Origin of the sequence: Erythrobacter sp. AP23, assembly GCF_001542855.1 — a bacterium.
Lineage (GTDB): Bacteria > Pseudomonadota > Alphaproteobacteria > Sphingomonadales > Sphingomonadaceae > Qipengyuania.
The window spans coordinates 275395-488843 of sequence record NZ_LNBY01000015.1 but is presented as its reverse complement, the minus strand read 5'-3'; the positions used below and the strand labels follow the sequence as shown (position 1 = coordinate 488843).

The 213449-nt window shown below is 64.7% G+C and carries 209 protein-coding genes, 2 tRNA genes and 1 pseudogene; 106 read left to right on the top strand and 106 right to left on the bottom strand.

Annotation, left to right across the window (positions count from 1 at the left end; all coding sequences use genetic code 11):
• Window positions 1-67: 67 nt before the first annotated feature.
• Window positions 68-1165, bottom strand: coding sequence for an isoaspartyl peptidase/L-asparaginase family protein (locus ASS64_RS09175; RefSeq protein ID WP_083508259.1), 1098 nt, complete (start codon window positions 1163-1165; stop codon window positions 68-70).
• Window positions 1166-1274: 109 nt separating this feature from the next.
• Between ASS64_RS09175 and ASS64_RS09170 the strand changes: the two genes are divergently transcribed.
• Together ASS64_RS09170 and ASS64_RS09165 are read left to right on the top strand one after the other, a co-directional pair.
• Complete coding sequence (locus ASS64_RS09170; RefSeq protein ID WP_067693190.1) at window positions 1275-2483, top strand: mechanosensitive ion channel; 1209 nt, start codon at window positions 1275-1277, stop codon at window positions 2481-2483.
• A 94-nt stretch (window positions 2484-2577) separates the two neighbouring features.
• A complete protein-coding gene (locus tag ASS64_RS09165; protein ID WP_067693005.1) occupies window positions 2578-3540 on the top strand; it encodes an SDR family NAD(P)-dependent oxidoreductase in 963 nt (320 codons plus the stop codon).
• Here ASS64_RS09165 and ASS64_RS09160 read toward each other — a convergent pair.
• From ASS64_RS09160 to ASS64_RS09150, 3 genes are all read right to left on the bottom strand, one after another.
• Complete coding sequence (locus ASS64_RS09160; protein ID WP_067693002.1) at window positions 3534-4313, bottom strand: DNA-binding domain-containing protein; 780 nt, start codon at window positions 4311-4313, stop codon at window positions 3534-3536. The two genes, ASS64_RS09165 and ASS64_RS09160, sit on opposite strands and share 7 nt — an antisense overlap.
• Entirely contained in the window at window positions 4310-5146 is an 837-nt protein-coding gene (locus ASS64_RS09155) for a DUF692 domain-containing protein (RefSeq protein ID WP_067692999.1), read from the bottom strand. The genes ASS64_RS09160 and ASS64_RS09155 overlap by 4 nt, the downstream gene beginning before the upstream one ends.
• Before the next feature lie 106 nt (window positions 5147-5252).
• Complete coding sequence (locus ASS64_RS09150; RefSeq protein WP_067692996.1) at window positions 5253-5537, bottom strand: DUF2282 domain-containing protein; 285 nt, start codon at window positions 5535-5537, stop codon at window positions 5253-5255.
• A 195-nt stretch (window positions 5538-5732) separates the two neighbouring features.
• On the opposite strand from ASS64_RS09150, the gene ASS64_RS09145 reads away from it, so the two are divergent.
• From ASS64_RS09145 to ASS64_RS09100, 10 genes are all read left to right on the top strand, one after another.
• Window positions 5733-6020: a DUF2282 domain-containing protein gene (locus ASS64_RS09145; RefSeq protein WP_067692993.1), complete on the top strand. Its 288-nt coding sequence runs from the start codon at window positions 5733-5735 to the stop codon at window positions 6018-6020.
• Window positions 6021-6052: 32 nt separating this feature from the next.
• Window positions 6053-6511, top strand: coding sequence for a DoxX family protein (locus ASS64_RS09140; protein WP_067692990.1), 459 nt, complete (start codon window positions 6053-6055; stop codon window positions 6509-6511).
• Window positions 6512-6541: 30 nt separating this feature from the next.
• Window positions 6542-7072, top strand: coding sequence for a sigma-70 family RNA polymerase sigma factor (locus ASS64_RS09135; protein WP_067692987.1), 531 nt, complete (start codon window positions 6542-6544; stop codon window positions 7070-7072).
• A gap of 1 nt (window position 7073) precedes the next feature.
• Window positions 7074-7715: a DUF1109 domain-containing protein gene (locus ASS64_RS09130; protein WP_067692984.1), complete on the top strand. Its 642-nt coding sequence runs from the start codon at window positions 7074-7076 to the stop codon at window positions 7713-7715.
• Window positions 7716-7795: 80 nt separating this feature from the next.
• On the top strand, window positions 7796-9562 hold the full coding sequence (locus ASS64_RS09125) for a DUF885 domain-containing protein (RefSeq protein ID WP_067692981.1): 1767 nt from the start codon (window positions 7796-7798) through the stop codon (window positions 9560-9562).
• Between the two features lie 373 nt (window positions 9563-9935).
• The gene (gene ispG / locus ASS64_RS09120; RefSeq protein ID WP_067693188.1) at window positions 9936-11087 is read left to right on the top strand and encodes a flavodoxin-dependent (E)-4-hydroxy-3-methylbut-2-enyl-diphosphate synthase; all 1152 of its coding nucleotides are present in this window, start codon (window positions 9936-9938) and stop codon (window positions 11085-11087) included.
• Window positions 11088-11110: 23 nt separating this feature from the next.
• On the top strand, window positions 11111-12040 hold the full coding sequence (locus ASS64_RS09115) for a histone deacetylase (protein WP_067692978.1): 930 nt from the start codon (window positions 11111-11113) through the stop codon (window positions 12038-12040).
• Entirely contained in the window at window positions 12037-12534 is a 498-nt protein-coding gene (locus ASS64_RS09110; RefSeq protein ID WP_067692974.1) for a thioredoxin family protein, read from the top strand. The genes ASS64_RS09115 and ASS64_RS09110 overlap by 4 nt, the downstream gene beginning before the upstream one ends.
• Before the next feature lie 13 nt (window positions 12535-12547).
• Window positions 12548-13111 carry a TIGR02281 family clan AA aspartic protease gene (locus tag ASS64_RS09105; protein ID WP_234002363.1) on the top strand — a complete coding sequence of 188 codons (564 nt, stop codon included), beginning with the start codon at window positions 12548-12550 and terminating at the stop codon, window positions 13109-13111.
• A gap of 62 nt (window positions 13112-13173) precedes the next feature.
• Entirely contained in the window at window positions 13174-13881 is a 708-nt protein-coding gene (locus ASS64_RS09100; protein WP_067692971.1) for a murein L,D-transpeptidase catalytic domain-containing protein, read from the top strand.
• Window positions 13882-13887: 6 nt separating this feature from the next.
• Here ASS64_RS09100 and ASS64_RS09095 read toward each other — a convergent pair whose 3' ends face one another.
• A complete protein-coding gene (locus ASS64_RS09095) occupies window positions 13888-15315 on the bottom strand; it encodes a L,D-transpeptidase family protein (RefSeq protein ID WP_067692968.1) in 1428 nt (475 codons plus the stop codon).
• A gap of 142 nt (window positions 15316-15457) precedes the next feature.
• On the opposite strand from ASS64_RS09095, the gene ASS64_RS09090 reads away from it, so the two are divergent.
• Window positions 15458-16348, top strand: coding sequence for a DMT family transporter (locus tag ASS64_RS09090; protein ID WP_067692965.1), 891 nt, complete (start codon window positions 15458-15460; stop codon window positions 16346-16348).
• On the opposite strand, the gene ASS64_RS16680 is transcribed toward ASS64_RS09090, so the two are convergent.
• On the bottom strand, window positions 16345-16497 hold the full coding sequence (locus ASS64_RS16680; protein WP_157075125.1) for a hypothetical protein: 153 nt from the start codon (window positions 16495-16497) through the stop codon (window positions 16345-16347). The genes ASS64_RS09090 and ASS64_RS16680 overlap by 4 nt on opposite strands.
• Before the next feature lie 215 nt (window positions 16498-16712).
• Between ASS64_RS16680 and acnA the strand changes: the two genes are divergently transcribed.
• Genes acnA through ASS64_RS09075 form a run of 3 tightly spaced genes read left to right on the top strand, consistent with a single transcriptional unit; the run spans window position 16713 to window position 20571 of the window.
• Window positions 16713-19388, top strand: a complete 2676-nt coding sequence (gene acnA / locus ASS64_RS09085; protein ID WP_067692962.1) for an aconitate hydratase AcnA — start codon at window positions 16713-16715, stop codon at window positions 19386-19388.
• Complete coding sequence (locus ASS64_RS09080) at window positions 19385-19807, top strand: rhodanese-like domain-containing protein (protein ID WP_067692959.1); 423 nt, start codon at window positions 19385-19387, stop codon at window positions 19805-19807. Before acnA ends, ASS64_RS09080 begins: the two co-directional genes overlap by 4 nt.
• Window positions 19808-19839: 32 nt before the next feature.
• Window positions 19840-20571, top strand: coding sequence for a 2OG-Fe(II) oxygenase (locus ASS64_RS09075; protein WP_083508258.1), 732 nt, complete (start codon window positions 19840-19842; stop codon window positions 20569-20571).
• Between the two features lie 22 nt (window positions 20572-20593).
• Here ASS64_RS09075 and ASS64_RS09070 read toward each other — a convergent pair whose 3' ends face one another.
• Entirely contained in the window at window positions 20594-21490 is an 897-nt protein-coding gene (locus tag ASS64_RS09070; protein WP_067692953.1) for an MYXO-CTERM sorting domain-containing protein, read from the bottom strand.
• Window positions 21491-21709: 219 nt separating this feature from the next.
• On the bottom strand, window positions 21710-22735 hold the full coding sequence (gene ruvB, locus ASS64_RS09065) for a Holliday junction branch migration DNA helicase RuvB (RefSeq protein ID WP_067692952.1): 1026 nt from the start codon (window positions 22733-22735) through the stop codon (window positions 21710-21712).
• Between the two features lie 62 nt (window positions 22736-22797).
• On the opposite strand from ruvB, the gene ASS64_RS09060 reads away from it, so the two are divergent.
• Window positions 22798-23133, top strand: coding sequence for a GIY-YIG nuclease family protein (locus ASS64_RS09060; protein WP_067692950.1), 336 nt, complete (start codon window positions 22798-22800; stop codon window positions 23131-23133).
• Window positions 23134-23176: 43 nt separating this feature from the next.
• Here ASS64_RS09060 and ASS64_RS09055 read toward each other — a convergent pair whose 3' ends face one another.
• Window positions 23177-23551 carry a hypothetical protein gene (locus ASS64_RS09055; RefSeq protein ID WP_067692947.1) on the bottom strand — a complete coding sequence of 125 codons (375 nt, stop codon included), beginning with the start codon at window positions 23549-23551 and terminating at the stop codon, window positions 23177-23179.
• Window positions 23548-24153 (bottom strand): Holliday junction branch migration protein RuvA, encoded by a 606-nt coding sequence (ruvA, locus tag ASS64_RS09050; RefSeq protein WP_067692944.1) that lies wholly within the window; start codon window positions 24151-24153, stop codon window positions 23548-23550. Before ruvA ends, ASS64_RS09055 begins: the two co-directional genes overlap by 4 nt.
• Window positions 24154-24311: 158 nt before the next feature.
• On the opposite strand from ruvA, the gene aroC reads away from it, so the two are divergent.
• The 5 genes from aroC (at window position 24312) to katG (ending at window position 31249) form a co-directional block, all read left to right on the top strand.
• On the top strand, window positions 24312-25394 hold the full coding sequence (aroC, locus tag ASS64_RS09045) for a chorismate synthase (protein WP_067692941.1): 1083 nt from the start codon (window positions 24312-24314) through the stop codon (window positions 25392-25394).
• A gap of 89 nt (window positions 25395-25483) precedes the next feature.
• Window positions 25484-26332, top strand: coding sequence for a CPBP family intramembrane glutamic endopeptidase (locus ASS64_RS09040; RefSeq protein ID WP_067692938.1), 849 nt, complete (start codon window positions 25484-25486; stop codon window positions 26330-26332).
• A 178-nt stretch (window positions 26333-26510) separates the two neighbouring features.
• Window positions 26511-27077: an alkyl hydroperoxide reductase subunit C gene (gene ahpC, locus ASS64_RS09035; RefSeq protein WP_067692935.1), complete on the top strand. Its 567-nt coding sequence runs from the start codon at window positions 26511-26513 to the stop codon at window positions 27075-27077.
• A 170-nt stretch (window positions 27078-27247) separates the two neighbouring features.
• Window positions 27248-28837: an alkyl hydroperoxide reductase subunit F gene (ahpF, locus tag ASS64_RS09030; protein ID WP_067692933.1), complete on the top strand. Its 1590-nt coding sequence runs from the start codon at window positions 27248-27250 to the stop codon at window positions 28835-28837.
• 195 nt (window positions 28838-29032) lie between these two features.
• The gene (katG, locus tag ASS64_RS09025) at window positions 29033-31249 is read left to right on the top strand and encodes a catalase/peroxidase HPI (protein WP_067692930.1); all 2217 of its coding nucleotides are present in this window, start codon (window positions 29033-29035) and stop codon (window positions 31247-31249) included.
• A gap of 169 nt (window positions 31250-31418) precedes the next feature.
• Here the strand turns inward: katG and ASS64_RS09020 are convergent, their stop codons facing one another.
• The 3 genes from ASS64_RS09020 to ASS64_RS09010 are packed head-to-tail and all read right to left on the bottom strand — an operon-like array spanning window position 31419 to window position 33850.
• Window positions 31419-31985: a Smr/MutS family protein gene (locus ASS64_RS09020; protein ID WP_067692929.1), complete on the bottom strand. Its 567-nt coding sequence runs from the start codon at window positions 31983-31985 to the stop codon at window positions 31419-31421.
• Window positions 31982-33169, bottom strand: coding sequence for a murein transglycosylase A (locus tag ASS64_RS09015; protein WP_067692926.1), 1188 nt, complete (start codon window positions 33167-33169; stop codon window positions 31982-31984). The genes ASS64_RS09020 and ASS64_RS09015 overlap by 4 nt, the downstream gene beginning before the upstream one ends.
• A gap of 27 nt (window positions 33170-33196) precedes the next feature.
• Window positions 33197-33850 carry a Tim44/TimA family putative adaptor protein gene (locus ASS64_RS09010; protein WP_067692923.1) on the bottom strand — a complete coding sequence of 218 codons (654 nt, stop codon included), beginning with the start codon at window positions 33848-33850 and terminating at the stop codon, window positions 33197-33199.
• A 265-nt stretch (window positions 33851-34115) separates the two neighbouring features.
• Here ASS64_RS09010 and secB point away from each other — a divergent pair, with 265 nt between their 5' ends.
• From secB to ASS64_RS08985, 5 genes are all read left to right on the top strand, one after another.
• Window positions 34116-34649, top strand: coding sequence for a protein-export chaperone SecB (gene secB, locus ASS64_RS09005; protein WP_067692920.1), 534 nt, complete (start codon window positions 34116-34118; stop codon window positions 34647-34649).
• 29 nt (window positions 34650-34678) lie between these two features.
• Entirely contained in the window at window positions 34679-36250 is a 1572-nt protein-coding gene (gene murJ / locus ASS64_RS09000) for a murein biosynthesis integral membrane protein MurJ (RefSeq protein WP_067692917.1), read from the top strand.
• 4 nt (window positions 36251-36254) lie between these two features.
• Window positions 36255-37268: a tryptophan--tRNA ligase gene (trpS, locus tag ASS64_RS08995; protein ID WP_067692914.1), complete on the top strand. Its 1014-nt coding sequence runs from the start codon at window positions 36255-36257 to the stop codon at window positions 37266-37268.
• Between the two features lie 164 nt (window positions 37269-37432).
• Window positions 37433-38137, top strand: a complete 705-nt coding sequence (locus tag ASS64_RS08990) for a DUF4136 domain-containing protein (protein WP_067692911.1) — start codon at window positions 37433-37435, stop codon at window positions 38135-38137.
• A gap of 157 nt (window positions 38138-38294) precedes the next feature.
• Window positions 38295-38588, top strand: coding sequence for a hypothetical protein (locus tag ASS64_RS08985; RefSeq protein ID WP_157075124.1), 294 nt, complete (start codon window positions 38295-38297; stop codon window positions 38586-38588).
• Here ASS64_RS08985 and dut read toward each other — a convergent pair.
• Together dut and ASS64_RS08975 are read right to left on the bottom strand one after the other, a co-directional pair.
• Window positions 38585-39046: a dUTP diphosphatase gene (gene dut / locus ASS64_RS08980; RefSeq protein WP_067692906.1), complete on the bottom strand. Its 462-nt coding sequence runs from the start codon at window positions 39044-39046 to the stop codon at window positions 38585-38587. The two genes, ASS64_RS08985 and dut, sit on opposite strands and share 4 nt — an antisense overlap.
• Window positions 39039-40739 carry a phosphopantothenate--cysteine ligase family flavoprotein gene (locus ASS64_RS08975; RefSeq protein WP_067693183.1) on the bottom strand — a complete coding sequence of 567 codons (1701 nt, stop codon included), beginning with the start codon at window positions 40737-40739 and terminating at the stop codon, window positions 39039-39041. Before ASS64_RS08975 ends, dut begins: the two co-directional genes overlap by 8 nt.
• A gap of 185 nt (window positions 40740-40924) precedes the next feature.
• Here ASS64_RS08975 and ASS64_RS08970 point away from each other — a divergent pair, with 185 nt between their 5' ends.
• Window positions 40925-41314 carry a hypothetical protein gene (locus ASS64_RS08970; protein ID WP_067692903.1) on the top strand — a complete coding sequence of 130 codons (390 nt, stop codon included), beginning with the start codon at window positions 40925-40927 and terminating at the stop codon, window positions 41312-41314.
• On the opposite strand, the gene ASS64_RS08965 is transcribed toward ASS64_RS08970, so the two are convergent.
• The 4 genes from ASS64_RS08965 to ASS64_RS08950 all read right to left on the bottom strand — a co-directional run bounded on the left by ASS64_RS08965 (window position 41268) and on the right by ASS64_RS08950 (window position 45823).
• Entirely contained in the window at window positions 41268-42362 is a 1095-nt protein-coding gene (locus ASS64_RS08965; protein ID WP_067692901.1) for a hypothetical protein, read from the bottom strand. The two genes, ASS64_RS08970 and ASS64_RS08965, sit on opposite strands and share 47 nt — an antisense overlap.
• Entirely contained in the window at window positions 42359-43501 is a 1143-nt protein-coding gene (locus tag ASS64_RS08960) for a DUF2079 domain-containing protein (protein ID WP_234002362.1), read from the bottom strand. The genes ASS64_RS08965 and ASS64_RS08960 overlap by 4 nt, the downstream gene beginning before the upstream one ends.
• Window positions 43468-45030, bottom strand: coding sequence for a 2-polyprenylphenol 6-hydroxylase (ubiB, locus tag ASS64_RS08955; RefSeq protein ID WP_067692898.1), 1563 nt, complete (start codon window positions 45028-45030; stop codon window positions 43468-43470). The genes ASS64_RS08960 and ubiB overlap by 34 nt, the downstream gene beginning before the upstream one ends.
• Window positions 45031-45091: 61 nt before the next feature.
• Window positions 45092-45823, bottom strand: coding sequence for a class I SAM-dependent methyltransferase (locus ASS64_RS08950; protein ID WP_067692895.1), 732 nt, complete (start codon window positions 45821-45823; stop codon window positions 45092-45094).
• Between the two features lie 299 nt (window positions 45824-46122).
• Between ASS64_RS08950 and mutM the strand changes: the two genes are divergently transcribed.
• On the top strand, window positions 46123-46938 hold the full coding sequence (mutM, locus tag ASS64_RS08945; protein ID WP_067692892.1) for a bifunctional DNA-formamidopyrimidine glycosylase/DNA-(apurinic or apyrimidinic site) lyase: 816 nt from the start codon (window positions 46123-46125) through the stop codon (window positions 46936-46938).
• Between the two features lie 4 nt (window positions 46939-46942).
• On the opposite strand, the gene ASS64_RS08940 is transcribed toward mutM, so the two are convergent.
• From ASS64_RS08940 to ASS64_RS08930, 3 genes are all read right to left on the bottom strand, one after another.
• Entirely contained in the window at window positions 46943-47614 is a 672-nt protein-coding gene (locus ASS64_RS08940; protein WP_067693174.1) for a glutathione S-transferase family protein, read from the bottom strand.
• 76 nt (window positions 47615-47690) lie between these two features.
• The gene (locus ASS64_RS08935; RefSeq protein ID WP_198147682.1) at window positions 47691-48119 is read right to left on the bottom strand and encodes a hypothetical protein; all 429 of its coding nucleotides are present in this window, start codon (window positions 48117-48119) and stop codon (window positions 47691-47693) included.
• A gap of 72 nt (window positions 48120-48191) precedes the next feature.
• Window positions 48192-48566, bottom strand: coding sequence for a hypothetical protein (locus ASS64_RS08930; protein WP_067692886.1), 375 nt, complete (start codon window positions 48564-48566; stop codon window positions 48192-48194).
• Between the two features lie 114 nt (window positions 48567-48680).
• On the opposite strand from ASS64_RS08930, the gene ASS64_RS08925 reads away from it, so the two are divergent.
• On the top strand, window positions 48681-49073 hold the full coding sequence (locus ASS64_RS08925) for a VOC family protein (RefSeq protein ID WP_067692884.1): 393 nt from the start codon (window positions 48681-48683) through the stop codon (window positions 49071-49073).
• A gap of 76 nt (window positions 49074-49149) precedes the next feature.
• Here ASS64_RS08925 and metW read toward each other — a convergent pair whose 3' ends face one another.
• Together metW and ASS64_RS08915 are read right to left on the bottom strand one after the other, a co-directional pair.
• Window positions 49150-49734 (bottom strand): methionine biosynthesis protein MetW, encoded by a 585-nt coding sequence (gene metW / locus ASS64_RS08920; protein WP_067692881.1) that lies wholly within the window; start codon window positions 49732-49734, stop codon window positions 49150-49152.
• The gene (locus tag ASS64_RS08915; RefSeq protein WP_067692879.1) at window positions 49731-50819 is read right to left on the bottom strand and encodes a homoserine O-acetyltransferase; all 1089 of its coding nucleotides are present in this window, start codon (window positions 50817-50819) and stop codon (window positions 49731-49733) included. The genes metW and ASS64_RS08915 overlap by 4 nt, the downstream gene beginning before the upstream one ends.
• A gap of 131 nt (window positions 50820-50950) precedes the next feature.
• On the opposite strand from ASS64_RS08915, the gene hisC reads away from it, so the two are divergent.
• On the top strand, window positions 50951-52051 hold the full coding sequence (gene hisC / locus ASS64_RS08910) for a histidinol-phosphate transaminase (RefSeq protein WP_067692877.1): 1101 nt from the start codon (window positions 50951-50953) through the stop codon (window positions 52049-52051).
• Window positions 52048-52953 (top strand): prephenate/arogenate dehydrogenase family protein, encoded by a 906-nt coding sequence (locus ASS64_RS08905; protein WP_067692875.1) that lies wholly within the window; start codon window positions 52048-52050, stop codon window positions 52951-52953. The genes hisC and ASS64_RS08905 overlap by 4 nt, the downstream gene beginning before the upstream one ends.
• Before the next feature lie 54 nt (window positions 52954-53007).
• Here the strand turns inward: ASS64_RS08905 and ASS64_RS08900 are convergent, their stop codons facing one another.
• The 5 genes from ASS64_RS08900 to ftsE form a co-directional block, all read right to left on the bottom strand.
• Entirely contained in the window at window positions 53008-53679 is a 672-nt protein-coding gene (locus ASS64_RS08900; RefSeq protein WP_083508256.1) for a hypothetical protein, read from the bottom strand.
• 122 nt (window positions 53680-53801) lie between these two features.
• A complete protein-coding gene (locus ASS64_RS08895; RefSeq protein ID WP_067692869.1) occupies window positions 53802-54482 on the bottom strand; it encodes a 1-acyl-sn-glycerol-3-phosphate acyltransferase in 681 nt (226 codons plus the stop codon).
• Between the two features lie 7 nt (window positions 54483-54489).
• A complete protein-coding gene (locus ASS64_RS08890) occupies window positions 54490-55020 on the bottom strand; it encodes a YdcF family protein (RefSeq protein ID WP_067692867.1) in 531 nt (176 codons plus the stop codon).
• The gene (locus ASS64_RS08885; protein WP_067692866.1) at window positions 55017-55949 is read right to left on the bottom strand and encodes an ABC transporter permease; all 933 of its coding nucleotides are present in this window, start codon (window positions 55947-55949) and stop codon (window positions 55017-55019) included. The genes ASS64_RS08890 and ASS64_RS08885 overlap by 4 nt, the downstream gene beginning before the upstream one ends.
• Window positions 55946-56671 (bottom strand): cell division ATP-binding protein FtsE, encoded by a 726-nt coding sequence (ftsE, locus tag ASS64_RS08880; RefSeq protein WP_067692865.1) that lies wholly within the window; start codon window positions 56669-56671, stop codon window positions 55946-55948. Before ftsE ends, ASS64_RS08885 begins: the two co-directional genes overlap by 4 nt.
• Window positions 56672-56826: 155 nt before the next feature.
• Between ftsE and ASS64_RS08875 the strand changes: the two genes are divergently transcribed.
• Window positions 56827-57654, top strand: coding sequence for an MJ0042-type zinc finger domain-containing protein (locus tag ASS64_RS08875; protein WP_067692864.1), 828 nt, complete (start codon window positions 56827-56829; stop codon window positions 57652-57654).
• A 112-nt stretch (window positions 57655-57766) separates the two neighbouring features.
• Window positions 57767-57853, top strand: a tRNA-Leu gene (locus ASS64_RS08870).
• A gap of 25 nt (window positions 57854-57878) precedes the next feature.
• Here the strand turns inward: ASS64_RS08870 and ASS64_RS08865 are convergent.
• The 4 genes from ASS64_RS08865 to ASS64_RS08850 form a co-directional block, all read right to left on the bottom strand.
• The gene (locus ASS64_RS08865) at window positions 57879-59225 is read right to left on the bottom strand and encodes a patatin-like phospholipase family protein (RefSeq protein ID WP_067692862.1); all 1347 of its coding nucleotides are present in this window, start codon (window positions 59223-59225) and stop codon (window positions 57879-57881) included.
• A 57-nt stretch (window positions 59226-59282) separates the two neighbouring features.
• Entirely contained in the window at window positions 59283-62063 is a 2781-nt protein-coding gene (locus ASS64_RS08860; RefSeq protein WP_067692860.1) for a phosphoenolpyruvate carboxylase, read from the bottom strand.
• Window positions 62064-62168: 105 nt separating this feature from the next.
• Window positions 62169-64484, bottom strand: a complete 2316-nt coding sequence (locus ASS64_RS08855) for a bifunctional diguanylate cyclase/phosphodiesterase (protein ID WP_198147681.1) — start codon at window positions 64482-64484, stop codon at window positions 62169-62171.
• Window positions 64481-65083 (bottom strand): methylamine utilization protein, encoded by a 603-nt coding sequence (locus ASS64_RS08850; protein WP_234002361.1) that lies wholly within the window; start codon window positions 65081-65083, stop codon window positions 64481-64483. The genes ASS64_RS08855 and ASS64_RS08850 overlap by 4 nt, the downstream gene beginning before the upstream one ends.
• A gap of 88 nt (window positions 65084-65171) precedes the next feature.
• On the opposite strand from ASS64_RS08850, the gene ASS64_RS08845 reads away from it, so the two are divergent.
• From ASS64_RS08845 to ASS64_RS08795, 11 genes are all read left to right on the top strand, one after another.
• The gene (locus ASS64_RS08845) at window positions 65172-66095 is read left to right on the top strand and encodes a DUF3034 family protein (RefSeq protein WP_083508255.1); all 924 of its coding nucleotides are present in this window, start codon (window positions 65172-65174) and stop codon (window positions 66093-66095) included.
• Window positions 66096-66106: 11 nt separating this feature from the next.
• Window positions 66107-66637, top strand: coding sequence for a group 1 truncated hemoglobin (locus ASS64_RS08840; protein WP_067692855.1), 531 nt, complete (start codon window positions 66107-66109; stop codon window positions 66635-66637).
• A gap of 72 nt (window positions 66638-66709) precedes the next feature.
• Entirely contained in the window at window positions 66710-67582 is an 873-nt protein-coding gene (gene mtnP, locus ASS64_RS08835; protein ID WP_067692847.1) for an S-methyl-5'-thioadenosine phosphorylase, read from the top strand.
• Complete coding sequence (gene glpD / locus ASS64_RS08830; protein WP_067692845.1) at window positions 67579-69066, top strand: glycerol-3-phosphate dehydrogenase; 1488 nt, start codon at window positions 67579-67581, stop codon at window positions 69064-69066. The genes mtnP and glpD overlap by 4 nt, the downstream gene beginning before the upstream one ends.
• A 95-nt stretch (window positions 69067-69161) precedes the next feature.
• Complete coding sequence (gene putA, locus ASS64_RS08825; RefSeq protein WP_067692842.1) at window positions 69162-72299, top strand: bifunctional proline dehydrogenase/L-glutamate gamma-semialdehyde dehydrogenase PutA; 3138 nt, start codon at window positions 69162-69164, stop codon at window positions 72297-72299.
• 124 nt (window positions 72300-72423) lie between these two features.
• Window positions 72424-73200 (top strand): ion transporter, encoded by a 777-nt coding sequence (locus ASS64_RS08820; protein WP_198147680.1) that lies wholly within the window; start codon window positions 72424-72426, stop codon window positions 73198-73200.
• A gap of 45 nt (window positions 73201-73245) precedes the next feature.
• Window positions 73246-73665: a hypothetical protein gene (locus ASS64_RS08815; RefSeq protein WP_157075123.1), complete on the top strand. Its 420-nt coding sequence runs from the start codon at window positions 73246-73248 to the stop codon at window positions 73663-73665.
• A 109-nt stretch (window positions 73666-73774) separates the two neighbouring features.
• On the top strand, window positions 73775-74329 hold the full coding sequence (gene dcd / locus ASS64_RS08810) for a dCTP deaminase (RefSeq protein WP_067692839.1): 555 nt from the start codon (window positions 73775-73777) through the stop codon (window positions 74327-74329).
• Window positions 74326-75111 (top strand): acyl-CoA thioesterase domain-containing protein, encoded by a 786-nt coding sequence (locus ASS64_RS08805; protein ID WP_067692838.1) that lies wholly within the window; start codon window positions 74326-74328, stop codon window positions 75109-75111. Before dcd ends, ASS64_RS08805 begins: the two co-directional genes overlap by 4 nt.
• A 57-nt stretch (window positions 75112-75168) precedes the next feature.
• Window positions 75169-76344, top strand: coding sequence for a trans-acting enoyl reductase family protein (locus tag ASS64_RS08800; RefSeq protein ID WP_067692836.1), 1176 nt, complete (start codon window positions 75169-75171; stop codon window positions 76342-76344).
• 56 nt (window positions 76345-76400) lie between these two features.
• Window positions 76401-76859, top strand: coding sequence for a DoxX family protein (locus ASS64_RS08795; RefSeq protein WP_067692834.1), 459 nt, complete (start codon window positions 76401-76403; stop codon window positions 76857-76859).
• On the opposite strand, the gene ASS64_RS08790 is transcribed toward ASS64_RS08795, so the two are convergent.
• Both ASS64_RS08790 and ASS64_RS08785 read right to left on the bottom strand, forming a co-directional pair.
• Window positions 76856-79093, bottom strand: coding sequence for a TonB-dependent receptor (locus ASS64_RS08790; protein ID WP_067692833.1), 2238 nt, complete (start codon window positions 79091-79093; stop codon window positions 76856-76858). The genes ASS64_RS08795 and ASS64_RS08790 overlap by 4 nt on opposite strands.
• A 113-nt stretch (window positions 79094-79206) precedes the next feature.
• A complete protein-coding gene (locus ASS64_RS08785) occupies window positions 79207-79710 on the bottom strand; it encodes a hypothetical protein (RefSeq protein ID WP_157075137.1) in 504 nt (167 codons plus the stop codon).
• A gap of 86 nt (window positions 79711-79796) precedes the next feature.
• On the opposite strand from ASS64_RS08785, the gene ASS64_RS16675 reads away from it, so the two are divergent.
• From ASS64_RS16675 to ASS64_RS08765, 5 genes are all read left to right on the top strand, one after another.
• Window positions 79797-80066, top strand: coding sequence for a hypothetical protein (locus ASS64_RS16675; protein ID WP_157075122.1), 270 nt, complete (start codon window positions 79797-79799; stop codon window positions 80064-80066).
• A gap of 78 nt (window positions 80067-80144) precedes the next feature.
• Complete coding sequence (locus ASS64_RS08780; protein WP_067692826.1) at window positions 80145-81125, top strand: hypothetical protein; 981 nt, start codon at window positions 80145-80147, stop codon at window positions 81123-81125.
• 10 nt (window positions 81126-81135) lie between these two features.
• Complete coding sequence (locus tag ASS64_RS08775) at window positions 81136-81966, top strand: hypothetical protein (RefSeq protein WP_067692823.1); 831 nt, start codon at window positions 81136-81138, stop codon at window positions 81964-81966.
• Between the two features lie 42 nt (window positions 81967-82008).
• Window positions 82009-84039 carry a S8 family peptidase gene (locus tag ASS64_RS08770; RefSeq protein ID WP_083508254.1) on the top strand — a complete coding sequence of 677 codons (2031 nt, stop codon included), beginning with the start codon at window positions 82009-82011 and terminating at the stop codon, window positions 84037-84039.
• Between the two features lie 84 nt (window positions 84040-84123).
• On the top strand, window positions 84124-84387 hold the full coding sequence (locus ASS64_RS08765; RefSeq protein ID WP_067692818.1) for a hypothetical protein: 264 nt from the start codon (window positions 84124-84126) through the stop codon (window positions 84385-84387).
• Window positions 84388-84541: 154 nt separating this feature from the next.
• On the opposite strand, the gene ASS64_RS08760 is transcribed toward ASS64_RS08765, so the two are convergent.
• From ASS64_RS08760 to ASS64_RS08740, 5 genes are all read right to left on the bottom strand, one after another.
• A complete protein-coding gene (locus tag ASS64_RS08760) occupies window positions 84542-85099 on the bottom strand; it encodes an HD family hydrolase (RefSeq protein WP_157075121.1) in 558 nt (185 codons plus the stop codon).
• Window positions 85100-85200: 101 nt separating this feature from the next.
• Complete coding sequence (locus ASS64_RS08755; RefSeq protein WP_067692813.1) at window positions 85201-85773, bottom strand: helix-turn-helix transcriptional regulator; 573 nt, start codon at window positions 85771-85773, stop codon at window positions 85201-85203.
• 184 nt (window positions 85774-85957) lie between these two features.
• Window positions 85958-86566 (bottom strand): bifunctional 2-polyprenyl-6-hydroxyphenol methylase/3-demethylubiquinol 3-O-methyltransferase UbiG, encoded by a 609-nt coding sequence (locus ASS64_RS08750; protein ID WP_067692810.1) that lies wholly within the window; start codon window positions 86564-86566, stop codon window positions 85958-85960.
• A complete protein-coding gene (locus tag ASS64_RS08745; RefSeq protein WP_067692804.1) occupies window positions 86563-86871 on the bottom strand; it encodes a hypothetical protein in 309 nt (102 codons plus the stop codon). The genes ASS64_RS08750 and ASS64_RS08745 overlap by 4 nt, the downstream gene beginning before the upstream one ends.
• Before the next feature lie 81 nt (window positions 86872-86952).
• A complete protein-coding gene (locus ASS64_RS08740) occupies window positions 86953-87339 on the bottom strand; it encodes a PaaI family thioesterase (RefSeq protein WP_067692802.1) in 387 nt (128 codons plus the stop codon).
• A 119-nt stretch (window positions 87340-87458) separates the two neighbouring features.
• On the opposite strand from ASS64_RS08740, the gene ASS64_RS08735 reads away from it, so the two are divergent.
• The gene (locus tag ASS64_RS08735) at window positions 87459-88226 is read left to right on the top strand and encodes a helix-turn-helix domain-containing protein (protein ID WP_198147679.1); all 768 of its coding nucleotides are present in this window, start codon (window positions 87459-87461) and stop codon (window positions 88224-88226) included.
• Window positions 88227-88435: 209 nt separating this feature from the next.
• On the opposite strand, the gene ASS64_RS08730 is transcribed toward ASS64_RS08735, so the two are convergent.
• Window positions 88436-88510 (bottom strand) — tRNA-Gly (locus ASS64_RS08730).
• A gap of 196 nt (window positions 88511-88706) precedes the next feature.
• On the opposite strand from ASS64_RS08730, the gene ASS64_RS08725 reads away from it, so the two are divergent.
• A complete protein-coding gene (locus ASS64_RS08725; RefSeq protein ID WP_067693159.1) occupies window positions 88707-89627 on the top strand; it encodes a tetratricopeptide repeat protein in 921 nt (306 codons plus the stop codon).
• A gap of 8 nt (window positions 89628-89635) precedes the next feature.
• On the top strand, window positions 89636-90247 hold the full coding sequence (locus ASS64_RS08720) for an LON peptidase substrate-binding domain-containing protein (protein WP_067692797.1): 612 nt from the start codon (window positions 89636-89638) through the stop codon (window positions 90245-90247).
• Here ASS64_RS08720 and ASS64_RS08715 read toward each other — a convergent pair.
• The 6 genes from ASS64_RS08715 to ASS64_RS08690 form a co-directional block, all read right to left on the bottom strand.
• On the bottom strand, window positions 90234-90875 hold the full coding sequence (locus ASS64_RS08715; protein WP_067692795.1) for a MarC family protein: 642 nt from the start codon (window positions 90873-90875) through the stop codon (window positions 90234-90236). The genes ASS64_RS08720 and ASS64_RS08715 overlap by 14 nt on opposite strands.
• Window position 90876: 1 nt before the next feature.
• Complete coding sequence (locus tag ASS64_RS08710; protein ID WP_067692793.1) at window positions 90877-91578, bottom strand: hypothetical protein; 702 nt, start codon at window positions 91576-91578, stop codon at window positions 90877-90879.
• Window positions 91575-92471: a bifunctional methylenetetrahydrofolate dehydrogenase/methenyltetrahydrofolate cyclohydrolase FolD gene (gene folD / locus ASS64_RS08705; RefSeq protein WP_067692792.1), complete on the bottom strand. Its 897-nt coding sequence runs from the start codon at window positions 92469-92471 to the stop codon at window positions 91575-91577. The genes ASS64_RS08710 and folD overlap by 4 nt, the downstream gene beginning before the upstream one ends.
• Window positions 92471-92761, bottom strand: a complete 291-nt coding sequence (locus ASS64_RS08700; RefSeq protein WP_067692791.1) for a YggT family protein — start codon at window positions 92759-92761, stop codon at window positions 92471-92473. The genes folD and ASS64_RS08700 overlap by 1 nt, the downstream gene beginning before the upstream one ends.
• Window positions 92762-92843: 82 nt before the next feature.
• Window positions 92844-93740, bottom strand: a complete 897-nt coding sequence (gene argB / locus ASS64_RS08695; protein ID WP_067692790.1) for an acetylglutamate kinase — start codon at window positions 93738-93740, stop codon at window positions 92844-92846.
• Between the two features lie 221 nt (window positions 93741-93961).
• Window positions 93962-94519: a DUF4440 domain-containing protein gene (locus tag ASS64_RS08690; protein WP_067692787.1), complete on the bottom strand. Its 558-nt coding sequence runs from the start codon at window positions 94517-94519 to the stop codon at window positions 93962-93964.
• 98 nt (window positions 94520-94617) lie between these two features.
• Between ASS64_RS08690 and ASS64_RS08685 the strand changes: the two genes are divergently transcribed.
• Window positions 94618-95289 carry a hypothetical protein gene (locus ASS64_RS08685; RefSeq protein WP_067692786.1) on the top strand — a complete coding sequence of 224 codons (672 nt, stop codon included), beginning with the start codon at window positions 94618-94620 and terminating at the stop codon, window positions 95287-95289.
• Window positions 95290-95375: 86 nt separating this feature from the next.
• Here ASS64_RS08685 and ASS64_RS08680 read toward each other — a convergent pair whose 3' ends face one another.
• From ASS64_RS08680 to ASS64_RS08670, 3 genes are all read right to left on the bottom strand, one after another.
• Window positions 95376-95684: a hypothetical protein gene (locus ASS64_RS08680; protein WP_067692785.1), complete on the bottom strand. Its 309-nt coding sequence runs from the start codon at window positions 95682-95684 to the stop codon at window positions 95376-95378.
• 99 nt (window positions 95685-95783) lie between these two features.
• Window positions 95784-96020 (bottom strand): hypothetical protein, encoded by a 237-nt coding sequence (locus ASS64_RS08675; RefSeq protein WP_067692784.1) that lies wholly within the window; start codon window positions 96018-96020, stop codon window positions 95784-95786.
• Between the two features lie 96 nt (window positions 96021-96116).
• Entirely contained in the window at window positions 96117-96371 is a 255-nt protein-coding gene (locus ASS64_RS08670; protein ID WP_067692781.1) for a YdcH family protein, read from the bottom strand.
• 125 nt (window positions 96372-96496) lie between these two features.
• Between ASS64_RS08670 and ASS64_RS08665 the strand changes: the two genes are divergently transcribed.
• Both ASS64_RS08665 and ASS64_RS08660 read left to right on the top strand, forming a co-directional pair.
• Window positions 96497-96994 carry a hypothetical protein gene (locus tag ASS64_RS08665; protein ID WP_067692780.1) on the top strand — a complete coding sequence of 166 codons (498 nt, stop codon included), beginning with the start codon at window positions 96497-96499 and terminating at the stop codon, window positions 96992-96994.
• Window positions 96995-96998: 4 nt separating this feature from the next.
• A complete protein-coding gene (locus ASS64_RS08660; protein ID WP_067692779.1) occupies window positions 96999-97394 on the top strand; it encodes a hypothetical protein in 396 nt (131 codons plus the stop codon).
• Between the two features lie 126 nt (window positions 97395-97520).
• Here the strand turns inward: ASS64_RS08660 and ASS64_RS08655 are convergent, their stop codons facing one another.
• Entirely contained in the window at window positions 97521-98009 is a 489-nt protein-coding gene (locus ASS64_RS08655; RefSeq protein ID WP_157075120.1) for a hypothetical protein, read from the bottom strand.
• Between the two features lie 116 nt (window positions 98010-98125).
• Window positions 98126-99187, bottom strand: coding sequence for a ribonucleotide-diphosphate reductase subunit beta (locus ASS64_RS08650; RefSeq protein WP_067693156.1), 1062 nt, complete (start codon window positions 99185-99187; stop codon window positions 98126-98128).
• A 193-nt stretch (window positions 99188-99380) separates the two neighbouring features.
• On the opposite strand from ASS64_RS08650, the gene ASS64_RS08645 reads away from it, so the two are divergent.
• The 3 genes from ASS64_RS08645 (at window position 99381) to ASS64_RS08635 (ending at window position 101474) form a co-directional block, all read left to right on the top strand.
• Complete coding sequence (locus ASS64_RS08645; RefSeq protein ID WP_067692774.1) at window positions 99381-99617, top strand: hypothetical protein; 237 nt, start codon at window positions 99381-99383, stop codon at window positions 99615-99617.
• A 262-nt stretch (window positions 99618-99879) separates the two neighbouring features.
• The gene (locus ASS64_RS08640; RefSeq protein ID WP_067692772.1) at window positions 99880-100125 is read left to right on the top strand and encodes a DUF2171 domain-containing protein; all 246 of its coding nucleotides are present in this window, start codon (window positions 99880-99882) and stop codon (window positions 100123-100125) included.
• 143 nt (window positions 100126-100268) lie between these two features.
• Window positions 100269-101474 (top strand): diguanylate cyclase, encoded by a 1206-nt coding sequence (locus tag ASS64_RS08635; protein WP_067692770.1) that lies wholly within the window; start codon window positions 100269-100271, stop codon window positions 101472-101474.
• 75 nt (window positions 101475-101549) lie between these two features.
• On the opposite strand, the gene ASS64_RS08630 is transcribed toward ASS64_RS08635, so the two are convergent.
• From ASS64_RS08630 to ASS64_RS08620, 3 genes are all read right to left on the bottom strand, one after another.
• Window positions 101550-103565 carry a ribonucleoside-diphosphate reductase subunit alpha gene (locus tag ASS64_RS08630; RefSeq protein WP_067692768.1) on the bottom strand — a complete coding sequence of 672 codons (2016 nt, stop codon included), beginning with the start codon at window positions 103563-103565 and terminating at the stop codon, window positions 101550-101552.
• A gap of 565 nt (window positions 103566-104130) precedes the next feature.
• On the bottom strand, window positions 104131-104616 hold the full coding sequence (locus tag ASS64_RS08625) for an energy transducer TonB (RefSeq protein WP_157075119.1): 486 nt from the start codon (window positions 104614-104616) through the stop codon (window positions 104131-104133).
• A 415-nt stretch (window positions 104617-105031) separates the two neighbouring features.
• Window positions 105032-105931: an alpha/beta fold hydrolase gene (locus ASS64_RS08620; RefSeq protein ID WP_067692765.1), complete on the bottom strand. Its 900-nt coding sequence runs from the start codon at window positions 105929-105931 to the stop codon at window positions 105032-105034.
• Between the two features lie 196 nt (window positions 105932-106127).
• Between ASS64_RS08620 and ASS64_RS08615 the strand changes: the two genes are divergently transcribed.
• Together ASS64_RS08615 and ASS64_RS08610 are read left to right on the top strand one after the other, a co-directional pair.
• A complete protein-coding gene (locus ASS64_RS08615) occupies window positions 106128-106463 on the top strand; it encodes a PilZ domain-containing protein (RefSeq protein ID WP_083508249.1) in 336 nt (111 codons plus the stop codon).
• Between the two features lie 91 nt (window positions 106464-106554).
• Window positions 106555-106935 carry a PilZ domain-containing protein gene (locus ASS64_RS08610; RefSeq protein ID WP_067692761.1) on the top strand — a complete coding sequence of 127 codons (381 nt, stop codon included), beginning with the start codon at window positions 106555-106557 and terminating at the stop codon, window positions 106933-106935.
• Between the two features lie 139 nt (window positions 106936-107074).
• Here the strand turns inward: ASS64_RS08610 and nadB are convergent, their stop codons facing one another.
• Window positions 107075-108661, bottom strand: coding sequence for an L-aspartate oxidase (gene nadB, locus ASS64_RS08605; RefSeq protein ID WP_067692759.1), 1587 nt, complete (start codon window positions 108659-108661; stop codon window positions 107075-107077).
• Window positions 108662-109119: 458 nt separating this feature from the next.
• Complete coding sequence (locus tag ASS64_RS08600) at window positions 109120-110058, bottom strand: ABC transporter ATP-binding protein (protein WP_067692756.1); 939 nt, start codon at window positions 110056-110058, stop codon at window positions 109120-109122.
• Between the two features lie 55 nt (window positions 110059-110113).
• On the opposite strand from ASS64_RS08600, the gene ASS64_RS08595 reads away from it, so the two are divergent.
• The 3 genes from ASS64_RS08595 to ASS64_RS08585 all read left to right on the top strand — a co-directional run bounded on the left by ASS64_RS08595 (window position 110114) and on the right by ASS64_RS08585 (window position 112334).
• Window positions 110114-110374, top strand: coding sequence for a zinc-finger domain-containing protein (locus tag ASS64_RS08595; RefSeq protein ID WP_067692750.1), 261 nt, complete (start codon window positions 110114-110116; stop codon window positions 110372-110374).
• Between the two features lie 40 nt (window positions 110375-110414).
• Entirely contained in the window at window positions 110415-111836 is a 1422-nt protein-coding gene (tldD, locus tag ASS64_RS08590; protein ID WP_067692746.1) for a metalloprotease TldD, read from the top strand.
• A 75-nt stretch (window positions 111837-111911) separates the two neighbouring features.
• Window positions 111912-112334, top strand: coding sequence for a hypothetical protein (locus ASS64_RS08585; protein WP_067692740.1), 423 nt, complete (start codon window positions 111912-111914; stop codon window positions 112332-112334).
• On the opposite strand, the gene ASS64_RS08580 is transcribed toward ASS64_RS08585, so the two are convergent.
• The 9 genes and pseudogenes from ASS64_RS08580 to ASS64_RS08545 form a co-directional block, all read right to left on the bottom strand.
• Window positions 112307-113617 (bottom strand): NRAMP family divalent metal transporter, encoded by a 1311-nt coding sequence (locus ASS64_RS08580; protein ID WP_067692735.1) that lies wholly within the window; start codon window positions 113615-113617, stop codon window positions 112307-112309. The two genes, ASS64_RS08585 and ASS64_RS08580, sit on opposite strands and share 28 nt — an antisense overlap.
• Before the next feature lie 37 nt (window positions 113618-113654).
• Window positions 113655-114368, bottom strand: a complete 714-nt coding sequence (gene nth, locus ASS64_RS08575) for an endonuclease III (RefSeq protein WP_067692732.1) — start codon at window positions 114366-114368, stop codon at window positions 113655-113657.
• A gap of 37 nt (window positions 114369-114405) precedes the next feature.
• Complete coding sequence (locus tag ASS64_RS08570) at window positions 114406-115140, bottom strand: ankyrin repeat domain-containing protein (protein WP_067692718.1); 735 nt, start codon at window positions 115138-115140, stop codon at window positions 114406-114408.
• Window positions 115141-115143: 3 nt separating this feature from the next.
• A pseudogene (locus tag ASS64_RS17115) lies at window positions 115144-115227 on the bottom strand (hypothetical protein); the annotation flags it as partial.
• A gap of 66 nt (window positions 115228-115293) precedes the next feature.
• Window positions 115294-116154, bottom strand: coding sequence for a hypothetical protein (locus ASS64_RS08565; RefSeq protein WP_067692715.1), 861 nt, complete (start codon window positions 116152-116154; stop codon window positions 115294-115296).
• Between the two features lie 25 nt (window positions 116155-116179).
• Complete coding sequence (locus ASS64_RS08560) at window positions 116180-116623, bottom strand: CHRD domain-containing protein (RefSeq protein WP_067692712.1); 444 nt, start codon at window positions 116621-116623, stop codon at window positions 116180-116182.
• A gap of 77 nt (window positions 116624-116700) precedes the next feature.
• Window positions 116701-118275 (bottom strand): glutamine-hydrolyzing GMP synthase, encoded by a 1575-nt coding sequence (gene guaA / locus ASS64_RS08555; RefSeq protein ID WP_067692711.1) that lies wholly within the window; start codon window positions 118273-118275, stop codon window positions 116701-116703.
• Window positions 118276-118926: 651 nt separating this feature from the next.
• Window positions 118927-120480, bottom strand: a complete 1554-nt coding sequence (locus tag ASS64_RS08550) for a class I adenylate-forming enzyme family protein (protein ID WP_067692706.1) — start codon at window positions 120478-120480, stop codon at window positions 118927-118929.
• 43 nt (window positions 120481-120523) lie between these two features.
• Window positions 120524-121906, bottom strand: coding sequence for an L-serine ammonia-lyase (locus ASS64_RS08545; RefSeq protein ID WP_067692703.1), 1383 nt, complete (start codon window positions 121904-121906; stop codon window positions 120524-120526).
• Window positions 121907-122035: 129 nt separating this feature from the next.
• Here ASS64_RS08545 and gyrB point away from each other — a divergent pair, with 129 nt between their 5' ends.
• Together gyrB and ASS64_RS08535 are read left to right on the top strand one after the other, a co-directional pair.
• Complete coding sequence (gene gyrB / locus ASS64_RS08540; RefSeq protein WP_067693153.1) at window positions 122036-124558, top strand: DNA topoisomerase (ATP-hydrolyzing) subunit B; 2523 nt, start codon at window positions 122036-122038, stop codon at window positions 124556-124558.
• A 4-nt stretch (window positions 124559-124562) separates the two neighbouring features.
• On the top strand, window positions 124563-125669 hold the full coding sequence (locus ASS64_RS08535) for an AI-2E family transporter (protein ID WP_067692697.1): 1107 nt from the start codon (window positions 124563-124565) through the stop codon (window positions 125667-125669).
• Here ASS64_RS08535 and ASS64_RS08530 read toward each other — a convergent pair whose 3' ends face one another.
• From ASS64_RS08530 to ASS64_RS08505, 6 genes are all read right to left on the bottom strand, one after another.
• The gene (locus tag ASS64_RS08530; RefSeq protein WP_083508247.1) at window positions 125670-126296 is read right to left on the bottom strand and encodes a hypothetical protein; all 627 of its coding nucleotides are present in this window, start codon (window positions 126294-126296) and stop codon (window positions 125670-125672) included.
• A 71-nt stretch (window positions 126297-126367) separates the two neighbouring features.
• Window positions 126368-127171, bottom strand: a complete 804-nt coding sequence (locus ASS64_RS08525; protein ID WP_067692695.1) for a DUF1295 domain-containing protein — start codon at window positions 127169-127171, stop codon at window positions 126368-126370.
• Complete coding sequence (locus ASS64_RS08520) at window positions 127168-127794, bottom strand: 1-acyl-sn-glycerol-3-phosphate acyltransferase (RefSeq protein WP_234002360.1); 627 nt, start codon at window positions 127792-127794, stop codon at window positions 127168-127170. The genes ASS64_RS08525 and ASS64_RS08520 overlap by 4 nt, the downstream gene beginning before the upstream one ends.
• Before the next feature lie 74 nt (window positions 127795-127868).
• Complete coding sequence (locus ASS64_RS08515) at window positions 127869-129479, bottom strand: carboxyl transferase domain-containing protein (protein WP_067692693.1); 1611 nt, start codon at window positions 129477-129479, stop codon at window positions 127869-127871.
• Between the two features lie 7 nt (window positions 129480-129486).
• Window positions 129487-130116: an NYN domain-containing protein gene (locus ASS64_RS16395; RefSeq protein WP_083508246.1), complete on the bottom strand. Its 630-nt coding sequence runs from the start codon at window positions 130114-130116 to the stop codon at window positions 129487-129489.
• Window positions 130117-130235: 119 nt separating this feature from the next.
• Entirely contained in the window at window positions 130236-131405 is a 1170-nt protein-coding gene (locus tag ASS64_RS08505; protein ID WP_067692688.1) for an acyl-CoA dehydrogenase family protein, read from the bottom strand.
• A gap of 167 nt (window positions 131406-131572) precedes the next feature.
• Here ASS64_RS08505 and ASS64_RS08500 point away from each other — a divergent pair, with 167 nt between their 5' ends.
• The 4 genes from ASS64_RS08500 to ASS64_RS08485 all read left to right on the top strand — a co-directional run bounded on the left by ASS64_RS08500 (window position 131573) and on the right by ASS64_RS08485 (window position 135923).
• Window positions 131573-133099 carry a sensor histidine kinase gene (locus ASS64_RS08500; RefSeq protein WP_067693144.1) on the top strand — a complete coding sequence of 509 codons (1527 nt, stop codon included), beginning with the start codon at window positions 131573-131575 and terminating at the stop codon, window positions 133097-133099.
• Window positions 133100-133168: 69 nt separating this feature from the next.
• Window positions 133169-133627, top strand: a complete 459-nt coding sequence (locus ASS64_RS08495) for a hypothetical protein (RefSeq protein ID WP_067692681.1) — start codon at window positions 133169-133171, stop codon at window positions 133625-133627.
• Complete coding sequence (locus tag ASS64_RS08490) at window positions 133624-134391, top strand: ATP-binding cassette domain-containing protein (protein ID WP_067692679.1); 768 nt, start codon at window positions 133624-133626, stop codon at window positions 134389-134391. Before ASS64_RS08495 ends, ASS64_RS08490 begins: the two co-directional genes overlap by 4 nt.
• The gene (locus ASS64_RS08485) at window positions 134388-135923 is read left to right on the top strand and encodes an ABC transporter permease/substrate-binding protein (protein WP_067692677.1); all 1536 of its coding nucleotides are present in this window, start codon (window positions 134388-134390) and stop codon (window positions 135921-135923) included. Before ASS64_RS08490 ends, ASS64_RS08485 begins: the two co-directional genes overlap by 4 nt.
• A 1-nt stretch (window position 135924) precedes the next feature.
• Here ASS64_RS08485 and ASS64_RS08480 read toward each other — a convergent pair whose 3' ends face one another.
• Genes ASS64_RS08480 through lgt form a run of 3 tightly spaced genes read right to left on the bottom strand, consistent with a single transcriptional unit; the run spans window position 135925 to window position 138289 of the window.
• Window positions 135925-136338 (bottom strand): DUF2147 domain-containing protein, encoded by a 414-nt coding sequence (locus tag ASS64_RS08480; RefSeq protein ID WP_067692675.1) that lies wholly within the window; start codon window positions 136336-136338, stop codon window positions 135925-135927.
• On the bottom strand, window positions 136335-137417 hold the full coding sequence (locus tag ASS64_RS08475) for a class I SAM-dependent methyltransferase (RefSeq protein WP_067692672.1): 1083 nt from the start codon (window positions 137415-137417) through the stop codon (window positions 136335-136337). The genes ASS64_RS08480 and ASS64_RS08475 overlap by 4 nt, the downstream gene beginning before the upstream one ends.
• Window positions 137414-138289 carry a prolipoprotein diacylglyceryl transferase gene (gene lgt / locus ASS64_RS08470; protein ID WP_067692670.1) on the bottom strand — a complete coding sequence of 292 codons (876 nt, stop codon included), beginning with the start codon at window positions 138287-138289 and terminating at the stop codon, window positions 137414-137416. The genes ASS64_RS08475 and lgt overlap by 4 nt, the downstream gene beginning before the upstream one ends.
• Before the next feature lie 165 nt (window positions 138290-138454).
• Between lgt and ASS64_RS08465 the strand changes: the two genes are divergently transcribed.
• Both ASS64_RS08465 and ASS64_RS08460 read left to right on the top strand, forming a co-directional pair.
• Window positions 138455-140149 carry a class I adenylate-forming enzyme family protein gene (locus tag ASS64_RS08465; protein WP_067692667.1) on the top strand — a complete coding sequence of 565 codons (1695 nt, stop codon included), beginning with the start codon at window positions 138455-138457 and terminating at the stop codon, window positions 140147-140149.
• Window positions 140146-142905, top strand: a complete 2760-nt coding sequence (locus ASS64_RS08460; protein WP_067692664.1) for a [protein-PII] uridylyltransferase — start codon at window positions 140146-140148, stop codon at window positions 142903-142905. The genes ASS64_RS08465 and ASS64_RS08460 overlap by 4 nt, the downstream gene beginning before the upstream one ends.
• A gap of 75 nt (window positions 142906-142980) precedes the next feature.
• On the opposite strand, the gene ASS64_RS08455 is transcribed toward ASS64_RS08460, so the two are convergent.
• A complete protein-coding gene (locus tag ASS64_RS08455; protein WP_067692661.1) occupies window positions 142981-143652 on the bottom strand; it encodes a YggS family pyridoxal phosphate-dependent enzyme in 672 nt (223 codons plus the stop codon).
• A 22-nt stretch (window positions 143653-143674) separates the two neighbouring features.
• Between ASS64_RS08455 and ASS64_RS08450 the strand changes: the two genes are divergently transcribed.
• The 4 genes from ASS64_RS08450 (at window position 143675) to ald (ending at window position 149543) form a co-directional block, all read left to right on the top strand.
• Window positions 143675-144250 carry a thiamine phosphate synthase gene (locus ASS64_RS08450; RefSeq protein ID WP_234002359.1) on the top strand — a complete coding sequence of 192 codons (576 nt, stop codon included), beginning with the start codon at window positions 143675-143677 and terminating at the stop codon, window positions 144248-144250.
• 114 nt (window positions 144251-144364) lie between these two features.
• Window positions 144365-146701, top strand: a complete 2337-nt coding sequence (locus tag ASS64_RS08445; protein ID WP_067692658.1) for a DNA translocase FtsK 4TM domain-containing protein — start codon at window positions 144365-144367, stop codon at window positions 146699-146701.
• Window positions 146702-146779: 78 nt separating this feature from the next.
• Window positions 146780-148357, top strand: coding sequence for a DUF389 domain-containing protein (locus tag ASS64_RS08440; RefSeq protein WP_067692655.1), 1578 nt, complete (start codon window positions 146780-146782; stop codon window positions 148355-148357).
• A 70-nt stretch (window positions 148358-148427) separates the two neighbouring features.
• Window positions 148428-149543, top strand: a complete 1116-nt coding sequence (gene ald / locus ASS64_RS08435) for an alanine dehydrogenase (protein ID WP_067692652.1) — start codon at window positions 148428-148430, stop codon at window positions 149541-149543.
• Here ald and ASS64_RS08430 read toward each other — a convergent pair.
• The 3 genes from ASS64_RS08430 to ASS64_RS08420 are packed head-to-tail and all read right to left on the bottom strand — an operon-like array spanning window position 149540 to window position 152697.
• Window positions 149540-149932, bottom strand: a complete 393-nt coding sequence (locus ASS64_RS08430; protein ID WP_067692649.1) for a thioesterase family protein — start codon at window positions 149930-149932, stop codon at window positions 149540-149542. The two genes, ald and ASS64_RS08430, sit on opposite strands and share 4 nt — an antisense overlap.
• Window positions 149933-149941: 9 nt before the next feature.
• Window positions 149942-150553, bottom strand: coding sequence for an HAD family phosphatase (locus tag ASS64_RS08425; protein WP_067692646.1), 612 nt, complete (start codon window positions 150551-150553; stop codon window positions 149942-149944).
• Entirely contained in the window at window positions 150550-152697 is a 2148-nt protein-coding gene (locus ASS64_RS08420) for a S9 family peptidase (protein ID WP_067693140.1), read from the bottom strand. Before ASS64_RS08420 ends, ASS64_RS08425 begins: the two co-directional genes overlap by 4 nt.
• Window positions 152698-152848: 151 nt before the next feature.
• Here ASS64_RS08420 and ASS64_RS08415 point away from each other — a divergent pair, with 151 nt between their 5' ends.
• The 6 genes from ASS64_RS08415 to ASS64_RS08390 all read left to right on the top strand — a co-directional run bounded on the left by ASS64_RS08415 (window position 152849) and on the right by ASS64_RS08390 (window position 158568).
• Complete coding sequence (locus ASS64_RS08415; RefSeq protein ID WP_067693137.1) at window positions 152849-154651, top strand: aminopeptidase P family protein; 1803 nt, start codon at window positions 152849-152851, stop codon at window positions 154649-154651.
• Window positions 154652-154723: 72 nt separating this feature from the next.
• Window positions 154724-155119 carry a VOC family protein gene (locus ASS64_RS08410; protein ID WP_067692643.1) on the top strand — a complete coding sequence of 132 codons (396 nt, stop codon included), beginning with the start codon at window positions 154724-154726 and terminating at the stop codon, window positions 155117-155119.
• Between the two features lies 1 nt (window position 155120).
• Complete coding sequence (locus tag ASS64_RS08405; RefSeq protein ID WP_067692640.1) at window positions 155121-155519, top strand: cupin domain-containing protein; 399 nt, start codon at window positions 155121-155123, stop codon at window positions 155517-155519.
• 180 nt (window positions 155520-155699) lie between these two features.
• Window positions 155700-156365 carry an EF-hand domain-containing protein gene (locus ASS64_RS08400; RefSeq protein ID WP_067692637.1) on the top strand — a complete coding sequence of 222 codons (666 nt, stop codon included), beginning with the start codon at window positions 155700-155702 and terminating at the stop codon, window positions 156363-156365.
• 50 nt (window positions 156366-156415) lie between these two features.
• The gene (locus tag ASS64_RS08395) at window positions 156416-157156 is read left to right on the top strand and encodes a response regulator (RefSeq protein ID WP_067692634.1); all 741 of its coding nucleotides are present in this window, start codon (window positions 156416-156418) and stop codon (window positions 157154-157156) included.
• A complete protein-coding gene (locus ASS64_RS08390) occupies window positions 157156-158568 on the top strand; it encodes an ATP-binding protein (RefSeq protein WP_067692631.1) in 1413 nt (470 codons plus the stop codon). Before ASS64_RS08395 ends, ASS64_RS08390 begins: the two co-directional genes overlap by 1 nt.
• Here the strand turns inward: ASS64_RS08390 and ASS64_RS08385 are convergent.
• On the bottom strand, window positions 158565-160091 hold the full coding sequence (locus ASS64_RS08385) for a helicase HerA-like domain-containing protein (protein WP_067692628.1): 1527 nt from the start codon (window positions 160089-160091) through the stop codon (window positions 158565-158567). The two genes, ASS64_RS08390 and ASS64_RS08385, sit on opposite strands and share 4 nt — an antisense overlap.
• A 110-nt stretch (window positions 160092-160201) precedes the next feature.
• Here ASS64_RS08385 and pabB point away from each other — a divergent pair, with 110 nt between their 5' ends.
• From pabB to ASS64_RS08360, 5 genes are all read left to right on the top strand, one after another.
• Complete coding sequence (gene pabB, locus ASS64_RS08380) at window positions 160202-162013, top strand: aminodeoxychorismate synthase component I (protein WP_067692625.1); 1812 nt, start codon at window positions 160202-160204, stop codon at window positions 162011-162013.
• Window positions 162010-162672 (top strand): RluA family pseudouridine synthase, encoded by a 663-nt coding sequence (locus tag ASS64_RS08375; RefSeq protein WP_067692623.1) that lies wholly within the window; start codon window positions 162010-162012, stop codon window positions 162670-162672. Before pabB ends, ASS64_RS08375 begins: the two co-directional genes overlap by 4 nt.
• Complete coding sequence (arfB, locus tag ASS64_RS08370) at window positions 162673-163077, top strand: alternative ribosome rescue aminoacyl-tRNA hydrolase ArfB (protein ID WP_067692620.1); 405 nt, start codon at window positions 162673-162675, stop codon at window positions 163075-163077.
• 265 nt (window positions 163078-163342) lie between these two features.
• The gene (gene rpmG / locus ASS64_RS08365; RefSeq protein WP_067692617.1) at window positions 163343-163510 is read left to right on the top strand and encodes a 50S ribosomal protein L33; all 168 of its coding nucleotides are present in this window, start codon (window positions 163343-163345) and stop codon (window positions 163508-163510) included.
• Window positions 163511-163585: 75 nt separating this feature from the next.
• Complete coding sequence (locus ASS64_RS08360) at window positions 163586-164248, top strand: outer membrane lipoprotein carrier protein LolA (protein WP_067692614.1); 663 nt, start codon at window positions 163586-163588, stop codon at window positions 164246-164248.
• 385 nt (window positions 164249-164633) lie between these two features.
• Here ASS64_RS08360 and ASS64_RS08355 read toward each other — a convergent pair whose 3' ends face one another.
• Entirely contained in the window at window positions 164634-166034 is a 1401-nt protein-coding gene (locus ASS64_RS08355; protein ID WP_067692611.1) for an alkaline phosphatase, read from the bottom strand.
• 288 nt (window positions 166035-166322) lie between these two features.
• Here ASS64_RS08355 and xth point away from each other — a divergent pair, with 288 nt between their 5' ends.
• Genes xth through ASS64_RS08340 form a run of 3 tightly spaced genes read left to right on the top strand, consistent with a single transcriptional unit; the run spans window position 166323 to window position 168666 of the window.
• Window positions 166323-167114 (top strand): exodeoxyribonuclease III, encoded by a 792-nt coding sequence (gene xth / locus ASS64_RS08350; protein WP_067692608.1) that lies wholly within the window; start codon window positions 166323-166325, stop codon window positions 167112-167114.
• Complete coding sequence (gene ribA / locus ASS64_RS08345) at window positions 167063-168169, top strand: GTP cyclohydrolase II (RefSeq protein ID WP_083508244.1); 1107 nt, start codon at window positions 167063-167065, stop codon at window positions 168167-168169. The genes xth and ribA overlap by 52 nt, the downstream gene beginning before the upstream one ends.
• Window positions 168166-168666: a GNAT family N-acetyltransferase gene (locus ASS64_RS08340; protein ID WP_067692602.1), complete on the top strand. Its 501-nt coding sequence runs from the start codon at window positions 168166-168168 to the stop codon at window positions 168664-168666. The genes ribA and ASS64_RS08340 overlap by 4 nt, the downstream gene beginning before the upstream one ends.
• Here the strand turns inward: ASS64_RS08340 and asd are convergent.
• From asd to recQ, 5 genes are all read right to left on the bottom strand, one after another.
• The gene (gene asd / locus ASS64_RS08335; RefSeq protein ID WP_067692599.1) at window positions 168645-169505 is read right to left on the bottom strand and encodes an archaetidylserine decarboxylase; all 861 of its coding nucleotides are present in this window, start codon (window positions 169503-169505) and stop codon (window positions 168645-168647) included. The two genes, ASS64_RS08340 and asd, sit on opposite strands and share 22 nt — an antisense overlap.
• Before the next feature lie 28 nt (window positions 169506-169533).
• On the bottom strand, window positions 169534-169797 hold the full coding sequence (locus ASS64_RS08330; RefSeq protein WP_067692596.1) for a DksA/TraR family C4-type zinc finger protein: 264 nt from the start codon (window positions 169795-169797) through the stop codon (window positions 169534-169536).
• Between the two features lie 46 nt (window positions 169798-169843).
• Window positions 169844-170830: a right-handed parallel beta-helix repeat-containing protein gene (locus ASS64_RS08325; protein ID WP_067692593.1), complete on the bottom strand. Its 987-nt coding sequence runs from the start codon at window positions 170828-170830 to the stop codon at window positions 169844-169846.
• Window positions 170831-170885: 55 nt separating this feature from the next.
• Complete coding sequence (locus tag ASS64_RS08320) at window positions 170886-171143, bottom strand: hypothetical protein (protein ID WP_067692590.1); 258 nt, start codon at window positions 171141-171143, stop codon at window positions 170886-170888.
• Between the two features lie 92 nt (window positions 171144-171235).
• On the bottom strand, window positions 171236-173005 hold the full coding sequence (recQ, locus tag ASS64_RS08315; protein WP_067692587.1) for a DNA helicase RecQ: 1770 nt from the start codon (window positions 173003-173005) through the stop codon (window positions 171236-171238).
• A 120-nt stretch (window positions 173006-173125) separates the two neighbouring features.
• Here recQ and ASS64_RS08310 point away from each other — a divergent pair, with 120 nt between their 5' ends.
• From ASS64_RS08310 to ASS64_RS08285, 6 genes are all read left to right on the top strand, one after another.
• Window positions 173126-173422, top strand: coding sequence for a hypothetical protein (locus tag ASS64_RS08310; RefSeq protein WP_067692584.1), 297 nt, complete (start codon window positions 173126-173128; stop codon window positions 173420-173422).
• Between the two features lie 71 nt (window positions 173423-173493).
• Window positions 173494-173769: a hypothetical protein gene (locus ASS64_RS08305; RefSeq protein ID WP_067692581.1), complete on the top strand. Its 276-nt coding sequence runs from the start codon at window positions 173494-173496 to the stop codon at window positions 173767-173769.
• Window positions 173762-174946: an acyl-CoA dehydrogenase family protein gene (locus ASS64_RS08300; protein ID WP_234002357.1), complete on the top strand. Its 1185-nt coding sequence runs from the start codon at window positions 173762-173764 to the stop codon at window positions 174944-174946. The genes ASS64_RS08305 and ASS64_RS08300 overlap by 8 nt, the downstream gene beginning before the upstream one ends.
• Window positions 174947-175135: 189 nt before the next feature.
• On the top strand, window positions 175136-176374 hold the full coding sequence (locus tag ASS64_RS08295) for a CoA transferase (protein ID WP_067692575.1): 1239 nt from the start codon (window positions 175136-175138) through the stop codon (window positions 176372-176374).
• Window positions 176375-176377: 3 nt separating this feature from the next.
• Complete coding sequence (locus tag ASS64_RS08290; protein WP_067692572.1) at window positions 176378-177610, top strand: acetyl-CoA C-acetyltransferase; 1233 nt, start codon at window positions 176378-176380, stop codon at window positions 177608-177610.
• Window positions 177610-178464, top strand: a complete 855-nt coding sequence (locus ASS64_RS08285; protein WP_067692569.1) for a MaoC family dehydratase N-terminal domain-containing protein — start codon at window positions 177610-177612, stop codon at window positions 178462-178464. The genes ASS64_RS08290 and ASS64_RS08285 overlap by 1 nt, the downstream gene beginning before the upstream one ends.
• On the opposite strand, the gene ppk2 is transcribed toward ASS64_RS08285, so the two are convergent.
• Window positions 178461-179231 (bottom strand): polyphosphate kinase 2, encoded by a 771-nt coding sequence (gene ppk2 / locus ASS64_RS08280; protein WP_067692566.1) that lies wholly within the window; start codon window positions 179229-179231, stop codon window positions 178461-178463. The two genes, ASS64_RS08285 and ppk2, sit on opposite strands and share 4 nt — an antisense overlap.
• Before the next feature lie 58 nt (window positions 179232-179289).
• Between ppk2 and phhA the strand changes: the two genes are divergently transcribed.
• Window positions 179290-180231 (top strand): phenylalanine 4-monooxygenase, encoded by a 942-nt coding sequence (gene phhA, locus ASS64_RS08275; protein ID WP_067693134.1) that lies wholly within the window; start codon window positions 179290-179292, stop codon window positions 180229-180231.
• 61 nt (window positions 180232-180292) lie between these two features.
• Here the strand turns inward: phhA and ASS64_RS08270 are convergent, their stop codons facing one another.
• The 5 genes from ASS64_RS08270 to ASS64_RS08250 form a co-directional block, all read right to left on the bottom strand.
• Window positions 180293-180547, bottom strand: a complete 255-nt coding sequence (locus tag ASS64_RS08270) for a hypothetical protein (protein WP_067692563.1) — start codon at window positions 180545-180547, stop codon at window positions 180293-180295.
• Window positions 180548-180626: 79 nt separating this feature from the next.
• Window positions 180627-180881 carry a GlsB/YeaQ/YmgE family stress response membrane protein gene (locus ASS64_RS08265; RefSeq protein WP_067692560.1) on the bottom strand — a complete coding sequence of 85 codons (255 nt, stop codon included), beginning with the start codon at window positions 180879-180881 and terminating at the stop codon, window positions 180627-180629.
• A gap of 110 nt (window positions 180882-180991) precedes the next feature.
• Entirely contained in the window at window positions 180992-181807 is an 816-nt protein-coding gene (locus ASS64_RS08260; protein WP_083508269.1) for an undecaprenyl-diphosphate phosphatase, read from the bottom strand.
• Window positions 181808-181887: 80 nt separating this feature from the next.
• Entirely contained in the window at window positions 181888-184017 is a 2130-nt protein-coding gene (locus ASS64_RS08255) for a M13 family metallopeptidase (RefSeq protein WP_083508243.1), read from the bottom strand.
• A 156-nt stretch (window positions 184018-184173) separates the two neighbouring features.
• Window positions 184174-185901 carry an ABC transporter transmembrane domain-containing protein gene (locus ASS64_RS08250; RefSeq protein ID WP_234002366.1) on the bottom strand — a complete coding sequence of 576 codons (1728 nt, stop codon included), beginning with the start codon at window positions 185899-185901 and terminating at the stop codon, window positions 184174-184176.
• 264 nt (window positions 185902-186165) lie between these two features.
• On the opposite strand from ASS64_RS08250, the gene ASS64_RS08245 reads away from it, so the two are divergent.
• A complete protein-coding gene (locus ASS64_RS08245; RefSeq protein ID WP_067692554.1) occupies window positions 186166-187404 on the top strand; it encodes a polyhydroxyalkanoate depolymerase in 1239 nt (412 codons plus the stop codon).
• 26 nt (window positions 187405-187430) lie between these two features.
• Here ASS64_RS08245 and ASS64_RS08240 read toward each other — a convergent pair whose 3' ends face one another.
• The 6 genes from ASS64_RS08240 to ASS64_RS08215 form a co-directional block, all read right to left on the bottom strand.
• Window positions 187431-188867 carry an MFS transporter gene (locus ASS64_RS08240; protein WP_067692551.1) on the bottom strand — a complete coding sequence of 479 codons (1437 nt, stop codon included), beginning with the start codon at window positions 188865-188867 and terminating at the stop codon, window positions 187431-187433.
• A gap of 40 nt (window positions 188868-188907) precedes the next feature.
• Window positions 188908-189861 carry a DUF5996 family protein gene (locus ASS64_RS08235; RefSeq protein ID WP_067692548.1) on the bottom strand — a complete coding sequence of 318 codons (954 nt, stop codon included), beginning with the start codon at window positions 189859-189861 and terminating at the stop codon, window positions 188908-188910.
• Window positions 189862-189878: 17 nt separating this feature from the next.
• Window positions 189879-191060, bottom strand: a complete 1182-nt coding sequence (locus ASS64_RS08230; RefSeq protein ID WP_067692545.1) for an acetyl-CoA C-acyltransferase — start codon at window positions 191058-191060, stop codon at window positions 189879-189881.
• Window positions 191061-191153: 93 nt separating this feature from the next.
• Window positions 191154-191603: a MaoC family dehydratase gene (locus tag ASS64_RS08225; protein WP_067692542.1), complete on the bottom strand. Its 450-nt coding sequence runs from the start codon at window positions 191601-191603 to the stop codon at window positions 191154-191156.
• A 110-nt stretch (window positions 191604-191713) separates the two neighbouring features.
• Complete coding sequence (locus ASS64_RS08220) at window positions 191714-193096, bottom strand: DUF5935 domain-containing protein (protein WP_067692539.1); 1383 nt, start codon at window positions 193094-193096, stop codon at window positions 191714-191716.
• Window positions 193089-193274, bottom strand: coding sequence for a hypothetical protein (locus tag ASS64_RS08215; protein WP_067692536.1), 186 nt, complete (start codon window positions 193272-193274; stop codon window positions 193089-193091). Before ASS64_RS08215 ends, ASS64_RS08220 begins: the two co-directional genes overlap by 8 nt.
• Window positions 193275-193354: 80 nt before the next feature.
• On the opposite strand from ASS64_RS08215, the gene ASS64_RS08210 reads away from it, so the two are divergent.
• The 4 genes from ASS64_RS08210 to ASS64_RS08195 all read left to right on the top strand — a co-directional run bounded on the left by ASS64_RS08210 (window position 193355) and on the right by ASS64_RS08195 (window position 201987).
• Complete coding sequence (locus ASS64_RS08210; RefSeq protein ID WP_067692533.1) at window positions 193355-194572, top strand: TIGR04063 family PEP-CTERM/XrtA system glycosyltransferase; 1218 nt, start codon at window positions 193355-193357, stop codon at window positions 194570-194572.
• Between the two features lie 5 nt (window positions 194573-194577).
• Window positions 194578-195552 carry a hypothetical protein gene (locus ASS64_RS08205; protein WP_067692530.1) on the top strand — a complete coding sequence of 325 codons (975 nt, stop codon included), beginning with the start codon at window positions 194578-194580 and terminating at the stop codon, window positions 195550-195552.
• A gap of 219 nt (window positions 195553-195771) precedes the next feature.
• The gene (gltB, locus tag ASS64_RS08200; protein WP_067692527.1) at window positions 195772-200424 is read left to right on the top strand and encodes a glutamate synthase large subunit; all 4653 of its coding nucleotides are present in this window, start codon (window positions 195772-195774) and stop codon (window positions 200422-200424) included.
• A 126-nt stretch (window positions 200425-200550) separates the two neighbouring features.
• Window positions 200551-201987 carry a glutamate synthase subunit beta gene (locus ASS64_RS08195; RefSeq protein WP_067692524.1) on the top strand — a complete coding sequence of 479 codons (1437 nt, stop codon included), beginning with the start codon at window positions 200551-200553 and terminating at the stop codon, window positions 201985-201987.
• Here ASS64_RS08195 and ASS64_RS08190 read toward each other — a convergent pair.
• Both ASS64_RS08190 and ASS64_RS08185 read right to left on the bottom strand, forming a co-directional pair.
• On the bottom strand, window positions 201984-202973 hold the full coding sequence (locus tag ASS64_RS08190; protein ID WP_067692521.1) for a hypothetical protein: 990 nt from the start codon (window positions 202971-202973) through the stop codon (window positions 201984-201986). The genes ASS64_RS08195 and ASS64_RS08190 overlap by 4 nt on opposite strands.
• 70 nt (window positions 202974-203043) lie before the next feature.
• On the bottom strand, window positions 203044-203826 hold the full coding sequence (locus tag ASS64_RS08185; protein ID WP_067692518.1) for an enoyl-CoA hydratase: 783 nt from the start codon (window positions 203824-203826) through the stop codon (window positions 203044-203046).
• An 80-nt stretch (window positions 203827-203906) separates the two neighbouring features.
• Here ASS64_RS08185 and ASS64_RS08180 point away from each other — a divergent pair, with 80 nt between their 5' ends.
• Complete coding sequence (locus ASS64_RS08180; RefSeq protein WP_067692514.1) at window positions 203907-204686, top strand: SDR family NAD(P)-dependent oxidoreductase; 780 nt, start codon at window positions 203907-203909, stop codon at window positions 204684-204686.
• A 1-nt stretch (window position 204687) separates the two neighbouring features.
• On the opposite strand, the gene ASS64_RS08175 is transcribed toward ASS64_RS08180, so the two are convergent.
• From ASS64_RS08175 to ung, 3 genes are all read right to left on the bottom strand, one after another.
• Window positions 204688-206184 (bottom strand): serine hydrolase, encoded by a 1497-nt coding sequence (locus ASS64_RS08175; protein ID WP_067692511.1) that lies wholly within the window; start codon window positions 206182-206184, stop codon window positions 204688-204690.
• Window positions 206185-206248: 64 nt separating this feature from the next.
• A complete protein-coding gene (locus tag ASS64_RS08170) occupies window positions 206249-206581 on the bottom strand; it encodes a molecular chaperone DnaK (RefSeq protein ID WP_067692508.1) in 333 nt (110 codons plus the stop codon).
• Between the two features lie 179 nt (window positions 206582-206760).
• Window positions 206761-207441 carry a uracil-DNA glycosylase gene (ung, locus tag ASS64_RS08165; protein WP_067692482.1) on the bottom strand — a complete coding sequence of 227 codons (681 nt, stop codon included), beginning with the start codon at window positions 207439-207441 and terminating at the stop codon, window positions 206761-206763.
• 78 nt (window positions 207442-207519) lie between these two features.
• Between ung and ASS64_RS08160 the strand changes: the two genes are divergently transcribed.
• From ASS64_RS08160 to ASS64_RS08150, 3 genes are read left to right on the top strand one after another with little or no spacing between them, the layout of a single operon-like run.
• The gene (locus ASS64_RS08160; protein ID WP_067692479.1) at window positions 207520-208137 is read left to right on the top strand and encodes a ribonuclease D; all 618 of its coding nucleotides are present in this window, start codon (window positions 207520-207522) and stop codon (window positions 208135-208137) included.
• Window positions 208138-208161: 24 nt separating this feature from the next.
• Complete coding sequence (locus ASS64_RS08155) at window positions 208162-208830, top strand: LPS export ABC transporter periplasmic protein LptC (RefSeq protein WP_067692477.1); 669 nt, start codon at window positions 208162-208164, stop codon at window positions 208828-208830.
• Window positions 208830-209378: an LptA/OstA family protein gene (locus ASS64_RS08150; protein WP_067692474.1), complete on the top strand. Its 549-nt coding sequence runs from the start codon at window positions 208830-208832 to the stop codon at window positions 209376-209378. Before ASS64_RS08155 ends, ASS64_RS08150 begins: the two co-directional genes overlap by 1 nt.
• 7 nt (window positions 209379-209385) lie before the next feature.
• Here ASS64_RS08150 and holA read toward each other — a convergent pair whose 3' ends face one another.
• From holA to leuS, 3 genes are read right to left on the bottom strand one after another with little or no spacing between them, the layout of a single operon-like run.
• Window positions 209386-210432, bottom strand: a complete 1047-nt coding sequence (gene holA / locus ASS64_RS08145; RefSeq protein WP_067692471.1) for a DNA polymerase III subunit delta — start codon at window positions 210430-210432, stop codon at window positions 209386-209388.
• A complete protein-coding gene (lptE, locus tag ASS64_RS08140) occupies window positions 210429-210929 on the bottom strand; it encodes an LPS assembly lipoprotein LptE (protein ID WP_067692469.1) in 501 nt (166 codons plus the stop codon). Before lptE ends, holA begins: the two co-directional genes overlap by 4 nt.
• Entirely contained in the window at window positions 210929-213445 is a 2517-nt protein-coding gene (gene leuS, locus ASS64_RS08135; protein WP_067692466.1) for a leucine--tRNA ligase, read from the bottom strand. Before leuS ends, lptE begins: the two co-directional genes overlap by 1 nt.
• Window positions 213446-213449 lie beyond the last annotated feature (4 nt).

The window sequence follows — 213449 nt, the reverse complement described above, 5'->3', positions numbered from 1 at the left end:
AATACGCCAAAATCACCGAAGGGGCCGGAGCAATCCGGCCCCTTTTTCGTTGACCGGACCCGGTCGGCTATTCGTCGGCGTAGATCGCGACCTCGTTCACGCCATCGCTGGTGGCGCGGCCGCGATACATCCCCGAGGTGTTCATGCTGAACAGCGGATATCCCTCGCTGGTGACGACGATCACCCCGCCGTCACCGCCAAGCGCGCCGACCTCGGCGATGACTGCGTCGATCTCTTCCTGGGCGTGGGTTGCTTCGAGCCCGAATTCGCTGGCGTGGACGATGTAGGTCGGCATGCCTTCTTCATCGAGCGGGACGCTTGCCTGCGCCGCTTCGATTTCGGCGCGGTAGCGATGGCGCAGCCGCGTGCAGATCTCGTGCGCCACACCGACCCGGATGAAGAATTCACCCCAGCCGGTGGCCGAGACCGCGCAGGCGCGATTGTCGGCATAGGTGCCAGCACCGATGATCGGGGCATCGCCGATGCGGCCCCAGCGCTTGCCGGTCATCCCGCCGGTAGACGTCCCCGCTGCCATGTTGCCGTCCCGGTCGAGCGCGACCGCGCCAACCGTTCCGAATTTGACGTCGACATCGAGCGCAGAGAGCCGCTGCGCCTTCATCCGCTCGAGCGAATCCCTGCGCCGCTCGGTTTCGAACCATTCGGGCGGCATCAGTTCGAGCCCCTGCTCGGCAGCAAAGGCCTCCGCCCCGTCGCCGGCGAGCATGACATGAGGGCTGTCGGTCATCACCTTGCGCGCCAGTTCGATCGGGTGGCGAATGCCGGTGACGCCCGCCACCGCGCCCGCATCGCGGGTGCGACCGTCCATGATCGAGGCATCGAGTTCGATATCGCTATCCCAGGTCAGCACGGCGCCGCGCCCGGCATTGAACAGCGGATCGTCCTCCATCGGCTCGATCGCCGCCTGGATCGCATCCATTGCGCTGCCGCCCTCGCGCAGAACGGTCGCACCTGCATCGAGCGCCCTCTGCAGGGCTGCGCGATAGGCCGCGTCCTGCTCCGCCGTCATATTCTCGCGCGCAATCGTGCCGGCCCCGCCATGGATCGCAATCGACCAGCCTCCCTCCTCCTGTGCCGCGGCCGGCAGAGCGAAGAGTACCGAAAGCGCAGTCAGCGCGCGGATCGCGGGTGTAAAAAATCCTCTCATAGGAGAGGGATAGCAGGCGGAGTTATCCACTCAATCCCTGGGGCGAATTTTGTAGATTTCCGGCACCGTGATAGCGCTGACGCTACGGAAACCAATGGGGAGAGGTTTCATGATTTTCGATCGCTATCGTTTCGACGAACAGCTGGCGATGGAGCTGGGGGAGAAGATCCTGCTGGCCATCGTTGCGCTCGTCATCACCTGGCTCGCCGCACGCGCCGCGAAATGGGCCTTCGCCAAGCTCGTCGACACTGTCGATTTCTTCAAGCGCGGGACCGGCAGCGGCCAGTCGCTGGGAGAATCGCTGGGCAAGATCGTATCCTTGCTTATCTGGCTGTTCGGCCTGCTGATCATTCTCAACATCCTCGAACTGGGCGGGGTCGCCGGGCCGATCGACAGCCTGCTCGAAAATGTCGTCGACTTCCTGCCCAACCTCCTGTGGGCCGGACTGATCTTCTTCATCGGCATGATGGTGGCGAGGATCGCGCGCGACCTGGTCGTCACTACGCTCCAGACGGTCGATTTCGACAAATGGGCCAATCGCGGCGGGGTCGACAACGTCACCGGCAACACGACGATCAGCAAGACCATCGGCACGATCGTCTATGTCCTGATCGCCATTCCGGTGGCCATCGCCGCGCTCGAACAATTGGGCATCGATTCGATCAGCGCCCCGGCCTCGGAAATGCTGCGGATGATCTTTGCCGCCATCCCGAACATCATCGCTGCCGCCGTGCTGCTGGGGATCGGCTATCTCATCAGCAAATTCGTGGTGCAGATCATCAAGGAGGTCCTGCCCGGGCTCGGCGTCGACCGGGCCTTGGCGGAAACCGGGCTGGTCGGCGATGGCACCACCGCATCGGGCATCATCGCCCGCGTGGTGCAAGTCGCGATCATCCTGTTCTTCGCTATCGCGGCGACACGCCTGCTCGGCTTTCCCGAGCTGACCGCGATCCTGGATCAGCTGCTCGAACTGGGCGGACGGGTGATCTTCGGGGCGGTGGTCATCGCCTTCGGCTTCCTTATCGCCAACCTGCTTGCCCGTCTCATCGCGGGCGATGCGGGAAGCACGACGGCCGCGACCATCGTGCGCTGGGCAACGATCATACTGTTCGTCTTCATGGGCCTGCAGTTCACCGGAATCGGCGGGATGATCCCGGCCAATGCGCTGACCATCCTGATAGCGGGCATCGCGGTTGCCGGCGCACTGGCTTTCGGGCTGGGCGGCCGCGACTGGGCGGCGCGCAAGCTGGAACAGATGGACAGCGACCTTGGCGGCGCAGCCCCGAAATCCGACGAGCCACTGCCACCGGGCGCCTGAAGAACATAATCCTTCGGGAAGGCAACGGGGCGCGGGATTCAATCTTCCGCGCCCCTTTTTCTGTGCTACGCCGGCGCGAGACGGGAGTTAGCAGATGAACGATTTCGGTTTTAACAGCACGGCGGACGAGGTTCTCGAAGGCCAGGATTTGAGCGGGCGGACTGCGCTCGTCACCGGCGGCTATTCGGGGCTCGGCCAGGAGACCGCGCGGGCGATGGCGGCCAAGGGCGCGCATGTGATCCTGTCGGGACGCGATGCGAGCAAATTGTCCGCGGCAGCCGATGAAATCGCCAAGGAAACCGGCGCGCGGGTCGATACGCTGGTGTGCGACCTGGCCTCGCTCGACAGCGTGCGCGAGGCCGCGAAGGAGGCGAACGACCGTTTCGAGAAGATCGACCTGCTGATCAACAATGCGGGCGTGATGGCCTGCCCGCTCGCGCGCACCGCCGACGGGTTCGAGATGCAGTTCGGCACCAATCACCTCGGCCATTTCCTGCTCACCAACCTGCTGATGCCGCTGGTCGAGAAGGGCGAGGCTCCGCGCATCGTCAACCTCTCGAGCCGCGGCCACCATATCGACCGCGTCCATTTCGACGATCCGAATTACGAGAGCCGCGAGTACGAAAAATGGCAGGCCTACGGACAATCGAAGACCGCCAACATCCTGTTCTCGGTTGGGCTGGAAAAGCGTCTCGCGGGCAAGGGTATCCATGCGTACGCCCTGCATCCGGGCGGTATCCAGACCAATCTCGGGCGTCACATGAGCGAAGAGGATGTCGCCAATCTGATGGAGCGCATCCGCAAGTCCGCGGAGGAAAGCGGGCAGGAACCGCAACCGTTCAAGACCATACCGCAAGGCGCTGCGACCACTTGCTGGGTCGCCACTACCGATGCGCTGGCAGATTCGGGCGGGCTTTATTGCGAGGATTGTCATGTCGCCGACCAGGACGACGAGGATACGATGGGCGGCGTGCGCAGTTATGCAATCGATCCGGACAATGCCGATAGGCTGTGGACGATGAGCGAGGAAATGGTGGGCGAGAGATTCGCCTATTGATCGAGCCGCTCGACCAGCCCTTCGCCGACCCATCGGGCCAGCATCGCCCCTGCCTCGGCGATGGCGGCCTCCTCGCCCAGCGTTCCGATCAGCGCGGCACAGACCTCGCCGAAGCTTGCGCCCTTGCGGAACGAGGCGAGGGCCGTGCCTTCCCAGGCTGGACGGATGACGAAGACCGGCCGCTCATCCTCGCGCCACACCAGCGCGCAACGGGCCCCCTCGAGCGGGGTGAGATCGGGTTCGGTCTCGGTATTCGAGGCGGAGAGCGAGGTCCATAACCGCACGAGGTCGTAGGTTGCGGGAACATGGCGCAGATCGGGGACCAGTTTCAGCTTCAGGCCTTCCCACTGGCGTTCCGTGAAACCGGCGCATGCGGCGCCGAACTCCGCTGTGGTCAGCGGCTGCGTATTCCGCGCGGTGAAAGCCTCGTGCATCGCCCATTCGAGCGCGGCAAGCTCGGCGACGTCGGGATCTCTTGCGAAGAGTTCGGCGCAGGTCTCGGCAAAGCCGGCGCCGGCAAGGTCCAGCGTCCAGCCAACCGGGGGATGCATGATGCAGTGATGCGCGGCGGCGCGGCGGAACGCATCTTCGCCGACCAGCCGCTCGGTCCTCTCGAAGGTCGAGCGCAGCGCTTCCACCAGCGAGGAGCGGTAATTGTTGCGATAGATCGCGAGGCCCGGCGCGCGTTCGTCGCCCCAGCCCGATGGCAAAGGTGCCTCATCGTCGAGGATCGCGCCGAGAAAGGCCACCTGTCGCTGGGCAAGGTCGGTCATGCCGCGATCGCCCCCGCATTGCCCCGACCCAGCGATCGCGCAAGCTCGAGTTCGGCGAGCAGCTCGGCCAGCGGCGGGATCTTGTCGTCGCGCTCAATCATCGTCGCGACCGGCCCGAGCTGCGCGATCGTATCCGCATAAAGCTCCCAAACGCCGCCGCTCACCGCGCGGTCGTGCGTGTCGATGATGATCTCGCCCGGTTCGTGCCCGGCCAGGTGGATCTGGCGCACCCGGTCGAGAGGGAGTCCGGCGATGTAGTCGCGCGCCGAGAACCCGTGATTATGCGCGCTCACATAGACGTTGTTGATGTCCAGCAGCAGGTAGCAGCCCGTACGCTGCGCCATCTCCGACAGGAATTCCCATTCGGCCATCTCGTCTTCGGGAAAGGTGAGATAGCTCGACGGATTTTCGAACAGCATCGGCCGCCCAAGCGCGTCCTGCGCGCGGTCGATATTGGCGCAGACCGCGTCGAGCGCCTCGCGCGTCAGCGGCAACGGAAGGAGATCGTGGCTGTTGTGCGCGCTTGTGCGGGTCCAGCACAGATGGTCGGACACCCATAGCGGATCGATCCGGTCGGCCAGCGCGCGCAGCCGCGAGAGGTGATCGTCATCCAACCCTTGCGCGGATCCGATCGACATCGACACGCCGTGAAGGATCACCGGGTGCTTTTCGCGCACCTGTTCGAGCACGCGCAGCGGCTTGCCGCCCTCGACCATGTAATTCTCGGAGATCGCCTCGACGAAATCCACCTCGACCTCGCCATCGAGGAAATCGGCGTAATGCGTCCGCCGGAGGCCGAGGCCGAAACCGTCGAAAGGGGCAATAGCGCTCATGCATTCTCCATGGTCGGGCTGGTGGGTGCGGCCCGGCAGAGTTGGGGGAACAGAGGCCTGCCGGGCCGCGCTTCGAGCCTGCGGCCCGAAACCGGAAGCGACGGGATCAGCCGAGGTCGCCGATCGTGCCGCCCTTGGCGAGGCAGTCACCCGCCTTCATCGCCTTGAAGCCGTGACCCTTGCAGTCGTTCTGGCCCTTGCAGTCGTGCTCGGCCGTGGCGCAGTCCGACTGTCCCTTGCACGAATGCACGCCGTAGCAATGGACGGTGTCTTCCGCGCTGAGCGCGCGGCCGGTGCTGCCGGCGGGCGGTTCGGCGGCGAAAGCAGCCATGGAGGAAAGCGCGAAGGCTGCTGCGGCTGCGGCTGCGGCGGGTTTGCGAATGGCGGTCATTGGACGTGATCCCTTTTGATCGTGATGCGCGGGACTGCGCACACGGGGTCATTCGCCCGCTGGGCCGCTCCGGTTACACCACCGAAATTTTTTCGTCGCCCTGTAACGATGCCCGGCACGCGCCCGAATGACAGGCCAGTTCCGGCGCTTGTGCCGGGGCGCCCCCCAGATGAAGTTTTCGAGAGAGATACCGATATGAACACCCAATCGATTGCCCGTCTCGCCGGTATGGCGCTGTCCGCCAGCGTCGCCGCCGGTCTTGCCGCCACCCCCGCCGCCGCGCAGAAGAAACCGGCGATGGAAAAATGCTACGGCGTCGCAAAAGCCGGCGAAAACGATTGCGCCGCAGGACCCGGCACCACCTGCGCCGGCACCTCCACCCGCGATTACCAGGGCAATGCCTGGAAGCTCGTCCCCAAGGGCACCTGCGAAAAGATCTCGACACCCAAGGGCAAGGGTTCGCTGACCGCCATCAAGCGCTGACCGATCCCGCTACCAGCCACACGAGGTAAGCCATGCAGACGCTACTCGCCCGCTACGATCAACTTGCCGCCTGGCTCGCCTCGCGCGTGCCGGAAGGGCTTGCCCTGCTGCTCACCCGTGTGGCCCTCGCCGGGATCTTCTGGCGCTCGGGCCGCACCAAGGTCGAGGACGGTTCGCTGCTCTCGATCAGCGACCAGGCCTATTTCCTGTTCGAGTACGAATATTCGGGCGTCCCCATCCCCCCGGCCATCGCGACCCCGATGGCCACCTGGGCCGAGCACCTGTTCCCCATACTCCTGGTGCTCGGCCTTTTTACGCGGTTCTCGGCGCTGTCGCTGCTGATCATGACGCTCGTGATCCAGGTCTTCGTCTATCCCGAAGCCTGGTGGCAGACGCATATCTTGTGGGTCGCCATGGCCGCAGTGCTGGTATCACGCGGGGGAGGCCTGTTCTCGCTCGACGCGCTGCTCGCCTCGCGCCGCGCCAGCTGATAGCCTGCGGGTTCCGGGGAGAGAAACGCGATGATCGCCGACGAAGCCAGCCTCGCGCAGCTCATGGCCGCCTCGCAGAAGGGCGACGCTAACGCCTATCGCGTTCTCCTCTCCGAAATCCAGCTATGGCTCGAACGCTATTTCCGCCGCCGCGTCGCCCCGGCGCAGCTCGACGATCTGGTCCAGGAGGTGATGATGGCCGTACACGCCAAGCGCGCGACCTGGGATCCGACCCGCGCCTTCCTGCCCTGGCTGGCGGCGATCGCGCGTTATCGCTGGGTCGACCATCTGCGCAAGGTCTATCGCAAGGCGGAAGACGAGCTGGGCGACCACGATGCTGCCGAAGACAGCGAGGAAGAGGCTGTGATGGCGCGGATGAGCCTGGAACGGCTGTTCGTCCACCTGCCGGAAAAGCAGAGCGAGGTTATCGAACTCGTCAAAATCGAGGGGCTTTCGATCGCGGAAGCCTCCGCCAAGACCGGCCAGAGCGAAAGCCTGGTCAAAGTGAACATCCATCGCGGGCTGAAGAAGCTGTCCGCGCTCGTAGAGAAAGCAGACTGACATGAACCGGGTCCCCAACCCCCTGATCGATGAACTCGCGGCCGACCTGTCGCCCGTGCGGCCGATGAAGCTGGCGCATGGCATCGCGCTGGTCGCGCTGGCCGTCGTCGGCACGATCCTCCTCGTCGAACTGCTCGACGGGTTGTGGCGCGGCATCGTGTCGGGTCGGGCATCGGAATTCTTCTTCATCGCCAACGGCATGCTCGGCCTGCTCGGTGCGTCTTCGGCGCTGGCGGTGGTGCGCATGGCCGGGCCGCGCGTCGGCAACAGCCATGATGGCGCGCGCTGGTCGCTGGCGATGTTCGCGGTGCTGCCGGTGGCGGCGCTGGTGATGCTCGGCTTTCACGGAGATCTGCACGAGGTCGCGCACGATCCCTACGGGCTCGATTGCTTCCTCGCCGGCTCGGCATTCGGCGTGGTGACCTTCGCCGCTCTGGTCGGCTGGCTGCGACGCGGGGCACCGGTCTCGCCCACGCTTGCCGGGACCTTCACCGGCATCGCCGCGGGCGCGCTGGGCAGTTTCGCCTACGGCCTTGCCTGCCCCTACGACACGCTCGCGCATCTCGGTACCTGGCACGTCCTTCCGGTAGTGCTGGGCGGCATCGTCGGACGCTTCGCGGTCCCACCGCTCGTCCGCTGGTAAGGCACGTTCGTCAGGCCGGCGCTTGCCAAGCCCGATGACAGGCGGCACCCCTCGCGCATGAAATCAGAGGGGTTCGTAAGATGAAGACTTTTGCCGCCGCCGTCGCGCTTGCCATCGCGCTGCCAGCCATGCCGCTCGCGGCTCAGGAACAGGCCGAAGCGCCCGCCAGCCCGCAATGGGTCGAAACCAGCAATGCCTACACTCAGAAGCTGATCGAGTTCGAAGCCAGCCTGTTTCCGACATCGGCATCGTCCGCCGGTTACGAGCAGTACGACGGGTTGGTGAACGACATGGCGCTCGACCGTGACGAGCGGTACCTTGCCGGCGCCCGCGCGCTGCGCGCCGAATTCGCCTCGGCCATCGTGAAGGAAAGCAACCCCTACGTCAGGCAGGACCTCCAGATCCTGATCGACGCGCTGGATCTGCGGATCGCGGAAAACGAGCTGGAGCGCCGCTACATGCTCGAGTTCTCTGAAGTGCCGCAGCGCGTCTTCCGGTCGGTCGGCGCGCTGCTGTCCGAACAGACCGCACCGCATCGCCGGGCCAAGGCGCTCGAACTGCTCCAGCGCTACACCGGCACCCATCCGGGGACCGAGCCGATGACCGAACTGGCCAAGCGCCGCTTCGAAGACAGCCGGGGCGAGGGCAAGATAGGACCTTTCGTGGTCGAGGTGCGCGAATCGATCGACAAGATCCCTACCTTCGCGAGCGGTATCCGCGAGCTGTTCGCGACTTACGAGATCGAGGGCGCCGAGGAAGCGCTCGACGCGATGGACGCGCAATTCGCCGACTATGCTTCGTGGACCGAGGAAGTCGTCCTGCCCGAGGCGCGTGAGAATCCGCGCCTGCCCGAAGAGCTCTATGCGCTCGCGCTGAAGGACTGGGGTATCGATATCGACCCGCGCGAGGCGATGAGCCGGGCGCGGCGCGGCTTCTACGAAATCCGCGCGCAAATGGAGGCACTCGCGCCGCAGATCGCGGCCGAAAACGGCTGGGAGGAGACCGATTACCGCTCGGTCATGGCGAAGCTGAAAGAGCGCACGATCCCGAACGACGAGATCGAAGCCTATTATCGCAATGTGAATGCCCAGCTCGAAGACCAGATCCGCGAGCATGACATCGTCAGCCTGCCCGAATACGAGCTTGCCATGCGCGTTGCCTCGGCCGCCGAAAGCGCGGCCCAGCCTGCACCGCACATGCGCCCTCCGCGTATCGTCGGCAACACCGGCGAACAGGGCACCTTCGTGCTGACCGTCGGCAATCCGACCGCCGGCGAGGGTGAGGCCTATGACGACTTCAACTTCCCTGCCGCCAGCTGGACGCTGAGCGCGCACGAAGCGCGCCCCGGTCATGAAATGCAGTTTGCCGCGTTGGTCGAGCAGGGCGTGAGCCTTGCCCGCCTGCTCTACGCCTTCAACAGCGTGAACGTGGAAGGCTGGGCGCTCTATGCCGAGGCCGAAATGCTCCCGCACGAGCCGATCGAAGGGCAGTTCGTCGCCCAGCAGTTCCGCCTGCTGCGCGCCGCCCGCGCCTTCCTCGACCCGATGCTCAACATGGGTCTCATAAGCCGCGAGGATGCCGAACGCGTATTGCGCGAGGAGGTGCTGGTGTCGGCCCCGATGGCGAAGCAGGAACTCGATCGCTACCAGTACCGCATGCCCGGCCAGGCAGGCAGCTACTATTACGGCTATCGCAAGCTGCTCGACTTGAGGATCGAGGCCGAAGTCGCGCTGGGCGAAAAGTTCAACGAGAGAGCCTTCAACGATTTCCTGCTGAGCCAGGGCATCATTCCGCTCGACCTGATGGCCAAGGCGGTGCGCGAGGAGTTCATCCCCTCGCAGCGCTGAGGGTAATCGGCTCGGTCACTCCCCAAGCCGCCCGCGCAGCCCGACCTGCCGGGCGGCGGGGCTGGCGCGATTTTCCTACATTAAGCGGGCACGCTAGGCTCACCGCATGCCCGCCGCTTCGCCATTCGTCCTGTTCAGCGCCCACGCGACGCAGACTGATGGGGCACAGCGCCCTGCCACCCAGCGCGCCCGGAAGGTTACACCCTTCGGTGCCGAATACGGAGTAAGTTACCGGACCATAAGACCTTTTTGGAAAGGTCACGGTTTCCGGCCGCGCGCCATGCGGTCCATGTCGCGCGGACGCCCGGGCTTGGCGGCGCAAGACCGCCGCGCTGTCATTGCCCCTTCATCCTCCTCGGCCTATATCGCACGCATGTCTTCGATCCGTCCCTGGCGCACCATCGAGCGCCGTCAGTCCCGCCAGATCATGGTCGGCAACGTCCCCGTGGGGGGCGATGCGCCGATCACCGTGCAGACCATGACCAATACGCCGACCGAGGATGTGGGCGCGACGATCGACCAGATCCGCCGCTGCGAGGATGCGGGCGTGGACATCATCCGCGTATCCTGCCCCACGGTGGAATCGACGGAGAACTTCGACAAGATCACCAGGGCCGCGAATGTCCCGGTGGTTGCGGACATTCACTTCCACTACAAGCGCGCGCTCGAGGCCGCCGACAAGGGCGCGGCCTGCCTGCGCATCAATCCGGGCAATATCGGCTCGTCCGAGCGCGTGGCGGAGGTCGTGCGCGCGGCCAAGGCCAATGGCTGCGCGATCCGCATCGGCGTGAATGCCGGCAGCCTGGAAAAGGACCTGCTGGAAAAATACGGCGAGCCCTGCCCCGAAGCGCTGATCGAAAGCGCGCTCGACCATATCAAGCTGCTGCAGGACCACGATTTCCACGAATACAAGGTCGCGGTGAAGGCGTCCGACGTGTTCCTCGCGGTCGCCGCCTACCATGGGCTGGCCGAGGCGGTGGACTGCCCGCTCCATCTCGGCATTACCGAGGCGGGCGGCCTGGTCGGCGGGACGGTGAAGAGCTCGATCGGGATCGGCAGCCTGCTGTGGGCGGGCATCGGCGACACGATCCGCGTGTCGCTCAGCGCCGAGCCCGAGCAGGAAGTGAAGGTCGGTTACGAGATCCTCAAGAGCCTCGGCCTGCGCACACGCGGTGTACGCGTCGTCTCCTGCCCCAGCTGCTCGCGCCAGGGCTTCGACGTGATCCGCACGGTCGAAACGCTCGAGAAGCGGCTCGAACACATCAAGACGCCGATGAGCCTCTCGGTCCTCGGCTGCGTGGTCAACGGCCCGGGCGAAGCGCGCGAGACCGACATCGGCATCACCGGCGGCGGCAATGGCAAGCACATGGTCTACCTCTCGGGCGTGACCGACCACCATGTGCAGTCGGGCGACATGCTCGACCACATCGTCAGGCTGGTCGAGGAAAAGGCCGCGCTGATCGAGGCGGGCCGCGCGACCGCCTTCGATCCGCATGCCGCCGATCCCGCCGAGGCGGCGGAGTGATCGCAGGCACGCTCCGGTAGCGCATGCTCGACGTCGTCCATCACGCCGACTATATGGCGCCTCGGCCGGAGCGCGGCACGTTCAAGTTCGACAAGTACCAGCTGGTCATGGTCGCGCTGCGCGAAAGCGGCGAGCCGATCACCGAGCATGCGCCGCTGCCGATGCCGCGCGCCTGGCTGGAGGCGGTGCACGATCCAGCCTATGTCGGCGAGGTCTTCGCCGCCGAGGTCCCGCGTGACAAGGAGCGCCGGATCGGCTTTCCCGTCACGCCGCACATCGCTTCGCGCGTGCGTCACACCAATGGCGGGACCTGGCTCGCCGCGCAGCTGGCGATGGAGCACGGCTATGCCGCCAATTCCGCCGCGGGCAGCCATCATGCGCTGCACGACACCGGCGCGGGCTATTGCGTGTTCAACGACCTCGCGGTCGCCGCCAACCGCCTGATCGCCGAAGGCGATGCGCAGCGCGTGCTGATCGTCGATTGCGACGTCCACCAAGGCGATGGAACTGCGGCGCTGACCGCGGGGCGCGAGGATGTCTTCACGCTCTCGCTGCATGCCGAGAAGAACTTCCCCGTGCGCAAGGCGCGCTCGAGCCGCGACGTGGCGCTGCCCGATGGGGTGGACGATGAAGGGTATATGGAGGCACTGACCCGTCATCTGCCCGAAGTCATGGCCGTTTTCGCGCCCGATCTCGTACTCTACCAGGCAGGCGTCGATCCCCATGCCGAGGACAAGCTCGGTCGGCTGTCGCTGTCGGACGCGGGGCTGGCCGCGCGCGATCGCTTCGTGGTCGGCGAGGCGCGACGGCGCTGCCTGCCGGTCGCGAGTGCGCTGGGTGGCGGCTACGGCGACGACCAGCATGCGGTCGCGCGGCGGCACGCCGCCTCGATGCTTGCCATGGCGCAAGAGAACTCGCGCCACCCCGCTCCCTTCGCAATGGCCGGCGCATGATCGCTCGTGCTTTCGGTACCGCGCTGCTGGCGCTGGCGCTCGCCGCCTGCGCGCATTCCGCCGCGCCATCGAGCGCGCACCATCCCGAAGCGCGAGCCTACGATGCCGCGCTGGACGCCAATGCCGCGGTCGATGCGGCGCTGGAACGGGCGGGCGCGCGCGGCACCAGGCTGTTGCTCGTAATGGGCGCGAATTGGTGCCACGATAGCCGTGCTTTGGCAGGTTGGCTCGGAACGCCGCGCTTCGCGGCGCTGGTCGACGAACATTTCGAACTGGTGTTCGTCAATGTCGGCATGCCGCAAACCGACGACGGGCATAATCTCCACATCGCGCACCGCTTCGGGATCGAGATGCTGCCCGGCACGCCCAACCTGCTGGTGATTGCCGCCGACGGCACGCTGCTCAATGCCGGTACCGCCACGAGCTGGCGCAATGCCGCCAGCCGCGAGGCCGACGCGATCTACACCGAGCTGGCCGGCTTTACCGCGAATTAACCGCAATCCGCGCATGCTGACGGCCATGCGCGAGCTCGCCCTTCTCGCGGTCGCCATCGCGGCCTTTGTCGCGGCCGCCTTCGTGCCCGGCGGAGCGCTCGATTCCGCGAGCGAGAAAGTCGAAGACCTCGCGTCCGTGGCTAATGGGCGAACCCAGGTGCCGGCCGTGCGTCAATCGGGGAGCGACGACAGCTACGCCGCCTGGGTCGCAGGAACGACCGAATTGCCGCGCGCGGCCGATGGGCATTTCTACGCCGATGTCTCGGTCAACGGCGCCCAGGTCGAATTCCTCGTCGACACCGGGGCAAGCGTTATCGCGCTGACCGGCGCCGACGCGCGGGCGGCGGGTCTCTACTGGTCCGATGCGGACATCAGCGTGGTGGCCCGGGGCGCATCTGGCCCTGTCCAAGGCGTAGAAGCTACGCTCGACCGGGTCGAGCTGGGCGGGCACGTGGCGCGCGACGTCCGCGCCGTGATCGTGCCCGAAGGCCTCGCCATATCGCTGCTCGGCCAGAGCTTCCTCGCGACTGTCCAGCCAGTGCGGATCGACGCCGACCGCATGGTGCTGAGCGAATAGCCGGACCGGCCGGGCGCAATGTTCATGGCGCCGCCAGCCGCCGGCTGCTAAGGAAGTTGTCGATGAAACGCCGCGATCTGCTCAAGAGCTCACTCGCCGCCGGCGCCGCGCTGGCCCTCCCGACACGCCTGTTCGCGCGGGCCAATCCGACAGCCGCGCGCGATGCGAGGCTGATGGCGATCGCGCGCGAGGAACTGGAGCGCGTCGGCTCGCGGGTCTGGCGCAAGGATATCGTCGGGATCGCCGATTTCGGGCTGCATTCGGCGCACAAGCGCTTCCATTTCGTCGATGTCGAGAACCAGCGCGTGGCAAGCTACCACGTCAGCCACGGCACCGGCTCGGACGGCGAGCACGATGGCTGGCTCAAGCGCTACTCGAATATCGAGGGCAGCGAGGCCTCCAGCCGCGGCGCCTTCATGACGCGCAGCTGGTACGTTGGCCGCTACGGGACCTCGATCCGCCTCGATGGGCTGGACCCGACCAATTCGAACGCATTGCCGCGCGCGATCGTGATGCACCAGGCGAATTACGCCACGCCCGAGCATGTCGACCGCTGGGGCCGCCTGGGCCGCTCGAACGGCTGTTTCGCCATGGGGCCGGAACAGTTCGACCGCGCGCTGATCGACCTTTCGGGCGGGCGTCTGCTGGTCGCGGGAAGCTACGGCATCGCCGCGGATGGCACCACGGTCGCTCCGCCCATCGCCCAATACGACCTGCTACGCCGCGAGGATGGCACGACCTTCAGCCGGACCAACCCGGGCGTTTTCTAGGCCAAATCAGCTCGTCTGCAGATCGTCGACGATTTCGATCACCTCTTCGCTCGTCTCGCGCGCACGTTCGCGTTGGCGCGGAGCGTCGAGGGCTGCAAGCACAGGTGCGTCGCGGCCATAGATATCATCGAATTGACGCAGCTCGCCGTTCACATCCACGCCATAGGTGAAATAGGTGATGTAGGCGGGCCACTGCTTTTCCATCGGATAACGCGTGTAGATGCCCGACGCGGTGATCTCGGAGACCTCCTGCTGGATCGCGGGAAGTTCTTCGCGGCTGCTGGCATTGCCCAGCATAGCCATGGTCATGGCCAGCTCGCGCGCACCCTGCACGCGGATACAGCCATGGCTCAGCGCACGATTGTCCCGCGCGAACAGCGCCTTGGCCGGCGTGTCGTGGAAGAAGATCGCATGCGGGTTGGGCATGTCGAGCTTCATCAGGCCCAGTGAATTGCCCGGCCCGGGCTGCTGCACCACGGAAATCCAGCCATTGGCGCCCTTGGTCGCCTTGTACCCATTGGCGCGCGCCCAGCCCGGATTGTTCAGGACTTTAGCGCCGAGGCCTTCGCCCTTCACTATCGATTGCGGTACGGTCCAGGTTGGGTTGAAGATCACCGCCTCGACCATTTCGGAGAGCTGTGGCGTTGCAGTGCGCCCCGGCTTGCCGACCACCACGCGATAATGCTTGATGATCTTGTCGTTGACCGTCAGGCGCAACTGGTACTCGGGCACGTTGGTGAGCAGGTACTGCTTGCCGAGGTCGCGCGGAAGCCAGCGCCAGCGGTCCATATTGGCGCGCAGCAGCTTGCGCTTGGCCGGATCGGTCGTCACGGCGAGCTCTTCCCTCAACTGCGCGTAATCGGGCGAAACCGGGTTGAGCGCGGTCAAAGCGCCAGCGATGTCGCCCGTCTCGACCGCGGCTTCGAGCAGGCGATGCGAGGGCAGCAGGTCGGGATCGGGGTCGACTACGAACCACTGGCGCCGAGCTTCCATCGGCGTGCGGCCGTCGCGCAAATCCTCGACCAGCCAGACGAAGATTTCGCTGGCGATCTCGTTCAGCGCCGCGCCTTCGCCCCCGGCGATCGCAGCGCGCAATTCAGGAGCGCGGTAATCGGAGGGCACCAGCCCCTCGGCTTCCACCGTCGGTATGAAGGCAAGCAATTGCTGTGCTTGGGGCACGCTCCATTCACGCACCAGTACCGGCAATTGCTGCACCACCTCGCCAGGTGACATGCGGATATCATCGAAGCTGTCCGCAACGCTGGGCTGCGCGGCGGGCTTGGCCGTATCGACCGTGTAATCGGGCAGTTCTTCGGTCACTTTGGCCGGTTCGGGGGGCAGCAGATCCTCGGGCGCGTTATCCTGCGCCAGAACCGAAGTTCCGCACAGCGCCGCACCCATTGCGGTACCGAGAATCAGATGAAAGCGTGTCATAGGACCTTACCAGATGCGCCCCGCGCCGGTGCAGCGCGTGTGGCGGGGTACTAACCCAATGCACGGGGCTAATCCAATATCCCGGCTTTCGCGGTGCTGAATTTCCGGTGACGGCATCGCGATGCGGGGATAGAGCGGCATAGTGACGCGCGATCATGCCCTATTGCCGATATTCGTAGCGGCGTTTGCGGTCGCCAGCCTGTCGTTGATGGATGCCTTCATGAAGAGCGCCGCTCTGGCGGTGGGCGTGCTTACCGCGGCCTGGCTGCGCTCGGCCATTGCGACCGGCATTGCGCTGCCGCTGTGGCTGGCGCGCGGCGGCCGGTGGCCGCAGCCGCACGTCCTCAAGCTGCATTTGCAGCGTTCGGTGGTGGCGACCTTCATGGCGCTGACATTCTTCTATTCGATCACCAAGCTGCCCCTCGCCGAAGCGATTGCAATCAGCTTCGTCGCCCCGCTCATCGCGCTCTATCTTGCGCGCGTCATGCTGGGGGAGAGGATTCGCAAACAGGCCATCTTCGCCTCGATCCTGGGCTTCGCAGGAACGCTGGTGATTATCGGCGGAAAGGTCGGCCAGGCCGATTTCGACCGCGACACGGCACTCGGCCTTGGCGCCATCCTGACCTCGGCGATGCTCTATGCGTACAGTTTCATCCTGGTGCGGCGACAATCGCAGGTCGCAGGGCCGGCGGAAATCGCAACTTTCCATTCGGGCGTCTCAGTGGCCCTGTTGGGCCTTGCCGTGCCGTTCCTGTTCGAAATGCCGGACCGCGCAACGACCGTCGATTTGATTGCAGCTGCCCTATTGACGGTTGCCGGCGCAATGGCACTCGCCTGGGCTTATGCCCGCGCCGAAGCACAGGTGCTGGTACCGTTAGAATATTCGAGCTTCTTCTGGGCATCGCTGTTCGGCTGGCTGTTCTTCGCCGAGGAACTGACCCCGCCGACTGTCATCGGCACGCTGATCATCATCACTTCCTGCTTGATAGCCGCTCGCAGACCGCGCGGCACGCCGGCTACTGAACCGCTTTAACGAGCCTGCTGGACTTCGGCTGCCTGAACCGGCTGGTCGGCGAAGGTGAAGGCTGCGGTGAAACACCCCGCCACGCCTAGGGCGGCGGCGATGACGGCGATGCGAAGCGAATTACGCGGGCGGCTACTCGCATCCGGAAACGATGGCATTCGATAACTCCCCATTCGGACCGTGCTGCCCGTCCGGCGCACTTGCCCAGATTTTGCCTTAATAAGCGCTGAAGCCGCGCCTCGGTTCCCCAAAAGGTCTATGTTGCAGTGCCGCAGACTTGATTTTTCCGCCACTTCGGCGCAGGTGCGCGGCACATTTCGCCGCCCCGCCCATTGGTCGGGTGACGGCCCCTAACGAAAGGACAGATGCGCGCATGACCCAGGTCGGCAAGGACACGCTCGGAACCCGCTCCACCCTCACCGTGAACGGGAAGGATTACGCCTATTATTCCTTCGCCAAGGCGGAAGAGCAGATCGGCGACGTGTCGAAGCTGCCCTTCAGCCTCAAGGTTCTGCTCGAAAACATGCTGCGCTTCGAGGATGGCGGCTTCACCGTTTCGACCGACGATGCGCAGGCGATCGCCGACTGGCAAAAGAACCCGGCAACCGGAAAGGAAATCCAGTATCGCCCCGCGCGCGTGCTGCTGCAGGATTTCACCGGCGTTCCCTGCGTGGTCGACCTCGCTGCCATGCGCGACGCGATCAGCAAGCTCGGCGGCGACACCGCCAAGATCAATCCGCAGGTTCCCGTGAACCTGGTCATCGACCACTCGGTCATGGTCGACGAGTTCGGCCACCCCAAGGCATTCGAGAAGAACGTCGAGCTCGAATATGCCCGCAACGCCGAACGCTACGACTTCCTCAAATGGGGTTCGAAGAGTTTCGAGAACTTCTCCGCCGTGCCTCCGGGCACCGGCATCTGCCATCAGGTCAATCTCGAATATATCGGCAAGGGGGTGTGGAGCAGCGAAGATGGTGACGGCAATGCAGTCGCCTATCCCGACACCTGCGTCGGCACCGACAGCCACACCACGATGATCAACGGCCTCGGCGTGCTGGGCTGGGGCGTCGGCGGGATCGAGGCCGAGGCCGCCATGCTCGGCCAGCCGATCTCGATGCTGATCCCCGAAGTCGTCGGGTTCAAGCTCACCGGTGCGATGGCCGAAGGCGTCACTGCCACAGATCTCGTGCTGACCTGCGTGCAGATGCTGCGCGAAGTCGGCGTGGTCGGCCGCTTCGTCGAATTCTATGGTGAAGGCGTTGCCAATCTCACCCTCGCCGACCGCGCGACGATCGCCAACATGGCGCCCGAATACGGCGCGACCTGCGGTTTCTTCGGGATCGACGACAAGACCCTCGAATACATGCGTCTCACCGGCCGCGACGAGGAAACGATCGCGTTGGTCGAAGCCTATTCGAAAGAACAGGGCATGTGGTTCACGCCCGAGAACGAGCCGGTCTTCACCAAGACCCTCGAACTCGACATCTCGAAAGTCGTGCCCAGCCTCGCCGGACCCAAGCGCCCGCAGGATCGCGTGGCGCTGCCGCAGGTCGACGAACTCTTCAACACCGACCTCAAGTCGATCTACAGCAAGGATGCGCCGCTGCGCGTCGACGTCGACGGCAAGGATCACGACGTGGGCGACGGCGACGTGGTGATCGCCGCTATCACCAGCTGCACCAACACCTCCAATCCCGACGTTCTGATCGCCGCCGGCCTCGTCGCCAAGAAGGCGCGCGAGAAGGGGCTCGCGCCCAAGCCCTGGGTGAAGACCAGCCTCGCACCGGGCTCGCAGGTCGTGACCGATTATCTCGAGAAATCGGGCCTGCAGGACGATCTCGATGCAATGGGCTTCGACCTCGTGGGCTATGGCTGCACCACCTGTATCGGCAACTCCGGCCCCCTCGCTCCGCCGATCAGCAAAGCGATCAACGGCAATGATATCGTCGCTGCGTCGGTCCTGTCGGGCAACCGCAACTTCGAAGGCCGCGTCTCACCCGACGTGCGCGCCAACTTCCTTGCCTCGCCCCCGCTGGTCGTGGCCTATTCGATCCTCGGCACGGTTACGCAGGACATCACCGAGACCCCGCTGGGCAAGGACCAGGAGGGCAATGACGTGATGTTGGCCGATGTGTGGCCGACCAATGCGGAGATCGCGGAGCATCGCGCCGCCAATATCGATCGCCAGATGTTCGAAACCCGCTATGCCGACGTCTACAAGGGCGATGAGCACTGGCAGGCGATCAAGGTGGAGGCCAGCGACACCTATCGCTGGAACCCGACCAGCACCTATGTCGCTTCGCCGCCTTTCTTCGAAGGCATGGAAATGACCCCCGCGCCGGTGACCGACATCACCGATGCGAAGCCGCTGGCAATTCTCGGCGATTCGGTCACCACCGATCACATTTCGCCGGCCGGCTCGATCAAGGAAGACTCACCCGCGGGCTCCTACCTCCAGAGCCACCAGGTCGCGAAGCAGGACTTCAATTCCTATGGCTCGCGCCGCGGCAACCACGACGTGATGATGCGCGGCACCTTCGCCAACATCCGCATCAAGAACGAAATGGTCCCAGGTGTCGAAGGCGGCTACACCACCTACAAGGGTGAGCAGATGCCGATCTACGATGCGGCGATGAAGCACAAGGAAGACGGCACCCCGCTGGTGGTCGTGGCCGGCAAGGAATACGGCACCGGTTCCAGCCGCGACTGGGCGGCCAAGGGCACGATTCTGCTGGGCGTGAAGGCGGTCATCGTCGAAAGCTTCGAGCGCATCCACCGCTCGAACCTGATCGGCATGGGCGTGCTGCCGCTGCAGTTCAAGGATGGCGACACGCGCAACTCGCTCGGCCTGACGGCGACCGACAGCTTCACCATCAAGGGCTTGGCAGACCTCACTCCGAGCCAGGACGTCGAAGTCGAAGTCACCCGCGAGGACGGCTCGAGCTTCACTTTCACCGCGCTGTGCCGCATCGATACCGCAAACGAGATGGAGTACTACCGCAATGGCGGAATCCTCCACTACGTATTGCGGAAACTGGCGGCGGCGTGATCCGGCAGGCGCTCTTTGCTGGGCTGGCGGCGGGCATGCTCGCCGCTTGCACGGCGGATGCGCGCGCCAGCGACGACGATGTGGGAGCCACGACGCAGGCGACGGTCGAAACGATCACGCCCGAGGCGCTGGCCGATAGGATCGCCGCCGGAGAATCCATCCAGCTGATCGACGTGCGCACCCCGGAAGAATTCGCCCAAGGTCATCTGAGCGGGGCGATCAATATCCCGGTCGATCGGTTCGATCCGGCAGCCTTGCCGGACCCTCAAGGCACTGCCCGCGTACTCTATTGTCGATCCGACCGCCGATCCGGCATTGCCGCCGGCCGCCTGGCCGAAGCAAGCGGCGAGGACGCGGTGCATTTGGATGGCGGCATCCTTGCCTGGGAGGAAGCCGATTTGCCGGTCCAGCGCGACTGAGTAAGCAACGACGATGACCGGAACCCAGCAGGATGCCCGATAACATGGCGTTGCGCGGTTGGCTGGCGAAACTCTCAGGGAGCGGCCCGATAGATCCGCAAAACGATCCCGCCAAGCTGCGGGCGATCGGCGATGAAGTGCGCGAGCGGCTGCTGGCCGATCCGCGCGTGGAACCCCGCGGCGGAGGCAAGGCCGATCTCTTCCTGCTGCGCGGCCTTTTGAGCGCCAAGGAATGCCGCAAGCTGATCGCGATCATCGACAGCCGGATCCAGCCCTCGGTGCTCTTCTCAGAAAAGGTATCGCCACGCGGACGCACCAGTTCGACGCATTTCTTCCAGCAAGAGATGCCCGAAACCCGCGCGCTGGCCAGCGCAATCGGTGCGGTGACGGGGATCGATCCGGTCCATGCCGAACCGCTGCAGGGCCAGCGCTATCGCGAAGGCGAGGAATATCGCCACCACCGCGACCATTTGCGCCCTGAAAGCGCGCACTGGCAAAAGGAACGCCGAAGAGGCGGCCAGCGCAGTTGGACCGCGATGGTCTATCTCAATGCGGTCGAGGCGGGCGGCGCGACCGAATTTCCCGAGCTGGATCTCGCGATCGATCCCGAACCCGGCCTGCTGGTGATGTGGGACAATATGGACCGCAAGGGGCGGCCTAACAGGGCCACGCGGCACGCCGCCCTACCGGTTGAGGCGGGCACCAAATATGTCGTGACGCAATGGTACCGTCAGGGCGATTGGAGCCTCAGCCCGCGCCACTGAGGCAGCACGCGGGTCGGGCGGATCAGGCGCCGCGCTTGATGCGGAACTTGCGGCGGCCGAGAATCGCGGCGGCCGCCATCCCGAACAGTGCCATCATCGGCGGGGCGGGCACTTCGGTGCCGCCGCTGCTGCTCGAGGTCGACGAGCTGGTCGAGGACGAGGTGGAGCTCGACGTGGATGTCGAAGAGGAGGTCGAACTCGACGTACTGGTCGAGGACGACGAGCTCGTGCTCGAAGTGATGTTGCCGCTGGTGGTCGAGACCTCGCCGGTCGAGGTGGAGACACCTCCGGTCGAGGTCGAAACCTCGCCGGTGCTGGAGCTTGTGGTGGTCGATACTTCGCCCGTCGAGGTCGAGGTCGACGAACCGCCGGTCGAGGTCGAGGTAGAGCTACCGCCTGTCGAGGTGGTGGTCGATACGTCGACGATGACGTCGCCCGGCTCGCCGCCGGTAGTGGTGGTCGAATTCACGACCACACTGCCGCCGCCGCTCGATCCGGTGAAGAATCCGCCGAAGAAGCCGCCACCGAAACCGCCGCCGAAGCCGCCACCGCCGCCTCCGCCGATCGAGCGGGCAGCACCTCCACCACCGCTGACCGGCGCCGATGCAGGCAGCGGGGGAACGGGAACGGGCGCCATCGCCTGGCGATAGACCGGCGGGCAGATGTTGTCGGGATTATAGGCCGCTTCGGGCGATTCGGCGGGTATGCATTCGATCTGCCGCGGGATCGTGCGAGCGCGCGGCACGGTCGGCCGAGGTACGGCACGCGGCTTGGCCTGCTTGACGTATTTGACCTGCTTCGACTTGTATTGCGGATCGTCGGTGATCGGCTTTTCGGCGACATGCACCGCACCGCCCGCGAGCAGCGCGCCACCCGCCGCGGTGGCCGAGAGTTTGGCGAGAGCTGACTTGACCGACATCGTTAAACTTCCTCTTGCGACCGCGCGAGGGAAAGAGAAAAATCCATCCCCTTTCGCAATCTTGGACCACCAATGCGAATCCCCGTTTAGGGTCCCCGAATGAATTTACTGATCGCTCATGCACCCAGAAAGTAAATTTTTCGCGGAATTGCGAGGGTTGTGCAAGCCCCGTCCCGTTTCGGGACCCTCGGATGTGGCTTTCTTACCGCGCGGGTAAGCCTATTTGTCGAACATATCGCCCTGCGGCCTCGATGGCGGCGACAGGCCGAGATGCGCCCAGCCACCATCGTTGAGGCAGCGCCCGCGCGCGGTTCGCGCGATCAGGCCGAGTTGGATGAGATAGGGTTCGATCACCTCTTCGACCGTGTCGCGCGGTTCGGAAAGCCCCGCCGCCAGCGTCTCCACGCCGACCGGCCCGCCTTTGTAGGTGGTCGCGATCATGGTCAGATAGCGCCGGTCCATTGCATCGAGGCCGAGCGAATCGACTTCGAGTCGCGTAAGGGCCTCGTCGGCGACCTTCGCCGTCACGATCTCCTCGCCCAGCACCGAGGCGAAGTCGCGCACGCGCCGCATCAGGCGGCCTGCGACCCGCGGGGTGCCGCGCGAGCGGCGAGCGATCTCGCGCGCGCCGCCCTCGTCTATGCCCATACCGAGCAGCCCCGCCCCGCGCGTAACGACCTTGAGCAGCTCGTCCTCGGTGTAGAAATTGAGCCGCACCGGGATTCCGAAACGGTCGCGCAGCGGCGTCGTCAGCAAGCCCTGCCGCGTGGTGGCGCCGACCAGCGTGAAGGGCGGCAGGTCGATCCGCACGCTGCGCGCCGACGGCCCCTCGCCAATGATGATATCGAGCGCGCGGTCCTCCATCGCCGGGTAGAGCACTTCCTCGACCACCGGATTGAGCCGGTGAATCTCGTCGATGAACAGCACGTCGTTGGGCTCGAGATTGGTGAGCAGCGCGGCGAGGTCGCCCGCCTTGGCGATTACCGGACCACTGGTGGCGCGGAAGCCGACGCCCAGCTCCTTCGAGACGATCTGCGCGAGAGTGGTCTTGCCCAGCCCCGGCGGACCGAAGAACAACACATGGTCCATCGCCTCGCCGCGCTGCTTGGCAGCCTCGACGAACACACGCAAATTCTCGCGCGCCGCCTTCTGCCCGACGAATTCCGCGAGCGATTTGGGGCGCAGGGCGGCGTCAGGGTCTTCCGGCTGCCGATCGGGCGAATGGAGGGCGACGGGTTCGGTCACATCACCCTCATACCGTCATGCTGAACTTGTTTCAGCATCCATTGCGCGGCAATCACCCACGCATGTCGTTCGAGCGAAATCCGTGCGTCTACATCCTCGCGAGCCAGCCGCGAGGAACGCTCTACATCGGCGTCACCTCCGACCTCGAAAAACGACTTTGGCAGCACCGGGAAGGGATTACCGGTGGATTCACCGCGCGCTACAAGGTTCACCGCCTCGTCCGCTTCGAGATGTTTGGTGACATGGAGGGCGCGATCCTGCGGGAGAAGCAGCTGAAACGCTGGCACCGTCAATGGAAGATCAACCTGATCGAGCAAGACAATCCGCATTGGGATGATCTTGCGGTGGGGCTGGGCTTCGATCGGCTTGCTTCGCACAGGAGGACAGATGGATCCTGAAACGAGTTCAGGATGACATTGGGAAGAGCAAGACTTGTCCGTTTCACGATTCGATCCCGATTACCCGCGCAACACCGTAGAATACGCCCAGCGCTGCGATCGCCGCGATTAATTGCCATAGCGGAACGAAGACAAGAACGAGGCCCATCTGAGCATCCGGTGCGGAAGCAATGAAGGTGTTGTAATAGGCCCATATCCCGAAACCGGACAAAGCTATCGCGGCGAATGCGCACGGGATGCGAAAGCGTTTGACGAGGCACAGCAACGCTACAGGTGCAATCGCCCAAGCAATAATGGCCAGGTAAAGCTCCCACAACCACACACCGCCCGACGAGACAATACTCATCATGAAACCCAGCACTGCGAGCGTGTAGACTGCCAGTATCGCCAACCGCCAGTCGCGCGCAACGAAGCTCATCCCGCTGCCCTCTTCAGCGCGACGCGGATGAGGTCGCCCTCGCTCGCGTCTTCGCCCAGCTCGCCCTGCGCCGCTGCCACCGCGCGTGCGGCCACGGCGGGCTTGAAGCCGAGGTTCTCGAGCGCGCTTACCGCATCGGCGCTGGCGCCGCCCGCCGGTGTCGCTGCCATCGTCGCGCCAGCCATGCCGCCGCCCGGAAGTGCGCCGGCCTTGTCCTTCAGCTCGTTGACGATCCGGCCCGCCAGCTTGGGCCCCACCCCGTTGGCGCGCGCAATCATGGCCGCATCGCCATTCGAGCAGGCCGCCTGCACCTCTCCGGTCGACAACGCGGAGAGGATCGCCAGCGCCACCTTGCTGCCCACGCCCTGCACCTGCGTCAGCAGGCGGAACCAGTCGCGCTCGGCGGCCTCGGCAAAGCCGAGCAGGCGCATGTCGGTCTCGGACACCTGCAGGTCGGTATAGACGGTACACGCCTCGCCCACTTCGCCCAGCGCGGCGAGCGTCTTGGTCGAGCAATGGACGAGGTAGCCGACGCCCGAGACGTCGATCACCGCCCAGTCGGTTCCGGTTTCGTCGAGCAGGCCCTTGAGCTTCGCAATCATGGTTTGTTCTTTACGCTAACCGCTTCAATTTGCCAGTGCGCCCACCTCCTTCTCCCCGTTCGTCTCGAGCGAAGTCGAGAGACTGACTTGGCGCGAGGAGAGAAAAAGGTGTCTCGACTGCGCTCGACACGAACGGGGGTTGGGCTAGAAGTGGCTCCATGAGCTGGAACACATTCGGACGCGTCTTGCGCTTTACCACCTGGGGCGAAAGCCACGGCCCCGCGATCGGCGCGGTGGTCGACGACTGTCCGCCGGGAATCGCGCTGTCGGAAGAGGAGATCCAGCCCTTCCTCGATGCGCGGAAGCCGGGCCAGAACAAGTTCACCACCCAGCGCAAGGAGCCGGACGCGGTCCGCATCCTTTCGGGCGTGTTCGAAGGCAAGACCACGGGCACGCCGATCAGCCTGCTGATCGAAAACACCGATCAGCGCTCGAAGGACTATTCGGAAATCGCTAGGACCTATCGCCCCGGCCATGCCGACTATGCCTATGACGCGAAATACGGCTTGCGCGATTATCGCGGCGGCGGGCGGTCGAGCGCGCGCGAGACGGCGATGCGCGTGGCGGCGGGCGCGGTGGCGCGAAAGGTGATCGACGAGGTCAGCATCTTCGCCTATGTCGCCGAAATCGGCGGCGACCGCATCGACCCGGCCAATTTCGACCGCGAGGAAATCGCGCGCAATCCCTTCTGGTGCCCCGACCCGCAAGCCGCAAAGCGCTGGGAGGCGCTGGTCGACGAGGCGCGCAAGGCCGGCTCCTCGCTCGGCGCGGTGGTCGAATGCGTGGCCGAGGGCGTGCCGGCGGGCTGGGGCGCACCCGTCTATGCCAAGCTCGACAGCGATCTGGCGGCGGGCATGATGAGCATCAACGCAGTCAAGGGCGTCGAGATCGGCGACGGCTTCGAGGCCGCGCGGCTGACCGGCGAACAGAACGCCGACCCGATGCGCCCTTCCTTAAACGAGGAGGGCAATGACGGCCCGCGGTTCGAGGCCAACCATGCAGGCGGGATCGCGGGCGGCATCTCGACCGGCCAGCCGGTGACCTGCCGCGTCGCCTTCAAGCCGACCAGCTCGATCCTGACGCCGGTCGAAAGCGTGACGCGCGACGGCGAGGCGACCGAGGTCCGCACCAAGGGCCGCCACGACCCTTGCGTGGGCATCCGCGGCACACCCGTGGTCGAAGCGATGATGGCGCTGGTGCTGGCCGATCACAAGCTGCTCCACCGGGCGCAGTGCGGCTGATTGGCCTGCCGACAATTGCGTGAAGAATTTTCCCCGGCCGCGCGAGAATGGGGCTGGACTAAGGGTGTGTTGTATGAACAATACACTCTATGGAACATGCAAAAGACGACGAGCGCGACGCCTGGATAACCCTCTCGATCTTCATCGCAATTCTGGGTGTTATGAGCGCAATCGCCCACTACGCGATCGTCAAACTCAATCCCGCCAGCATCTATGTCGGCCTGCTGATGTGCTGCCCTGCCGCGGCCGCATTCGCCACGCTGAAGCTTAGGGGAAGGACGATCGCCTCGCTGCCCTGGAAATGGGGCAGCTGGCGCGCGAACTGGCAAGGCTATCTGATTCCGACCGCCTATATCGGGATTGCCTACGCCTTCGTCTGGGCCTCGGGTCTGGGCAGCGTGCCCGACCGCGAAACGATCGGCGAATGGTCCGCCGTTCTGGGCCTCGATAGCGGCAACGAGCTCGTCGTCATCTCGACGATGGTCGCCCTGCTCGCAACCATCCAGCTGATCAAATCGCTGGGCACCATCGCCGGCGAGGAGATCGGCTGGCGCGGATTCTTCATCTGGGAGCTGCGCAAGGTCCTGCCTTTCGGCGGCGTGGCTCTGGTCAGCGGACTCGTCTGGGCCGCGTGGCATTTTCCCATCATCATCGTCTATGGTGGCGGCGACACCGCATTCCAGCTCGGCTGCTTCACAGTCATGATCGTGAGCATGTCGGTGATCATGACCTATCTCACCTTCCGCTCCGAAAGCCTGTGGCCCGCCGTGATGTTCCACGCCGCGCACAATATCTTCATCCAGAAGATCTTCAGCCCGCTGACCCTGAGCGACGGTAATACCGCGCTGTGGATCGACGAATACGGCCTCGCGATACCCATCGTGGTGACGGGTATGGCGCTGGTCTTCTGGAGGAAAGCGAAAGCCGAAGGGATGTAGAGTACGTGTCCGCGGCAGGCCCAAGACAGCTCGTAACACCGGGCCTGCCGCGCGTTCCGAAGGTTCCATCGATTTGATCGATTATTTCGATCCTTCCAATCGCAACTTATCGCTTTTGTGCATTGCAACAGGCCTTATCTGACGCCCATCAGTATCAACCCGAACAACGGAGACATTCATGGGTATCATCGGAAGCGAGATCAAACCGTTCACCGCCACCGCCTTCCAGGCGGGAAAGGACTTCTTCGAGGTCACCGAGGAAGACGTGAAGGGCAAGTGGGCCGTTTTCTTCTTCTATCCGGCCGACTTCACCTTCGTTTGCCCGACCGAGCTCGAAGACCTCGGCGAGCATTACGAAATGCTCCAGAAGCTCGACGTCGAAGTCTACGGCGTGTCGACCGACACCCACTTCAGCCACAAGGCCTGGCACGACACCAGCGAGAAGATCGGCAAGCTGAACTTCCCCTTCCTCGGCGACCAGAACCACGTGCTGGCACGCAATTTCGACGTGCTGCGTGAAGGCGCCGGCCTGGCCGATCGCGCGACCTTCGTTGTCGATCCCGATGGCGTGATCCAGCTGGTCGAACAGACCTGCGAGGGCGTCGGCCGCAACGCGAACGAACTGGTCCGCAAGATCCGCGCCGCCCAGTACGTGCGCAACAACCCCGGCCAGGTCTGCCCGGCAGCCTGGGAGGAAGGCAGCGACACGCTGGCTCCCTCGCTCGACCTCGTCGGTAAAATCTAAGCCGTTCATTCCGGCTACAGATCGGGCGCGCTAGCGGCGCCCGTTCATCCGCCCGAGTCAAGACTCGGGTCGCTGGAAGGCCCGGGGCATCTCCCTCCCCCCTCGCCCCGGGCCTTTTCCTCTCTCCCGAATTTTCGAACGCCGTCCCACCGGACGCCCGGAGTCCGCCCATGCTCGATGCAACGATGACCCAGCAATTGAAGACCTATTTCGCCAATCTGCGCGAACCGGTCGAATTGGTCGCTTCGCTCGGCGAGGACGCCAAGAGCGCGCAGACTCGCGAGTTGCTCGAAGAAATCGCAGCGCTGCATGACCTCGTCGGCGCGCAATTCGACGGGACCGACGAGCGCAAGCCCAGCTTCGTCATCCGCCGCGCGAGCGATGCGGAAAAGTGGGTTCGCTTTGCGGGCCTGCCGATGGGGCACGAGTTTACCTCGCTCGTCCTCGCCCTGCTGTGGGCCGGCGGCCACCCGCCCAAGGTCGATGCCGACCTGCTCGAACAGGTCCGCGGGCTCGAGGGCGATTTCAATTTCGAGATGTATTTCTCGCTCTCGTGCCACAACTGCCCCGATGTCGTGCAGGCGCTGACGCTGATGGCGCTCGAAAACCCGCGCATTACCGCCACGCTGATCGAAGGCGGCACCTTCCAGGAAGAGGTCGATGCGCGCGAAGTGATGGCGGTGCCCGCTACCTTCCTCAACGGCGAGCCTTTCTACAACGGCAAGATGGAGCTGGCCGAAATCCTCGCCAAGCTCGACACCGGCAGCGAGGAGAAGGCGGCGGAAAAGCTGTCGGCCAAGGATCCGTTCGAAGTCCTCGTCATTGGCGGCGGCCCCGCTGGCGCGGCCACGGCGATCTATACCGCGCGCAAGGGCTTTCGCACAGGCATCGCTGCCGAACGCTTCGGCGGCCAGCTGCACGACACGCTCGGCATCGAGAACCTGCCCGGCACGGCCTATACTGAAGGCCCCAAGCTGGCGGGCGAGCTCAAGAGCCATGTCGGCGAGTACGAGATCGACCTGATGGATCTCGCCAAGGCGGTAAAGCTCGTCCCTGCCGAAGAAGAGGGCGGTCTGCACACGGTCGAGTTGGGCAATGGCGCAAAACTCAAGGCACGCAGCCTGATCCTTGCGACCGGCGCGCGGTGGCGCAATCTCGGCGTTCCCGGCGAGGCCGAATACCGCAACAAGGGCGTCGCCTATTGCCCCCACTGCGACGGTCCGCTGTTCAAGGGCAAGCGCATCGCGGTGATCGGCGGCGGCAATTCGGGCGTGGAAGCGGCGATCGACCTCGCCAAGATCGTCGGGCACGTCACGCTGATCGAATATGACGACAAGCTGCGCGCCGACGACGTGCTGCAGAAGAAACTGCGCAGCATGGCCAACGTCGAAATCGTCGCGAGCGGCCAGACGACCGAGATCACCGGCTCGGGCGGCAAGGTCGACGGCCTGATCCTCAAGGATCGCGTGAGTGGTGACGAACGGCGCGTCGAGGTAGAAGGCGTCTTCGTCCAGATCGGCCTCGTGCCCAACACCGAATGGCTGCAGGGCTCCGGCCTCGAACTCACGAAGTTCGGCGAGATCGTCACCGACGAAGAGGGCCGTACCAACCTGCCGGGCATTTTCGGCGCGGGCGACGTGACAGACGTGCCCTATAAGCAGATCGTGGTCGCCATGGGCGAGGGCTCGAAGGCAGGGTTGTCGGCATTCGATTACCTCATCCGGACCGAGCCCGCCGAGGATATCGCGCAGGCCGCCTGACTTCGTTACGCTACGGACACGAAAGCGTCGCCATTCCAAAAGGATGGCGACGCTTTTCGCATTTGGGGTGCGTTTCGCCGCCTCATCGCTTGCAGCAATCAAATCGACGCAATTAATCGATTGGACGAATAACCGACAAAGGCGCATCCCTGTCTGCACGAGATATCAGCGAGTCTCAGGAGTGGAGAGAGAACGATGGATGCCAAAACCGGTGAAATGAGCGGCTGCCCCTTTCATGGCGATGCGGGTACGCGCGACCTGCTTGGTCGAACCAATCGCGACTGGTGGCCCGATCAACTGCAGCTCGACATCCTCGGCCAGAGCGGGCGCAATCCCGATCCGATGGGCGAGGATTTCGACTATTGCGAGGCTTTCAACGCGCTCGACTACCAGGCACTGAAGAAAGACCTGACCGATCTGATGACCGACAGCCAGGAATGGTGGCCGGCGGATTACGGTCATTACGGTCCCTTCTTCATCCGTATGGCTTGGCATGCTGCGGGCACCTATCGCACGGGCGACGGGCGCGGCGGCGCGGGTAGCGGGCAGCAGCGCTTCGCCCCGCTCAACAGCTGGCCCGACAACGGCAATCTCGACAAGGCACGCCGCCTGCTGTGGCCGATCAAGCAGAAATACGGCAAGCATATCAGCTGGGCCGACCTGTTCATCCTGACCGGCAATGTCGCGATCGAATCGATGGGCGGCCCGGTGTTCGGATTCGGCGGCGGGCGCAAGGACGTGTTCGAGCCCGAGCTCGTCTATTGGGGCACCGAGGAACAATGGGTCGATACCGGCGCGGAAACGCGCATCATCCCCGATGAGGGCAAGGCGCTCGAAAACCCGCTGGCCGCGATCCAGATGGGCCTGATCTACGTCAATCCTGAAGGGCCGGGCGGCAATCCGCACGATGCGGAAGGCATGGCGCGCGACATGCGCGAAACCTTTGCCCGCATGGCCATGAACGACGAGGAAACCGTGGCGCTGACGGCCGGCGGACATGCGTTCGGCAAGGCGCATGGCGCCAAGCCCGCGGACACGTTCGGTTCAGCGCCCGAAGGCGAGAACCTGCACCGCATGGGCTTCGGTTGGCTGACCGATCCGGAAGAAATCGAGAAGGGTCATATTACGACCAGCGGGATCGAAGGCGCGTGGACGCCGAACCCGACACAGTGGGGTGGCGACTATTTCCGCCTGCTGTTCAAGTATGATTACGAACTCGTCCAGTCGCCCGCTGGCGCGAACCAGTGGCAGCCGATCGATCCGGAGCCCGAGGATATGGCGCCCGACGCTCGGGACCCGAACAAGAAGGTCCCGACGATGATGACCACCGCCGATATGGCGCTGAAGCGCGATCCGGAGTATCGCAAGATTTCCGAACGCTTCCGCGACGATCAGGCCGCGCTCGACGATGCTTTCGCCCGCGCATGGTTCAAGCTGTGCCACCGCGATATGGGTCCGAAGGTCCGCTACCTCGGCCCGGAAGTGCCCGATGAAGACCTGATCTGGCAGGATCCGATACCCGAAGGCACCACCCCCTCGGACAGTGCGGTTGCCGACTTCAAAAAGGCGGTGCTCGATAGCGGCCTTTCGGTCGGCGAGCTGGTCAAGGCAGCCTGGGCCTCGGCCTCGACCTATCGCAATTCGGACCACCGCGGCGGGGCCAATGGCGCGCACATCCGCTTCGACGCGATCCGCAACTGGGCGGTGAACGACCCGGAAGAGCTGGGCAAGGTGCTCGACAAGCTCGATGAGCTGCGCGGCGATATCTCGATGGCCGATGCCATCGTGCTCGGCGGTGCGGCGGCGATCGAGAAGGCGGCCAGGGACGGCGGTTTCGAGGTCACCGTTCCCGTCACCACCGGTCGCGGCGACGCCACCGAAGACCAGTTCGATGCCGAAAGCTTCGAACCGCTCGAGCCCTTCGCCGACGGCTTCCGCAATTATTTGAAGACCAAGGCGTCGGTGAAGACCGAGGACATGCTGGTCGACCGGGCCCACCTGCTCGGCCTTTCCATGCCCGAAATGACCGCTCTGGTGGGCGGCATGCGCGCACTAGGCGCGGTATCGAAGCACGCGGCGCATGGCAATCGCATCGGGGTTCTCACCGATCGCCCCGGCGTGTTGTCGAACGACTTCTTCACCAACCTGCTCGAAATGGGCACGGTGTGGGAGGTGGTCGACGAAAGCGGCGACGAGGAATTCGTAGGCAAATGCCGTCTGAAAGGCGATGTGAAGTGGCACGCGACGCGCACCGACCTCGTCTTCGGTTCGAATTCGCAGCTCCGCGCCGTTGCCGAGGTCTATGCCGAAAACGGTAACGAACAAAAATTCGTCGACGATTTCGTCAAGGCCTGGACCAAGGTGATGGACGCTGATCGTTTTGACATTCTGTACAAAAAGTATAATGATTGATGGTCAGGCGACCAAGCTGGTCGTCCACCGAGGGCCCCCGACCAAACGTCGGGGGCTTTTTTGTTATCGATGAGAGACTTCCGAGCGAGCGCGGCTCCATGCGCAGTCCGCCTGAGCCGGATCGGAAGCCGACCAACACGGAAAGGTCTTTGAAAGCCTGGGTCGCTGCTTAGCGCTCGCGCTTGAGGACGATGTAGAGCGCCCCGTCGCCGCCATGCCTTTGGTGCGCGCGGCGGACGGCGGCAACGGCTGAATGGTGATTGGACGCGGCCAGCCAGTCGAGCACCTTGGCGCGAATCGCCCCGCGCCGCGATCCGCGATCCGCCGCCTCGACGGGACGCGGTTTGCCGGTAATCAGCAAGATCGTGCGCGCCCCCATGCCGCGCGCTTGCGCCACCCCGCTCATCAGCCGGTCGTAGGCGGCATCGAGATTGTGCCCATGCAGGTCGAGCGTCAGTTCAGGTTGGAGCGTGCCCGATTTCAGCCGTCGATCCCAATGCGAATCCAGCCCCCGATCCAGACGTGGCGGCGGTGCCGGTGCAGGCGGTGCGACACCGGCGGGCTTCGGCACTTTTGGAAGGCGGACTTTCCCAGCCGGTTCGGGCGCCGTCGGAGCTTGCGCCTCGTGCGCGGGGCGAGGCTGGACGGGCTTGAGCGGGTGAAGCGGCACAACCGTCGCCGCCAGCCTGTCCCATGCCTCGCTCTCTTCCGCAGACAGGCCGCGCGGCGCGCTCATCGCCGCGCTTCGAGACGCTCGATCGTCCCGCGCGGCAACAGGACCAGCGCCGACCCGCGTGAGCTCATACTGCCGGCGATCTCGCGCGCATCCGCGCCATTGCCCCAGAAGGTGTCGAAGCGATTGGCGCCCTTGATCGCGCCGCCCGTATCTTGTGCGATCCACAGGCCGTCGGCGACGTCGCTGTCCATATCTAGGAAGACCGGCGCGCCATAGGGTACGAAATTGGGATCGACCGCAACCGAAGCTTCGCGTCGCACGGGCACGCCGATCGAGCCCAGCGGGCCGTCGGTGTTAAGTTCGCGGAAGAACACCCAGCTCTTGTTGAGTCGCATGATGTCGCGTCCCTCGGCCGGATTGTCGCGGATGAAGGCCATGATGCCCTGCATCGACGTGGCATAGGGCGTGCCTTCGCCGATCAAGCCGCGTTCGCGCATGACGCGGCCTATGCCGACATATTCCCGCCCGTTCTGCCCGGCATAGCCGATTCGCATCAACGAACCGTCGGGCAGGCGCAGCAGGCCCGATCCCTGAATCTGGAGAAAGAAGAATTCGACCGGGTCCGCCGCCCAGGCGATTTCCAGCCCGCGATTTTCCAGCGCGCCCAGCTCTATCTCGGTGCGATCGTAGAAGAGCACGAACTCGCCATTGTCGTCATAGCGCCCCAGCGGCGGGCGTCCTTCGCGCTCGCTCTCTGGCATGTCGGCAGGCCAGGCGCGGGTGAGTTCGGGCGGCACCGCATAGATCGGCACGTCATAGCCCGGCGCGCGCCTGCGGCTGCCGCGAATCTCGGGCTCGAAATAGCCGGTGGCGAAGGCCGCACCGTCGCCCACGCGCGCGGTTTCGAAATAGCTGGTGAAGAAGCGCCGTGCATCGGTGACCGGCCAGCTTGCCGCTGCCTCGCATGCCGGACGCCAATCCTCGGCAAAGGTCAGCCCGCTGGCATCGTCGCGATTGAGAATCGAGGGGCACGATTCGATGAAAGATACGAGCGCGGTTCCGGCATCTTCGGGCGAGAGGCCGAGAGACCCGACGCTCTTGCCATTCGATATCGGGGCAAAAGCGGCGCTCGATACGGTGCCTGGCGGAAGCGGGCCGGCTGGTTGCGGGGGTGTGGTGTCGGGGACCATGCGAACGCAGGCAGCCAGCGCCAGCATCGCCGCGATCGCCATCAGCTTGCGCATGTACCCCTCCCCGGATGCAGCGGAGCGTCAGCCCTCGTCGGTCTCGTCGAGCACCCAGTTGGGATCGGCGGCATCGATATTGCGGCTGAAGGTCCACACATCGCGGCTTTCGATCGCATCGTCCATCGAGCCGGCGATGACATTGCCATCGGCGTCGCGCGTGACTGCGGCGATGTCGGCCACGAACAGGACCGAAATGCGGGCCGTGCGTCCATCGAGTTCGGCCGAACGCACACTCGCATCCTCGATCCGGATGAGGCGATTGTCGAGCGTTTCGCCCGCACCCTCGCGCGCATCGATCACGCTGGCGAAGCTTTCGTAGACGTCATCGTCCGCGAGTTCGCGCAGCGTTTCCTTGTCGCCCTTCCAGAAGGCCTCGAGGATCATGCCGTAGGCACCCTTGGCGCCTTCGAGGAAGCCGAGCAGGTCGAATCCCGTATCGGCCGAGGCGATCGCGCGAATGCCCGCCTCGTTCGCCGGCGCGCGATCATCGCCCGCGCGCAGGACAACCGGCTGGCGCACGGGGCGTGGAGCGACATCCGCTGCCGGCGGCGCGTCGCTGCGTTCGAACCGGTGCGGAATGACCTCCTCCTCATGCTCGGACCGGCGGCCGAGCACCGAATAGAGCCGCAGCCCCAGAAAGGCGGCGATCATGGCGAGGATAACGATCTCGGTGATCACGTAAGTAACCTGCTTCCCTGCATCTGATTGCGGAAGGCGATACGCCCCCGGCAGTCCAACATTCTTACTGCCCTAGATAGGAAAGAATTACAAACCGACAATGGGGCTGCGATGAACAAGCAGATGCGCGACGACGGCCGTAACGGGCGATGCCCTGCGCATTGCTACACACGTTCGACAGTGCTAGGCGCGCGCCCCGACAGTCCGGCGCGGCCGCAAGCGCCATACCCGGATCCAAATTCGGATAATTGGAAAGCGACTACTCATGGCCGACGAAGGCGACGTTCTCACCGATCTCAACATGGATCCCGCAGCCGGCGCCAATGGCGCCGACAACCAGCCCAGCGCCGGCGTGATCTCGCAATACATCAAGGATCTGTCGGTCGAAAATCCGAATGCGCCGCAATGCTTCCAGTGGAACGAGCAGCCGCAGCTCGACGTGCAGGTCAATATCGCCGCCGACAAGGTTTCCGACGAAGTCCACGAAGTGACGCTGAAGGTCACCGCCACCGCCAAGACCAGCAAGGGCAATCTCTACCTCATCGACCTCGCCTATTGCGGGTTGATGGGAATGCGAAACCTGCCCGATGAAGCGGCACACGCCTTCCTTTTCGCCGAGGCGCCGCGCATCCTGTTCCCCTTCGCGCGTCGTGTCATCGCCGATGCCAGCCGCGACGCCGGTTTCCCGCCGCTGATGCTCGACCCGATGGATTTCGGCGCGCTCTACCAGCAGCAGCTCGCGGCGCGCGCGCAGGAACAGCAGGCCCAGGGCGCGACCCCGCCGGCCGGCGACGCCTGAGCGCCCGATTTGCAAGGGGGCTCTGACAGGTGAGCCTGCTCAGAAACGTCGGCACGATCGGCGGGCTGACCATTGTCAGTCGCGTGGCCGGGATGGCGCGCGAGATGATCTTCTCGCGCGTCCTCGGCGCCAATGCGGTGACCGATGCCTGGTTCCAGGCATTCATCATTCCCAATGTCTTTCGCCGCCTGTTCGCGGAAGGCGCGTTCTCGGCGGCCTTCGTGCCGATGTTCTCCAAGCGCCTCAATGGCGAGGGCGGCATCGAGGACGCCCGCAGTTTTTCCGACGATGTGCTGAGCGTATTCTTGCCGGTGCTCATCGCCCTGTGCGCAGTAATGATGCTGGCCATGCCCGGCGTGATCTGGCTCTTGAGCGAAAAGCCCATCGATCCCGGCGAATTTGCGATGGCGGTCGATTTCGCGCGGATCATGTTCCCCTACATCGTGCTGGTCAGCCTGGTGACGCTGTTCACCGGCATGCTCAATTCGGTCAGCCGCTTCGCGCCGGGGGCCAGCTTTCCGATCATTCTCAACCTCGTGCTGATCGCCGCGCTGCTGGGTGGCGAATATGCGATCGGGACGCTGGGCTGGAATATCGAACAGGTCGCCTATGCCATTGCTTGGACGGTGACCGGGGCGGGCGTGATACAGCTGTCCTGGCTCTATTACTGGACCCGCATCGAGGGCTTTCGCCCAAAGCTGCTGTGGCCGCGGATCACGCCCGAGGTAAAGCGTCTGTCGATCATCGCGCTGCCCGCGGCGATCGGCGGCGGTGCCTACCAGATCAACACGCTGGTCCAGCTCTATTTCCTCAACCAGCTGGCCGACGGTTCGGTCAGCTACATGAACTATGCCGACCGGCTGAACCAGCTTCCGCTGGGCATCATCGGCATCGCGCTATCGACCGCGATCCTGCCGACTCTGTCCAAATTCGTCGGCAGCGAGAACAAGGACGGCGCCGATCGCATCCAGTCGGATGCCATCGAGCTGTCGATGCTGCTGACCATTCCCGCCGCGGTCGCGCTGGCCGTATGTGCGGTTCCCTTCGTCACGATGATTTTCCAGGGCGGGCGCTTCAGCATCGAAGACGCGGCCATCGCAGGCGAAGTGCTCGCGGCGCTGGTGCTTGGCCTGCCAGCCTATGTGCTGGTCAAGGTGCTGGTGCCCAATTTCTACGCCCGCGCGGACACCAAAACGCCGGTGATCGCGGCCTTCATCTCGCTCGCGGTCTTCATCGGTTTCAACCTTGCCTTCCTCCAGCGATTCGGCGTGATCGGCGTCGCCTACGCCAGCGTGATCGGTGCCTGGATCAATGTTGGGTTCCTCTATCTCGTGCTGCTGAAGCGCGGGTATTACGCGGTGCCCGGGGCCCTGTTGCTGCGTATCGCCCGGCAGTTGTTCGCTGCGGGCGCGATGGGTCTGGCCTTGTTCTACGCCCGCGATTTGCTAACCGACTGGTTCGCCGCGGGACTGTTCGCGCGTCTCGCAGCACTTGCGGTGCTCGTCGCCTGTTCCGCCATCGTCTATTTCGGCGTCGCCGTTGCGGTCGGCGCGATCGACCGGCAGCGCATCGCTGCCCTGACCCAAAAGAGAAATCCCTGATCCCATGCGCGTAGTTTCCGGAATTCAGCCCACCGGCAATCTCCACCTCGGCAATTACCTTGGGGCGATTCGCAATTGGGTGCGGATGCAGGATGGCATGGAGGACGGGAACCTGTGCCTGTTCTTCCTGGCAGACCTCCATGCGATCTCGCAGCCGCACGATCCGATCGAACTCAAGAAGGGCACGCTCGAAATGGCTGCCGCGCTGGTGGCCTGCGGGATCGACCCGCACAAGAGCGTGGTGTTCAACCAGGCGCAGGTCCCTGCCCATGCCGAACTGCAATGGCTCCTCAACGGCACTGCGAGGATTGGCTGGCTCAACCGTATGACGCAGTGGAAGGACAAGGCGGGCAAGAACCGCGAGGGCCAGTCGGTCGCGCTCTTCTCCTACCCCGTGCTGCAGGCGGCCGATGTGCTGCTGTACCAGACCACGCACGTCCCGGTGGGCGAGGACCAGAAGCAACATCTCGAACTCGCTCGCGATATCGCGCAGAAGTTCAACAACGACTTCGCTTCCGAAGAGGCACCCGTCTTTACCCTGCCCGAGCCGATCGTGCCGCCGCAGGCCGCGCGGATCATGAGCTTGCGTAATGGCGACGCGAAGATGAGCAAGTCGGACCCGTCCGACATGAGCCGGATCAATCTGGCCGACGATGCCGATACGATCATGAAGAAGGTCAAGAAGGCCAAGACCGATCCCGAACCGCTGCCGAGCGAGGCGGGGGGGCTCGAAGGCCGGCCGGAAGCGCTGAACCTCGTGACCATCTACGCCGCGCTGTCCGACCGCAGCGTCGACGACATCCTCGGCGAGTTCGGCGGCGAAGGTTTCGGCACATTCAAGCCCGCGCTGGGCGAATTGCTGGTCGAGACGCTGCGTCCGATCTCGACGCGTTTCGTCCAATTGCTTGACGACCGCGAAGCGCTCGACGCGATCCTGGCGCGCGGCGCCGCTCAGGCCCGCGAGCTCAGCCGGCCGACGCTCGATGCGACCTACTCGGCGCTCGGCCTCGTCCGCTAAGCCTTTCGAAAACGCCATCAAATGTGAATCCGGACATTCAATCCGGGTTCATCGCCATTCGTCTATCGTGTAGAACATCAACTGGCAGTGTGCCCCGGGGGAACGGCTGGCTGCCCAAATAGGCGTATCCCGATGGATGCGCCGGTGGTCGAAAGGGACTTAGAATGACCGACCTTAAGAAGGGCTGGGGGCGCAAACTCAAGCTTGCCTCCGTTCCCATGATCCTCGCAGGCCTTGCCGCGTGCACCACGCCGTTCAAGGCCGATGTGTCGCGATTCCAGACGCAGCTGCCCGCGCCGCAAGGCGAAAGCTATTACGTGGTGGCGGACGATCCGGCGCTCGCCGGCGGGCTCGAATTCGCCCAATATGCCGACCTCGTCGAAGCGCAGATGGCGCGCCTCGGCTATGCCCAGGCCGCAACGGTCGATGACGCTTCGCTACTGGTCCGCTTCGACTATGGCGTGGACAATGGTCGCGAACGCGTGCGCACGACCGGCTTTCACGACCCGTTCTATTCGCCATGGTACGGCTATCGTTCGCGCTTCGGCTATCGCACCCGGCTGGGATACTACCACCCGCGCTTTGCCGGGCGGCGTTGGGGTTACGGCTTCTACGATCCGTGGTTCGGCGGGCCCGAAGTGCGCAGCTATACGGTCTATACCAGCGGGATCGACATGAAGATCGACCGCGCCGCCACCGGCGAGAGGCTATTCGAAGGCAAGGCGCAGGCCGTCTCGACCTCGAACCGCCTGCAATATCTGGTACCGAATCTCGTCGAAGCCATGTTCACCGACTTCCCCGGCAATTCGGGCGAGACGTTGCGCATCTCGATCGCGCCGGAAAAGACCACGGTGCGCCGGATCGACTGATCCCGGGCGATACAAATCGGAATATCGAAAGGGCGGCCTGCCGAGCGGGCCGCCCTTTTTCGTTCGATTTCTTCTGCCTGAACCCAAATTCGCTCGACATGCTGCATGGTAGCTTGCGCGTACCGGCTCCTATAGTGGCGGACAAAGGAGAGGCGAAATGATCCAGTCCAATCGCAGCACGCACCCGTTGCGATCTTTCCGCAGCGTCTACTGGAGCCTAGCGCTACTGGCATTGATCGTCCCGGCGATCGCCATGCGATTCAGCAGCGAAGTGGTATGGGACTTGCGCGATTTCGCCGCAATGGCCGTGCTGCTTACCACGCTCGGTATCTGTCTCGAGTTTATTCTACGGTTTGCGAGAGCAAGTTTCGCGCGCCGGATCGGCGTGGCGGTGGCAATTGCAACCGCCGTGCTTCTTTGGGCCGAGCTTGCGACCGGAAGCGTCATCTAGCCGAGTTTTGCATGCCCCCCGGTCGAACCAAATCCGCCCGTACCACGGTCCGTTTGGTCTAGTTCGCCAACCTCTTCCCATGCGGCCTGGATAACGGGGGCGAGTACCAGTTGGGCGATGCGGTCGCCGCGCTCGATCGCGAATTCTTCGGCGCCGTGATTGATCATGATGACCTTCAGCTCGCCGCGATAGTCGCTGTCGATCGTGCCCGGCGTGTTGGGCACGGTGATGCCATGTTTGAGGGCAAGGCCCGAGCGCGGGCGGACCTGGATTTCGAAGCCGGGCGGGATCGCCACTGCGAAACCGGTCGCGACTGCGTGGCGCTGGCCCGGCTCGAGCGTCAGCTCTTCAGCGGCAAGCACGTCCATCCCCGCGGCACCCCGCGTCGCATAGGCAGGCAGGGCGAGCCCTTCTCCATGAGGCAGGCGCTTCAGGCGAACGCCGACGGGATCATTCATGGCCGTCCTCTACCGGTTCGAGCGCTTCGGCGGCACGGCGTACCAACTCGCGCGCGACGTCTTCCTTGGGCATTTCGGGGAGGCTTTCGATACCGTGTGCGGTGACGATATGCACCTGATTGAGATCGCCACCCATCACGCTGTCACCTTCCGCGCCCGAGACGTTGTTGGCTATGATCCAGTCGGCCCCCTTGCGCTTGCGCTTGGACTTGGCGTTTTCGACCACGTTCTCGGTTTCGGCGGCGAAACCGATCAACAGCGTGGGGCGCTTGTGCCCGGCCGCGGTGCTGGCGAGAATATCGGGATTCTCGGCGAGGATCAGAGCGGGCGGCGCAGAGCCGCGCTTCTTCATCTTCTCGCCCGCGACATGCTTGCTCTTCCAGTCGGCCACGGCGGCGACCATGAAGGCGATGTCGACCGGCAGCGCGCGGCGCACTTCCTCGGCCATGTCCTCGGCGGTTTCTACGTCCACGCGGTCCACGCCCACCGGCGTCGGCAGATGGACCGGGCCGGCGACCAGCGTGACGCGTGCCCCGGCAGCGGCGGCCATGGCGGCAATTGCAAAGCCCTGTTTCCCGCTGGAGCGGTTGGCGATGTAACGCACCGGATCGATCGGCTCACGCGTCGGACCGGCAGTGATCAACACGTGCTTGCCATAGAGCGGACGGTGTTCGGGATCGGGATCGAAGGCGGCCTGACCGGCAAGCGGCGATTGGTCGAAGGGTACAGCCGCAGTCGCCATGTCATCCGCGCTCTCCTGCGGCATGGCGCGCATATCGTGGCGGGCGATCTCGAGATTGAGTGCTTCCGGATCGGTCGGCGGGGCGGAGGCCGCCTTGCCCTTCTCGGCCAGGATCGGCCCCGCATCCGCAGGCGGCTCGACCGGTTCGGGGAAGTCCTGTGCATCCGGCGCTTCACCTTCGGGCACCTCATCGAGTTCGGCCTCGATCTCGTCATGGCTGCGCTTTTCGGTCGAGCGCGGAATGATCATCGCCAGCAGGCCGCCAAGCCCTCCGCCACTGTGTTCGACTTCATCCTCGTCCTCAGGCTCGAGCGGCTCGTGGAGGTCGTCCTCGGTTTCCCCGACCTCATCGGCTGAAGGCGCCGCAAGCTGCGCCGGCGCCGCAGCGGTCAGCTCGGGCACCTCGATGTCGAGATCGAGTTCGTCGGCGATCCGGGCGAGGATCGACGGCGGCTCGGGCATGCGGCCGGGACCGAATTCCCCGCAAGCCATCGGGCCCTCGTCCGGGTCCATCACGGCAACGCCCGCCTGGCGCAACCAGTCGGCATTGCGCTGCGTTGCCGCATGTTCCCACATCTTCACATTCATCGCCGGCACGGTCAGTACCGGCTTGTCCGTAGCGAGGATCAGCGTGGTGGCCAGATCATCAGCGATGCCAGCAGCCATTTTGGCGAGAAGGTCGGCAGTGGCCGGGCATACGACCACCAGATCGGCTTCGCGGCTCAACTGGATATGGCCCATCTCGACCTCGTCCTTGAGATCGAACAGCGAGGTATAGACCTTGTTCTCGGACAGCGCGGCGAGTGCCATGGGGGTGACGAATTGCTGCCCGCCTTCGGTCAGCACGCAAGTTACCTCCCCGCCCGCCTTACGGATCAGGCGGACGAGTTCGCACGACTTGTAGGCCGCGATGCCCCCACCGATGACGAGCAGGATCTTCGGGCCGCTCACGTCATGCGCCCCGCAGTCTGCGTTTCGCCCGCGCCCTGTCGCGCGGATCGGTGAATGGATACCCATAACCTCATCGCTGCGCTTGCTAGCGCCCCCCGTCCGACATGGCCAGCGCATAGCACTGGCGTTTTTCGTGATTCCCCTTACCCTTGCATGGTGAAAAAAGGGGAAACGGAGGGGTTTCGATGCATGTCATTTTGAGCGCGATATTGCTCGCGCTGGCAATACTCGACCTGGTACTGGGCACCAGCTTCCTGGTCGATCCGGCCAGCGCGGCGAGCGATTTCGGCTTGGCTATCGTCTCGACCCACGGCGAATCGACGCTGCGCGGCGACATGACCGCATTCTTCTACGTGACGGCTTTTTCGCTTGCATGGGGCGCATGGAAGCGGCGCGGCGATGTCATGTGGCCGGCGCTCGGCCTGTTCGGGATCGCCTTTACCGGGCGGTTCATCAATGTGATCGCGCAAGGGCCCTATGAGGGCTGGATGGTGCCGATGGTGGTAGAAGCGTTCCACTGCATCGTCATCATCGTGGCGATGCGGGCCTGGGGCGTTCCGAAGCCGGACGTTTGATTGCGCGAGCCAGGTCGGCAATCGCGCGCGGGACGATGGCGAGGCCCACTCCATAAGCGGGGATGAACAGGCCCATCCAGTAAATGTTCTCCTGTCGGGCGAATAGCGCGACAGCGGCGATGAAGCCTGCGAACCACAGACTGGCCAGTGCGCCAAGCCTTCCCCCCAAGGCCAACCAGCCGAGCAGCGGCAAGACGCCGAGTGGACCGGCGAACCAGACGGGGAGCGTTTGCAGCAGCGTTGTGACGTGGATGCCGTAGAGCGGCACCGAAAGCCCGAGGAACCCGCTCCAGCCGGGCGAAACGAGATCTGCGGGCTGACGGACTTGGGCTACCGCCGAGGCATGCAGTGCAAGCCCGATGGCTATCAGGATCGCCGCGGCGGCTAGCACGAGGGTTTTACGCCTCTCCCGAGCGAGAACGGCAATTGCGCCCCAGGCAAGCAGGAAAGGCAGCGCCAATTCGCGCAGGGCGATGGCCGACACCGCCAGCACCAGTCCGCCCGCCCATGCGCCGCCCACCGAAAGCGCCAGAGCGAGCGAGAGCATCAGCCCGGCGAGGATCTCGTGGCTGAAGGGGATTTCGGGAATGAAGGCGACCATGCCGAACAAGCCCGCCAGCCCCGCTCCTGCGAGACGCTCGAACCGGCCCTCGTGCCTCAGCGCGACGAACCATAAGAGGATATTGGCACCCCAGAGCACCACCGCGATGATCCGCCACCCATCCGTTCCCCACAGCGCGCTGGTCCAGGCCAGCACCGGCGTTCGCACGGTGACGAAGGGAGCGGTCGGCATGGCGAATTCGCGGTGTTCCGCGGCAGCCGCCTCGTAATAGTCTTCGCCTGCCGTCACGCGCGCGTCGATGGCACGGTAAAGGTCCATGTCCACCCGCTCGCCGCGTCCGAGCCGCTGTTCGATATCCGCCTCGTGGGACGTATTGCGCTCCTCGAGGGCGAATGCGTTCCAAACACAGGCAAACAAAGTCGCAAGCAGCAGTGCAAGCGCCGCCCAACGCGGCAGCCGTGTGAGTGGCCGCTCGGGAAAGGTCACGCTCTTCCTCGCGCCGATTTGACCAGCGAGGACAGCGCCATCGGCACGAAGGCGAGGCCAATGAACATCGCCGGAGCCACGACCGCCCCCCAGTAGAAATTGTTAGCCCGGCCCGCGATCATGAAAGCAAGCCCGTAGCCGAGATATAGGAACGTCCCGGTCGTGCCCGCAGACGATTTCCACCCTGCCCAGCCGAGGACCATCAACACTACCAGCGGTCCGGCAATCTCATGCGGCAGGAAACGTAGGTTCGAGCTCAGCACCACGTTGCCAAGCCAGCCCGACAAACCGCGGAGCACCAGCCAGTCGGGGCTCTCGGGATCGGAGGGAAGGACATGCGGCGCGACCAGCGACAGGTGCCAGGCCATCGCCGCGACGAAGACCAGCACCAGAGAGGCCCATGCCGCGGCCTCCTGCCAGTCGCGTCGCCACGCGGCCATCGCCCCGAGCAGCAGGACGAAGGGCAGCACATGCTCGCGGATCGCCAGCGCCAGCGCGGCGATGGTCAGCGACCAAGCCCAGCGCCCCGGCCGGTGCAACCCGAAAGCCAGCGCCACCAGCATGCCAGCCCATAGTTCGTGCAGCACGAAGTAATATCGGTTGAGCCCTAGAGAGGCGCCCATCAGCATCAAGGCAGCACCGATCCTTCGCATGCTCCGACCGCCCGGCTCTTCACCCAACCGTTTCCACCACGCCCAGACCGTCGCGCCCATCAGGAGGAGCGCCAGCACGAGCATGCCCGGTTCGCCGAGCCATGCATGGATATGTGCAAGAGTCGGCAGTCGAACGGCGAGGCCCGGACGGACCGGATAGTCGCTCGCGCGCTGCTCCTCGACGATGAAATCGTAATAGCTTTCGCCGCGATCGATACGCTCGATCACGCGGTCGTAGAAGGCGAGGTCGTCGTCGCGCTCGATCCCGGCTTGCGCCGCCCCTTCACCGCCGACGAATGCCGGAACCTCGGAAGGCGCGCCATCCATGCTGGCAGTCAGGGGTGTGAATGCGGCGAGAACCAACAGCGCCGCCACGACTGCGAGCAACGTGCGAGCGGGCCATGCGCCCCATTGAGCGAAGCGGTTCCAAGCCGGCGCGGTCGCGGCGCCGTCTAGCCGATCCACCCCTGCGCTATCGCCGCCCATGCTGCGAGCCCCCCTGCCAGTGCCGCGAGAGCATAGCCAAGCAGTCCGCGCGAAGCCCCCTTGCGGCGGCGCTTTTCCCACATCAATTCGACCTTTGGTAGCGGCGGCGCTTCGGGCGCGCCGCCCTTGGGCGGGAAACGCTCCTCGACCCGGCGCACAAGGTCGGGAATGCGAAGCAGCGTCTCGGTATCCTCGCGGATACGGTCGGCAATCGCGGCTTCGGGGCCCAGCTCGTCGCGGATCCAGCTGCGGACATAGGGCGCGCTGACATCCCACATGTTGATCTGCGGATTGAGCTGCGTGGCGATACCCTCGACCATCACCATGGTCTTTTGCAGCAGCAGCAGATGCGGCTGCGTCTGCATGTCGAAATCGCGGGTGATCGCGAACAGCCCGTCGAGCATCTGCCCGACGCTAAGCTCGCTCACCGGCTTGCCGCGCATGGGTTCGCCCACTGCGCGCAGCGCCGTCGCAAACTCGTCGACATTGTGATAGCTGGGCACGTACTGAGCCTCGAAATGGATCTCGGCGACGCGTTTGTAATTGCCCGTCGTCAGCCCATAGAGGATTTCCGCCAGCCACATCCGCGCGCGTCGGTCGATCCGGCCCATGATGCCGAAATCGATCGCGGCGATGGTCCCGTCCGCTTTCACGAACAGGTTCCCCTGGTGCATGTCGGCGTGAAAGAAGCCGGCGGCGATCGCCTGTTTGAGGAAGGCGAGCACGAGGCGGCTCGCCAATTCGTCCATATCGTGGCCTGCCGCGCGGATCGCCGCGGTATTGCTGATCTTGATCCCGTCGATCCAGTCGACGGTCATCACGCGGCCATTGGTCCGGTCCCAGTCGATGCCCGGAATCTCGTAGCCTTCGGTGCCGACCATGTGCTCGGCCAGTTCGGACGCGCTCGCCGCCTCGCGCCGCAGATCGAGTTCGCGGTTGGTCCAGCGCTTGAAATTGGCAATGACCAGCCGGGGGCGCAGACGCGCGGCCTCGCCGCCCATCGCCTCGACATGCGCGGCAGCCCATTCATAGGTGTCGATATCGCGCGCGAATTGCTCGCGCACGCCCGGACGCAGCACCTTGACCGCGACCTGCTTGCCCTCGGTCGTCACCGCGCGGTGAACCTGCGCGATCGAGGCCGCGCCGATCGGTACCGGATCGAACTCGGAATACAGGTTTTCCAGTGGCTGCTCGAAGCTCGCCTCGATGCTCTGCTTGATTCGCGCGAATTCGACCGGCGGCAGATCGTCCTGCAGTTTCAGCAGGTTGCGGGCGGCTTCCTCGCCCACGAGGTCGGGTCTCGTGGCAAGCGTCTGGCCAAGCTTGATCGCCGCCGGGCCGATCTCGCGAAAGGCCCCGGCATAGTCGGGTTCCTTCGGCTGTACCGTACCGAAACGGGCAATTCGCACCAGGCGCTTGACCGGCGGCGGCGTATTGGGATCGCGCTCGATCCCGCGCAGCGCTCCGTGGCGCGCTAGCGTGCGCCCCCATTTGAGCAGTCGCCAGATATGTGTTGAGGGTCTTGCCATTATTCTGGCGCGCCTGACGGAACGGCGCGCAGCGACCGCGGGGAACGAACAGGTGCCACTGTCACACCTTCCACCCCGAATGGATCGCGACGAGGCCGCCCATGATCGGTTCCACGCGAGTATTCTCGAAACCCGCCTCGCGGATCATCGCCTCGAAGGCGGGCATGTCGGGAAAACGGCGGATCGATTCCACGAGGTAGCGATAGCTGTCTTCGTCATTCGCTATGGCCTTGCCGATTTGCGGCACGAGCTTGTGCGAATAGAGGTCGTAGGCCTCCTTGAAGCCGGGCCATTCGACGCTGGAAAACTCGAGACAGAAAAAGCGCCCGCCGAACTTCAGCACGCGGTGTGCTTCCTTTAGCGCCTTGTCGATATGGGTGACGTTCCGGATGCCGAATGCGATGGTATAGGCATCGAAAATCCGGCTCGAGAATGTCAGGTCTTCGGCGTTCTGGCGGCTCCAGACGAGCCCGTCGATCCCGCGCTCCATCGCACGCTCGATGCCGACGTCGAGCATGTCCTGATTGATGTCCGACACGGTTACGCTGGCGCCCTTTGCCGCCATGCGGAAGGCGATGTCGCCCGTGCCTCCAGCCATGTCGAGGATCGCTTCGCCCGGCTGCGGTTTCACCCGCGCCACGAAGCGATTCTTCCACAACCGATGCATCCCGCCCGACATCGCATCGTTCATCACGTCGTACTTGGCCGCGACATTGGAGAAAACCTCGCCCACACGGCCGGTCTTCTCGTTCGCATCGATATCTTCGTAGCCGAAGGAAACTGTGTCGCTCATGGGGCCGAGCCTTAGGGGGAATTGAGCCGGGCGCAAAGGGTGTTGGCGGAGGAGTTTTTGTTGCGTGCGGTCAGGACATCCGTCCCGACCTTGCGGCGGCACCGGCCCACTCCCCACCCGGAGTCTTTGTTGTGTGCGGGCCGGACATCCGTCCGTCCCTTCGGCACCAGCCCTCACCCCCACCCGGCCACCCATCAGTATATTGCCGTGGGTGGCCGGGTGGGGGTGAGGGCTGGTGCGGCGTCCGGCGATCTGCCATTTCCACTTGCGACACCTTGCCACTCGCCGGAAATCCAAAATTGCCCGAGCTTCCCGAAGTCGAAACAACGATCCGAGGGCTCGCCCGTTTCCTCGAGGGCGAAACGATCACGCGCGTGGTGATCAACCGCCCCGACATGCGCCGTCCCTTTCCGCCCGATCTTGTGCAGGCGCTGACCGGCGCGAGCGTGACGCATCTGACGCGCCGGGCGAAATACGGCCTCATCCACACCAACCGCGACCATGCGATGGTCTTCCACCTCGGGATGAGCGGGCGCTGGCGAATCGATCCGGCCGACGCGGAAAAGCACGACCATCTCGTGATCGAGACCGCCGAACATCGCTTCGCGCTCAACGACCCTCGCCGCTTCGGTTCGGTCGACCTGCTGCTCGCACCCGAACTCGACCTGTGGCCGCCCTTCGCCGCGCTCGGTCCCGAACCGCTCGGAGACGCAATGACCGCCGAGCACCTGCGCGAGGCAACGCGTGGGCGCAAGCAGGCGATCAAGCTGCTGCTGCTCGACCAGCGCATCGTTGCGGGTCTCGGCAACATCTATGTCTGCGAAGCGCTGTGGGACGCCGGCATCCATCCGCGAAAGCCAGGCGGCAAGGTAACCATGCCGCAGCTCAAGCGCCTCGTCCCTGCGATCAAGGACGTGCTAGAACGCTCGATCCGCGACGGCGGCTCCAGCTTGCGCGATTTCGCCCAGCCCGACGGCAATCTCGGCTATTTCGCCACCCGCTTCCATGTCTACGGCCGCGAAGGCGAAGCGTGCCACCATGAGGACGGCGGAACCATCCGCCGCATTGCGCAGGGCGGGCGGAGCACCTGGTTCTGCCCCATTTGCCAGAAATAACGCGCTAGGCGTCCACCAGAGCGTAATGCGGCGGCGGGGGCAGCCCCTCCATCTTCTCGCTCAGCAGCGGGCGGAAGCTCGGGCGGCTCTTCATCACCGAATACCAGTGGCGCGCCTGATCGTGGCCCTTCCAATCGATCCCGCCGAGATAATCCGCAACCGACAGATGCGCCGCGCAGGTCAGATCGGCGAGGCTCAGCGTCGCACCGCCGAGCCACTGGCGGGTGTCGATCAGCCAGTCGATGTAATCGAGATGCGCATGGGCATTTTTCATCGCCTCGCGCAGGATCCTCGAATCCGGTGGCTGGCGCAGGACGAGGCGCTTCTTCATCCGCTCGTGCAGCAGCGGCCCCGTTACATCGGCATGAAGGTTCTCATCGAACAGCGCGACCAGTCTGCGGATTTCGGCGCGCTGCGACGCCGAGCCGTTGATCATAGGATTACGCTCGACCGTCTCCTCGAGATATTCGCAGATCGCCTGGCTGTCCGACAGGCTGGTGCCACGCGCGGCGTCATGCAGAACCGGCGTGCGCCCGGCGGGATTGAGATGCCAGAATTCGTCGCGCCCTTCCCACGGATACTCGCGCACCAATTCGTAGGCGATGTTTTTCTCGCCCATCAGCAGACGCAGCTTGCGGCTGAAGGGGCACAGGGGGAATTGGTAGAGCTGCCACATGGATTCCGCCGCCTTGCCACAGCGCGTGGGCACGCGTCCACTGCCGCGGTTTTTAGAAACCGAATTTAGCGGTGGATCAGTCGCGTGGCGGCAGCGTGGCGCGAAAACGCTCAGCCATCTCACGCAAAACCGGCGTCATGGCGGCGAGGCCTTCGGCCAGCGCTCCGGCCGCTTCCATGGCGCGCGGGACGTTGCGCGCAACCTCGTCGCTCACTCGGTCCGCATCGGGTGCCACCTGGCGCAGCGTCATGTCCGGATCGATCCTCTCCGCCTGTTCGCCGGCCATCTCGGCGGCGGCCTGCGCCAGCGGCGCGATCGGCATGTCGAGCAGCACTTCGGTCATCGCCTGAAGCATCAGCGCGGTCTCGCGCTGGCGTTCGGCGTCGCGCATCTGCTCGCCCAGCTCGGCGAGCGACGCAGCCTGCGGCTCGGCTGGCTCCTGCGAAAGCGCCGGGACGGGCAGGACAAAGGCCGCAAATGCGGCAGGAAGCAGGAAATGGCGCATGGTCGATTCCTTGTGACTCGACGACATGCCGCCTGCTAAAGGCGTGCCGCTTGCCGATTGCTGAACGCCCGTTCAGATACCCGACGCGTCCAGCATCAGCAGGCAGGCGGGCATGACCGCGTCGAGCCGCTGGGGCGATTGCATTAGATCCACGCTTTCCCGCTCGACGAGCCCCATGATCGTCTCGCGGTCCGCACCAAGGTCGTCCATGAGCCTCGCGGTCGTTTGCACGAAGAATTCACGACCGCGTTCGGCCATCAAGGGATAATCCTCGCTCACCCGTTCGCCGGAAACCTGCGCCTTGTGAACGAGCCCGAATGCCACCGAGCACCGCAGCGCGCTGGCCTGTTCCAGTGTCAGGTCGGGTAGCGAGGTATCGCTCGCACCCTGCGCACCGGCGCTGAGTTGCGTGAGGGCGAGGGCGAGCGCGGCAGAGATCGTCGACATCGCGCGTTACTAGACGCCGGGGCCCGAAGCACAAGCGACGAAATGCGATCGCGGCTTGTCACGCCCCCAAGCGCGATTACAGTAGCGAATCGAAACTCAAAGGAGAGAGACGGGATGTTCAACCACATCATGATCGGCACCAACGACATCGACAAGGCCAAGACCTTTTACGAGAAGGTGCTGAAGGTCGTCGGCGTCGAAGGATCGATGGACAACACCACCGACACCGGTATCAAGCGCGTGTTCTTCATGCATGGCGGCAATGTCCTCGCGCTGTCGCAGCCGATCGACGGCGAGCCCGCGACCTGCGCCAATGGCATGACCATCGGCTTCAAGTGCGATTCGCCCGAGCAGGTGAAAGAACTGCACGATGCCGCGATCGCCGCGGGCGGAACCAGCATCGAAGACCCGCCGGGCTTGCGCGAAAGCGCGATGGGCGCAATGCATCTCTGCTATTTCCGCGACCTCGACGGCCACAAGATTTGCGGCCTCCACCGCGCTGGATGATCTGCGGTCAAGCGGGATTGTCGGCAATGCCGGCCGTCCCGTCTACCTTGCTTACCGATAATCTCGCTTCGAAGCGCTAACGCGTCAGTTCGAACACCGCGAATTCCGCCCGACCGTTGGCGCCGATCCGCGGAATGGATCTTTCGCCAGCAAAATACCAGTCGCGCTCGATCCTTGCCGCCTTCTGGCGGGCAAGCTCCCGGAAGTCCTTGATCGTGACGTGGTGGATGTTCTGCGTCTCATACCAGGTTACCGGAATGCTGCGCGTCACCGGCATGCGCCCGCCGAACATCAGGGCGGCGCGGGTACGCCAATGGGCGAAATTGGGAAAGCTGACGAATGCGCGCGTACCGACGCGCAGCAATTCGTCGAGCATGCGGTCCGGCCGTTCGGCGATCTGCAGCGTCTGGCTCAACACGGCGTAGTCGAAGCCCTTGTCGGGGTAGTCGGCCAAGTCGCGATCCGCATCGCCCTGTACCACTGACAGGCCCTGCGATACGCAGCGTTCGACGCAGTCGCCGTCGATCTCGATCCCGCGCACGTCGCAAGCCTTCTCGCGCAAAGCGAGCATCAGCGCGCCATCGCCGCAGCCGATATCGAGCACGCGGCTGCCGCGTTCGACATGGGCTGCAATCACGGCGAGGTCGGGGCGCAGGCTCATCCGAGGAAACCACCGATCACCCGATCCAAGGCGGGCACCTCGAGCAGGAAACTGTCGTGGCCATGCGGGGCGGAAAGTTCGACGAAGCTTACCGCCCCGCCCGCGGCATTCAGCGCATGCACGACATGCCGGCTTTCGCTCGTCGGGTAGAGCCAGTCGCTGTCGAAGCTGACGAGGCAGAAGCGCGCGCTTGTCCCAGCAAAGGCATCCGCCAGACGCCCGCCATGTTCTTCGGCGAGGTCGAAATAATCCATCGCGCGGGTGATGTAGAGATAGCTGTTGGCGTCGAAGCGGCGGGTAAAGCCGCTCCCCTGGTAGCGCAGATAGGATTCGACCTGGAAATCGGCATCGAAGCCGAAGCTCTTGGTGTCCCGGTCCTGCAGATTGCGCCCGAATTTCTCGGTCAGCGCCTCTTCGGAAAGATAGGTGATATGCGCCGCCATCCGCGCCACCGCGAGCCCGTTGTCCGGCGCTTCGCCGCCATAGTAATCGCCGCCCGCCCAGCGCGGATCGGCCATGATTGCCTGCCGTCCAAGCTCGTGGAAAGCGATATTCTGCGCCGAATGCCTGCTGGTCGAGGCGATCACCAGGACACGTTCGGCCCGATCGGGCCAGTTCGCCGCAAGACTGAGCGCCTGCATCCCGCCCATCGAGCCACCGACCACCGCATGCAACCGCTCGATCCCCAGCGCATCGAGCAGGCCGACATGCGCGCGCACCATGTCGCGGATCGTGATGACCGGGAAGCGCATGCCATAAGGTTGGCCGTCGGGCGCGACGCTTGCCGGTCCGGTCGAGCCCATGCAGCTACCGATCACATTGGCGCAGATGACGTGAAAGCGTTCGGTATTGATCGGCTTTCCGGGGCCGACCATGCGTTCCCACCAGCCGGGCTTGCCGGTGATGGGATGCGGCGAGGCGACATATTGGTCGCCGGTCAACGCATGGCACAGCAGGATGGCGTTCGAACGCTCTGCGTTCAAAACGCCATAGGTCTCGTACGACACTTCCACACCCGCCAGCTCACCGCCGCCATCGAGGGGCAGCGTGCTCGACAATGCGATTGTCTGTGAGGTCGCGTTCAAACCAAGCCTTGTGTCATCAAAAAGAACGGTGCTTCGACAAGCTCAGCACGAACGGGTTTTGGACTCGGCTCTCTATCCGTTCGCCCCGAGCTTGTCGAAGGGCCGTAATTCTTTAAGGCCTGAAAGCCGATATGGCAGACAAACCCGAAATGAAGCCCTGGATCGAGGGCATCCATGCCTATGTGCCCGGCAAATCGACCGGGGCGGACGGGCGCAAGCTCGTCAAACTGTCGGCGAACGAGAATCCGCTCGGCTGCAGCGCGACTGCGCTGGCGGCGCTTGCGACCGACCATGCGCCCGCCACATATCCCGATCCCGACTCAACGGCCCTTCGCGCTGCGATCGGCAAGCAGCACGGTATCGATCCGGCGCAAATCGTGTGCGGAACGGGTTCGGACGAACTGCTCAACCTCGCTGCACAGGGTTTTGCCGGACCGGGCGACGAGGTCTTGTTCAGCCGCTACAGCTTCGCGGTCTACGACATTGCCGCGCGTCGCTGCGGGGCAGTGCCGGTCGAGGCGCCGGATGCCGATTTCGCCACCGATGTCGAGGCGTTGCTGGCCGCAGTGACCGAACGCACGCGCGTGGTGTTCCTCGCCAATCCGAACAATCCGACCGGCACCTACCTGCCGCGAAACCACGTAGAGCGGTTGCATGCGGGATTGCCGGGCAACATCCTGCTTGTGATCGACCAGGCCTATGCCGAATACCTCGAGCCCGACGAGGCAGACGGCGGGCTCGACCTGGCTAAGTGGCACGATAATGTGCTCGTCACGCGAACCTTCTCCAAAATCTATGGCCTTGCGGCCGAACGGATCGGCTGGGCGACCGGCGCCCCACATGTAATCGATGTGCTCAACCGAATTCGCGGGCCATTCAACGTAACTGCTAGCGGGCAACGCGCCGCCCAGGCCGCGCTCGCCGATCATGCGTTTGTTTCCCGCTCGCGCGAAGCCAACCGTATCGAACGCAAGCGCTTTGCCGACACGGTCGAGGCTCTGGGCAATCACGGCCTGCGCGCAGTGCCGAGCAAGGCGAATTTCGTGCTCGTGCTGTTCGAGGGCGAGTTGAAGGCAGAGACAGCACTCGAGGCGATCGCGGAGGCGGGCTATGCCGTGCGCCACCTACCGGGCCAGGGCCTGCCGCAGGCGCTGCGCATCACCATCGGGACGCCAAGCCAGATGGACGACATCGCCGGCGTGCTACGCGAACTTTGCGGAGAAGCCGCGTGACTGCCGAGCGTGTCGCCATAATCGGACTCGGCCTGATCGGAGGATCGATCGGGCTGGCGGTCCGCGACATGCTGCCCGATGTTGCGACCACGGGTTGGGATGCCGATGCGGATGTGCGCGATCGTGCCGCGAAGCGCGAACTCGTCGGCACGGTTTGCGACACCGTGGCTGAGACGGTGAGCGAGGCGGACATCGTCATCCTCTGTGTACCTGTCGGCGCAATGGGCTATGCCGCCGAGGCCATCGCACCGCATCTCAAGCCCGGCACGATCGTGAGCGATGTCGGATCTTCCAAGCGCAGCGTGGGCGAGGCCCTGAGCGCCGCGCTGCCCGAAGCGATAGTAATCCCCGCGCACCCGGTGGCGGGGACCGAGAAAAGCGGGCCGGATGCGGGCTTTCCCGAGCTCTTCCGCCACCGCTGGTGTATCGTCACCCCGAACGAACACACGCCGCAAGAAGCCGTCCGTGCCATCTGCGCATTTTGGGAGGGCCTTGGCGCAAAGGTCGAGATCATGGATGCCGACCACCACGATCTCGTGCTCGCGGTGACGAGCCACATCCCGCATCTCATCGCCTACACCATCGTCGGCACTGCATCCGATCTCGAAGACGTCACCCGCAGCGAGGTGATTAAATATTCCGCCGGGGGTTTTCGCGACTTCACCCGCATCGCCGCCAGCAATCCGACCATGTGGCGCGATGTCTTCCTCTCGAACCGCGACGCAGTGCTCGAAGTGCTCGGCCGCTTCAGCGAAGACCTCAGCCTGCTGCAGCGCGCCATCCGCAACGGCGACGGCGACACGCTGTTCGACCTATTCGAAAAAACCCGCGCCATCCGCAATTCGATCATCGAAGAGGGCCAGGACGACGCACGCCCAGATTTCGGCCGCAAGGATCACTAGGTGGCAGACGACGCGGCGAGACATCCCCCGTGACAGTAGTGCCCGCGCGCGCCTTCAGATTACGCTGAATTCCAGGACCGTGAAACGTGCCGGGGCGGTAGCATAGACGCCATGGCCGCGGCCGCCGCTGCTGCCCAGCGTGAATCCGACACGGCCCGCTTCGGCCAGTGCCTCGGCGAATGCCTGCGGACTGCGCGCGTGATCCGATCCCATCACGCTGATCCAGTTCTCCGCGAAGAGGATGGTCAATTCATGCTCGCCCGGCTCGAGCGGCACAACGCGATCTTGCGGCGAATACCAGCGGTGGAACTGCGTGCCCCTGCGCGCCAGCCAGTCGTCGCCCCTCCGCTGGATATAGAGCGACAAGAGCGCCGTCCTGTCCGGAAATTCCTGCGGCACGAAGCGCGTGCCAGCCTGTGCGTCGATGCGATAGCGCAACCTCAAGCCGCGCGCGCCGTCGAGCGGGCCGGTGCGCCTGGTCACGTAATGCACATGGCCATCGCGCCGGCGCGGGCCGGGAAAATCGAAGAACCATCCCTCGCGTGAGATTTCCGGGTGCAGCGGCATGCCGACCGAATAGTTGCGTCCGCGGATGACCGGTCCGATTTCCCATTCGCGCAGCGGCGCACGCTCGGCACGCATTGGCGCGCGCACCGCACCGAGTGGTGCCGCACCGGTCACGCATGCGAGGGCCGCTGTGGAGGCAAGGAATTGGCGTCTGTCCATGCGCGATGCCTAGCCGTTGCCGGTTAGATGCCCGCTGAATGCACCAGCCATCCCGCGGAAAGGCAGACATTCGCGAACGAACGCTCGCAGCATGGACATCGCCCTGCGACGGGCTGTAAGTTTCAGCTGTTGAGCGCGTTGATCGCCTCTCGCACCCGCTCTTCCAATTCGGCGCGCGGGAGGCCCGGCGGGATCGGTTCGGCGAAGCGGTAGGTGATCCGGCCCGGTGTCTTGAGCAGGCTGTGATAGACCGGCCCGCTATCGACCGCTACCGGCACCACTGGCAAGCCGAGCATCTTGTAGAGCCCCGCAAAGCCCGCCTGCAGCTTGCGGTTTTCGCCATGTGGCACGCGCGTACCCTCGGGAAAGATCACCAGCGGGCGCCCATCCGCCACCAGTGCCTTGGCCGAGCGGATCATGGTCATCAGTGCCCTCGCCCCGGCATCGCGTTCGACCGGCACCAGACCGAAGGCGGCGGCCGCGCGGCCCCACAAGGGGATACGGAACAGCTCCTGCTTGGCGAAGACGCTTGGCGTGTCGAACAGTGCGGGCGCATCGATCGCCTCGAAGAAGCTTTCGTGCTTGATGGCATAGAGCACCGGTTCGTCGAGCGGCGCGCCGTCGAGCACGATCTCGCAACCGAGCAGGTGCGTCAGGCACCAGCGCTGCCACTGCGCCCAGTTGCGCACGCGGGCGCGGAAGGCATCGATACTGAACGGCAGCGACGCGAGCGAGGCCGCGGTTATCAGCAGGCTGCCAAGATAGAAGGCGAGGTAGAAGGCGAGATTGCGGAGCAGACGCATGACAGTTTCAGCTCGGCAACCCTTGCGAGATCGCCGCTGCGAGCAGCTTGTTGTATTCCAGATAAAGCGTGGCGAGATCGGGATGCGAGACCACCGCATCCTCCACCACGCGCATGTCGGGCGGCAGGGTTTCGCCGAATTCGGAACTCGCGCGGGCCATATGCCAGTCGGTCGTCACCAGCCGGACCGACTCGAATTCGTTCTCCCTCAGCCATTGCGCCGCTTCGCCCGCATTGCTGCGCGTGTCGACCGCGAGATAGCCGAGCTTGACGCAGCATTCCATGGTGCGCCGCGAAACGTCGAATTCGGCCGCGAATTCGGCAGGCCGGACTTCCGGATCGACCCCCGAGACGAACATTTCCTTCGCCAACCCTTGCTCGACCACCGCGAGCCCGCGCGCGATCCTTCCCGGCCCGCCCGTCAGCACGATTACCGCGTCCGTCCGCTCGCCCGCCACCGGTTTCGGCAGCGAGACGGCAAAGCCGAGAAAACCGAAGGCGTAAACTAACAGGACGGCGGCGAAGAAACGAAGGATCACAGCATTTTCCTGAGCGACGCGAGCACGGTAAAGCGCGCCGTATAGACCGCTAGAACAACCGCCCCCACGGGAACAAGCGCCAAGACCAGCCAATCGGTATTTTCGAGCCCACCACCCGAAACCAACCCGGAATCGAGTGCCGAAAATTGGGCGCCCATCAGCCACACCGCCGCCATGCCGATCAGCAGGCCCAACACGCCGCCGGCCAGCGCGTCGGTCAGGATCGAGCGCTGGAACACGCGCGCGATCTGGTCGTCACTGCCGCCGAGCAGATGAACGATCTCGATCGTGTCGCGATTGGTGCCCAGCGCATTGCGCGCCGCAAGCCAGACCGCCGCCGCACCGGTGAAAGCCAGCAGGGCGATCAGTCCCACAGCCATCCAGCCGAGGGCCGACAGCGCGGACAGTACGGGCGCGAGCCACTGAGCCTGCGCGTCGATCCGCGCAGCAGGGGCACGATCGGCAAGCAGGCTGCGCAGCCGCTGTAGCGTCGCCTCGTCCGCCCCGTCGCGCAGCCGCAGGTCGATCAGCGCGGGGATTGGCACCGCGTCTTCGAGATCATCGGTGCCCAGCCAGGGTTCGAGCAGTTGCTCCACCGCCTCCTGCGGCACTATCGAGAGCCCGGCGACCTCCGGATCCTGCACCAGGATCGTGGCTGCGGCTTCGGCCTGCCGGGCACGAAGTTGCGGGTCGGCTTCGACGATCTGCACCGTGGCGCTGCCTGCGAGTTCGCCGCGCGCGCGGTCGGCAAGGTTGTCCAGCGCGAGCCCACCGCCCGCCGCCAGCACCGTGATCGCGACCATGATCGCGATCACCCAGGGCATCGGCCCGCCCAGCCGCGCCTGAGGCAGCAGATGCGCGGCGCGGCGTCCGCTGAAAGGCGACAAACCGCGCTCCGCGGCGCGGGCGAGGACCGGGGGCTTCTTCATTCGCCCGCCCCCACCCGCCGCGGCGGATAACGCAATGCGCCGGTCGGGTCGGACAGCCGCCCCTTGTCGAGCCGCATGATGAGTGAATCGGGCACCTTGCGCAGCAAGTGCACATCGTGAGTCGCCACCACGACGGTCGTGCCGAGCCGGTTGAGCGCCTCGAACAGGCGGATCAGCTTGAGCGCCATTTCAGGGTCGACATTGCCCGTCGGTTCGTCGGCCACCAGCATGTCGGGTCGACCGATGACCGCGCGCGCAATAGCGACGCGCTGCTGTTCGCCGCCCGACAAGGTAGCGGGACGCGCGCCGGCACGATGCGCGAGCCCGACCCATTCGAGCATGTCCGTAACCGGCCCCAGCAAGTCCGCCTCGCGCACGCCCGAAACGCGCAGCGGCAGCGCGATATTGTCGAAGGCCGAAAGGTGATCGACCAGTCGGAAGTCCTGGAACACGACCCCCATCCGGCGCCGATAGGCCGGAAGGCGCTCGCGCGGGAGCGTGATGACATCGGTCCCGAACATGCGGATCGCCCCGCGCGAGGGGCGCTGGGCGAGGTAGAGCAGTTTCAGGAGTGTTGTCTTGCCCGCCCCGCTTGCCCCCGTGAGAAAGTAGAAACGGCCCGGATAGAGCGTGAAGGAAACATTCGAGAGAACCTCGCGATCGGTGCCGTAGCGCAATCCGACATTGTCGAACTGGACGATCTCGTCCTCGGGCACGCTCATCGCCCGGCCCGTTCGATAAAGAGGAAAGGAACGCCCGTCATCGTCTCGAACCGCCTATAACCGCGCTTGCATGTGGAAAAAAGCCGCCTCCGGGGTTTGCGAACAGGACTGTCGCTTGTCGTGATTCGCATGGCGTCCTAAGGCCTCGGGTCACCATGATCATCGCCTGCCCCGCCTGTTCCACGCGCTATGTCGTGCCCGACAGCGCCATCGGAATCGACGGGCGCACCGTGCGCTGCGCGAAGTGCAAGCATAGCTGGTTCCAAGAAGGCCCGGATGCCGAGCGGATCGCGGCCGCCGCAGCGGTGCCGGTCCCCGCAGCCGCTCCGCCGCCGCCTACGTCGCCCAAGCCCGCTGCCGGGGCACCCGACCCGGCTGCAAAGCCGGGCTTTAGCTACGACGACACGGCAAGCGAACCGCCGTTCCGCGAGGGCCCCGATTTCGACGAGACCGCTCCGCCTTATGGCGAGGTGCAGGACGACCTGCCGCCTCCGCCTGCCCCGGAGGAGAGCGACGGCCCTTCGCGCTTCGACCATGCGCCGCCGTTCCGGCCGCGCCGCAACATCACCAAGCTGTGGACCTGGGCCGCGGCGATTTTCGCGGCGATCGCACTGGGCACGATCGCGGCGGTCAACACCGTCGGCCTGCCCGAGTGGGTTCCGGTCTCCCGCCCGCTGTTCGGTGCTGCGCAGCCCGATCTCGAATTGTCGTTCCCGGTCGAGCAGCAGGAGCGCCGCACGCTGCCCAATGGCACCGAATTCTTCGGCGCGCGGATCATCGTCAAGAACACCGCACGCGAATCCCGGCCGATCCCGCCGATCCTGATCGTGCTGCGCGACCAGCGCGAGCGACAGGTCTATAGCTGGGTGGTCCAGCCACCGCAGTCCACGCTCGCGCCGGGCGAGGAACTGACCATCAACGAAGCCGTAACCGACGTGCCCAAATCGGCCGTTTTCGCCGATATCGGCTGGGCACCGCGTTAGCGTCCGCAAACCTGCGATAAAGATGCTTGCGGGGCCGCAGCCTCGCTGCTAGTGGCGCGCTCCTACCGACGGGAGCCTCCGAATACGGATTCGCTCCCGATGCTGACTGTGTGCGGTCGTGGCGGAACTGGTAGACGCGCAACGTTGAGGTCGTTGTGGCCGCAAGGCCGTGGAAGTTCGAGTCTTCTCGACCGCACCAAACAGTCCCCGTCGTAGGACATTTATCAAACCGGCTTTATCGTGCTCAGCGGCCACCATGGCCCCTCGGCGCGTTCGGCCTTGTGGCGGCCGAGGTCGCGCAGGCGAGCCATGAAGGCGGGTTTGAACATTTCGTCTTTCTTGAAATTCTCGCCCACTTCGCTGCAGAAAGTGTCGTAGCGATCCGCGCTGGTCAGCATGATACGGCCATAGGGATTGTTGAGCCTTAGACCGGCGATTGCGCCGATCTCGCTCTCATTGACAAGCAGGTCGTAGCCGCGCTGCCCGTTCTTGAGCGGGCCGGACGTCGAGTTGAGCGAAATCTGATCTTTGCGCGCGGTCGGGCCGTTGCGCACGACGTAAACGGTCGGCGCCGTGGCCTCGTAGTCCTGGGCGATGGCTTCCTGCGATGCACCGCCCGCCACCTTTGCCACCGCGTGGCCCTTCATCTGCACGCGCACTTCCTGGTCGACCGCCGCCATCGCGCGGTCGAAGAAGACCGAGCGCCGGACCCCGCCGTCGTAGAGCGCGAGCGGTTTCCCGTCGCTACCGGCGACGCGCAGCTGCTGGTGGAACACGGGCATGGCGGAAGACGCCATGGTCGCCGCAGCCAGAGCCTGCGCCGCTGCCGCGGCATTGGGCGCGGCATTCACCAGTTCCTTGATATCGGCATAGCGGAAGACACCGCGCCCGGCTTCGACGAAGCCGGCGAAGCCTTCGATACTCGACTGGCCGATAGCCGTGACGAGGCTCTCGTCGCCATCGGGCATCAGCGCTTCCACGATCCGCTTGCGCAGGGGCGCGGTACCTGCGGCAGATCCGAAGATCGGGACACCGATCATCTTGGTGTGCCTTACGACATCGCTCTCGCGTTCGGGCGAATAGCCCCACACCAGTCGTTTGAGCGCCAAGCGGCGCATATCGGGTGTCTGCTTTGGATCGAGCGCTACCATCAGCATCAGCGCCTGGAGCGAACCGGTCGAGATGCCGGTGATCACTCCGATATCGGGGAGCGCAAGATCGTTGCCGCTGTTGCGGCTGAGCGTATCGAACAGGCCAGCGCCATAAGCGCCCCACTGACCACCGCCCGAGAGCAGCAGAACGTTGCAGTCGGGCCGGCCGGCCTGATTATGACACTGCACCGCATCGCGAATGGAGCACGACATGCGATCGTCCAGGCGGCATATCTCGGCATCGGGCACGTCGGCCTGCACATCGCGGATGAACGGGCCGACATCCCCGTCGACGACATGCGTGTAGAAACCGTCGATGGCGAAGGTCAGCGGCCCGCGACGGAACAGCCTGAAGCCGAGATAGCCTAACACGCCCAGCGCCAACAACGTGGCGCCCACACCGAGCAGGAAATTTTCCATGATCGCACCCCCCGAATGATCCCGGGGGATACTGCGCTGGAATCGCGGGAAATTCAATCAGCCGTGTGCGCCGAACTCATTGGCGATGGCAGTCGAGATACGTAGACACAACGCATAGGCTTGCTCGATCGGGTCGATGTAGTTCTCGCGGATCGCGGCATAGCCTTCGCCCGCACCAACCGGATACTCACCGGCCTCGTCGAGAGCAAAATCGCCCTTGCGCGGGAAACTCGTCGGGAAGGCGCGCCGCAACTGGGCCAGCGCTTCGTCGACTCGCAGCGTAAAGACCATCTCGAGCACGTCGGTGCGGCTGATATCGTTGGCGCGGCTAAAAGCCGGCACCGAGACGACCTTGAGGAACATGTGCTGGAGCAAGGCAAGCCGCACCGCTTGCAACACGCCGATCGCCCGGCGGACGCTTTCGCGCTCGGGATGCGGTTCGTCGTCGGGCACCAGGTCGAACAATCGGTGGAGCTTCAAGGCATCGACCCGCAAGCGCGAGGCAAGGCGGCGGAACACGCCGTTGCGGTCGTCCTTGATAAGATATTCCGCGAGTGCCTCGCAGGCTTGCGCCAGGTGCGGTTCCGTGCCGCGATAGGGGCGGCTTGCCCAATAGGCCGAATTGAACAGCTCGCCGAAGGCGGCGACGGTCTTGATGCTGGCAAGCGCATTGGAGGCGCGAACCAGCCGCATGATCTGTCGCCCACGCGGGCTTTCGGAAAGCAGCGCGCCGATCTCTTCGATATTGCTTTCCGCCGCGCTGCCCACCCCTGCGATGATGTTGACCGGATATCCGAGCTGCTGGAGAATCGCATTGTGCGGGATCGCGCGGATCTGCCGCAGGCTCATCTCGCGATCGGCATTGATGTCGCTCTGGCGGCGAGACTTGCGGCTGCCCGTTTCGTTGAGCAGGCCGAGGCCGAAGGCGGTGATCGCACGGCTGTAGGTGCGGCTCTCTAGATGCTCGCGCTGGTGATCCTTGATCGCGCGGTAGAAATCGAGGCTGAGGTCGGTCCGCCGATAGAAGGGATCGGTGGGAACATCGGCATCGGTATGCGCCGGACTGTAGGTCACGATCTGCGTCAGCGTCGCGAGCGCGATCTGCGGCGTCGCGAAGAGAAGGTAGCCATCGCCGCCCTGGAAGCTCGCCTCGGGCTCCAGCATGATGCTGGCACGGGCGAAACGTCGCTGGGCCCATGGACTGAGCGCCCACTCGATCCGATCCTCGAAGCTCGAGGGATGCGCGCCACGGCCCATCCCCTCGCCATGCGTGTCGAAGATCAACGCCGCGACATCGGTGAGGCCGTTAGCACTCATCGCCTCCGCCAGCCGGCCCTGAAGACGTTCGATGGCAAGGCTCGCGGGGATCTGGCCGACGAAGCGACCCGCGTCCGAGAAACCCGTCTGGATGGCCACGCGTCCGCGCTCCCTGGCATAGGCCTGGTAGTCCGGTTCGGCGAGCAACAGGTCGAGGAAGCGGCCGCCATGTTCGAGCGCGGTTTCGGTTTCGAACAGGGGCGATACGTCGACCTTGTCGGCGATCCCGAAGAGCTTCGCGAAATAGAGCGCGGCAAGAACGGTGGAGGGCTGTTCGCATTCCGCCACCAGCATGCGGATCGGCGCATCGGAATCGATGTGCTTGAGTATCTGCGCCATCGCGAGGAACTGACGCACGGCGGTCGAGCTCTCGACCGCGAGGCTGGCAAAATTCGCGCTCTGCGGCGCGACATTCGCGAGAAGCTCGCGCAGCGCGGCGATCGCGCCGCGACTGGATAGATCGATATCCGCCGCATCGCCGAGCCGCGTGCGAATGGCGTTGTGCAATTGCTTGGCGTTCACGCGGAAATGGATCCAGCCCATGCCCAGCCCGTCCGCACGCATGGCGGCGACCAGCGTGCGCAGCGCAATCGCCCGATCGCTGTCGCTTTCGGCGGCCTCGCTTTCGAGACAGTCGATCAGCGGAGCGAGCGAGAGCAGCTTGTCGGAGTGATCTGCGGTCAAGCGGTTGGCCGCTTGCGACAGGTCCTTCGGGTCGGACAGGTCTCCGGCGAATTCCTCCGCGCTGCGCTGCGCACGGTCCTGCGCCGCCCGCAAGGTCGCGACCAGCGCATGCGAGGAATCGATCGCTTCCAGCGATGCCGCGTAACGACCCAGCCGTTCCGCTTTCTCGGCAAGCCGGAACGCGATCGAAGTGTACCATTTGATATCGGTACGCCCATCCATGTCGTAGCCGACCCAGCTGGCGAAACGGAACGGCAGCGGCTGCAATTCGGTCCAGCGATCGGGGTAGGCCTTCTGCGCTTCGCGCAGCACGGCGCTCACGATGCGATCGCGTGCCTCCTGGGCATTGGCGAGCGCCGCCATGGCGCGGTCATGCTCGTAACGCAGCGTGATGTCTGGCTTTTGCCTTTCCCCGTCCGTCTCGGCCTCGCCGCCCTCGGCGACCGCTCCCGCCACCGCCTCGCTCTGCTGTGGCGACAGCAGGAAAGTCGGGTGGGCGGTAAAGACCGCATGCATGTGCGGGTGTTCCCATTGGGTGCGGAACCGCTCGAAGTCATCGCCCGTCTCGGCCAGCGCCGCCAGCCTTTCCTCCGCCTTGCGGGGCGCGAGCAGAGTACGCAATCTCATGGCCCGCGCATCGAGCGATTGCGCCTCGAGCTCGTCCACCAGCCCGGCCAGCGCCGCAATTCCCAGCTCGCCGCTTTCGAGTTTGCGCGAGATATCGAGCGAGAGCTGGAACACGGGATTGAACAGCGGAGTTTCCCGCGTCTGGCGGTGCAGTACCCTCAGGCGCTCGCTCAGGCTCGCCAGTGTCGGTTCGATATTCGTCTCGGCCATCGCTCTTCTCTATCCCGGGGGAAGCGATGAGTTCCGCGCCATACCGCGGCAAGTGTCAAGGCGCGGCCCCGCGAGGAGCGCATGAATACGCATGCGGTCGCCGTTTCAAACCACCACGCCGGCGAGGCCCTCCATCTCCTCCGTGCCGATCAGCAGGGCCAATTCGTGAGCCGGAACCGGACGACTGAGCAGATAGCCCTGGATGAATTCGCACCCTTCGCGGCGCAGGATTTCGCGTTGCTCCAGGTTTTCGACACCCTCGGCCAGCGTATCCATCCCCAGCGCCGAAGCGAGCGTCGTGATCGCGCGGATGACCGCATGGGCGTTGTTGCCCTTGTCGTTCAGGTCGCGCACGAAGGTCTGGTCGATCTTCACCTTGTCGAAGGGGAAGCTGCGCAGGTAGCTGAGCGAAGAATAGCCCGTGCCGAAATCGTCCAGTGCAATACGCACGCCCAGGTCGCGCAGCTCGTGGAGGGTACCGAGCGTCTTTTCGATGTCGGCGATGAAAACGCTTTCCGTGATTTCCAGCTCGAGCCGCTCCGGCTGCAGGCCGGAATCGGCGAGTGCCTGCATGATGGTAGCTGCCAGTCCCGGCGCGGCGAACTGCCTGGGTGAGATATTGATGGCGATCGACAGGGCTTCGGGCCAGGCGAGCGCCGCGCGGCAGCCTTCGCGCACGACCCATTCGCCGATCTGCAGGATTAGCCCGGTTTCCTCGGCAAGAGGGATGAATTCGGCCGGGTTGACGAGGCCTCGCGTCGGGTGGTTCCAGCGGATCAGGGCCTCGAAGCCCTGAAGCTTCTCCTGGGCCAGACTGTAGAGCGGCTGGAAATAGAGTTCGAATTCGCCGTTCTTGATCGCCAGGCGCAGTTCGAGTTCGAGTTCGCGCCGCCGGCGGGCTTCCTGATCGAGCATCGGCTCGAAGAAGTGGAAGGACGACTTGCCCTCGCGCTTGGCGCGATAAAGGGCCAGGTCGGCATGCTTGAGCAGATCGGTCCCGTTCTCGCCGTCGCCCGGGGCCACGGCGATACCAACGCTGGCCGAACACAAGGCGGTGTAGCCATCGAGATCGACCTGACGGTCGAAACTTTCCTGTATGCGACGGGCGATAGGCAGCAGACTGGCCTGATCGTCATCGACCACCACGAGCACTGCAAACTCGTCGCCCCCCAGCCGCGCGATCAGCGCCTTGCCGAGATCGGCGGTCAAGCCTTCGGCGACCTTACGCAGCAGCGTATCGCCGGCCGGATGGCCCAGCGTATCGTTGACCAGCTTGAAATCGTCGAGGTCGCAATAGGCGACCAGCACGCGCTCGCGATCGTCACGCCTTGCCAGAGCCTGGTCGAGTTGTTCGGCGAACAGCTTCCGATTGGGCAGGTCGGTCAATTCGTCATGCAGGCCGACATGGACGATCTGGCGCTCCCGCTCCGCGATTGCCGCAAACATCGAATTGAAGCTGGAGGCAAGCCGCCCGACCTCGTCCTCGGTCTCGACGCGTACCACAGTCTCCTCGCCCTTCCCGAAGCGGCGCATGGCTTCGTCGAGCGTGGACAGCGGCCCGGTGATACCGCGTGCGATACGCCAGCCAAGCCCCACCATGAGCGCGAGACCCGCCAGCGCAACGCCGGCCAGCACGTATTTGAGCCTCGCATATTCCGCGAGCGCCCCCGCCATCGAATGGCGCAGAACGAGACGCGGTTCGATGCCTTCCTGCAGGCTCGGCAATGCGCTCACATGATACAGGTTGCGCGCAGGATCGTCCGCCTCGACGATTTCGCCAAGCCCCGCATCGGCGAGGAGCGGAGTGAGACTGGCCTCGCCGAGCACGGCAGCTTCGGTTTCGACCGCGGCGAGTTCCGCCAGGCGCGCCATTTCCCTTTCATCGAAGGGCGCTGCCAGTACCAGCCAGCCCATCAGTTCCGGCGCTTCGATCGGCGATGCCGCCGCCAAGGCCAGCACGCCGCCGAGGCGTAAGGTGCCCTTTTCGATTCCGTCGTCGAGATTGTACCAGATCGCCTCGAGCGGCGGCGTAGCCGTTTGGCCATCGCCGATCAGCGATCCGTCGAGCCCGACCACGAAGGCTGCGCTCGCCTGCGAGCGGTCGCGCAGCGATCGCAACGCGCTGGCGATGGTCGGCGCATCGCCCGTCGCAACCGCCTCGCGAAAGCCGAAGTCGCGCGCGAGCACATCGGCAGATGCGCGCATCTGCCTCGCTCGCAGATCGATGATCTCGTCGAACACCCGGGCATTGGCGGCGAGATCCCGGCTTGCGCTGGCTTCGCCGAACCGTTCGATACCCGAATTGACCAGCACCATGAGGACCGCAGCCACCACCGCGAACAGCGCGGCGTAGAGCGCGGCGATCCGGCTCTTGAGCGAGCGAAAGGTCGGCATCGGGAACGATGGGAAGGCGCTCTTCACCGCAGGCGGACCGCGATCTTTTGCGCACCGCGTGCCGAAATGCTCTTCGACATTTCCCCTCCGGGCGCGCGCAGGCGTGGATGCGATACGGTGAGGGTCGCAGCCCCCGACGGCACGCCGGTCAGCGTAACATAGCCATTGGCGTCGGTCTTGGCGGCAAAAGGCGTATCGACCACGCGGATATATCCGCTCATATCGTCATGGATATTGCAGCCGAGCGTAACCGAACCGCTGACGGGGAAGGTATGCGAACGCGTCTGGTCGCGGCCGTAGAGATCGATCTGGAAGCGGGCCGGCTTCGAAAAGCTGTAGACCGAGTGGCGGACCTTATCGAGATTGGGAAAAGCCACCGTGCTCCCTCGCGCGATCACCAGCGTGCCGGGAACGAATTGCTCGTTTCTTTGCGCCATCGCCATGCGCCAGGGAAAGGTGATACGGCCCCCGCGCCAGCCCGAAGTCTCGAGTTCGACCACGGCGTCGCGCACAGGCACGCCGCGCTCGTCCACGATTTGCACCGTCACCGCGCCAGTCGATGCGGCCCATGCGATGGATGCGGGCAAGGCCGCCAGCGCGGCGAGCAGGGCAAGAAAGCGAATCACGATGAGACTGCCGGTAAACGACCGGGAGTTAAGAATTCTCCGCAGAGGGTTAACGCGTTTTCCATGAAATGCTGCGATCCGGCGCGCCATGATAAAGACCATATGGCCGCCTGCCCCCGCGGTTGCGACGCTGGCTCTGGCCCTCATTCCCGCCCCGCTTGCCGCGCAGGACACGACTTCCACGGCCGAGGAGCCTGCGCGCGCAGAAGGGTTCGCCGAGTACAATGCAAAGCTGTTGCTCACCAATGCGGTCAGCACCATCGATGGTGCAAGCGGGGGCGGCATTTCCAACTGGGCGACGATCGCAGGCAGACAGGAATCCCGCGGCATCGGCGTCCAGGCGCATGTCACCGCCGTCCTGCTGCCGGACTATTTCTACCAGTCGCATGGCGTTGCTCTCGGCATCGCCGACCGGGTCGAACTCAGCTACGCACGGCAGAATTTCGACACGCAGGATGTCGGCGCGGCGCTCGGAATCGGGCAAGGATATGTGCTCAATCAGGATGTGTTCGGGGCCAAGGTCCGCCTGCTGGGCGATCTCGTCTATGGCGATCCGCTGGTCCCGCAGGTCTCGCTCGGCGTGCAATACAAGCACAACCTCGATGGCGCCGTCGCCGCAGCCGTCGGCGCCGCGGACGACGATGGAGTCGATGTCACGCTCAGCGCGACCAAGCTGTTCCTCAGCCATAGCCTTTTGGTGAACGCCGCCGCGCGGCTGACCAAGGCCAACCAGAACGGCCTGCTCGGCTTCGGCAGCGTGGCGGATGACGATTACTCGCTGCAGTTCGAGGGCGCGGTCGCGTATCAGTTTTCGCGACGCTTCGTCATCGGCGGAGAATTCCGCAGCAAGCCCGACAATCTCGGCCTCGGCGAAGACGACTGGTTCGACCTGTTCGCCGCCTACGCACCGACCGACAATATCACTCTTACCGCCGCCTATGCCGACCTCGGATCGATCGCGACCTTTACCGGCCAGCGCGGCGCCTTCCTGCAGGCGCAGGTCGCATTCTAGGAGCCCGTACCATGTTGTTTACCGCCACCCTGCCGCTCCTGCTGATGCAGCAGGCCCCCGCCGAAAACGTCGACTGGGATGCCGAATTCGGAGTCGAGGAAGTCGCGCGCGACCCCGAGACGGGTGAGATTCCGGTCGAGCCCTACGAACAAAGCAACGCCAATGCCGGTGCGACGCCCTTCGACGGCGAGGCGATGGCCGCTCATTTCGGCGGGCGCGAGGGCATCCGCCGAATTGCGGACCGTTTCACCGATCTCAGCTTTTCCGACCCGCGCGTCGCCGGGATTTTCGCGGGGCACGATGAAGTTCGCTTCCGCCGTACGATTTTCGAGCAGTTCTGCTACATCCTCAACGCCGGCTGCGACTACACCGGACGTGACATGCGGAGCTCGCATTCAGGGCTGGGCAGCCGCAAGGCCGACCTCAACGCCATCGTCGAGAACCTCCAGCAGGCAATGCGCGAGGAAGATGTGCCTTTCGCGGCGCAGAACCGCTTTCTCGCCAAGCTCGCCCCGATGAGCCGCGATATCGTCGAGCGCTAAAGCGCTGGACACCGGCCGCGCCAGTCGCCACCCCATGGCCGTGCTGGCAAGCGGTTTGGGCAAAGGAACTTCATGAGCGACTGGACGATCGGCATCATCGGCGGGTCGGGGCTCTATGCCATCGATGCACTCGAGGATGCGCAGTGGATCCCGGTGCAATCGCCCTGGGGCGAACCATCCGACGAGATCCTGTGCGGCAGGATCGGCCACGTCCGCGTGCGCTTCCTGCCGCGCCACGGCCGCGGGCATCGGATTGCGCCCTCGACGCTCAATTCGCGGGCCAATATCGATGCGCTCAAGCGAGCCGGATGCACCGACATCCTCGCAATCAGCGCGGTCGGCTCGCTGTCCGAGGAACTGCCACCGGGCCGCTTCGTGACGGTCGACCAGTTCATCGACAATACGAAGGGCCGCCCTTCCAGCTTTTACGGCGACGGTTTCGTCGCGCATGTCTCGATGGCCGACCCGGTGTGCCACCGCCTCTCGAAACATGCCGCAAAGTCGGTCGCCAAGGCCGGCGGAGAATGCAGCGAGGGTGCGACCTATCTCGCGATGGAAGGTCCGCAATTCTCAACCCGCGCCGAAAGTCGCCTCTACCGCCACTGGGGCGCCGAGGTGATCGGCATGACCGGCATGCCCGAGGCCCGGCTGGCGCGCGAGGCGGAGCTGCCCTACGCGCTGCTCGCCATGGTCACCGATTACGACAGCTGGCAGGCCAACGGCGAGGCGGTCGATGTGGCGCAGGTAATCGAACGGATGCAGCAGAATTCGAAACTGGCGCGCAAGGCAATCGAGGCCTTCTGCGAGGACCTGCCGAAGAAGCGCAGCCCCTCGCCGATCGACCGGGCGCTGGCCGATGCGGTCATCACCGCCCCCGACAAGCACGACCGTACCGTCCTCGCCAAGCTCGATGCGGTTGCCGGGCGATTGTTCGAGGGCGGATGAGCGAGACCTGCGACCTCCTGGTCATTGGCGGCGGAATCAACGGCGCGGGGATCGCGCGCGACGCCGCCGGGCGCGGGATGAAGGTGCTGCTGGTCGAGAAGGACGACCTCGCCTCGCACACCTCCTCGGCCAGTACCAAGCTGGTCCACGGCGGGCTGCGCTATCTCGAACAATACGAATTCCGCCTCGTCGCCGAGAGCCTGCGCGAGCGCGAAGTGTTGCTGCGCAATGCGCCGCATATCATCTGGCCGTTGCGCTTCGTCATGCCGCACGAGCCGAGCATGCGGCCCAAATGGATGCTGCGGCTCGGCCTTGCACTTTACGACCGCATCGGCGGGAAGATGAGCCTGCCCCGCAGCAAGCGCGTCGACTTGCGAGTAGCGCCGCATCGCGGCGTTTTGCAGGAACGGCTCAAGACGGGGTTCGAATACTCCGATTGCTGGGTCGAAGACGCGCGGCTGGTGGTGCTGACGGCGATGGATGCGCAGGAACGCGGAGCCAAAGTGCTGGTGGGCACCGAATGCACCGATCTGAAGCGTTCTGCGGAGAGCTGGACCGCGACCTTGCGCAATACCGATGGCGAACGGCAAGTCACTGCGCGCGCGGTGATCAACGCCGCCGGGCCCTTCGTCGACCGCGTGGCGAAGACCGCGCTCGGCCAAGGAACGCCGGCCCATCTGCGGCTCGTCAAAGGCAGTCACATCATCGTCTCGCGCCGCTTCCCCGGCGAGCACGCCTATATCTTCCAGCAGCCCGATGGGCGCATCGTCTTCGCGATCCCCTACGAACGCGACTTCACGCTCATCGGCACCACCGACCAGCTCTATGTAGGCGATCTCGAGGCCGTGCGGATTTCGGAGGAGGAGACCCGCTATCTGTGCGAGGCCGCCTCGCGCTATTTCACCAGCGCGGTTACCAACGAAGAGATAGTTTCCACCTATTCCGGAGTGCGCCCGCTTTACGAGGACAATGCGTCGAGCAATTCCACTGTGACTCGCGACTATGTCTTCGAGCTCGAGGCCGAGGGCGGCGCCCCGATCCTGTCGGTCTATGGCGGCAAGATCACCACCTATCGCAAGCTCGCCGAACATGCGCTGGCAAAGCTCGGCAAGGTACTCGATATGCCTTGCGAGAAATGGACCGCACGCGCGCCGCTTCCGGGCGGCGACATGCCGGATGGCGATTTCGCCGCCTTTCTCTGGCGAGCAAGCGAGCGCTATAGCTGGGTCCCGCCCGAAATGCTTCTGCGCCTCGCCCGTGCCTATGGCACGCGGCTGGACCTCGTGCTCGGAATGGCCGTCTCGCTCGACGATCTCGGGCGGCATCTCGGCGGCACGCTGTACGAGGCGGAGCTGCGCTATCTCGTCGAGCACGAGTACGCGCGCAGGGCCGAGGATTTGCTGTGGCGGCGCAGCAAGCTGGGCCTGCACCTGCCTGCTGAAGCGCGGCAGGCCGTCGAGACCTGGTTTGCGCAGCGACCCTGAGACGACGCTACGGAACAAGCGTGTTTCACAAAGCTTGAAAGGGTAACACCGCGGGTCCAAGTGACCCGAGACACCTTTCTTTACCCCGGAGTCGTATGGCCCTGCACGATCCTGCCCCCCTGCCCGCAATTTCCCGCCAAGCCGTCCGCGAAGCCTATCGCGCGGAAGAGAATGCCTGCGTCGCCGAACGGCTTTCGCAGGCGGCTGGGGCGAGCGCCAAGCACCAGGAAGCGGCGGCAATCGCAATCCGGCTGATCGAGGATGCGCGCAAGCGCAAGGCGAGCGGGATCGATGCCTTTCTCCACCAATACGGCCTCGCGACCGAAGAGGGCGTCGCCCTGATGTGCCTTGCCGAGGCACTGTTGCGCGTGCCCGATGCGGCAACCGCGGATGCGCTGATCCGCGACAAGATCGGCGATATCGACTGGGCCGAGCACATGGGTGAAAGCTCTTCGACCTTCGTCAACGCCGCCACGTTTTCGCTGATGCTGACGGGCGAAGTGCTCGAACGGCCCGAGGAAGCGCAGAAGGGCATGCGGCGCACCCTCAAGAGCGCAGTCAAGCGGCTGGGCGAACCCGTCATCCGCAAGGCGACGCTGCAGGCCATGCGCATTCTCGGCGGGCAGTTCGTTTATGGGCGCACGATTGGCGAATCTCTCAAGCGCGCCGCTCCGGAACGCGCGCGCGGCCTGACGCACAGCTTCGACATGCTCGGCGAAGCGGCAATGACCTTCGACGATGCCGAGCGCTACCGGGTCAATTACCACAAGGCGATCGAGCGGCTGGTCAAGGAGGCGACCGGCGATGTCCGCACCTCGCCCGGCATTTCGGTCAAGCTTTCCGCGCTGCATCCCAAATACACCTTCCTCCACGCCGATTTGGCAGTGGCCGACCTGCTGCCGATCGTCCGCGATCTCGCCACTGCCGCGCGCGATGCAAATATCCACTTCACCATCGATGCAGAGGAAGCCGACCGGCTCGAACTGTCGATGGACCTGATCGAGGCGCTGGCGCGCGACGATGCGCTATTCACCCGGCCCGACGGCAGCCGCTGGGAAGGTTTCGGGCTCGCCATCCAGGCCTATCAGAAACGCGGCGTCCCGCTGGTCGAGTGGACCGCGCGGCTGGCGCGCAAGCACGACCGCAAGTTCTTTGTCCGGCTGGTCAAGGGCGCCTATTGGGATACCGAGATCAAGCTCAGCCATGTCGGCGGCTTTACCGATTTCCCGGTCTTCACCCGCAAGCTGGCGACCGATGTCAGCTACCTTGCCTGTGCCGAGAAGATGCTCGCGGCGGACGATACGATCTACCCCGCCTTCGCAACCCACAACGCCTATACGATTGGCGCGATCAAGGCGCTCGCCGGTTCGAAGCCGCTCGAATTCCAGCGGCTGCATGGAATGGGCGAGGATATCTACGGCGCGCTGGCCCAGATGGAGGGTAACAGCCGGACCAATGTGCGCATCTATGCGCCGACCGGGACGCATAAGGATCTGCTGGCCTATCTGGTACGCCGCCTGCTCGAGAACGGAGCCAACAGTTCCTTCGTCAACCGCATGGCCGATGCCGAAGTCCCCGCCGCCGATCTGGCGACCGACCCGGTGGCCGAGCTGGCCGCGCTCGAGCCGTATCGCAATCCCACCATCCCGCTGCCCGCCGACATCTTCCCCGATCGGCGCAACTCGGCCGGGGTCGACCTGTCCGACCCGCTCGTGCTCGAACCGCTGCAGGAGCGGCTCGCCGCGCTCGAAGCAAGGCACTGGGAAGCCGAACCGACCTTTATGTCGGGGGCCGAAAGCGAAAGTGCGCCGATCAACAAGCCGCACGATCTGACCGCGGAAGTCGGCACGCGGCGGGACACGCTCGATTTCGAGGTCGAGGAAGCGATCACCCGCGCCGAGGCGATCCAGCCCGGTTGGGACCGGCTCGGCGGCGAAAAGCGCGCCTTGCTGCTCGAGGCGGCCGCCGATTTGTTCGAGGAGCACACCGACGAATTCCTCAGCCTGTGCCAGCGCGAAGCGGGCAAGACGCTGATGGATGCGGTGCTCGAACTGCGCGAGGCGGTCGACTTCCTCCGCTTCTATGCCAATGAGGCGCGGCGCCTGTTCACGCAGCCCATGCCACTGCCAGGCCCCACCGGCGAGGAAAACCGCCTGAGCCTGCATGGCCGCGGCGTCTTCGCCTGCATCAGCCCCTGGAACTTCCCGCTGGCGATCTTCATCGGCACGCCAGCCGCCGCGCTGGCCGCAGGCAATACGGTGATCGCCAAGCCCGCCGAGCAGACCCCGCTGATCGCAGCGCTGGCGGTGCGCCTGTGTCACGAGGCGGGCATTCCCGAGGAAGCTTTCCAGCTGCTCCCCGGCGCGGGCGATGTGGGCGAATTCATCACCTCCGATCCGCGCATCGCGGGCGTTGCCTTCACCGGCTCGACGCAAACCGCGCAGGCGATCAATCGCAGCCTCGCCTCGCGCGACGGCCCCATCGCCACGCTGATCGCCGAGACCGGCGGCCAGAACGCAATGATCGTCGATTCCACCGCCCTGCCCGAACAGGTTACGCGCGACGTCGTTGCATCGGCCTTTCAGAGCGCGGGTCAGCGCTGCTCGGCGCTGCGCGTGCTCTACATTCAGGACGACGTCTACGACGAAATGCTGCGCATGATCCGCGGCGGGTTCGAAGCGCTGACCATCGGCAATCCGGAAGAGCTATCGACCGATGTCGGCCCGGTGATCGATCCCGATGCCAAGTCCTCGCTCGAACGGCACGTCGCGCGCCGCAAGAAGGGCGGGCGACCCGTCTGGCGCCGCCGCCTGCATCGCGGTGCCAATGCGGGCTGCTTCGTCGCGCCGACCATTATCGAGATGGATTCGATCCTCGATCTGAAACGCGAGAATTTCGGGCCGATCCTGCATGTCGTGCGGTATCGCGCCGAGGATCTGGAGCAGGTGATCGCCGATATCAACGCGACCGGATATGGCCTTACGCTGGGCCTGCACAGCCGCAACGACGACACCCGCGCCTTCGTCGAGGCACGCGCCAAGGTCGGCAATTTCTACGTAAACCGCAACCAGATCGGCGCGGTCGTCGAAAGCCAGCCCTTCGGCGGCGAGGGCCTCTCGGGCACCGGCCCCAAGGCGGGCGGTCCGCATTACGTCCAGCGCTTCGCCACCGAGCGGGTAGTGTGCATCGACACGACCGCCGCCGGGGGCAATGCGACGCTGCTGGCAAGTTGAGCCGGCATCGTCGCTCCGCATGATCGGGCGCGATGCGTTCCTGCTTGGAAGCTGACTTGCGGCGATGTTAATGCGCGGGCTCGTGCGGCGCGGTGAAGGCCGATTCGCTGTCTATGGAGGCCGAATGACCTTGCGCGAGCGCATCCGTGCCCTTGTCGAGACCCGCCGCTTCGAGCACGCGATCACCGCGGTGATCGTGCTCAATGCTATCGGGCTCGGTCTCGAAACCTCGCCCGAGGTGATGGCGCGGTTCGGGCCCTTCATCATTGCGCTCGATCGGGCGGCGATCGCGATCTTCGTCGTCGAACTGGCGCTGAAGCTGTTCGCCTACGGGTGGCGCTTTTTCCGCAATGGCTGGAACGTGTTCGATTTCGTGATCGTCAGCGTGGCGCTGATCCCGGCCAGCCAACAATTCTCCGTCCTGCGCGCGCTGCGCATCCTGCGTGCGTTGCGGCTGGTCTCGGTCGTGCCGAGCATGCGCAAGGTCATCGTCGGCCTGTTCAGCGCGATCCCCAGCATCGGGACCGTCATCGTGATGCTAGTGCTGCTGTTCTATATCAGCGCGGTGATGGCGACGAAGCTGTTCGGCGGGGCATTTCCCGAATGGTTCGGCACGCTCGGCGCCTCGCTCTATTCGCTGTTCCAGGTGATGACGCTGGAAAGCTGGTCGATGGGGATCGTGCGTCCGGTGATGGAGCTCTACCCTTATGCCTGGGCGTTCTTCGTCCCGTTCATCCTGCTTACCAGCTTCATCGTCCTCAACCTGTTCATCGGTGTAATCGTCAATGCGATGGCGGAAACCACCAGCGAGGAAGCGCATGACGAGCGCGAAGAAATCCTGCGCGAGTTGCGGGGCTTGAGGCAGGAAATACGCGCGCTGAAGAACCGGGGCGAAGAGTAGAGCGATGGGGCTGGATACGCCCCGATTGCCGACGTCGATCGAGTTTTGGCAAAACGCTTTGGTTTGCTGGAGCGCAAGATGCAGCTATCGACACGTTACGGGCTGGCAGGCATTGGCGCCCTCGCGCTTTTGACGGTGGTCCATCGGTTGCGTGACAATCCGAGGTGGTCAGGGCCGACAAGCGATTATCTGCTTGGCACCCTGCCCAACTTCGCCGCTGCAATCGCCATTGCCTTCGTACTGCTCAGTATCTGGACCAACCACAAGGGCGATGCCGCCCCCCGCTCCGTCAAGCGCCGGTTTCTCATCTGTGCATCCATCAGTGGTGTCGGCTTGCTGGCATGGGAAGCCATACAGACGACGAGCGATCGGTTCGTCTTTGATCTGAATGACATCGGCGCGACCGCCCTTGGGATCCTTGTCGCCGGTCTGCTGTTTTGGATCGTCACGCCGAAAACAAGGTGAGCCGCCAGTGGACCTGTCTTCGGCCCACTCATAGGCTACCCCAGCCGCGGAAGGGGATATTCCCCTCGCCCCGCTTGCCCCGGCGAGGCCAATCGGGAATCCCTTGGCCATGGCGATTCTTTCGGACAAGTGGATCCGCGACAAGGCGTTGAACGAGGGCATGATCGAACCCTTCGTCGAGGCGCAGCGGCGCGAAGGGGTGATCAGCTACGGCCTGTCGAGCTATGGCTACGACGCGCGCGTGGCGCCCGAGTTCAAGATTTTCACCAATGTCGATTCCGCGGTGGTCGATCCCAAGGATTTTGCCAGCAACAGCTTCGTCGATCGCGAGACCGAGGTCTGCGTGATCCCGCCCAACAGCTTCGCGCTGGCCCGCACGGTCGAGTATTTCCGCGTACCCGAGGACGTGCTGGTGATCTGCCTCGGCAAGAGCACCTATGCGCGTTGCGGCATCATCGTGAACGTCACCCCGCTCGAGCCGGGCTGGGAAGGGCACGTCACTTTGGAGTTCTCCAACACCACCCCGCTACCTGCCAGGATCTACGCCAATGAGGGTGCGTGCCAGTTCCTGTTCCTGCAGGGCAACGAGCGGCCCGAAGTCACCTATGCCGACCGCGCGGGCAAATATATGGGCCAGCGCGGGGTCACGCTGCCAAGACTGTGAGCATCGCGCGCTTCCCCTTCTGGCGATGCGCACCCGAAGGCGGTGAGGGCCGCTATCTCTTCCCGGTCACCAGGCCGGCCACGGTCGGCCCGCCGGAGCATCCGCATGTGATGGGCGGCGCTGCCTTGGCGGCGACGATCGACGCGCTAGAGCAGGAAAGCGGCCAGCCGCTGCTCTGGGCCAATACGCAGTTCCTCTCGCCGACGCAGGGCGTGGACGAGCTGGTCATCAACTGCGAACCGGTCGGCGGCGGCAGGAGCGTCTCGCAATGGGCGGCGACCGCCTATGCCGGAGAGCGTCCCGTGCACCGCGTCAGCGCGGCCCTCGGCGCAAGGCCGGGAGACAGCGATACGCAATTCGCGCAGATGCCCGATGTACCCAGGCCCGACGGCAGCGAGGCGAAGCCCTCCGATCCCAACGGCTATGACGACAATCTCGTCGGTCAGCTCGAACGCCGCATCGCGCACGAGGATAATGCGCGGGGCCACGAAGCGGTGTGGTCGCGCTCGGCCGCAGGATTCGCCAACGATGCGGGCTGGCTCGCCCTGGTGAGCGATTTCTTCCTGGGAGCGCATCCGCGCACGCGCGGCGGGTCGAGCCTCGATGCGACCTTCCGCTTTATCCGTGCCGCCGAGCCCGGCTGGGTACTGAGCGTGACCGAGTTTGCAGCCTTCGACCGTGGCGTGGTCCATGGCAGCGCGCGCCATTTTGCGGAGGACGGTACTTTGCTGGCAATCTCGAGCCAGACCGGGGTCCTGCCGCACACGCCCTTCGTGACGTAACGGCTTTGACTCTCCGCACGCCCGCGCGCACACATGCGCTCGAAGGAGAGATAATCCATGGCCGACCGCGAATTCGATATCATCGTCTATGGCGCAACCGGATATACGGGGCGCCTCGTCGCCGAGCACTTCGTGCGCGAATACGGGAGCCGCGACGACGGACCCAAATGGGCAATGGCCGGACGCAGCATGGACAAGCTGGAGGCGGTACGCGACGAAATCGGCGCCCCCAAATCCACCCCGCTGGTGGTCGCCGATGCGAACGATCCGGCGAGCCTGGAGGCGATGTGCAATCGTACGAAGGTCGTGCTGACCACGGTCGGACCCTACCAGCTCTATGGCGACAAGCTGGTCGCCGCCTGCGTCAAGACCGGCACGGACTATGCCGATCTGTGCGGCGAACCCGCCTGGATGCGCGAACAGATCGACAAGCACCACGAAGCGGCGAAGCAGAGCGGCGCGCGGATCGCCTTTTCGAGCGGGTTCGATTCGATCCCCTTCGATCTCGGCGTGTTGATGTTGCAGAAGGAAGCGGTCGCGCGCCACGGTTCGCCCGCCCCGCGCGTGAAGGGCCGGGTGCGTGCGATGCAGGGCACCTTCTCGGGCGGCACCGCAGCCAGCCTGACCGCTACGATGAAGGCGGCCGCGAAGAATCCCGGCATCATCAAGGTTCTGAACGATCCCTTCGGCCTGACACCCGGTTTCGAGGGCCCCGACCAGCCCAGCGGCATGATCCCGCGCCATGAAGAGGAACTGGGCAAATGGGCCGCGCCCTTCATCATGGCGACGATCAACACCAAGAACGTGCATCGCACCAATTTCCTGCGCGGGCATCCCTATGGCGAGGATTTCCGCTATGACGAGATGATGCTCACCAGCCCTGGCGAAGCGGGTAAGGCCGCCGCCAATGCGGTGGTCGAAATGCTCAAGAATCCCTTCGGCGCCAAGCCGCCCAAACCGGGCGAAGGGCCGAGCCAGGAAGAGCGCGAGAACGGCTATTACGACGTGCTGTTCGTGGGCGAATGGCCGGAAGGAAAGCGGCTCCACTACGGCGTGAAGGGCAAGTACGATCCGGGCTACGGCTCGACCAGCCGGATGCTCGCGGAAACCGGCATGGCACTGCTCGACTGCGACGCCGAAGGCGGCATCGGCACGCCCGGCTCCTTCCTCGGCGAAGCGCTGGTCGAAAGGTTGCGAGAGCATGCCGAGCTGACCTTCGCGGTGGAGGAATAGGAACCCGCCGCGCGAGCGGGAGTTTCGCAAGGACAATCAACGGGGGAGAAGAAACGATGGCTACAATCGCTGCACTGGTCGGACGCATCCTGCTCGGCGCCTTGTTCGTATTCGCCGGATTCGGGAAGGTGATGGATACCGCCGGAACGGCCGCCTACATGGAAGCCGAATCGCCCTTCCCCGGCAGCATGGCGCTGGCCGTCGGCGTGTTCGAGATCGTCGCCGGGCTGGTGCTGGCCAGCGGCTACATGACCCGCATCGCCAGCCTGGCGCTGGTGGTCTTCACCGCGCTCGCGACGCTGTTCTTCCACGAGCAGGTGACCGACCAGGTCCAGGCTGCGATGGCCTTGAAGAACCTCGCCATCATGGGTGGGCTGCTGATGGTCTTCGCCTATGGCCAGCAGCGCAGCCGGATCGAGGTGGTCGACGAGCGCGCGAAGCGGCTCGACGCCGAAGTCCGCGCCGCCCGCGCCGAGGGCAAGGCCGAGGCTGCGGGCGACGCCGGCTCCGACTAGAAGCTGGCGCGCACGCTCGCGCTGAAGTTGCGGCCCGCAAGCGGCACGAAATCCTTCGTGAAGCTGGTGTGGCGGCGACCGGTCTCGTCGAAGATGTTGTCTGCCTTCAGGATGATGCTGATGTTCGGATTGTCGCGCATCGGCCGCCAGGCGACGGAGGCATTCACATGGGTGAAGCCGTCGGTGGCAGTTTCGAACGCGGCGACGTCGTCCTGATCGTCGTACCACTCGACCTCGCCGCGCAGGTCGAAGGCGCGGGTCGAGGCGGTCAGCGCCGCCGCCAGGTGAAGCGGCGGGATGCGCGGGACAAAGGTGTCGTCGTCGAGCTCTGCGTGAACGTATTCGCCCAGCAATTCGGTGCCGACGGTGAGATCGCCGGTATCGATGAAGTCGAACGCGAGTTCGCCCTCGATCCCGGTGTAGGTCGCATCCTGTTGGAGGAACAAGAACACGGGTAGGTCGTCCTCTTCCTCGCCGTTCGGGGTCAGGTAGATGAAGTCGTCGAACCAGTTGCGATAGGCAGCGATGCTGAAGCTCGCCCCGCCGATGCTGCCGCGCGCGAAGATTTCCCCGCCCCAGGCCTTTTCTTCATCGAGATCGGGATCGCCGATCTCGAAGGCTTGCGTGGCGATGTGCGGGCCGTTCGAATAGAGCTCTTCACCCGAAGGCGCGCGTGCGACGCGAGAAAGATTGATCCCCGTACGCACGGTCGGCGTGACATCGTAGGCGAAGCCGAGCGCACCCGAAAACGTGTCGAAGCTGCGCTCTATGCCGAGCGTGGTCGCATCGACAGCAGTGCTTTCGAAACGCGCCGAGCCTTCGATCTGGAAAGGTCCGCTGCTGTATTCCTGCAGTGCGAAAACGGCGATCTGGTCGGTACGGTTGGGCGCGACGAAGGCTTCGGCGCCGATGGCTTCGAAGTCGCGCCAGTAATATTGCACGCCGAGCGATCCGCGCCAAGGGCCGGAGGTGTCCTGCACCAGTTCGGCGCGCGCTTCGAGGCCTTCGACGTCGAACACGGTGCCGACTTCGTCGCCTTCGAACTCGGTGTGGGTGTAGTCGGAATAGCCCGCGCGGATCTTCAACCGCTCGAAGAAGCCTTCGCCGAGGAAGATGTCACCGCGCAGGTCTGCGCGATACTGGCGCAGGCCGATGCTGACCAGCTCTTCACCCTCTTCTTCGCCGTGCTCTTCGCCGTGATCCTCATCCTCGTGATCCCCGTCATCATGGTCGCCCTCTTCTTCGCCATGATGGTGGTGGCCAGCACCCGGCCTTCCGGGAACGCCGTAAGCGGTGTCGTAGACGCCGAAGGATACGCCGAGCGTGCTATCGCCGCGGAAGAAGGCCAGGCCGGCATTGGCGGTCCAGGTCTCGGTCGCGCTGTTGGGCAGCACGCCGCGCTGTTCGGCCGCCTCGCGCAGTTCCTCGGCCCCCTCGAATTCGCCCTCTTCCTCTTCTTCCGCCGCCTCTTCGAGCAGTTCGGCGCGCAGAGCGGGGGCGACGGTGAAACCGGCGACCTCGAGATCGTTGGTTTCGCGCCACGATCCGTCGGCGTGGAACACGACGCCACTGCTGCCGAGCGGAACGTCGACCGATCCGCCGAACTCGCGCAGATTGCTCGCGGTATCGCCGCGCGCCAGAAGGTCGACATGGATCGGTTCGGCCGGAATGCGGCGTGGGATGCGCTTGTCGATCACATTGACCGCGCCGCCGATTGCCTGGCTGCCGAACAGCAGCACGGCCGGGCCGCGCAGAACTTCGATGCGTTCGGCAGCAAGCGGGTTGATAGACACCGCGTGGTCGTCCGAAGTGTTCGAGGCATCGATCGCACCGATCCCGTCGACCAGCACCTTGACGCGTTCGCCCGCGAAACCGCGCAATACGGGACGCGAGGAGCCCGGAGCGAAACCGCTGGCCGAAACGCCGGGCTGGCTGTCGAGCACGTCGCCGATCTGCCCGTCGAGATTGCGCTGCAGTTCGACGCCCTCGACGACATCGGTGCCCGCCAGCAGGTCGAGATCGCGGATCCCTTCGGCGCTGACCACGATCCGGCCCTGGTAGTCGATCCGGCGATCGTGCAGATCTTCGGCGGGCGGCTCGTCGTCGGCAGCTGCCTGCGTGGCGACGGCCGTGTCGCCGGCCGTCTGGGCAAGCGCCGGACCCGCGGCAAGCATGGCCGCGACCGACAGGGTGGAACCGAAAAGGCGGAGCGAGTGTTTAGAACGATACAACATATCGTGCCTGATAGAGAGCCCGCCCGCGCGCGCAACCCCTTTTCGCATCAGATTCGCCTTCGTTCGACGAAAATACGCGGCTGAACGACGAACGGCACCGCCGCGAAGACGGTCTATTCGTCGCGTTCGGCTTCTTCCGATTGGCGTTGCGCGACGATGCGGGCAATATCGGCTTCGCGTGCCGGTCGCGCCGGATAGGCACAGCCGCGCTGGGCACCGATGCCCTTCAGGAAGCCGCGCCGCGCGAGTCCCGCACGGATCGCGGTCTCCAATCGCTCCTGCTGCTTGCGCGCGCCCGACACCTCGCGAATCAGGCCGCGAAAGGGAATGAGCGAACTGACTGCCATCTTGCCAACCGCGCCCGCGCCGAGGCCGCCCAGTTCCTCCGCGGGAAGATCGAAATCGTCTCCGAGCATGATGTCGAACCGCTCGACCTCGCCGATCAGCGCGCTGCAGCTCCCTAGCCCCTCGAGATCGTAGGGTCGTTCGACCGCTCGCTCGAGCAGTCCGGGAATTTCGCCCTTCTTGAGGTTGAGATCGGTCAGCGGAGTAGTGACCACGTCTTCGGCATCGGGCCGCTGGTCGGTGACCGGTCGATCCTGCGCCTGCCCTGGCACCGCCAAGCCAAGCGCCAATGTCAATAATCCGAACGAAGCCAGTGCGCGCATAGGTTCCTCCCGCGTCGAACGCGCGCAAGGCTAGAATGGTCCGCGATACTTCGCAAACCATGCGCTGGAAGTTCGACCTGGAAGCCGATGCAACGGGAGGGCAATGCGAGCGGCCGCCCCTTTTTCAGGGGCCGCCCGAAATGACGTATAACGGGTATGGCCAATCTTTCTCTTCATCCCGCGATACACCGCCCCCGGATCGTGAATTGGCTTGGTTCATTATTCCACTCAACATCGCGTTTACTGTTTCCGTTTTCGACGAGACGAAACCGAAAATAGAAAAACAATTCGGTGGTAGGTATTGACGGGGGAAATACACTCGATTGAGGTTTTCGTGACCTTGTGTTACTCAAACCGCGCAATCTTGGGGAAGGGGCATCGATATGCGCATCGCCATTCTTGCAGCGCTCCTGCTGTCCGGCTGCGCGGCGTCGAACCTGCAGCTCGAACGGGCCGGCGCGGCCTCGACAGTCACGAGGTCGACGGTTGCCCTTGCGCGCAATTACACAAACGAGCTCCAGTTGCGGCGGCGCGAAGCGGCCGTCGCGCTCGTCGCAAGCGATCCCCTCTGCATGTGGGGCGGCACCATTACCGTGGATCGGCAATGGGATGGGTCGCGCAGCCTGTGCGACCTTCAAGGCGTGCCCGAAGCCCGTCAGATAGAGGTCTCGCTCGAACCGATTGCGGAAGATCGGCTGGCTACGCTCACGACTATCGTGGCGGGGCTTGCTGCATACCAGGCAGCGCTCGCCGATATTCTGGAGGAAAAGCCCGATGAAGCGCGCCTCACGCTGGCGACCGCGACGAGCACGCTCGCGGTCGCGGCGACCGACATCAATCGGATTACCGGGGGCGCGGCGATCGATTTGGGCCCGCTCACCGGCGAACGACAGGATGCGGTGCTGACATTGGTGCAGACGCTGAGCGATATGTACGAGACCAAGATGAAGGTTCGCAAGGTGCGCGCGCTGGTCGATCGTGCCAACACCGCGATGCTGATCGAGGATCTTGAAACGGCGATTGGCAGGCTCGAGAGCCTTCAGGGAGGCAATGCCGATACCCAGCTGCTGCTCGCGCTTTCGCTTGCCTATGCGAGCGAGGCGCAGCGCGCGCCTTTTGCCGAGCGGCGTGCGTTGATACGTGAGATTGCCGCAGCGAACGATCTCGTGAGCGGTGCCAATACCGAGGCAGCCCAGGAGCTGGCGAAGGTGCTGGCCGAGCTCGCCAAGGTCGATCAGGCTATGCGCCGGGCGCTCGCCGGCGATTTCAGCGAGGCCGAGCGCGCGCGGATCGCGCGCGAGAACCGGCGCGCGGTCTTTTCGATCCTGAGTCAGATAGCCGCAATTTTCCCGCCACTGAAATGAGGAGGGCTGCATGAGTTCGGCCACCGAAGTGATCGATGCACTCGAAGCAATGCGAGACAGCCTGAGCAATTTCGCCATGCGGGTTCAGAACCCGCAGAGCCGAAATATTCTCCTGCAGCGCGCTTGGTTAGCGGGCAATCTCGGCGAGCGGATAGAGGATCAATTCGGCGGTGGCGAAGTGCCCGATGGCGAGCAAGTCGTCGCCCTTGCGCGAGACGCCCGAAGCAAAGCAGAAGCTGCCGATCCCAAGGATGCGAAGGCGATCCAGAGCGTTATCGCAGCGGCGACCAAAGCCAATGCGAGGGCCAGCAAGCTGGTTGGCGCGACGAGCCGCGCCGCGCGCCAGCTCGGCACTCTGTCGGGTTCGCTTCGGGTTGCTTCGAGCCGCACATCGCGCACGACCCGGCCGGGTATCACCAGCGAGAGAAGCGCAGCGGCGGGGAAAGAAACCAGTGAGGCTCCGGCCTATGTCGCCGATGTGGCGAAGCTGTTTCCGATCGAAGCGGCCACTCTTTTTCCGCTCGGGCTGACGCTCGCAGATGGCAGCGCGTCGATCGTGGCACTGGTGATCGTCATCGTCGCCTGCTTCGTGATCGCCCTGCGCTATTTCGCCACCAAGGAGGATGGCGAACCAGCCTGGAACGAGATCGGCGCCTCGCTCGTGTCATTCCTCCTCTGGGTCGGCGCCACCGGCGGCTTCTGGGTGGAAGAAGGCGGTTTCAGCGCGCCGGTGAACGCCGAAACCGGGGCGGGATTGTTTGGCTTTGTCACCATCATGTGGGTCTCGCTGGCACCCTACCTGATCAAGGAGCAGGCACTGAAGCGCGGCGCAGCCGCCTGAAGACCGCCCGGGCGGTCTGTCCTAACCAGAAGGGAGAAAGGCATGGGCGAGGAAACAGACAAGGAAAAGCCGTCGCCACGGCGCGAAGGCGACGCGGTCCGCCACCGGCTGCCGAGTCTCGCCTCCTTGCTCGCACGCGCGGTCGCCGGCCAAAGACTCCCATCGGTCATCTCCGGGCAGGTCGGCCGATTTCCGGAATCGGTTTTGGATGACGCCGCGATAATGCTGACCGAGGCGGGCATACTGGGCACAGCGCGCCCGCGCCTGGCAACGCAGGTGTCCAATTCGCGCGCGCTCGGCGCGCGAGCGCTGCGCGAACTCGCAGTGTCGGGAAATGCCGACCTCGATCCGCGCCTGCAGCTCGCCCTCGCCAATCGCCGCTCGGGCATGCGCGGATTTGCAACGGCCTCGACCGAAGCCGATGAAGTGAGCGTGATCGCGCATGTGCGAACACTCAAAGCCTGGCGCGAACACCCCGATGTCATGGCGGGGGCGCAGCTGGGCAAGGCCAAAGGCCGAGGCTTTCTGGTCACCGGAAGGATTCCTATCGACCGGGTCGAAGCCCTGGCGGCAGAAACTGATATTCTCGATCTTCGCGCGGCGCAGCCGGTCCATCCGACGCTGGGCGCGAGCGTGGAGCAAACAGGTGCGGATCCGGCCTCCTTCCCGGAGGGCTTCGACCCGCAGGGCGGCGACGGGGTCGTCATCGGCATTGTCGATTACGGCTGCGATTTCGCGCATCGCAATTTCATGCGCGCCGATGGATCGAGCCGGCTGGAGTCGATCTGGGACCAGCTTGGAATCGCGTCAATCGACAGCCCGATGGGCTATGGCAGGCGCTACAGCGCCGCTCAGATCGATGCTGCCTTGTCGGCCAGCGATCCTTACGACGCGCTCGGCTACGGCCCGGAACCCGATTCGCCCTTACGAACCGGCACGCACGGGACGCATGTGATGGACATTGCCGGCGGTAATGGCACGGGTTCGGGTCAGGCAGGAATTGCGCCGGAAGCGACCCTGATCTTCGTCGATATCGCAGCATCCGACATTTCGCGGATGGGGCCGGGTGTCGTGAACCAGCACTTCGGCGATTCGGTGCAGCTTCTGGAAGCGGTGCGCTACATCTTCGATGAAGCGGGGGACAGGCCATGCGTCGTCAATCTCAGCCTGGGGACCAATGGCGGCCCGCATGACGGCTCATCGCTGGTCGAACAGGGTATCGATGCGCTCGTCGAAGGCGATTCCAATCGCGCGATCGTGATCGCGGCAGGCAATTCGCATGGCGACGGGACGCACACGAGCGGCCGGGCGACGGCATCGGGCAGCCTCGATATCGGCTGGAGCCATCCGGGGGAATGGGGCGGCGAATTCGAGCTTTGGTACGATGGCGATCGTCGCCTCGAGGTCGAACTCATTGCGCCGGACGGGACACGCTTCGGCCCCGTTCGACCGGGATCCAGCCTCCCGCTGGGCGATCACGAAGTTATCATCTTCATTGCGAGCATTGTCGGCAATCGCACCAATGGCGATAATGCGATCGGCATCTGGGTGGCAGAAAACGTGATGGAAGGCGAGTGGACCGTTCGGCTCACCAACATGACATCGCAGGACACCGATTTTCATGCCTGGATCGAACGCGACGACTACGCGCAATCCTATTTCACGCAGCCGGTCGAGAGCCATACGTTGGGTTCGATCTCGACGTCGCGCAAGGCGATCGTGGTCGGCGCCTTCGACGGGCACAAAGCGAGCTTACCCATCTACACCTATTCGAGTACCGGGCCGACGCGCGACGGGCGCGAGAAACCGGAAGTCTCGGCCCCGGGCCAGAATGTGTTTGCGGCGCGTTCGCGCACGACCGGGGGCGTGACGCGCAAATCCGGAACCAGCATGGCGGCGCCGGCGGTGAGCGGCCTGATTGCACTGCTTTACGCCGATGCGGCGCGGCGCGGGCAGGACCTGTCGATCGACGAGCTGCGCGACGAATTGATCCGCCGAGCACGTCGCGACCCGCCCAAAGGCAGGAAGGGCACTTGGCATCCGCGCCGCGGCTTCGGACGCGCGCACATCTGATACGGTCTTGACGCGGCTGCACCCTCGCGAATTGAAGACCGGCGTAGCGATTGCTATATTCGATAAAGCCCTGGAGCGCCGTTCATGCCCATAGATTTGTCATCGCTGAAAAAGATCGAGGGGTTTCCCGCCTTGCGCGAAGCCGCCGATCCTGCGCGCCGCGAGCGGTTTCTGGTACTGATCAAGCTCGCCAAGGATGCATCGGTCCCCGATTATACGGCATGCCGTGCACGCTTCGGTAGGCAGATCTATTCCGCCGAGGTCGATCGCTCGGTGCTTGAGCGGCTCGAACACGATCCTGCGGTCGAAGCCGTCTCGATCTCGCGCGACCTGCCCCTGATCGATTGACATCTCACCCGCGGTGCGCGCGCAACGCGCGAACCGGGTTCTGCGAACTAGCCCGGCCAATGTTTCGCATGCCGGTGGGACCATCTCGTGCACCGACAGCCCGGCGGCCTCTCGCGGGATTGCCTCGGCCTGGCGGCCCAGATCGGCGCAAGGATCAGGTCGGTCCCGTCATGCTGATCCTGGTCTCTTCATCGACGATGCGCCGCAATCGTACGAGCAGGGGATGGCGCGAAGTCGCCTCGATTCCGTAACCCAGGTTGAAGGCATAATCGAAACCCGGCGTGTTCTTGCCCGCGACGTGCTGGAGCATGGTCTCGAGCTTATCCAGGCCCTTGGCGAACTGCGCCTCGATCGAACGGCCCTGCGCATAGTCATCGTATAGCTCGAGGAACTCCTCGTGCAGGTCGCGCGGAAGCTCGGAGCACAGCTCCTCGAAACCGTCACGCTCCCGCGCATGCCGTCCATCATCTGCGCCCTGCGCGGGAGCAGGCACGTCGCCGGAAATCGCCTCCCCAAGGTCATGGAGCATGCAGATTTTCAGCAGACGGTGATGGTCGACGCCCGGCAGATCGCGTTCGAGCAGCATCGCCAGAAGGCAGAGCCGCCAGGTGTGTTCGGCAGTGCTTTCCGGTCGGCCCATTGCGGTTCGCCCCGATCGCAAGGTGTCCTTGAGCCGTTCCGCACTCTGAAGGAAGGCGAGGAGGGCATGCATGCGCCCCTCCTCATGGGGCGGAGAGCCGGGGGAAACGTGGTCGTTGGACATGGGTCAACGCTTACCCGCGCGCCGTGTCCGATCTCAATCGGGCGAATATTTTATTCAGTGCCGGCATTGCCGGTTCGAACGAGGCGGGCAAACGTCCCGTTTGCCAGCGGAATCCTGACCCAGTGCACGACGCTCTTTCTTATGGATATAGCGGAACATTCGAAGGAAGCGGTGACAAATCGTGTCTCGAGCGAGGTGCGCTCGTGCCATCCGATCGCGCCCAGCCCACATTCGGCCTCGACGATGTCAGGCGACGCGTATCGCCACAATGATCGGCCGTTGAGCCGCTCGGGCGCGATGGCCCATTCCGAAGCCCGGGACGGTGAAGCGGCGAGCAAACGATGGGTGAGATCGCAGACGAGGTGGAGCGGCTCGGCCGATTGCCGGACGAATCGAATGAGCTGCCTGTCGGACGGCGCCGACGGGCTCGCCGAAATGCGCGCCAGCAATTGGTGCAGATCGCGCTCGCCGGGGAGCGCTTGACCGCTCTCCAGCCGCGAGATCGTCGCCTGAGAGACACCGATATCATGCGCGAGGCTCTCTTGCTTCACGCCGACTGTGCGCCGCCAATGCCTCAGGCCATGAGAAAGTCGGTCATCGATGCGAAGCAGATCGAATGGCATGGATGCCCTCATAGCCGATCGAGGCGGGTATCGGCCATATCGGCATCGCCGTAAGACACTTCGCTGGGGCCTTATCTCGGTGCTCGGTCTGGACGCCGTTGGGGGAGGTCGCCCGCGCTGCGCGCAGAAAACCGGAAATGGGAGATCGGCAAAGCGCGATCCGCTACGCGGCCTGCTTGTCCAGTCAAGATGCGGGCCGCACCGCGTGATAATAATGGTTCGAGCCCTCATCGCTCGAAGTTGCGACCACATCGAGCCCTTCATCGCGCAGGATCGCGCGGTAGGCCGTTTCGCCAAGCGAGCGCGAAGGCCGTCCGGTGAGAGCGTCGTCCCAGGAGACCATCTGCCGCGGAGCGGAAAAGAGCAGGCTCCCCCCGGAATTGAGCGCCCTTGCCATCTTCGCGAGCACTACGCGCTGCCTCGCTTCGGGCAGGAGAAAGACGAGACCGATCGCCAGCACTCCGTCGAAAGTGCGCGCGAAAAAGGGGCTCGCTTCCGCCGGTTCGCAGGCGATCCGCGCTTCTGGGAAACGCTCGCGGTAGAGTGCGACAAGACGAGGCGATGCATCGATCGCAAAGACATCGAGACCCGCTTCCAGAAGAACGGGCGTCATCGGATCGCCCGATCCGGCGCCGACGTCGAGAACCGCGCCGCCCTCGGGAAGCTGCGCGGCCCAGGTCTCGACCACCTCGCGCCCGATGGAAGAGCGGGCAGCGCAATAGGCGTCGGCGACCGCGTCATAACCAAAGGATGGATCGGAATTGCCGGGGCGGTGATGGGAAATGGAAGTCATGGGCAATCGATTGACGGATGGTGCGCGATGCGACTGCCTTCGCTCAACTCGATTTTCGCGACATGCTCGCCCCCTTCGACATGAGTTGGGAGATACGGCACCGCCGAACCGCTCGCTGCTTCGGCACCCTCGTTCAAAGCTATAGGCGCCGTTTCGCGACGATCCTTGGCGGCGAGCACGAGCCCGCAGTCCGCGATCTCGGTGCGTGAGGCCATTGCCCGCTCGCTATCGGCAAGCGGCGTCCCGACCGATCCAATGGGATCGTGGCCTGCGCCATCCGGGTTGGAAGCCTTCATCATGGTCATCGTCCCTTTCAGCGATGGTGTTAACGTAGATCATTTCAGGCTGTGGCCAAAAGACGTCAGCTTTTGTCCCGGCGTCCTGAGTCACAAGACGAGCTGAGTCTGTGTTACCAGGGCAATGAGACGATGGTCGCCCGTTTCGATCCGGGTTTGCCATACCGAGATTCTCTTTCCGATCGAAATGGGACGCGCGTCGCCGGTCAACCGGTCTCCAGGCACGGCGCGTCCGACGAAGCTCGTTTTGCTCTCGATGGTTGTCGTTCCATTCGCGCCCTCGGGCAGCGCGAGATAGGCGCCGATGGCGCCGAGGGAATCGGCGAACGCCATGAGCGTCCCGCCATGCACCGTCTCGCCCGCGGTGCACAGATCGGGGCGCACTTCGATGTTTCCCGTGACCTGCTCGCTCGACGCCACCGCAATCTCGATGCCGAGGAGTTCGGCGAGCGGCATGGATTTTGCGAAGTCGGTCATGGCGGTTGTCCTCCGGGATCGGATAATGCGCCACGAGACCCGTTCGATTGCGTCAAAGCAATAACGTTCGAGGTTATGATAATCTTGCCGCCGAGGCGATGGCAGCAAATGGGAAAATGATGCGGACAAACCGGTTCGGTGAGCTTTTGCGCAGCTGGCGCAAGAGAAGGCGTCTCAGCCAGATGGCGCTGGCCGATGCGGCCGATGTTTCGCCACGCCACATCTCATATCTCGAAACCGGCAAATCCGCACCGAGCCGGAGCATGGTGCGCCAGCTCGCCGATGCTCTTTCGGTCCCGCCGCATGCACGAAACGATTGGCTGACAAGCGCCGGCTACGCGCCGGTGGTCGAGCGGAGCGCGCTCGGCAGCGAAGAGCTTCGCCCGTATCTCGATGCGCTGGAGCGCCTCATCGCGCGACACGATCCCTATCCCGCCTGGGCGCTCGATGCTTCCTGGCAGATCGTGCGAGCCAACAAGGCGGGAAGCGGGCTGCTCGCACATTTGGGGCTGAGGATTGGCGACAATCCGGCCGCCGCGATTGCCGCCGATCCCGACCTTGGGGGAGCAATCGTCAACTGGGAAAAGGCTGTGGCCCATCTCGCCATGCGGGTGAGTGGCGAAGCGCGGCGGCGCAGCGACGATGCAACCGCGGCGATCGCCCGCCAGTTGGCAGCGCGCGCGCCGCGCGCAAACCTCGACCGACCGCTCGCCCCGGCGCTCACGACGCGAATCAGGATCGGCGATCGGGAACTCGAGCTCGTGTCGGTCCAGGCTGTGTTCAACACCGCGTTCGACCTGACGCTGACCGACCTGCGCATCGAATTGTTCTATCCGGTGGATGAAAAAGGCGCCCGGATGCTCGAAAAGGGGTTACCCGCCCCCTGACACCTACCTTGCCCCTCTTGCGGCCGGGCTTGCCGGAGATGCTACCCGCGTCGCCACCCAACAAGGGAGCCTGGTCAACCGCAATGATGGAGCATGCCGGCATATGCTATCCTGTCTGCCGACAGTCATAGTGCTTCGCGCCGTAGCCTCAACGCGTTGCCGAACACCGAGACCGAGCTGCGGCTCATCGCATAATTATCGAGTGGAAATGGAGCGGGCGAGGCGATTCGAACGCCCGACCCCAACCTTGGCAAGGTTGTGCTCTACCCCTGAGCTACGCCCGCTCACTGGCGCTACCGGAAGCCGTACGGCCCCGGTGGGGAGGCGGCCAACTAGCAGCGGCTTGCGAGTCTCGCAAGCCGAATTTGCAGATTTTTTGCCACCCTTGCGGCAGGCCCCACGCTCCTTCACATTCGCGCGACAATGCCCACATGGGGCGGGCAAGATTTTTCGAACGAAAGGTGGATCTACGTGGCGAGCATGGGCCTGAACATGGATGAACAGAAAGCGGTCGAACGCTTCAAGACCGAAGTTGTCGAACCGTCGATGACCAAGCTCGTCATCCTCGATTTCCATGCCGAGTGGTGCGGGCCTTGCAAGGCGATCGCCCCCATGCTGGAAAAGGTCGCCGCCGAATATGCCGACAAGGGCGTGGTGCTCAAGAAGATCGACGTCGACGAGGAAAAATTCATCGCCGCACAGTTCCAGGTCCAGTCGATACCGACGATCTATGCGCTGTTCCAGGGCCAGCCGGTCGCCGACCTGACCAGTGCGCGCAGCGAATCGCAGATGAAACAGACGCTCGACCAGATTCTCGCGCAATTGCCGATCCAGCCCGGTGCGGGCGACGAATCGCAAGGTGGCCAGCCGCAGCAGGATGTCTCGCAATTCGTAACGATGGCCGAGCAAGTGCTTGCCGAAGGCGATGCGGAACGCGCCGCGGGCGTCTTCGGGCAGGTCGTGCAGATGGCACCAGACAACGCCGCTGCGCATGCGGGCCTTATCCGCGCGCTGGTCCAGGCCGGCCATATCGAGCAGGCGCAAGCCGCGCTTTCGGCTGCCGAAACCAATCCCGCCCTGGCCACCGACCCGCAGATCGAACAGGCCAAGAGCGCGCTCGATCTGGCGGGCAGTAAAGTAGACGACGGCGAATTGGCCGCGCTGAAGGAAAAGGCCGGCAGCGGGGACATGCAGGCGCGCTACGACTATGCCGAGGCTGCCTTTGCCGCGGGCGAGCGCGATATCGCGGCGGACGAATTGCTGTCCATGTTCGAAGCCGATCGCGAATGGAACGAGGGTGCGGCCAAGGCCAAGCTGCTGCAGATCTTCGAAGCGGTAGGGCTGGAAGACCCCTGGGTCGTCGCGACCCGCCGACGCCTGTCGAAGATCCTGTTCGGATAGGGGGCCACTTGAGTACTCGCCTGCCCATCTTCCCCCTGCCCGGCGCAATCCTGTTTCCCGGTCTGCAACTGCCGCTGCATATTTTCGAGCGGCGTTACCGCGACCTCGTCGGCAATGCGCTGGCCAAGGACCGGCTGATCGGCATGATCCAGCCGCAAAAGTCGAAGGAGGGGGCGCCGTTATACGAGATCGGCTGCGTCGGACGGATCGGCGATGTCGAGGCGCTGGAGGACGGACGCTATAACATCGTGCTCGATGGCGAGGCGCGCTTCCGTTTGCTGCGCGAACTGGACGTGACCACCAGCTTCCGCCAGATCGAAGCAGAGCTGATCGAGGACCCGCAGGACGAAACGCTGTCGAGCGTCGAGCGCGCCGGCTTCGAATTCGAAGCCCGGCGTTTCGCCGATATGCAGGGCTACTCGGTCGATTGGGAGTCGGTCGCCAAGCTCGACGACGAGACGCTTATTAACGGCGTTGCCCAGATCATCCCCTTCGACGCCGCTTCGAAACAGGCACTGCTGGAAGCACCCGATCTGCGTCAGCGTTGCGAGCTGATGATCCAGCTGATGCAGTTCTTCGCCTTGCGCGACGACGGCGACGAGATCGTTACGCTGCAGTAGCGGTGACGAGGCCGAAGCTTCCGCGCAATCCGTCGATCACATACTGAGCTGCCAGCGCTGCGAGCAGCACTCCGAGCACCCGGGTGATCGCAGCTTCGACCTTGTCTCCGAACAGACGCATCAGCGGTCCTGCCGCCATCAGGGCGAGCATGGTGATAAGCAGGACGCCGACCAGCGCACCGAGGACGATGAAGGTTTCTTCCGCCCCCTGCGCCTCGTTCATCAGCAGCATGATCGCCGCGATCGCGCCGGGCCCCGCGAGCATCGGGATCGCCATGGGAAAGACCGAGACATCCTCGACCTCGGGCGTGGCGGCCACCTTCTCGGCGCGTTCCTCGCGGCGCTGGGTGCGCTTTTCGAAGACCATTTCGAAAGCGATCCAGAACAGCATCAGACCGCCGGCAATGCGGAAGCTGTCCAGTTCGATATGGAGCGCAGCGAGCAGATCTTCTCCGAACAGCGCGAAGACCAGCAGGATGACGAGCGCAATAGCGCAGGCACGGATCGCCATCATCCGTCGCTGGGCTGAGGTCGCGCCTTTCGTCAGCCCGGCATAGATCGGCGCGCAGCCAGGCGGGTCGATAACCACGAACAGCGTGATGAAGGCGGAGAGAAACAGCGCGGTCATGTCAATCGCCCGTCGGCGCGTCCACGCTACCGGCCATGGCATCGACCATCTGCCCGTCGCGGTGCAGCATCAGCTTCCAGTGGCGCGACAAATCGGGCGAGACGATGAATGTCAGGAACAGGCTGCTGTCGGCACTCACCTGGTCGAAATAGGTCCCACCGGTCACCGGCCGGGACCTTTCGGCTTGCGCGCGCAGAGCGGCAGCGAGGCCACGCTGCGGGCAGTCGGCGACATCGGTGCGCACGAATTCGGGTGCTTCGAGCGGGGTTTCGAGCACGTCGCCCTGGTCGAGCGTCCAGCGATACTCGCCATCGCGCTGGCGCTGCCAGACCGTGGTGAAATAGCCGCTGGAACCGTCGGGCCGCTGCCATGCGCCACGCGTGACTGCCAGCGAGCCATCGCAGCTCGACCAGACCTGGTGCGGCTGCCATTGCACCGCCTGTGGTGGGTTGGCCCGGCCCGCCAGCCACTGGCGCGCGTCGACTGGCTCGGGAACGAACATAACCCCCTCATCGGCGGCGAAGTCGCGAAAAGCGGTCCACTGCCCATCTTCCTGCGCCGCGCGGGCGAAGGCGAGCTCTGCAGCGACGACTTTCGATGGATTGGCCGTCGGGGTGAGCATGCGCGCATAGCGATCACGCGGGCCCTGATTGGCCGAGCAGGCGGCGAGGCCCAGCGCGAGCAGGGCGACAGCAAGTCTCACAGCGCGCCCTCGGGCAGTTCGAGCCCTTCGTTACGATAGGCGGCGACCAGCGTGTTGCGCAGCAGCACGGCGATCGTCATCGGTCCGACGCCGCCCGGCACCGGCGTGATCGCCGCAGCGACATCCTGCGCGCCGGCGTAATCGACATCGCCGACCAGCCGGCCCTTCTCCGCGCCAGGTTCGGGGGGCAAGCGGTTGATGCCGACATCGATCACCGTGGCACCCTCCTTGACCCAGTCCGCCTTGACCATTTCGGCGCGGCCCACGGCGGCAACCACGATATCGGCGCGCCTGACCACCGCGGGCAGATCCTTCGTCCGGCTGTGAGCGATAGTAACGGTGGCGTTAGCATCGAGCAGCAACTGCGCCATCGGCTTTCCGACGATGTTGGAGCGGCCGATCACCACCGCCTCAAGCCCCGAGAGATCGCCCAGCCGGTCGCGCAGCAGCATCATGCACCCGAGCGGTGTGCAGGGTACGAAACCGCTCTGCCCCACCGCCAGCCGACCGGCGTTGGTGACGTGGAAACCGTCGACGTCCTTGTCCGGGCTGATCGCGGCGATCACCGCCTGTTCGTCGAGGTGGTCCGGGAGCGGAAGCTGCACGAGAATGCCGTCGACTGCCGGATCGGCATTGAGCTTTTCGACCAACGCCAGCAGGTCCGCCTCCGACGCGTCGCCGGGCAGGCGATGTTCGAAGCTTTCCATGTTCGCGGCCACGGTCGCCTTGTGCTTGCTGCGCACATAGACTTGGCTCGCCGGATCCTCTCCCACCAGCACCACCGCAAGGCCCGCCTTGCGTCCCGCTTCGCTTTCGAATTCGGCCGCCTGCTCGCCGACGCGCTCGCGCAGCTTCGCGGCGAAAGCCTTCCCGTCGATAACCTGCGCCGTCATCAACCGTAAATCACATTGCCGAGAACGATCAGGACAACATTGAGCACTATAATCAGCACCAGCGGCGAGAAATCGATCGCGCCCGTATTGGGCATGATGTTGCGGATCGGACGGAGCACCGGATCGAGGAAGCGGTTGATCGCCATGTAGAAGCTGGCGAGGAAATCGTTCGACCGGTTCACCACGTTGAAGGCGAACAACAAGCCGATGATGAACTGGATGATGATCAGCATCACCAGCACGTTGGTGAGCATCGCGATGATCTGGTAGACTGTGCTGAGCGCCTGCATGTGACCGAGCGTTCCCTTGCGTTTTGGCTATGGGGCGCGTCTTACAAGCGCAATACGCCGCGCGCCACCCCTCTCCTACGGGTTACGCCCCGCGGCTGACGAGCGTTCCCGCGCCGCGCGCAGTGAAGAATTCGAGCAGCATGGCATGCGGCACACGCCCATCGAGCACGACCGCGGCTTCGCAGCCCGATTCGACAGCCCGGACGCAAGTCTCGAGCTTGGGGATCATCCCGCCCGAAATCGTGCCGTCGTCGCGCAGCCGGTGGACGTCGGCCGGGGTCAAATCGGTAAGCAGCTTGCCCTGCTTGTCGAGGACGCCCGAGACGTCGGTCAGCAGCAGCAGGCGGGCCGCTCCCAAAGCCGCGGCCAGCGCTCCGGCCATGGTGTCGGCATTGATATTGTAGGTATGCCCGTCTTCGCCAACGCCGATCGGTGCGACCACGGGGATCATGCCCGCCCCGGTGGCGGTCTCGATGATGGTCGTGTCGACCCTGGCCGGCTCGCCGACGAAGCCGAGATCGAGCGCCTTTTCGATATTGCTGTCGGGGTCCTTTTGCGTGCGCCGCAGCTTGGTCGCGGTGACGAGGCCGCCATCCTTGCCCGAAATGCCGATCGCCTTGCCGCCCGCGCGCGCGATCGAGCCCACGATCGCCTTGTTGATCGCGCCAGAAAGGACCATCTCTGCGACATCGGCGGTCTGCTTGTCGGTGACGCGCAGCCCGTCGACGAAGGTCGTCTCGACGCCCAGCTTTTCGAGCATTGCGCCGATCTGCGGGCCGCCGCCGTGGACCACCACGGGATTGATGCCAACCGCCTTCAGCAACACCACATCTTCGGCGAATTCGCGCGCGGCACGATCGTCGCCCATGGCATTGCCGCCGTATTTCACCACGAAGCTGCGGCCGGCATAGCGCTGGAAATAGGGCAGCGCCTCGATCAGCGTTTCGGCCTTGGCGTGAATGTCGCGTGTCTCGGTCATGGCGTGCCGGACTAGCGGGGGCGAGCGTGCGAGGCAAAGGTTTCCGCGCGGCGGTGGATCGGTCGCGATCGCCGGTCGCCGGACGTTGGAACATCGCCAAAGCATTGCGCCGTTCGGGCCGGGTTTCGGCGTCCTGGGCGCGATGGCCGACCACCGCCGCCAATCGAACCGAGGTTACCGACCCGAAGCGGCGCGGAGCCGCCCGGGGTTTTCGCTTGCCCCTATTCGCCCGCGCCCGACCGGGGCGGATAGGGCATGGCCGGGCCGTGATCGATGCTCAGGCTTTCCAGCAGGCGGAAGCGGCCCTCTTGCGGCATCCATTGCCACGAATGGATATAGCGCCCGCCACCGGTCAACACCCAGCCGCCCTGCCCGCCATTGGCATCGGCGCGCCATTCGTGGAAGGTGTGAAGCCCCTCCTCCAGCGCGCCCCAGTCGCCCAGCTTCTGGATTCGGCGCGAGCCGGGCACCAGCAGGCGGCGGTTCCTGTAGCCCTTATTCGCCCCGCCGGGCTTGCGCTTGTCGCAATTCTCGCGCGCCTGCTGGATCATCTGCGCCCCGCTCGACGTGGCCATTCCGACGAGATCGTGCAGCATCCGAAAATCGGGGTGAACCAGTTCGGCCACGGCATCGGGATCGCAGCCCTCGAAGAAGCCCCAGAACAGGCGCGCGTCGTTGGCCGCGACCTCCTGCTCGAGCGCATCCCCGGCGGGCATGGGCTGCGACGCGGTGGTGGACGCCTGCGTAAAGAGCAACGCGGCGGCAAGGGTGGTGAACATGAGGAACCTCTCGAATCGTGTGTGTTGTTTGGGCAATACACCATGGCTCGCATGCTGCAACCGCTTCCCTTTGGCGGCCACTGGGCTAGGGTCGCGCGATGACCTGCAAGCCCCTGCTGCCCGCGCTGTGCGCGCCTCTCGCCCTAGCAGCCTGCGCCACCGGACCGGAAACCGTCGGGGGCAGCAGCCTCGCTGCGCAGGAGGCCTTCTGGGACGCGCTTTCGAGCCATTGCGGCGGGGACCGACCCGGCATGGCCTATGCCGGCGGGCTTGTCAGCGACGACGCGCGCGATTCCGATTGGGCGGGCAAGCGCATGGTCGCGCATTGGGCCGAATGCAGCGCGGACCGCGTCGCCATCGCTTTCCATGTCGAGGACGCCGATGCGCCGGGGGGCTGGAATCGCAGCCGCACCTGGATCGTCACGCGGAGCGGCGCGGGGCCGGACATGCGGCTCACGCTCAAGCACGATCACCGCCATGCCGATGGCAAGGCCGATGCAGTCACCTTCTACGGCGGCACCACCGCCGATGCCGGCGCAACGCGCGGGCAGGATTTCCCCGTCGATGCCGAGAGCATTGCGCTGTTCACGCGCGAGGGGCTCGACGCCTCGCTGACCAATGTCTGGCGGGTCGAGGTCGACCCGGCAGATACGCCCCACGGCCTCTTCGCCTACCAGCTGACCCGCCGCAACGACCCCGCGCGGCTGTTCCGCGTGGAGATGAGGCTGAGCGATCCTGTCGCGCCGCCGCCGTCCGCCTGGGGCTGGTAAAGGGCGCGCGCCTCAAACAAAAACCCCCGCCATCATGACGAGGGATTTGCTCGGGCCGGGATCAAGCGCGCTATCGCCCGAGCGGCCTACTCCGCCGGAGCGGTTGCGCCCGCTTCGGGGTCTGCATCCTCGGTGATGACGATCGCTTCGACGGATTCGCCATCGGCACCCTCGAGCAGTTCGTCGACGGGTTCCTCGCCCGGCTCGTTGATGTCGATCGGCTGGTTGATCCGCTCTTCCTGAGTTGTGATCGCATGGTCGGGGATGGTTTCAAGGCTCTCGTCGCCATCGGGGTTGATGAACATGATGACTGCCACCACGGCGAGCAGCGCGATAACCCCTACCCACATCCAGCGCGTGCGGGGGGCCTTGGTGTCGGGAACGGGATCGGTCATGGCAGGTCTTCTCCTGTTGGCTTTCGCCCTACCAATGGATGGGCTGGGCAGCCCGTTCCGAATTTCCCGTTGCCGATCTCAGCGCGATCAGATGGTCGGCTAGGCGTCGCCCGGACCCTCGTCGTCTGTCGCTTCCCCCTCTTCGGGGACGTTGGTCATCGGCGTTTCGGGCAGGTCCACCTCGACCGCGTTCGGGTCTTCCTCGGACACGATTAGCTCGCCGCCGCCCTCGTCGGTGGCGCCGACTTCATAGGTCGTATCCTCTGCCTCGCCGCAAGCGACGAGCGCCAGCGCGGCGGCCAGCGGCAGCGCGGCGGTGGTAAAGCGGGTGGTCATCGGCAGATCTCCTGTATGGGGGCGGTTGCGTGAGGCGAGAGAGCCTCGCACTCCCGCCCGCGCCATGCAAGCGCGAGGCGGGTGTGAGCCGTGCCACTAGGCCGCGGCGCGCGCTGTCTTGACGATCCCGGTGATCTCGTCGAGCAGCGCAAGGCGTAGCTTCTTCAGCGTTTCGAGCCGCTCCTCGCTTGCGGCTTCGGCCTCGGCCTCGATGCGGTGCACCTCGCGATTGACCTCGTGGTAGTCCTTGGCGAGCCGCGCGTAATGCGCATCCTCCTGCTTGAGCCGCGTCACCAGCTCGCGATCGCGCGCGAAGATGGTGGTGAGTTCGTTGGGCGTATGTTGCGACATGGGAATCCTCTCTGTGACGATGCAGCCGGTTTTAGCAGCGGGTGCAGGGCGTTCATTGCGCTCGATCAAATTTGCACTGGCCCTGCGCGCTGGCAGCGAGCGCCCGGGCGGGTTATGCCCGTTGCATGGCCGGGGTGACCGCCTGCGACGTGCCCGAAGGCAGCCTGCTCGCCGCATTCGGCGGGCCGCAAGATTATCGCGACTGCTTCTGCCGCGAGGTGGCCGGCACGGTCACGCTTAAGGAATTCATCGAGCGCTTCTATTGCAGCATGGCCTTTCGCCCCGAACGGATCGTGCTCGACCTGATCGGCCGCGGCGCGTCGAGTGCCGACGTGAGGGCACTGGCGCGCGGACAGGCGGACGCGATCGCGGTGTGGAAAGTGGTCGAGCGGCGGGAGGATGAGATCCTGCTCGAATCCAAGGGCACCGGTACGGCCAGCTGGCTGGCGGTGGAGCCCCTACAATCCGGCTTTGGAGCGGTAGGCGCGAAAACGCCCCGCACCCGCCTGCTTTTCGGCTCGTGGGTCGGTAATCTCGAACAATCGGGCTGGCGCGTGATGCAGCGCCCCCACCAATGGTATTCGCGCTTCCTTCTTGGCGGCGTGCGCAGACTGGGGAGGTGAGGCGGTGAAAGGCGCGGTAAAGGCGGGCGTCGCCTATTGGACGCTGATCTTCGGACTGGGATTTATCCTCGGCACTGTGCGCGTGCTGTGGCTGGCTCCACGGGTGGGCGAAACGGTCGCCGGATTGATCGAGATGCCTATAATCCTGGGCGCGAGTTGGCTGGTTGCGCGATGGCTGGTCGGGCGCTTCGAAATTCGGCGCCGCGGAGAAGCATTGGCGATGGGCGGGGTCGCCTTTGCGCTGCTAATGGTGGCCGAATTGGCGCTCGGCGTCGCGGTGTTTGCCATGAGCCCAGCCCAGTGGCTCGCATCGATTTCGCAACCGCCCGGTCTCTACGGATTGATCGGGCAAGTGGCGTTCGGGATGATGCCGTTATGGATAACTAGACGAGTACGATAGACAGCGGAAGCGCTATGAGAGCCCCGTGGCGGAACGCAATCTCAGGCTCGGCGGACCGGACCGCAGCGTATCGAAGCGCCTCGGTATTCTACCTGTCACCCTCTATTTGCTTTAAGCACCGAGCCCTCAGGGCACATCAGGCTGTTCAAGGTGCGAAATATAGCGCCCTGCCTGAGGCCCCCAATCGTAGTACATTCCGCATTGCATTGTAGTGATGCTTCCAGCTTCGTCCGCGCTCATCTCGAGGAAAACGGATGTGAGCTGAATCGGATTCTTGTCCCCCAAGAGTTCCGCAAAAATCTCAAGCTTATAGCGACCACCCTTCCATCGAAAATCGGAAAAGTCCGCAGGCAACGAAAAGTGGTGGTTCGTTACTACACCGACATTACTCACATGGAGCCCGCTGCCGCGCACGAGCTTGTCTTCACCGTATACCCATACGTTGAAATTCTGACGTGTCTCCTCGTGAGTGAGAGTCGCATATAGCGATTCGACTACGCGTCCGCGTTTCGATTCTGCCAAGAGCAACGCTCTGAGAAAGATCTTCGGTCTTCCATTTGGTCCAGCCTTGCGTGAACCGTCAGGACCCAGATAAACCTGAGCGGGGCGGGTCATTTTGACCGTTCCCTTACGAAAATACGTCAACCAGAGAGTGAGGGCCGATATGCCTAGTGCGATCGCCGAGATCGCCAGTGCGAGAAGCTCGCTCCCTCCTATTCCCGCGACCGGGCTCACTCCGCCGCCTGCGCTCCTTCGCCTTCTTCCCCGAACAGGCCCGGGCCGTCGTCCTCGGCTTCTTCCTCGTTCGCGGCCTTGGCCTTGTTGCGCTTGTCGAAGCTCGACCAGACGGTGTTCCAGTCTCCGCGGGTAGCGCCCTTGGAATATTCGGTCGCGCGGGTTTCGAAGAAGTTGGCGTGCTCCACGCCGTTGAGCAACGGGGCGAGCCAGGGCAGCGGGTGGTCGTCGACCATGTAGATCGGCTGCAGGCCCAGCTGGCTGAGGCGCCAGTCGGCGATGTAGCGGATATACTTCTTGATTTCCTTCGCGGTCATCCCCGGCACCGGGCCATCCTCGAAGGCGAGGTCGATGAAGGCATCCTCCAGCCGCACCGTCTTCTGGCACATGTCCATGATGTCTTCCTTGACCGCCTTGGTCAGGCAGTCGCGCTCGCGGACGAATTCGTGGAACAGGCGGGTGATGCCTTCGCAGTGGAGGCTCTCGTCGCGCACCGACCAGCTGACGATCTGGCCCATGCCCTTCATCTTGTTGAAGCGCGGGAAGTTCATCAGCATGGCGAAGCTGGCGAACAGCTGCAGCCCTTCGGTAAAGCCGCCGAACATGGCAAGCGTGCGGGCGATATCCTCGTCCGTGTCGACGCCGAACTCCTGCAGATAGTCGTGCTTGTCCTTCATCTCCTCATATTCGAGGAACATGCCGTATTCGCTTTCGGGCATGCCTATCGTGTCGAGCAGGTGCGAATAGGCGGCGATATGCACCGTCTCCATATTGCTGAACGCGGTCAGCATCATTTTGATCTCGGTCGGCTTGAACACGCGGCCGTATTTGTCGTGGTAGCAATCCTGCACCTCGACATCGGCCTGGGTGAAGAAGCGGAAGATCTGCGTGAGCAGGTTGCGCTCGTGATCGGTCAGCTTCTGCGCCCAGTCGCGGCAGTCCTCGCCCAGCGGCACTTCTTCGGGCAGCCAGTGCACCTGCTGCTGGCGCTTCCAGAACTCGTAGGCCCAGGGGTACTCGAAGGGCTTGTAGGTCTTGCGGGCTTCGAGCAACGACATCTGGTGGTTCTCCGGTTTTTCGCGTGGGCGACTCATATAGTGAATCAGAGGTTGGATTCGAAGGCAAGCGGTTGTGATTCGGCGGGGATAAGATGGGAAAACCCGCGCGCTGCGCCTCGCCGCTCCGCCTGTGCGACGAATTGCGGAACGTGCAAGAGCGAGCAGCCGTTGATCGGGTAAAGGAGACACACCCATGGGTGAATACGCCCCCGACGACCAACGCGACGTACACAAGGCCCAAGCCGAAGACTGGCGCGAGGCCGAAGAGCAGCAGGACCGCAGCGACGCGCCCCAGACCGAAGGCGAGGCTCAGATGGGCTATGGCAATGCCCGCGATGCACAAGGCGCGATGGGGCAGGACCGCATCGACGACGCCCGGCCCGACACGCGCGCCCGCGCCGATGCCGCGAGGCCGCTCGGCGAAAGCTGACGAAAAAAAGGCAGACCACGGGGAACAGCGACATCGTCCGGTTTCCCCTTTTGCGGGCGATGTCCGCAAACCCCGGCGCCCCACTCCTCGACCAGAGGGGTGGGGCGTCTACTTTTGCGCCCTATCGCTCCGCTACTTGAGGGCGGGGGCACCCGAAACTCCCTCCTTCCATCACCCGTGCATGACCCTCGACGAGGCGTGGACCCATGCCCGTGGCCGCCCGTTGGTAGGGTATAAGCAACGCAAAACAAAAGGGTTTTACATGTTTGAGAAGCTACGCATCAAGGAACATATGGAAGTCGCCAATGCAGAAGGTCTGCACGTCGGCACCGTCGACGCGGTCGAGAACGACGCGATCAAGCTGACCAAATCGGACAGCGCGGACGACATGCACCACTTCCTCTCGCTCGACGATGTCGAGAAGATCGACGACAATCGCATCTATCTGAAGGAAGGCGCCCGCATCCCCGAAGGACTGGGCAACAAGGCGGTCACCGAAGACGCCTAACCGATAACAAGTGAATCGATCCCGTAGCGGATCGGACAACGCCCCGCCCCGGTCTTGCCGGCGGCGGGGCATTGCTTTGCGTTCGGCGCATGGGTGCAGGAAACATTTGCGGCGCGCGCCTGGTCTTGTATCGCGCTTGCAGAATGGACCGGCCGCAACACTTCGACCTCGCCGCTGCCGCACAGGCCGCGCTGGCGGGAAGACAGCCTCCCTCGACATGGGATTCGCGCCTGCGTTCCGCGGTCGAGCAGGAGCTTGGCGATGCGCATCACCGCGAGGCGCGCTTTCTGATCGGTTTCGCGCTCACCATCGCGGTGCTGTCGCTGTCGGTCGATTTGGTGGTGGCGCCGCAACACATCGGAGAAGTCGCCGCTTTCCGGCTCGGCATGGTGGTCCCGCTGGGCATCGCCGCACTGCTGCTGCCGCGTCACATGCTGGGCCTGCAAAAGGTGCTGATGGCGCTGCTTCTGACCGGCTTCGCGGTGAGTCTGGCATATGCCAGCCTGTTCGTGCCGCCGCCGTCCGATGCCCTGCTTGCCCTCGGGGTCGTCTCACTACTCGGCTTTGCGCTGCCGGTGCTGCCCTTTCGCGGATGGGAGGTTCCGGCCTTCGTGCTGCTGTATTTCGGTGCGGTGAGCGGCTTCGTAATCGTCTTTCAGAGCGTAATAGCCACATCGGATGCCTATCTGCCGATCATGGTGCTGACGGCCGGCGCGGCGACGGTGCTCACGCGCCGGGTACACTGGCTCGAGCGCCGCACACTGCTGGCGACGCTGGAGGCCGGCAGTCGCGCCGCAAGCTTGCAGGAGAGCAATACCGAACTCACCGAAATGTCGATGGAAGACCCGTTGACCGGGCTTGCAAACCGTCGCCGGGCGGAAGAAAATTTCGCTGCGCATTTCGCCATGCCGGTGGCGAGCGGCCATCCGAAGACTGCGCTGCTGATACTCGACATCGACCATTTCAAGGAATTCAACGATCGCTGGGGGCACCAGGCGGGGGACGATTGCCTGCGCGCGGTAGCCGAAGTCATGCGGCACACCTCGGTTCGATACGGCGGACTTGCGGCACGTTTCGGGGGAGAGGAATTCGTCATGCTACTGCGTGCGGACGATGCCCCTCAGGCATTGGCGGTAGCCGAAGATCTAAGGGTCTCGATCGAACGGATCGAGATCGTCCAGGACGGCGGCCGGGCAACCGCGAGCTGCACGGCGAGCATCGGCATCGCCTTGCACCAAGGGCCCGATGCGCCAATTCTGGCGGAGATGATCTCGGCTGCCGACGAGGCGCTCTATCGCGCCAAGGCGGAGGGACGAAACCGCAGCGTGGTGGCGGCACAGCATGCCTGACCGGAGCTAGAACACAAGCGGGGCCGGCAACCGCGAGGTTGCCGGCCCCGCTCGATGAAGGGCGCTCGCGCCCCCTTACTGGCAGGCGAGGCATTCCTCGTAATCGGTCTGCTCGGCAGCGAGTTCGTACTTCGCCGCATCGGCCGTGTTGTCGGCCTCGACGCCGCCCGCGAAGCCGGCGCGCTGCACGCTCTTCGAGCGGAGGTAGTAAAGCGACTTGATGCCCTTCTCCCACGCCTGGAAATGCAGCATCATCAGGTCCCACTTATCGACGTCGGCCGGGATGAACAGGTTCAGCGACTGCGCCTGGTCGATGAAGGGCGCACGGTCGGCGGCGAATTCGAGCAGCCAGCGCTGGTCGATCTCGAAGCTGGTCTTGAACGCGGCCTTTTCCTCGTCGGTGAGGAAATCGAGGTGCTGGACCGACCCGCCGCGCTCGAGGATCGAGTTCCACACATTGGTCGAATTCTTGCTCTTCTTGTCGAGGATCTTTTCGAGATAGGGATTCTTGACGATGAACGAGCCCGACAGCGTCTTGTGGGTGTAGATATTGGCGGGGATCGGTTCGATACAGGCGCTGGTCCCGCCGCAAATGATGCTGATCGACGCTGTCGGCGCGATCGCCATCTTGCAGCTGAAGCGCTCCATTGCGCCCATTTCTTCGGCGTCCGGGCAGGCGCCGCGTTCCTGCGCGAGCACTAGCGAAGCTTCTTCGGCCTTGCCGCTGATGTGCTTGAACATCTTGAGGTTCCACACCTTGGCCATCGGGCTTTCGAAACCGATACCCTTTTGCTGGAGGAAGGAGTGGAAGCCCATCACGCCCATGCCCACGCTGCGCTCGCGCATGGCGGAATACTTCGCCCGCGCCATCTCGTCGGGCGCGCGGTCGATATAGTCCTGCAGCACGTTGTCGAGGAAACGCATGATGTCCTCGATGAACTGCTTGTCACCGTTCCACTCGTCCCATTTCTCGAGGTTGAGAGAGGACAGGCAGCACACCGCCGTGCGGTCATTGCCGAGGTGGTCGATCCCCGTCGGCAGGGTGATTTCGGCGCACAGGTTCGAAGTCGAGACCTTGAGGCCCAGCTCGCGGTGATGCTTGGGCATCATCCGGTTCACCGTGTCGGAAAACACGATGTAGGGCTCGCCGGTCGCCAGCCGGGTCTCGACCAGCTTCTGGAACAGGCTGCGCGCGTCGACCGTCTTGCGCACGCTGCCGTCGCGCGGGCTTACGAGATCGAATTCCTCGCCGGCACGAACCGCTTCCATGAAGGCATCGGTCACCAGCACGCCGTGGTGCAGGTTCAGCGCCTTGCGATTGAAGTCGCCCGAAGGTTTGCGGATTTCGAGGAACTCCTCGATCTCCGGGTGCGAGATATCGATGTAGCAGGCAGCCGAACCGCGGCGCAGCGACCCCTGCGAAATCGCCAGGGTCAGCGAGTCCATTACGCGCACGAATGGAATGATGCCGCTGGTCTTGCCGTTGAGGCCAACGGGCTCGCCGATGCCGCGGACATTGCCCCAGTAGGTGCCGATGCCGCCGCCCTTCGATGCCAGCCAGACGTTCTCGTTCCAGGTGCCGACGATCCCGTCGAGGCTGTCCTCGACGCTGTTGAGATAGCAGGAGATCGGCAGGCCGCGCGTAGTCCCGCCGTTCGACAGCACGGGTGTGGCGGGCATGAACCACAGGTTCGAGATATAATCGTAGAGGCGCTGCGCATGCTCGGCGTCGTCGGCGAAGTAATCGGCCACGCGCGCGAACAGGTCCTGGTACTTCTCGCCCGGCAGCAGATAGCGATCGGTAAGCGTTTCCTTGCCGAATTCGGTCAGCAATGCATCGCGACTCTCGTCGATCTTCACGTCGAAACGGCGATCGAGCACTTTCTTGCTGTCGTGCTTGGCGGCTTCGGCCGCGGCACTCGCCACCGCGCCGGCCAGCGCCTCGCCCGCGGCCTGCTGAACCAGCCCGTCGCTGCCCTTGTCCGTTTTGTCCATCGCGACCGCCTTTGTCTCCGTGCTGGGCTCGGGTGCGGCGTCCTGCGTATCGATATCCAGTGCCACCGCCGTATCGTCCCCGGTCTTGAAATCCATCGTCTGCCCCGCCTTCCGTGTGCTTCGCGCGGCTGCATTCGCACCGCGCGTGTTCCGCTTGTGTTCGAGTCGGTGGGACCGCTGTCCCGCCTAGCAATTTTGCGCGGCACCGGGGGGAAAACTTATCCTCTTCTTTCCCACAAGCCTGCCGTCCGGGCGGGTGCATGCCAATATGGGCATTTGGCCGCCAATAGCTAGGTCTTGTGGGTACCCCCGGTAGCCCGACCACTAGATACTGAATCAGGCAGGACTCACGCGCAAGAGGGTCAATGCCGAATTAAGGCCGCTTCGCAGCTTCGGCACGAGGTGCCTTAGTTTGCTGCAACGCCGCGACGCGTGGACCAAGCTGGACTCGCGGCGAGCGCAAGGGCGAAAATGAATCGGTGAAAAAAATTTTGCGGGCAAAAATCATCGTGCCGACTTGAGATTCAATCGAATCCGAGCACGCAATTTTGGAATCGGCGCGGCGCTTACGGGACCGTCGCAGAACAACTCCAGCGCCACCGCGCCCGTCCGCAGCACGGGATCGCGACGACGCCGGAGAGGGGTGAAAGTTCGCTCGAGATCAGCCCGCTTCGCGCGGCGATGCGGAGAAGGCGAAGACCGCCCGCTCTCGCGGATCGGCGAGACGAGCTTTCTCGAGCTTGCCGAGCGTGGTCGATAGATTTGCGAATTCCGCATCACTGCTCGCGACGATGATATTGGCCTGAAATAGCTGCCCATCCCCACCGATCGCGGGCAACGGCACGCTGAGACCAAGCCGGTTTACGGCGCGACGTGCTAGGCGGTCGACGCTACCGCTTCCCGAGCGGCGATAGATCTTGACGTTGACCGGGCGACCATCGGCACCGCGCTGGAAGCGAACCATGGCAATTCCTTCTCCCGCGGACCGATTGCGCGACCAGTCGGCTGCGACGAGGTTGCGGTCGAGTTCGCGCGAAATCCTCTCGACGGCCGCGGCTTCTTCAGCCGACACAATGATGTCCTGAGAAATGGCCGGAACCGCCGTCATCAGAAGTGCGCCGGCAAGGGCAATTAGGGGGGTTTTCATCGGATCATCCTTTCCTTCGCAAAAGATGATCGGCCGCAGTCTCGTGTCGCACTCCCCGCCGGACGGCAGGTGACAATCCCTTGAAGCACGATCGTTGGTCGATCGGGACAATCCAGCGGCTGCGGTTGCCGGATGTCCTGTGCGCCACCGTAAGTCGCGATTGATTCTTGTCAAATCGAGGCCGAATTCAGGCGCTTTGAGAACAGAACTGAAACTTTCTGACAGCCGTCAGACATATCATGATCCAAATATCGAGTTCCGTTAGTCTGACACACAAGAGGTTTACGGCTCGGCGACACAGACTCGCATTGGCCTTGCTCATGGCACAATTTCGGTTCGTCCGCCGGTCGAGCGCAGCCAGTCATTGGTCGAAAACGGGGGCTGACGCCTGCCGAGCCGGAGCGCAGGAATAGCCCTATTGGGTTTGTCGCACGCTCGTCCTGGCATGATCGGCGATCGCATCGGCAACCTCGTCGACCAGCGCCAGTGGCAGGTCGTGCCCCCATCCCGGGATCGTTTTCAGTTTGGCCCCCGGGATCGAGGCCGCCGTATCGTGCCCCCCCTCGCAGGGCACCAGTGGATCATCCTCGCCATGCAGCACCAGAGTCGGCACCGAGATTGACTTCAGCATCTCGCGGCGGTCGCCATCGGCGACGATTGCCGAGAGGTGCCGCGTCGGCCCTTCGGGATAGAAGCTCCGCCGTACGCTGGCCCGGGTGCGCTCGCGCAATCGCTCCTCGTCGGACGGATATCCGGGAGAGCCGATCGTGCGGGCCAGCATCATGCCGTGTTCGACAAGCACCTCCTCTTCGGTACTCTTGGGCCGGGTGACGAGTGCCTTCAGCGCCTCGGGCTTGGCGGGCGGCAGCTTGGGATTGCCCGTCGTCGAGAAGATCGAGGTGAGCGAGAGGCATTTGTCGGCGTGACGCGCGGCGAAATGCTGCGCGATCATCCCGCCCATGCTCGCCCCGACGATATGCGCCTTGTCGATTCCCAACGCATCGAGCAGTCCCGCCCCGTCATCGGCCATGTCCGCCAGCGTGTAGGGGACCCTGGGCGTCAGTCCGATCTTGGACAGCAATGTCATCTTGATGAGACCGGGCGCTTTCACCCCGTCGAATTTTTGGCTGAGACCGATGTCGCGATTGTCGTAGCGGATCACACGAAAACCGTGGCCGGCGAGCGCCTCCACCAACTCGTCGGGCCACAGAGTCAGTTGTGCGCCGAACCCCATAATCAGCAACAGCGGCGGGTTCGCCTTGTCGCCATGCTCTTCGTAATGAATTTCGATCCCGTTCGCGGTAACCTTGGGCAATCTGCCTCTCCCCATGCATTTCGTGGCGAGAATTCACCGGAAACACGTGCGATTGTCCATCACGAAATCGCCGGAGGGGGGAACATGGTTAGCATCGTTCTAACGCACCCCCGATTATGTCGTTCGGGTACAAGCGCACTGCCATCGGACAGGTCATTCTGAGTCTCGCTGGGAATCGATTTCCTCTGGACCCGTTATGGCCGATCGCAGGCAAGAAGAGCGAAAGCTGACACATGACGATGTTCGCATAAGTGTTGCGGGCGTTGGGTTACGCTGCGCCATGCGCAACCTTTCACCGTCGGGCTGTATGGTCGAGTGCCGAGACCTGATCGCCGAAATTGGCTCGCCGGTGGAACTTGCGCTGCTGCCGGGTTATGTCGCCCGCGGCGAAGTCGCCTGGCAGTTGGGCGAGAGCATCGGCATCTTCTTTCTGGAACCGATCAGCCCCAATATCGTCCGCCAATACGCGCTCGACGACTGGATGCTGCGCGGCGACTGGTCGCTCGGGAGCTGGGGATCGCTGAAGAGCTGAACCAGCTCACGCTACATAAGGACTATCACGTGTCGCACGCCCAAATTTGGACACAATCGTGACAGAAATATCGTTTCCACAGGAGGGTCGCTTGTCGCAGCACGAAGAAACCGAGAGACGTAACGGCAAACGCTCGAAGACTGACGACGAAGTGCTGTTTACCATTAACGAGGTGGTCATGCCCGGCAAGTTGCTCAACCTGTCGCGTGACGGTTGTATGATCGAGGGCGATTGCGTCACCGCAACGGCAGGGCGCAAAATCTCCGTGACACTGCTCGAAGGGTTTACGGTGATCGGCGAGATCATGTGGAAGAATGGCGACCGTATGGGCGTTGGGTTTTACCAGGAACTGGTTGATGCGACTCTCAAATACTTCCAGCTGCGCTCGATCGAGCACGAGGAGCATCAGTCACCTGCCGACCGCTTCGGGCGAGAATTGCCGCCCATGCGACGCCAACCCGACCTGAAGTGAGCCATTTGGGCAGCGGCCGACTTGCGGGCAGCGCCAGGAGTTCGCTCGCGGGACCTTTGTCGACGTAGTTCCACAATATCATGCGATTTTCGGGGCTCCCGAAGGATATTGCCCGAAAGCCCGATTGAATTGACGCCGGCTACGGCACCAGCACCGTGTCCCTCCCGATGGGATCGGTTTCCGGATAATCCATGATGAAATGCAGCCCGCGGCTCTCGTGGCGCTTGAGGGCGCTCTTTACGATCAGGCCGGCGCATTCGAGCAGGTTCCTGAGCTCGATCAGGTCGGTGGTGACGCGGAAGGACCCGTAATATTCCTCCACCTCCTGCCGTAGCATATCGATCCGGTTACCCGCCCGCTCGAGCCGCTTAGTGGTGCGTACGATGCCCACATAGTTCCACATGAAGCGACGTATCTCGGTCCAGTTCTGCTTGATGACCACCTCCTCGTCCGAGTCGGTCACACGGCTTTCGTCCCACGGCAGAATTTCGGGTGGGTCGTCGAGCCGGTCCCAGCATTCGAGGATGTCCCTGGCCGCCGCCTCCCCGAAGACAAAGCACTCGAGCAATGAGTTGGACGCGAGACGATTGGCGCCGTGAAGACCGCTTTCGGTACACTCGCCTGCCGCCCACAGGCCCGGCAGGTCGGTCTTGGCATCGAGCCCGATCTTTACTCCACCGCAGGTGTAATGCTGCGCGGGCACGACCGGGATCGGGCCCCTGGTCATGTCGATCCCCAAGCTCAGCAGTTTCTCGTGAATGGTCGGGAAGTGTTCGGTCACGAATTCGGCCGGCTGGTGGCTGATGTCGAGATGGACATAGTCCAGCCCGTAGCGCTTGATCTGGTCGTCATTCGCGCGCGCGACGATATCGCGGGGCGCCAGTTCCATACGTTCCGGATCGTACTGTTCCATGTATCGCTCGCCGGTAACCGGATTGAACAGCCGCCCGCCTTCACCGCGCACCGCCTCGGTAATGAGGAAGTTCTTGACCTCGAGATTGTAAAGGCAGGTCGGGTGGAACTGCATCATTTCCATGTTCGAGACCCGCGCACCCGCCCGCCATGCCATCGCAATACCATCGCCCGTCGCCCCGCGCGGCGAGGTGGAGAAGAGATAGACGCGCCCGGCCCCGCCTGCCGCGAGCACGGTTGCCCGCGCGACATGGGTGACGACCTCGCCGCTCGCCTCGTCGAGCGCATAGGCACCCCAGACGCGGCCCGATCCCGAATAATCGACCTGATTACGCCCGGTCACCAGATCGATGCAGCTTTGCCCCGGCAACAGCGTGATGTTCGGATTGTCCTCCGCCGCCTTGAGCAGTGCAGCCTGCACCGCCCAGCCGGTCGCATCGTTCACATGGACGATCCGGCGATGCGAATGCCCGCCCTCGCGCGTCAAATGGAGATCGCCCTCCTCGCGATTGAAGGGAACACCCAGTTCGCACAGCCGGTCGATCGATTGCGGCGCGCGTTCGATCACGTATTCGACAGTCGCGCGATCATTGAGCCCCGCGCCCGCGACCATTGTATCGCGGATATGATCGTCGAAGGTGTCGCCCGCGTGGAGCACGGCGGCGATCCCGCCCTGCGCCCAGGCGGTCGAACCGCTGTCGAGCCGACCCTTGGCCAGCACCAGCACTTTCTTGGTTTCGGCCAATGCCAGCGCGGCCGTCAGCCCGGCCGCGCCCGAGCCGATGACGAGTACGTCGTGGGGGATGTCTGTCATGCGCGCGTCATGCCGAGGCAATCGTTACGCGGCAAGCAAGGAACGATTCGGCGCAGCGGGGTTAAGGTTTCACCGCCGCCACATTATCGCCCGATTCGACAGGGGATAACGAAAACCGCAAATTGAGGGTCGTTCATGGGACTGGGACGAATTGCCTGCACTGTCGGCAGGCACAGCATCGATCGGAAGAATGTAAAGCGCGCCGGCGGCCAGCAGGTCGGTCGTTGCCGTAACTGCAAGGCACCGATGGAAGAGATCGAGCCGCATCACTGGGCGGTGCAGATGGTCAGGGACGCAGGATTGGGTCCGCGGGCTATTAAGTAGGTTTCAGGATACGCTAGCGGCATCCGCCGCTAGCTTGCGGCTGTTCTGTCCCGCTCTCCTACCGGCCACCTATAAGATACTGTGCCGTGGCTTGCCAGGGGGGGACAGCAAGGTCAGCTAAAGACTCACGGACATCACCCCGCGCCGGTCAGCTGGACGAAAACGTCTTCCAGATCGGCCTCGCGCGTGGTGACATCCTCGATCGCGTAACCATGTGACTGGACGAGCGCGAGCACCTGGCCAGCGCTCGCCTTGTCGCGGTCGTAGGTGATCTCGAGCCGTCGCGGCTCGACGACTTCGGCCTTGGTGAAGGCCTCTTCCATGATCGGCCCGCCAAGGTCCTTATCGACCGTCACCGCGACGATCTTCTCGCGCGCCATGCCGACAAGTTCCCGCGTCGGCTTGTCGGCGATGAGCTCCCCGTGGTTGATGATCGCGATGCGGTCGCACAATTGCTCGGCTTCCTCGAGATAATGGGTGGTCAGTACCACCGTCACGCCTTCGCGATTGAGTTCGGTGACCAGTTCCCACAGCTGGCGTCGCAATTCGACATCGACGCCCGCGGTGGGTTCGTCGAGCACCAGGATCGGGGGCGAATGAACCATCGCCTTGGCGATCAGAAGGCGGCGCTTCATCCCGCCCGACAACGTGCGCGCATAGGCATCGCGCTTGTCCCACAAATGCACCGCTTTCAGCAGTTCCTCGCTGCGGCGCTCGGATTTGGGGACGCCGTAGAAACCGCCCTGGTTTTCGAGCACCTCGAAAGGGGTGAAGAAGGGGTCGAAAACGATCTCTTGCGGCACGATCCCGATCGAGCGCTTGGCGTTACGCGCATTCTCGGAAATGTCGAAACCCCAGATTTCCGCGCTACCGCTGGTTTTGCGGACCAGCCCTGCGAGGATGTTGATGAGCGTCGACTTGCCCGCGCCATTGGGCCCGAGCAGGCCGAAGATGCCGCCTTGCGGCACATCGAAGCTCACGCCCTTGAGCGCCAGCTTGGGCGGCTCGCCGGGGCCCGGCGAGGCGTATTCCTTGACGAGGTTTTCGATGCGGATTGCGGGAGGAGTTGTCATGGCGTGTGACCTAGGCTCTTGAGCGGCCCGGTCAAACCCATTATCGGCGCACCGCATGAGCCTGCCACCTCCCGAAATATCCATGGTAACCACGCGCAGCGTGTGGTGCGACGGCGCGACCGACATCCGCACGGGTAAGAACTACCGCGCTGCAGCCCTCGGCCACCCCAAGATCTATCTCGAGATCGACGAGCACGGCTATGTCGACTGCGGCTATTGCGACCGGCGCTTCGTGCTCGAAGGCGGCCCCGCAGACGGTGTCGACCAGTCGCAGCTGATGGATATTTCCGAAGGCGGCGATCCGGGACACCGCTGACCTCTCGCCATCCCCGCTGCGTCTTCCTACATAGGGCCTCATGACGCAATCGACTGACCCGCACGCCCTTCTTTACAACCAGCTCGATCCCGAGGAAGCGAAGGCGCTGACCGCGCGCCTGCTGGCGCCGTGCGACGATGGCGAACTCTATCTCCAGTTTATGGCGACCGAGAGTTTCACTTTCGACGATGGACGATTGAAAACCGCCGATTACAGCCGCGACTCGGGTTTCGGCCTGCGCGGCGTTTCGGGCGAAACGACCGGTTTCGCGCATGCCAATGAGATCAGCGCCAGGGCGATCTCGCGGGCGGGCGAAACGCTGCAATTGCTCGACGCCACAAAATCGCCGCAGGCCGCCCCGCCCGAGAGAACCAACCGCCATCTCTACACCGACGTCAGCCCGCTCGATCTCGTGCCGTTTGCGGAAAAGGTCGCGCTGCTCGAGAAAATCGATGCGGTCGCCCGCGCCCGGGACCCGCGCGTGGCGCAGGTCAGCGCAAGCCTTGCGGGAAGCTGGAGCGCGATCGACATCATCCGCGCCGACGGTTTCACCGCCCGCGACATTCGCCCGCTGGTGCGGCTCAACGTCAGCATCGTCGCCGAAACAAACGGCCGCCGCGAAACCGGCAGTTTCGGTTTCGGTGGACGCTATCTCTACGACGACCTGTTCGACGAGGGCCGCTGGATGCGGGCCGTCGACGAGGCCGTGCGCCAGGCGATGGTCAATCTCGAGAGTGTCGAGGCACCGGCGGGCGAGCGGACCGTGCTGCTCGGCCCGGGCTGGCCCGGCGTCCTGCTGCACGAGGCGGTAGGCCACGGCCTCGAGGGCGATTTCAATCGCAAGGGCACCAGCGCCTTTTCGGGCCGGATCGGCGAGCGCGTCGCCGCGCCCGGCGTTACCGTGATCGACGATGGCAGCATTGCCGATCGCCGTGGTTCGCTGAGCATCGACGACGAGGGCACCCCGACGCGCGAGACCGTGCTGATCGAGGACGGCATACTCAAAGGCTACATGCAGGACCGTCTCAACGCCCGGCTGATGGGGGTCGATGCGACCGGCAACGGCCGCCGGCAGTCTTACGAGCACGCGCCGATGCCGCGCATGACGAATACTTTCATGCAAGGCGGAATCGACGATCCCGAGGAACTGCTGAGCCGCGTCGACGACGGCATCTACGCGACCAGCTTCGGCGGCGGACAGGTCGATATCGTTTCGGGCAAGTTCGTCTTCGCCTGCACCGAGGCCTACAAGGTAGAGAAGGGCAGGATCGTTGCCCCGATCAAGGGCGCAACGCTGATCGGCGACGGACCCACAGTGCTCACCAAGGTCCGCGGCATTGGCAACGACATGGCGCTGGACGAAGGCATCGGCATGTGCGGCAAGGGCGGGCAAAGTGTTCCCGCGGGCGTCGGCCAGCCGACCTTGCTGATCGACGGCATCACGGTGGGCGGCACGGCCTGAGGCGCCCAGACGCAGAACTCATCGCAGGTTCAGGCTTTGTGATATAGTATCTGCTCGCTCATCAGGAGACTCGCCATGCTCAAGCACCTTGCCCTCGCCACTGCCGCGCTCGGCCTCCTGGCCGCACCCGCCCAGGCGGAAGAGACCGCCGAAGAGCCTGTCGAAATGACCCGTGGTGAAGAGAAGCTGGCCAAGTTGCTCGAAGGGCGCGAGGCTGGCGAACCCCGGCAGTGTATCCGTACATTCGGAAGCCGCAACCTGACGCAAATCGATGGTACTGCGCTGGCCTATCGCGACGGCAAGACCATATGGGTCAATTATACGCGCAATCCCGAGAGCATCGACGATAGCGATGTGATGGTCATCCGGCGGTTCGATGGCACGAGCCTGTGCCGTACCGACCAGATTCATCTGGTCGACCGCTTTAGCGGTTTTTTCAGCGGCGTCATCTTCCTCGACGAATTCGTCCCTTATAACAAGGTCGACGCCGAAGGTTGAGCACGGCGCATAATCGCGCGGCCCGCCAACACGCCGAGCAGAGCGAAGGCGGGCAACATCAATCCCGGATCCGGCAGGGCGAACCCGAGCACAGCGCCCGCCGCGCGCGCCACTGCGGTCAGGCCCAGCATTGTCGCAACGCCCACCACCAGAAGTCCGAACCCGTTGGCGGCAAGGCCATTCGCCTTGTCGCCCAGCAGCGAATCGTCGTTCATAGCCGCCAGCAAAAAAAGCGCGACGAGCGGCAGCAGGACGCCATTGAAAGCCTGAGCTGCAAGAATCGCGGGAGTGGGTTTGATAGCCGCCAATCCGAAACCCAATCCGATAACGAGAACGGCGAACCATACCGAACGAAAGCGCCAGCCGCTCGCCCGCCAGCGAGGATCGTTGGCCGCGCCGAACAGGCCCCGCGCGGTCAATGCGGCCGCAAGAGGGGCGGTCACCGCTGAAGAAACCCCCGCAGCGAGCAGGCCCATGCCAAAACCGGTTCGCGCCCAGCCGCCAAGCTGCGCGGCAAGCGCGTCGCCCAGTGCCGCGAAGGAGAACTCCCCGGCAAGCGCGGTTCCGACGACCAGAATCGCAGCAGTGATGAGTACGCCAAGGCCCACCGAAACGGCGAGGCCGAAACGCATTTCGTCCAGGCTCTGCCCGCGCGCCAACGCCGCTCCGAGAAACAGATTGTAGGGCACGACAGTCGTCCCCACGAGCGCCAGGACTGCCAGCAAGGCGGCGGGATCGTCCGCGAAACCGGGGGTCGGGACGAGACCGGAAAGCAGCGGGCCGATGGCAGGAGCCAGCGAAATCGCCACAAGCAGGAACCCGGCGCCCATCAGCGCGACGAAGATCGCCATGAGCCGTGCTACTCCCTGCGGCGATCCGGCGAGCAGCAAACAGCCCGCGGCGCTCGCCAGGATCACGGTCACCACGTCCTTCGACAGATCGATCGCAAGCATCGCGCCGGCCGCCCCGCCGAGTATGTTGCTCGCTTCGTAGGCCGCACAGCCCAGCAGAACCGCGCCGCCGACCAGCAACAAGGTGGCCACGCGTGCAAAGCCTCTCGGGTAGCGACGGCGCAGGACGGTTGCGAGATCGTCACCCGTCGCCACCGACAGACGGCCGGCAAATTCCTGCAAGGTAAAGGTCGCGATGCCCGAGAACAGGATAGCCCACAGCAGCGCCGGGCCGATATTCGCACCCGCGCTCGCCGCCGCGGCGACCGTACCGGGCCCAATGAACGCCGCCGCGATTGCGGACCACAACAGGATCGAACCGATACGCTTCATCGCCAGCCCTTGTGACGCAAGCCGAGGCGCGCCGCAATCAGGCGCGCTTGGCTCCCGTTTCGCACAGCGCCTGCGCGGGGCAAGCGGCGCAGTGGTGTGCCGACGGGCGACACCAGGTCTGGCCGAGCTTCTTCATCAGCAGGTGATGCTCGTCGTAATCCGCGCCCGACCACTCCTCGGGCATGGCCGGCATGATCGCGTCGAACGCGCGTGCCGTGCTGGCTTTGGCGGGAACCAGCCCCATCCGCTGGAGGATGCGGGTGTGATGTCCGTCGAGCACGACAGCGCGGCGGTCGAGCGTGCTGGCGTTCATTACTCCCGCCGCGATCTTGCGCCCGATGCCGGGCAGGCGTTCGAGCCACTCCATCGCCGGTCCGGTTTCCATATCCGCAAGATGCGCAAGATCCACCGCACCGCGCAAGTCGATCAGTGCGGAGAGGCTCGCCTTGAGCCGCTCGGCAGCGATCGCGGGATAGGTCTGAGTCGCAAGCTCCGCCTGCAATTCTTCCAGCGGGGCATCGGCGACCGCCTCCCAGCTTCCCCAGCGTTTCAGCAGGCGATCCGTCGCCGCATTGGAGATTTCGGATTTGGTCCGCGCGCCGATCACTCCTTGCACCAGCACCCATTCGGGCCGCCGCCAACTCGCGGCCGCGCGTTCGATATGCCCGAAGCGCTGGACCAGCAGTGCCTGTAGCCGACGCAGAGTTTCGCTACGCGGATCGGGCTCGAAAGGGAGTTCGAATTCAGTCAATCTGTTTCAATCGAAATCGGGTGGGATCCCGCGCCGGTTAGAGCGATTCCGGTAGATAGTCGCCAAGCAGGCTGCGTTCCATCGCATTGCCCCACCCCGCACCGTGGTCGCTGGTGTTTCTCTCCACATGGGCCGGCGTGATCCGGTGCTCCCCATAGGCCAGCAAGGACAGCACGGCCCCGGGACGCAAATGCCAGCTCGCCCAGGCCAGCGGCGTATCGCCATGGGCGTCGCGCACTTCCTTGTCGGCTCCATGATCGAGCAATAGCTGGATACCCCGCGGGTCTGCGAACGCGGCCGCGCGGTGCAGCGGAGTTTCACCGCGCGTTCTCACATCGCGCATGAACCCGCCGGTTTCCCGCCCCGGCACGGTCGCGGCATTGGTATCCGCCCCATGCTCGAGCAGCAGCCGGACGACATAGTTGTAGTGGGGACGACCCGCCTTGCAGAAGGCACTGTGGAGCGCGGTTTCGCCGGTGTCCGCATTGGCATAGCGCGCATCGGCGCCTTGCATCAGCAGGAAGTCGCACATCTTCCAGTGACCGAAGAACGCGGCGTTTCCCAATTCTTCATCGAGGTCGATGCTCGACAAGTCCCCGCCGGCATCGAGCACCAGCTTCATTGCAGTGACGTCGTCGTAATAGACCAGCCACTGCAGCGGCTTGATGCGCCCCTGCGTCAAAACGTCGCGCCAGTCGTCGCGCTTCAACAGATCGACGAACAGGTCGGTCCGCCCGGAGGCGATGCGAATCAGCACTTCGTCTGGCTGCATTGACTACTCCCATTCGATATTGGTGGGCGGCTTCGAAGCACCGTCATACACCAGCCGATTGATACGCTGAACATCATTGGTGATGTGGGAGGCGACACGGCCGCGGGCGACGCTCCCATGGCCCGAATTCCGCGCTCGTCCCGTTGGCTCCGTCTATTCGCCGCGCGCAAACCGCTCCACGAAATCCCCGACACCCTCCATGTCGTCAAAGCCGAAGATGTAGGCGATTTCGACCGTATCCGAGAAATCGAGCCCACCTGCAGCGACCGCCGGGTTCACATAGGCAGCTACCGGGTTGTGAAGGTCGGACAGGCGTTTTGCTTCGGCCCAGATCGGGCCGATGTGCGGGTCGGCGAGCAGCGCCTGCCAGTGCCGATTTTCCGTCGTATTGAAGGCGGGCGAGCCATTGTCAGGGAAATTGCCGTCCTGGATGCGGTGATAGCGTGTGTTGTAGACGACCGTCTGCATCGCCTCGTCACTGGTCATGCTTTCATTCCAATAACTGTGCTGGACCACGTGAACGCCGGTCCACATGTCCTTTGGCAGCTGCTCGACCGCAGCAGCGGTCACGTCGGACTGCCCCGCCTCGGCAACCCACACCCTGCCGCCACGCGCAATAGTCGTGTGCATCCGCTCGGCGAGCGCGACGACCGTGGCATCGCGATCGGTGTGCGCGTCCAACCACTTGGCGCCGAATGCGAGAGTGAAGAGCTGTGCTGCCGGAAGAAACTTCCCGCCCTGCGAGCCATAGGCACCGGCGGTGGCGATATAGTCGATACAGGCATAGTCGGGGTGCCTGAGCACCGATCCCAGCCCCGCGACCGCCTGCAAATCATCGACGTCGGGTTTGGAATCGTAATTGGCAACCAGAAGATCGCGCGAGGGATCGTACAGGCCCAGCTTTTCGGGAGCCTTGCAGTCAAGCGCTGTCGCGACGTCCGGCGTGGTTGCGCATGCGGCAAGGCAAAGCGTCAGCGGTATGAGGAGGACTGTTCCGCTAGATATCGAAGTCAAGTCCCGCCCCTCCCCGCTTTGCGCTCTACTGCTGCAATTGTCCGCGAATTGCGCCCCTGGGATATTCTGCCGTGTGGACGTTCACGTAATAATTGCCGATGCCTTCGTCGAAGGCCTGTTGCACCCACGAGGTATCGCTGCTGCATCCACGCCAGCCGCCCTCGGTCGCCTGCTTGAGAGGGAGGACCACTGGACCATCCGTTCCTGCGGCACCGCGATGGATATGCGCGCCCGTGATCGGCGCAATGTTTTCAAGATCGCTCAGGTCCCAGCACACCCGCGTAAGCTCGTCGGCAAAGCTGATTTCCGCCAACCCCGACCCATCGGGATCGCCCGGATGCACCTCGTTCGCGCCGCTTAGTTCGGCAGTATAGGTCGAAGAAATGGCCTCGGTATAGGTCTGCTGGACCGTTTCGCAGCCGGTAAGAGCGATAGCAGCGGTGGCGGTGACAAGCGTGCGACGGATCATTGGGGCTCCCCTTGCGACAATAAGTCTCGCAATTGGAACGGGAGGCTGTGGGGGATGTTCCCCGGCCTCCGCTGGCCTCACTCCCATTCGATCGTGCCCGGGGGCTTCGACGTATAGTCGTATACCACGCGGTTGATGCCCTGTACCTCGTTGATGATGCGCGTGGCGACGCGGCTGAGAAAAGTGCTGTCGAAGGGATAGATATCGGCAGTCATGCCATCGGTGCTGGTCACCGCACGCAGTCCGCAGACGCTGTCGTAGGTGCGCCCGTCGCCCATCACGCCGACGGTCTTGACCGGCAGCAGCACGGCGAAGGCCTGCCAGATCGCGTCGTAAAGACCCGCATTGCGGATTTCCTCAAGGTAGATCGCGTCGGCCTTGCGCAGGATGTCGCAGCGTTCCTTGGTCACTTCGCCAGGGATGCGGATGGCCAGGCCCGGGCCGGGGAAGGGATGGCGGCCCACGAAAATCTCGGGCAGGCCCAGCTCGCGCCCCAATTCGCGGACCTCGTCCTTGAACAGTTCGCGCAAGGGTTCGACCAGTTGCATGTTCATACGTTCTGGAAGACCGCCGACATTGTGGTGGCTCTTGATCGTGACGCTGGGCCCGCCGGTAAAGCTGACGCTTTCGATCACGTCGGGATAAAGCGTGCCCTGTGCGAGGAAATCCGCGCCACCGATCTTCTTGGCCTCGGCCTCGAACAGGTCGATGAAGGCGCCGCCGATGAACTTGCGCTTCTTTTCGGGGTCGGTCTGGCCGGCCAGCCCTTCGAGAAACATGTCCTCGGCATCCACGTGGACCAGCGGGATATTGTAATGGTCGCGGAACAGCGTGACGACCTGCTCGGCCTCGTTCATGCGCATCAGACCGTGGTCGACGAATACGCAAGTCAGCTGTTCGCCGATCGCCTCGTGGATGAGGACTGCGGCAACCGCGGAATCGACGCCGCCCGACAGGCCACAGATGACCTTGCCGTCGCCGACCTGTTCACGGATTTCGGCGATCTTGGTCTTGCGGAATTCGGCCATGGTCCAGTCGCCCGCCAGGCCGCAGACGTGACGCACGAAATTGGCCAGCAGCTTGCCGCCATCGGGCGTATGGACCACTTCGGGATGGAACTGGGTGCCGTAATAGCGGCGCTCGTCATCGGCGATCAGCGCGAAGGGCGCACCGGAGCTTGTTGCGACGATACGGAAACCCTCGGCAATCCGGGTAACCTTGTCACCGTGGCTCATCCAAACCTGGTGCGTTTCGCCCGGCTTCCACAGGCCGTCGAAAAGGACGCATTCATCCGACACCTCGCAGAATGCGCGGCCGAACTCGCCGCCCTCGCCGGTTTCATGCCCCGGGCGGACCTCGCCGCCGAGCTGGTGGGTCATGACCTGCTGGCCATAGCAAATGCCGAGTACGGGCACGCCGGATCCGAAGATGATGTCGGGCGCGCGCGGGCTGTCTTCATCGGGCACGCTGGCCGGGCCGCCGGACAGGATCACACCCTTGGGCTTGAGCCGATTGAAGGCATCTTCCGCCTGTGTGAACGGTGCGATCTCCGAATAGACCCCCGCCTCGCGCACGCGGCGTGCAATAAGCTGGGTGACCTGACTGCCGAAGTCGACGATCAGAATGGAATCGGGAAGATGTTCTGCCTGCATGGCGCACCCGTTAAGGCCAGCGCGCCACGCCTGTCCAGCACCAGCGAACCGATTGAGTGGCAGACGCTGGAGAACGGGCCTAGCGGCGCTTGCGGCGGTGCCTGCTCGACATTGCGGCTGTGCATTTCGATGCAATTCGCAAGGAATGCCCGGACCTTCTCCCGCCGGGAATAGCGGAATGCCGCTCATCAGGCCCAAATGCATATGAATACTGCGTTGCGCAAAACGCAACGTCGTTCAACCTTTTCTCACTTTCTATCACTCGACTGAAAGATTATTACCGACTTCACAGCCGGACGGTGACCCCTGATACTCCGTCCCGGACGATTTGCAGGAGCGTCGGTCCCCCAAGCAACCGTGCTTCTGGCCTTCCTCGCCAATAGCGGCCGGCCACCGGCCCCCCGCACCGGCGAGGCGATATGGCAGCGAGTAGAGACGCGGCCGCCGACATTCCTCTCCCTCCCCCCTAGAAGTCGGCGCCGCGTCTCGAAACGCTCGCAGCGATTCGCTCGTGTAACTTTCGCAAAGGCGTACGCGAACGTCCTTGCACACTCACGCAAGGAGATTTGTCATGTTCGATGTCGCAAACCGTTTCGCCGCCCTCATTTTGGCCGCCGGTCTAACCAGCCTGCTGCTCTCGCCGACGGTAATCTAGACGGGCAAGCCCCGCCGCTCGGCCTCCGCGCGCAGGTCGGTCTTGAGCAGCTTGCCGATATGGCTGCGCGGCATGTCTTCGATCGCGTGAAGCTGGGCAAGGCGCTGGGTCTTGCCCAGCCGCGCATTGACCCTCTCGCGGATCGCCTCGCAGTCGCCCGCACCGTTTTTTAGGGTAACGAATCCCACGGGCGTTTCGCCCCAACGCTCGCTCGGCACGCCGATTACTGCGGCTTCGACCACCTCGGCCTCGCGCAGCAATTCGCCTTCGAGATCGACGGGGAAGATGTTGAACCCGCCCGAGATGATCATGTCCTTGGCGCGGCCGACTAGCTCGACGAAACCCTCGGCATCCACACGGCCGATATCGCCCATCCGCTGCCACACTTCGCCCGTTTCGGGATCGGTCCAGTAGCCTTCGCGCGTTTTATCCGGCTGGTTCTTGTAACCTGCCATCATGGTCTGGCTGCGCCCGATCAGATTGCCCGCTTCGCCCGGCGGCACGGGCTTATCGGCATCGTCGAGCACTTTCAATTCGCTGCCCGGCGCGGGGCGGCCGACAGTGTGCAGCTTGTCGGGGAACTTGTGCGCTTCGAGCAGGCACACCACCCCGCCCTCGGTCATCGAATAGATTTCGATCAGCGCGCCGGGCATCCGGTCGAGAACTTCGCGCTTCAGGTCTGCCGGGAAAGGCGCGGAGGTGCAGTACTTAAGCTGCAGGCTGGACAGATCGAAGTCATCGAAGCGCGGTTCCTGCATCAGGCGCCGGTATTGAACCGGCACCAGCATTGTCGCGGTCGCCCGGTCGTCTTGCGCGAATTCCAGCCACCGAAGCACGTCGAACTTGCGCATGACCCTCACGGTCCCGCCCGCAAGCAGTGGTGGCAGGAAAGCAACCATGGTGGTGTTCGAATACAGCGGAGTCGAGGCCAGCGTGCGCACCGGCAGGCCGCTCTCGAGCCAGCTCGCCGCCGTCGATGCGAATTGCCGCCAGCGCATCAGGTGCGAATGGACGATACCCTTGGGCGTGCCGGTCGTCCCGCTGGAATAGATTATGTTGAACGGATCGCCCGGTTGCGGGTCGAAAGCCGGTGCGATGGTCCCTTCCGGCGCCATCCAGCTATCGAGATCTTCGTCGAGCACGACGCGCGTCATGCCCGCGAAGCAATCCTCGCCCAGTTCGACCAGCTTCGCGCGATCGATGAAGATGTGCTGCGCGCCCGAATCGCTCGCCATTCCGGCTAGCTGGTCGGGACTGGCGCTGGTGGTCAGTGGCGCTGCCACTCCGCCCGCGCGCACCGCGGCGAGAAACACCAGCGCATAGGGGATCGAGGAATAGCCGAGGATTGCTACCGACTGGCCTCGCTCGAAACCTTCCTCTGCCAGCCGCGCGGCGATCCGCTCGACCCTGTCGCCCAGTTCGGACCAGGTCAGCTCGCCATCGTCGTCTCGCATCGCGACCTGGCTGCCCAGGGCTGCGGCGTTGGCGGCGATGATTTGCGGAAAGCTGCCGAAGGGTTCGGCCAGCGCGGCAATCTGTGTCTCTCCCATGCGCGCACCCTATCGCTGCGCACGCGCCTGTCGAGAGACTAGATCAGCATTCGATCACATTGACCGCCAGACCGCCCTGGCTCGTCTCCTTGTACTTGCTCGACATGTCGAGCCCGGTCTGGCGCATGGTCTCGATCACCTGGTCGAGGCTGACGCGGGTGTCGGTCTCGGGCCGGTGCAGCGCGAGGCGCGCGGCATTGACCGCCTTGACCGCGCCGATGGCGTTGCGCTCGATACAGGGCACCTGCACGAGCCCGCCGACAGGATCGCAGGTCAGGCCGAGATTGTGTTCCATGCCGATTTCCGCCGCGCAGGCGACTTGCTGGGGCGAGGCGCCCCACAGCGCCGCGAGCCCGCCCGCAGCCATCGAGCAGGCGACGCCGACCTCGCCCTGGCAGCCCATCTCGGCGCCAGAAATACTCGCGCGCTGCTTGTAGAGCAGCCCGATCGCGCCCGCGGTGAGCAGGAAAGTGCGGCGCCGCTCGGTACAGCGAGCGCCCTCGTCCTCGCAATAGAAGCGGATGACCGCCGGGATGATACCCGCTGCTCCATTGGTCGGAGCGGTGACCACGCGCCCGCCGGCGGCGTTCTCCTCGTTCACCGCCATGGCATAGCAATTGAGCCAGTCGAACAATTGTTCGCGTTCGTTCGATTGCGGGTTGGCGGAGAGCTTGTCCCACAGATCGGGCGCACGCCGCGCGACTTTCAACCCACCCGGCAGAATGCCGCGCTGGGTGAGCCCGCGATCGATGCACTGGTCCATCGCGCTGGCGATACGGTCGATGCCGTCGAGCGTCTTGTCGCGCGGGCGGAAGGCATCCTCGTTTGCAAGAACGAGTTCCGCGATCGGAAGGCCGGCCTCCTCGCATGCCGCGAGCAACTCTTCCGCCGAACCGAAATCATGCGGCACGCGCGCGCCCGCATTGATCCGGTCGTCCTTGGGCTTGCGCTTCAATTGCGCTTCGGAGGCGACGAAGCCGCCGCCGGTCGAATAATAGGTGCGCTTGGACAGCTGCTTGGCCGCGTCATCATAGGCAGTCAGCGTCATGCCATTTGGGTGCAGATCGGGAATGATATGCCCTGCGAGCTCGATATCGCCGCTCGGGTCGAATGCGATCTCGCGCGCGCCTCCGAGTTTGAGTCGTTTGTTGCTGCGCAGCCGATCAAGCGCGACCGCCGCTTCGTCGGGGCAGGTCGTGTCGGGCGCAAAGCCCATCAGGCCGAGGATCGTGGCATCTACCGTCCCGTGACCCACACCCGTCAGCGCCAGAGAGCCCTGCAATTCGACGGCCACTCGTGCGGTCTTGTCCAGCTTGCCCGACTTGGCCAGCGCCCGGACGAAGGTCCGCGCAATCCGCATCGGCCCGACCGTGTGCGAGGACGAGGGGCCGATCCCGATTCTGAAGATGTCGAGTACCGAAAGCATAGCTCGCGGGATGCGCTTTTCGCATGCCGAAATCAACCGGTTGCAGCTGAAACCGGGGATACGTCAATCTGTGGGTAAAATCGGCGGCAAAACTTTGGATTTCCGCCACCGAAAGCCTATATGATCGGCATGGACGATACCCCTGAAAATACGGGCGCAGAAGCGCCGAAAAAGAACGGTTACGGCGCAGACTCGATCAAGGTCCTCAAGGGCCTTGACGCAGTGCGCAAACGGCCTGGCATGTATATCGGCGATACCGACGATGGATCGGGTCTCCACCACATGGTTTTCGAAGTGTCGGACAATGCGATCGACGAGGCGCTCGCCGGTCACTGCGACCTCGTCCTGATCGAACTAAATCCCGATGGCAGCGTGTCGGTCGAAGACAATGGCCGCGGCATCCCTGTCGACATGCACAAGGAAGAGGGCGTGTCGGCGGCCGAGGTCATCATGACCCAGCTGCACGCGGGCGGCAAGTTCGAGAACACCAGCGACGACAACGCCTACAAGGTCTCGGGCGGGCTGCACGGCGTGGGCGTTTCGGTGGTGAACGCGCTCTCGGAATGGCTCGAACTCACCATCTGGCGCGACGGCAAGGAGCACTGGATGCGCTTCGAGCACGGCGATGCGGTCGAGAGCCTGCGCATTGTGGGCGATGCGCCCAAGGTCGAGCAGAACCCTGACGAGAACGGATTCAAGAAGGGCACGCGCGTCACCTTCAAGGCTTCCGAAGACACCTTCAAGAACGTCACCGAGTTCGATTTCGAGAAGCTCGAGCACCGTTATCGCGAGCTCGCATTCCTCAATTCGGGCGTGCGCATCCTGCTGCGCGACAAACGGCACGAGCAGCCTCTCGAGCACGACCTGTTCTACGAAGGCGGGATCGCCGCCTTCGTCAAATACCTGGACCGCAACAAGCAGGCGCTGGTGGCCGAACCGATCGCGGTTTCGGCAGAAAAGGACGGCATCGGCATCGACGTCGCGCTCGAATGGAACGACAGCTATTACGAAAACGTCCTCACCTTCACCAACAACATCCCGCAGCGCGACGGCGGCACACACCTCGCCGCATTCCGCACCGCGCTAACCCGCACGCTCAACAATTACGCATCCAACTCGGGATTGCTGAAGAAAGAAAAGGTCTCGCTTTCGGGAGAGGACATGCGCGAAGGCCTGACCGCCATCGTATCGGTAAAGCTGCCCGATCCCAAATTCTCCAGCCAGACCAAGGACAAGCTGGTCAGCTCGGAAGTTCGCCAGCCCCTGGAATCGCTGATGGGCGAGAAAATGGGCGAATGGCTGGAGGAAAACCCGAACGAGGCCAAGGCGATCGTCCAGAAGGTGATCGATGCCGCCGCCGCACGCGAAGCCGCACGCAAGGCACGCGAGATGAGCCGCAAGGGCGCGATGAGCATCGCTTCGCTCCCCGGCAAGCTCGCCGACTGCCAAGATCGCAACCCCGCCAATTGCGAACTCTTCCTGGTCGAGGGTGATTCGGCGGGCGGCTCGGCCAAGCAGGGCCGCGACCGCAAGACGCAGGCGATCCTGCCCCTGAAGGGCAAGATCCTCAATGTCGAACGCGCGCGTTTCGACCGGATCATCTCGTCGAAGGAAGTCGGCACGCTGATCCAGGCGATGGGCACGGGCCTGCGCGACGAATTCGACCTCGAAAAGCTGCGCTATCACAAGATCGTGATCATGACCGACGCCGACGTCGACGGCGCGCATATCCGCACGCTTCTGCTCACCTTCTTCCACCGCCAGATGCCCGAGATCGTCAAGGCCGGGCACCTCTTCATCGCGCAGCCCCCGCTCTACAAGGTGACCCGCGGCAAGAGCGAGGTCTATCTGAAAGACCAGGCAGCCTATGATCGCTACCTGATCGCGCAGGGGCTCGACGGACGGGTGCTCGAAACCCAAGGCGGCGGCGTTCGCGGCGGCGGCGAACTGGAAGCGCTGGTCGAACACGGACTTCGCATGCGCAACCTGCTCGGCTTCGTGCCGCGCAAGTACAAGACCGACCTGATCGAGGCGATGGCGCTCGCTGGCGCGCTCGATCCGCAAGGGGACCGCTCGGCGGCGCTCGACCGCGTTGCCGCGCACCTGCAGATGGGCGATCCCGAAGCGCGCTGGAGCGCCGAGACCGGCGAGGACGGCAAGGTCCGCCTCAGCCGACTCTGGCGCGGGGTAACCGACGTCCACGAGATCGATCCCGCCTTCCTCGACAGCGCGGAGGCACGCAAGCTCCACCGCGTCGCGCATGACTTTGCGGATCTTTACACGAGCCCCATGCGGCTCGTGCGAAGCGGGACCGGCGCCGAGGCAGATGAGGTCGATGCCAGCGATACGGAGGACGATGCGCCGATCCTTGCCGACGATGCGATCACCCTCCCCACGCAGCTGCTCGAATCCGTCATCGCCGCTGGACGCAAGGGCCAGAAAATCCAGCGTTACAAGGGTCTTGGCGAAATGAATGCCGAGCAGCTGTGGGAAACCACGCTCGATCCCGACAACCGCGCGTTGCTGCAGGTGAAGGTCGAGGATGCCGATGTGACCGACGAGATCTTCACCCGCCTGATGGGCGACGTCGTCGAACCGCGCCGCGAATTCATCCAGGACAACGCGCTCAACGTCGCCAATCTGGACGTCTGACCGAGTGAGCGGGGGGCAGGCAACCAAGGGGGTCGAGCAGGGCGGGTTTCTGCTCTTCCTCGGCCTCGTCTCGGCGGCCTTGCTGGCTGTCGTACTGCCCTTCGCGCGCCCGCTTCTCTGGGCGGCGCTGGGCGCGATCCTGTTCCAGCCGCTCTATCGCTGGTTTCACGAGAAGCGCCCGGAAAAGGAAAGCCAGTCCGCGCTCGCCAGCATGGTGGTGATCCTGTTTGCGGTCGTCCTGCCGGCATTTTGGATCGGCAGCGCCGTGGTCGACGAGGCCGCTGGGCTCTTTCTGGCTTTTCGCGACGGCGATATCGACGTTTCGATCTACTTCGAACGGGTGTTCGCTGCGCTTCCCGCCAATATCCAGACCTCGCTCGCCAGCGCCGGCTTTGGCGATTTCGTCGCGGTGCAGGAGCGCGCAACCGCCTTCGTCCAAGCCAGTCTGGGACTCATCGCAACCCAGGCCATCGCCATCGGCGGCAGCGTCTTCGGCTTCGTGCTGGCTTTCGCCGTTGGTCTCTATGTCAGCTTTTTCCTCCTGCGCGACGGGCGCGCGGTCGGCGATGCGATCCTCGCGGCGCTGCCGATGGAGCGCCCTGTCGCCGACCGCCTCGCCGAACGCTTCCTCATGATCGTACGTGCAACGATCAAGGGCTCGGTCGTGGTCGGGCTGGTACAGGGGGCGCTGGGGGCGCTGACCTTCTGGATCGTGGGCATTCCTTCGGTCCTGCTGCTTGGCGTGATCATGGCGATCGCTTCGCTATTACCCGCACTCGGACCGGCGATCGTGTGGGTCCCGGCGGCGATCTATCTGTTGGCGACGGGTGCGATCTGGGAAGGCGTGGTGGTCATCATCTCGGGCGTCGCTCTGATCGGCATGGCGGACAATGTCCTGCGCCCGATCCTCGTCGGTCGCGATACGGGCATTCCCGACTGGCTGGTCCTCGTCACCACGCTTGGCGGGATCGCCACGATGGGCTTGTCGGGCATCGTCGTTGGCCCGCTGGTCTGCGGGCTGTTCCTCGCGGCCTGGGGGATCTTTGCCGAGCAACGCGGGCCCGACGGCGCGAGCGCAGCCGAGAGGCCCGAGCGCGAGGCCGGAGCCTGACTAAGCCGCGCGGATATCCTTCGTACCGCGCGCGCCGCCATCTTTGGCGTCGAGCCCGTCGAATATGGCCGATACGATCAGCGCCAGCTTCTCCTCGCTCAGCCGTTCGTCGAGCATGGCGATCAGGTAGGGCTGCAAATAGCAGATCACCATCTGGTTGATCAGCGACAAGGCGGTGTCGACCTCGAGGCCTTCGAGGAATCCTTCTGCCTGTGCCTCGGCGATAAGCTCACACAGATAATGATCGCCGAGGTCGATATAGCTGCGCGCATATTCGAAGTAGCGCTCGCCCATTTCGACATAGAGGTTGAAGGTCGCCGGATCGTCGCGGAAATTCTTGCGCAGCAACCGAAAGCGGCGGGCGAAGAATTCGTACATTTTGCGGCGCGGCGGTAGGTCGGAGGCCATCACCTCGTCCATGACGGCGAGCTTGGGCGCGAACCATTCGGCGGTAATTGCCTCGAACAGATCGCCGTCTTCGGGGAAAACCACCTCGACCCGTGAGCGGGCGATCTTAAGCTCGGCAGCCAGCCGGGTGCGGGTGACTTCTTCGCCCGTGCGCTCCATCAGCGTCATCGCCTCGCGCGCGAAGCGACTGCGCAATTCGTCGATGTCCTTCTCGCTCACGCTGGCGCGCTCCCCAATTGGCCTTCCGGCAAATTAGGGACGGATGCGCGCCGGTTAAACCCCTTACGGGCTTAGCCGACGGATTTCTTGGGCGGGAGCGGGAAGAAGGCCGAGGTGCGCGCCTTGTACTCCGCATAACCGGGGCGCGATTTCTTCATTCCCCCTTCGAGCAGCGGCGCACCCGACCATTTGGTCAGCGTGAAAGTCAGGAAGATCGGCCCGATCACGGTCGCTGCGGCGACCCACCAGCCGGCCGAGGCGGCAGCGATCCAGATGCCCCACCACACGCAGGCATCGCCGAAATAGTTGGGATGACGAGTATAGCGCCACAGCCCCTTGTCCATCACCTCGCCCTCGTTGGCCGGATCGGCCTTGAAGCGCGCAAGCTGCCAGTCGCCCACCCATTCGAAGAAAATGCCGATGGCCCAGATCGCGAAGCCGAGCAACGCCAGGCCGCTGATCGGCGTTAGCGATCCTGCTTCGAGAATGCCATATTGCGCGGGACTGGAGACCATGAACAACAACACCGACTGGCCGAGGAAAACCTTGGTCAGTGCGGCGATCGCGAAGCGTCCCTTTTCCCGGTCCTTCTTGAGGATGCGTTTGTAGCGCTTGTCCTCCCCCTCGCGCCGCCAGCGGATGAAGAGGTAGATGGCGAGCCGCGCGCCCCAGATCACCGCCATCGCCATCAGCAGCGTGGCCAGCGGTCCGGGCTCGTAAAGCCGCAGCCAGCTGACCAGAGCCATCAGCGCCATGCCTCCGCCCCAATAGGCATCGACGAAGCTGACATCGTCGATCTGCACAGCGATCACCCACAGGACGAGCGCCATGCCCAGCAGGATCACCGCATTGGCGAACAGCGCTTCGACGATCATTTCGCATTCTCCTCGATCAGGCGCTGGGCCTGTTGTTCCAGAACCCTGAAGCGCCCGTATTCGGGCAGTTTGGAGCGCATGAAGCGGGCGATTTCAAGAAGCGTTTCGCCATAATTCCCGGTCGGCACGATCGCCGGGCCGAAGCCGAGTAGTCGTCGCTCGTTACACACCCATGCGGGCACGATCGGCACGCGGGCGGCACGCGCAATATTGTAGAATCCCGATTTCCATTCCCCGCTGGAGTTGCGCGTGCCCTCTGCGGCGACAACCAGGGCGAGATGATCGCGCCGTTCGAACTCGTCGGCGATCTGGTCCACCATGTTGGCACGCCGCGTCCGGTCGATCGGGATACCGCCCATATCGAACATGAAGTTGCGCATCACACCCTGGAACAGCGTGTGCTTGCCCATGAAATTGGGTTCCACGCCTTCCGCGGCGGTCGCGCCGATGAAGAAAACGAAATCCCAGTTCGACGTATGCGGCGCCCCCGCGATGACGAACTTGGGGATGTCGGGCAGGTGCCCGTCGAGCTTCCAGCCCCTCAAACGATAGATCGCCATGATGATCCGCCGCACGATGCGCGACAGGATCGAACGCTTGCGGCGCAGCCCGTTGGACGACAATTCTCTCTCCCCTGTAAGCCAGACCTAGCAGCTACGTTGGGGAAAGCGATAGGGATGCAGCGGTATGCCGCCGATTACATCCGGAAGACGCCGAACTGGGATTTCTCGGGAATCGGCGCCTCGAGCGTCGCGGCAAAGGCAAGGCCGAGCACATCGCGGGTCTGCACCGGATCGATCACCCCATCGTCCCACAGGCGGGCGGTGGCGTAATAGGGATTGCCCTCGTCTTCGTATTTCTGGCGGATCGGGGCCTTGAACGCCTCGGCCTCTTCTTCGCTCCAGCTGTCGGCATCGCGGTGGACTGTCGCCAGCACGCTCGCCGCCTGCTCGCCGCCCATCACGCTGATACGCGCATTGGGCCAGGTGAACAGGAAACGCGGGGAATAGGCGCGGCCCGCCATGCCGTAATTGCCCGCGCCGAAGCTGCCGCCGATCACCACGGTGATCTTGGGCACCGTTGCGGTGGCGACCGCGGTGACGAGCTTGGCGCCGTGCTTGGCGATGCCCTCCGCCTCGTATTTTCCGCCGACCATGAAGCCCGAGATATTCTGCAGGAACAGCAGCGGAATGCGCCGCTGGCAGGCGAGCTCGATGAAATGCGCGCCCTTGCGCGCGCTTTCACTGAAAAGCACACCGTTATTGGCGAGGATCGCCACCGGCATGCCCCAGATATGCGCAAAGCCGCAGATCAGCGTCGAGCCGTAATGCTGCTTGAATTCGTGGAACTCGCTGCCGTCGACCAGCCGCGCGATGATCTCCTTCACGTCGTACGGTGCGCGCACGTCCTCGGGGACGATGGCGTAGAGATCGTCGGCATCGAACTTGGGCGGGCGCGGGTCCTTGAGCGCAACGTCCTTCGCAGCCCCTGTATTCGCGCCGAGCTGGCTGACGATATCGCGCACGATAGTGAGCGCGTGCTCGTCATTCTCGGCGAGGTGATCGACCACGCCCGATTTCTTGGCATGAAGGTCGCCGCCACCTAGGTCCTCTGCGCTGATTTCCTCACCCGTCGCGGCCTTCACCAGCGGCGGTCCGGCGAGAAAAATCGTGCCCTGGTTGCGCACGATTACCGTCTCGTCGGACATGGCGGGGACATAGGCGCCGCCCGCGGTGCAGCTGCCCATCACACAGGCGATCTGCGGGATGCCCAGTGCCGACATGTTGGCCTGGTTGAAAAAGATGCGCCCGAAATGGTCGCGATCGGGGAAGACTTCCGCTTGGTGCGGCAGATTCGCCCCGCCGCTGTCGACGAGGTAGATGCACGGCAGGCGGTTCTCCTGCGCGATCTCCTGCGCGCGCAGGTGCTTCTTGACCGTCATGGGGTAGTAGGTGCCGCCCTTCACGGTGGCATCGTTGCACACGATCATCACCTGCCGGCCGGACACGCGCCCGATCCCGGCGATCATCCCCGCGCCGTTGATCTCGTCCTTGCCGTACATGCCGTTGGCGGCGAGCTGGCCGATCTCGAGGAAGGGGCTGCCCGGATCGAGCAACCGTTCCACCCGCTCGCGCGGGAGCAGCTTGCCGCGACCGACATGCCGCTCGCGGCTGCCTTCGGACCCGCCGAGCGCGGCAGCGGCGACATGCTCGCGCAACTCCTTTGCGAGCGACTTGTTATGATCGAAGCGGGCCTTGGCGTCGGGCGCCTCACGGTCGAGCGTGGAGGTGAGGGTGGGTGCGGTCACTGTTGTATTACCATTGATTTGGCTTCGAGAATGTCCCGTTGCCGTCTGTTATTTGTTGGGGGAATTGCGCTTTCAGCAGCGCGCTGGTTGGAAAGGAGCGAATAAAACTAGCCAAGGGCTTCAGCTTGCCACTCACTCTCACCGACCGATGGCCGAGCAAGCCGACGGCTTTACCAAAGCGCTGTCGTACCATTCTTATGGGTTCAGCTAGATCACTGTCGTTGCTGACAACCACAGCAACATCGAAAAGGTCGTCAAACGCATCCATAAGCAAATGTGTGCCTAGGTTGACATCAGAGCCCTTTTCTTCGGTCTTTATTACCCTTCGCGGCAGATAGTTTCCTGCATTCCAAGCAGCAGCGTCGGGCATGCTTACCTCGTGGGTCAGAAAATGACCGAAATGGAGGTCGATTTGCGGAATGGAGCGAAGAGCTCGAAAATAAGTTTCTTGTCGCTGAGGTTGAGTAGGATCATGTGGTCGCGCGCTTACCCGGGCTGTGAAGTAGCGCACTCGATCAACCTGGTTTTTCGGAAGCTGGTCAACAGCTAAAGCGTGGACATTCAACCATTTATGAGCCGACCGCTTGAGGCACGAGTAGTAAAGGTTGTACCCGTCAATGTAGACCCGAGTACGCATCCGCCCTCCTCAAAAAGCAACGGCGGCCACAAGGGCCGCCGTGCGCCACGGCACCGAAGCACCGTGGGTGATATGCTGTGTAGATAGCACGAAATTGTACAAAGTCAACGAATCGGCTTCTAACCCGCCGCCCCGATCAACTCGCGGCCGATCAGCATCCGGCGAATCTCGTTGGTACCCGCGCCGATGTCGAGCAGCTTGGCATCGCGCATGTAGCGCTCGACCGGCCAGTCGGTGGTGTAACCCGCGCCGCCCAGTGCCTGAACGCTCTCCGCCGCAACGCGGAAGGCATTCTCGCTCGCCAGCAGGATGGCACCCGCGGCATCGAACCGCGTCGTCTTGTCCGCATCGCAGCTCTTGGCCACCGCGTAGGTATAGGCGCGCGCCGATTGCAGCGCGACATACATGTCGGCGACCTTGGCCTGCATCAGCTGGAAGCTGCCCAGCGGCTTGCCGAACTGCTTGCGCTCGCGAAGGTAGGGGATGACCGTGTCGAGGCACGCCTGCATCACGCCGAGCTGGAGCCCGGCGAGCACCACGCGCTCGTAATCGAGCCCGCTCATCAGCACGCCCACGCCGCCGTTTTCGGGGCCCATGATGTTCTCTTCGGGCACGAAGCAATCGTCGAACACCAGCTCGGCGGTGGGGCTGCCGCGCATGCCGACCTTCTCGATCTTCTGGCCGATCGAGAAACCGTCGAAATCCTTCTCGATCAGGAAGGTGGTGATCCCGCGGCTGCCCGCATCGGGCGTGGTCTTGCCATAGACAACCAGCGTATCGGCATGGGTCGCGTTGGTGATCCAGAACTTGGTGCCGTTGAGCAGGTAGCCGCCCTGGACCTTTTCGGCTTTCATCTTCATCGAGACGACGTCCGACCCGGCGCTCGCCTCGCTCATCGCGAGGCTGCCGACATGTTCGCCGGAGATGAGCTTGGGCAGGTATTTCGCCTTCTGCTCGGCATTGCCCCAGCGCGCGATCTGATTGACGCACAGGTTGGAATGCGCGCCATAGCTGAGGCCGACCGATGCGCTGGCGCGGCTGACTTCCTCCACCGCAATGACATGTTCGAGATAGCCGAGACCGAGGCCGCCATCCTCCTCGCTCACAGTGATGCCGTGCAGGCCCAGCTCGCCCATGGCGGGCCACAGCTCTTCCTTGGGGAACCAGTCCTCGCGGTCGACTTTTTCGGCCAGCGGAGCGATCTGTTCGTCGGCGAAACGGCCGACGCTCTCGCGAATCATCTCGGCGCTTTCGCCGAGCTGGAAATCGAAATCGGGGGTCGCGCGCATGCTCTCTCCTTGGGGCTCCGCGAAAATTCGTATGCGGAGCGGGCCGATAGCCGAGCAAGCGGCACGGGGCAAACCCAATAGGCGGCCTCAATTGGCGGCCGGCATGCGCCGGCGGCGCTAAGTGCTTTACGCCGTGGGCGCATGGTCCTAGGCGAATGGACATCGGCATGTATCGGAAGGGTTCCATCCTGTGGCCCGGGGGCAAGGCGCCCTCGGATGCGCATTGCGACGAGGACAAGCGTCTCGCGATCCTTGCCGCGCATGGCGTGGATGCGCTGGTCGACGATCCCGAGCTGCAGGAACTCGTCGAACTCGTCGCCAAGATTTGCGCCGCGCCGATGGCGCTGGTCACCATGGTCGAGGAAGGCCGGCAGCTGTTCCTGACCCGCACCGGGATCGATGCGCGCGAAACGCCGCGTTCGACCAGCTTCTGCGCGCATGCGATGCTCGGCAGCGAAGCGATGGAAGTATGCGATGCCCACGAAGACGAGCGTTTCGCCGACAACGCCCTGGTCACCGGGCCGCCCTACATTCGCTTCTATGCCGGCCACCCGCTGATTTCGGCCGAGGGCGCACCGCTCGGCGCGCTATGCGTGATCGACACGGTGCCGCGCAGCGCCGGGCTAACCGGCTTCCAGCAGGAGAGCCTAGGCGTCCTGGCCAGGGCGGTCATGCGGCGCATTTCGCAGCGGCGGCTGGGCGAAACCGCGCAGGAAGCGGTGGCAGTGCGCGACGACTATCTCCAGCGCATGATCGACAGCGTGCCGGGGATCGCCTGGTCGGCCGACGCCTCGGGTAAGTTCGACCAGATCAATGCGCAATGGGAAGACCTGACCGGTCTCCCCAAACCCACAACGGTCGAGGACTGGCGCGCTGCGATCCACCCGGACGACTGGGACAAGGCGCTGGCGGCGTTCGAGGCCTCGCTGGAAAGCGGCCAGCCCTACGAGTACGAATGGCGCTTGAAGCTCTCCGATGGCGACTATCGCTGGATGCTCTCGCGCGCGGTCCGCATCCCGATGGGCAAGGATGCCAACCGCTGGTTCGGCACGGTGATCGACGTCGATCGCCAGCACCGGCTGTCCGAATCGCGCGACCTGCTGGCAAACGAGTTGTCGCACCGCATCAAGAACATCTTCGCCGTCGTCTCCGGCCTCGTGGCGATCCGCTCTCGCGGCAAGCCGGAAGTCGCCGATTTTGCCGCCGAACTGAACCAGACCATCCGCGCTTTGGGCGCGGCGCATGACTATGTCCGGCCCGGTCACGGGAAAGGGGGCGGCACCCTGTCGGGGCTGCTCGCCGACCTGCTGGCTCCCTATGGCACGGCAGAGCAGGAACGTTTCAGCGTAAGCGGCCCGGGGATCAAGATCGGCGCCCGCGCTGCGACGCCGCTGGCGCTCATTTTTCACGAGCTGGCGACCAATTCGGCAAAGTATGGCGCGCTCTCCTGCGCCGAGGGCCATGTCACGGTCACTGTGGAAGACGATTGCGCGGGCGGCGACGATGTGTGCGTCAACTGGGAAGAGAGTGCACGCAGCTGCGGCATTCCCGACGAAAGCGAGCGCGAAGGCTTCGGCTCGCGCCTGCTGCGCATGGCGGTCGAGGGTCAACTGGGCGGAACATTCGAGCGGACCTTCTCCGAGGAAGGGCTCGAGGTCAGGATCGTCTTCCCGCGCTCCGCGGTCGAAAGCTGATCGCGCGCTCGACTTGCCACCCCCGCCCGGCTGTGCTTTCCCCCGGGGCGTGAAACAGGGAACGTCACGATGAGACGTATCATACATGCTGCACTGGCCAGCCTTGTCCTCGCCGCCTGCGCTCCCGCCGGCCAGAGCGGTGACGAGTCCGCTGCCACGCCGGAGACCGCGCTCACTCCGACGGGCGAACCCGCGCCGGAAATCTTCTCCGCCACAGCCTGGCGCGCCGTGGCGGAAGATGGTGCGCGCTACACCACCTATCTCGATCCCGACGGCACCTATCGCGATTTGCGCAATGGCGATCCCTGGCAGACCGGCAACTGGACCTATGACGAAGGCGCACGTCCCAAAGTGCTTTGTTTCACGCCCGATGACGAAAATGCCATCGAGCGCTGCTGGGAGCCCGGCCGGATGTCCGGTGACACCATGCGGGCCGAAAGCGACGGCGGGCTGACCATCGAACTCGAGCGGGTGGATTACGAGCTGCCCGCGGAAGGGGAACCCGCCGAGGACGATTCGGAAGCGTGACGGATGCACCCGCACCGCTGCTCGAATTTTGCGACTTGCGGAAAACCTACGAGACGACTGCGGCGGTCGACGGAGTTTCGCTGGCGATCGCGCAGCGTGAATTCGTTGCGCTGGTCGGCGCTTCCGGCTCGGGCAAGTCGACACTGCTGAAGACGGTCAACCGGCTCGTCGACCCGACGACCGGTACCGTGCGGTTCGAAGGCGAAAACGTCGAGAGCCTGCCGCTCGCCGCACTGCGCCGCCGGATCGGCTATGTGTTCCAGTCGATCGGCCTGTTTCCGCACATGCGAGTGGACGAGAACATTGCCATCGGCCCGCGGCTGGTCGGCGAGAAGCTGGCGGATGGGCGGATTGCCGAGCTGCTCGAACTGGTCGATCTCGACCCCGCCCTCGCCGCGCGCATGCCCGACGAATTGTCCGGCGGGCAGCGCCAGCGCGTCGGGGTTGCGCGCGCTCTGGCCAACGAGCCGCACCTGCTGCTGATGGACGAGCCCTTCGGTGCGCTCGATCCGATTACGCGCGATGCGCTCGGCGAACGGGTGCGCGCGCTTCATGAGGAGCTGGGCCTGACCACCGTGATGGTGACACATGACATGGCCGAAGCCCTGCTGCTGGCCGACCGGGTGCTGGTGATGCATGCAGGCAGCGTCGTCGCCGACGAGACGCCGCATGCCCTGCTGGACGGTGCGGGCGGCGAGATCGCGCAGGGTCTCGTCGCCGTCCCTCGCGCGCAGGCCGACCGGCTGGCGGAGCTGGCACGGTGAACGATATCGGGATTGCGCTTCTAGGCCTCGGCGACAAGCTGGCCGCACATGTCCTGCTGTCCGCTTCCGCCATTGCGCTGGGCATCGCGGTGGCGCTGCCCCTGGCGATTTGGGCGAGCCGCTCGCCCGCCGTCGCGCGGGCGACGCTCGGTTTCGCCAGTCTCGTCCAGACGATTCCCGCGCTCGCGCTGCTGGCGCTGTTTTTCCCGATCCTGCTGAGCCTGCGCGCGGTCTTTGGCGAGGGATTGCCCACGCTCGGCTTCCTGCCTTCGCTGCTGGCGCTCTCGCTCTATGCCCTGCTGCCGATCCTGCGCAACGCGGTGACCGCGCAGGCCAATCTCGACCCGGGCGTGATCGAGGCCGCCGACGGCGTAGGGATGAGTTTCTGGCAGCGCCTGCGGTTGGTCGAAGCCCCCCTGTCCGCGCCCTATATCATGGCCGGCATCCGCACCGCCGCAGTCTGGACCATTGGCGCTGCAACGCTGTCGACCACCATCGGCCAGCCGAGCCTCGGCGATCCGATATTTGCCGGGCTGCAGACTCAGAATTGGGTGCTGGTGCTTGCCGGATGCATCGCCAGCGCCGGGCTGGCGCTGGTGGCCGATGCACTGCTCGGCATGATCGAAAAAGGGCTCGCCACGCGCCGACGCCTGTTGGCTGCCGGGGGGCTGGGCGCGGTCGTGCTCGGCATCCTGGCCGCGCTCACCGTGCAGTTCGGAAGCAGCGACGATGATCGCATCGTGATCGGCGCCAAGAGTTTCTCGGAACAGTATATCCTCGCCCGCCTGATCGGACAGCGGCTCGAGGCGGCAGGCTATTCGGTGGACTATCGCGACGGACTCGGTTCGGCAGTAGCGCATCGCGCGGTCTCGACCGGAGCGATCGACGTGCTGGTCGATTACACCGGCACGATCTGGACCAATCAGATGGAGCGGCGCGACAATCTCGACCGCGATGCCATGCTTGCCGAGATTATCGAGTGGGAAACGCGCACCAGCGGTACGCATGTCCTGGGCCGGCTGGGATTCGAGAATGCCTATGGCCTCGCCATGCCGCGTGCGAAAGCCGAGGCAGGCAGCTTCGAGAGCATCGGCGATCTCGCCGCGCGCGCTCCGCGCATGATCATCGGCGGCGATCCGGAATTTTTCGAGCGGCCCGATTGGTTCGGAGTACGCGACACCTATGGGCTGCGGTTTGCCGAGCGGCGCAATTTCTCGCCCACATTCATGTACAATGCGCTGCAATCGGGGGAGGCCGACGTGATCGGCGCCTATACTTCGGACGGGCGGATCGCGGCCGACGATTTGGTATTCCTCGACGACCCCGAGGGGGCCTTTCCCAATTACGACGCCATCGTCCTGCTCAGCCCGGAGACGGGAGCGCACGAGAGAATCGTCACCGCGCTGTCGCCGCTGGTCGGTGCGATCGATGTCGAGGCGATGCGCGCGGCCAATCTTTCGGTCGACCGCGAGGAAGATCAGCTGTCGTTCGACGAGGCCGCGCGCAGGCTGGCCCAGCGCGTCGGCCTATGACCTAGCGCGCCCGGTTCCACACCTGCGTCTGGCAGAACGGACCGATACAACCCTTTACCTCGAGCCGATCCGCTCCCTTTCGGCGGATGACCGAGCGGTAGGTCTTGCCGCTCTTGGGGTCGTAGATCGTCCCGCGCCACAGATCCGCTTCCTCGGTAAAGCCGGTCAGGATCGGCATGCCCAGGAGCTTGCGGCCGCGCTTCGCCCTGTCTTTGTTGTTGACGTCGCGCTGGTCCACCCCCTGCGGCGGGGGCACGAGGAACTTCGCAATCCGCCCGCAGGTGCTGCGCCCGCAATCGCCGATCTGGATAATCGCGTCTTTCTCGGCCGTAATCCAGCGCCCCTCGATCGGATCGGCGGCAGCAAGCGGGGTGGCGGCGAGCGACAGGGCGGCAAGGGCTAGCAGGCGTTTCATGTCTCGAATTTCCTCCGCTGGCCTTCGGGAAAGCCGGCCCCGCGCGGCCAGTCGCGCGCGGTCAATGCCATGCATTTGAACGGCTCGCCCATTGCCTCGGGCTGAACGAGACGGTCGTGCGCCGCCTTGATCTCCTCGCCGCGGGAGGGCGAAGCCTTGGCCAGCGCCTGCGCACGCAATCCGATTCCCATCGAGGTGAGCCAGGCGCCCTGCGTGGTCAACATGCTCGCCACGCCTTCGCGGCGCGCAATCGTATCGAGCGTGGCGAAATCTACATGCGCGGTGAGGTCCATCTCGCCCGGCGCGGCGAAGACATCGACTTTCTCATGCGCACGCACCGCCTGCAGCGTCGAGCCGGTGCGCGGCGCCAAATGTCCGTAATCGATAAAGAGCGCCGCCCCGCCCTGCACGTCGAGCCGCCGCGCCAGCGCCTCGACCAGCGCGGCGGCCGCCGGGCAGGTCTCGATTACCGTGCCCGGCTGCGCAGCGCGCTGCTCCTCGGGCACGGCGTCTTCCATCGGGTTCGGACCCGCGACAAAGGCAAGTTCGCCTTGTTCGAGGCCCACCATCCGTTCGCGCCAGCCCTTTTCGGTCATCGCCAGCTGGCGGATCGGCAGCGCATCGAGGAATTCATTGGCCAGCAGCAGGATCGGCCGGTCTTCGGGCAGCGTATCGAGCGTATCGTGAAATTGCGCACCGCCGAGCGCCCCACTCTGCACTTTGCGCAAGGCCGCCGAGCCTTCGACAAGGTGCACATCCGGCCGCAACCCCTGGCTCGCCATCGCGCGCAAGGCGTCCCTCGCCAGCGTCCCACGTCCCGGGCCGAGCTCGACATAGATCGCCTCTGCAGGTCGGCCCGCCCGTGTCCAGATATCCGCCAGCCACAGCCCGGCCATCTCGCCGAACATCTGGCTGACCTCGGGCGCGGTGGTGAAATCGCCGGCTGCGCCCAGCGGATCGCGCGAGCTGTAGTAACGCGCGTTGCTCTCGCCCATGTAGCGCGACACCGGCATCGGTCCGTGCTGCGCGATCAGACGGCGAAACGTCGCCGCAAGATCGGTATCCCCGCCATCGCTCATGTGGTTTGCGGATTGACTTTCGCCGCGCCGCCCACCGGTGGTTTCATCAGCGCATAGGCGATCACCACCAGGCCGATGGCGATCATCGGCAGGCTGAGCCACTGGCCGCGCGAGAGGCCGGTTTCGACCACGACATAGGCAAGGTGCGCATCGGGCTCGCGGAAGAATTCCATCAGGAAGCGGCCCAGCCCCATGCCGATGGTGAACACGCCGACCAGCAGCCCGACGCGGTAGCGCGCGCGGGTCGACCAGAACAGCGCCATCAGCACCACACCGAGCAGCAGCCCCTCGAAGCCGGCCTGATAGAGCTGGCTGGGATGGCGGGCCAGCTGGTCGGGATCGGTCGGAAAGACCATGGCAAGCGGAAAATCGCTTTCCACCGGACGGCCGTAGAGCTCGCCATTGACGAAATTTGCCAGTCGGCCGAGCATATAGGCCAGCGGGACGTTGACCGCGATGTAATCGCAGATTCGCAGCCAGTTGAGCCCACCGCGCCAGGCGACCCAGCTGATTGCGACGAGCACGCCGATCACGCCGCCATGGAAGCTCATCCCGCCTTCCCACAGCTTGAACAGATCGGCGCTGGCGAGAAGTTCGGGCTTGTAGAAGGCCGCATAGCCCAGACGCCCGCCGAGGATCACGCCAAGCGTGCAGTAGAAGAACAGATTGTCGGCATGGCGCTGCGCCATCGGCGCGCCAGGCGATTTGATCATCTTCGACAGATGCCAATAGCCGAACAATATGCCGAGCAGGTAGGCGAGCGAATAGAACCGCAACTGGAATCCGCCGATCTCGAACAGATAGGGGCGCAGCCCCAGATTCTCCCAGTAGATCGGCTCCGCGGCGCCCGATGCAGCCAGTAGTGACAGCAAGTCGTAATCCCCTTAGAGGTGTGTCCAAGGCCGCGACCGGCGACCCATCGGGGGCGGCTTTTGGCATAGCAGGGGTTTTGGGGAAAGCCTGCGTCGAGCCGCAATTCATGCGCGAGCCTCGAACACGGGGCCGTGCGCCGTATTGGAGAGGACACGAAACAACCCATGCCGACACAACTCGACAAGGACATCGACCGGATCACCAAGGCCGTGACCGCACCCGGCCAGATGTTCGAGCTGACCGAAGTCACCCGCCGCGGCGTAACCATGCCCGCATTCAAGAACGCCCCGCCCAGCGTGGTGCACTATTTTGCGTATTTCTGTAACGAGAAGAAGGACGAGGTCTTCATCGTCGACGGCGATATGCGCCTGACTTTCGGCGAGATCTGGCACGCGGCCACCCATGTGGCACATGGCCTCGCCACCGAACACGGCATCGAGAAGGGCGACCGAGTCGGGCTTGCCGCACGCAATTCGACCAACTGGATCGTCGCCTACATGGGCATCCTCATGGCCGGCGGCTGCGCGACGCTGCTCAACGGCTGGTGGACGGGCGAGGAGCTCGCTTACGGAATCGAGCTGTGCGAATGCAAGCTGGTGCTGGCCGATCCGCAGCGCGCCGCCCGACTCGAAGGTATCGAGCATCCGGCCAAGCTGGTCGTGTTCGACCATGGCACGCCGTCCGAAGGCCTCGCCCCCGTCTGGGCTGCCGGCGATACGGCGATGCAGATGCTCGGGCAGATCGGGCCGGACGACCTGGCGACCATTCTCTATACATCGGGTTCGACCGGCCATCCCAAGGGCGCCTATTCGGACCATCTCGGCGTGGTTTCGGGCACGATGAACTATGTCTGCCAGACCGCGATGATCCTGCAGTTGCTGACCGAGCGCGGCGAAGCGCCGACCGTGCAGCCCAGCGCGCTGGTGGCGGTGCCGCTGTTCCACGTTACCGGTGAGGTCCCGCTGTTCCTGCAAAGCTTCGCCATGGGGCGCAAGCTGGTGCTGATGCCCAAATGGGATGCCACCGAAGCCCTGCGCCTGCTCGAGAAGGAACAGATCACCTATTTCGTCGGCGTCCCACTGATGAGCTACGAGATTGCGGTCCATCCCGAGCGCGAAAAATACGATCTCTCGCAGTGCAAGACCTTTGCCGGCGGCGGGGCCGCGCGCCCGATCGAGCATGTGAAGAAGATCAAGGATGCCTTCCAGGACGGTTATCCCGTCCTCGGATATGGCCTCACCGAAACCAACGGCGTGGGCGCGGGCAATCTCAACGAGAACTACCTCGCCAAGCCAAGCAGCACCGGCATGCCCTCGTTGCCGCTGGTCGACATGGCGATCCTCGACGATGACGGGAAGAAGATGGAACAGGGCAAGGTCGGCGAGGTCTCGATCCGCTCGGTCTGCAACTTCCTCGGTTACTGGAAGAACGAAGAGGCCACCAAGGCCGCCTATTCCGACGATGCCTATTTCCGCACCGGCGATCTCGGCTATCTCGACGAGGACAATTACCTCTTCATCGTCGATCGCAAGAAGGACATCATCATCCGCGGCGGTGAGAACATCTCCTGCATAGAAGTGGAAGAGGCGATCTATGCGCATCCGAAGGTGGCCGAATGCTCGGTCTTCGGCCTGCCCGACGAACGCTTCGGCGAGATTCCCGCTGCGGTCTACTATCTGCACCCGGGCGAAAGCCTGTCGGCCGAGGAACTGCAGGACTTCCTGCGCGAACATATCGCTGCGTTCAAAATTCCTTCGCTGATGTGGCAGAGCGAAGAGCAGCTGCCGCGCCTCGGAACGCAAAAGGTCGACAAGCGCACGGTCAAGGCCAATTACGCCAAGGAGCACCAGGCCGCTTGAGCGCAATCCGAGTCCCCCGACAGCGCGCGATCATCGACAGGCGCAAGCTTGCCTCCGCGATCGAAGCGCTGGTCGGGGAGCATGGCGACAAGGCACGTCCGCATGTGGTGAAATTGCTCAAGGCCGCGCTCGACTCAGGGCGTGCCGAGCTTGAACGCAGGCTGGAGGAAAGGCCTTCGGCCGGACACGAGAATGCGGGCGGCTTCGCCTTCCTCATCGACCAGTTGATCCGCGTGATCCACGATCATGCGACCACCCATCTCTATCCCGCCGCCAACCGCTCGCAGGCAGAGCGGCTCGCGGTCATGGCGGTGGGGGGATACGGCCGCGCGGAAATGTCGCCGCATTCGGATGTCGACATCGCTTTCCTTGTCGGGGGAAAGAAAACCGCCTGGTGCGAGCAGGTGGTCGAGGCGATGCTCTATATGCTGTGGGACCTCGGGCTAAAGGTCGGCCATTCCACACGCACGCTCGACGAGGCGATGCGCCTGTCCAAGAGCGACCTCACGATCCGCACGTCGCTGCTCGAAGGGCGCTACGTCTGGGGGGACCAGGAGCTTTTCGACGAGGGATCGCGGCGTTTCACCATGGAAGTGGTACGCGGGAACGAGCGTGCGTTCGTCACCGAAAAGCTGGCCGAACGCAATGCAAGGCACGTTCGCATGGGCGATAGCCGCTATGTAGTCGAACCCAATGTCAAGGACGGCAAAGGCGGCCTGCGCGACCTCCATACGCTCTACTGGATCGGCAAGTTCATCCACCGGGTGCGCACGGCATCCGAACTGGTCGATGTCGGCCTGTTCACGCGGGCCGAATATCGCAGCTTCCGACGCGCGGAGAACTTCCTCCTCGCGGTGCGCAGCCACATGCATGTCCTCACCGGCCGGGCCGAGGATCGGCTGACGTTCGACCTCCAGCGGCGTATCGCCGAACGGATGAATTTCGCCGAGCGCCCCGGCAAGAGTGCGGTCGAGCGCTTCATGCAGTTCTATTTCCTGCAGGCCAAGCGCGTCGGCTCGCTTACCGGGGTGTTCCTCGCGCATATCGACGAGCAGTTCGAGGCCAGGACGGCGCGCCGCGGTTTCTTTGCCGGGTGGAAAGCCAAGGCACGGCAACTCAAGGGATATCGCGTGCATGCCGGCAAGATCGGCGCCCCTTCCGACGACTGGTTCAAGCGAAACCCGGTTCGGCTCATCGAAATCTTCCAGCTGGCCGAGGCCGAAGGGCTTGAAATTCATCCCGAAACCATGCGCCAGGCGAACCGCGACTGCGGGCTGATCGACCATTCGATCCGCGAGGACGAACGCGCCAATGCGCTGTTCCTCGACCTGCTGTGCGGCCGCAACGATCCCGAAATGGTGTTGCGCTGGATGAACGAGGCGGGTGTGTTCGGGAAATTCGTTCCCGATTTCGGCAAGGTCAACGCGCAGATGCAGTTCGACATGTACCACCACTATACGGTGGACGAGCACACCATCCGCGCGATCGGATTGCTCAACAAGATCGAGAAGGGCGAACTGGCGGACGATCACCCGCGCGCCACGCGGCTGATCCACAAGGTCAATTCGCGCCGCGTCGCCTATGTCGCTGTGCTGCTCCACGACATCGCCAAGGGGCGCGGGGGCGATCATTCGGTGCTGGGCGCCGAGGTCGCGGAAGAACTGTGCCCGCGCTTCGGCCTGACCGAAAGCGAGACCGAGATGGTCGCCTGGCTGGTGCTCAACCATTTGCTGATGAGCCATACGGCGCAAAAGCGCGACCTGACCGATCCCAAGACGATCGAGGATTTCGTCGCGCAGGTGCAGAGCCAGGAACGCCTGCGTCATCTCGCGATCCTGACCGCAGTCGATATCCGCGCGGTCGGACCGGGCACGTGGAACAGCTGGAAGGGCCAGCTACTGGGCGAACTTTACGACGTTTCCAGCGAACGGCTGCGGCTCGGCCATATGCGCCACGGGCGCGGCCAGAAGATCGCGCATAAGCAGGCAGAGGTGGTCGAGATCCTCGGCGACGAGGCTGCGCTGGTCGAAGACCTCGCAAAGACCATGGGCGACGCCTATTGGATCGCCGAGCCGAGCGACATCATCGCGCTCAATCTCGTGCATTACGCGGCCGCGCGCGAGCAGGAACACGAGCTGTCGATCCACTGCGAATATTACGAGGCACGCGGCGCGACACTGGTGACGGTGATCGCCGCGGACCACCCCGGCCTGTTCTACCGCATCGCTGGGGGAATCCATCTTGCCGGCGGCAACATCATCGACGCGCGGATCCACACGACGCGCACTGGCTGGGCGCTCGACAATTTCCTCGTCCAGGACCCGCATGGCGAGCCCTTTGCCGAAGCGGGCCAGCTCGCACGGCTCGAGAAGAGCATCGCCGACGCGCTTTCGAATACCGTCGACCTCGCGCCCCGTCTAGCCCAACGCCCGCTGGCGCACAGCCGGGCGCGCGCCTTCGATGTCGCTCCGCGCGTGCTGTTCGACAACAAGGCCTCCAACAAGTTCACCGTGATCGAGGTGAATGCGCGCGATCGCCCCGCATTGCTCAATCGGCTTGCGCGCGCGCTGTTCGAAAGCCGACTGGTAGTGCATTCCGCGCATGTCACCAATTACGGCGAGCGCGCGGCCGACACTTTCTACGTGACCGACCTCACCGGCGGAAAGCTCGAGCCGGGCGAGCGCATGAACCGTATCGAGGCGCGGTTGATGGAAGCCGCCAGCGACGCGATGCAGGACCGGCTCGAGAACGCGTAATTAGTCGTCCTACCGCTTCGCTACTTGAGTGCGGGGGTTTTCCTCCCCCTACCGCCTCGCTGCTTGAGGGTAGCGCTAGGCGGGTTTGCCGCGTTCTCCGAACAACGCCGTGCCCACGCGCACATGTGTCGCGCCGAGCTTGATCGCGGTTTCGTAATCGCCGCTCATGCCCATGCTGCGGCCCTCCAGTCCGTGGTCGCGGGCCAGCTTGTCGAGAAGGGCAAAGAAGGGGGCAGGCTCGATCTCGAAGGGCGGCAGGCACATCAGGCCCGCAACCGGGATATCCGCATCGCGCGCCCGGTCGAGCAGCTTGGGCAGATCTGCCACCGCACAGCCACCCTTCTGTTCCTCCTCCCCCACGTCGACCTGAACGAAACACGGTATGCGCTTGTCCAGCTTGTCCATCGCCTTGCCCAGCGCCTTGACCAGGCTCGGGCGGTCGAGCGAGTGGATCGTGTCGAACAGTGCTACCGCATCCTCGGCCTTGTTCGACTGGAGCTGGCCGATCAGGTGCAAGTGCACATCGGGATAGGCTTCGCGCAGCGCGGGCCATTTCCCCTGCGCTTCCTGCACGCGATTCTCGCCGAAATGGCGCTGGCCTTGGCGCAGCAGCGGTTCGATCGTCTCCGCCGGATGCGTCTTGCTGACCGCGATCAGCGTGACATCATCGGGCTCGCGGCGGGCGATCGTGCAGGCCTTGGCGATGTTCGCCCGCACCTGCTGAAGCGGAGTGTCTGCCTTTTCCATCGCGCCGCGCTATAGCGCGTGTGTGGCTCGAAACCAGTCCCTCCCCCTGCTGTGGCTGCTCAGCGATGCGCGCAACGACGCGCTGCTGGAGACGGCCCTGCGCGCATTGCCGGAAGGATCGGGCTTCGTATTTCGCCACTATCACCTCGATCCCGAGGCACGGCGCGCGCGGTTCGAGGAACTGGCAACCACGGCGCACAGCCTCGGCCACACCGTCATCCTGTCGGGTGTCGAGGACTGGGGCGCGGACGGACACTACGGCCCGCCGGAGCGCCTTGGCCCGGGCCTGCGTCTCGCCACCGCACATGACGGCGACGAAATGCACGCAGCGCTCGAGGCCAACCCCGATGCGATTTTTCTCTCGCCGGTGTTCCCGACAGCATCGCATCCCGGTGCCGCGACGCTCGGCGTTGAACGCTTTCACGCGCTCGCACGGCAGTCGCGAGTGCCCGTAATCGCACTGGGCGGCATGACGCATGAACGGGCACGCGAACTCGACTGGCCCCGCTGGGGCGCGATCGACGGACTCGGTTCATCTCCGACCGAAGGGAGGCAAGGGCGACCGCCCGCCCGCAGCGACTGCAAGGAGCGAGGATAGCCAAGCGAGCGGATGCGAACGCCGGCGCTTGAGGCGAACCGAAACAGACGCCGCTTGACCTCGGAGTCCCCGAGGATTCATACTGCGCACTCTCGACGGTTCAGGGGAACACAGATGGCTTCGCGCGCAGGCGCAGCACCCGATTGGCGCGCGGCATTCCGCCGCTCCTTCCGCCGCGCCACGCATATGGCAGGCGCGGGGCTGCTGTTCGCGCTGCTCATCTTCCTGACGCTCTCGCTGGCGAGCTACACGCAGACCGATGCCAGCCCTTCTACCGCCGCCAGCGGCAACGACATTCGCAATTGGATGGGCGCCAGCGGCGCCTGGGCGAGCGAGCGAGCGCTCAATTTCCTCGGGCTGCCCGCGGTTCTGCTGCTGCCGCTTCTCTACATCTCCGCGCGCCGATTGTGGACCGGGGTCGAGCGCGAGGACGAGGAGGAAACGCCCGGCCGCTGGTGGGGGCCCTTCGCCATGCTGCTCGCCGCGATCGTGCTGCTCGGCACAGTGCTCGCACTCATGTTCGACCCGGCGACCGGAAGCCTGCCCGCAGGCCTGGGTGGGTTGTTCGGCCAGCTGGGCGGTCTTTCGATCGAGGCCGTCGCGGACCGGTTCGGCGGCGAATTCGCAGGCTGGATCGTGCTGGCGCTCGCTCTGATGGCGCTGGGCGGAGGGATTGGACTGATCACGCGCGTCTTCGCGATCGACTGGGCACAGTTCCTCACTCTTCCGGATTTCGTCAGGCGCAGGGCGCAATTGCCGGACCTCGACCTGCCGCTCGCCCCGAAAAAGCAGAAGCGCGCCAAACAACTGGTGGAGGATGAGGACGATACCGACGCGGTTCCAGTACGCGAGCCGCGCCGCGCGCCCGAGATCGCCGATCCCGCGCCGACTCCCGCGCAGCCCAAACCCGCCAAGGCCAAGCAGCGCGACATGTTCGCCAGCTTCCAGCTGCCGAGCCACGACCTGCTCGACGATGCACCGGAAAGCGCGGCGCCCAAGCTCGACAAGATGGCGCTCGAACGCAATGCGCGCCTGCTCGAAAACGTGCTCGACGATTTCAACGTCAAGGGCGAGATCACCGCCGTTCGCGCCGGCCCGGTGGTGACCATGTACGAGCTCGAACCCGCGCCCGGCATCAAGGCCAGCCGCGTGGTCGGCCTGGCCGAGGATATCGCGCGCAATATGTCCGCGATCTCCGCACGCGTCTCACCCATTCCCGGCCGGACCGTAATCGGGATCGAACTGCCCAATGCCGACCGCCAGATGGTGAGCTACAAGCAGCTCGCCAATTCGGCCGCCTTCGTCGACCACAAGGGCAGCCTGCCGATGATCCTTGGCAAGGATATCGCGGGCGAACCGATCGTCGCCGACCTCGCCGCCATGCCGCACCTGCTCGTCGCGGGCACTACCGGGAGCGGTAAATCGGTCGGGCTCAATGCCATCCTGCTGTCGCTGCTCTACCGCTTTACTCCCGACGAGTGCCGCCTGATCCTGATCGATCCCAAAGTGCTCGAACTCAAGAGCTACGACGATATTCCGCACCTGCTCAGCCCCGTGGTGACCGAACCGCACAAGTCGGTGCGCGCGCTCAAATGGGCGGTCGAGGAGATGGAGAAGCGCTATCGCATGATGAGTAGCGTGAACTCACGCAACATCGCGGGATTCAACGAGAAGGTGAAAAAGGCGATCGAAAAGGGCAAGCCGCTCGGCCGCCGCGTGCAGACCGGCTTCGATCCCGAAACCGGCGAGGAGCTCTACGAAGAAGAGCAGCTCGATTACGAACCGCTGCCGCTGATCGTGCTGATCGTCGACGAGCTGGCCGATTTGATGGTCACCGTGGGCAAGGAGATCGAGGTCCTTATCCAGCGCCTTTCGCAGAAATCGCGCGCGGCAGGTATCCACCTGATCATGGCGACGCAGCGCCCCTCGGTCGACGTCATCACCGGCGTGATCAAGGCCAATCTGCCCACGCGGATCAGCTTCAAGGTGACCAGCCGCATCGACAGCCGCACGATCCTGGGCGAACAGGGCGCCGAACAGCTGCTTGGCAAGGGCGACATGCTCTACAAGCCCAACACCGGCGCGATGATCCGCGTGCACGGCCCGTTCGTGTCGGACGAGGAAGTCGAGCGCGTCGCCGATCACTGGCGCGCGCAGGGCAAGCCCGACTATGTCGACGCGGTCACCGAGGAGCCCGAGGACGGTGGGTTCAATTTCGAGGACGAATTCACCGCCAGCGACAATCCCGACGAGCGCAAGTATCGCCAGGCGTGCCAGATCGTGATTGAGAACCAGAAGGCGAGCGGCAGCTGGCTGCAACGCCAGATGGGCGTCGGGTACAACACAGCGGCCAAATGGATCGAGCGGATGGAGGCCGAAGGTCTGGTCGGCCCCGCCAACCATGTCGGTCGCCGCGAAATCTTCCGCGACCAGGACGGCAATCCGATCTAGGCCGCCAGCGCCGACCGGCCGAGGTATCGCGCAGATTTGACGCGACTTCCTTTCGACTTGCGGCTAAATCGCGCAGCAATGCCTACCGCGACCGAGACTTCCGCCACTCCCGCCCCATCGGGTGCTTCGGGGGGGAGCGAGCAATCCAAGCGGCGCCCGATCAGCCGCTGGACTCTCCTGCGTGCGCTCGCGGAAATCCGCATGTGGTGGCGCGACGGGGTCATCGCCGACCTCGATCACGTCGCCACGATTGAGCGGGTGCGTGGCGAATCGCTGCTGACCAGTCGCTATATCTTCATGACCGCGATGAGCGCCGGGATCGCCATCCTCGGCCTGCTGCTCTCCTCACCCGCCGTGGTGATCGGCGCCATGCTGCTGTCGCCACTGATGAGTCCGATCATCGGAACGGGCTTTTCGCTGGCGACCGGCGATGCCGACTGGCTGCGGCGTTGCGGCAAGGCGCTGGCTGCCGGCTCGCTCTTCGCCATCCTTTTCTGCGCGCTGATCGTCTTCTTCTCTCCGCTCCAGACGGTGACCGAGGAAATCGCCGCACGCACGCGGCCCAATCTGTTCGACCTGCTGGTGGCGTTGTTCTCGGCACTGGCAGGCTCCTATGCGGTAATCCGCGGACGCGAGGGCACGATCGTCGGCGTGGCCATCGCCACCGCCTTGATGCCGCCGATTGCCGTGGTCGGCTTCGGTCTCGCCACATTCAACTGGACGGTCTTCGCCGGGGCGCTGGGCCTGTTCATCACCAACCTCGTTACCATCGGTCTGACCGCGGCGATCATGGCGCGGCTCTACGGGTTCGAGTCGGGCGTGACCAACCGTCAGGGCAAGGTCGAATCGGTCGTCATCCTTGCGGTGTTCATCGCCATGGCGGTGCCGCTGGGCTTTTCGCTGCGGACCATCGCATGGGAAGCCAACGGCCAGCGGATCATCAACCAGGAGGTCGCCGAGGCCTTCACCGATCGCGCGCGCGTCGAGCAGCCGGTCGTCAATTGGGACACCGAGCCGGTGACCATAACAGCCAGCGTCTTCACGCCCGAGTTCAACCCCAATGCGGACTCCGAGGTCGCACGGCGACTGGTGCAGCGGCTGGGCCGCGCGGTGGTAGTCAACATCGACCAGTTCCAGGTCGGCACCGATCCGGGCGCCGCCGAACAGGCCGCGCTGGCGCAGGCCCGCGCGCGCGAAGCGGCCGAGGCCAGCGAACGGCAGATCGCCGCGCTCGCACGAAGCCTGGCGCTGATTGCCGGAGTCGAACGAGGCGACGTCCTGCTCGACCGCGAAAACAAGCGTGCGCAGGCTGCGGCGCAGCCGCTCGAAGGGCTCACGCTGTCAGGCTATCGCGAGCTAGAGCGCCGGCTCGAACGCACCGTACCCGGCTGGACGGTCGAATTGCGTCCGCCGCTGGCCGAATTGCCCGATGTGACGTTGGGCGAGGAAGGGCTGGATGCCGAAAATGCGATCCGCCTCGCGCTGGTCGGCTGGGCCGCGCGGCGCACCGGGCTGCGGATCACGCTGACCGGCAGCGAAGACGCGCTGGAAGCCGTACGCCTAGGGCTCGGCGAAGATGCGAAATTCGTCGACCTGCGTGCCGAGGGACAAGGCGACACGGTGAGCGCCGCCTGGTCGACGGCAAGCGCGCCCTAGACCATCCTCGCAGGCTTGCCGCAGCTTGGTTACAGCTGTAACGGGCGCGCCCATATAAGGAGTCCTCCCCATGCTCATCGGCAGCCCCAAGGAAATCAAGAATCACGAATACCGCGTCGGCCTGACGCCCGAGAGCGCGAAAGAGCTCGTCATGCAGGGTCACGAGGTATGGATCGAAACGCAAGCGGGCTGCGGGATCGATGCCGCCGACGAGCAATATGTCGCTGCCGGGGCGAAGATCGTCGACGGACCCGATGCGATCTTCGCCGAATGCGAGATGGTGGTGAAGGTCAAGGAGCCGCAGGCGGTCGAGCGCAAGAAGCTGCGCGAGGGACAGATCCTCTACACTTACCTGCACCTCGCCCCCGATCCCGAGCAGACCAAGGACCTCGTCGACAGCGGCGTCACCGCCATCGCTTACGAGACCGTCACCGGTCCGCGCGGCCAGTTGCCGCTCTTGAAGCCGATGAGCCAGGTCGCCGGTCGCATGAGCGTGCAGGCCGGCGCGACCGCGCTCGAGAAGGCGCATGGCGGACGCGGTGTGCTGCTCGGCGGGGTGCCGGGCGTGATGCCGGGCAAGGTTGTGGTCATCGGCGGCGGCGTGGTCGGCTTCAACGCCGCGCAGATGGCGGTCGGCCTCGGCGCGGACGTCACCATCCTCGACCGCGATCCCGAAGTGCTGGAGAAGGTCGGCACGCATTTCGAAGCGCGCGCCAGCACGCGCTTTTCCAACGCCGCCAATCTCTACGATGCCGTGTGTAACGCCGATCTCGTCATCGGTGCGGTGCTGATCCCCGGCGCGGCGGCACCCAAGCTGGTGACCCGCGACATGCTCGGCGACATGCAGAAGGGAGCGGTACTGGTCGATGTCGCGATCGACCAGGGCGGCTGCTTCGAAACCAGCAAGCCGACCACGCATGCCGATCCGACCTATGTGGTCGACGACATCGTCCATTACTGCGTCGCCAACATGCCCGGCGCGGTGGCGCGCACAAGCACCTATGCGCTCAACAACGTCACCCTGCCGCATGCGCTCCGAATTGCCCGCATGGGTTGGAAGGCCGCGCTCGCCACCGACCCGCACCTCGCCGAAGGCCTCAACGTCCACAAGGGCGAAGTGACCTATGAAGCGGTCGCCAGCGAACTGGGCTACGATTACCGCCCGGTCGCGGACATCCTCGCCTAGACGAAGGGTTCGAGCACTTCGGGCCGGACGCGGACCAGCCGGCCCGACGCGCGATCGAGCATCGCCCAGGTGGTCGCCGCGCCGACGATGACCTTGCCCGCATCGTTGCGGAAATCGACGCGGCGCAGCGAGGTCGCGCCCCGCGCAGGCCCCTCGATCCAGGTTTCGCCGGTAACGCTTTCGCCTGCATCGATGTTGCCGCGATAGTCGATCTCGTGGCGGGTCACGACCCAGAAGAACGCCGCGCGATCCTCCGGTCGGGCCACCGCATCCCAATGCGCGGTGGCCATGTCCTGGATCCACTGCACCCACACCGCATTATTGACGTGGCCGAGCTCGTCAATGTGCTCGGCCCTGGCGGTAAAGCGCTTGGTGAATCGCGTTTTCATCCCGACCGCCTAGAACGCCACGCCCAGTGAAGCGAGATCGGCCCGCGCCTGCTCCGCATCGGTGAAACGGCGTGCGACCATCCCCACTGCCTCCGCGCCCGAGACATTGGCCGGCACGTCATCGAAGAACAGGCATTCGCCCGGATCCAGCGAACCCGCCTCGATCACGTGATCGTACATTTTCGGATCGGGCTTCAGCACGCCCAGTTCCGCCGAAACCGCCGCGGCTTCGAACATCGGCCAGAAATCGTGCCGCTCCTTCAGATGGGCTACGATTTCGTGCACGTTGTCGGTTATCGCGAAAAGGCGGTAGCCCGCCGCCTGCAGGTCCTTCATCAGGTCATGGGTGTCTTCGAGCAGCACCATGCTGTCCATCAGCACATCGTACAGCCGGTCGACCTCGACCGAGGTCAGGCCCAGCTCGGCGATGTAAAGCGCTTTCGCATCCGCCAGCGTGTGCTCGCCGCGATTGACCGCGAGCCAGATGGGATTGCCGGACAATGCGGGCCTAAAGGCCGGGTCGTCGACCCGTTCGCTGCCGAAGGCCTTTCGCTCGATCCCCCGAGGGTCCCACGGGACGACGACATTCCCAATATCGAAGACGACATTCCTGATGGTCAATCCGCGTCCCCAAAACCCAGCTGCCACAGGATGAAAGCGACTTCCTCGGCCGTTTCGCGGATCGACTGGAAACGGCCCGACTTGCCGCCGTGCCCGGCGCCCATATTGGTCTTCAGGAGCAGCTCGTTGTCGTCGGTCTTATATTCGCGCAGCTTGGCGACCCATTTGGCGGGTTCCCAATAGGTCACGCGCGGATCGTTGAGCCCGGCGGTCACCAGCATCGGCGGATAGTCCTGCGCCACCACCTGGTCGTAGGGGCTGTAGCTCAGGATATAGGCGAAGGCCTGCTTCGACAGCACCGGATTGCCCCATTCGGGCCATTCGCCGGGCGTCAGCGGCAGTTCCTCGTCGAGCATGGTGTTGAGGATGTCGACGAAGGGCACATGCGCCACCACCGCGCCCCACAGATCGGGATCGGTGTTGGCGACCGCGCCCATCAGGCTGCCGCCCGCCGAACCGCCCGAGATGCTGATCTTGCCCTTTTCGGTATAGCCCTTTGCAACGAGACCCTTCGCCGCGTCGACGAAATCGTTGAACGTGTTGGTCCGCTCGTTGAGCTTGCCCTGCAGGTACCATTTGCGCCCCAGATCGTCGCCGCCGCGAATATGCGCGATGGCATAGGCGAAGCCGCGATCGACCAGGCTGAGGCGCGTGCTGGAAAAGCCCGGTGGAACCGCATAGCCATAGGCGCCATAGGCATAGAGATGCAGCGGGCCGGTCTTCGGCCGGTCCTTGCGCATGACCAGGCTGACCGGGATCATGGTCCCGTCGCGCGCCGCGATCTCGACCCGCTCGGTGGTATAGAGGTCGGCATCGTAGCCGCTCGGTATCTCCTGTTGCTTGAGCAGTTCGAGCTCGCCGCTGGCGACGTCGTAGTCATAGACCGAATCCGGAGTGACCATGCTCTCGTAGGAAATGCGCAGCTTGTCCTGATCGTATTCGGGATTGTTATCGAGCCCTGCATTGAAGCTCGCCTCGGCAAAGGCGACAGGCTTGACGAGGTTGGGATCGGCGTAGGAGCGCAGCTGGATCTGGTCGAGCCCGCGCAGCCGCCCTTCGGTGACATAGAAGTCCTTGAACAGGTCGAAATCGGTCAGGTAAAACTCGTCCGATCCCGCGATCAGCGTGGTCCATTCGCCCGGCGCTTCGAGCGAGGCGGTTGCCAGCCGGAAATTGACATGATCGTCGTTTGTATGGACCCACAGCGTCCCGTCGCGCACGTCGACATCGTATTCGACGCCCTTGGTGCGCGGCTTGACCAGAATCGGCTCGGCAGTCGGATCGTCTGCGGGAACAAGGCGGACCTCGCTGGTCTCGTTGTCGCCGGTGGAGATGATCAGCCAGTCTTCCTGCGCGGAGAGGCCGCTACCGACCCGGAAGCCCTCGTCCAGCGTTTCGCGATAGAGCTCGACATCCTCGCTGACCGGCGTGCCCAGCACATGCATCGTCGCATCGTGGACGCGCCAATTGTCGTCGGCGGTGCCATAGACCAACGCGGTGTCGTCCTTCACCCACACCAGCCCCGACAGCGTGCCCGGGATTTCGTCGGGCAGCATCTCGCCGGTCTGCAAATCCTTGATCCGCGCGGTAAAGCGTTCGGACCCGTTGGTATCGGCCGAATAGGCGAGATAGCGCCCGTTCTGCGAGACCGAAAAGGCGCCCAGGCGGAAGTATTCGACGTCCTTGGCTAGCTCGTTCTCGTCGAGGATCAGTACCGGATCGCCGCCGGCCACCGGCTTGCGGTAATATTTGCGATACTCCGCACCCTCTTCGAATTCGGACCAGTAGAGCCAGTCGCCGCGGCGCTGCGGTACGGTGGAATCGTCCTCCTTGATCCGCGCCTTCATCTCTTCGAACAATTCGTCGACCAGCGGCTGGTGCGGTTCCATCCGCGCTTCGAACCAGGCGTTCTCCGCTTTCAGGTGATCGAGCACATCCTCGTCGTCGATTGTCGGATAGGACTGGTCCTTCAGCCAGTGATAGGGATCGGCGATTGTGATCCCGTGATGCGAATAGCTGTGGTCGCGCTTCTCGGCAGTCGGCGGCGAAGTCGGCTGTGTCACTTGGGTCCCTTCGGAAGTCTGGGCATGGGTTGGCGCGGCCAGCGCCAGGGCTGCGGCAGATAGGCACGCGGCGTATCGCATGAAAGGCATGATCGGTCCTCCCCAAGCGGCGCAAAACTGGAAAGCGGCGCCGCGGATGACTATGAATGGGGAGTGATTATGCGGCCATGCCATGGCCCGCAAGCGCCGAGTCGCGCAAAGCGCAACCGGCCTCGATGAAAGGATTCCTCCCATGCTGATGCAGACCTACGAAGCCCGCCTCGACGGATTGCGCCGCGAACTCGCCAAGCGAGGGCTCGACGGCTTCGTGATCCCGATCTCCGACGAGCATATGAGCGAGTATGTCGGCGCCTATGCGCAGCGCCTCCAATGGCTGACCGGCTTCGGCGGCAGCGCGGGCAGCGCCGCAGTGCTCAGGGACAAGGCGGCGATGTTCACCGACGGCCGCTATACCGTGCAGGTGCGCGAGCAGGTCGACGGCACGCTTTACGATTACGAGGACGTGCCCGCCACTTCACCTGCGAAGTGGATTGCAGAGCACGCGCCCGAGGGTGCGAAGATCGGCTACGATGCGTGGCTCCACGGCATCGGTTGGGCCGAGGAGGCGCACGAGCTGTTCGCCAAGAAGGGCATCGAGCTGGTCCCGGTCGCGGGCAATCCGATCGATGCGATCTGGGACGACCGCCCGCAAGCCTCGCTCGCCGCCGCAGTCCCGCATGGCGCGGAGCACGCCGGCCGCTCGAGCGCCGACAAGCGCGCCGAAGTCGCCGACTGGCTCAAGGCCGAAGGCTATGACGCGACCGTCATCAGCGCGCTCGATTCGGTCGCCTGGCTGCTCAACATTCGCGGGAAGGACGTCGACAATACGCCCGTCGCGCTGTCCTATGTCCTTGCGCATGCCGACGGCACGGCGGAGCTGTTCATCGCGCCCGACAAGGTCACTCCCGAACTGACCAAGCATCTCGGCAATGCGGTGACCGTACGACCCCGGGATGAATTCGTGCCCGCGCTCGAAGCGCTGCAAGGCAAGACCGTCGCGGTCGATCCTAACCATGCGGTCGCGGGTATCTTTCACGCCCTTAAGGCGGGCGGTGCGACTGTGGTTCGCGCAGACGACCCCACCGTCCTGCCCAAGGCGATCAAGAACCCTGCCGAACAGCAGGGCCACCGCGACGCGCAGGCCCGCGACGGGGCGGCGGTGTCGCGATTCCTGCGCTGGATCTCGATCCATGCGCCTTCGGGCGAAATCGACGAGCTGACCGCGGCGGCCAAGCTGCGCGAATTCCGCGAGGTGGGCGGCGTGCTGAAGGACGCGAGCTTCGACACGATCAGCGCCGCCGGTCCGCATGCCGCGCTGCCGCATTACAAGGTGGACGAGGACAGCAATATCCCGATCCCGCCCTCCTCGATCTACCTGTGCGATTCGGGCGGCCAGTATCTCGACGGCACCACCGACATCACGCGCACCGTCTGGGTCGGCCCGGGCGAACCCACGGCGGAAATGATCGAGCGCAACACGCGCGTGCTCAAGGGCCACATCCAGCTCGACATGCAGAAATTCCCCGACCGCACCAGCGGCGGCGCGCTCGATGCGCTCGCACGGATGCATCTGTGGAATGGCGGGGTCGATTACGGCCATGGCACCGGCCACGGCGTGGGCAGCTATCTCTCGGTCCACGAGGGTCCGCAGCGCATCTCCAAGCCCGGCGGCGCATTCCCCGGCACCGAAACGCCGCTGCGCGAAGGCATGATCCTGTCGAACGAGCCCGGCTATTACAAGGCGGGCGCCTATGGCATCCGGATCGAGAATCTCGTGCTGGTGGTGCCGGCCGGTATCGAGAGCGAGGGCGACTATCTCGGCTTCGAAACGCTGACCTTCGTGCCTCTCGACCGGCGTCTGGTCGACAAGGACCTGCTCACCCCGGCCGAAATCGACTGGTGGAACGAGTATCACGCCAAGGTCTGGAACACCCTCTCGCCGCAGCTCGCGGGTGAGGACTTCGAATGGCTGAAAGCGGAATGCGCACCCTTGTAGGAATGCCTTTGTTCCCGTATTGTTCTCACGAATCGCTAGCGGTCGCGAGTCGCTGAAACAAGGAGCATCACCATGATCGGATACGTCACCCTCGGGACCAACGACCTCGAGCGCGCCGCCAAGTTCTACGACCCCATCGCCGCCGAAATGGGCGTCGGGCGGATGATGGAGTTCGACAGCTTCATCGCCTGGGGCGATCCGGGCGGCGGTGCCGGGATCGCCGCGACCAAGCCGTTCGACGGCAAGGAGGCGAGCACCGGCAATGGCACCATGGTCGCACTGCAGGCTAAGGACCGCGACCAGGTCAAGCGGCTTTACGACATCGCGCTCGCCAATGGCGGCAGCTGCGAGGGCGAGCCCGGCCCGCGCGGCGAGCCCGACGAGAACGGCATGGTGTTCTACGCTGCCTATTTCCGCGATCCGGACGGCAACAAGCTGAACGCCTTCCTCATGGACAAGGTGGGCTGACATGACCGGGCCACGCCGTCTCGCCGACAGCTTCATCCATCTGGGGCTCGGCGCGACGGCGGTCCCCCAGCCGCCCTTCGACGGGATGGAATGGTACGAGGCTTATGGCCAGCGGCACGGTGCCGACGGGCGCGAGGGCCGGCTGGTCAGCCAGCACACCTTCACCGAAGGCTGGCCGAGCTGGGAAATGCACCCGCTGGGCGACGAGGTGGTGATCTGCATAGCTGGCGAAATGGTCCTGACGCAGGAGTTTCCCGGAGGTCGCCGTGAGTCGGTGACGCTGACAGCGGGCGAATATGCGATCAACCCGCCGGGCGTATGGCATATCGCCGACGTCGAGGACGAGGCGAGCGCGATTTTCATCACTGCGGGCGAGGGAACGCAGCACCGCCCCCGCTGACTTTCGCCCCGGTGAACGGACCCGCTAATGCGGTACAATGCGTTACAATTCAGGCCGGGTTCGGGATATTGCTGCGACATTGCAACCCTAGAACAGGGACACGAGCTGCGGCGGGCTTTACACGATCCCTCTCAGACCCCCCTGGTCCGTCGCAGCTCTCCAGACCTTTGGAGATATGCGATGACCAAGACTTTTCTCACGCTTTCCGCCGCCACGCTGGCGCTGACCGGCACGGCCGCGCTCGCCAATCAGGATCGCTGGACCAAGCCGGACGCCGATGGCGACGGCGTGGTGACGCTGAGCGAAGCGCGCGCGCATGGCGCGCAGGCTTTCGAACGGATGGACGCCAATGGCGACGGCGTGCTTGATGCCGAGGATCGCGCAGCCATGCAGCAGGAGATGTTCGCGAGGGCCGACAGCAATGGTGACGGCGAATTGTCGCAGGACGAAATGCGAGCCATGCGCGAATCGCGAATGGAACGCCGCGAACAGCGCCGGGCACAACGCGCCGAGCGCCGGGCCGCACGCATGGACGAGCGCTTTGCCCGGTTCGATACCGACAATTCGGGCGGTCTTTCGCAGGACGAACTGGCCGCGATGCGCGAGGCGCGCGGTGAACGCCGCGGCATGCGCGGTGGCCAGGGTCCGCGACGCATGCTGCGCATGGCCGATAGCGATGGCGATCGCACCGTGACCCGCAGCGAATTCGACACTGCGGTCGAAGCCCGCTTCGCCCGTGTCGACGCCGATGGCGACGGCGCGATCACCCAGGCCGAGCGGACCGCCGCGCGCCAGGCGATGCGCGCCGAATGGCGGGCCAAGCGCAGCGAGCGGCGCGGCCAGTAAGCGCTTGATCGCGCGCGCATCCCGGCGGTAGGCGCGGGCAAGGACAGAGCATGACCGATCCCGCGCCCACCACCATCCTGCTCGTCGATGACGAACGCAGCCTGCGCGAACCCCTGGCGGAATATCTCATCCGTCAGGGGTTTGCCGTGCGCGAGGCGGAAAGCGCGGCTGCCGCACGCAGTCTGCTTGGGGAGCAATCGCCGGATATCGTCCTGCTCGACATCATGATGCCGGGCGAGGACGGGCTTTCACTCTGCCGTCACCTCGTCGAATCCCGCAGACTTCCCACCATCCTCCTCACCGCCAGGGGCGAGGCGATGGACCGGATCGTCGGGCTCGAAATCGGCGCCGACGATTATGTCACAAAGCCGTTCGAACCGCGCGAGCTGGTCGCCCGCATCCGCTCGGTCTTGCGCCGCGCCGAACGCCCCGCACCCGCACCGTCCGAGGAACTGGTCTACGGCTTCGAAGGCTGGCACCTCGATCCGCTCAAGCGTCGCCTGACCGATCCCGAGGGCACGCTCGTCCCGCTCTCGACCGCCGAATTTCGCATGCTGCGCGCCTTTTGCGACCATCCGCGCCAGGTGCTCGACCGCGACCGCCTGCTCGACATGGTCCAGGGGCGCGAGGCGCAACTGTTCGACCGCGCGGTCGACAACCAGGTCAGCCGCTTGCGCCGCAAGATCGAGGCGGACAGCCGCAATCCGCATTTCATCCAGACCGTGCGCGGCGGGGGCTACCGTTTCGGTGCCGACGTCGCGCGGCTCCAGCGCCCCGGCGACGAAGCTTGATGCGCCTGTTGCCACACAGCCTTTTGGGCCAGGTCATGCTGGCGCTGGCCGCCGCGCTGCTGATCGCGCAGGCGATTTCGGCGACCATGCTCTACCGCGCGGCGACCGAGCGGCGCGAATTTGCGCTGACCAGCATGGCCAGCTTCCAGCTGCTGATGGGGCAGCGGCGCGATTTGCGTGAAGACCGGCCCCGGCGCGGAGGTCGCCCGCGCCTCGCCCGCCCGCAAATCGGCGAACAGCCCTTCCTGCGACTGCCGCGCCGCATTCGCTATTCGCAAGCCAGCGCCAGCCCGCTGCTGTCCGGCGAAGCGCGCGACCCGAAGCGCGAGGATGCCATTGCCGCGCAGCTGGAGCGCCAGGGCGTCGAGGTGGCGGAAATCGTCGCCGTCGATCGTGCGCTCGCGGCCGATCCACTGCTCCGCCAGCTCGGCGAGGTCGCCCCACGATGGGCGCAGCGGCTGCGCGAGGCGCCGCATGAACTGCTCGTCGTCGGGCTGCGGCGCGAGGGCAGCGAAAGCTGGCAGGTCGCGCGTCTCGCCGTGCCGCCCCCCGACCGCGCGATCGTGCGTACGCTGGTGCTGCAGACGCTGCTGTTGTTTCTCGTGCTGGTCGGCCTGCTCTATTTCGTCCTGCGCCGGATCACCCGCCCGCTCCATGCGCTGGCCGACCGGACCCGCCGCTTCGGTAGCGCAGGCGCGCCCGAAGAGCCGCTGGCGGCGAGCGGACCGGACGATGTCCGGCGGTTGATCGAGGCGCATAATGCGATGCAGGCGCGGATCGGCTCGATGCTCGATGAGAAGGACGTCATGCTCGGCGCGATCGGGCACGATCTCAAGACCCCACTCGCCGCGCTGCGGGTGCGCATCGAGAGTGTCGAGGATGCTGCCGCGCGCGACAAGATGGCCGCGACCATCGAGGACATCACCCGGACGCTCGACGAGATCCTCTCGCTCGCGCGAATCGGGCGCAGCGACACACCGCCCGAGATGACCGAACTCGGCGCGCTCGCTGCATCGGTGGTCGAGGAATTCGAGGATATGGGCAGGCCGGTGACCCTCGAAGTCGCCGGCCGGATCGCCGCGCCGGTGCACCTGACCTGGCTCAAGCGGGGCTTGCGCAATCTGGTTACCAATGCACTGCGCTATGGCGGCAATGCGCAGGTTTCGGTGCTGCGCGAGGATGGTATGGCGGTGCTCCGCGTAGAGGACGAGGGGCCCGGCATTCCCGAAGCGCGGATCGCCGAAATGCTCGAGCCTTTCACCCGCGGAGAAGCGAGCCGCAACCGCGAGACGGGCGGCGCAGGCCTCGGCCTCACGCTGGCGCGTGCGGTGGCCGAACAGCATGGCGGCACGCTGGTCCTCGCCAACCGACCCGAGGGGGGACTGCGGGCAGAACTGCGGCTGCCCGCCTAGCGCATCAGCCCGCCAATGATGTTGCGCACGAAAGCAGTCGCGCCGGTGCGCAGCGGGTCGGCGCGCGATTTCTTGCCCATGACCGTTGCCACCGCGATCGAGGTCAGCGAACCGGCCGCCGCCTTGGCAGCAGCCTTGCCCGCCTTTGTCCACATCGAGGTGTGCTTGCGAGAGCGCTTGCGCACCTCGGCTTCGCCCTTCTCCTCGACCTCTTTCGCGGTTTCCGCCGCATCGGCGGCCTTGGCGGCGAGCACTTCCTCCGCGCTCTCGCGGTCGACCGCCTCGTCATACTTGCCATCAAGCTCGCTAACCGAATTGACGATCTTGCGCTCCTTTTCGGTCACCGGTCCGAGACGCGAGTGCGGCGGCTTAATCAGCGTGCGCTGCACCACGGTCGGAGCACCGTCATCGTCGAGCGTCGAGACCAGCGCCTCGCCCACCTTCAGTTCGGTAATCGCCTGTTCGACGTCGAGATCTGGATTGATGCGGAACGTCTCCGCTGCCGCCTTGATCGCGCGCTTGTCGCGCGGGGTGAAGGCGCGCAGCGCGTGCTGTACGCGATTGCCCAGTTGCCCGGCGATCTTTTCCGGGATGTCGACTGGGTTCTGGGTCACGAAATAGACCCCGACGCCTTTCGAGCGGATCAGCCGCACCACCTGCTCGACCTTGTCCTCCAGCGCCTCGGGCGCGTCGTCGAACAGCAGATGCGCCTCGTCGAAGAAGAACACCAGCTTGGGCTTTCCCGGATCGCCGACCTCAGGCAGGCTCTCGAACAGTTCGGCAAGCAGCCACAGGAGGAAGGTGGCGTAGAGCTTGGGGCTGCGCATCAGCCTGTCGGCGGCGAGCACGTTGATAACCCCGCGCCCCTGCTCGTCCAGCTTGAGGAAATCGTCGATTTCCAGCGCGGGCTCGCCGAAGAACATATTCGCGCCCTGGCTTTCGAAGCTCAGAAGCTGGCGCTGGATCGCGCCGACGCTCTGCTTCGAGACATTGCCATAAGTGCCCGACAACGCCTTGGCATTGTCGTAGGCATGGGCGAGCATCGCCTGCAGATCGCCGAGGTCGAGCAGCAGCAGGCCGTTCTCGTCCGCATGGCGGAAGACGATATTGAGCACGCCTTCCTGCGTATCGTTGAGATCGAGCAGCCGCGCCAGCAGCAAGGGCCCCATTTCCGAGATCGTCGTGCGGATGGGGAAGCCCTTTTCGCCATAGAGATCCCAGAACACCGCAGCATTGTCGGCATAGGCATAGTCCTCCATGCCCAGTTCCTGCGCTCGGCCTTCCAGCTTGTCGGCATGCTTGAACTGCGGAGATCCGGCCATCGAAATTCCGGCGAGGTCGCCCTTCACATCGGCGACGAAGACCGGGACACCGCGCGCGGAAAAGCTCTCGGCCAGCCCTTGCAGGGTCACCGTCTTGCCGGTGCCCGTCGCACCTGCGATCAGGCCATGCCGATTGGCCTGGTCGAGCCGCAGGTGCTGGCGCTGGTCATTGGCGCCCAGCCCGAGGAATATTTCGCTCATAAAGGTGACTGCTCCCGCCAATCCCAGGTCCCGGCCGTTTGGCGCAGCCTTGTGGGCGCGGTCAAGCAATCCCTCGACAGGCGCTCGCCAAGCGGTAAAGGCTGGCACCGATGGCGGAACGGCATCCCTTTGTCCTGCTCGACGATGCGCGCGAAAGCGGTGCGGCCGATGCGCTGCTGTTCGAAAATCCGCGCGAGGTTTTCATCGCCCGCCGTGCCGACGAGGTCGACGCGGTGCTCTCCGCCGCGGAGGACGCACGCCGGGCGGGCGGCGAGCTGGCGGGTTACATCGGTTACGAGGCGGGACTCGCTCTGGAAGAAAAGCTGCGCCCGCTGGCCGATGCGCGCAGCGGCGCGGCGGGGCCGCTGGTGTGGCTCGGCCTGTTCGATGCCCCGACGCGCATCGCGGCCGAAGAAGTGCCCGGCTGGCTGGAAGCGCATGCCCAGGGCAGCGGCAGCGTCGGCCCGCTCGATCCTCAGCTCTCGCCCGGCGGTTACGAGCAGGCCTTCGCCACGCTGCAGGAGGCGATCCGCGCAGGCGATATCTACCAGGCAAACCTCACCTTCCCGCTGGCAGGCGGCTTCACCGGGGATCCGCTGGGACTCTATGCCGCGCTGCGCCCGGCGGCGCAGGCGGGCTATGGCGGGCTGGTGTTCGACGGCTCGCACTGGCTGCTCAGCCTCAGCCCCGAACTGTTCGTGTCGCTCAAGGCGCGCGAGGCCAAGGCCAAGCCGATGAAGGGCACGCGTCCGCGCGGTCATGACGACGCGGCGGATCGCGCCTTCGCCGAGGAGCTGGCCCGATCGGTCAAGGACAGGGCGGAGAACCTGATGATCGTCGACCTCATGCGCAACGATCTGTCGCGCGTGGCGGAGGCGGGCAGCGTTCGGGTGGACGATCCCTTCGCGATCGAGAGCTATCCGACCATCCACCAGATGGTGAGCGTCGTTCGCGCCCGGCTGGAGAAGGACGAGGGCGCCATCGATCTCGTTCGGGCGCTGTTTCCCTGCGGTTCGATCACCGGCGCGCCCAAGATCCGCGCGATGGAACTGATCGGCGATGTCGAGCGCGATCCGCGAGGCCCCTATTGCGGCGCGATCGGGCGCATCGGGGCGGACGGGGATGCCGCCTTCAACGTGGCGATCCGGACGCTGCGGCTGACCGAAATCGAGAATGCCCGCGGCAAAGCGGTGCTCGGCGTAGGAGGTGCCATCGTCGCCGATAGCGAGCCGCGCACCGAATGGCGCGAAGCGATTCTCAAGGGCGCCTTTGCGCGCACGTCCGCGCCGGATCAGCGCGCAGCGCAGTTCGACCTGATCGAAACGATGCGGTTTACGCCCGAAACGGGGATCCCGTATATCGAAAGCCACTTGCTGCGTATCAAGAGGAGCGCGGCCGAACTGGGCTTCGCCTTCGACCGTCACGAGGCGCGCAACCAGCTTCACGCGCTGTGTTTCGTGCTCGAGAAACCGAGCCGGGTGCGCTTGCTCGCATCGCGTGCGGGGTCGATAGCGCTCGAGGCGCAGGACATGCCCGAGGCCTGGCCCCAGCCGGCCAGTTGCATCGTGCTGCCGCTGCCGGTGGATCCGGGGGACTGGCGCCTAAGGCACAAGAGTTCTGATCGCGGCTTCTATGAAGATGCGCAGCGCATCGTCCGACAGCACGGCGCGCAGGAGGCGTTGTTCGTGCGCGAGGACGGGCTGCTGACCGAAGGCTGTGTGACCAATATCTTCGTGAAGGGCGAGGACGGCGTGCTCCTGACCCCTCCCGCCAGCCTCGGCCTGCTGCCCGGTGTCTATCGCCAGACCCTGCTGGACGAGGGCAGGGCGAGGGAAGCCGAGCTGAGGATCGAAGATCTCGCGGAGGGTTTCCTGCTCGGCAACGCGCTCCGGCTGGAAATGAAAGCGACGCTCAAGACATGACGCACATCCCGCTCCTGTTCGAAGACGGCGAGGCGCTGGTGATCGACAAGCCCGCGGGCCTGCCGATCGAACGTCCGCGCCGAGGCGGCCCATGTCTCGAGGATCATTTCGAAGAGCTGAAACTGGGTTTCCAGCGCGCCCCCGTGCCCGTCCACCGGATCGACACCGATACCAGCGGCTGCCTGCTGCTGGCGCGCAATCCCAAGGCGCTCAAACGGTTTGCCAAGAGCTTCGAGGATCGGGTGGTCGAGAAGCGCTATCTCGGTGTGCTTGCCGGCGTACCCGGCGCTACCGAGGGGAGGATCGAACTGTCGCTGTCCAAGATCAGCAGCGCCGAGAAGGGCTGGCGGATGATCGCGGCGAAGAAGGGCAAGCCGTCGGTCACCCATTGGCGGATGCTGGCGGAGAAGGACGGTCGCGCGTTGCTCGAGTTCCGGCCCGAGACCGGCCGCACGCACCAGATCCGCGTGCATTGCCAGGCGGGGCTGGGCCACCCGCTGCTGGGCGACCCGGTCTACGGCAACGGCAAGGGTGCACCACGCACCATGCTGCATGCCGCAGCGATAACCGTTCCGCGCGAGGGCAAACCGCCGATTGCCGCCCGGGCCCCGCTACCGCAGGATTTCGCCGCCCTCGGCTTGTCGGATGGCCAGGATTGAATGGGACGCATTGCCGAAAAGGCGCTCGAAATCGCCGAGGAGAAGTTCATCGCTTCCTCGGGCCCCGGCGGGCAGAACGTCAACAAGGTCGCCACCGCGGTCCAGTTGCGCGTCGACCTATTCCAGCTGGGCATGCCGCCGGAAGCGTTCGAGCGGCTCAAGGAGATCGCGGGCAGCAAGCTGACCAAGGGCGGCGAAATCGTGCTGACCGCGAACGAATACCGCACACAGGACCAGAATCGCGAGGCCGCACGCGAACGGCTCGTCGCGCTGCTGGGCGAAGCGCTCACCCCGCCGAAGAAGCGCAAGAAGAGCCGCGTCAATCGCGTCGGCAAGGTCAAGCGGCTGAAGGCGAAGAAAGCACGGGGCGAGGTGAAGGCGAAGCGCGGCAAGGTCGACTGGTAGTCGAGATACCTGCCCACTCCGCAATGCTTGACTTTTCCCCGTGAATCACACAAAGGGCGCGCCGGACGGCGGTGCAGCCGTTCTTTTCGTTTCTGGGAAACGATTTCGGCACCAGCCCACTCCCCCTCCCGGCCACCCACTAGGGTATGCTGATGGGTGGCCGGGAGGGGGAGTGGGGCGGAACCGGTCTGACCAAGCGCAAGGAACACGCCGCCCTTATTATTTCGGCCCGAGGGCCATTCAGAAAGATCTTTAGGAACACGCCATGGCGAAGCCCGCAACCGTCAAGATCAAGCTCGTCTCGACCGCCGACACGGGCTTCTATTACGTGACCAAGAAGAATCCGCGTAACCACACGGAAAAGTTCACCTTCCGCAAATACGATCCCGTCGTGCGCAAGCACGTCGAGTTCAAGGAAGCCAAGATCAAGTAATGCTCTGCCAAGCTGAACCGCGGGAACGAGCCGGGTTCAGTGATGGTTCAATGCTCCAGTCCTAATCGCAGGAGCATGAGCATCTTGTCTTCGAAATCGAACAAACCGATTCGCGCCGCGCTGGCTCTTTCGCTGGCCGCGGCGCTTCCCGTTTCCGCCGTGCTGGCCCCGGCCCCGGTTGTCGCTGCCGAGGGCGACCTCGATCGCGCGGTCGCCGCTTTGCGCGGCATTTCGACCATGAAGGCGGATTTCGTCCAGACCGATCGCAGCGGGCAAAGCGTGCGCGGGGTGATGACGCTGAAACGCCCCGGCAAGATCCGTTTCCAGTACGAGAAGGGCGTGCCCATGCTCGTCGTCTCGAACGGCAGTTCGATGTATATGGTCGACTACGAAGTGAACCAGGTCCAGCGCTGGCCGATCAAGAATTCGCCATTGGGCGCGCTGCTCGATCCCAGCCGCGACGTGAAGCGATACGGCAAACTGGTCCCCACCAACCACCCCGACGTAGTCAGCGTCGAGGTGCGCGATACCAAGCGTCCCGAATTCGGGGTGATCACGCTGATCTTCGCACGCGACGCATCGGCCCCCGGCGGTCTGCGCCTGACCCACTGGGTCGCGCTCGATTCGCAGAACCATCGCACTACCGTTAGGCTCTCGAACCAGCGTTACGGTGTCGCCGTGGCCGATAGCGCGTTCACATTTCGCGATCCGCGCCGTTCGTCCCGCCGCCCGGGGTAAACGTTTTGGCGGTGAGCGGTGCGATCTGCGGGATATCCCGCTTGCCACCGTTCATTGAACAGCAATCGGGCGAGACATAATCTACATATCACGAGACGACGCGAGGCGGATTTCCCCCCTGTTGATCCCCTCGATCTGGTTCTTCTCGTTCCAAGCGTGACGAACGCTCACAGGAAACCCCCGCGCCAATGCCCCCGGCGCGGGGGTTTTTTGTGTTCTTGCTTGGGTGCGCCTTCGACATCCGTCGAAGGCTTGCGGCTGTTCCGGCTTACTCACCCACCCGGCCACCCATAGGATACCGTGCCGTGGGTGGCCGGGTGGGGGAGCGGGATGGAACAGCCAAGGGAAGCGCGGACGCGCTTCCCGCACGCAACAAAGATTCCGCTTACTTTCCTTCCCAGCCGAAAGCCTTGCGGATCACGTCGTAGATCAGGTTCTGCTCCATCACGCCGCGCACGTTTTCCGCGCCCGGGCCGGTCGCATAGAGCGCCACATCCTCGCCCGCGTGCGTTTCCGAATAGAGGGGAACTGTCGCCTGCTGGCGCGCCCGCACCCCGGTTTCGGGCATCGGACGTTCGCCCGAAAACGCGCCCATGCCGTTGGCATAGCCGAGCGTGGTGTAGGGCTTGCCGTCCTCGGCCAGCGACGGCCCATCGTCGCGCGGGTTGGTGACGAGCCCGAGGATGGGATTGCCGCGCTTGGGATAGCCGGCGATCGTGAAGACGTGGCTATGGTCTGCAGTCACCATGATGAGCGTCTCTTCGGGATCGGTATTGTCGATCGCCCACTGGATCGCTCGGGCGAATTCCACCGTTTCCTCTAGTGCATAGCCCGCGCGGCCTTCGTGATGGCCGTGATCGATGCGCCCGCTTTCGACCATGAGGTAATAGCCCTGCGGATCGGCACTGAGGCGCGAAATCGCCGCAGCGGTCATGTCGGTCAGCGTCGGCTCGCTGCTGTCGGCTTCGCGGTCGACCATATAGGTCATGTGGCTGCGCGAGAAGAGGCCGAACAATGGCTTATCGGCGGGCGCAGCCCGCATGTCGGCAGTCGTGGTCACGAAACTTCCGCTGGTTGCGGCCACCCATGCGGCGGGCAGATCGGCATCCGCCTCGATCCGTCGCCCGTCCTGCGCCTCCCCGTAGAAGGCGACGCTGCCGCCGCCGAGCGCGACGTCGAAGGGCGCAGCGATCAGCTGGCTGGCAATGTCGGTGCAGCCGAGACCGCGCTGGTCTTCGGGGATCCAGGCATCGGCTTCCCAGTCGCGGCTGACGCTGCGCGCATAGACCGAGGCGGGCGTCGCATGCGTGAGCCGCGCGGTGCTGACGATGCCGAGCGCGAGGCCGCGTGCGGTGACTTCCTCGCCGAGCAGCGCGAGTTCCTTACCCCTGCCCGACCTGCAATCGCCGCGCGCGATATCGGGGCCGTAGCCGAGAACGCCGATCTTGGTCTTCACCCCGGTATGCATCGCGCTGGCCGTCCCCGCGCTATCGGGGACCTGCGCATCGGTATTATAGGTCTTCACCAGGGCGACATTGCCGAATGTCTCGAACGGCAGGACGTATTCCTCGCCGGTCTGGCCAAGCTTCTGGCCGGCGTAGATGCGGGCTGCGGTGACGGTGGAGATGCCCATGCCATCGCCGACGAAGAGGATGACGTTTTTGGCCCGCTTTTCCTCCGGGACCGCAGCGGCCGCGGCCTGCGGCGACTCCTGCGCGACGGTGGCGGTGCACCCTCCGAGCGCGAGCGCAGCGGCGGTGGCAAGGCAAAGCGAACGAATGGTCATCTGGAAACTCCCTGGATCTGAACGCGCGCCCTATATCACCGCTCGGCATGACGAAAGCGCGACGGTTCTTTGTTGCGTGCGTGAGGCGCATCCGCGCTTCCCTTGGCTGCTTTGTCCCACTCCCTCGCCCGGCCACCCAACCAGTGTCGTGTCGTGGGTGGCCGGGCGGGGGAGCGGGACGGAACAGCCGCAAGCCATCGACGGATGCGAAGGCGCACCAAGCAAAGACTCCTGCATGACCGATCCCCGACGCTTGCGACAGTCGAAGGGCTCGCCTAACCCGCCCTCATGGTTTCTATCGCTACCTGGAACATCAATTCCGTCCGCCTGCGCATGCCGATCGTCGAACGTTTCATCAAGGAGCAGTCGCCCGACGTTCTGTGCCTGCAGGAAATCAAGTGCCAGGAACACCAGTTCCCCTACGAGGCGTTCCGCGAACTCGGCTACGAGCATTTCGCGGTCCACGGGCAGAAGGGCTATCACGGCGTCGCGACGGTCGCGAAAACACCGCTCAGGGAATTCTCGCGCCATGACTGGCAGGACAATGGCGAGGCGCGCCATGTCGGCGTCGAGCTGACCGATCACGAGGGGATGATCGTCGAGAACGTCTATGTCCCCGCCGGCGGCGACGAGCCGGACCGCGAGGTCAATCCCAAGTTCGGCCAGAAGCTCGACTTCCTCGAGCGCATGACCCGCTGGGCCGATGCGATCGATCGCCCCACGCTGATCGTCGGCGATTTCAACATCGCCCCGCTCGAAAGCGATGTGTGGAGCCACAAGCAGCTCCTCAAGGTCGTCAGCCACACGCCAATCGAGGTCGAGAGCCTCCAGCGCTTCATGGATGCGCATGGCTGGGCCGATATCGGGCGCGAGCACATCAAGGCACCCGAGCGCTATTATAGCTGGTGGAGCTATCGCGCGAAGGATTGGAAAGCCAACGATCGCGGGCGCCGGCTCGACCATATGTGGGCGAGCCCCGAACTGGCGAAGCAGGCGCAGCGCCATTCGGTCCATGAATATGCACGCGACTGGGAAAAGCCGTCGGACCATGTGCCCCTGGTAACGGAGTTCACCCTCTGAGCGCAGCGTCACCTTCCCGCCGCGCCGCGCAAGCGGTCGATGCGCTGCGCCACGGCTGGCCGCTCGCCATCGAAGGCGCGCCCGTGCTGCAACCGGTCGAAACGGCGTTCGGCGATGTTTCGGGCGAGGCGATGCTCATTTCCGCCACGCGAGCGGCAACACTCAAGCTCATCAACCAGATCGAGGCCGCAGCGCCGCGCCAGCCGGTGCTGATGCGTGCCGCCGACCCCTTCGACCTGTCTGCCGCTCTCGCCGTGGCAGACCCTGCGCTCGACATGGCGAACCCGCTCAAGGGGCCGTTCAAGGCATTGCATCTCGACTGGGAGGACCAGGCGCGTGCCGCGCTCGAACTGGCGCGCATGGCCGGCGTGCTGCCCGCATTTCTCGTCGACCCGCAAGGAGCGGCTGAGGTCGTCCCGCTCAGCGCGACCGACGTCGCCGCCTTTGCCGACGCCACGCGCCTGCAGATCGCCTCACGCGCGCGGCTGCCCGTGGCGGCGGCGGAGGATGCGCGGATCGTCGCCTTCCGCAGCCCCGACGATACGCGCGAGCATGTCGCACTGATCATCGGCGAGCAGACCGCCGACCGCGCGCCGCTGGTGCGGCTGCATTCCGAATGCCTGACCGGCGACATCCTCGGCAGCCTCAAATGCGATTGCGGGCCTCAGCTCGACGCTGCGCTGCATGCGATGGCGAGCGAGGCGGAGAAGGGCGGATGGGGCGTGCTGCTCTATATGCGGCAGGAAGGGCGCGGGATCGGCCTCGTCAACAAGCTGCGCGCCTATCGCCTGCAGGATCAGGGCTTCGATACGGTCGATGCCAACACGCGGCTTGGCCTGCCCGACGAGGCGCGCGATTTCCCCACCGCGGCCCGAATGCTCGACCTGCTCGAGGTCAAGGCGATCCGCTTGATGACCAACAACCCGGCCAAGGTCGACGCACTCTCCGCGCAGGGCGTGCACATCGCGGAGCGGGTTCCGCACGCGCTGCCCGACAACCCGCACAACACCCGTTACCTCGCGACCAAGCGCGACCGGTCGGGGCATTTGCTGTGACCGCCATCGCCATCCGCCCCGAGGAGCCGCGCGACCATGCAGCGATCGGCGTGGTCACGCAGGCGGCCTTCGCAGATTCGCCGCATAGCGACGGCAGCGAAGTGCGCATCATCGACCGCCTTAGATCGGACGGTGATCTGACGCTCTCGCTGGTGGCAGAGGATGGCGAGCGGATCGTCGGCCATGTTGCCGTCTCACCGGTGCAGATATCCGATGGCTCGCCCGATTGGTACGGCCTCGGCCCGATCGCGGTATTGCCGTCGCTGCAACGCCAGGGGGTCGGCTTGCGGCTGATGCAACGCGCTATCGCCGATATGCGGATGCGCGGCGCGCGGGGCATCGTGCTGCTGGGCGATCCGGCCTATTATCAGCGCTTCGGCTTCGAACACGATCCGCAGCTCGTCTTCCCCGGCCCGCCCGCCGAATACTTCCAGCGGCTGGTGATCGATGGCGATGCGCCGAGCGGAACGGTAAGCTACGCGCCCGCTTTCGGCTGAAGCCGCCGGCCGAGCGCCTGTCCCATGCGGACGGTATCGCCGGCCACGATCCCGTCGAGCCACTCGACCATGCGGGGCTCGAACAGCAACACGACAGTCGAGCCGAGGATGAAGCGTCCCATTTCGGCGCCTACGGCAAGGCGATGCGTGCCGCTGGCGAAGTCCTCGCGTGCCAGGGTCGGCGAATGGGTTTCAATCGGGCCGGACCATACGGTCTCGATCCCCGCGACGATCATCGCGCCGACCATGACGCTGGCGAAACGGCCGTCCTCGCCGGCGAACAGACAGGCCAGCCGCTCGTTACGCGCGAACAGGCCATCGACGTTCTCCGCCGTGACCTGATTCACGCTGAACAGATCGCCTGGTACATAGGTCGCGCTCTCGAGATCGCCCGAGGCAGGCATGTGGACCCGGTGATAATCGCGCGGGCTTAGGTAGATCGTCGCGAAATGGCCACCCTCGAAGCGCGCTGCGGAGGCGGCATCGCCGCCGAGCAATTGTTCGGCCGTAAAGTGGCGCCCCTTGGCCTGGAAGATACGCCCACCCTCGATCCGGCCGATCTGGCTGACCGCACCGTCCGCCGGGCTGAGCACGAATTGCGATGCATCCGCCAGCGGCCGGGCACCCGGCTTCAATTCGCGGGTGAAGAAGTCGTTGAAGCTGTCGAATTCGCCCAGTCCGCGGGCGGCCTCGCCCATGTCGACATCATAGGCATCGACGAACCGGCGGATCAGCAGGTCGCGGAGCCATGGCACCCGGCTGGATGCGAGTTTGCCTGCGGCGCGCGAGACCGAATGGTGGGGCAGGGCATGCTGCAACCAGATGAAGGGCGAGGTCATGGCGGGGAGCGATGTCGGACTGACCGCATCAGCGCAACTGGCTATCCTTGCTTCCGCGGCGATTGATGTCGGAGTGCCGAACGGCGCCGTCGCGGCCCGTCTGGCATTCGACGCAGGTTCGCACACCCGGCAGCGCCTCGCGCCGCTTCGCCGGGATCGCTTCGCCGCATTCGTCGCAATGGCGGGCGCTTGCGCCCGACGGCAGGCGCGAACGTGCCGCGCTGACGGCATCGCTTACCGAATCCTCGATCTGTTCCTGAACGGCCCCGTCGCGGGCCCAGCCACCGGCCATCGTCTGCTCCTTTCCCGATCAACGAGCGAAAAGGAGGCAGGTTTCCTCAGCGTCGTTCGACCTGGCGCACGCCGGGGCCGAGAGCGTTTTCGCCCAGCACCAGCGCATCGCCGGTCCAGTCGGCCACGAAAGCCGGGCTGCGCGAAAGGCCGGGCACCAGACGCGCATTGTTGTCGGCGATCACCAAACCGTCCGAGGTATAGCGCGCGCCTTCGGCGCCGATCGCGATCATCGCCGACCAGTTTTCCTTGTCGCGCCCCTGCACCATCCAGTTGCCTCGGATCACGCCGGTGCCGCCATTGGGCAGGTCGATCAGATAATTGGTGCCGCGGCCGTTGGCATCGTCGAAGCTGCACTCCTCGACCACGATATGCGCGGCGCGCGACTTGAGGTAGTGCCCGCCCGTGCCCTGTTCGAAGCGGCTGCGGGTGACCGTGACGCTGCCATAGTCGCCGGCATAGATCGAATGCGCGCAGCCTGCCGAATTCTCGCAGGTGCCGAGCCGCGTGAAAGTCGATTTGTCGACCACCAGTTCGCTGTTCACGCCATTGGTGGTCATGATCCCCTGCTGGCTGTCGCGAAACCAGCTTTGCGACACGCGCAGAGGTCCGCGTTCGAGCCGGATCCCCGCGCCATTGCCATCCTCGACCGAAAGGTCGGCGAAAACGAGCCCGTCGACGCTGGCGCCACGGCCGCGCAGGACCAGCGCGGCCTTGCCCTCGCACGCACGCCCGCCGAGCAACGATGACCCCGGCTGCGCGGCGCGAAAGTGGACCACGCCGTCGCGCTGGACGGCACATTCGTTCCAGTTTCCTGGCGCGATGACGATCGTGCCCTCGCGGTCGCCGATCGCGTCGACGGCGTCCTGCAGCGAGGCATAGCCGCGCCCCGTTTCGGCCACGGTGAACGTCGACGGCCCGCCACCCTGCGCGAGCACCGCGGCCAGCGGGATCGCGCTCACCGCCATGGCCGCGACTGCTGCAAGCAGCCAGCGCGGCAGGCGGGTGGCATGGGGTACGAAGGGCGAAGCCATGCTGCTTGCCTAGGCGCTTATGGTTAACAACGCCCTAATCCCTCGCAAATACAGCTTACTCCTCTTCGCCATCGCGGAAGCGCCATCCGCCGCGTGTCTTACGTTTCGCGATGAATATCACCAATATGGTTGCGACCAGCCAGATGGGAGCGACGATGGCGAGGCCGATGATCGGATCCCGTTCGATCAGCGGTGCCGGTGCGATCATCACAATGATGTATACTGCGAGAACGGCCCATCCCTGCCAGGCGATCGGCAGGCCCGCTCCATAGCCATAGCGCTTCGGGGCGAACCAAGGTCTCTCGTCTTTCACCTCAGCTCTCCTTCATGAGGCGACCACGGCGAGGACGCCGGGGCGCGACACCGCCTCTTCGCCTTCGAAATAGTCCCACGGTCGGTCGGCGGTCAATGTTGGGCGATCGTGCGCAGGAAACGCTCTCCATAGGCTTCCAGCTTCTTCGCGCCGATGCCCGGCAGTTGAGCCAATTGTGCGGTCGTTGCAGGCCGCGCTGCTGCCATTTCGCGCAGAGTGGAATCGTGGAAGATCACATAGGGCGGCACCTGCGCCTCCTCGGCCAGTTCCTTGCGCAAGGCGCGCAGCGCCTCGAAAAGCGGGTCGCCCACCGGATTGGGCGTTGCATCGCCGCGGCGCTTGCGTTGTCGCCTGGGTGGGACGACGATCTCGACCGCGCTCTCCCCCTTGAGGATTGCGCGCGCCGATCCGCCCAGCGCCAGCCCGCCATGCTCGGTCGCGACAAGGTCGCCGCGCGCCTGCAAGGCCCGCGACAGCGGCTGGAGCAGGCGCGCCTCCTCGCCCCCGACGATGCCGAACACGCTCAGCCGGTCGTGCCCGCGTTGACGCACGCGCTCGTCCTCGTTGCCGGTCAGGACCTTCTGCAAGTGCCCCATGCCGAAGCTCTGCCCGGTGCGGTAGACCGCCGACAAGAGCTTGCGCGCCAGTTCGGTGACGTCGGTGACCCCGGGTTGTTCGAGACAATTGTCGCAATTGCCGCAGGTTCTGGGCGGATCCTCGCCGAAATGCCGCAGCAGCACCGCGCGGCGGCATTCGGCAGTCTCTACCAGCCCGGCGAGCGCATCGAGCCGCGCGCGCTCGGCATTGCGCCGCGCCTCCTCGACTTCGGCGAGCCGCTGGCGCGCGGTCGCGAAATCGCCCGCGCCCCAGAACATGACCGCCTGGCTCGGATCGCCGTCGCGCCCCGCGCGGCCGGTTTCCTGATAATAGGCCTCGATCGACTTCGGCACGCCGACATGCGCGACGAACCGCACGTCGGGCTTGTCGATCCCCATGCCGAAGGCGACCGTGGCGACGATCACCATGTCCTCGCTGGCAACGAAGGCGGCCTGATTGGCTGCGCGAACCTTGGAATCCAGCCCCGCGTGATAAGGCAGCACCGGCCTTCCGGTCGCGGGGGCGAGCTTCTCGGCCAGATCCTCCACCTTGCGCCTCGTCTGAGCATAGACGATTCCCGGCCCCGCCTCGCTCGCCATCAAATTGGTCAGCTGGCGCACCGGATTGTCGCGGTGGCGGATGGCGTAGCGGATATTGGGCCGATCGAACCCGGCGAGAACGAGTCCATCTTCGGCAATACCGAGCTGCGCCATCACATCGGCGCGCGTCTGCTGGTCGGCGGTCGCGGTCAGAGCGAGGCGCGGGACCTGCGGAAAACCATCCATCACCCCGCGCAGCAGCCGGTAGTCGGGGCGGAAATCGTGCCCCCATTCGGACACGCAATGCGCCTCGTCGATCGCGAACAGGCACAGGGGTGCGGCGCTCAGGAACTCGCGGAAAGCTGGCTGGCTTGCACGCTCGGGCGCGACATAGAGCAGATCGAGCTCGCCCGCGCGGAAAGCCTCCTGCGTCTCGCGCCAGTCGGCATCGGCGCTGGTCAGCGTGGCCGCGCGGATACCGTTGGCGCGCGCGCTGCGCAGCTGGTCGTGCATCAGCGCGATCAGCGGACTGATGACCACGCAGGTGCCTTCCATCATCACCGCGGGGAGCTGATAGGTGAGCGACTTGCCCGCGCCGGTCGGCATGACGGCCAGCGTCGATTGCCGATTGAGCACGCGCGCAACGACCTCTCCCTGCCGCCCGCGAAAGGCGTCGAAACCGAATGTGTCCTTTAGGGCCTGGAGTGCGCCTGCGTTTCCGCTCATCCCGGCCTGATGCCAGACACGCGCGCAGGCGCAACCGGCGGTATGCGATTTTCCCCTTGCCCAGCGCACTCCGCTTGCGCTTTATCCGCCGGCAACACGTCCAATCCGGAGAGAGACGCCATGAAATTCCGTATCGCCCTGACCGCCGCCGCCACCATCGCGCTTGCCGCCTGCGGCAGCACCGAGGATGCTTCGACCGAAGCCGAAGCCGACACTGTCGAAATCGCGGCGGACGAAGCGCTGGCCGACATCGATGCCGAGCCGGTCGAGGATCCGGCGGCCACGATCGAAGAAACGGCCCCCGAACCCGAAGGCATGTCCCCGAGCGAAGAGGCGCAGATCCAGGAAGCTGGCGACAATGCCGCCGACACGGCCGCTGCCGCGATGGATGCGATGGCCGAAGATATCGGCAACTGATCGGCCGACGTGCGGGCAGCCGCGCCGTAGCGTCCTTTGCGCTTCGCGCGCGAGCGCCTAGCCTCCGCCCCATGTTACGACTCGCGCCCCCGCTCGCCGCGCTTGCCGCGCTTTCCGCCTGCTCCGGATACGAGGAGGGGGAGGAGCCGGTCGAGGCGGTTTCGCAAAGCGAGGCCGACGCGCTCGACGATGCCGCCGAAATAATCGAGCAGCGTCGCCTGCCCGAAGACGTCTTGCCACCCGAAGGCGACGACGGCGCGGGCGAGCCCGGCGCAGACACCGGGCAAACCCTCCCGGCGCCGCGCGAATCGGGCGGGCCGGCTCGAATGGAGTTTCCCGATGAGTGACGCCGCAAATCCCGGAATGGATGCCGAAACCTTCGATCAGTTCCTCCAGCAGCTCGAACGCTATGTTCGCGAACGGCTGATTCCGGCGGAAAAGGACGTCATCGCCAACGACAAGATTCCCGACGAGATTGTCGCGGAGATGAAGGAGATGGGGCTGTTCGGCCTGACCGTTCCGGAGGATTTCGGCGGCGCGGGGCTGAACACGACGCAATATGCCAAGGTCGTGAAGACGATGGCCTATGCCGCGCCCGCCTATCGCTCGATCTTCTCGATCAATGTCGGCATGTTCAACTCGGCGATCAAGAACGGCGGGACCGAGGCGCAGAAGGCCGAATGGTGGCCCCGGATCGCCGAGGGCGCGATCGCCTGTTTCGGCCTGACCGAGCCCGGTTCGGGCAGCGACAGCGCCGCCATGGCGACCACCGCCAAGCCCGATCCCGACGGCAATGGCTGGATCCTCAACGGGACCAAGCGTTACATTACCAACGCCCCACATGCCGATGTCGGCCTGATCATGGCGCGCACCGAAAAGGACGCGCTGCCCAAGAACGCGCATGTTTCGGCCTTCATCGTGCCGATGGACATGCCCGGCGTGTCGACCGGCAGCCCCGACGAGAAGATGGGCCAGGCAGGCAGCCATATCTCGGACATCATGCTCGACGACGTGCATGTGCCGGGCGAAGCGCTGCTGGGCGGCGAGACCGGCAAGGGTTTCCGTTTCGCCATGATGAGCCTCGACAATGGCCGCATATCGGTCGGCGCAGCGAGCACGGGCTATGCTCGCCGCGCGCTCGATTCCGCAGTCAAGTACGCCAATGAGCGGCAGGCCTTCGGCGAACCGATCGCCAATTTCCAGCTGATCCAGCAGATGCTGGCCGACAGCTGGACCGAAATCTACGCCGCCGAGGCGATGATGGCCGATGTCACCGCGCGTGTCGACCGGGGTGAGAACACGGTCAAGCATGCCGCCGCCTTCAAGGTCTTCGCCTCCGAAATGTGCGGCCGCGTGGTCGACCGCGTGGTGCAGATCTACGGCGGCGCGGGCTACCTCGCCGAATACGACGCCGAACGCTTCTTCCGCGACGCGCGCATATACCGCATCTACGAGGGTACGACGCAGATCCTCCAGCTCCAGATCGCCAAGCACATGCTGCGCGAATATGCGGCGGGTGTGTGACGAGACGTAGGATGAGCCCCGTGACGAGTCTTTTTTGCGTGCGTGCCGGACCTCCGTCCGGCCCTTGCTGTTCCATCCCGCTCCCCCTCCCGGCCACCCATAAAATACCGTGCCGTGGGGGGCCGGGAGGGGGAGCGGGATGGAACAGCCGCAAGCTGACGACGGACGTGGGCAGCGCACCCAACAAAAATGTATAACCTCCTTTCGGACCTCTCGATCATCGAAGCCTCGAGCTTCGTCGCCTCGCCCACGGCAGGCCTCTATTGCGCGCAGATGGGCGCGGAGGTGATCCGGGTGGATCACAAGGCGGGCGGGCTCGATTATGATCGCTACATGCTCACCAAGGAGGGCCGCTCGCTGAGTTGGGAGAATCTCAACCGGGCGAAGAAATCGGTCGCGCTCGACCTGCGTAGCGGCGAGGGCCGCGAACTTCTTGTCGAGCTGTCCGCCCGGACCGGCAACCTCATCACCAATTTGCCGGAAAAGAGCTTCCTGTCGCATGACGTCATTGCGGCGCAGCAGCCCGACGGCGCACCCGATCTGGTCAGCGTGCGGATCATGGGCTGGCACGACGGCAGGCAGGCGATGGACTTCACCGTCAATGCCGCCAGCGGATACCCGCTGATGTGCGGGCCTGAGGAATGGGACCTGGAAACCGCGCCGCCGGTCAACCAGGTATTGCCCGCGTGGGATTTCATCACCGGCGCCTATTGCGCCTTTGCGATGCTGGCGGGGCTGCGCCACCGCGATGTCAGCGGCGAAGGCAGCGAGATCCGCGTGCCGCTGGGCGACGTTGCCATAGGCACCATGGCCAACAGCGGCGCGATGGCCGAAATGCTTTATCGCGGGGCGGACCGCGAGCGGCTGGGCAATGCCATCTGGGGTGCCTTCGGGCGTGATTTCCGCAGCCGCAACGGCGTGCGGTTCATGGTTGCCGCGCTGACCGCGAAGCAGTGGAACGGGCTGGTCGCTGCCTTCGATCTGGCGGACGAAATCAGTGCACTGGAAAGCGAACTCGGCGTGCGCTTCGCAGAAGGCGACCGACCGCGCTTCGAAAATCGCCGCCGCCTGTTCGACCTTTTCCAGGCGCGCGCGGACAAGCTGGATTGGGCCGATCTCTCCGCGCGTCTTGCCGAAGAAGGCACGACCTTCGAGCGCTATCGCACCATGTATGAAGCGGCCAATGACGCGCAGCTGGTTGCAGACAACCCGCTGTTCGGCCCCTCGCCTGCAAATCCGAGCGAATTCGCATACCCGGCGACGCGCAGCTTCGCCAACATCCCGACCCGCGATGCGGGCGATCCCGCGCCAGCACCCTATCTCGGCCAGCACACCGAAGAGGTGCTCGCCGAGCGTCTCGGGCTGGCATCGGGAGCTATTCACGCGCTCGTCGATCGCGGCATCGCCCGCCTCTCCGATAAGGACTGATCCATGACGTCACCCCGCCGCGTAGCCATCTGCAAGCCCCTCAGAACCCCCGTCGGACGCTTCCTCGGCAGCCTCGCGCCGCTGGAAGCGGGACAGCTTGGCGCCATCATCATCAAGGCGCTGGTCGAACGCAGCGGCATCGACCCCACGCGCGTCGACGACGTCGTTTTCAGCCAGGGCTATGGCAGCGGCGAGGCGCCCGCGATCGGACACTGGAGCTGGCTTGCCGCGGGCTATCCCGAGGAAGTGCCCGGCTTCCAGCTCGACCGGCGCTGCGGTTCGGGCCTGCAGGCCGTCGCGACGGCAGCGATGATGGTCCAGACCGGCGTGGCCGACTGCGTGCTTGCAGGCGGTGTCGAGAGCATGTCGAATGTCGAGCATTATACGACCAAGGCCCGCAACGGTGCGCGCATGGGCGATATGGTCCTATGGGACCGGCTGACACGCGGCCGCCTGATGAGCCAGCCGATCGAGCGCTATGGCGTCATCACCGGCATGATCGAGACGGCCGAAAACCTCGCCAAGGATTACGACATTTCGCGCGAGGAAGCCGACGCCTTCGCGGTGCGCAGCCACCAGAATGCTGCGCGCGCCTGGGATGAGGGCAAATTCGACGAACAGCTCGTCCCGGTCGAAATCCCCCAGCGGCGTGGCGATCCGGTGGTGTTCGACAAGGATGAGGGCTTTCGCGCCGATGCCAGCATGGAAACGCTCGGCAAGCTGCGCGCGATCGACCTGAAGCGCGACGCCGACGCTATCGTTACGGCAGGCAATGCCAGCCAGCAGAACGACGCCGCGGCGGCCTGTCTCGTCTTGGCGGAAGACAAGGTCGAGGAACTAGGTCTCGAACCGATCCTCTGGTTCCATTCGTGGAGCGCGGCGGGTTGCGATCCCAGCCGGATGGGCATCGGCCCGGTCCCGGCAGTCGAGCGCCTGTTCGCGCGCAACGGCATGGGCTGGGACGACATCGGCCTGATCGAACTCAACGAAGCCTTCGCCCCCCAGGCGCTCGCTGTGCTCAAGGGCTGGGGTTTTGCCGAGGACGATAGCCGCCGCGAACTGGTCAACGTCAACGGCTCGGGCATTTCGCTCGGACATCCGATCGGCGCAACAGGCATCCGCATCCTTGCCGACATGGCGCATGAGATGCAGCGCCGCGAGGTCCGCTATGGCCTCGAGACCATGTGCATCGGGGGCGGGCAGGGCATGGCCGCCGTGTTCGAGCGCGCCGCCTGATGGCGGATTGGTCGGACTGGATCGGGCGCGAACAGCGCGGCGCGGACGAGCTTGGCGCGCGCCTTGCCGCGCAATGGTGCGCTACCTTCGACCGAGATGCGCCGGCCGACAGCGCGATGCCGCAGGGCATCCATCTGTGCCTGTGCACACCCGAGGCCCGCACCGGCCAGCTCGCCCCCGATGGGCACCCGGTTCGCGACGACGACCTGTCCAGCTTCCTTCCACCCGTTCCGCTGCCACGCCGCATGTGGGCATCGAGTGCGATGCAGTTCCACGCACCGATCGCGATCGGCGCCCGGATCGAGCGGACCAGCCGCGTCGCTTCGATCACGCCCAAGTCGGGCAGCCGCGGCGAGATGGTCTTCGTCGACGTCGATCATGAAACCCACGCCGACGGAACCCTCGCTGTGAGCGAGCGGCAGAGCATCGTCTATCTCGAAGGCCTCGCGCCCGACGCACCGATTTCGCCACCCAAACCGACGGGCGAAACCTTCGACCCATCGAGCTGGGATGCCCACCGTTCGCTGATTCCCGACGAGCGGCTGCTGTTCCGTTACTCGGCGCTGACCTTCAACACCCACCGGATCCATTATGATGCGCCCTTCGCGCGCGAGGTCGAACGCTATCGGGGGCTGGTCGTTCATGGCCCGCTAACGGCCAGCCTCCTGTTGCAGCTTGCCGGTGCGCATTTCGGCGAGAACCGCCTCGGTACCTTCACCTTCCGCGGGGTGAGCCCCGCCATTGCCGGCGAGACGCTCAACCTCGCTTTGCGCGGGACGGACGGGGAGATCGAGATAAGCGCCTTCGCCTCTGACGGGCGCCAGGTCGTGAAAGCCGGCGCGGCGCTCGGCTAGCCGAGCGGATAGTCGGCAATCGGACCGAGCACCGAATAATGCTCGGCCTTGGGTTCGCGTCCCAGTTCGGGAAACTCGATTTCGGGCGGCGCGACGTGCGTGTCCGGCAGCCGGTCGAGCAGATCGCGCACCAGTGTGAGCCGCCCGTGTTTCTGATCGTTGAAATCGACCAGCGTCCACGGCGCCCATTCGGTATGCGTCGCCGCCAGCATCGTCTCGCGCGCTTCGGTGTAGGCATCGTATTGGCCGCGTGCAGCGAAATCGATCGGCGAAAGCTTCCAGCGCTTGAGCGGATCATCGAGCCGTTCGCGCAAACGCTCTTCCTGCCGCGCCTGGTCGGTCGTGAGCCAGTATTTGAACAGTAAGATTCCATCGTCGACCAGCATGCGCTCGAAGGTCGGAGCCTGCTGCAGGAACTGGGCGACCTCGGCCTCGCTGGCATAGCCCATCACCTTCTCTACCCCTGCGCGATTGTACCAGCTGCGGTCGAACAGCACGATTTCGCCGGCACAGGGCAGGTGCTGGACATAACGCTGGAAATACCACTGAGTCCGCTCCGCCTCGGTCGGCTTGGCCAGCGCAACGATATGGCACTGGCGCGGATTGAGTTTTTCCGAAACCGCGCGGATCGCGCCACCCTTGCCGGCCGTGTCGCGCCCCTCGAACAGCACCACGATGCGCTGACCGGTCGTTCGCGCCCAGCGCGCCATGGCCACCAGTTCCGCGCGCATCGGCTTCAACGCCGCCTCGTAATCCTTGCGCTTCATCGCGCTCCCTTCGCACCATTTGAATGCCTGCGCCAATGGTAGTATCAACGTCCACGATATGGCTACACTCGCAGAACCCGAACAGGACTTTACCCGCCTGCCCGACCTCCCGGCAGACGTATTCACCGCGCCGCTGAAAAAGCCCGAGCATGTCGGCGACGACTGGCTCGAACCCAAACAGACCGAGTACGACAGCGAAGACGACGCGATCTGGGACGACCTGTTCGCACGGCAGATGGGCGTATTGCCCGGGCGGGCCGCAACCGCGTTCATGGAGGGGACCGAAAAACTCGATCTGGGCAAGGGCGGTGTGCCCGAGTTCGGAAAGCTGTCGGAAGAGCTCGACAGGCTGACCGGCTGGAGCGTCGTGCCCGTGCCGATGCTGATCCCCGACCACGTGTTCTTCTGGCACCTCGCCAACCGGCGCTTCCCGGCGGGAAATTTCATCCGCACGCGCGAGACCTTCGATTACATTCAGGAACCCGACGTCTTCCACGACGTGTTCGGCCATGTGCCGATGCTGACCGACCCGGTCTATGCCGATTACATGCAGGAATATGGCCGCGCCGGGTGGAAGGCGATGCGCTACAACCGGCTGAAAGCGCTGGGTGCGCTCTATTGGTATACGGTCGAGTTCGGGCTGATCCAGGAAGCGCCGGGCGACATCCGTGCCTATGGCGCCGGCATTCTCTCGGGCCCGACCGAGGTCGTCTATTCGGTCGAGGCCGAAAGCCCGAACCGCATCATGCTCAATGTCGATCGCGTTATGCGCACCGATTACGTGATCAGCGACCTTCAGCCGACCTATTTCGTGATCGAGAGCTTCGAGGATCTTTACCGGCAGACGGTCGAGCGCGATTTCGACAAGCTCTACCGCAATCTCGGGCCCGGCTTTACTTACGCGAACACGGCGGTGATCGATGTCGACTACGTGGTCAACCGCGGGACGCTGGAATATACGCTTCGCGGCGGGCGCGGTTCGGGCGCGAAGCCCGTCTAGGCAAAAGAAAACCGGCCCGGAATAACTCCCGGGCCGGTTTGTCTTGCTAACGCGGAAAGCGTTATTCCATTTCGCCGCCGTCCATTTCGTCGGCAGCTTCTTCCATGGTGTCTTCGACTTCGTCAGCCGCTTCGTTCATGGCATCGGCTTCGGCTTCCATGCCCATGTCTTCCATGGCGTCAGCTTCTTCTTCCATGGCGGTTTCGGTCGCTTCCGCCTGGTCTTCCATGGCTTCTTCCTGCGGGCCGTCGCAGGCGGCGACGCCGAGGCTGAGAGCAGCGGCCGATGCGACGATGGTAAGCTTGTTGAAGTTCATTTTCGTTCCCCTTGGTATTCGAGACGCGAATCCATCCCGCGCCCGTTTGTAAAGAATTGCGGATGATTGTGAAGCGCGCTTAGCGATAGGCCCTCTGGCGGACGAGATTGAACAGGGCGATCGACACGACGGAACCCAGCACGGCCCACAACAGCGCAAGTCCGCTGACCGTACCGAATACTGCGCCGTTACCTGCAATGAGGCCGGTCACCAGCGAGCCGAGCACGCCGACCAGCGCATTGGCCAGGATGTCCCTGCCGTCCTCGATACGCAGGATAATCGTCGCCAGCCACCCGAGCAGGGCACCCACTACGATCAGGATCAGCAAGCCCATTTGTGTCTACCTTTGCGTTTCACTCTGTGGTCATAAACCCGCGTGCACTCAAAGGTTCCGCCGCACAGCAGAAATATGGCCGGACTGTGGCGCAGACCGGACCGGCAGCGTCAGGCGATCGACAGCCAGATGAGCGCTGCGGTGCCCGCCACGATGCGATACCAGGCGAATGGGGTGAAGCCGCTGCGGCTGACGAAGGCGACGAAGGCGCGGATCACCACCAGCGCGACGATGAAGCTGACCACGAAACCGACGGCGATCTCGTCCCAGCCGACGCGCGTCGTCCCTCTCATCATCTCGTCGTACTTGGTGACGACTTCGAGCGTGCTGGCCCCGATCATCGTCGGAACCGCGAGAAAGAACGAAAACTCCGCCGCGGTCTTGCGGTTGATGCCCATGGCGAGCGCACCCATGATCGTCGCACCCGAGCGGCTGACGCCGGGAACCATCGCGAGACATTGCGCAAAGCCCACGCCAAGCACCTTCTTGAGCGGCAATTCCGCCACTCCGCGCCCTTCGTCGCGCGGCTGCGCCACGCGTTCGATGACGATAATGGCGATCCCGCCCGCGATCAGCGCCCAGGGGACGATTCCCGGATTGCCGAGCATGGCCTCGAAACTTTCGTAGAGCGCAAAACCGATCACCGCGCTGGGCAGGAAGCCGAGCAGGATGTTGCGGGCGAACATGAGCCCCTCGCGCTCGCCCTTGAGCACGCCCATGCCGGCCGACCAGAACGTGCCCCAGTACTGGTACACCACCGCCAGGATCGCGCCGAGCTGGATGACGACGTTGAACATCGCCCATTCGTTCGGGTCCGCGCCCGAGATCTCGGTTGCGAGGATCAGGTGCCCGGTCGAAGAAACGGGAATGAATTCGGTAAGTCCCTCGACAATGCCGAGGAAGATCGCGGTGAGGAAATCGTTCATTGCGCTCGCGTCCATGAAGCAAGGGCGGAGCAAGTCAAGCAACCTGCTCCGCCCTTTGACGATTTAGCGGCGAATTGTGTCTACCAGATACGAATGCGCTCTTCCGGAGGCAGGTAGAGATCGTCCTCCGGGGTCACGTTGAACGCCTCGTACCAGGCATCCATGTTGCGCACGATTCCGTTGGTACGATATTTGGTCGGGCTGTGCGGACCCTGGCGGATCTGCGCGCGCAGTGCGTCTTCGCGATACTTCCCGCGCCAGACCTGCGCCCAGGCGAGGAAGAAACGCTGGTCGCCGGTCAGCCCGTCGATCACCGGAACCTCCTTGCCCTCGGTCGCCAGCTTGTAGGCGCGATAGGCCATCGAAAGACCGCCGAGATCGCCGATGTTCTCGCCCAGCGCGAGGCGCCCGTTCACGCAGGTCTCGCCATCGTCGAGCGGACAGAACTGGTCGTACTGTGCCACCAGCTTGTCGCCCAGCTTGTCGAAATTGGCGCGGTCCTCGTCGGTCCACCAGTTGCGCAATGCACCCGAGGCGTCCGATTTCGAGCCCTGGTCGTCGAATCCATGGCCGATCTCATGCCCGATCACACCGCCGATCGCGCCGTAATTGACCGCGATATCGGCGTCCTTGCCGAAGAAAGGCTGCTGGAGAATGCCGGCCGGGAACACGATCTCGTTCTTGGTCGAATTGTAATAGGCGTTCACGGTCTGGGGCAGCATGAACCATTCGGTGCGGTCGATCGGCTGGCCCAGCTTGGCGAGATTGTCGGCGGTCGACCACTCGGCCGATGCCATGACATTGGCCAGCGGGTCACCGGCGACGATTTCGAGGCCCTCGTAGGTTTCGAGATTGTCGCGGTAACCGATCTTGGGATCGAAACTGTCGAGCTTGGCCATCGCCTCGGCCTTGGTGGCCTCGGTCATCCAGTCGATTTCCTCCAGCGATTCGGCCAGTGCCACGCGCAGGTTGGCGACCAGTTCTTCCATCGCCGCCTTGCTTTCGGGCGGGAAATAGCGCTCGGCATAGGAAGCACCCAGCAGCTCGCCGAGCATGCCTTCGGTCGCGGCGATGGCGCGCTTCCAGCGATCGCGCTGCTCCGGAATGCCGCGCAACGCCGTGCCGTAGAAGGCGAAATTCGCCTTGTCGAACCGCGACGGCAGGATCGCGGCGTTGTTCGACAGGAAGTTCTTGATCGTCCACGCCCGGAGCACTTCCATCGGCGTGTCGAGCACGAGTTCGAGCATGGCCGGCGTTCCGCCGCCGATCTTCTCGAGCGTTTCCTCGTCGAGATCGAGCTCGGCCGCAAGCGCGGCGGAGGGCGGAATGTCGTTGACGATGAAGCGGTCGCTCGCGTCGAATCCCGTCGCGGCGAGCATCGCTGCCATCGGGAAGCTTTCGGACAGTCCGCCAAGCTCTTCCGGCGTCAGCGCGGTATAGGTGAGATCGCGATTGCGGCGCACCGTGCGGTCCCAGGCGACCTTGCGGGCGATGGCATCTTCGAAATCATAGACTTTCCGTGCCATTTCGGCGTCATATCCGGCCTCGGATAGCAGAAAGCCGAGATAGTCCTGGTAGGCCGACCGGATCGAAAGCCCCTTTTCGCTCTCGTCGAAATAATATTCACGGTCGGGCATGCCGAGCCCGCCGGACCCCACATAGACCGAGTAACGCGTCGGCTCCTTCGCATCGACCGTGACGAAGCCGCCGAGCGGCGAGGGATAGCCCGGCGTCCCCCACAGCGTCACCAGTTCGGCCAGCGTGTCGGCGTCGCGGATTTCGTCCAGATAGGGCTGAGCGGGCGCAAGGCCTGCCGCCTCGATCGCATCGGTGTCGAGATAGGATGCATAAGCATCGACTATGCGTCGCTCGTCATAGGTCAGCTCCGCCGCCGGTTTCGCCAGCAACTCGTCGACCACGGCCTTGACGTCGGCGGTCGACTTCTCGCGCAGCAAATCGAACGCCCCGAAGCGTGCCTGGTCGGCGGGCAGCGGGTTCTCGTCGATCCATTTCTGGTTGGCGTAGGCGAAAAAGTCGTCGCCCGGATCGATGTCCGGCGACAGATAGCGCGTATCGAAGCCCCATTCGCCGAAGCTCATGGTCGGAGTGGGCACTTCGACGGCGTCGTCGGTTTCGGCCTCGGCCAGCGCGGGCGCCGCAATCGCAAGCGCCAGCGCGCTGGCGCCGGTGGTGATGATGGATCGGAACATTGGCAGTCTCCCAATTCGTATGGCCCCGCAGGGCGAAAACGCGTGATGCTTGCATAGGGCGATCGGCACGAAAATGACGACGCCGGTCGGTTTCACTTGCAACTTTGTCGAAAAAGCGCGGTCGCAGGCGGGTTCTCGGCCACCTCCGCCGAGGAATCAGGCGTTTTCGAGCCCGAACTGCAGCGAGGCGAGGTGCGCATAGAGCCCGCCATTGGCCGACAACTGATCGTGCGTGCCCTGTTCGGCAATGCGGCCGTCCTCCATCACCACGATGCGGTCCGCCGCGCGAACGGTCGACAGGCGGTGCGCGATGACCAGCGTGGTACGGGCTTCCATCAGATGTTCGAGCGCTTCCTGCACCAAGCGCTCGCTTTCGGCGTCGAGCGCGCTGGTCGCCTCGTCGAGCAACAGGATCGGCGCATCGCGCAACAGCGCGCGGGCAATGGCGATGCGCTGGCGCTGGCCACCCGACAATTGCGTACCGCTTTCACCAAGATAGGTGTCCATGCCCTGCGGCAGCTTCTCGATGAATTCGGCGGCGTTGGCGGCGCGCGCGGCGGCCCAGATCTCATCCTCGCTCGCATCCCAATTGCCGTAACGCAGATTGTCGCGGGCATTGGCGCTGAACAGCACGCCTTCCTGCGGGACATAGGCGATCCGGCGGCGCACCCCGGCGGGATCGGCGGCGGTCAGCGGGATGCCGTCGAGCCGGATCGAGCCGGCCTGCGGATCGTAAAAGCGCTCCGCGAGCTGGAAGATGGTCGACTTGCCGGCGCCCGAGGGGCCGACGATGGCGACCGTCTCGCCCGGTTCGATTTCAAGGCTGAAATCGGTGATCGCCGGCGCCTCCAGCCGCGTCGGATAGCGGAAGGTGACGTTGCGGAACGACAGGCTGCCGCGCGGCGGCACCGGCAGGTCCTGCGGGCGCTCGGGCGCAGTGATGGCGGGCTGTTCGTCGAGCAGCTCCGACAGGCGGCTGGCCGCGCCTGCGCCGCGCAGCAGGTCGCCATAAACCTCGGTCAGCGCCCCGATCGCGCCCGCGACGAGCCCGGCGGTAAGGACGAAGGCTGCGATCGTACCGCCCGAGATCGTGCCCTCGCTGACCGCCTCCGCGCCGCGCCAGACGAGCAGCGTGATGCCGCCGAACACCAGCAGAATGACCACGGCAGTCATCGCCGCGCGAAGGATCACCCGGCGCTTGGCCACGCTGAAGGTCCGTTCCACCGCCTCCCTGAAGCGGCCGTGCTCGCGGTCCTCCTGGTTGAAGCCCTGCACGATCTTCATCGCGGACAGCACTTCGGTGACCATCGCGCCGATATCGGCCACGCGGTCCTGGCTGGTGCGCGAGACCTTGCGCAGCCGCCGGCCGAACAGGGTGATGGGGACGACGATCGCCGGGATGATGAGGAACAGCCCCATCGTCAGGCCCGGGACCAGCCAGAACAGATAGAGCGTACCGCCCACCGCCATCAGCGTGTTGCGCAGCGCGACCGAAACGGTCGTGCCCACCACCTGTTCGATCAGCGCTGTATCGCTGGTCATCCGGCTGGAGATTTCCTTGGGGCTGTTCTCTTCATAGAAGCCCGGCGCGAGCCGCAGCAGGTTTTCCTGCACGCGCAGCCGGATATCGGCGACCACGCGTTCGCCCAGCCAGCTGACGAAATAGAAGCGCATCGCGGTGCCCACCGCCAGAACGCCCACGATGATCAGCAGGTAGCGGAACCAGCGCCCCATGTTGGCGGGGTCCGCCCCATCGGCGAAGCCGCGGTCGATTACCAGCTTGAAGCCCGCCGGGATCGCCAGCGTCGCCGCGGCGGTTATGAACAGCGCAAGCAGCGCCAGCGCGACATGGCCGGGATAGTTCTTGCCCGCGCGCCACACCATCTTCAGCGGCTTGAGCGAGCGTTCGCGCGGGGCATCCTTGGCCGCGCGCTTGCGCGCGAAGCGACCGCGCCCCTCGATCTTCGTATCGTCCGTTGCTGACATGCGCTTCCCACTAGGTCCACGCGCGGCGAAAATCCACTGCGCTGCACGCGCGAAGACACTATTTCGGAGGTTGTGCATTGCACAATGGTCACGCCGGCGTCAGGATGAGCGCCTTTCGTCCGGGAAAAAACGACAAGAACCCGGGGCAGCAGGGGATACGTATTGCTCTATCACGCCTATGAACTGCAGCGCAGCTGGCTCCATTCGGCCAGCGCCTTCGCCTCGATCGGGGTGGAGATGCTCAACAATCCGTCCAATCCGATGAACTATGTCGGCCCGATAAGGTACATGAACATCGGCCCGATGGCGGCGAGCGCGCTGGAAGTCTTCGCCCATGCCACCGCCTCGTACGGCAAGCCGGCCTGGGGCATCGAGACGGTCGAGGTCGACGGGCGGCCGGACCCCGTTTTCGAAGCGACGGTGATGAACCGCCCGTTCGGCGATCTGAAGGAATTCTACCGCGAGAGCCTGCCCGCAGATGCCCCACGCCTACTGGTGGTCGCACCCATGAGCGGGCACTATGCCACGCTGCTGCGTGGAACGGTCGAGCGGATGCTGCAAAACTACCGCGTTTTCGTCACCGACTGGGCCGATGCCAAGACCGTGCCGCTGCACGAGGGCACTTTCGACCTCGACGACTACATCGACTACGTGATCGCCTATCTCGAACATATCGGAGAGGGCGCGCATGTGATGGCGGTGTGCCAGCCTTCGGTTCCGGTCTTCGCCGCAACCGCGATCATGAACCGCGACAAGCATCCCTGCACGCCCAGGACGCTGACCATGATGGGCGGGCCGATCGACACGCGCTGTTCGCCGACCAGCGTCAACGATCTCGCGATGGATCGCCCGATCGAATGGTTCCGCCACAACGTCATCGCCACCGTGCCGATGCAGTATCGCGGCGCGGGGCGGCGCGTTTACCCCGGCTTCATGCAGCTCGCCGGCTTCATGAGCATGAACCTCGGCAATCACATGCTGAGCCATTACGAGATGTTCAAACACCTCACCGTGGGCGACCAGGACAGCGCGCAGGCGACCAAGGATTTCTACGACGAATATCGCAGCGTCTGCGACATGACCGCCGAATTCTACCTGCAGACGGTGCAGGAGGTGTTCCAGGACCACGCGCTGCCCAACGGCACCTTCCTGCACCGCGGCAAACGAATCGATCTGGGCGACATCACTCGGACGGCGCTGCTGGCGATCGAGGGCGAACGCGACGATATTTCGGGCCTCGGGCAGACCAAGGCCGCGCTCGACCTCACCCCTCGTCTACCCGAGACGAAGAAGCGCTATTACATGGCCGAAGGTGCCGGCCATTACGGCATCTTCAACGGTAGCCGCTGGCGCAGCAAGATCGCGCCGGTGGTCGAGGAGTTCATCGCCAGGCACGGCTAGATTCGGCCAAGGCTCGGCCGGACAGGCTAGGCTTTCGCGTCGAGCTGCTTGAGGCCGAACCACCCGGTCGCGCCCGCCAGCGCGGCGGCCCCGGCCATGGCGTAAAGCGCGGCATGGAAGCCGTCGAACAGCGCCTCGCCCGACATGGCGAGCACGCTCCCCATCAGGGCCACCGCGATCAGCCCGCCGGTGCGCGATACCGCATTGTTGAGCCCGCTCGCCGTGCCGGTATAGCTGTCCTCGACTGCCGCCATGACCGCGCTGGTCAGCGGGGCGACGGCGATCGCCATACCGATCCCGATGGCCGCAATGCTGGGCAGGATACTCGTCCAATAGGAGCTTTCGGGCCCGATCCGCAGGCCGAGCAGCAATCCGCCTGCAACTATCAGCGGGCCGATGGTCAGCGGCAGCCGCACGCCGGTGCGCTGCGCCATCCCGCCCATCAGCGGGCTGCCCAGTCCGATGAGCAGCGGGAAGGGCATGATCGCGAGGCCCGCCATGGTCGGGGAATAGCCCGCGCTTTCGATCAGGAGATAGGGCAGGATCAGCAGCATCCCGCCGAGCGCGCCGTAGAGCAGGAAGGTCAGCAGGTTGAGGCTGACCACGCAGGTCCCGCCGAACAGCGCGAGCGGCATCATCGCAGTCTCGCTCTTGCGGCTCTCGATCCCGAAGAAGACGACCGCGAGCACAAGGCCGAAGGCGAGGCTTGCCGCGACCCGCCAGTCGAATGCGCCGCTCGCGCTCCAGAAGGTCAGCGCCAGCGTGATCCCGGCCAGCGCCAGCGTCGCGGTGCCGGCGCCCGCGTAATCGGTCGGCACGTCGCCCGCGCGCCGCACCTCCTGCGTCTTCCACAGCGCGAGGGTGGCGGCTGCCACGCTGATCGGGATCAGCAGCCAGAAGATCGAAGGCCAGCCGAAATTTTCGACCAGCCAGCCGCCCGCCAAGGGGGCCAGCGCGCCCGACGCCGCGCCCGCAGCCGCCCAAGCGCCGACCGCGCGTCCGCGTGCCTTGCCCGAAAAGGCGCCGTTGAGCAGCGCCAGCGAATTGGGCAGCAGCAGCGCGCCGCCGATGCCCTGGCCCGCACGCCCGACGATCAGCGCGGGCAGGGTCGGCACCAGCGCGCAGAGCAGGCTCGCGAGACCGAACAGGACAACGCCGATCACCAGCAGTTTCCTGCGCCCGTACCGGTCACCCAGCGCCCCGCCGAGCATCAGCAGCGCAGCGAGCGGCAGCGTGAAGGCGTTGACCGCCCATTGCGTCTCGGCGGCGCTGGCGGCGAGGTCGGCGCGAATCGCGGGCAGCGCGACGTTGACGATCGAGCCATCGATGAAGGGCAGGCTCGAGGCGAGGATCGACATCGCCAGCACCCAGCGCGGATGCGCTTGTTCGGCCTTGAGATCGTGTGCTTCGGCACGCGCGCAGGATTGCTCGGGACGGCAATCGTGCGGCGCGTCGTAACTCATGCCAGGGGCCTCGGCACGGCTGGGCGCGGCATCTCAGCGATCAGCCATCACGGCGGGCCGCGACATCGTAGGGTTCGCCGAAACCACCTCGCGGGATCTCCAGCATGGCCCGCTCCCATGCGGCGCCCTTGGCCACTGCGGCATAACTGCTTTCGAGAAATCGCAGCAACGCAGCCTCGGGATCGGCGCTTTCGCGCAGCGCGGCATAGGGCAGCACGAACTCGCCCAGATCGCCGTGCCAATAAGCGGCGTCGGGTTCGATCGGGCTATCCGCCAGCCCGTCGGGCGTGGGATAGCCATAGGCGTAGAAGGCCGCTTCATCGACCCCGCCGCCGCCAAGCCAGAAACCCGCGCTCGCGACCTCGTGGCTATAGGCTTCGCGCGTTACCGCGTCGGACAGGTTGGGAAAGCCGCCCGGATGCAATGGCGCCTCGCGCCCCGAAAAGCGGGTGACCGCGAGATCGAAGCTGCCCCAGAACAGGTGGCTCGGGCTCGATTTGCCGACGAAACCGGTGCGGAAGGTCTCGAACACGCGATTGACGTCGGAAAAGGCACGGTGGATGCGCGACAGCAAGGCCTCGTCCCATGCCCGCTCGCGCCTGTCCTTGGCGAAGGGGATGGCTTCCTCGACCTCGTTCGGAGCGCCCGAGATATCGGTGTCGACCCCGGCGAGCGAGAGCAGTGCGGCAAGCTGCTCGTGAAAGCGGGCAACGCTCTGGCCGGTGATTTCGAAGCCGTCGGCAAAGCCGCTCGAAGTTTCGACCGCGACGGCGGAACTGAGGCAGTCGACCATGATCTCGGCCTCGCCGCCCGGAAAGAAAACCGGATAGCTGCGGAAACCGCGCGGCACGACGCGCAGGGCGACGTGCCAGCTGTGGTTGCACCACGGCAGCGCGCGGGTGGGCAATTTACCCACCACCTGCAGATAGGCATGCAGGCTCTCGATGACCGGGCGATCGGCCTCGAAATCGAGTTTGGGCCACCGCTCGGTCATCGTAAGAACTCCTGCTGTTAGAAAATCTCGAAGAGACCCGCCGCGCCCATGCCGCCGCCGACGCACATGGTCACGACGCCGTATTTGGCGCCGCGGCGCTTGCCCTCGAGCAGCACGTGGCCGGTGCAGCGCGCACCGGTCATGCCGTAGGGGTGGCCGATCGAGATCGAACCGCCATTGACGTTGAGCAATTCGCCCGGGATGCCCAGCTTGTCGCGGCAGTAAAGCACCTGCACGGCGAAGGCTTCGTTCAGTTCCCATATGCCGATGTCGTCGACCTGGAGGTCGAAACGCTCGAGCAGCTTGGGGATGGCGAAGACCGGGCCGATTCCCATTTCGTCGGGCTCGGTGCCTGCCACCGCCATGCCGACATAGCGGCCGAGCGGGGTCAGACCCTTTTTCTCCGCGACCTTGGCCTCCATGAGGATGCTGGCCGAGGAACCATCCGACAGCTGCGAGGCGTTGCCCGCGGTGATCGAGGTGCCCGGACCCATTACCGGCTGCAGGCCGGCGAGGCCTTCGAGCGTGGTCGAGGGGCGGTTGCCTTCGTCCTTGTCGATGGTCACCTCGACGTCGGAGATCTCGCCGGTTTCCTTGTCCTGCACCTTGTGCGTGGTGGTGACGGGAACGATCTCGTCATCGAACAGGCCCTTTTCCTGTGCGGCAGCAGTGCGCTGCTGGCTCGACAGGGCATATTCATCCTGCGCCTCGCGGCTGATGCCGTAGCGCTGGGCGACCGTCTCGGCGGTCTGCAGCATCGGCATGTAGATCGCGCCATGCATGTTCACCAGCTCGGGATCGGGCATCACGCGCATTTCCTTGGTCTGGACGAGCGAAATGCTTTCCTGACCACCGGCGGCGACCACATCCATCCGGTCGGTGATGATCTGCTTGGCCGCGGTGGCGATGCTCATCAGGCCCGAGGAGCACTGGCGGTCGATGGTCATGCCGCTGGTGCCGATCGGGCAACCGGCGCGCAGCGCGACCTGGCGCGCGAGATTGCCGGCCTGCGTGCCCTGCTGGAGCGCGCTGCCCCAAAGCACGTCGTCGACTTCGCCGGCTTCGATTCCGGCGCGCTCGATCGCGGGCTTCAATGAATAGGCGCCGAGCGTCGGGCCCTTGGTGTCGTTGAACCCGCCCTTATACGCACGGCCGATGGCGGTGCGGGCGGTGGAGACGATGACTGCGTCACGTGACATTTGCTTTTCCTTGCTGATCCCCAGCGCAGGCCGGGGTCTCCTTGAGGGATGGCGCGGGGCCGACGGAGGTCCCAGCCTTCGCTGGGACTCACATTAAACGAAAATCTGGTTGATCCATTCGCAGATCAGGGCGGGCTTTTCCTCGCCCTCGATCTCCATGGTGATCTCGCAGGTCTGCTGCCACTGGCCGGGGCGCTTCTCGTTCATTTCGAGCAGCTTCCAGTGTCCGCGGATGCGCTTGCCGCTGCGGACGGGGCTGATGAAGCGCGTCTTGTTGCCGCCGTAGTTGACGCCCATCTTCACGCCTTCGACCTTGGGCATATCCGAATTGGCGCCGAGATAGGGGATCATCGACAGCGTCAGGAAGCCGTGCGCGATCGTGCCGCCGAACGGCGTCATCTTGGCCGCTTCCTCGTCGATGTGGATGAACTGGTGGTCGCCGGTGGCATCGGCGAACTGGTTGATGCGCTCCTGGCTCATTTCGACCCATTCGCTCGTGGCGATGTGTTCGCCAACCTTCTCTGCCAGTTCCTGCGGGCTCATGCGCGCCTCTCCTCTTGTCCAAATCGTCGGTTTCGCGCGACTCCGGCCGCGCGATGCGGCGCGAGTCATGGCGCATGGAAAGAGGGCGCGCAACCGCGCGAATGGTGCCGTTACGGCATGGCGGGCTTGGCCGAGGCAGCCGTGCGGCGCGCTTCGCGCAGCGCCTTGCGCTCCGCCTCGGCCCTGGCCGAATCGCGTTTGCGGCAATAGGTCGACAGCGCGATCTGCAGCCCGATCAGCATCAGGAACACCGGCTGGTAGGCGATCCCCTGGAAGGTCGCTCCGACCAGATAGATGATGTTGGAAAACTGCAAGGCGCTCGCCAGCGGCCCCTGCCATTGTTCTGCCGGGCTGTCGCGATTGCGCCATCTTCGGCGAATGCGTTCCATCTGCAGCAGGCCGAGCGCATGCAGGCTGACCCACAGGAACAGCCCCGGCCAGCCCTGCTCGCCAAGCATCTCGAAGAAGGAGGAATGAAACGCACGCGATTCGTCGGTCACTTCCTTGATTTCGGTGACCAACGCCCCGCCTTCGTCACGCGTCACCGGCAAATCATAGGTGAACTCGTTCGCACGATAGGCGTCGAACCCGCCGCCGAGCGGGTTCTCGGTTGCGTAATCGAGCGTCCACATCCAGACCTGCACGCGGGTGGAAGCCGACTGGTCGGACTGGAGCGAGCCGAGTGTCGCCATGCGCTCGTAATAGCTCGCCGGGATGAACGGCAGTGCCATCACGCCAAGTGCGCCCGCCGCCATCAGATACATGATGCGGTTCTTGACGTCGCGCAGCATCAGCAGGCCGAGCATGGCGATGCACACGAGACCTGTGCGCGCCTCGGTTCCCACCGGCACCAGCAGGCAGGCGAAGATCAGCAGGCCGGCAAAGGTCTTCACGCGCCAGTCGGGCGGGAAAATGGTGCCGTGTTTGGCGAACCACAAAATGATCGGGATCAGCGCGATCGAGACGGTCGCCAGGGTCGAACTTTCGTAGATGTTCGAATTGTCGTTCACGAAGAAATAGAGGCTGTCGTAGCCCCCGCCGCCGAGCGCGGTCTTCATGCCTGCCGAGATGATGATCGCACCTGCGGTCAGCACCAGCACCAGCGCCGCGGCCTCGATCCGCAGCCGCGTGAACAGCGTGAAGGGCAGGAAGATCGCGAACACCAGCGCCTTCCATACCCAGTCCCACTTGCCCTGCGCATTTTCCGGGAATTCGGCCCATTGCAGCGTCATGAAGCAATAGAGCAGCAGCACCAGCAGGATGCCCTGGCGCAGGGTGAAGCGCGTTTCCGCCTTCGGATCGGCCACCGCCCAGCCGGCAAATGCCAGCAGGAAGGCGATAAGCGAGATGGGCAGCAGCGGCGTCAGCGTCCAGCCGATCTTCTGCGGGGCGAGGATATCGATGTAGAGATAGGCCAGAACCCAGACGAAGGGCCGCTTGAGACCAAGCGCGAACATGCCCATCACGGTGAGGAACAGTGCGGCGTCAAGCATCGCCCGGTTCCTTGCGGCTGCGCCGGGCGCGCCGCGCCTCGCGCCTGCTTGGCGCGTCCGCATCCGCCGCATGGTCGCTGAGCGGGTCCTCGCGATCGAGTTGGTCGCGCATCAATATGCGGAACAGCGCGATCATGATCAGCGCATGGGTCAGGGCAAGGGCGAAATAATCGATCACAAGGCGGTTCTTCCTGCGCTACCCCCTAATGCAACGCGGTTGACGCGCCGTTAAGCCTGTTGTGTCACACAGCGCAGCCGATGACCCGCGTGCTGCATATCCTCGACCATTCGCTGCCGCTGCATTCCGGCTATACCTTCCGCACGCGCGCGATCCTCAAGAGCCTGCAGGCCGCGGGCGTCGAGATACGCGGAATTACCGGCCCACGCCATGTTCGAGGCGGCCCGCCGATCGAGGAGGTCGACGGGCTGACATTCCACCGCGTGCCGGGCACCCCGTCCAGCCTTCCGGGCCTGCGCGAATGGCGCGAGATCGCGGCACTGCGCGCCGGCATCGAGCGTCTCGCCGCCGACTGGCGCCCCGATATCCTGCATGCGCATTCGCCTGCATTGTGCGGTATGGCCGGCCTGCGCGCCGCACGGCGACTTGGCGTGCCCCTGGTGTATGAGATCCGCGCCTTCTGGGAGGATGCGGCGGTGGGCAATGGAACCGGCAGCGCAGGCTCGCTCAAATATCGCCTGACCCGCGCGCTTGAGGACCGCGTGGTCAAGGGGGCCGATGCGGTGTTCACGATTAGCGAGGGGTTGCGCGGGGACCTTGTCGAGCGCGGACACGACGGAGGTAAACTCGCGCTGTCGCCCAATGGCGTCGACCTTGCCCTGTTCGGCGAACCGCCACCGCGCGACGTCGGGCTGGCGCGGCAGATCGGCATTGGCGAGGGGCCGGTGATCGGCTTCATCGGCAGCTTTTACGACTATGAAGGGCTCGATGACGCCATCGCCGCCATGCCGATGCTGCGCGCACGCCACCCGGACACGCAACTCCTGCTCGTCGGCGGTGGGCCGATGGAGGAGACGCTGCACGCGCAGGCGGCGGCCTCTCCGGCACGCGATGCGATCATCTTTACCGGCCGCGTTCCGCACAGCGAGGTCGAGCGCTACTATTCGCTGGTCGATGTGCTCGCCTACCCGCGCAAAAAATCGCGGCTGACCGATCTCGTCACGCCGCTCAAGCCGCTCGAGGCCATGGCACAGAGGCGGATCGTCGCCGCGAGCGATGTCGGCGGGCATCGCGAGCTGATCGAGGACGGTGTCACCGGGCTGCTGTTTCCGCCCGACGATCCCGCGGGAATCGCAGAAGCGCTGGCGCGCTTCATCGACGAGAAATACCGCTGGCCCGCGATGCGCGAGGCCGGTCGCTGCCATGTCGCCGAAAACCACGATTGGGCGAGGAACATCGATCGTTATCGGGCCGTTTACCAACATCTGCTAGAAAGTGGCTCTTCAGCGACCGAGTGAGCCGCATGGAACGGGTATTCGAACGAGAAATGACTGCCGCCAAGCGCACAGCGCCGATCAGTAGCCACCCCGCCTTCAAGTGGGGCGTCGGCGCGTGGTTCGCGCTGCTGCTGGGGCTCGGCCTGTTCGTGATGCCGGCCGGGGTGCACCAGCTATTGGCCGAGCGTTTCGGTCTTGCCGGCATCTTGCCAGGCGAATCCGCTACCCGCGTCGTCCTCTCGATGGGTGCCGCGCTGCTCGGCCTGATGATCGGCCTCGTGCTTGCCATGCGGGTTGCCGCGATCAACGAGGCAAGCGACGAAAGCGACGACGAAGAGGCCGCCGAAACCGCCGGCGTCTGGCTTCAGGACGACAAGGAAGAACCCAGGCCCGCCGACACAGGGGCGGACGCTCCGCGGCGCCCTTTCAACCCGCGCGAAGATTTGCCGGAAGAGGGCATCGGTTCGTTCGAGGGAAGCGCGCGCGGCGGCCTGACCGCCCGCGATGCCGATACCGAAGAAGCCGTTCTCGAGGAGGTCGAAAGCGTTCCCGACGACCCCTATTTCGCCGAGCAATGGGAAGAACCCATCCACGAGACCGAGGCCGCGGATGCGTGGGAAGATACGCAAGAGCCGGTCTCCCCGGTGGAGGAACCCGCCGTCCAGACCTCTCCGGACACAGAAGCGGAGAGTTCGCACAGCGCGACGGTGGAGGCTGAGGCGGAAGAGACGCTCGAGCCGGAAAGCGCAGCCAGCCCTCCTCCGCCCGCAGCGCTCGGCGACCTCTCGCTCGAGGAGCTGACCCAGCGTCTCGGCACTGCGCTCGATGCTTTGAAGGCAGGCCCGCCCGAGAATGGAGATGCCGATCCGGTCATCGCCTTTCTGCGCCGGGAAGCGGAGCGCGAAGCTCCCGATCGCGGTTCGGGCGGCGGCTCCGGCGATCCGCAGGCGGATCTGCGCAGCGCGCTCGACAAGCTCAGCCGCGTCGGCAAGCCGAAGTAAGCATACGAATTTCCTCTACGGAAACGCGCGCTCAAGCGTAATTCTTGGCGCTGGAGAAATTTTGCTACGCTTCTCGCAGTTGCAAAATATCGATCCTGTCGGCATTAGGGCCCTTCGCGCAATTTTGCAGGTGCCGCGAAGGGCACCGCTCGACCATGTTCCCGGCCGCCCCGCATCCAGCGAGGCCGGTCGGCGGGCACGAAGGAGGACGCTTCGCCAATGGGACGCACGCCGCCCCACACAACGGGTCTGTACGATCCGCGTAACGAACACGATGCCTGCGGCGTAGGCATGGTCGCGCATATCAAGGGCGCGAAAAGCCATGCGATCGTTACCCAGGCGCTCGAAATCCTTGCCAATCTCGACCATCGCGGCGCGGTCGGTGCCGACCCCCTGCTGGGCGATGGCGCGGGTATTCTGCTGCAAGTGCCCGATCCGCTGTTCCGCAATTGGGCCAAGGAACACGGCCACGACCTGCCGCAGCCGGGCGACTATGCGGTCGCCATGTGCTTCCTCCCGCAGGCGAGCGAAGCGCGCGAATTCGTCGAAAAGCAGCTCGAGCGCTTCGTCGAGAAGGAAGGCCAGCGGGTGGTCGGCTGGCGCGATGTGCCGACCACGCTCGACGGGCTCGGCAAGGCGGTGGTCGATTCGATGCCGGTCATCCGCCAATGCGTCGTCGCGCGCGGGGGCGACTGCGCCGATCAAGACGCCTTCGAGCGCAAGCTCGTCGTCATCCGCAAGCAGACGCTCAACCCGCTCAAGGCGCTCGAGGACAAGCACGGCATCCCGGGCCTGACCACCGCCTACATCCCGAGCTTTTCCAGCCGCACCGTCGTCTACAAGGGCCTGCTGCTCGCCAATCAGGTCGGCAGTTTCTACGACGATTTGCGCGATCCCGACTGTGTCAGCGCATTGGGCCTTGTCCACCAGCGCTTTTCCACCAACACCTTCCCCAGCTGGCGCCTCGCCCACCCCTATCGCTTTATGGCGCATAATGGCGAGATCAACACGGTTCGCGGCAATGTGAACTGGATGGAAGCGCGCCGCCGCACGATGGAAAGCGAGCTGCTCGGCGCCGATCTCGACAAGATGTGGCCGCTGATCCCGCACGGCCAGTCGGACACGGCCTGTCTCGACAATGCGCTCGAACTGCTGCTGACCGGCGGATACAGCCTCGCGCATGCGATGATGATGATGATGCCGGAAGCCTGGGCCAAGAACCCGCTGATGGATCCGGCGCGCCGCGCCTTCTACGAATACCATGCCGCGCTGATGGAGCCCTGGGACGGGCCTGCTGCGGTGTGTTTCACCGACGGCCGCCAGATCGGCGCCTGCCTCGACCGCAACGGATTGCGCCCCGCGCGCTGGTGCACGACCAAGGACGATCTCGTCGTGCTCGCTTCGGAAAGCGGTGTGTTGCCGTTCAAGGACGAGGACATCACGCGCAAATGGCGCCTCCAGCCGGGGCGCATGCTGCTGATCGACCTGGATGAAGGCCGTATCGTCGAGGACGAGGAGCTGAAGGCCGATCTCGCCAATGCGCAGCCCTATGAGGAATGGCTCAAGGCGGCGCAGTACAAGCTCAAGGATCTCGACCATATCGAGCCCGAGCTGAGCGAGATCCCCACCGCCGCCACCAGCCTGCTCGAACGCCAGCAGGCCTTCGGTTACACGCAGGAGGACATCGCCCGCTTCCTCGAGCCCATGGCACGCGGGAGCGAGGATCCGATCGGTTCGATGGGCACCGATACGCCGATCGCCGTGCTGTCCGACCGCAGCCGCCTGCTCTACGATTACTTCAAGCAGAACTTCGCGCAGGTCACCAACCCGCCGATCGACCCGATCCGCGAAGATCTGGTGATGAGCCTGCTTTCGATGATCGGCCCGCGCCCCAATCTGCTCGGCCGCGATGCCGGCACGCACAAGCGCCTCGAAGTCAGCCAGCCGATCCTCACCAATGAGGGGCTTGCGAAAATTCGCTCGGTCGAGGCAGCGCTCGACGGCGCCTTCCGTACCGCAACCATCGACATCACCTGGGATGCGAGCACCGGGGCCAAAGGCCTGTCCATGGCGCTGAAGGAAATGTGCTGGGCGGCGACCGAGGCGGTGCTGGGCGATGCCAACATCCTGATCCTGTCCGATCGGAACCAGGGCCCCGACCGCATTCCCATGCCCGCGCTGCTCGCCACCGCGGCCGTCCACCACCAGCTGGTACGCCAGGGCCTGCGCATGCAGACCGGCCTGGTCATCGAAACCGGCGAAGCGCGCGAAGTGCATCACTTCTGCGCATTGGCGGGTTATGGGGCCGAAGGGATCAACCCCTATGTCGCGTTCGAAACGCTGGAGAGCCTGCGCGCCGAACGTTTCGCCGACCTCGATCCGACCGACGTGCGCCAGAACTACGTCAAGGCGGTCGGCAAGGGCATCCTCAAGGTCATGTCCAAGATGGGCATCTCCACCTACCAGTCCTATTGCGGCGCGCAGATCTTCGACGCGGTCGGCCTGAATAGCGAATTCGTCGACACCTATTTCACCGGCACTGCGACCACGATCGAAGGCATCGGCCTCGCCGAGGTGGCGCAGGAAGCCGTGTTGCGCCACGCGCAAGCCTATGGCGACAATCCCTTGTACAAGGGCATGCTCGATGTCGGCGGCATCTACCAGTACCGCCTGCGCGGCGAAGCGCATGCCTGGACGCCCCAATCGGTGGCGCAATTGCAGCATGCGGTACGCGGGAACGACGCCAAGAATTACGACGAGTTCGCGCGCTCGATCAACGAGCAGTCCGAACGCCTGCTGACCATCCGCGGGCTGATGGAACTGAAGCCCGCCGAACAGCCGTTGAGCCTCGACGAGGTCGAACCGGCGGTCGAAATCGTCAAGCGTTTCAGCACCGGCGCGATGAGCTTCGGATCGATCAGCCACGAAGCGCATTCGACGCTCGCCATCGCCATGAACCGCATCGGCGGGCGCTCGAACACGGGTGAAGGCGGCGAGGAGCCCGAACGCTTCCGCGCGCTCGACAATGGCGATTCGATGCGCAGCCGCATCAAGCAGGTCGCCTCGGGACGCTTCGGCGTGACGACCGAATATCTGGTCAATTCGGACGATATCCAGATCAAGATGGCGCAGGGCGCCAAGCCCGGCGAGGGCGGCCAGTTGCCCGGCCACAAGGTCGATAAGCGCATCGGCAAGGTGCGCCATTCGACCCCTGGGGTGGGCCTGATCTCGCCCCCGCCGCACCACGACATCTATTCGATCGAGGATCTGGCCCAGCTGATCCACGATCTCAAGAACGTGCAGCGCGACAGCCGCATCTCGGTCAAGCTGGTGTCCGAAGTGGGTGTGGGCACGGTCGCCGCGGGCGTATCCAAATCGAAGGCCGACCACGTCACCATTTCGGGCTACGAGGGAGGTACGGGCGCGAGCCCGCTGACCAGCCTCACCCATGCAGGCAGCCCCTGGGAAATCGGCCTCGCCGAAACGCAGCAGACGCTGCTGCTCAACGATCTTCGCAGCCGCATTGCGGTGCAGGTCGATGGGGGCCTCAGGACCGGGCGCGATGTCGCGATCGGCGCATTGCTCGGCGCGGACGAATTCGGTTTCGCCACCGCCCCGCTGATCGCGGCGGGGTGCATCATGATGCGCAAATGCCATCTCAACACCTGTCCGGTCGGCGTCGCGACGCAGGACCCGGTGCTGCGCAAGCGTTTCACCGGCACCCCCGAGCATGTCATCAACTACTTCTTCTTCGTCGCCGAAGAGCTGCGCAAGATCATGGCCGAAATGGGCTTTCGCACCGTCGAGGAGATGATCGGCCGCGTGGATCGGGTCGACATGCGCCGCGTCGAGCGCCACTGGAAGGCGCATGGGGTCGATTTGAAACGCATCCTCCATGTCGTCCCGCGCGAGGAAGGCCAAGCGCTCCATCATACCGCAAGCCAGGATCATGGCCTAGCCGCGGCCATGGATGTCGCGCTGATCGAAGCCTGCAAGCCGGCGATAGAGAGCGGTCAGGCGGTCCAGCTCTCGCGCACGATCCGCAATGTGAACCGCACTGTCGGCGCGATGCTGTCCGGCCGGATCGCAGAGACGCATGGCCATGCTGGCCTCGCACCCGACACGATCCGGATCGATTTTACCGGCGTTGCCGGCCAGAGCTTCGGTGCCTGGCTCGCCCACGGCGTCACGATCAGCCTGACCGGCGATGCCAACGACTATGTCGGCAAGGGATTGTCGGGCGGTCGCATCATCGTGCGCCAGCCGAAGGAAGCACCGCGCGCGCCCGGGAACAACATCATCGTCGGCAATACGGTGCTCTATGGCGCGATTGCGGGCGAGGCCTATTTCCATGGCGTGGCGGGCGAACGCTTCGCGGTGCGCAACTCGGGCGCGGTCGCGGTGGTCGAGGGCACCGGCGATCACGGCTGCGAATACATGACCGGCGGCGTGGTCTGCGTGCTCGGCCCGACGGGCCGCAATTTCGCCGCCGGGATGAGCGGCGGCATCGCCTATGTCTATGATCCCGAGAATCGCTTCGAAAAGCTGTGCAACCATGCGCAGGTCGATGTTCTGGACGTCCAGCCCGGCGACGGCGAAGGCGCCGAAAAGAGCTGGGGCAGCCCGCAGCAACGCCCCGTCTCGGTCGAGAATTTCGGCATGGGCGATCCGCTCTATCACGATGCCGAACGGCTCAAGGTACTCGTCGAGCGCCACCTGCTGCATACCGGCTCGGCCAAGGCCAAGGCGCTGCTCGACGATTGGGCGAAGGAACTCAAGAACTTCCGCAAGGTGATGCCGCGCGACTACAAGCGCGCACTTGAAGCACTCGAAGACGAACGCGAACAGGCCGCGATGGAAGCGGCGGAATGATCGATTTCGACCTCCCCATTCACTCCCGCGAAGGCGGGGATCCCGCTTCTTCTTTCAACGTTCCCGCGCAGCCTGGCGGGACCCCCGCCTGCGCGGGGGATTCGGCCAAATCGGAGATTTGACCTCGTGGGCAAGGAAACCGGCTTTCTAGAATACGAGCGGCACGACCGCACCTATCTCGACCCGAAGGAGCGAGTGGCGAATTACAAGGAATTCGTCGTTCCGCTGCCCGAGGACGAGCTGCGCCGCCAGGCCGCGCGCTGCATGAATTGCGGCATTCCCTATTGTCACACCGGCTGTCCGGTGAACAACATCATCCCGGACTGGAACCACCTCGTCTACGAAGACGACTGGAAAAACGCGCTCGACGTTCTCCACTCGACCAACAATTTTCCCGAGTTCACCGGCCGCGTCTGCCCCGCACCGTGCGAGGCGGCCTGCACGCTCAACATCGTGGATTCGCCGGTCACGATCAAAAGCATCGAATGCGCGATCATCGATCGCGGCTTTGCCGAAGGCTGGGTCAAACCCGAGCTGCCCGAGAAGCGCACCGGCAAGTCGGTTGCGGTGATCGGGAGCGGCCCGGCCGGCCTCGCCTGCGCACAACAGCTCGCCCGGGCCGGCCACGCGGTAACCGTGTTCGAGAAGAGCGACCGGATCGGCGGCCTGCTGCGCTACGGCATTCCCGACTTCAAGATGGAAAAACACCTCATCAACCGGCGCGCGGTGCAGATGGAGGCCGAAGGCGTCCAGTTCCGCACGTCGAGCGAGGTCGGGGTCGAGGTCAGCTTCCAGGCGCTGCAGGAGAATTTCGATGCGGTGGTGCTCGCCGGCGGGGCCGAGGAAGCGCGCCAGCTCGACATTCCCGGTTCGGAGCTCGACGGCGTGCGGCTGGCGATGGAGTTCCTGACCCAGCAGAACAAGCGCAATGCAGGCGACGACGAGGTTCGCGCGGCCCCGCGCGGGAGCCTGACGGCCACGGGCAAGCACGTGATCGTGATCGGCGGCGGCGATACCGGCAGCGACTGTGTCGGCACTTCCAACCGCCAGGGCGCGGCCAGCGTGACGCAGCTCGAGATCATGCCCAAGCCGCCGGAAAAGGAGGACAAGGGCCTGACCTGGCCGGACTGGCCGTTGAAGCTGCGCACCTCCTCGAGCCATGAAGAAGGGGTCGAGCGCGACTGGGCCGTTCTGACCAAGCGCGTGGTCGAGGAGAATGGCGACGTCGCCGGGCTCGAATGCGTGCGCGTCGAATGGAAGGACGGGCGCATGCAGGAGATCGAAGGCAGTGCTTTCACGCTTAAGGCCGATCTGATCCTGCTGGCGATGGGCTTCACCGGGCCCAAGCGGCGGGGCCTGCTCGACCGCGCGGGTGTCGATCTCGACACCCGCGGCAATGTCGCGGCGGATACCGACTGGTACCTCACCAGCGAGCCCAACGTCTTTACCTGCGGCGACATGCGCCGCGGGCAGAGCCTGGTAGTCTGGGCGATCCGCGAGGGGCGTCAATGCGCCCATGCGGTCGACAAGGCGCTGATGGGCGCGAGCGAACTGCCGCGTTAGGCGCGAAGGCGCTCCTCCAGCGCAGCGAGGAAGGCCGCGCTGTCGTCGATCCGCAGGGCAATCCGCACGATCTTCCGCTCGGCCCCGATCAGCGGTCGAACGATGATCGGCTGATCCAGTTCGAGCATGACATTGGGCCATGAAAGGACCGCGTGGTTCAGCGTGTCTTTCGCTTTCACCTGCTCGGCATCGACGCTCGGCACCACGCCCGCAATCGCGGCGTAGGGCACCAGTACGTCGACCATAATGCCGCTGCGCACCCGCAGGCCTTCGTCGGTCAACAACACCGGATGCAGGCGAAAACCCTGCGCGAGACCGATGATCCACAGCCCACTCGCAATGCCAAGGCCGAACCAGATCCACGCGACGGTCGCGTTCCATTGCATCAGCAGGAAATGCATCACCGCAAGCTCGATCGCCTGCAAGGCGAGAAAGACATAGATCATCGGCAACAGGAAACGGTGATAGTCGAACGCCTGCGCGCCTTGCGGAATGTCCTGCCCGCACCGCCAGCCCAGCAAGGCGAGCCGCATGATCCGCGCTTCCGCGCTCATGAATCGAACCAGTCTTGGCGGGAAGACGAGCGCGGCGGCCTCTTCGCGCGATGCGCCTGCTGCCAATGCCCGAACGAAAACCGCGCCGCTCCAGATCGCGAAGAGCGTGACCGTCAGCGCCGCCGCCGCAAGCAGGGGCGGCATCGAGAGGATCGCCGCGCGAACCGGCTCGGCCGCACCGGCCACGATGATAATGCTGGCGAGCGCGGCGGCGCCGAGCATTGCGCGCGCGCCGGGCCGTCGCTTTTCTGCCTTGGCGATCGTCGCCAGCAGCAGGCTATCGGCCACGATCCAGGCGAAAAGCAGCGCCGCCAGCACCGCATTGGCCGCGGCCCAATCCGTATGGGTCATGGCGCGGGCGAGCGCGATGGCGAGAATGGGAAGGACGATCGGCGCGAGGCCGGTCAGACGGGCGGACAGCTGCCGTTCCATGACGCCTCGATAGCTCGGCGAGCGTGATTTCGGAAGCGCCAAACATTCACCGGTTGTTTCGCCGAATGCATCATCCCTGCGTGCGGCCCCGCGCCTGCACGGCGGCTCGGCGTGCTTCGACTTCCTCCGGACTGACTGCGCTGTTGGCGGCAGAGGACAGCCGCTGTTCGAGCGCCAGTCCCTCACCGAAACTGGCGGCGTAGCCTTCGTCGATCAGCCGCTTGTAGGTGGCGAGGAAATCAGGGTCGACGCTTGCCATATCGGCGGCGAGGCGGCGCGCTTCGGGCAGCAGCTCTTCGGGCGCAACCACGCGGTTGACCAACCCCCAGCGCTCGGCGGTTGGCGCGTCGAGGAAATTGCCGGTAAAGCTCAACTCCTTGGCGCGCGAAATCCCGACCATCCGGCTGAGCTTTTGCGACAGGCCCCAGCCCGGAACGATGCCCACGCGCGCATGGGTATCGGCAAAGCGCGCATGGGTGCTGGCGACCAGCACGTCGCAGGCCAGCGCCAGTTCGAACCCGCCGGTGATCGCCACCCCGTTGATCGCGCCGATCACGGGCTTTCTGCATTGCTCGATCGCCTTGACCGGGTTTTCCTCCGCGCCTTCGGCATTGGCCGCACCCAGCGCGCCCTCTTGCGATCCCAATTCCTTCAGATCCAATCCGGCGGTAAAAGCCCGCTCGCCCGCACCGGTGAGGATCACTGCCCGCACGGCGTCGTCCACATCGAGCGCGGTCATCACCTCGAACAGCCGGTGTCGCAGTGCTTTCGACAGCGCATTCATCGCTTCGGGTCGGTTGAGGGTGACGGTGGCGATCCCGTCGGCGATCTCGGTCAGGATGAGGTCGGTCATGCGCGATAGCCTAGCCGATGGGTTGCGCCTTGCAATCGTCCTCCCACTCGGCATGAGTGGGCAGGAGAGGAGAGACGAGCATGGCATTCAAACCCTTCGACCTCACCGGCAAGGTGGCAGTGGTGACCGGCGGCAATGGCGGGATCGGGCTGGGCATGGCCGAAGGGCTGGCGGCGGCCGGCGCGGATATCGCGATCTGGGGCCGCAATGCGGACAAGAACGCCGCCGCGCTCGAGAAGCTGAAGGCCCATGGCACGCGGGTCGAGGCGCTGGCGGTCGACGTTGCCGACGAACAGGCCGTGATCGACGCCATGGCCGAGAGCCTGTCGCGCCTCGGGCGGATCGATACCTGCATCGCCAATGCCGGTGTCGGCGGCGGCGCGCCGCTGACCGAGCAGACCACCGAGGCCTGGCGCAAGGTCACCACGGTCAATCTCGACGCTGTGTTCTGGACCTTTCGCGAGGCGGCCAAGCACATGGTCGAACGTGCAGAGGGCGGCGACAAGGGTGGCTCGCTGCTGGTCACCTCATCGGTCTCGGCGATCCACGGCGCGCCGCAGAACCAGGCCTATGCCGCGACCAAGGCCGGGGTCCTCGCGATGGTGCGCGGTACGGCGGTCGAACTCGCCCGCCATGGCATCCGCGCCAATGCGGTGCTGCCCGGCTGGATCGCCACCGAAATGACCGAACGGCTGCAGAACTGGGATGCCTTCAACGAAAAGGCGATCGGCCGCGTGCCCATGCGCCGCTGGGGGGAGGGCGAGGATTTCGCCGGCATCGCGGTCTATTTCGCCAGCGATGCCAGCAAGTTCCACACCGGCGATTCGGTGGTGATCGACGGCGGCTATTCGATTTTCTGAGCTAGAGACCGCGCAATCGCGGCGAGGCGTTCGAGTGCTGCCTCACCGCTTGGACGTTGCCCGCCCGGTCCCGTTCGAAGACGACCTCGTGCCGCTCGTCGCCCTTGTCGGTGACGACCCGGAAACGATCCTCGCCGAGCGGCCTGAGGCGCCACATGCCCTTCGCCGGCTCGTTTGCATCGGGCGATAGCCATGTCAGCCCGCCGGCCCAGGGAATGATCATGTAATCCGCGCCCCAAGGCTGGCCGCCATAGACCCCGGCATAATCGGAAAGCGACACGCCCTCGACCGGATCGAAAGGTTTGGCCTCGCCCCGCGCCTTGACGAGCGCTGCGATGCCGCGCGCGACAGTGCCCGGATCGTCCATCGCATTCATCGCCACGGCCACGCCCATTTCCTCTTTCGGCGCGATCATCAGCGCGCTGCGATAGCCCGGGCACGACCCGCCATGGCTGACGATCGTCGTGCCGCCTTCCTGCCGCACCGCGAACCCCAGCCCCCAGCTGGTTTCCCAGTCGGGCGAGACGTAATGGACGCGCTGCATCTCGCGCAGCGTCGAGGCGCGCAGCACTTCGGCTTCGCCGCTCCTGGCCAGCCGCAGGGTCCAGCCGGCGAATTTGGCGAGGTCTGCCACGCTGGCGCTGAACCCGGCAGCCGGCGTGATTCCCGCAGGATCGAACAGTGCGACCTGCGGGCGCGAGCCATCGGGCTCGAGCGCGCCCCAGCCGACCGCCATCTGCCCGCCATAAAGACCGGTGGGGATTCCGGGCCGCGTATCGTCGAGACCGAGCGGATCGAGGATATTGGCCGTGACATAGTCGGCGAAGGGCTGACCGCTGACCGCCTCGACCGTCTCGCCCACCAGCGTCAGGCCGAGATTGGAATATTGCCAGGTGGTGGAGGCGGGATAGAGCGGCACCTGGCTGGCGATTTTCGCGCGGATCTGGTCCTGGCTCGGAAAGGGAAAATCGGGCCCGGTCCAATAGGGAAAATCCGCTTCGCGCGGCAGTCCGGCCGAATGGGTCAGCGCCCCGCGCAGCGTTACCGGCACGCTTTCGCGTGGATCGTCTGCGAGCGTCGCCCAGGGCAGGTATTCGGAGATCGGCGCATCGAGCGCGACCTTGCCCTGCTCCCATTGCTGCATCAGCGCGATCGCGGTGAAGAGCTTGGATATCGAGCAGATCGAATAGATCGTATCGGGCGTGGCAGGCTTGGTCTTCGCGCGGTCGGTCGTTCCGAAGCCCTGCGCCCAGACGGTTTCGTCACCCCGCGCGACCGCCGCCGAAATTGCGGGGATCTTGCGAAACTGTCGCTGTCCTTCGATCCAGAGTTCGGCCGCGCGCATCGCCTCGGCCAGTGCCTCGGCCTTGGCTGCTTCGTCGCTTGCCGTCGTGCCGTCCGCCACCTCGGCATGGTGTTCGCCGCCGCTGCGCGCGTCCGCCGGGACCACCATCGCGAGTACCGCCAGCGCCGCGCCTGCCTTGAAAACCGCTTTCACGAGCTTCTCCCCCTTTAACGTTCGCGCTGCAAACTGGCATAGCGCCCTGCGTCTGCAAAGCCGCTTAACCGGCGCTCGCACATTTGAGGCAGGTCGCGATACTCGGATCGTGGGCGAGCCGCCGTTCGGCGATCTGCTCTCCGCAGACGGTGCACCAGCCCCATTCGCCTTGGTCGAGCCGGGCGAGTGCAGCGGCGATCCGGTTACGCTCTGCCTTGCGGCGGCGCTCGGTCGCCTGCGCCATCGCCTGCTGCTGCATCGCATCCATGCGCGACAGACGCCCGACGCTGTCCTGCTGCAATTCGACCGTATCGCGCGAGTCCGCATTGGCCGCATCCTCGGCATCGAGCTCGGCGCGGCGCGCGAGCAGGCGGGTGCGGGCCTCGTCCTCTCTCATGTAAGCATTTTCCTACAGGGACCTGCGCATGGCAAGTAACGGGCATGCCGGACCGCCAACCCTTCGCCCGAGACCTGCCGCGAACGGAAGGTCACAGGCCGTATGCGCGACGCGGCGGCAACCCGCCGGAAAGCAAGGGCTTTTGCGGAAAGTCTCGCTTTCCAGCGGCGGCGTTCGTGTCACACTTCCCAGTCGATCGCGCCGCGCCCGTTCTCCGTGAGAAAGGCATTGGTCCGGCTGAACGGCCTCGAGCCGAAAAAGCCGCGATGCGCCGACAGCGGGCTTGGGTGCGGGCTTTCGATCACGCAGTGCCGCCCGCTGCGCAACCCATCGATCCGTTTCGCCTTGGCCTGCGCATGGCTGCCCCACAGGATGAACACGCTGGGTTCGGATCGCGCCGCCACCGCCGCCACGCAGGCATCGGTAATCGCGTCCCAGCCGCGCCCGGCATGGCTGCCTGCCCGACCCGCCTCGACCGTCAGCGTGTTGTTGAGCAAGAGCACGCCCTGGCGCGCCCATTCGCTCAAATCGCCATGGTCGGGTCGCGCAATCCCAAGATCGGCTTCGAGTTCCTTGTAGATATTGACCAGGCTTGGCGGGACCCTCACGCCTTCGGGCACTGCAAAGCAAAGCCCCATCGCCTGGCCCGGCCCGTGATAGGGATCCTGCCCCAGGATCACCACCTTGACCTCGTCCAGCGGAGTCAGGTCGAGCGCCTTCAATCGGCACCCGCGCGGCGGATAGATCGCCTTGCCCGCCCGTTCTTCCGCCACGAGATACCCGCCGAGCTGCCGCGCCTGGGGAGTTGCGAGCACCGGTTCGAGCACGGGCTGCCAGCTTTGGGGGACGCTTTCGGTCATGATGCGATTGTAGCCGGGACCGGGCGGTGGGCCAGCACCCCTTCCCTACAATCCCCAATCGGCCTAAGGCGCTGGCCCATGGCAGTGCATTTCCACGAAGAAGACCTTCCCGAAGGCGTCCTCGCCGATGGTCCGGTGGCCGTCGACACCGAAACCATGGGCCTCGTCACCATCCGCGACCGGCTGTGCGTCGTGCAGATCAGCGATGGCAAGGGCGACGAGCACCTCGTGCGCTTCGGTCCCGAGAGCACCTATGACGCGCCCAATCTGAAGGCGGTGCTGGCCGATCCGGAGCGGCTCAAGCTGTTCCATTTCGCGCGCTTCGACCTCGCCGCGATCGAGCATTATCTCGGCGTGATGGCGACGCCGTGCTATTGTACCAAGATCGCCAGCAAGCTGACCCGCACCTATACCGATCGCCACGGCCTCAAGATGCTGGTCGAGGAATTGCTGGGCGAGAGCATTTCGAAAGCCCAGCAGTCGAGCGACTGGGGCGGACCCGAGCTGAACGAGGCACAGCGCGAATATGCCGCGAGCGACGTGCGCTTCCTCCACCGGATGAAGGACGAACTCGACCGCAGGCTCGACCGCGAAGGGCGCACCGATCTGGCGCAGGCCTGTTTCGAATTCCTCCCCACCCGCGCGCGGCTGGACGTGGCAGGATGGGCCGACCACGATATCTTCAGCCATATGTAAGGACCGACCGGACAGGTAACACCCATGGCATCCCGGCATCGCAGGATCGAAACGGCACAGGCCAAGGAACGGCGGCACGAACGCCAGCACTGGGCCGAGCCGGGCGGGACGCATGACCGGCTGGTGGGCTTGCTCGCGCGCGCGCTGCCGATGGCTGTCGGGGTGCTCGCCGCGCTGATGGTGATCACACCGCTCAGTCCGCGCGGTGAGGTGAGCTTCCTGCTCGATCGCAACAAGGTGGCGATCATCGAGGAGCGCCTGCGCGTCGACAACGCGCTCTACCGCGGGGCGGACGACCAGGGGCGTCCCTTTTCGCTGACCGCTGGCGAGGCGGTGCAGCGCTCCAGTTCCGAGGGCATCGTGCGGATGAACGATCTGGTTGCGCGGCTGCTGCTCGACGATGGGCCCGCGCGCCTTTCCGCCGAGGCGGGCCAATACGATATCGACGAGGAGGTCGTTTCGATCATCGGGCCCATGCGGATGCTGGCGGCGGACGGCTACCGCATGCTGGCGCGCGACGTCTCGGTCGATCTCGCCAACAAGCAGCTCGTCGGCGCGGGCGGGGTCGACGGCGCAATCCCCGCCGGGACCTTTCGCGCCGACCGCTTGACCGCCGATCTGTCGGCACGCACCATAACCCTGACCGGAAATGCGCGGCTGCGCATGGTACCCGGTGAATTGAGGATGCCGTAATGAAGCACCTGCTCCCCACCATCGCCCGCTGGGGCATCGGCTCCTTCGCCGTCACCGCGGCCGCCTTTGCCGGGATACAGCTTTCTGCGCAGGCGATCGCCGGGCACAATTCCAACGCGCCGGTCTCCTATGCGGCCGACCGGATCGAGCTGCAGGACAGGCAAAACCGCGTGGTGCTTTCGGGCAATGTTCAGATCAGCCAGGCCGGGCTCAATCTCAGCGCGGCGCGCACGATCGTGAACTATTCCGACGCGGGCGATCTCTCCATCCAGCGGATCATGGCGACCGGAGGGGTGAACGTGTCACGCGGCAACGAGCGGGCACGCGGCGATACGGCGGTCTACGACTTCAATCGGCGGATCATTACCATGGCGGGCAATGTCCGGCTCCGCCGCGGCGGCGATACGCTCAATGGCGGGCGGCTGGTGATCGATCTGGCGACCGGCGTTTCGAGCGTCGACGGGCGCGCCAGCGGGTCCTCATCGGTCACCGGCGAGGGCGAGTCGGGCGGCCGCGTGACGGGGACCTTCTCGGTCCCCGAGAACTGATCCGCGCCTAGCGGGATCGCGCCCCGGCGACCTTGGCGATATCGGCGAGGCCCTGCGCGAGGAGCAGTTCGGCCGCCTGGCTGTTGGTCAGCAGTTCGCGGTGCAGGCCGACGAGCCGCTGCGTCAGCCGGTCGAGCTTGTCGCCGTGCCGCCAGTGCGCAAACTGCTGGCCGATGTCGCGCTTCTCCTTGAAGAAGATGCCCAGCCGCGCCTCCTCGCCCCGATCGAGATCGCCGAAGGGGCGCGAACCGAGCGTGGCGGCGATCCGCGCCAGCTGCGCCGCGCGCCGTTCGAAGGCGAGTAGCACGCCGACGGGGTTGAGGCCGAGCTGCTTCATCCGCGCCAGTTCCACGCCGACCTTGGCCGCCTGCCCGCCCATGACGGCGTTGACCAGCGGCGCGAAGCCATCGTCCTCGCTCGCCGCGCCGATCGCATCGAGGTCCTCGGCAGTCGCGGTCTGCGGGCTCTGCGCCGAGGCGTCGAGATAGAGCGCCAGCTTGTCGACCTCGCTCTTCGCGAGCCGCACATCGAGATTGGCCGCCCGCGCGATCCGTTCGGCGAGGTCACCGCCCAGCCGCACGCCCGCCCCGTCGGCCAGCGCGCGCACGCTGCGCGTCACCGACTGCAAGTCGGGCGGATAGAACATCGCCACCAGCGCATCCTTGCGCTTCTCCAGCAGCTTGGCGCTGCGCGACTTGTCGGTGGCGGAGGTCGCTACCACGATGACCGGGCAGGCCTCGCCCGCGCCCGCTTCGCCGGTCTCGACCAGCACCTTCAACGCCTCGAGCGCCTCTTCGCCGCTCGCACGCACCCAGATATGGCGCTTGTCGCCGAACAGCGAATTGGTCCGCGCCTCGTCGCCCAGCTTCGCGGGATCGCCGCGCAGTTCCGCACCCGACATCTCCACCCGCTCGCCCGGATCGGGGAGCCAGCTGGCGAGCTCGTTCGCCGCTGCGGTCGCGCCGGCCTCGTCCTGCCCGCAAAAGAAGAAGATCGAGCAGCCTTGCGCGGCGCCACGCGCCTTGGCCGCGAAATCGCGGTTGGTGAGCTTCACTGCTCCCCGTCGCCCTGGCTGCGCAGCGCCAGCGCGACGCGCGTCACGATCCGCTGGGCAAGGTCCTGCGAGAGGTTTTCGAGCGCGGTCTGCTCGGCGGCAATGACCGCATACTCGCTCGACACCACGTCGATCCCTGCGTCCGAGCCATCGCTCGCATCGAGGACGATCTCGCCGCTCGACAGGTCGATCAGCTGGTAGCGCGCGCGGAGCGTGCGGCGCTCGCGGCTGATCGTGTCGTCGCGCAGGACGGCCAGGCCTTCGAGCTGGTCGTCGAGCCGCACTTCGATGCGATATTGCGGGCTCGCCTGTCCCGCCGCACCGAAGCGTTCCTCGAGCGCGCTGCGCACCAGCCATCCCGCGCGCCCTTCGATCGGGGCGACGTCGATCGCGGCGAGCGATTGCGCCACCGCGCCGCTGCCGCCGCCGGCATACATGGGCGAGAGCCCGCAGGCCGAAAGCGCGAACAGGGCGAAGCTGGCGAGGAGAATCCGCATCAGGTGACGATATTCACCAATCTGTCGGGCACCACAATGACCTTGCGCACTTCTGCCCCGTCGAGCGAACGCTGAACCTTCTCGCTGGCCAGCGCCATCGCCTCGAGGGCCTCCTTCGGCGCTCCCTTGGGCGCGGTCAGCGTATCGCGCAGCTTGCCCCTGTGCTGGACCGCGATGGTCACCTCATCCTCGACCAGCAGTGCGGGATCGACTTCGGGCCAGGCGGCATCGGCGACCATTCCGCTCTCGCCCAGCGTCGCCCAGGCCTCCTCGGCGAGATGCGGCATCATCGGGGCGACGAGCTGGACCAGCGTGCGGATCGCATGACTGCGGCTGGCCGAGGGCTTGGCCTTCTCGACCGCGCCGGTCAGCTCGTAAATGCGCGCGACGGCCTTGTTGAAGCCCAGCGCCTCGATGTCCTCCGCGACCGCCGCGATGGTCTGGTGCGTCCTGCGGTCGAGCGCCTTGTCCTCGCCTTCTGGCCCGGCTTCATATGCCGAAAACAGGCGCCACAACCGGTGGACGAAGCGACTGCAGCCCTCGATCCCCGCTTCCGACCACGGCAGGTCGCGCTCGGGCGGGCTGTCGGACAGCATGAACCAGCGCACGGCATCGGCACCGTAAGCGTCGACGATCGTATCGGGGTCGACGACGTTCTTCTTCGACTTCGACATCTTGATGATGCGGCCGATTTCGACCTCGCCGCCATCGGCGGTCAGCAGCGCGCGCTCGGCCTCGCGGCTGATTTCATCGGGCGCGTAATAGACAGTCTTTCCGCCCTCGCTGCGCGAATAGGTCTCGTGCGTGACCATGCCCTGCGTGAACAGCGAGGCGAAGGGTTCCTTGACGTCGAGCATGCCGATCTGCGCGAGCGCGCGGGTCCAGAAACGGGCATAGAGCAGGTGGAGGATCGCATGCTCGATCCCGCCGATATACTGCTCGACCGGCAGCCATTTGGCGACCTCCTCGCGGTCGAAGGGCCTGTCCGCCGGCTGGCTGGCAAAGCGCAGGAAGTACCACGAGCTGTTGGTGAAGGTGTCGAGCGTGTCGGTTTCGCGCTCGGCCTTGCCGCCGCATTTGGGGCAGTCGACGTGTTTCCAGGTCGGATGGCGCAGAAGCGGATTGCCCGGCGTCTGGAAATCGACGTCCTCGGGCAGCGTGATCGGCAGGCTGTCCTTGGGCGCGGGCACCACGCCGCAGCTCTCGCAATGGATGAAGGGGATGGGCGTGCCCCAATAGCGCTGGCGCGAAACGCCCCAGTCGCGCAGCCGCCAGACGGTCTTGCCTTCGCCCCGGCCCTGATCCTCGATGCGGCGGATAATCTCACGCTTGGCGGGTTCGACTTTCATCCCGTCGAGAAAATCCGAATTGACGATCACGCCGTCCCCCGGTTCGGCCTCGCCGTCGAAGGGCTTGCCAGCGTCCTCGGCGCTCTGTGCGACGACACGCGGGATGGGCAGGCCGTATTTGGTGGCGAATTCGAAGTCGCGCTGGTCGTGGCCCGGCACGGCCATGATCGCGCCGGTGCCGTAATCCATGAGTACGAAATTCGCGATATAGACCGGCAGGTCGGCGCCGGAGAATGGGTGCTTCGCTGTGATGCCGGTATCGAAGCCCAACTTCTCGGCCGTCTCCAGTTCGGCAGCGGTCGTGCCGCCCTTCTTGCACTCTGCAATAAACGCCTTGGCTTCTTCGCTGTCGAGCGACTGCGCCACCGGATGGTCGGCGGCAACGGCCACGAAGCTAGCGCCGAAAATCGTGTCGGGGCGCGTGGTATAGACCGGCAGCCTCTCGCCGTTCGAGAGGTCGAAGGCGAACTCGAGCCCCTTGGATTTGCCGATCCAGTTTTCCTGCATCAACTTGACCTTGTCGGGCCAGTTGTCGAGGCTGCCGAGACCTTCGAGCAGTTCCTCGGCGAAATCGGTGATCTTGAGGAACCACTGGTTGAGCTTGCGCTTCTCGACTTCGGCGCCCGAGCGCCAGCCCTTGCCGTCGATCACCTGCTCGTTGGCGAGCACGGTCATGTCGACCGGGTCCCAATTGACCTCGCTTTCCTTGCGATAGACGAGGCCTGCCTCGTAGAGATCGATGAACAGCGCCTGTTCGTGGCCATAATATTCGGGCTCGCAGGTCGCCAGTTCTCTGGACCAGTCGAGCGCGAAGCCGAGGCGCTTCAGCTGCGCCTTCATGTGTTCGATATTGTCGCGCGTCCAGCCGCCCGGATGGACGCCCTTTTCCATCGCCGCGTTTTCCGCCGGCATGCCGAAAGCGTCCCAGCCCATCGGGTGCAGCACTTCGTGCCCTCTGGCCTTCTTGTAGCGCGCCAGCACGTCGCCCATCGTGTAGTTGCGCACGTGGCCGATATGGATGCGCCCCGAGGGATAGGGAAACATCTCGAGCACGTAGCTCTTGGGCTTTTCGGAATCGCTGTCGGCGCGGAAAGTCTGCGCCTTGTCCCAGGCGGCCTGCCAGCGTGCATCGGCCGAAGCCGGGTCGAAACGGGTATCGCTGCTCATAGGC

Coding starts and splice junctions, on each gene's coding strand:
- leuS (WP_067692466.1), bottom strand. CDS start 213,445: ATGAGCAGCGATACCCGTTTCGACCCGGCTTCGGCCGATGCACGCTGG.
- ASS64_RS08650 (WP_067693156.1), bottom strand. CDS start 99,187: ATGTCGTTGCTCGAAGCCCGCAAGACCTACAAGCCCTTCGAGTACCCC.
- ASS64_RS08155 (WP_067692477.1), top strand. CDS start 208,162: ATGGCATCCCGGCATCGCAGGATCGAAACGGCACAGGCCAAGGAACGG.
- ASS64_RS08990 (WP_067692911.1), top strand. CDS start 37,433: ATGACCGACCTTAAGAAGGGCTGGGGGCGCAAACTCAAGCTTGCCTCC.
- ASS64_RS09140 (WP_067692990.1), top strand. CDS start 6,053: ATGCAGACGCTACTCGCCCGCTACGATCAACTTGCCGCCTGGCTCGCC.
- ASS64_RS08410 (WP_067692643.1), top strand. CDS start 154,724: ATGATCGGATACGTCACCCTCGGGACCAACGACCTCGAGCGCGCCGCC.
- ASS64_RS08400 (WP_067692637.1), top strand. CDS start 155,700: ATGACCAAGACTTTTCTCACGCTTTCCGCCGCCACGCTGGCGCTGACC.
- ASS64_RS08455 (WP_067692661.1), bottom strand. CDS start 143,652: ATGGAAAAGGCAGACACTCCGCTTCAGCAGGTGCGGGCGAACATCGCC.
- ASS64_RS08845 (WP_083508255.1), top strand. CDS start 65,172: ATGATAAAGACCATATGGCCGCCTGCCCCCGCGGTTGCGACGCTGGCT.
- ASS64_RS09100 (WP_067692971.1), top strand. CDS start 13,174: ATGAAACGCCGCGATCTGCTCAAGAGCTCACTCGCCGCCGGCGCCGCG.
- ASS64_RS09170 (WP_067693190.1), top strand. CDS start 1,275: ATGATTTTCGATCGCTATCGTTTCGACGAACAGCTGGCGATGGAGCTG.
- ASS64_RS08310 (WP_067692584.1), top strand. CDS start 173,126: ATGAAATTCCGTATCGCCCTGACCGCCGCCGCCACCATCGCGCTTGCC.
- ASS64_RS16680 (WP_157075125.1), bottom strand. CDS start 16,497: ATGCCATCGTTTCCGGATGCGAGTAGCCGCCCGCGTAATTCGCTTCGC.
- ASS64_RS08360 (WP_067692614.1), top strand. CDS start 163,586: ATGAGCATCTTGTCTTCGAAATCGAACAAACCGATTCGCGCCGCGCTG.
- ASS64_RS08985 (WP_157075124.1), top strand. CDS start 38,295: ATGATCCAGTCCAATCGCAGCACGCACCCGTTGCGATCTTTCCGCAGC.
- ASS64_RS08735 (WP_198147679.1), top strand. CDS start 87,459: ATGCGGACAAACCGGTTCGGTGAGCTTTTGCGCAGCTGGCGCAAGAGA.
- ASS64_RS08550 (WP_067692706.1), bottom strand. CDS start 120,480: ATGGGAGAGACACAGATTGCCGCGCTGGCCGAACCCTTCGGCAGCTTT.
- ASS64_RS08885 (WP_067692866.1), bottom strand. CDS start 55,949: ATGAAGAAGCCCCCGGTCCTCGCCCGCGCCGCGGAGCGCGGTTTGTCG.
- arfB (WP_067692620.1), top strand. CDS start 162,673: ATGGGACGCATTGCCGAAAAGGCGCTCGAAATCGCCGAGGAGAAGTTC.
- ASS64_RS08545 (WP_067692703.1), bottom strand. CDS start 121,906: ATGCTTTCGGTACTCGACATCTTCAGAATCGGGATCGGCCCCTCGTCC.
- ASS64_RS08325 (WP_067692593.1), bottom strand. CDS start 170,830: ATGGCTTCGCCCTTCGTACCCCATGCCACCCGCCTGCCGCGCTGGCTG.
- ASS64_RS09155 (WP_067692999.1), bottom strand. CDS start 5,146: ATGAGCGCTATTGCCCCTTTCGACGGTTTCGGCCTCGGCCTCCGGCGG.
- ASS64_RS09055 (WP_067692947.1), bottom strand. CDS start 23,551: ATGAGCTTCGTTGCGCGCGACTGGCGGTTGGCGATACTGGCAGTCTAC.
- ASS64_RS08225 (WP_067692542.1), bottom strand. CDS start 191,603: ATGAGCCCGCAGGAACTGGCAGAGAAGGTTGGCGAACACATCGCCACG.
- ispG (WP_067693188.1), top strand. CDS start 9,936: ATGTCTTCGATCCGTCCCTGGCGCACCATCGAGCGCCGTCAGTCCCGC.
- ASS64_RS08750 (WP_067692810.1), bottom strand. CDS start 86,566: ATGACTTCCATTTCCCATCACCGCCCCGGCAATTCCGATCCATCCTTT.
- ASS64_RS08570 (WP_067692718.1), bottom strand. CDS start 115,140: ATGCAGCCAGACGAAGTGCTGATTCGCATCGCCTCCGGGCGGACCGAC.
- recQ (WP_067692587.1), bottom strand. CDS start 173,005: ATGAGCGGAAACGCAGGCGCACTCCAGGCCCTAAAGGACACATTCGGT.
- ASS64_RS09060 (WP_067692950.1), top strand. CDS start 22,798: ATGTCGTTCGAGCGAAATCCGTGCGTCTACATCCTCGCGAGCCAGCCG.
- phhA (WP_067693134.1), top strand. CDS start 179,290: ATGGCTACACTCGCAGAACCCGAACAGGACTTTACCCGCCTGCCCGAC.
- gyrB (WP_067693153.1), top strand. CDS start 122,036: ATGGACGATACCCCTGAAAATACGGGCGCAGAAGCGCCGAAAAAGAAC.
- ASS64_RS08600 (WP_067692756.1), bottom strand. CDS start 110,058: ATGACAACTCCTCCCGCAATCCGCATCGAAAACCTCGTCAAGGAATAC.
- ASS64_RS08235 (WP_067692548.1), bottom strand. CDS start 189,861: ATGACCGAGCGGTGGCCCAAACTCGATTTCGAGGCCGATCGCCCGGTC.
- ASS64_RS08925 (WP_067692884.1), top strand. CDS start 48,681: ATGTTCAACCACATCATGATCGGCACCAACGACATCGACAAGGCCAAG.
- ASS64_RS09015 (WP_067692926.1), bottom strand. CDS start 33,169: ATGCGCAAGCTGATGGCGATCGCGGCGATGCTGGCGCTGGCTGCCTGC.
- ASS64_RS08640 (WP_067692772.1), top strand. CDS start 99,880: ATGTTTGAGAAGCTACGCATCAAGGAACATATGGAAGTCGCCAATGCA.
- asd (WP_067692599.1), bottom strand. CDS start 169,505: ATGACCTCGCCCTTCATCTGGTTGCAGCATGCCCTGCCCCACCATTCG.
- ASS64_RS08690 (WP_067692787.1), bottom strand. CDS start 94,519: ATGTTCACCACCCTTGCCGCCGCGTTGCTCTTTACGCAGGCGTCCACC.
- ASS64_RS08960 (WP_234002362.1), bottom strand. CDS start 43,501: ATGGGCGGCGATAGCGCAGGGGTGGATCGGCTAGACGGCGCCGCGACC.
- ASS64_RS08560 (WP_067692712.1), bottom strand. CDS start 116,623: ATGATCCGTCGCACGCTTGTCACCGCCACCGCTGCTATCGCTCTTACC.
- ASS64_RS08500 (WP_067693144.1), top strand. CDS start 131,573: ATGTATCGGAAGGGTTCCATCCTGTGGCCCGGGGGCAAGGCGCCCTCG.
- ASS64_RS08865 (WP_067692862.1), bottom strand. CDS start 59,225: ATGGAAAATTTCCTGCTCGGTGTGGGCGCCACGTTGTTGGCGCTGGGC.
- ASS64_RS08415 (WP_067693137.1), top strand. CDS start 152,849: ATGCTGATGCAGACCTACGAAGCCCGCCTCGACGGATTGCGCCGCGAA.
- ASS64_RS09150 (WP_067692996.1), bottom strand. CDS start 5,537: ATGACCGCCATTCGCAAACCCGCCGCAGCCGCAGCCGCAGCAGCCTTC.
- ASS64_RS08420 (WP_067693140.1), bottom strand. CDS start 152,697: ATGCGATACGCCGCGTGCCTATCTGCCGCAGCCCTGGCGCTGGCCGCG.
- ASS64_RS09020 (WP_067692929.1), bottom strand. CDS start 31,985: ATGAGCGCGCCGCGCGGCCTGTCTGCGGAAGAGAGCGAGGCATGGGAC.
- ASS64_RS09165 (WP_067693005.1), top strand. CDS start 2,578: ATGAACGATTTCGGTTTTAACAGCACGGCGGACGAGGTTCTCGAAGGC.
- ASS64_RS08395 (WP_067692634.1), top strand. CDS start 156,416: ATGACCGATCCCGCGCCCACCACCATCCTGCTCGTCGATGACGAACGC.
- ASS64_RS08440 (WP_067692655.1), top strand. CDS start 146,780: ATGCCTACCGCGACCGAGACTTCCGCCACTCCCGCCCCATCGGGTGCT.
- ASS64_RS08580 (WP_067692735.1), bottom strand. CDS start 113,617: ATGAAGCGTATCGGTTCGATCCTGTTGTGGTCCGCAATCGCGGCGGCG.
- ahpC (WP_067692935.1), top strand. CDS start 26,511: ATGGGTATCATCGGAAGCGAGATCAAACCGTTCACCGCCACCGCCTTC.
- ASS64_RS08210 (WP_067692533.1), top strand. CDS start 193,355: ATGACCCGCGTGCTGCATATCCTCGACCATTCGCTGCCGCTGCATTCC.
- ASS64_RS08715 (WP_067692795.1), bottom strand. CDS start 90,875: ATGACCGCGCTGTTTCTCTCCGCCTTCATCACGCTGTTCGTGGTTATC.
- ASS64_RS08475 (WP_067692672.1), bottom strand. CDS start 137,417: ATGAGCGATGGCGGGGATACCGATCTTGCGGCGACGTTTCGCCGTCTG.
- ASS64_RS08860 (WP_067692860.1), bottom strand. CDS start 62,063: ATGGCCGAGACGAATATCGAACCGACACTGGCGAGCCTGAGCGAGCGC.
- ASS64_RS09115 (WP_067692978.1), top strand. CDS start 11,111: ATGCTCGACGTCGTCCATCACGCCGACTATATGGCGCCTCGGCCGGAG.
- ASS64_RS08495 (WP_067692681.1), top strand. CDS start 133,169: ATGAGACGTATCATACATGCTGCACTGGCCAGCCTTGTCCTCGCCGCC.
- gltB (WP_067692527.1), top strand. CDS start 195,772: ATGGGACGCACGCCGCCCCACACAACGGGTCTGTACGATCCGCGTAAC.
- ASS64_RS08745 (WP_067692804.1), bottom strand. CDS start 86,871: ATGACCATGATGAAGGCTTCCAACCCGGATGGCGCAGGCCACGATCCC.
- ASS64_RS09175 (WP_083508259.1), bottom strand. CDS start 1,165: ATGAGAGGATTTTTTACACCCGCGATCCGCGCGCTGACTGCGCTTTCG.
- ASS64_RS08185 (WP_067692518.1), bottom strand. CDS start 203,826: ATGACCGACCTCATCCTGACCGAGATCGCCGACGGGATCGCCACCGTC.
- ASS64_RS08355 (WP_067692611.1), bottom strand. CDS start 166,034: ATGACCATTCGTTCGCTTTGCCTTGCCACCGCCGCTGCGCTCGCGCTC.
- ASS64_RS09130 (WP_067692984.1), top strand. CDS start 7,074: ATGAACCGGGTCCCCAACCCCCTGATCGATGAACTCGCGGCCGACCTG.
- ASS64_RS08220 (WP_067692539.1), bottom strand. CDS start 193,096: ATGCTTGACGCCGCACTGTTCCTCACCGTGATGGGCATGTTCGCGCTT.
- katG (WP_067692930.1), top strand. CDS start 29,033: ATGGATGCCAAAACCGGTGAAATGAGCGGCTGCCCCTTTCATGGCGAT.
- ASS64_RS08780 (WP_067692826.1), top strand. CDS start 80,145: ATGCGCATCGCCATTCTTGCAGCGCTCCTGCTGTCCGGCTGCGCGGCG.
- ASS64_RS08685 (WP_067692786.1), top strand. CDS start 94,618: ATGACCTGCAAGCCCCTGCTGCCCGCGCTGTGCGCGCCTCTCGCCCTA.
- ASS64_RS08615 (WP_083508249.1), top strand. CDS start 106,128: ATGGCCGATCGCAGGCAAGAAGAGCGAAAGCTGACACATGACGATGTT.
- xth (WP_067692608.1), top strand. CDS start 166,323: ATGGTTTCTATCGCTACCTGGAACATCAATTCCGTCCGCCTGCGCATG.
- ASS64_RS08250 (WP_234002366.1), bottom strand. CDS start 185,901: ATGGTGTGGCGCGCGGGCAAGAACTATCCCGGCCATGTCGCGCTGGCG.
- ASS64_RS09105 (WP_234002363.1), top strand. CDS start 12,548: ATGCTGACGGCCATGCGCGAGCTCGCCCTTCTCGCGGTCGCCATCGCG.
- ASS64_RS08405 (WP_067692640.1), top strand. CDS start 155,121: ATGACCGGGCCACGCCGTCTCGCCGACAGCTTCATCCATCTGGGGCTC.
- ASS64_RS08655 (WP_157075120.1), bottom strand. CDS start 98,009: ATGACCCGCCCCGCTCAGGTTTATCTGGGTCCTGACGGTTCACGCAAG.
- ASS64_RS08445 (WP_067692658.1), top strand. CDS start 144,365: ATGGCTTCGCGCGCAGGCGCAGCACCCGATTGGCGCGCGGCATTCCGC.
- ASS64_RS08680 (WP_067692785.1), bottom strand. CDS start 95,684: ATGACCGATCCCGTTCCCGACACCAAGGCCCCCCGCACGCGCTGGATG.
- ASS64_RS08290 (WP_067692572.1), top strand. CDS start 176,378: ATGACGTCACCCCGCCGCGTAGCCATCTGCAAGCCCCTCAGAACCCCC.
- secB (WP_067692920.1), top strand. CDS start 34,116: ATGGCCGACGAAGGCGACGTTCTCACCGATCTCAACATGGATCCCGCA.
- ASS64_RS08895 (WP_067692869.1), bottom strand. CDS start 54,482: ATGCGTCTGCTCCGCAATCTCGCCTTCTACCTCGCCTTCTATCTTGGC.
- ubiB (WP_067692898.1), bottom strand. CDS start 45,030: ATGGCAAGACCCTCAACACATATCTGGCGACTGCTCAAATGGGGGCGC.
- ASS64_RS08795 (WP_067692834.1), top strand. CDS start 76,401: ATGGCTACAATCGCTGCACTGGTCGGACGCATCCTGCTCGGCGCCTTG.
- tldD (WP_067692746.1), top strand. CDS start 110,415: ATGACGCAATCGACTGACCCGCACGCCCTTCTTTACAACCAGCTCGAT.
- trpS (WP_067692914.1), top strand. CDS start 36,255: ATGCGCGTAGTTTCCGGAATTCAGCCCACCGGCAATCTCCACCTCGGC.
- ASS64_RS08630 (WP_067692768.1), bottom strand. CDS start 103,565: ATGGATTTCAAGACCGGGGACGATACGGCGGTGGCACTGGATATCGAT.
- ASS64_RS08930 (WP_067692886.1), bottom strand. CDS start 48,566: ATGTCGACGATCTCTGCCGCGCTCGCCCTCGCCCTCACGCAACTCAGC.
- ASS64_RS08875 (WP_067692864.1), top strand. CDS start 56,827: ATGATCATCGCCTGCCCCGCCTGTTCCACGCGCTATGTCGTGCCCGAC.
- hisC (WP_067692877.1), top strand. CDS start 50,951: ATGGCAGACAAACCCGAAATGAAGCCCTGGATCGAGGGCATCCATGCC.
- ASS64_RS08385 (WP_067692628.1), bottom strand. CDS start 160,091: ATGAGCGAAATATTCCTCGGGCTGGGCGCCAATGACCAGCGCCAGCAC.
- ASS64_RS08330 (WP_067692596.1), bottom strand. CDS start 169,797: ATGGCCGGTGGCTGGGCCCGCGACGGGGCCGTTCAGGAACAGATCGAG.
- ASS64_RS08900 (WP_083508256.1), bottom strand. CDS start 53,679: ATGGACAGACGCCAATTCCTTGCCTCCACAGCGGCCCTCGCATGCGTG.
- ASS64_RS08270 (WP_067692563.1), bottom strand. CDS start 180,547: ATGAACTTCAACAAGCTTACCATCGTCGCATCGGCCGCTGCTCTCAGC.
- ASS64_RS08160 (WP_067692479.1), top strand. CDS start 207,520: ATGGCAGTGCATTTCCACGAAGAAGACCTTCCCGAAGGCGTCCTCGCC.
- ASS64_RS09135 (WP_067692987.1), top strand. CDS start 6,542: ATGATCGCCGACGAAGCCAGCCTCGCGCAGCTCATGGCCGCCTCGCAG.
- ASS64_RS08305 (WP_067692581.1), top strand. CDS start 173,494: ATGTTACGACTCGCGCCCCCGCTCGCCGCGCTTGCCGCGCTTTCCGCC.
- mtnP (WP_067692847.1), top strand. CDS start 66,710: ATGAGCGACTGGACGATCGGCATCATCGGCGGGTCGGGGCTCTATGCC.
- ASS64_RS08775 (WP_067692823.1), top strand. CDS start 81,136: ATGAGTTCGGCCACCGAAGTGATCGATGCACTCGAAGCAATGCGAGAC.
- aroC (WP_067692941.1), top strand. CDS start 24,312: ATGAGCTGGAACACATTCGGACGCGTCTTGCGCTTTACCACCTGGGGC.
- ASS64_RS09125 (WP_067692981.1), top strand. CDS start 7,796: ATGAAGACTTTTGCCGCCGCCGTCGCGCTTGCCATCGCGCTGCCAGCC.
- ASS64_RS08300 (WP_234002357.1), top strand. CDS start 173,762: ATGAGTGACGCCGCAAATCCCGGAATGGATGCCGAAACCTTCGATCAG.
- ASS64_RS08840 (WP_067692855.1), top strand. CDS start 66,107: ATGTTGTTTACCGCCACCCTGCCGCTCCTGCTGATGCAGCAGGCCCCC.
- ASS64_RS08285 (WP_067692569.1), top strand. CDS start 177,610: ATGGCGGATTGGTCGGACTGGATCGGGCGCGAACAGCGCGGCGCGGAC.
- ASS64_RS08265 (WP_067692560.1), bottom strand. CDS start 180,881: ATGGGCTTGCTGATCCTGATCGTAGTGGGTGCCCTGCTCGGGTGGCTG.
- ASS64_RS08390 (WP_067692631.1), top strand. CDS start 157,156: ATGCGCCTGTTGCCACACAGCCTTTTGGGCCAGGTCATGCTGGCGCTG.
- ruvA (WP_067692944.1), bottom strand. CDS start 24,153: ATGATTGCGAAGCTCAAGGGCCTGCTCGACGAAACCGGAACCGACTGG.
- ASS64_RS08820 (WP_198147680.1), top strand. CDS start 72,424: ATGACCTTGCGCGAGCGCATCCGTGCCCTTGTCGAGACCCGCCGCTTC.
- glpD (WP_067692845.1), top strand. CDS start 67,579: ATGAGCGAGACCTGCGACCTCCTGGTCATTGGCGGCGGAATCAACGGC.
- ASS64_RS08430 (WP_067692649.1), bottom strand. CDS start 149,932: ATGAAAACGCGATTCACCAAGCGCTTTACCGCCAGGGCCGAGCACATT.
- ASS64_RS08505 (WP_067692688.1), bottom strand. CDS start 131,405: ATGCGCGCGACCCCCGATTTCGATTTCCAGCTCGGCGAAAGCGCCGAG.
- guaA (WP_067692711.1), bottom strand. CDS start 118,275: ATGCAGGCAGAACATCTTCCCGATTCCATTCTGATCGTCGACTTCGGC.
- ASS64_RS08800 (WP_067692836.1), top strand. CDS start 75,169: ATGGCCGACCGCGAATTCGATATCATCGTCTATGGCGCAACCGGATAT.
- ASS64_RS08765 (WP_067692818.1), top strand. CDS start 84,124: ATGCCCATAGATTTGTCATCGCTGAAAAAGATCGAGGGGTTTCCCGCC.
- ASS64_RS08585 (WP_067692740.1), top strand. CDS start 111,912: ATGCTCAAGCACCTTGCCCTCGCCACTGCCGCGCTCGGCCTCCTGGCC.
- ald (WP_067692652.1), top strand. CDS start 148,428: ATGCTCATCGGCAGCCCCAAGGAAATCAAGAATCACGAATACCGCGTC.
- rpmG (WP_067692617.1), top strand. CDS start 163,343: ATGGCGAAGCCCGCAACCGTCAAGATCAAGCTCGTCTCGACCGCCGAC.
- ASS64_RS09095 (WP_067692968.1), bottom strand. CDS start 15,315: ATGACACGCTTTCATCTGATTCTCGGTACCGCAATGGGTGCGGCGCTG.
- ASS64_RS08935 (WP_198147682.1), bottom strand. CDS start 48,119: ATGCGCCATTTCCTGCTTCCTGCCGCATTTGCGGCCTTTGTCCTGCCC.
- ASS64_RS08790 (WP_067692833.1), bottom strand. CDS start 79,093: ATGTTGTATCGTTCTAAACACTCGCTCCGCCTTTTCGGTTCCACCCTG.
- folD (WP_067692792.1), bottom strand. CDS start 92,471: ATGACGGCGCAGGTTATCGACGGGAAGGCTTTCGCCGCGAAGCTGCGC.
- ASS64_RS08740 (WP_067692802.1), bottom strand. CDS start 87,339: ATGACCGACTTCGCAAAATCCATGCCGCTCGCCGAACTCCTCGGCATC.
- ASS64_RS08755 (WP_067692813.1), bottom strand. CDS start 85,773: ATGCCATTCGATCTGCTTCGCATCGATGACCGACTTTCTCATGGCCTG.
- ASS64_RS08635 (WP_067692770.1), top strand. CDS start 100,269: ATGGACCGGCCGCAACACTTCGACCTCGCCGCTGCCGCACAGGCCGCG.
- ASS64_RS09075 (WP_083508258.1), top strand. CDS start 19,840: ATGCCCGATAACATGGCGTTGCGCGGTTGGCTGGCGAAACTCTCAGGG.
- ASS64_RS08675 (WP_067692784.1), bottom strand. CDS start 96,020: ATGACCACCCGCTTTACCACCGCCGCGCTGCCGCTGGCCGCCGCGCTG.
- ASS64_RS08180 (WP_067692514.1), top strand. CDS start 203,907: ATGGCATTCAAACCCTTCGACCTCACCGGCAAGGTGGCAGTGGTGACC.
- ASS64_RS08760 (WP_157075121.1), bottom strand. CDS start 85,099: ATGCATGCCCTCCTCGCCTTCCTTCAGAGTGCGGAACGGCTCAAGGAC.
- ASS64_RS16395 (WP_083508246.1), bottom strand. CDS start 130,116: ATGCGTACTCGGGTCTACATTGACGGGTACAACCTTTACTACTCGTGC.
- ASS64_RS08525 (WP_067692695.1), bottom strand. CDS start 127,171: ATGATCGTCGAAGCGCTGTTCGCCAATGCGGTGATCCTGCTGGGCATG.
- ASS64_RS09145 (WP_067692993.1), top strand. CDS start 5,733: ATGAACACCCAATCGATTGCCCGTCTCGCCGGTATGGCGCTGTCCGCC.
- ASS64_RS09040 (WP_067692938.1), top strand. CDS start 25,484: ATGGAACATGCAAAAGACGACGAGCGCGACGCCTGGATAACCCTCTCG.
- ASS64_RS08255 (WP_083508243.1), bottom strand. CDS start 184,017: ATGTTCCGATCCATCATCACCACCGGCGCCAGCGCGCTGGCGCTTGCG.
- ASS64_RS08645 (WP_067692774.1), top strand. CDS start 99,381: ATGGGTGAATACGCCCCCGACGACCAACGCGACGTACACAAGGCCCAA.
- ASS64_RS09110 (WP_067692974.1), top strand. CDS start 12,037: ATGATCGCTCGTGCTTTCGGTACCGCGCTGCTGGCGCTGGCGCTCGCC.
- ASS64_RS08595 (WP_067692750.1), top strand. CDS start 110,114: ATGAGCCTGCCACCTCCCGAAATATCCATGGTAACCACGCGCAGCGTG.
- ASS64_RS08465 (WP_067692667.1), top strand. CDS start 138,455: ATGCCGACACAACTCGACAAGGACATCGACCGGATCACCAAGGCCGTG.
- ASS64_RS08670 (WP_067692781.1), bottom strand. CDS start 96,371: ATGTCGCAACATACGCCCAACGAACTCACCACCATCTTCGCGCGCGAT.
- nadB (WP_067692759.1), bottom strand. CDS start 108,661: ATGACAGACATCCCCCACGACGTACTCGTCATCGGCTCGGGCGCGGCC.
- ASS64_RS08240 (WP_067692551.1), bottom strand. CDS start 188,867: ATGAGTTACGACGCGCCGCACGATTGCCGTCCCGAGCAATCCTGCGCG.
- ASS64_RS09160 (WP_067693002.1), bottom strand. CDS start 4,313: ATGACCGACCTTGCCCAGCGACAGGTGGCCTTTCTCGGCGCGATCCTC.
- ASS64_RS16675 (WP_157075122.1), top strand. CDS start 79,797: ATGGTCCGCGATACTTCGCAAACCATGCGCTGGAAGTTCGACCTGGAA.
- lptE (WP_067692469.1), bottom strand. CDS start 210,929: ATGCGGATTCTCCTCGCCAGCTTCGCCCTGTTCGCGCTTTCGGCCTGC.
- ASS64_RS08940 (WP_067693174.1), bottom strand. CDS start 47,614: ATGTGGCAGCTCTACCAATTCCCCCTGTGCCCCTTCAGCCGCAAGCTG.
- ASS64_RS08375 (WP_067692623.1), top strand. CDS start 162,010: ATGACGCACATCCCGCTCCTGTTCGAAGACGGCGAGGCGCTGGTGATC.
- acnA (WP_067692962.1), top strand. CDS start 16,713: ATGACCCAGGTCGGCAAGGACACGCTCGGAACCCGCTCCACCCTCACC.
- ung (WP_067692482.1), bottom strand. CDS start 207,441: ATGACCGAAAGCGTCCCCCAAAGCTGGCAGCCCGTGCTCGAACCGGTG.
- ASS64_RS08205 (WP_067692530.1), top strand. CDS start 194,578: ATGGAACGGGTATTCGAACGAGAAATGACTGCCGCCAAGCGCACAGCG.
- ASS64_RS08950 (WP_067692895.1), bottom strand. CDS start 45,823: ATGAGCGACACAGTTTCCTTCGGCTACGAAGATATCGATGCGAACGAG.
- ASS64_RS09070 (WP_067692953.1), bottom strand. CDS start 21,490: ATGTCGGTCAAGTCAGCTCTCGCCAAACTCTCGGCCACCGCGGCGGGT.
- ASS64_RS08970 (WP_067692903.1), top strand. CDS start 40,925: ATGCATGTCATTTTGAGCGCGATATTGCTCGCGCTGGCAATACTCGAC.
- dcd (WP_067692839.1), top strand. CDS start 73,775: ATGGCGATTCTTTCGGACAAGTGGATCCGCGACAAGGCGTTGAACGAG.
- ASS64_RS08625 (WP_157075119.1), bottom strand. CDS start 104,616: ATGAAAACCCCCCTAATTGCCCTTGCCGGCGCACTTCTGATGACGGCG.
- ASS64_RS08700 (WP_067692791.1), bottom strand. CDS start 92,761: ATGCAGGCGCTCAGCACAGTCTACCAGATCATCGCGATGCTCACCAAC.
- ASS64_RS08190 (WP_067692521.1), bottom strand. CDS start 202,973: ATGGAACGGCAGCTGTCCGCCCGTCTGACCGGCCTCGCGCCGATCGTC.
- metW (WP_067692881.1), bottom strand. CDS start 49,734: ATGAGCCTGCGCCCCGACCTCGCCGTGATTGCAGCCCATGTCGAACGC.
- dut (WP_067692906.1), bottom strand. CDS start 39,046: ATGAATGATCCCGTCGGCGTTCGCCTGAAGCGCCTGCCTCATGGAGAA.
- ASS64_RS08150 (WP_067692474.1), top strand. CDS start 208,830: ATGAAGCACCTGCTCCCCACCATCGCCCGCTGGGGCATCGGCTCCTTC.
- ftsE (WP_067692865.1), bottom strand. CDS start 56,671: ATGAGCGTGCCCGAGGACGAGATCGTCCAGTTCGACAATGTCGGATTG.
- ASS64_RS08480 (WP_067692675.1), bottom strand. CDS start 136,338: ATGAAACGCCTGCTAGCCCTTGCCGCCCTGTCGCTCGCCGCCACCCCG.
- ASS64_RS08295 (WP_067692575.1), top strand. CDS start 175,136: ATGTATAACCTCCTTTCGGACCTCTCGATCATCGAAGCCTCGAGCTTC.
- ASS64_RS08260 (WP_083508269.1), bottom strand. CDS start 181,807: ATGAACGATTTCCTCACCGCGATCTTCCTCGGCATTGTCGAGGGACTT.
- ppk2 (WP_067692566.1), bottom strand. CDS start 179,231: ATGAAGCGCAAGGATTACGAGGCGGCGTTGAAGCCGATGCGCGCGGAA.
- pabB (WP_067692625.1), top strand. CDS start 160,202: ATGGCGGAACGGCATCCCTTTGTCCTGCTCGACGATGCGCGCGAAAGC.
- ASS64_RS08770 (WP_083508254.1), top strand. CDS start 82,009: ATGGGCGAGGAAACAGACAAGGAAAAGCCGTCGCCACGGCGCGAAGGC.
- ASS64_RS08230 (WP_067692545.1), bottom strand. CDS start 191,060: ATGTCACGTGACGCAGTCATCGTCTCCACCGCCCGCACCGCCATCGGC.
- ahpF (WP_067692933.1), top strand. CDS start 27,248: ATGCTCGATGCAACGATGACCCAGCAATTGAAGACCTATTTCGCCAAT.
- ASS64_RS08170 (WP_067692508.1), bottom strand. CDS start 206,581: ATGAGAGAGGACGAGGCCCGCACCCGCCTGCTCGCGCGCCGCGCCGAG.
- ASS64_RS08665 (WP_067692780.1), top strand. CDS start 96,497: ATGGCCGGGGTGACCGCCTGCGACGTGCCCGAAGGCAGCCTGCTCGCC.
- ASS64_RS08725 (WP_067693159.1), top strand. CDS start 88,707: ATGGGCCTGAACATGGATGAACAGAAAGCGGTCGAACGCTTCAAGACC.
- putA (WP_067692842.1), top strand. CDS start 69,162: ATGGCCCTGCACGATCCTGCCCCCCTGCCCGCAATTTCCCGCCAAGCC.
- argB (WP_067692790.1), bottom strand. CDS start 93,740: ATGACCGAGACACGCGACATTCACGCCAAGGCCGAAACGCTGATCGAG.